This is a genomic window from Undibacterium sp. WLHG33, assembly GCF_049544815.1.
Taxonomy (GTDB): Bacteria; Pseudomonadota; Gammaproteobacteria; order Burkholderiales; family Burkholderiaceae_D; genus Undibacterium.
Genome location: NZ_CP186697.1, coordinates 2,994,413 through 3,225,098 on the forward strand (window position 1 = coordinate 2,994,413; position 230,686 = coordinate 3,225,098).

The 230,686-nt window shown below is 49.8% G+C and carries 206 protein-coding genes, 6 tRNA genes and 1 riboswitch (1 of these 213 only partly in view); of the genes, 117 read left to right on the forward strand and 95 right to left on the reverse strand.

The window, feature by feature from the left end; translation table 11 throughout:
* Positions 1–140: 140 nt before the first annotated feature.
* The 24 genes from ACOTSW_RS13565 to tatC all read left to right on the forward strand — a co-directional run bounded on the left by ACOTSW_RS13565 (position 141) and on the right by tatC (position 17,213).
* On the forward strand, positions 141–944 hold the full coding sequence (locus ACOTSW_RS13565) for an ABC transporter ATP-binding protein (protein ID WP_423679597.1): 804 nt from the start codon (positions 141–143) through the stop codon (positions 942–944).
* Entirely contained in the window at positions 941–1,711 is a 771-nt protein-coding gene (gene mlaE, locus ACOTSW_RS13570) for a lipid asymmetry maintenance ABC transporter permease subunit MlaE (protein WP_423679598.1), read from the forward strand. Before ACOTSW_RS13565 ends, mlaE begins: the two co-directional genes overlap by 4 nt.
* Positions 1,712–1,844: 133 nt before the next feature.
* Complete coding sequence (gene mlaD, locus ACOTSW_RS13575) at positions 1,845–2,321, forward strand: outer membrane lipid asymmetry maintenance protein MlaD (protein WP_423679599.1); 477 nt, start codon at positions 1,845–1,847, stop codon at positions 2,319–2,321.
* Positions 2,318–3,088: an MlaA family lipoprotein gene (locus ACOTSW_RS13580; RefSeq protein WP_423679600.1), complete on the forward strand. Its 771-nt coding sequence runs from the start codon at positions 2,318–2,320 to the stop codon at positions 3,086–3,088. The genes mlaD and ACOTSW_RS13580 overlap by 4 nt, the downstream gene beginning before the upstream one ends.
* A 108-nt stretch (positions 3,089–3,196) precedes the next feature.
* On the forward strand, positions 3,197–3,847 hold the full coding sequence (locus ACOTSW_RS13585) for an MlaC/ttg2D family ABC transporter substrate-binding protein (RefSeq protein ID WP_423679601.1): 651 nt from the start codon (positions 3,197–3,199) through the stop codon (positions 3,845–3,847).
* A 19-nt stretch (positions 3,848–3,866) separates the two neighbouring features.
* On the forward strand, positions 3,867–4,142 hold the full coding sequence (locus tag ACOTSW_RS13590) for an STAS domain-containing protein (RefSeq protein WP_423679602.1): 276 nt from the start codon (positions 3,867–3,869) through the stop codon (positions 4,140–4,142).
* A gap of 149 nt (positions 4,143–4,291) precedes the next feature.
* Positions 4,292–5,212, forward strand: coding sequence for an ABC transporter ATP-binding protein (locus tag ACOTSW_RS13595; RefSeq protein ID WP_423679603.1), 921 nt, complete (start codon positions 4,292–4,294; stop codon positions 5,210–5,212).
* A gap of 5 nt (positions 5,213–5,217) precedes the next feature.
* A complete protein-coding gene (locus ACOTSW_RS13600; RefSeq protein ID WP_423682330.1) occupies positions 5,218–5,973 on the forward strand; it encodes an ABC transporter permease in 756 nt (251 codons plus the stop codon).
* 55 nt (positions 5,974–6,028) lie between these two features.
* Positions 6,029–6,265 (forward strand): BolA family protein, encoded by a 237-nt coding sequence (locus ACOTSW_RS13605; RefSeq protein ID WP_423679604.1) that lies wholly within the window; start codon positions 6,029–6,031, stop codon positions 6,263–6,265.
* Positions 6,265–7,515 carry a UDP-N-acetylglucosamine 1-carboxyvinyltransferase gene (gene murA, locus ACOTSW_RS13610; RefSeq protein WP_423679605.1) on the forward strand — a complete coding sequence of 417 codons (1,251 nt, stop codon included), beginning with the start codon at positions 6,265–6,267 and terminating at the stop codon, positions 7,513–7,515. Before ACOTSW_RS13605 ends, murA begins: the two co-directional genes overlap by 1 nt.
* Positions 7,515–8,168: an ATP phosphoribosyltransferase gene (hisG, locus tag ACOTSW_RS13615; RefSeq protein ID WP_186884506.1), complete on the forward strand. Its 654-nt coding sequence runs from the start codon at positions 7,515–7,517 to the stop codon at positions 8,166–8,168. The genes murA and hisG overlap by 1 nt, the downstream gene beginning before the upstream one ends.
* Before the next feature lie 15 nt (positions 8,169–8,183).
* Positions 8,184–9,506 carry a histidinol dehydrogenase gene (gene hisD / locus ACOTSW_RS13620; protein ID WP_423679606.1) on the forward strand — a complete coding sequence of 441 codons (1,323 nt, stop codon included), beginning with the start codon at positions 8,184–8,186 and terminating at the stop codon, positions 9,504–9,506.
* A gap of 21 nt (positions 9,507–9,527) precedes the next feature.
* A complete protein-coding gene (locus ACOTSW_RS13625) occupies positions 9,528–10,292 on the forward strand; it encodes a DNA-methyltransferase (RefSeq protein WP_423679607.1) in 765 nt (254 codons plus the stop codon).
* Positions 10,293–10,394: 102 nt separating this feature from the next.
* Positions 10,395–11,474 carry a histidinol-phosphate transaminase gene (gene hisC / locus ACOTSW_RS13630; protein ID WP_423682332.1) on the forward strand — a complete coding sequence of 360 codons (1,080 nt, stop codon included), beginning with the start codon at positions 10,395–10,397 and terminating at the stop codon, positions 11,472–11,474.
* A 2-nt stretch (positions 11,475–11,476) separates the two neighbouring features.
* Positions 11,477–12,088 (forward strand): imidazoleglycerol-phosphate dehydratase HisB, encoded by a 612-nt coding sequence (gene hisB / locus ACOTSW_RS13635; RefSeq protein WP_423679608.1) that lies wholly within the window; start codon positions 11,477–11,479, stop codon positions 12,086–12,088.
* A gap of 45 nt (positions 12,089–12,133) precedes the next feature.
* Positions 12,134–12,772: an imidazole glycerol phosphate synthase subunit HisH gene (hisH, locus tag ACOTSW_RS13640; protein WP_423679609.1), complete on the forward strand. Its 639-nt coding sequence runs from the start codon at positions 12,134–12,136 to the stop codon at positions 12,770–12,772.
* A gap of 125 nt (positions 12,773–12,897) precedes the next feature.
* The gene (gene hisA / locus ACOTSW_RS13645) at positions 12,898–13,692 is read left to right on the forward strand and encodes a 1-(5-phosphoribosyl)-5-[(5-phosphoribosylamino)methylideneamino]imidazole-4-carboxamide isomerase (RefSeq protein ID WP_423679610.1); all 795 of its coding nucleotides are present in this window, start codon (positions 12,898–12,900) and stop codon (positions 13,690–13,692) included.
* Positions 13,689–14,453, forward strand: coding sequence for an imidazole glycerol phosphate synthase subunit HisF (gene hisF, locus ACOTSW_RS13650; protein WP_423679611.1), 765 nt, complete (start codon positions 13,689–13,691; stop codon positions 14,451–14,453). The genes hisA and hisF overlap by 4 nt, the downstream gene beginning before the upstream one ends.
* Positions 14,450–14,851 carry a phosphoribosyl-AMP cyclohydrolase gene (gene hisI, locus ACOTSW_RS13655; protein WP_423679612.1) on the forward strand — a complete coding sequence of 134 codons (402 nt, stop codon included), beginning with the start codon at positions 14,450–14,452 and terminating at the stop codon, positions 14,849–14,851. The genes hisF and hisI overlap by 4 nt, the downstream gene beginning before the upstream one ends.
* Positions 14,848–15,195, forward strand: a complete 348-nt coding sequence (locus tag ACOTSW_RS13660) for a phosphoribosyl-ATP diphosphatase (RefSeq protein WP_423679613.1) — start codon at positions 14,848–14,850, stop codon at positions 15,193–15,195. Before hisI ends, ACOTSW_RS13660 begins: the two co-directional genes overlap by 4 nt.
* A gap of 56 nt (positions 15,196–15,251) precedes the next feature.
* The gene (locus ACOTSW_RS13665) at positions 15,252–15,623 is read left to right on the forward strand and encodes a histidine triad nucleotide-binding protein (RefSeq protein WP_423679614.1); all 372 of its coding nucleotides are present in this window, start codon (positions 15,252–15,254) and stop codon (positions 15,621–15,623) included.
* Positions 15,624–15,659: 36 nt separating this feature from the next.
* On the forward strand, positions 15,660–15,881 hold the full coding sequence (gene tatA, locus ACOTSW_RS13670; RefSeq protein ID WP_423679615.1) for a Sec-independent protein translocase subunit TatA: 222 nt from the start codon (positions 15,660–15,662) through the stop codon (positions 15,879–15,881).
* Between the two features lie 33 nt (positions 15,882–15,914).
* Entirely contained in the window at positions 15,915–16,406 is a 492-nt protein-coding gene (gene tatB, locus ACOTSW_RS13675; RefSeq protein WP_423679616.1) for a Sec-independent protein translocase protein TatB, read from the forward strand.
* A 45-nt stretch (positions 16,407–16,451) separates the two neighbouring features.
* The gene (gene tatC / locus ACOTSW_RS13680; protein WP_423679617.1) at positions 16,452–17,213 is read left to right on the forward strand and encodes a twin-arginine translocase subunit TatC; all 762 of its coding nucleotides are present in this window, start codon (positions 16,452–16,454) and stop codon (positions 17,211–17,213) included.
* A gap of 30 nt (positions 17,214–17,243) precedes the next feature.
* On the opposite strand, the gene ACOTSW_RS13685 is transcribed toward tatC, so the two are convergent.
* Together ACOTSW_RS13685 and ACOTSW_RS13690 are read right to left on the reverse strand one after the other, a co-directional pair.
* The gene (locus tag ACOTSW_RS13685) at positions 17,244–17,912 is read right to left on the reverse strand and encodes a DUF2461 domain-containing protein (protein ID WP_423679618.1); all 669 of its coding nucleotides are present in this window, start codon (positions 17,910–17,912) and stop codon (positions 17,244–17,246) included.
* An 8-nt stretch (positions 17,913–17,920) separates the two neighbouring features.
* Positions 17,921–19,087, reverse strand: a complete 1,167-nt coding sequence (locus ACOTSW_RS13690; RefSeq protein WP_423679619.1) for a Do family serine endopeptidase — start codon at positions 19,085–19,087, stop codon at positions 17,921–17,923.
* 25 nt (positions 19,088–19,112) lie between these two features.
* Here ACOTSW_RS13690 and ACOTSW_RS13695 point away from each other — a divergent pair, with 25 nt between their 5' ends.
* Positions 19,113–19,865 (forward strand): Nif3-like dinuclear metal center hexameric protein, encoded by a 753-nt coding sequence (locus ACOTSW_RS13695; RefSeq protein ID WP_423682333.1) that lies wholly within the window; start codon positions 19,113–19,115, stop codon positions 19,863–19,865.
* A gap of 60 nt (positions 19,866–19,925) precedes the next feature.
* Here the strand turns inward: ACOTSW_RS13695 and mscL are convergent, their stop codons facing one another.
* A complete protein-coding gene (gene mscL / locus ACOTSW_RS13700) occupies positions 19,926–20,345 on the reverse strand; it encodes a large conductance mechanosensitive channel protein MscL (protein ID WP_423679620.1) in 420 nt (139 codons plus the stop codon).
* Between the two features lie 321 nt (positions 20,346–20,666).
* On the opposite strand from mscL, the gene petA reads away from it, so the two are divergent.
* The 7 genes from petA to ACOTSW_RS13735 all read left to right on the forward strand — a co-directional run bounded on the left by petA (position 20,667) and on the right by ACOTSW_RS13735 (position 27,401).
* The gene (gene petA, locus ACOTSW_RS13705; protein ID WP_423679621.1) at positions 20,667–21,281 is read left to right on the forward strand and encodes a ubiquinol-cytochrome c reductase iron-sulfur subunit; all 615 of its coding nucleotides are present in this window, start codon (positions 20,667–20,669) and stop codon (positions 21,279–21,281) included.
* Entirely contained in the window at positions 21,281–22,693 is a 1,413-nt protein-coding gene (locus ACOTSW_RS13710) for a cytochrome b (RefSeq protein ID WP_423682334.1), read from the forward strand. Before petA ends, ACOTSW_RS13710 begins: the two co-directional genes overlap by 1 nt.
* Before the next feature lie 25 nt (positions 22,694–22,718).
* The gene (locus ACOTSW_RS13715) at positions 22,719–23,483 is read left to right on the forward strand and encodes a cytochrome c1 (RefSeq protein WP_423679622.1); all 765 of its coding nucleotides are present in this window, start codon (positions 22,719–22,721) and stop codon (positions 23,481–23,483) included.
* Positions 23,484–23,640: 157 nt separating this feature from the next.
* On the forward strand, positions 23,641–24,252 hold the full coding sequence (locus tag ACOTSW_RS13720; RefSeq protein WP_423679623.1) for a glutathione S-transferase N-terminal domain-containing protein: 612 nt from the start codon (positions 23,641–23,643) through the stop codon (positions 24,250–24,252).
* A 124-nt stretch (positions 24,253–24,376) separates the two neighbouring features.
* Positions 24,377–24,886 (forward strand): ClpXP protease specificity-enhancing factor, encoded by a 510-nt coding sequence (locus tag ACOTSW_RS13725; RefSeq protein ID WP_423679624.1) that lies wholly within the window; start codon positions 24,377–24,379, stop codon positions 24,884–24,886.
* A gap of 58 nt (positions 24,887–24,944) precedes the next feature.
* Positions 24,945–25,020, forward strand: a tRNA-Thr gene (locus ACOTSW_RS13730).
* A 194-nt stretch (positions 25,021–25,214) separates the two neighbouring features.
* On the forward strand, positions 25,215–27,401 hold the full coding sequence (locus ACOTSW_RS13735) for a S9 family peptidase (protein ID WP_423679625.1): 2,187 nt from the start codon (positions 25,215–25,217) through the stop codon (positions 27,399–27,401).
* Between the two features lie 393 nt (positions 27,402–27,794).
* Here the strand turns inward: ACOTSW_RS13735 and ACOTSW_RS13740 are convergent, their stop codons facing one another.
* The 7 genes from ACOTSW_RS13740 to ACOTSW_RS13770 all read right to left on the reverse strand — a co-directional run bounded on the left by ACOTSW_RS13740 (position 27,795) and on the right by ACOTSW_RS13770 (position 36,191).
* Positions 27,795–29,873: an esterase-like activity of phytase family protein gene (locus ACOTSW_RS13740; protein WP_423679626.1), complete on the reverse strand. Its 2,079-nt coding sequence runs from the start codon at positions 29,871–29,873 to the stop codon at positions 27,795–27,797.
* Positions 29,874–30,173: 300 nt separating this feature from the next.
* Positions 30,174–30,773 carry a UbiX family flavin prenyltransferase gene (locus tag ACOTSW_RS13745; protein ID WP_423679627.1) on the reverse strand — a complete coding sequence of 200 codons (600 nt, stop codon included), beginning with the start codon at positions 30,771–30,773 and terminating at the stop codon, positions 30,174–30,176.
* Positions 30,774–30,781: 8 nt separating this feature from the next.
* The gene (gene grxD / locus ACOTSW_RS13750) at positions 30,782–31,093 is read right to left on the reverse strand and encodes a Grx4 family monothiol glutaredoxin (RefSeq protein WP_423679628.1); all 312 of its coding nucleotides are present in this window, start codon (positions 31,091–31,093) and stop codon (positions 30,782–30,784) included.
* A gap of 274 nt (positions 31,094–31,367) precedes the next feature.
* Positions 31,368–31,871 carry a nuclear transport factor 2 family protein gene (locus tag ACOTSW_RS13755; RefSeq protein WP_423679629.1) on the reverse strand — a complete coding sequence of 168 codons (504 nt, stop codon included), beginning with the start codon at positions 31,869–31,871 and terminating at the stop codon, positions 31,368–31,370.
* The gene (locus ACOTSW_RS13760; RefSeq protein ID WP_423679630.1) at positions 31,868–32,296 is read right to left on the reverse strand and encodes a hypothetical protein; all 429 of its coding nucleotides are present in this window, start codon (positions 32,294–32,296) and stop codon (positions 31,868–31,870) included. The genes ACOTSW_RS13755 and ACOTSW_RS13760 overlap by 4 nt, the downstream gene beginning before the upstream one ends.
* 336 nt (positions 32,297–32,632) lie before the next feature.
* Complete coding sequence (locus ACOTSW_RS13765) at positions 32,633–33,484, reverse strand: hypothetical protein (protein ID WP_423679631.1); 852 nt, start codon at positions 33,482–33,484, stop codon at positions 32,633–32,635.
* Positions 33,485–33,839: 355 nt separating this feature from the next.
* Positions 33,840–36,191 (reverse strand): Tex family protein, encoded by a 2,352-nt coding sequence (locus ACOTSW_RS13770; RefSeq protein WP_423679632.1) that lies wholly within the window; start codon positions 36,189–36,191, stop codon positions 33,840–33,842.
* 277 nt (positions 36,192–36,468) lie between these two features.
* On the opposite strand from ACOTSW_RS13770, the gene ACOTSW_RS13775 reads away from it, so the two are divergent.
* The 6 genes from ACOTSW_RS13775 to ACOTSW_RS13800 all read left to right on the forward strand — a co-directional run bounded on the left by ACOTSW_RS13775 (position 36,469) and on the right by ACOTSW_RS13800 (position 42,108).
* The gene (locus ACOTSW_RS13775) at positions 36,469–37,572 is read left to right on the forward strand and encodes a hypothetical protein (RefSeq protein ID WP_423679633.1); all 1,104 of its coding nucleotides are present in this window, start codon (positions 36,469–36,471) and stop codon (positions 37,570–37,572) included.
* A 260-nt stretch (positions 37,573–37,832) separates the two neighbouring features.
* Positions 37,833–39,332 carry a COG3014 family protein gene (locus ACOTSW_RS13780; RefSeq protein ID WP_423679634.1) on the forward strand — a complete coding sequence of 500 codons (1,500 nt, stop codon included), beginning with the start codon at positions 37,833–37,835 and terminating at the stop codon, positions 39,330–39,332.
* A 54-nt stretch (positions 39,333–39,386) separates the two neighbouring features.
* Complete coding sequence (locus ACOTSW_RS13785; protein ID WP_423679635.1) at positions 39,387–39,812, forward strand: YcfL family protein; 426 nt, start codon at positions 39,387–39,389, stop codon at positions 39,810–39,812.
* A 44-nt stretch (positions 39,813–39,856) separates the two neighbouring features.
* Entirely contained in the window at positions 39,857–40,471 is a 615-nt protein-coding gene (gene lpoB, locus ACOTSW_RS13790) for a penicillin-binding protein activator LpoB (RefSeq protein ID WP_423679636.1), read from the forward strand.
* Positions 40,472–40,524: 53 nt separating this feature from the next.
* A complete protein-coding gene (locus tag ACOTSW_RS13795; protein ID WP_423679637.1) occupies positions 40,525–41,349 on the forward strand; it encodes a hypothetical protein in 825 nt (274 codons plus the stop codon).
* Positions 41,350–41,673: 324 nt separating this feature from the next.
* Positions 41,674–42,108 (forward strand): lysozyme inhibitor LprI family protein, encoded by a 435-nt coding sequence (locus ACOTSW_RS13800; RefSeq protein ID WP_423679638.1) that lies wholly within the window; start codon positions 41,674–41,676, stop codon positions 42,106–42,108.
* 336 nt (positions 42,109–42,444) lie between these two features.
* On the opposite strand, the gene ACOTSW_RS13805 is transcribed toward ACOTSW_RS13800, so the two are convergent.
* From ACOTSW_RS13805 to minC, 11 genes are all read right to left on the reverse strand, one after another.
* A complete protein-coding gene (locus ACOTSW_RS13805; protein WP_423679639.1) occupies positions 42,445–42,858 on the reverse strand; it encodes a GNAT family N-acetyltransferase in 414 nt (137 codons plus the stop codon).
* A 16-nt stretch (positions 42,859–42,874) separates the two neighbouring features.
* Positions 42,875–43,702 carry a peptide chain release factor N(5)-glutamine methyltransferase gene (prmC, locus tag ACOTSW_RS13810; RefSeq protein WP_423679640.1) on the reverse strand — a complete coding sequence of 276 codons (828 nt, stop codon included), beginning with the start codon at positions 43,700–43,702 and terminating at the stop codon, positions 42,875–42,877.
* A complete protein-coding gene (locus ACOTSW_RS13815; protein ID WP_423679641.1) occupies positions 43,702–44,202 on the reverse strand; it encodes a disulfide bond formation protein B in 501 nt (166 codons plus the stop codon). Before ACOTSW_RS13815 ends, prmC begins: the two co-directional genes overlap by 1 nt.
* Positions 44,203–44,317: 115 nt before the next feature.
* A complete protein-coding gene (prfA, locus tag ACOTSW_RS13820) occupies positions 44,318–45,397 on the reverse strand; it encodes a peptide chain release factor 1 (protein ID WP_423679642.1) in 1,080 nt (359 codons plus the stop codon).
* Positions 45,398–45,502: 105 nt separating this feature from the next.
* Positions 45,503–46,789, reverse strand: a complete 1,287-nt coding sequence (gene hemA, locus ACOTSW_RS13825; RefSeq protein WP_423679643.1) for a glutamyl-tRNA reductase — start codon at positions 46,787–46,789, stop codon at positions 45,503–45,505.
* A gap of 79 nt (positions 46,790–46,868) precedes the next feature.
* The gene (locus ACOTSW_RS13830) at positions 46,869–49,274 is read right to left on the reverse strand and encodes a CHASE2 domain-containing protein (RefSeq protein ID WP_423679644.1); all 2,406 of its coding nucleotides are present in this window, start codon (positions 49,272–49,274) and stop codon (positions 46,869–46,871) included.
* A 10-nt stretch (positions 49,275–49,284) separates the two neighbouring features.
* On the reverse strand, positions 49,285–50,979 hold the full coding sequence (locus ACOTSW_RS13835; RefSeq protein WP_423679645.1) for a FecR domain-containing protein: 1,695 nt from the start codon (positions 50,977–50,979) through the stop codon (positions 49,285–49,287).
* A gap of 70 nt (positions 50,980–51,049) precedes the next feature.
* Entirely contained in the window at positions 51,050–51,742 is a 693-nt protein-coding gene (locus ACOTSW_RS13840; protein ID WP_186884547.1) for a response regulator transcription factor, read from the reverse strand.
* 314 nt (positions 51,743–52,056) lie between these two features.
* On the reverse strand, positions 52,057–52,320 hold the full coding sequence (gene minE / locus ACOTSW_RS13845) for a cell division topological specificity factor MinE (protein ID WP_186884548.1): 264 nt from the start codon (positions 52,318–52,320) through the stop codon (positions 52,057–52,059).
* 2 nt (positions 52,321–52,322) lie between these two features.
* Positions 52,323–53,138: a septum site-determining protein MinD gene (gene minD, locus ACOTSW_RS13850; RefSeq protein WP_423679646.1), complete on the reverse strand. Its 816-nt coding sequence runs from the start codon at positions 53,136–53,138 to the stop codon at positions 52,323–52,325.
* Between the two features lie 43 nt (positions 53,139–53,181).
* Entirely contained in the window at positions 53,182–53,928 is a 747-nt protein-coding gene (gene minC / locus ACOTSW_RS13855; RefSeq protein ID WP_423679647.1) for a septum site-determining protein MinC, read from the reverse strand.
* Between the two features lie 352 nt (positions 53,929–54,280).
* On the opposite strand from minC, the gene ACOTSW_RS13860 reads away from it, so the two are divergent.
* The 3 genes from ACOTSW_RS13860 to ACOTSW_RS13870 all read left to right on the forward strand — a co-directional run bounded on the left by ACOTSW_RS13860 (position 54,281) and on the right by ACOTSW_RS13870 (position 59,457).
* Positions 54,281–55,552 (forward strand): O-acetylhomoserine aminocarboxypropyltransferase/cysteine synthase family protein, encoded by a 1,272-nt coding sequence (locus ACOTSW_RS13860; RefSeq protein WP_423679648.1) that lies wholly within the window; start codon positions 54,281–54,283, stop codon positions 55,550–55,552.
* A gap of 419 nt (positions 55,553–55,971) precedes the next feature.
* Positions 55,972–57,816: an AMP-dependent synthetase/ligase gene (locus ACOTSW_RS13865; RefSeq protein WP_423679649.1), complete on the forward strand. Its 1,845-nt coding sequence runs from the start codon at positions 55,972–55,974 to the stop codon at positions 57,814–57,816.
* Positions 57,817–58,044: 228 nt separating this feature from the next.
* Positions 58,045–59,457 (forward strand): MFS transporter, encoded by a 1,413-nt coding sequence (locus ACOTSW_RS13870; protein ID WP_423679650.1) that lies wholly within the window; start codon positions 58,045–58,047, stop codon positions 59,455–59,457.
* 15 nt (positions 59,458–59,472) lie between these two features.
* Here the strand turns inward: ACOTSW_RS13870 and ACOTSW_RS13875 are convergent, their stop codons facing one another.
* Complete coding sequence (locus tag ACOTSW_RS13875) at positions 59,473–60,435, reverse strand: LysR family transcriptional regulator (protein WP_423679651.1); 963 nt, start codon at positions 60,433–60,435, stop codon at positions 59,473–59,475.
* Positions 60,436–60,650: 215 nt separating this feature from the next.
* On the opposite strand from ACOTSW_RS13875, the gene ACOTSW_RS13880 reads away from it, so the two are divergent.
* Together ACOTSW_RS13880 and ACOTSW_RS13885 are read left to right on the forward strand one after the other, a co-directional pair.
* A complete protein-coding gene (locus tag ACOTSW_RS13880; RefSeq protein WP_423679652.1) occupies positions 60,651–61,595 on the forward strand; it encodes a VTT domain-containing protein in 945 nt (314 codons plus the stop codon).
* A 98-nt stretch (positions 61,596–61,693) separates the two neighbouring features.
* The gene (locus ACOTSW_RS13885; RefSeq protein WP_423679653.1) at positions 61,694–62,083 is read left to right on the forward strand and encodes an OsmC family protein; all 390 of its coding nucleotides are present in this window, start codon (positions 61,694–61,696) and stop codon (positions 62,081–62,083) included.
* A gap of 59 nt (positions 62,084–62,142) precedes the next feature.
* Here ACOTSW_RS13885 and ACOTSW_RS13890 read toward each other — a convergent pair whose 3' ends face one another.
* The 5 genes from ACOTSW_RS13890 to ACOTSW_RS13910 all read right to left on the reverse strand — a co-directional run bounded on the left by ACOTSW_RS13890 (position 62,143) and on the right by ACOTSW_RS13910 (position 65,500).
* Positions 62,143–62,574 (reverse strand): DoxX family protein, encoded by a 432-nt coding sequence (locus ACOTSW_RS13890; RefSeq protein WP_423679654.1) that lies wholly within the window; start codon positions 62,572–62,574, stop codon positions 62,143–62,145.
* Positions 62,575–62,604: 30 nt separating this feature from the next.
* Positions 62,605–63,306, reverse strand: coding sequence for a pirin family protein (locus ACOTSW_RS13895; protein WP_423679655.1), 702 nt, complete (start codon positions 63,304–63,306; stop codon positions 62,605–62,607).
* Positions 63,307–63,510: 204 nt separating this feature from the next.
* A complete protein-coding gene (locus ACOTSW_RS13900) occupies positions 63,511–64,008 on the reverse strand; it encodes a TPM domain-containing protein (RefSeq protein WP_423679656.1) in 498 nt (165 codons plus the stop codon).
* A gap of 2 nt (positions 64,009–64,010) precedes the next feature.
* Positions 64,011–64,886 carry a TPM domain-containing protein gene (locus ACOTSW_RS13905; RefSeq protein ID WP_423679657.1) on the reverse strand — a complete coding sequence of 292 codons (876 nt, stop codon included), beginning with the start codon at positions 64,884–64,886 and terminating at the stop codon, positions 64,011–64,013.
* Positions 64,883–65,500, reverse strand: coding sequence for a LemA family protein (locus tag ACOTSW_RS13910; protein WP_423679658.1), 618 nt, complete (start codon positions 65,498–65,500; stop codon positions 64,883–64,885). Before ACOTSW_RS13910 ends, ACOTSW_RS13905 begins: the two co-directional genes overlap by 4 nt.
* A gap of 499 nt (positions 65,501–65,999) precedes the next feature.
* On the opposite strand from ACOTSW_RS13910, the gene ACOTSW_RS13915 reads away from it, so the two are divergent.
* Complete coding sequence (locus ACOTSW_RS13915; protein ID WP_423679659.1) at positions 66,000–66,494, forward strand: GNAT family N-acetyltransferase; 495 nt, start codon at positions 66,000–66,002, stop codon at positions 66,492–66,494.
* Positions 66,495–66,638: 144 nt separating this feature from the next.
* On the opposite strand, the gene ACOTSW_RS13920 is transcribed toward ACOTSW_RS13915, so the two are convergent.
* Positions 66,639–66,714: transfer RNA gene (locus ACOTSW_RS13920), tRNA-Phe, on the reverse strand.
* 155 nt (positions 66,715–66,869) lie between these two features.
* On the opposite strand from ACOTSW_RS13920, the gene ACOTSW_RS13925 reads away from it, so the two are divergent.
* The 5 genes from ACOTSW_RS13925 (at position 66,870) to ACOTSW_RS13945 (ending at position 71,925) form a co-directional block, all read left to right on the forward strand.
* Positions 66,870–68,063, forward strand: a complete 1,194-nt coding sequence (locus ACOTSW_RS13925; protein WP_423679660.1) for an FAD-dependent monooxygenase — start codon at positions 66,870–66,872, stop codon at positions 68,061–68,063.
* Between the two features lie 49 nt (positions 68,064–68,112).
* Positions 68,113–68,838 (forward strand): DsbC family protein, encoded by a 726-nt coding sequence (locus ACOTSW_RS13930; protein WP_423679661.1) that lies wholly within the window; start codon positions 68,113–68,115, stop codon positions 68,836–68,838.
* Positions 68,839–68,840: 2 nt separating this feature from the next.
* A complete protein-coding gene (locus tag ACOTSW_RS13935) occupies positions 68,841–69,431 on the forward strand; it encodes a nucleotidyltransferase family protein (protein ID WP_423679662.1) in 591 nt (196 codons plus the stop codon).
* A 125-nt stretch (positions 69,432–69,556) separates the two neighbouring features.
* Positions 69,557–70,009, forward strand: coding sequence for a DUF3429 domain-containing protein (locus ACOTSW_RS13940; RefSeq protein ID WP_423679663.1), 453 nt, complete (start codon positions 69,557–69,559; stop codon positions 70,007–70,009).
* A gap of 47 nt (positions 70,010–70,056) precedes the next feature.
* Positions 70,057–71,925, forward strand: coding sequence for a M61 family metallopeptidase (locus tag ACOTSW_RS13945; RefSeq protein WP_423679664.1), 1,869 nt, complete (start codon positions 70,057–70,059; stop codon positions 71,923–71,925).
* Between the two features lie 160 nt (positions 71,926–72,085).
* Here the strand turns inward: ACOTSW_RS13945 and trpC are convergent, their stop codons facing one another.
* The 6 genes from trpC to rpe all read right to left on the reverse strand — a co-directional run bounded on the left by trpC (position 72,086) and on the right by rpe (position 77,704).
* Positions 72,086–72,886, reverse strand: coding sequence for an indole-3-glycerol phosphate synthase TrpC (gene trpC / locus ACOTSW_RS13950; protein WP_423679665.1), 801 nt, complete (start codon positions 72,884–72,886; stop codon positions 72,086–72,088).
* A gap of 3 nt (positions 72,887–72,889) precedes the next feature.
* Positions 72,890–73,921: an anthranilate phosphoribosyltransferase gene (gene trpD / locus ACOTSW_RS13955; RefSeq protein WP_423679666.1), complete on the reverse strand. Its 1,032-nt coding sequence runs from the start codon at positions 73,919–73,921 to the stop codon at positions 72,890–72,892.
* A complete protein-coding gene (locus ACOTSW_RS13960; protein WP_423679667.1) occupies positions 73,918–74,490 on the reverse strand; it encodes an anthranilate synthase component II in 573 nt (190 codons plus the stop codon). Before ACOTSW_RS13960 ends, trpD begins: the two co-directional genes overlap by 4 nt.
* A complete protein-coding gene (trpE, locus tag ACOTSW_RS13965; RefSeq protein ID WP_423679668.1) occupies positions 74,491–75,987 on the reverse strand; it encodes an anthranilate synthase component I in 1,497 nt (498 codons plus the stop codon).
* 259 nt (positions 75,988–76,246) lie between these two features.
* Positions 76,247–76,930 carry a phosphoglycolate phosphatase gene (locus tag ACOTSW_RS13970; protein WP_423679669.1) on the reverse strand — a complete coding sequence of 228 codons (684 nt, stop codon included), beginning with the start codon at positions 76,928–76,930 and terminating at the stop codon, positions 76,247–76,249.
* 108 nt (positions 76,931–77,038) lie between these two features.
* Positions 77,039–77,704, reverse strand: a complete 666-nt coding sequence (gene rpe, locus ACOTSW_RS13975; RefSeq protein ID WP_423679670.1) for a ribulose-phosphate 3-epimerase — start codon at positions 77,702–77,704, stop codon at positions 77,039–77,041.
* Positions 77,705–77,821: 117 nt separating this feature from the next.
* Here rpe and apaG point away from each other — a divergent pair, with 117 nt between their 5' ends.
* Positions 77,822–78,196 carry a Co2+/Mg2+ efflux protein ApaG gene (gene apaG, locus ACOTSW_RS13980; protein ID WP_423679671.1) on the forward strand — a complete coding sequence of 125 codons (375 nt, stop codon included), beginning with the start codon at positions 77,822–77,824 and terminating at the stop codon, positions 78,194–78,196.
* Between the two features lie 15 nt (positions 78,197–78,211).
* Here the strand turns inward: apaG and ACOTSW_RS13985 are convergent, their stop codons facing one another.
* Complete coding sequence (locus tag ACOTSW_RS13985) at positions 78,212–78,469, reverse strand: hypothetical protein (RefSeq protein WP_423682379.1); 258 nt, start codon at positions 78,467–78,469, stop codon at positions 78,212–78,214.
* Here ACOTSW_RS13985 and ACOTSW_RS13990 point away from each other — a divergent pair.
* From ACOTSW_RS13990 to ACOTSW_RS14000, 3 genes are all read left to right on the forward strand, one after another.
* Complete coding sequence (locus ACOTSW_RS13990) at positions 78,468–79,244, forward strand: enoyl-CoA hydratase (RefSeq protein ID WP_423679672.1); 777 nt, start codon at positions 78,468–78,470, stop codon at positions 79,242–79,244. The genes ACOTSW_RS13985 and ACOTSW_RS13990 overlap by 2 nt on opposite strands.
* A 390-nt stretch (positions 79,245–79,634) precedes the next feature.
* A complete protein-coding gene (locus ACOTSW_RS13995; protein ID WP_423679673.1) occupies positions 79,635–81,518 on the forward strand; it encodes a DEAD/DEAH box helicase family protein in 1,884 nt (627 codons plus the stop codon).
* A gap of 86 nt (positions 81,519–81,604) precedes the next feature.
* A complete protein-coding gene (locus tag ACOTSW_RS14000) occupies positions 81,605–83,476 on the forward strand; it encodes a DEAD/DEAH box helicase family protein (RefSeq protein ID WP_423679674.1) in 1,872 nt (623 codons plus the stop codon).
* Between the two features lie 6 nt (positions 83,477–83,482).
* Here the strand turns inward: ACOTSW_RS14000 and pglZ are convergent, their stop codons facing one another.
* The 10 genes from pglZ to ACOTSW_RS14050 all read right to left on the reverse strand — a co-directional run bounded on the left by pglZ (position 83,483) and on the right by ACOTSW_RS14050 (position 98,535).
* On the reverse strand, positions 83,483–85,570 hold the full coding sequence (pglZ, locus tag ACOTSW_RS14005) for a BREX-1 system phosphatase PglZ type B (protein WP_423679675.1): 2,088 nt from the start codon (positions 85,568–85,570) through the stop codon (positions 83,483–83,485).
* An 86-nt stretch (positions 85,571–85,656) separates the two neighbouring features.
* Positions 85,657–86,427, reverse strand: coding sequence for a hypothetical protein (locus ACOTSW_RS14010; RefSeq protein WP_423679676.1), 771 nt, complete (start codon positions 86,425–86,427; stop codon positions 85,657–85,659).
* On the reverse strand, positions 86,424–87,500 hold the full coding sequence (locus ACOTSW_RS14015) for a hypothetical protein (protein ID WP_423679677.1): 1,077 nt from the start codon (positions 87,498–87,500) through the stop codon (positions 86,424–86,426). The genes ACOTSW_RS14010 and ACOTSW_RS14015 overlap by 4 nt, the downstream gene beginning before the upstream one ends.
* 188 nt (positions 87,501–87,688) lie before the next feature.
* Positions 87,689–87,907, reverse strand: coding sequence for a hypothetical protein (locus tag ACOTSW_RS14020; protein WP_423679678.1), 219 nt, complete (start codon positions 87,905–87,907; stop codon positions 87,689–87,691).
* A 144-nt stretch (positions 87,908–88,051) separates the two neighbouring features.
* A complete protein-coding gene (locus ACOTSW_RS14025; protein ID WP_423679679.1) occupies positions 88,052–91,609 on the reverse strand; it encodes an Eco57I restriction-modification methylase domain-containing protein in 3,558 nt (1,185 codons plus the stop codon).
* Between the two features lie 31 nt (positions 91,610–91,640).
* On the reverse strand, positions 91,641–95,123 hold the full coding sequence (gene brxC, locus ACOTSW_RS14030) for a BREX system P-loop protein BrxC (RefSeq protein WP_423679680.1): 3,483 nt from the start codon (positions 95,121–95,123) through the stop codon (positions 91,641–91,643).
* 24 nt (positions 95,124–95,147) lie between these two features.
* The gene (locus tag ACOTSW_RS14035; protein WP_423679681.1) at positions 95,148–95,687 is read right to left on the reverse strand and encodes a DUF1788 domain-containing protein; all 540 of its coding nucleotides are present in this window, start codon (positions 95,685–95,687) and stop codon (positions 95,148–95,150) included.
* Positions 95,680–96,387, reverse strand: a complete 708-nt coding sequence (locus tag ACOTSW_RS14040; protein WP_423679682.1) for a hypothetical protein — start codon at positions 96,385–96,387, stop codon at positions 95,680–95,682. Before ACOTSW_RS14040 ends, ACOTSW_RS14035 begins: the two co-directional genes overlap by 8 nt.
* A 358-nt stretch (positions 96,388–96,745) precedes the next feature.
* A complete protein-coding gene (locus ACOTSW_RS14045) occupies positions 96,746–97,759 on the reverse strand; it encodes a helix-turn-helix transcriptional regulator (RefSeq protein WP_423679683.1) in 1,014 nt (337 codons plus the stop codon).
* Between the two features lie 47 nt (positions 97,760–97,806).
* The gene (locus ACOTSW_RS14050; RefSeq protein ID WP_423679684.1) at positions 97,807–98,535 is read right to left on the reverse strand and encodes a M28 family peptidase; all 729 of its coding nucleotides are present in this window, start codon (positions 98,533–98,535) and stop codon (positions 97,807–97,809) included.
* Between the two features lie 302 nt (positions 98,536–98,837).
* Positions 98,838–98,948, forward strand: a riboswitch (SAM-I-IV-variant riboswitch).
* A gap of 26 nt (positions 98,949–98,974) precedes the next feature.
* Between ACOTSW_RS14050 and ACOTSW_RS14055 the strand changes: the two genes are divergently transcribed.
* The 8 genes from ACOTSW_RS14055 (at position 98,975) to ACOTSW_RS14090 (ending at position 104,201) form a co-directional block, all read left to right on the forward strand.
* Complete coding sequence (locus ACOTSW_RS14055) at positions 98,975–99,403, forward strand: DUF3293 domain-containing protein (protein WP_423679685.1); 429 nt, start codon at positions 98,975–98,977, stop codon at positions 99,401–99,403.
* A 157-nt stretch (positions 99,404–99,560) separates the two neighbouring features.
* Positions 99,561–100,799: a methionine adenosyltransferase gene (metK, locus tag ACOTSW_RS14060; RefSeq protein ID WP_423679686.1), complete on the forward strand. Its 1,239-nt coding sequence runs from the start codon at positions 99,561–99,563 to the stop codon at positions 100,797–100,799.
* Between the two features lie 82 nt (positions 100,800–100,881).
* Positions 100,882–101,496 carry a hypothetical protein gene (locus ACOTSW_RS14065; RefSeq protein ID WP_423679687.1) on the forward strand — a complete coding sequence of 205 codons (615 nt, stop codon included), beginning with the start codon at positions 100,882–100,884 and terminating at the stop codon, positions 101,494–101,496.
* Between the two features lie 75 nt (positions 101,497–101,571).
* Complete coding sequence (locus tag ACOTSW_RS14070) at positions 101,572–101,739, forward strand: hypothetical protein (protein WP_423679688.1); 168 nt, start codon at positions 101,572–101,574, stop codon at positions 101,737–101,739.
* Positions 101,740–101,784: 45 nt separating this feature from the next.
* Positions 101,785–102,297 carry a YbjN domain-containing protein gene (locus ACOTSW_RS14075; RefSeq protein WP_423679689.1) on the forward strand — a complete coding sequence of 171 codons (513 nt, stop codon included), beginning with the start codon at positions 101,785–101,787 and terminating at the stop codon, positions 102,295–102,297.
* 23 nt (positions 102,298–102,320) lie between these two features.
* Complete coding sequence (locus tag ACOTSW_RS14080; RefSeq protein WP_423679690.1) at positions 102,321–102,803, forward strand: hypothetical protein; 483 nt, start codon at positions 102,321–102,323, stop codon at positions 102,801–102,803.
* Complete coding sequence (locus ACOTSW_RS14085; RefSeq protein WP_423679691.1) at positions 102,800–103,816, forward strand: ADP-ribosylglycohydrolase family protein; 1,017 nt, start codon at positions 102,800–102,802, stop codon at positions 103,814–103,816. Before ACOTSW_RS14080 ends, ACOTSW_RS14085 begins: the two co-directional genes overlap by 4 nt.
* 7 nt (positions 103,817–103,823) lie before the next feature.
* Positions 103,824–104,201 carry a hypothetical protein gene (locus ACOTSW_RS14090; protein WP_423679692.1) on the forward strand — a complete coding sequence of 126 codons (378 nt, stop codon included), beginning with the start codon at positions 103,824–103,826 and terminating at the stop codon, positions 104,199–104,201.
* Between the two features lie 102 nt (positions 104,202–104,303).
* On the opposite strand, the gene ACOTSW_RS14095 is transcribed toward ACOTSW_RS14090, so the two are convergent.
* From ACOTSW_RS14095 to ACOTSW_RS14175, 17 genes are all read right to left on the reverse strand, one after another.
* Positions 104,304–104,379: transfer RNA gene (locus tag ACOTSW_RS14095), tRNA-His, on the reverse strand.
* Positions 104,380–104,463: 84 nt separating this feature from the next.
* On the reverse strand, positions 104,464–105,021 hold the full coding sequence (locus ACOTSW_RS14100; protein WP_423679693.1) for a hypothetical protein: 558 nt from the start codon (positions 105,019–105,021) through the stop codon (positions 104,464–104,466).
* Positions 105,022–105,217: 196 nt separating this feature from the next.
* Positions 105,218–105,670, reverse strand: a complete 453-nt coding sequence (locus ACOTSW_RS14105) for a copper chaperone PCu(A)C (protein WP_423679694.1) — start codon at positions 105,668–105,670, stop codon at positions 105,218–105,220.
* A gap of 12 nt (positions 105,671–105,682) precedes the next feature.
* Complete coding sequence (dusA, locus tag ACOTSW_RS14110) at positions 105,683–106,720, reverse strand: tRNA dihydrouridine(20/20a) synthase DusA (RefSeq protein ID WP_423679695.1); 1,038 nt, start codon at positions 106,718–106,720, stop codon at positions 105,683–105,685.
* A 111-nt stretch (positions 106,721–106,831) separates the two neighbouring features.
* Positions 106,832–110,911 (reverse strand): DEAD/DEAH box helicase, encoded by a 4,080-nt coding sequence (locus tag ACOTSW_RS14115; protein ID WP_423679696.1) that lies wholly within the window; start codon positions 110,909–110,911, stop codon positions 106,832–106,834.
* Between the two features lie 120 nt (positions 110,912–111,031).
* Complete coding sequence (locus tag ACOTSW_RS14120; RefSeq protein WP_423679697.1) at positions 111,032–111,337, reverse strand: DUF1294 domain-containing protein; 306 nt, start codon at positions 111,335–111,337, stop codon at positions 111,032–111,034.
* A gap of 169 nt (positions 111,338–111,506) precedes the next feature.
* Positions 111,507–112,871 (reverse strand): tRNA 5-hydroxyuridine modification protein YegQ, encoded by a 1,365-nt coding sequence (gene yegQ / locus ACOTSW_RS14125; RefSeq protein WP_423679698.1) that lies wholly within the window; start codon positions 112,869–112,871, stop codon positions 111,507–111,509.
* A 133-nt stretch (positions 112,872–113,004) separates the two neighbouring features.
* Positions 113,005–113,886, reverse strand: a complete 882-nt coding sequence (locus ACOTSW_RS14130; RefSeq protein ID WP_423679699.1) for a DMT family transporter — start codon at positions 113,884–113,886, stop codon at positions 113,005–113,007.
* 182 nt (positions 113,887–114,068) lie between these two features.
* Positions 114,069–115,904 (reverse strand): translational GTPase TypA, encoded by a 1,836-nt coding sequence (gene typA / locus ACOTSW_RS14135; RefSeq protein ID WP_423679700.1) that lies wholly within the window; start codon positions 115,902–115,904, stop codon positions 114,069–114,071.
* Positions 115,905–116,088: 184 nt separating this feature from the next.
* On the reverse strand, positions 116,089–117,024 hold the full coding sequence (gene truB, locus ACOTSW_RS14140; RefSeq protein WP_423679701.1) for a tRNA pseudouridine(55) synthase TruB: 936 nt from the start codon (positions 117,022–117,024) through the stop codon (positions 116,089–116,091).
* A 35-nt stretch (positions 117,025–117,059) separates the two neighbouring features.
* The gene (gene rbfA / locus ACOTSW_RS14145) at positions 117,060–117,449 is read right to left on the reverse strand and encodes a 30S ribosome-binding factor RbfA (RefSeq protein ID WP_423679702.1); all 390 of its coding nucleotides are present in this window, start codon (positions 117,447–117,449) and stop codon (positions 117,060–117,062) included.
* A 57-nt stretch (positions 117,450–117,506) separates the two neighbouring features.
* On the reverse strand, positions 117,507–120,356 hold the full coding sequence (gene infB / locus ACOTSW_RS14150; RefSeq protein ID WP_423679703.1) for a translation initiation factor IF-2: 2,850 nt from the start codon (positions 120,354–120,356) through the stop codon (positions 117,507–117,509).
* Between the two features lie 47 nt (positions 120,357–120,403).
* The gene (nusA, locus tag ACOTSW_RS14155) at positions 120,404–121,963 is read right to left on the reverse strand and encodes a transcription termination factor NusA (RefSeq protein ID WP_423679704.1); all 1,560 of its coding nucleotides are present in this window, start codon (positions 121,961–121,963) and stop codon (positions 120,404–120,406) included.
* Positions 121,960–122,445, reverse strand: a complete 486-nt coding sequence (rimP, locus tag ACOTSW_RS14160; protein WP_423679705.1) for a ribosome maturation factor RimP — start codon at positions 122,443–122,445, stop codon at positions 121,960–121,962. The genes nusA and rimP overlap by 4 nt, the downstream gene beginning before the upstream one ends.
* Before the next feature lie 214 nt (positions 122,446–122,659).
* Positions 122,660–124,219, reverse strand: coding sequence for a pseudouridine synthase (locus ACOTSW_RS14165; RefSeq protein WP_423679706.1), 1,560 nt, complete (start codon positions 124,217–124,219; stop codon positions 122,660–122,662).
* Positions 124,200–125,021, reverse strand: a complete 822-nt coding sequence (gene scpB / locus ACOTSW_RS14170) for an SMC-Scp complex subunit ScpB (RefSeq protein ID WP_423679707.1) — start codon at positions 125,019–125,021, stop codon at positions 124,200–124,202. Before scpB ends, ACOTSW_RS14165 begins: the two co-directional genes overlap by 20 nt.
* 291 nt (positions 125,022–125,312) lie before the next feature.
* Positions 125,313–125,389: transfer RNA gene (locus tag ACOTSW_RS14175), tRNA-Met, on the reverse strand.
* A 139-nt stretch (positions 125,390–125,528) separates the two neighbouring features.
* Here ACOTSW_RS14175 and ACOTSW_RS14180 point away from each other — a divergent pair.
* Entirely contained in the window at positions 125,529–126,101 is a 573-nt protein-coding gene (locus ACOTSW_RS14180) for an NUDIX hydrolase (RefSeq protein WP_423679708.1), read from the forward strand.
* Positions 126,102–126,220: 119 nt separating this feature from the next.
* Here ACOTSW_RS14180 and ACOTSW_RS14185 read toward each other — a convergent pair whose 3' ends face one another.
* Positions 126,221–127,423, reverse strand: a complete 1,203-nt coding sequence (locus ACOTSW_RS14185) for an ammonium transporter (RefSeq protein WP_423679709.1) — start codon at positions 127,421–127,423, stop codon at positions 126,221–126,223.
* A gap of 189 nt (positions 127,424–127,612) precedes the next feature.
* Here ACOTSW_RS14185 and aat point away from each other — a divergent pair, with 189 nt between their 5' ends.
* The 6 genes from aat to ACOTSW_RS14215 all read left to right on the forward strand — a co-directional run bounded on the left by aat (position 127,613) and on the right by ACOTSW_RS14215 (position 132,862).
* Positions 127,613–128,329 carry a leucyl/phenylalanyl-tRNA--protein transferase gene (gene aat, locus ACOTSW_RS14190; RefSeq protein ID WP_423679710.1) on the forward strand — a complete coding sequence of 239 codons (717 nt, stop codon included), beginning with the start codon at positions 127,613–127,615 and terminating at the stop codon, positions 128,327–128,329.
* Positions 128,330–128,346: 17 nt separating this feature from the next.
* On the forward strand, positions 128,347–129,075 hold the full coding sequence (locus ACOTSW_RS14195) for an arginyltransferase (RefSeq protein ID WP_423679711.1): 729 nt from the start codon (positions 128,347–128,349) through the stop codon (positions 129,073–129,075).
* Between the two features lie 140 nt (positions 129,076–129,215).
* The gene (locus ACOTSW_RS14200) at positions 129,216–130,265 is read left to right on the forward strand and encodes a quinone-dependent dihydroorotate dehydrogenase (RefSeq protein ID WP_190480830.1); all 1,050 of its coding nucleotides are present in this window, start codon (positions 129,216–129,218) and stop codon (positions 130,263–130,265) included.
* A 48-nt stretch (positions 130,266–130,313) separates the two neighbouring features.
* On the forward strand, positions 130,314–131,459 hold the full coding sequence (locus ACOTSW_RS14205) for an aldo/keto reductase (RefSeq protein ID WP_423679712.1): 1,146 nt from the start codon (positions 130,314–130,316) through the stop codon (positions 131,457–131,459).
* Between the two features lie 128 nt (positions 131,460–131,587).
* Positions 131,588–132,373 (forward strand): substrate-binding periplasmic protein, encoded by a 786-nt coding sequence (locus tag ACOTSW_RS14210; RefSeq protein ID WP_423679713.1) that lies wholly within the window; start codon positions 131,588–131,590, stop codon positions 132,371–132,373.
* Between the two features lie 168 nt (positions 132,374–132,541).
* On the forward strand, positions 132,542–132,862 hold the full coding sequence (locus ACOTSW_RS14215) for a hypothetical protein (RefSeq protein ID WP_423679714.1): 321 nt from the start codon (positions 132,542–132,544) through the stop codon (positions 132,860–132,862).
* 100 nt (positions 132,863–132,962) lie between these two features.
* Here the strand turns inward: ACOTSW_RS14215 and ACOTSW_RS14220 are convergent, their stop codons facing one another.
* Entirely contained in the window at positions 132,963–133,892 is a 930-nt protein-coding gene (locus ACOTSW_RS14220; RefSeq protein WP_423679715.1) for a peptidylprolyl isomerase, read from the reverse strand.
* 601 nt (positions 133,893–134,493) lie between these two features.
* On the opposite strand from ACOTSW_RS14220, the gene ACOTSW_RS14225 reads away from it, so the two are divergent.
* Positions 134,494–135,750 (forward strand): OmpP1/FadL family transporter, encoded by a 1,257-nt coding sequence (locus tag ACOTSW_RS14225; protein WP_423679716.1) that lies wholly within the window; start codon positions 134,494–134,496, stop codon positions 135,748–135,750.
* A 296-nt stretch (positions 135,751–136,046) separates the two neighbouring features.
* Here the strand turns inward: ACOTSW_RS14225 and ACOTSW_RS14230 are convergent, their stop codons facing one another.
* The 5 genes from ACOTSW_RS14230 to ACOTSW_RS14250 form a co-directional block, all read right to left on the reverse strand.
* Entirely contained in the window at positions 136,047–137,906 is a 1,860-nt protein-coding gene (locus ACOTSW_RS14230) for a family 2A encapsulin nanocompartment cargo protein cysteine desulfurase (protein ID WP_423679717.1), read from the reverse strand.
* Entirely contained in the window at positions 137,881–138,810 is a 930-nt protein-coding gene (locus tag ACOTSW_RS14235; RefSeq protein ID WP_423679718.1) for a family 2A encapsulin nanocompartment shell protein, read from the reverse strand. Before ACOTSW_RS14235 ends, ACOTSW_RS14230 begins: the two co-directional genes overlap by 26 nt.
* 97 nt (positions 138,811–138,907) lie before the next feature.
* The gene (locus tag ACOTSW_RS14240; RefSeq protein ID WP_423679719.1) at positions 138,908–139,180 is read right to left on the reverse strand and encodes a helix-turn-helix domain-containing protein; all 273 of its coding nucleotides are present in this window, start codon (positions 139,178–139,180) and stop codon (positions 138,908–138,910) included.
* Complete coding sequence (gene epsC / locus ACOTSW_RS14245) at positions 139,180–140,154, reverse strand: serine O-acetyltransferase EpsC (RefSeq protein WP_423679720.1); 975 nt, start codon at positions 140,152–140,154, stop codon at positions 139,180–139,182. Before epsC ends, ACOTSW_RS14240 begins: the two co-directional genes overlap by 1 nt.
* A gap of 88 nt (positions 140,155–140,242) precedes the next feature.
* Positions 140,243–140,746: a rhodanese-like domain-containing protein gene (locus tag ACOTSW_RS14250; RefSeq protein ID WP_423679721.1), complete on the reverse strand. Its 504-nt coding sequence runs from the start codon at positions 140,744–140,746 to the stop codon at positions 140,243–140,245.
* A gap of 807 nt (positions 140,747–141,553) precedes the next feature.
* Between ACOTSW_RS14250 and ACOTSW_RS14255 the strand changes: the two genes are divergently transcribed.
* The 7 genes from ACOTSW_RS14255 (at position 141,554) to cobA (ending at position 148,428) form a co-directional block, all read left to right on the forward strand.
* Positions 141,554–142,327 carry a sulfite exporter TauE/SafE family protein gene (locus tag ACOTSW_RS14255; protein ID WP_423679722.1) on the forward strand — a complete coding sequence of 258 codons (774 nt, stop codon included), beginning with the start codon at positions 141,554–141,556 and terminating at the stop codon, positions 142,325–142,327.
* Between the two features lie 49 nt (positions 142,328–142,376).
* Entirely contained in the window at positions 142,377–144,083 is a 1,707-nt protein-coding gene (locus ACOTSW_RS14260; protein WP_423679723.1) for a nitrite/sulfite reductase, read from the forward strand.
* 23 nt (positions 144,084–144,106) lie between these two features.
* A complete protein-coding gene (locus ACOTSW_RS14265) occupies positions 144,107–144,628 on the forward strand; it encodes a DUF934 domain-containing protein (RefSeq protein ID WP_423679724.1) in 522 nt (173 codons plus the stop codon).
* On the forward strand, positions 144,625–145,338 hold the full coding sequence (locus ACOTSW_RS14270; RefSeq protein WP_423679725.1) for a phosphoadenylyl-sulfate reductase: 714 nt from the start codon (positions 144,625–144,627) through the stop codon (positions 145,336–145,338). The genes ACOTSW_RS14265 and ACOTSW_RS14270 overlap by 4 nt, the downstream gene beginning before the upstream one ends.
* Before the next feature lie 66 nt (positions 145,339–145,404).
* A complete protein-coding gene (cysD, locus tag ACOTSW_RS14275) occupies positions 145,405–146,340 on the forward strand; it encodes a sulfate adenylyltransferase subunit CysD (protein ID WP_423679726.1) in 936 nt (311 codons plus the stop codon).
* The gene (locus tag ACOTSW_RS14280) at positions 146,340–147,659 is read left to right on the forward strand and encodes a sulfate adenylyltransferase subunit 1 (protein ID WP_423679727.1); all 1,320 of its coding nucleotides are present in this window, start codon (positions 146,340–146,342) and stop codon (positions 147,657–147,659) included. The genes cysD and ACOTSW_RS14280 overlap by 1 nt, the downstream gene beginning before the upstream one ends.
* Before the next feature lie 4 nt (positions 147,660–147,663).
* Complete coding sequence (gene cobA / locus ACOTSW_RS14285) at positions 147,664–148,428, forward strand: uroporphyrinogen-III C-methyltransferase (protein ID WP_423679728.1); 765 nt, start codon at positions 147,664–147,666, stop codon at positions 148,426–148,428.
* Positions 148,429–148,444: 16 nt separating this feature from the next.
* On the opposite strand, the gene ACOTSW_RS14290 is transcribed toward cobA, so the two are convergent.
* Genes ACOTSW_RS14290 through lptF form a run of 3 tightly spaced genes read right to left on the reverse strand, consistent with a single transcriptional unit; the run spans position 148,445 to position 151,079 of the window.
* On the reverse strand, positions 148,445–148,816 hold the full coding sequence (locus tag ACOTSW_RS14290; RefSeq protein ID WP_423679729.1) for a sirohydrochlorin chelatase: 372 nt from the start codon (positions 148,814–148,816) through the stop codon (positions 148,445–148,447).
* On the reverse strand, positions 148,816–149,946 hold the full coding sequence (lptG, locus tag ACOTSW_RS14295) for an LPS export ABC transporter permease LptG (RefSeq protein WP_423679730.1): 1,131 nt from the start codon (positions 149,944–149,946) through the stop codon (positions 148,816–148,818). Before lptG ends, ACOTSW_RS14290 begins: the two co-directional genes overlap by 1 nt.
* On the reverse strand, positions 149,943–151,079 hold the full coding sequence (gene lptF / locus ACOTSW_RS14300; RefSeq protein WP_423679731.1) for an LPS export ABC transporter permease LptF: 1,137 nt from the start codon (positions 151,077–151,079) through the stop codon (positions 149,943–149,945). The genes lptG and lptF overlap by 4 nt, the downstream gene beginning before the upstream one ends.
* A gap of 50 nt (positions 151,080–151,129) precedes the next feature.
* On the opposite strand from lptF, the gene ACOTSW_RS14305 reads away from it, so the two are divergent.
* Both ACOTSW_RS14305 and xth read left to right on the forward strand, forming a co-directional pair.
* Positions 151,130–152,638, forward strand: coding sequence for a leucyl aminopeptidase (locus ACOTSW_RS14305; protein ID WP_423679732.1), 1,509 nt, complete (start codon positions 151,130–151,132; stop codon positions 152,636–152,638).
* 98 nt (positions 152,639–152,736) lie between these two features.
* On the forward strand, positions 152,737–153,501 hold the full coding sequence (gene xth, locus ACOTSW_RS14310) for an exodeoxyribonuclease III (RefSeq protein ID WP_423679733.1): 765 nt from the start codon (positions 152,737–152,739) through the stop codon (positions 153,499–153,501).
* A 17-nt stretch (positions 153,502–153,518) separates the two neighbouring features.
* Here the strand turns inward: xth and ACOTSW_RS14315 are convergent, their stop codons facing one another.
* A complete protein-coding gene (locus ACOTSW_RS14315) occupies positions 153,519–155,393 on the reverse strand; it encodes a methyl-accepting chemotaxis protein (RefSeq protein ID WP_423679734.1) in 1,875 nt (624 codons plus the stop codon).
* 206 nt (positions 155,394–155,599) lie between these two features.
* Between ACOTSW_RS14315 and ACOTSW_RS14320 the strand changes: the two genes are divergently transcribed.
* Positions 155,600–156,121, forward strand: a complete 522-nt coding sequence (locus ACOTSW_RS14320; RefSeq protein ID WP_423679735.1) for a GNAT family N-acetyltransferase — start codon at positions 155,600–155,602, stop codon at positions 156,119–156,121.
* A gap of 18 nt (positions 156,122–156,139) precedes the next feature.
* Here the strand turns inward: ACOTSW_RS14320 and ACOTSW_RS14325 are convergent, their stop codons facing one another.
* Positions 156,140–156,610 carry a DUF1854 domain-containing protein gene (locus ACOTSW_RS14325; protein ID WP_423679736.1) on the reverse strand — a complete coding sequence of 157 codons (471 nt, stop codon included), beginning with the start codon at positions 156,608–156,610 and terminating at the stop codon, positions 156,140–156,142.
* A 5-nt stretch (positions 156,611–156,615) separates the two neighbouring features.
* On the reverse strand, positions 156,616–158,874 hold the full coding sequence (locus ACOTSW_RS14330; protein ID WP_423679737.1) for an ABC transporter ATP-binding protein: 2,259 nt from the start codon (positions 158,872–158,874) through the stop codon (positions 156,616–156,618).
* Positions 158,875–159,242: 368 nt separating this feature from the next.
* Here ACOTSW_RS14330 and cphA (ACOTSW_RS14335) point away from each other — a divergent pair, with 368 nt between their 5' ends.
* The gene (gene cphA / locus ACOTSW_RS14335) at positions 159,243–161,420 is read left to right on the forward strand and encodes a cyanophycin synthetase (RefSeq protein ID WP_423679738.1); all 2,178 of its coding nucleotides are present in this window, start codon (positions 159,243–159,245) and stop codon (positions 161,418–161,420) included.
* A gap of 144 nt (positions 161,421–161,564) precedes the next feature.
* Positions 161,565–164,135, forward strand: coding sequence for a cyanophycin synthetase (cphA, locus tag ACOTSW_RS14340; protein ID WP_423679739.1), 2,571 nt, complete (start codon positions 161,565–161,567; stop codon positions 164,133–164,135).
* Positions 164,136–164,260: 125 nt separating this feature from the next.
* Here cphA (ACOTSW_RS14340) and ACOTSW_RS14345 read toward each other — a convergent pair whose 3' ends face one another.
* The 3 genes from ACOTSW_RS14345 to ACOTSW_RS14355 all read right to left on the reverse strand — a co-directional run bounded on the left by ACOTSW_RS14345 (position 164,261) and on the right by ACOTSW_RS14355 (position 166,177).
* Complete coding sequence (locus tag ACOTSW_RS14345; RefSeq protein ID WP_423679741.1) at positions 164,261–164,800, reverse strand: cysteine hydrolase family protein; 540 nt, start codon at positions 164,798–164,800, stop codon at positions 164,261–164,263.
* A gap of 389 nt (positions 164,801–165,189) precedes the next feature.
* On the reverse strand, positions 165,190–165,534 hold the full coding sequence (locus ACOTSW_RS14350; protein WP_423679742.1) for a ribbon-helix-helix domain-containing protein: 345 nt from the start codon (positions 165,532–165,534) through the stop codon (positions 165,190–165,192).
* Between the two features lie 61 nt (positions 165,535–165,595).
* Entirely contained in the window at positions 165,596–166,177 is a 582-nt protein-coding gene (locus ACOTSW_RS14355; RefSeq protein ID WP_423679743.1) for a DJ-1/PfpI family protein, read from the reverse strand.
* 331 nt (positions 166,178–166,508) lie between these two features.
* Here ACOTSW_RS14355 and ACOTSW_RS14360 point away from each other — a divergent pair, with 331 nt between their 5' ends.
* Positions 166,509–167,855: a GGDEF domain-containing protein gene (locus ACOTSW_RS14360; RefSeq protein ID WP_423679745.1), complete on the forward strand. Its 1,347-nt coding sequence runs from the start codon at positions 166,509–166,511 to the stop codon at positions 167,853–167,855.
* 119 nt (positions 167,856–167,974) lie between these two features.
* Here the strand turns inward: ACOTSW_RS14360 and uvrB are convergent, their stop codons facing one another.
* Entirely contained in the window at positions 167,975–170,068 is a 2,094-nt protein-coding gene (gene uvrB / locus ACOTSW_RS14365; protein WP_423679746.1) for an excinuclease ABC subunit UvrB, read from the reverse strand.
* 223 nt (positions 170,069–170,291) lie between these two features.
* On the opposite strand from uvrB, the gene ACOTSW_RS14370 reads away from it, so the two are divergent.
* The 3 genes from ACOTSW_RS14370 (at position 170,292) to ACOTSW_RS14380 (ending at position 171,795) form a co-directional block, all read left to right on the forward strand.
* Positions 170,292–171,506 (forward strand): aromatic amino acid transaminase, encoded by a 1,215-nt coding sequence (locus tag ACOTSW_RS14370; RefSeq protein WP_423679747.1) that lies wholly within the window; start codon positions 170,292–170,294, stop codon positions 171,504–171,506.
* 60 nt (positions 171,507–171,566) lie between these two features.
* Positions 171,567–171,642, forward strand: a tRNA-Asn gene (locus ACOTSW_RS14375).
* A 77-nt stretch (positions 171,643–171,719) separates the two neighbouring features.
* A tRNA-Asn gene (locus ACOTSW_RS14380) sits at positions 171,720–171,795 on the forward strand.
* 270 nt (positions 171,796–172,065) lie between these two features.
* Here ACOTSW_RS14380 and ACOTSW_RS14385 read toward each other — a convergent pair.
* The 9 genes from ACOTSW_RS14385 to ACOTSW_RS14425 form a co-directional block, all read right to left on the reverse strand.
* Positions 172,066–172,632 (reverse strand): GspH/FimT family pseudopilin, encoded by a 567-nt coding sequence (locus ACOTSW_RS14385; RefSeq protein ID WP_423679748.1) that lies wholly within the window; start codon positions 172,630–172,632, stop codon positions 172,066–172,068.
* A gap of 1 nt (position 172,633) precedes the next feature.
* Positions 172,634–173,095 carry a type IV pilin protein gene (locus tag ACOTSW_RS14390; protein WP_423679749.1) on the reverse strand — a complete coding sequence of 154 codons (462 nt, stop codon included), beginning with the start codon at positions 173,093–173,095 and terminating at the stop codon, positions 172,634–172,636.
* A 21-nt stretch (positions 173,096–173,116) separates the two neighbouring features.
* Positions 173,117–177,055: a pilus assembly protein gene (locus tag ACOTSW_RS14395; RefSeq protein WP_423679750.1), complete on the reverse strand. Its 3,939-nt coding sequence runs from the start codon at positions 177,053–177,055 to the stop codon at positions 173,117–173,119.
* 48 nt (positions 177,056–177,103) lie between these two features.
* A complete protein-coding gene (locus ACOTSW_RS14400; protein ID WP_423679751.1) occupies positions 177,104–177,757 on the reverse strand; it encodes a pilus assembly PilX family protein in 654 nt (217 codons plus the stop codon).
* Between the two features lie 10 nt (positions 177,758–177,767).
* On the reverse strand, positions 177,768–178,811 hold the full coding sequence (locus tag ACOTSW_RS14405) for a PilW family protein (protein ID WP_423679752.1): 1,044 nt from the start codon (positions 178,809–178,811) through the stop codon (positions 177,768–177,770).
* Positions 178,812–178,813: 2 nt separating this feature from the next.
* A complete protein-coding gene (gene pilV, locus ACOTSW_RS14410) occupies positions 178,814–179,386 on the reverse strand; it encodes a type IV pilus modification protein PilV (protein WP_423679753.1) in 573 nt (190 codons plus the stop codon).
* A 724-nt stretch (positions 179,387–180,110) separates the two neighbouring features.
* A complete protein-coding gene (locus ACOTSW_RS14415) occupies positions 180,111–180,404 on the reverse strand; it encodes a BrnA antitoxin family protein (RefSeq protein ID WP_423679754.1) in 294 nt (97 codons plus the stop codon).
* Positions 180,373–180,645: a BrnT family toxin gene (locus ACOTSW_RS14420; protein WP_423679755.1), complete on the reverse strand. Its 273-nt coding sequence runs from the start codon at positions 180,643–180,645 to the stop codon at positions 180,373–180,375. Before ACOTSW_RS14420 ends, ACOTSW_RS14415 begins: the two co-directional genes overlap by 32 nt.
* Positions 180,646–180,687: 42 nt before the next feature.
* A complete protein-coding gene (locus tag ACOTSW_RS14425; protein WP_423679756.1) occupies positions 180,688–182,037 on the reverse strand; it encodes a tyrosine-type recombinase/integrase in 1,350 nt (449 codons plus the stop codon).
* A 573-nt stretch (positions 182,038–182,610) separates the two neighbouring features.
* Between ACOTSW_RS14425 and ACOTSW_RS14430 the strand changes: the two genes are divergently transcribed.
* The 21 genes from ACOTSW_RS14430 (at position 182,611) to hemN (ending at position 208,815) form a co-directional block, all read left to right on the forward strand.
* Positions 182,611–183,855 (forward strand): MFS transporter, encoded by a 1,245-nt coding sequence (locus tag ACOTSW_RS14430; RefSeq protein WP_423679757.1) that lies wholly within the window; start codon positions 182,611–182,613, stop codon positions 183,853–183,855.
* Between the two features lie 59 nt (positions 183,856–183,914).
* A complete protein-coding gene (locus tag ACOTSW_RS14435) occupies positions 183,915–185,297 on the forward strand; it encodes a NarK family nitrate/nitrite MFS transporter (RefSeq protein ID WP_423679758.1) in 1,383 nt (460 codons plus the stop codon).
* Positions 185,298–185,576: 279 nt separating this feature from the next.
* The gene (locus ACOTSW_RS14440; RefSeq protein WP_423679759.1) at positions 185,577–189,305 is read left to right on the forward strand and encodes a nitrate reductase subunit alpha; all 3,729 of its coding nucleotides are present in this window, start codon (positions 185,577–185,579) and stop codon (positions 189,303–189,305) included.
* Positions 189,302–190,855, forward strand: a complete 1,554-nt coding sequence (gene narH, locus ACOTSW_RS14445) for a nitrate reductase subunit beta (RefSeq protein WP_423679761.1) — start codon at positions 189,302–189,304, stop codon at positions 190,853–190,855. The genes ACOTSW_RS14440 and narH overlap by 4 nt, the downstream gene beginning before the upstream one ends.
* 49 nt (positions 190,856–190,904) lie before the next feature.
* Positions 190,905–191,567 (forward strand): nitrate reductase molybdenum cofactor assembly chaperone, encoded by a 663-nt coding sequence (gene narJ / locus ACOTSW_RS14450; protein ID WP_423679762.1) that lies wholly within the window; start codon positions 190,905–190,907, stop codon positions 191,565–191,567.
* A gap of 12 nt (positions 191,568–191,579) precedes the next feature.
* Positions 191,580–192,263 (forward strand): respiratory nitrate reductase subunit gamma, encoded by a 684-nt coding sequence (gene narI, locus ACOTSW_RS14455; RefSeq protein WP_423679763.1) that lies wholly within the window; start codon positions 191,580–191,582, stop codon positions 192,261–192,263.
* Positions 192,264–192,276: 13 nt separating this feature from the next.
* Positions 192,277–193,023, forward strand: coding sequence for a peptidylprolyl isomerase (locus tag ACOTSW_RS14460; protein WP_423679764.1), 747 nt, complete (start codon positions 192,277–192,279; stop codon positions 193,021–193,023).
* A gap of 86 nt (positions 193,024–193,109) precedes the next feature.
* Entirely contained in the window at positions 193,110–193,562 is a 453-nt protein-coding gene (locus tag ACOTSW_RS14465; RefSeq protein ID WP_423679765.1) for a hemerythrin domain-containing protein, read from the forward strand.
* 67 nt (positions 193,563–193,629) lie between these two features.
* Positions 193,630–194,967 carry a hypothetical protein gene (locus tag ACOTSW_RS14470; RefSeq protein ID WP_423679766.1) on the forward strand — a complete coding sequence of 446 codons (1,338 nt, stop codon included), beginning with the start codon at positions 193,630–193,632 and terminating at the stop codon, positions 194,965–194,967.
* Between the two features lie 57 nt (positions 194,968–195,024).
* On the forward strand, positions 195,025–196,041 hold the full coding sequence (gene moaA / locus ACOTSW_RS14475) for a GTP 3',8-cyclase MoaA (RefSeq protein ID WP_423679767.1): 1,017 nt from the start codon (positions 195,025–195,027) through the stop codon (positions 196,039–196,041).
* A gap of 17 nt (positions 196,042–196,058) precedes the next feature.
* The gene (locus ACOTSW_RS14480; protein WP_423679768.1) at positions 196,059–196,760 is read left to right on the forward strand and encodes a carbonic anhydrase; all 702 of its coding nucleotides are present in this window, start codon (positions 196,059–196,061) and stop codon (positions 196,758–196,760) included.
* A 73-nt stretch (positions 196,761–196,833) separates the two neighbouring features.
* On the forward strand, positions 196,834–198,771 hold the full coding sequence (locus ACOTSW_RS14485) for a type IV pili methyl-accepting chemotaxis transducer N-terminal domain-containing protein (RefSeq protein ID WP_423679769.1): 1,938 nt from the start codon (positions 196,834–196,836) through the stop codon (positions 198,769–198,771).
* A 38-nt stretch (positions 198,772–198,809) separates the two neighbouring features.
* Entirely contained in the window at positions 198,810–199,457 is a 648-nt protein-coding gene (locus ACOTSW_RS14490) for a response regulator (RefSeq protein ID WP_423679770.1), read from the forward strand.
* Positions 199,458–199,740: 283 nt separating this feature from the next.
* Positions 199,741–200,433, forward strand: a complete 693-nt coding sequence (locus tag ACOTSW_RS14495) for a Crp/Fnr family transcriptional regulator (RefSeq protein ID WP_423679771.1) — start codon at positions 199,741–199,743, stop codon at positions 200,431–200,433.
* Between the two features lie 103 nt (positions 200,434–200,536).
* On the forward strand, positions 200,537–201,541 hold the full coding sequence (gene ubiU / locus ACOTSW_RS14500; RefSeq protein WP_186898202.1) for a ubiquinone anaerobic biosynthesis protein UbiU: 1,005 nt from the start codon (positions 200,537–200,539) through the stop codon (positions 201,539–201,541).
* Between the two features lie 13 nt (positions 201,542–201,554).
* A complete protein-coding gene (gene ubiV / locus ACOTSW_RS14505) occupies positions 201,555–202,457 on the forward strand; it encodes a ubiquinone anaerobic biosynthesis protein UbiV (RefSeq protein ID WP_423679773.1) in 903 nt (300 codons plus the stop codon).
* A 32-nt stretch (positions 202,458–202,489) separates the two neighbouring features.
* Positions 202,490–202,951, forward strand: a complete 462-nt coding sequence (gene ubiT, locus ACOTSW_RS14510; protein WP_423679774.1) for a ubiquinone anaerobic biosynthesis accessory factor UbiT — start codon at positions 202,490–202,492, stop codon at positions 202,949–202,951.
* Positions 202,951–203,346 carry a putative zinc-binding protein gene (locus ACOTSW_RS14515; RefSeq protein WP_423679775.1) on the forward strand — a complete coding sequence of 132 codons (396 nt, stop codon included), beginning with the start codon at positions 202,951–202,953 and terminating at the stop codon, positions 203,344–203,346. Before ubiT ends, ACOTSW_RS14515 begins: the two co-directional genes overlap by 1 nt.
* A 278-nt stretch (positions 203,347–203,624) precedes the next feature.
* Positions 203,625–204,767 (forward strand): NnrS family protein, encoded by a 1,143-nt coding sequence (locus ACOTSW_RS14520; RefSeq protein WP_423679776.1) that lies wholly within the window; start codon positions 203,625–203,627, stop codon positions 204,765–204,767.
* Positions 204,768–204,987: 220 nt separating this feature from the next.
* On the forward strand, positions 204,988–207,315 hold the full coding sequence (locus tag ACOTSW_RS14525) for a TonB-dependent hemoglobin/transferrin/lactoferrin family receptor (RefSeq protein ID WP_423679777.1): 2,328 nt from the start codon (positions 204,988–204,990) through the stop codon (positions 207,313–207,315).
* A 108-nt stretch (positions 207,316–207,423) separates the two neighbouring features.
* Positions 207,424–208,815, forward strand: coding sequence for an oxygen-independent coproporphyrinogen III oxidase (hemN, locus tag ACOTSW_RS14530; protein ID WP_423679778.1), 1,392 nt, complete (start codon positions 207,424–207,426; stop codon positions 208,813–208,815).
* Between the two features lie 58 nt (positions 208,816–208,873).
* On the opposite strand, the gene ACOTSW_RS14535 is transcribed toward hemN, so the two are convergent.
* The 4 genes from ACOTSW_RS14535 to ACOTSW_RS14550 form a co-directional block, all read right to left on the reverse strand.
* Positions 208,874–209,221 (reverse strand): hypothetical protein, encoded by a 348-nt coding sequence (locus ACOTSW_RS14535; protein WP_423679779.1) that lies wholly within the window; start codon positions 209,219–209,221, stop codon positions 208,874–208,876.
* Between the two features lie 47 nt (positions 209,222–209,268).
* The gene (locus tag ACOTSW_RS14540) at positions 209,269–209,649 is read right to left on the reverse strand and encodes a SirB2 family protein (RefSeq protein WP_423679780.1); all 381 of its coding nucleotides are present in this window, start codon (positions 209,647–209,649) and stop codon (positions 209,269–209,271) included.
* Between the two features lie 10 nt (positions 209,650–209,659).
* Positions 209,660–209,923 (reverse strand): DUF2249 domain-containing protein, encoded by a 264-nt coding sequence (locus tag ACOTSW_RS14545; RefSeq protein WP_186885738.1) that lies wholly within the window; start codon positions 209,921–209,923, stop codon positions 209,660–209,662.
* Between the two features lie 97 nt (positions 209,924–210,020).
* Positions 210,021–212,309: a nitric-oxide reductase large subunit gene (locus tag ACOTSW_RS14550; protein ID WP_423679781.1), complete on the reverse strand. Its 2,289-nt coding sequence runs from the start codon at positions 212,307–212,309 to the stop codon at positions 210,021–210,023.
* A 279-nt stretch (positions 212,310–212,588) separates the two neighbouring features.
* Between ACOTSW_RS14550 and ACOTSW_RS14555 the strand changes: the two genes are divergently transcribed.
* Entirely contained in the window at positions 212,589–213,047 is a 459-nt protein-coding gene (locus ACOTSW_RS14555) for an RrF2 family transcriptional regulator (protein WP_423679782.1), read from the forward strand.
* A gap of 61 nt (positions 213,048–213,108) precedes the next feature.
* Here the strand turns inward: ACOTSW_RS14555 and ACOTSW_RS14560 are convergent, their stop codons facing one another.
* Complete coding sequence (locus ACOTSW_RS14560; protein WP_423679783.1) at positions 213,109–213,444, reverse strand: c-type cytochrome; 336 nt, start codon at positions 213,442–213,444, stop codon at positions 213,109–213,111.
* Between the two features lie 10 nt (positions 213,445–213,454).
* Entirely contained in the window at positions 213,455–215,026 is a 1,572-nt protein-coding gene (locus tag ACOTSW_RS14565; protein ID WP_423682335.1) for a cytochrome D1 domain-containing protein, read from the reverse strand.
* Positions 215,027–215,551: 525 nt separating this feature from the next.
* On the opposite strand from ACOTSW_RS14565, the gene ACOTSW_RS14570 reads away from it, so the two are divergent.
* Both ACOTSW_RS14570 and ACOTSW_RS14575 read left to right on the forward strand, forming a co-directional pair.
* Entirely contained in the window at positions 215,552–216,754 is a 1,203-nt protein-coding gene (locus ACOTSW_RS14570) for an MFS transporter (RefSeq protein WP_423679784.1), read from the forward strand.
* A gap of 119 nt (positions 216,755–216,873) precedes the next feature.
* Positions 216,874–218,589, forward strand: a complete 1,716-nt coding sequence (locus ACOTSW_RS14575) for a hypothetical protein (RefSeq protein ID WP_423679785.1) — start codon at positions 216,874–216,876, stop codon at positions 218,587–218,589.
* Positions 218,590–218,703: 114 nt separating this feature from the next.
* On the opposite strand, the gene ACOTSW_RS14580 is transcribed toward ACOTSW_RS14575, so the two are convergent.
* Positions 218,704–220,053 carry an MFS transporter gene (locus ACOTSW_RS14580; RefSeq protein WP_423679786.1) on the reverse strand — a complete coding sequence of 450 codons (1,350 nt, stop codon included), beginning with the start codon at positions 220,051–220,053 and terminating at the stop codon, positions 218,704–218,706.
* Positions 220,054–220,202: 149 nt separating this feature from the next.
* On the opposite strand from ACOTSW_RS14580, the gene cyoA reads away from it, so the two are divergent.
* The 8 genes from cyoA to recC form a co-directional block, all read left to right on the forward strand.
* Positions 220,203–221,225 carry a ubiquinol oxidase subunit II gene (gene cyoA, locus ACOTSW_RS14585; RefSeq protein ID WP_423679788.1) on the forward strand — a complete coding sequence of 341 codons (1,023 nt, stop codon included), beginning with the start codon at positions 220,203–220,205 and terminating at the stop codon, positions 221,223–221,225.
* Positions 221,226–221,227: 2 nt separating this feature from the next.
* Positions 221,228–223,231, forward strand: coding sequence for a cytochrome o ubiquinol oxidase subunit I (cyoB, locus tag ACOTSW_RS14590; protein ID WP_423679789.1), 2,004 nt, complete (start codon positions 221,228–221,230; stop codon positions 223,229–223,231).
* Positions 223,224–223,859, forward strand: coding sequence for a cytochrome o ubiquinol oxidase subunit III (gene cyoC, locus ACOTSW_RS14595; protein WP_186885748.1), 636 nt, complete (start codon positions 223,224–223,226; stop codon positions 223,857–223,859). Before cyoB ends, cyoC begins: the two co-directional genes overlap by 8 nt.
* Complete coding sequence (gene cyoD, locus ACOTSW_RS14600; protein WP_423679790.1) at positions 223,856–224,314, forward strand: cytochrome o ubiquinol oxidase subunit IV; 459 nt, start codon at positions 223,856–223,858, stop codon at positions 224,312–224,314. The genes cyoC and cyoD overlap by 4 nt, the downstream gene beginning before the upstream one ends.
* A complete protein-coding gene (locus tag ACOTSW_RS14605; protein WP_423679791.1) occupies positions 224,311–225,171 on the forward strand; it encodes an SURF1 family protein in 861 nt (286 codons plus the stop codon). Before cyoD ends, ACOTSW_RS14605 begins: the two co-directional genes overlap by 4 nt.
* On the forward strand, positions 225,155–226,465 hold the full coding sequence (locus tag ACOTSW_RS14610; RefSeq protein ID WP_423679792.1) for an ATP-binding protein: 1,311 nt from the start codon (positions 225,155–225,157) through the stop codon (positions 226,463–226,465). The genes ACOTSW_RS14605 and ACOTSW_RS14610 overlap by 17 nt, the downstream gene beginning before the upstream one ends.
* A gap of 12 nt (positions 226,466–226,477) precedes the next feature.
* A complete protein-coding gene (locus ACOTSW_RS14615) occupies positions 226,478–227,014 on the forward strand; it encodes a response regulator transcription factor (RefSeq protein ID WP_423679793.1) in 537 nt (178 codons plus the stop codon).
* A gap of 280 nt (positions 227,015–227,294) precedes the next feature.
* On the forward strand, positions 227,295–230,686 hold the 5' portion of the coding sequence (recC, locus tag ACOTSW_RS14620) for an exodeoxyribonuclease V subunit gamma (RefSeq protein ID WP_423679794.1). 37 nt of this gene lie beyond the right edge of the window; only the first 3,392 of its 3,429 coding nucleotides appear in the window; its start codon is at positions 227,295–227,297; its stop codon lies beyond the right edge, outside the window.

A 230,686-nucleotide genomic window follows, 5' to 3' on the forward strand; every position in this document is an offset into this window, starting at 1 on the left:
GAGTTTCGGAATTTAATTCTGAAATCTTTCATATCATCAAATAATGATCAGTTTATTGATTTTTTAATCATACTCGTCGATACAACTTCATTTCCAGTTCTGCATTACAATCTAGCCTTTGCAAAACTCTATCCCTCGTCGTGTCAAATCTCGTTGAAATTCGCGATATCCATTTCGGATATGGAGAGCGGACAATTTTGTCCGGGCTTCATATGAACTTCCCGCGCGGTAAAGTGATTGCCGTCATGGGTGGTTCAGGTTCGGGTAAAACTACTATCCTCAGGCTGATAGGAGGACAAATTCGCCCGCAGCATGGCAGCGTCAGTATTGATGGTCAGCATGTGCAGGACCTTGCCACTCGTGATTTATATGCGATACGTCGCAAAATGGGCATGTTATTTCAGCATGGTGCGTTGTTCACTGATCTGAGTGTCTTTGATAATGTCGCGTTTCCTATGCGTGAGCACACAGATCTGAGTGAAGCGATGATACGCGATCTGGTGATGCTTAAACTCGAGGCTGTCGGCTTGAGAAATGCTGCATACCTGATGCCGGCCCAGATTTCCGGTGGTATGGCGCGCCGGGTTGCACTTGCCCGCGCCGTTGCTCTGGACCCGCAATTGATGATGTACGACGAACCGTTTGCTGGTCTGGATCCGATTTCTATGGGTGTGGCAGCGAATCTGATCCGGAACTTGAATGATGCTTTGGGGTCTACGTCGATACTGGTTTCACATGACGTTCATGAATCGTTTGCGATAGCAGATTACATTTACTTCCTGTCGCAAGGAAAAATTGTCGCGGAAGGTACGCCTGAACAGATGATGGCATCGGAAGATCCTTATGTCAGACAGTTCGTTAACGCGCAAGCTGATGGTCCTGTACCTTTCCATTATCCGGGCAAAGCCTTGCTGGATGACCTGGGATTGAAAGGAAGAGCATGATCGTCGATTTTGTCGGAAAGTGGACGCGCAGTATTGCCAGTGATCTGGGTTATGCGACACGGAGTTTTACTGCTATCTTATTCAGTGCTGCCGGTTTGTGGCGGCGGCCGCGCCTGATTACTGACCAGATCCATTTCATCGGTAATTACTCTCTGGTGATTATTGCTGTCTCCGGTCTGTTTGTCGGGTTTGTACTTGGTTATCAGGGGTATTACACCCTGAATCGCTTTGGTTCAGGTGAGACCCTCGGCTTGCTGGTGACAATTTCTCTGGTGCGCGAGCTCGGGCCGGTGGTTACTGCACTGTTATTTGCCGGGCGTGCCGGTACTTCCTTAACTGCTGAAATTGGTCTGATGAAGGCCGGTGAGCAATTGGCGGCGATGGAAATGATGGCGGTCAATCCTGTGCAGCGCGTATTAGCCCCCCGCTTTATTGCCGGCCTGATTTCCTTGCCGATTCTGACGGCTATTTTCAACGCCATGGGTGTGATCGGTGGTTATATCGTTGGTGTTCAACTGATCGGTGTGGATAACGGTGCGTTCTGGTCGCAGATGCAGGCGGGTGTGGAAATCGGCCAGGATATTGGCAATGGCGTGTTGAAAAGCATCGTTTTTGGTTTTGCTGTCACGTTTGTGGCCTTGTTTCAGGGGTATGAAGCTCAGCCAACACCGGAAGGCGTGTCCAGAGCAACGACCCGTACTGTCGTGATCTCTTCCTTGCTGGTGTTGTGGCTGGATTTTCTGATGACAGCCTGGATGTTTCAGTAAGCGTAGCTTTAAGCATACTCCCTAGGGTATGAAAATCTGTAAGGCTAAGGTCTTTTTAAATAAACGGTAAATTAAGAATAAATGCAGATACTCCCCCGTTTTCGCGGGAGTGTGGAATAAGTAAGGATCGATGATGCAAAAAAAATCTCTGGATTTCTGGGTTGGACTGTTTGTTTTACTGGGTGCGGCCGCTTTACTGTTTCTGGCTTTAAAAGCGGGCAATATGAGTTCTCTGTCTCTGGAGAAAACATACGAAGTGGTCACGCGTTTTGACAATATCGGCGGATTAAAACCACGCGCTGCGGTAAAAAGCGCAGGTGTCGTCGTCGGGCGTGTTTCTGAAATCAGGTTTGACGATAAAACCTTTCAGGCAACGGTGATTCTGCAGCTGGAAACTCGTTATAAATTCCCGAAAGATACGTCTGCCAAGATACTGACAGCAGGATTATTGGGTGAGCAATATGTCGGATTGGAAGCTGGAGGCGATACAGCCAATCTGGTCTCTGGTGACAGGATAAAAATGACGCAGTCGGCAGTTGTTCTGGAAAATCTGATCAGTCAGTTTCTTTTCAGTAAAGCTGCAGACAGCAGTGCGGAAGAAAAAAAATGAAAAATACATCTAAGCAGTTATATGCGCACTTTTGCGCCGCGATGGTACTCGGTCTGACGCTGTTGCTGACCGGTTGCAGCACGGTATCAGTCGACAAAATCAAAGATAAAGCAGATCAGACGCTGGATGTGATCAGTACAAAAACCAATATCGGTAAAAACCCGCGCGATCCTCTGGAAGGCTTTAACCGCGCGATGTTTTCATTTAATGATACGCTTGATCAGGCAGTGTTAAAGCCAGTTGCTCAGGTTTATCGTGATGTCACTCCATCATTTGTGCAGACTGGTATCGGTAACTTTTTCAGTAATATCGGCGATGTCTGGAACGCAGTGAATAACCTCCTGCAGGGGAATGTTGCTGAAGGTAGTTCAGATGTGATGCGTTTTGCGTTTAACTCAACCTTTGGTCTCGCTGGTTTAATCGATATTGCTTCTCCGGCAGGATTGCCTAAGCACAGAGAGGATTTTGGTCAGACCCTGGGCCGCTGGGGCGTACGTTCCGGGCCATATCTGGTTCTGCCGATTTTTGGATCATCGACCGTACGCGACGCGTTGGCAACGCCTGTCGATATGAAGGGTAATCTGTGGTCGTATAAGGACCCTGTTTATGTCCGTAATACCGGAACTGCCGTGCGTCTGGTTGATGCCCGCGCATCGGTGCTCGATGCCGGTTCGCTGATCGAAGAGGCCGCGCTGGATAAATACGTGTTTATCCGCGACGCCTATTTGCAGCGCCGTGCCAGCCAGATCGCTCCTGAAGAGGATTAATCCGGCAGGGATTTGTAAAAAAATATAACAACAGTCAACCCGTCAACACACCGATGAGTTAACTGGCGACATAGACGTCGCCATCAGATGGATATGAAGGATAAAGAAATGAAAACAATCATGACCCGATTTTTATTGACGATGTTTGCCACGCTGGCATTTGCTAGCAGTGGTTTTGCCGCTGCCGCTGCGCAGGAGGCGCCTGATCAGCTGGTGAAACGTATCAGCCTTGAAATTATCGACCTCGCTAAAGCTGATAAAGAAATTCAGGCCGGTAACCAAAAGCGTGTGTATGATCTGGTGGACAGCAAAATTTTGCCTTATATCGATTTTCAGCGCATGACTTCGCTGGCAGCCGGTAAAAGCTGGCGCGATGCGACGCCGGACCAGCAAAAGCAACTGATTAATGAATTCCGTACCTTGCTGGTATTTACATATTCCGGCGCGATCTCTCAGATTAAAGATCAGCGGGTTGAGTTCAAGCCTATGCGTGCAGCTCCGGAAGATACCGAGGTCGAAGTCCGTTCGCAGATTATTCAGTCACGTGGCGAGCCTATTCAGCTGAATTATCGTCTTGAAAAATTGCCAGCAGGCTGGAAAATCTATGACATCAACGTACTGGGTGCGTGGCTGGTCGAAACCTATAAAGGCAGTTTTTCTGCGGAAATCAGCAAGTCCGGCATTGACGGTCTGATCAAGACCTTGTCTGATAAAAACAAAAAACTCGCGTCCGCACCGATCAAAGCTGCCTCTAAATAAGTCTGGCAAAGGATTTATTGTGTACAAACTTGCAGGCGAACTCTCTCAGAAAAATGCCCGTACAGCGCTGGCAGAAGGCAGTGCGGCCATAGCCCAGGGGCAGTCTGACTTCGATTTGTCCGGTCTGGAACGCATAGATTCGGCTGCTGTTGCCGTGATGATTGAATGGCAACGGCAGGCGCTGGTAAAGAAACAGACACTGCAATTTCATGCGTTGCCTGACAGTCTGATCAGTCTGATCAGACTTTATGGTCTGAATGACCAGTTTATTACCCCATCCTCCGGGCGACATTGACGCTCACCCCGGGAATGCGTCGGTTTCCTGCACGCAGTTTCAGCCCGCGCGCTGAAAATCCCCTATAATCAAGGGTTCGCCCAGCGGGTGAACCCTTAGATTTTTTCCGTATCCGATTTTTCTTAAGCACGTAAGTGCAAGCATGCCAGATGGCCGCCATACAAATCAGTAATATTCAAAAACGCTACCAGTCTTTGCAAGCTCTGGGCGGCGTATCGCTTTCGATAGAAGAAGGCGAATTTTTCGGCCTGCTCGGGCCCAATGGTGCGGGTAAAACGACATTGATTTCTATCATCGCTGGTCTGAACCGCGCCGATGCCGGGAATGTCACGGTGCAAGGACATGACGTTGTCAGTGATTACCGGAATGCGCGCAGAAATCTGGGTGTCGTACCGCAAGAATTAGTCTTTGATCCATTTTTTACTGTACGCGAAACCTTGCGTATGCAGTCCGGTTATTTCGGCCTCAGAAACAACGACAAATGGATAGACGAGGTCATGGAAAATCTCGATCTGACCAATAAGGCCGATACGAATATGCGCGCTTTGTCGGGGGGGATGAAGCGCCGCGTGCTGGTCGCGCAGGCGCTTGTTCACAAGCCGCCAGTGATTGTGCTTGATGAGCCGACCGCAGGCGTTGACGTAGAACTGCGTCAGACTTTGTGGCAATTTATTTCCCGCCTGAACCGTGAAGGTCACACCATTGTGCTGACCACACATTATCTCGAAGAAGCGCAGGCTCTCTGTAATCGTATTGCAATGCTGAAACTGGGGAAGGTTGTTGCCCTCGACAGCACTGCCGCGCTGATTAAACGTATCTCAGGATCGCAACTGCGGGTAACACTGGCCGCATCCGGTAATACGACTTTACCCGTAACGTTACGCGACAAAATTATCAGCCATGAAACCCTGGCCGATCCGCGTCAGTTTGCTTTGCGTGTTACAGACTACGGTCAGGTTGAAGGAATTTTAGGTGAGCTCCGTACGGGTGGATGTGTGATTGAGGATATGCAATTGTTGCAAGCCGACCTGGAAGATGTCTTCCTGCAAATCATGGAGGGCAAGCAATGAGTAATATGACCGGTTTTAATACCTTGTTCTACAAAGAAGTGCTGCGCTTCTGGAAGGTCGCTACGCAGACGGTCACAGCACCGATCATGACCGCGTTATTGTATTTGCTGATTTTTGGTCATGTACTCGATGCCCATGTGCAGGTCTATCCGGGTGTGCGTTATACCGCGTTTCTCGTACCGGGACTGGTGATGATGAGTGTGTTGCAGAATGCTTTTGCGAATTCCTCTTCGTCGCTGATACAGTCGAAAATTACCGGTAATCTGGTGTTCGTTTTATTGCCGCCTTTGTCGCACTGGGAATTATTCGGTGGCTACGTGCTGGCGGCGATATTGCGCGGTATCACCGTTGGTGCCGGCGTGTTCATTGTGACTGTCTGGTTCACCGATCTGCATTTTGAGGCACCGTTGTGGATTGCTCTGTTTGCTTTACTGGGCGCAGCGATGCTGGGGACGATGGGATTGATCGCCGGAATCTGGGCGGAGAAATTCGATCAGCTTGCCGCATTTCAGAATTTTTTAATCATGCCGGCGACGTTTTTATCCGGCGTGTTTTATTCGATACATTCCCTGCCGCCGTTCTGGCAAACCGTATCGCACTTCAATCCCTTCTTTTACATGATAGACGGGTTCCGGTTTGGTTTCTTTGGTAAATCAGACGTGGCACCGTTGTATAGTTTAGCGATTGTTTCTGTTTTCTTTGTGTTGCTGTCAACGATTGCCGTGCAGATGCTGAAGCGTGGTTATAAATTACGTGATTGATGTATCGCTACTCTCCTGCCGTCATTACTAATTGAGTTTGAAAGAGATATACACCGTGTTTCCTACCCCTGAGCAAATTAAAAACTACATTGCTGCCGGTCTTGAGTGCAGCCATCTGGAAGTTGAAGGTGATGGCCAGCACTTTAACGCCGTCATCGTTTCTTCTGCCTTTGCCGGCAAACGTCCGATACAGCGTCACCAGATCGTCTATGCGGTTCTGGGCGACCGTATGCGCGAAGAAATTCACGCTTTGTCGATGAAAACACTGACACCTGAAGAGTACCAGGCATAATGGATAAATTACTGATTACCGGCGGCCATCGCCTGAACGGAGACATCGTCATCTCCGGTGCAAAAAATGCCGCGTTACCTATTTTGTGCGCAGGTTTGCTGAGTGCTGATGATGTCGTGCTGAGCAATGTTCCATCGCTGCAGGATGTCAATACCATGCTGAAGTTGCTGCGTCAGATGGGTTTGCGCGTCACGCAGGAAAATGGCGTCACCACGCTCAATGGGCAGGGTATCGATAAGTTTGAAGCACCTTATGACATGGTGAAAACGATGCGGGCCTCGATTCTGGTGCTTGGACCTTTGCTGGCACGTTTTGGTGAAGCGAAAGTCTCGTTGCCGGGCGGTTGTGCGATTGGTTCGCGCCCGGTGGATCAGCATATCAAAGGCTTGCGTACGATGGGTGCCGAGATCACGATCGAGGCGGGCTATATCCATGCCAAAGCCAAGCGCCTCAAAGGTGCGCGTATCGTGACCGATATGATTACCGTCACCGGTACTGAAAATCTGTTGATGGCCGCGACGCTGGCGGAAGGCGAGACCGTGCTGGAAAACGCCGCGCGTGAACCGGAAGTGACCGATCTGGCGAATCTTCTGGTGGCAATGGGAGCAAAGATCGAAGGCATAGGCACTGATAGACTGGTGATACAGGGCTGTGCCAGCCTGCATGGCGCGGAACATACCGTGATCGCAGATCGTATTGAGACGGCGACTTTCCTGTGTGCAGTGGCGGCAACCGGTGGCGATATCACCTTGAAAAATACCCGCAGCGATATTCTGGATGTGGCACTCGATAAGTTGCGTGAAGCTGGCGTCGTTCTGACGACCGGCCCGGACTGGATACGTGCACAGATGAGCAGCCGTCCTAAAGCGGTCAGCTTCCGTACTACCGAATATCCGGGTTTCCCTACCGATATGCAGGCGCAATTTATGGCGCTTGATTGTGTCGCATCCGGCAGCAGCCGTGTCACAGAAACGATATTTGAAAATCGTTTCATGCATGTGCAGGAAATGAATCGTCTGGGCGCAAAAATTGAAATCGATGGACATACAGCGATCATCAATGGCGTCGATAAACTGATCGGTGCACCGGTCATGGCAACCGATTTACGCGCTTCGGCCTCACTGGTGATTGCCGGCATGGCGGCGGAAGGCGAAACACTGATAGACCGGATTTATCACCTCGATCGTGGTTACGACCGCATGGAAGTGAAATTGTCAGCGGTCGGCGCACAAATACAAAGGCTCAAGTAATGACTGCACAACTCACTCTGGCTTTATCCAAAGGGCGGATTTTTGAAGAAACTCTGCCGCTGCTGGAAGCGGCCGGCATTCGCGTGACCGAAGATCCGGAAAAATCCCGTAAGCTGATTCTGGCAACGAATGATCCGGGTGTGCGCGTGATCATTGTCCGCGCTTCCGATGTGCCGACGTATGTGCAGTATGGTGCCGCTGATTTCGGCGTTGCCGGTAAAGACGTGTTGCACGAACATGGTGGCGAAGGTTTGTATCAGCCTATCGATCTGAACATCGCGAAATGCCGCATGTCGGTGGCTGTCTCGGCCGGATTTGATTATCAGAGCGCTGTACATCAGGGCGCTCGTCTGCGCGTGGCAACCAAGTACACTGAAACTGCACGCGAGCATTTTGCCAGCAAAGGTGTGCACGTCGATCTGATCAAGCTGTATGGTTCTATGGAACTCGCGCCGCTGGTTGGTTTGTCGGATGCGATTGTCGATCTGGTCAGCACCGGCAGCACTCTGCGCGCGAATAACCTGGTTGAAGTCGAACACATCATGGATATTTCTTCGCGTCTGGTGGTGAATCAGGCAGCATTGAAATTGAAGCGTGAACGTTTGCAACCGATACTTGAAGCTTTCGAGCGCGCCACCAGTTTAAAAGCATAATTAAAGAGAATGAGCATGGCATCCCCCGCATCCCTGATTACCCGGCTGGACTCCACCGAGGCTGATTTTTCCGCAAAGCTTTCTGCCTTGCTGGCTTTTGAAGCGAGTGAAGACGAAGCGATAGATCGTGCTGCCGCACAAATTTTAGCCAGCGTGAAAACGCATGGCGACAGTGCCGTCCTGGACGCGACCAATCGTTTTGATCGTCTCGGTGCGGACAGTGTTGCGGCGCTGGAGTTGTCGCAACAAGAGATGCAGGATGCGCTGAATTCACTCAGTGCCGAACGTCGCCATGCGCTGGAAACGGCGGCGCAACGGGTGCGTGCGTATCACGAGATACAAAAGAAAGAATGCGGCTCTGAAGGCTTCAGCTATACCGAAGCCGATGGAACTGTGCTCGGTCAGAAGGTCACGCCACTCGATCGCGTCGGCATTTACGTGCCGGGCGGTAAGGCGGCTTATCCTTCATCGGTATTGATGAATGCGATTCCGGCCAAGGTCGCCGGTGTGCAGGAAATCATTATGGTGGTGCCAACCCCTGATGGCGTGAAAAATCCGCTGGTGCTGGCGGCTGCGGCGATTGCCGGTGTCGACAGAGTATTCACCATCGGCGGCGCGCAGGCAGTCGGTGCGCTGGCGTATGGCACTGCGACGATTCCGCAAGTCGATAAAATTGTCGGGCCGGGTAATGCTTATGTCGCGGCGGCAAAACGCCGTGTGTTCGGCACAGTCGGTATCGACATGATTGCTGGTCCATCTGAAATTCTGGTCTTGTGCGATGGCACGACGAATCCGGACTGGGTTGCGATGGATTTATTTTCTCAGGCAGAACATGACGAGCTTGCGCAGTCGATTTTATTGTGCCCCGATGCCGCGTATATCGAAGCTGTGCAGGCGAGTATCGCCCGCTTGCTGCCGGAGATGCCGCGTCAGGAAGTCATCCGCACTTCGCTGGCGAACCGCGGTGCGCTGATTAAAGTACGTGACATGGACGAAGCCTGTGCGATTGCGAACAGCATCGCTGCCGAACACCTGGAAATCTCGGCTGAACAACCGCAGCAATGGGCAGATAAAATCCGCCACGCCGGTGCGATGTTCCTCGGTCGTTATTCGTCGGAAGCCTTAGGCGACTACTGCGCAGGTCCGAATCATGTGTTGCCGACTTCCCGCACGGCACGGTTTTCATCGCCGCTGGGTGTGTATGATTTCCAGAAGCGTTCTTCCATGATTCATGTCAGTGAGCAAGGTGCGCAGACGCTGGGTAAAGTGGCCGCCGAGCTCGCTTATGGCGAAGGTTTGCAAGCCCATGCGCGTAGTGCCGAATTCCGCCTGAAGTGACTTTCAACATGAATTCCTAGCATGGCAGCCGATTGGCGCAATCAGATATTTTGTGAGGACGCGCTGCAAGGGCTGGCGCGTCTGCCCGATGCCAGCGTTGATCTGTTACTGGCCGACCCGCCGTATGGTCTGGGTAAAGATTACGGCAACGATTCCGACAAAATGGAAGCCGCCGCCTATCTTGACTGGATGACGGAATGGATCGATCTGGCCTTACCCAAGCTCAAGGCGAATGGCAGTCTGTATATTTTTCTGACCTGGCGTTATTCGCCGGAAGTGTTCGTGATGCTGAAGCAGCGCATGAGCATGGTCAATGAAATCATTTGGGACCGCCGTGTGCCATCGATGGGCGGAACGGTACGTAAATATTCTTCTGTGCACGACACCATCGGTTTTTTTGTCAAAGCGCGGGATTATTATTTTGATCTGGATGCGATCCGCATTCCGTATGATGCGGCGACCAAAAAAGCCCGCAGCCGCAAGATTTTTGAAGGCGCTAAATGGCTGGAGCTCGGTTTTAATCCCAAAGATGTGTGGAGCGTTTCGCGCCTGCATCGTGAACATGCCGAGCGTGAAGAGCACCCGACACAAAAGCCCTTAGAAATTATCGAACGCATGATCAAGGCCTCCTGCCCACCCGGCGGCGTTGTCCTTGATCCATTCATGGGCAGCGGCACCACTGCTGTCGCCGCACAACGTTGCGGGCGCGATTTCGTTGGTTTTGAACTGAATCCTGATTATTGCGAGATGATACAAAAACGCCTCGCTCAGGCGCATCCCGTATAACTCTCCGGCGTGCAGTTTTGGGGGAGTATATGAACAAGGTCTCGTACAACCTAATTAAATAGCGGATGTTTTGGTGTTAATCGAACATACTGCCTGGAGTATATAGTGAGTATCACGGATATTATCCGCCCGGAAATCAGTAATTTAGCGGCTTACCACGTGCCCGATGCGGCAGGTTTGCTGAAACTCGATGCGATGGAAAATCCTTATCTGTTGCCAGCGGAAATGCAGCAGGCGCTGGCGCAGCACCTGGCACAGGTGGCGCTGAATCGCTATCCGGTGCCATCGTATTCCAGCCTGAAGCAGTTGATCGCTGACAAGCTCGGCGTGCCCGCTGATCGCGAGATCGTGCTCGGCAATGGTTCCGATGAATTAATTGCCATGATCTCAATGGCATGTGCCAAACCGGGCGCGAAAGTGCTGGCGCCGGTACCCGGATTTGTGATGTATGCGATGTCTGCGAAATTTGCCGGTCTGGAATTCATCGGTGTGCCGCTGCAGGCAGATCTGACGCTCGATACGGCAGCGATGCTGGCGGCCATCCGCACGCATCGCCCGGCGATCACTTATCTTGCGTATCCGAATAATCCTACCGGCACTTTGTATGATGCCGACGATATCGTTGCCATTGCGAACGCCGTTGGTGACACTGGCGTGGTGGTGGTGGATGAAGCGTATCAGCCTTTTGCGCCGTCGAGTTTCATGCCGCATCTGGCGGAATTCGACAATCTGGTGGTCATGCGCACGGTATCAAAATTAGGTCTGGCGGGCATACGTCTTGGCTATATGGCAGGCAATAACGCGCTGATGCATGAATTTGAAAAAGTGCGCCCGCCATACAATATCAATGTACTGACGCAGGCGGCGGCAGAATTTGTGTTGCAGCGGGTCGAAGTGCTGGATGCGCAGGCGGCCGAATTACGCGAGCAGCGTAGCCAATTGGCAATCGCATTAAGTGCCTTGCCCGGCGTGCAGGTTTTCCCCTCCGCTGCAAATTTCCTGCTGATCCGTGTGGCGAATGCTGAACAAGTCTTTGCTAAATTGTTGGATCACAAAATTTTAGTTAAAAATGTAGGTAAAATGCACTCTCTGCTTGAGAACTGTCTGCGTGTCACCGTCAGTACTCCGGAAGAAAATGCACTTTTTATGGCTGCGCTTGCAGCATCTCTGACATCAAAATGAATATGCCAACGCAAAATGAATACCAGCCGCGCATTGCGACGGTATCCCGCAATACCAACGAAACGCAAATCCGCGTCGCGATCAATCTGGATGGCACCGGTCAGCAAAAGCTCAATACCGGCGTGCCGTTTCTGGATCACATGCTCGATCAGATTGCCCGTCACGGATTGATCGATCTGGAGATAGAAGCGGTTGGCGATCTGCACATCGATGCGCACCATACCGTCGAAGATGTCGGTATTACGCTGGGGCAGGCATTTGCGCAGGCGGTCGGCGACAAAAAAGGTATCCGCCGCTATGGTCACGCTTATGTCCCACTGGACGAAGCATTGTCACGCGTGGTCGTGGATTTTTCCGGCCGCCCCGGACTGGAATACCATATTCCTTTCACCCGCGCGATGATAGGTCAGTTCGATGTTGATCTGACGCGTGAATTTTTTCAGGGCTTCGTGAATCACGCACTGGTTACGCTGCATATCGATAATTTGCGTGGCGATAATTCGCATCATCAATGCGAAACCGTGTTCAAGGCGTTTGGCCGTGCGCTGCGTATGGCTATCGAGCTGGATCCGCGTGCCGCCGGTATGATTCCATCGACCAAGGGTTGTCTTTAATCTTATGAGTTGTATCCCGGTCCCGGCGTCAGCCGGGCAATCATTATGAATAAAATTGTTGTTGTTGATTACGGCATGGGAAATCTGCGCTCAGTAGCGCAAGCCCTGCGTGCCGTTGCACCTGAAGCGAATGTACTGATTTCAGGTGAGGTTGCAGATATTCAGAGTGCTGACCGCATTGTGTTGCCCGGGCAAGGTGCGATGCCTGACTGCATGAGCAGTCTGCGTGATTCCGGCGTTCAGGAAGCCGTGCTGGCTGCCAGCCGCAGTAAGCCCTTGTTCGGCGTGTGCGTCGGTGAACAAATGTTGTTTGACCTGAGTGAAGAGGGCAACACGTCTGGCCTCGGATTATTGCCGGGCAAGGTTGTCCGTTTCAATCTGGATGGTCAGCTGCAAGCCGATGGTTCGCGTTTTAAAGTGCCGCAGATGGGCTGGAACCGTGTGCAGCAATCCCGTCCTCACGCTTTGTGGCAAGATATATCCGATCAGGAATATTTTTATTTTGTGCACAGCTATTATGCTCAGCCTGACAATGCGGAGCATATTGTGGGTATGACGGATTATGGTCAGCTTTTCGCCTGTGCGGTTGCCCGCGACAATATTTTTGCGACGCAATTTCACCCTGAAAAAAGTGCGCATGCCGGCTTGCAGTTGTATAAGAACTTCGTTCACTGGAATCCTTGAGTCTCTGATCGGGCGAAATGTTGTTGCTTTGTGCTTTGCCGGATAGTCTGATTTTCTGTTGTACTTTCGTTTCTTTTTTTGTCCCTTTTTTTGTCTGATACCGACACCTTAATTTCTTTAACATCATGTTGCTCATCCCTGCTATCGACCTGAAAGATGGTCACTGTGTACGCCTGAAACAAGGTGATATGGAACAAGCCACCGTGTTCTCCGAAGACCCGGCTGAAACTGCCCGTCACTGGCTGAAACAAGGAGCACGTCGTCTGCATCTGGTTGATCTGAATGGTGCTTTTGCCGGTAAGCCAAAAAATGAAGGCGCGGTGAAAGCGATTCTGAAAGCAGTACGTGAATATGCCGAAGAAACCGGCACTGAGGAAATCCCGGTTCAGCTCGGCGGCGGTATCCGTGATCTCGATACGATAGAGCGCTATCTTGACGGCGGCCTGTCCTACATCATCATCGGCACGGCCGCGGTGCGCAACCCCGGCTTTCTGGCCGATGCCTGCAGCGCATTTCCTGGTCAGATTATCGTCGGCATCGATGCTAAAGACGGTAAGGTGGCCACCGATGGCTGGAGTAAATTATCTGGTCACGAAGTAATCGATCTGGCGAAAAAATTTGAAGATTACGGCGTGGAATCCATCATCTATACCGACATCGGTCGTGATGGCATGATGGGCGGCGTCAATATCGAAGCGACAGTCAGACTGGCGCAGGCGGTCAGTATTCCGGTCATTGCTTCTGGTGGTGTGCACAATCTTGCCGACGTGGAAGCCCTGTGCGCAGTGCAGGACGAAGGCATTGAAGGCGTTATTTGCGGACGCTCGATTTACGAAGGAACACTGGATCTTGCCTCTGCACAGGAGCGCGCTGACGAACTCAGTGGTGAATTGCTTTTGGATGAAGAAGACGCTGAATGACATTAGCTAAACGTATTATTCCTTGTCTGGATGTGACTGCCGGTCGCGTCGTCAAAGGAATTAATTTTCAAGAGCTGCGCGATGCCGGTGATCCGGTGGAGATTGCCCGTCGTTACGATGCGCAGGGTGCCGATGAAATTACTTTCCTCGATATCACCGCATCATCTGATGGGCGGGATCTGATATTGCCGATTATTGAAGCCGTGGCATCACAGGTGTTTATTCCCCTGACCGTTGGCGGTGGCGTGCGCACGGTTGCCGATGTGCGTCGTTTGCTGAATGCGGGAGCCGACAAGGTTGGCATCAATACATCGGCAGTCACTAATCCGCAACTGGTGGCAGATGCAGCCCATAAATACGGCTCGCAATGTATCGTGGTCGCGATTGATGCGAAAAATGTTGCACCCGGAAAGTGGGAAGTATTTACCCACGGGGGGCGCAATCCTACCGGTCTGGATGCAGTGGAGTGGGCGCAAAATATGGCGCGTCTTGGTGCCGGTGAAATTCTGCTGACCAGCATGGATAAAGATGGCACCCGTTCCGGTTTTGATCTCGGCCTGACCCGTGCTGTATCTGACGCGGTGTCCATACCGGTGATTGCGTCCGGTGGTGTCGGTGGTTTGCAGGATCTTGCTGACGGTATCAAAGTCGGTGGTGCAGATGCAGTGCTGGCGGCCAGTATTTTCCATTACGGTCATCACACGGTCGGAGAAGCGAAGCAATTCATGGCAGCGCAACATATTCCTATGAGGTTGGTATGAGTGCCGCGACGTGGTTAAATAAAGTGAAATGGGATGATCAGGGACTGGTACCGGTAATTGCCCAGGAGGTGGGGAGTAATGATGTATTGATGTTCGCCTGGATGAACCGTGATGCGTTAAGCAAAACAGTCGAGATCGGCGAAGCAGTTTACTGGAGTCGCTCCCGCAAGAAGTTATGGCACAAGGGTGAGGAATCTGGCCATGTGCAGAAAGTAAAAGAAATCCGCCTCGATTGCGATCAGGATGTAGTGCTGATTAAAGTCGAACAGGCAGATGGCATTGCCTGTCACACCGGACGTCATTCCTGCTTCTTCCAGAAATTTGAAGGCAGCCTGAATGAAGGTGACTGGCAGGCAGTGGATCCGGTATTGAAAGACCCTGAGAGTATTTATAAATGAGTACACAAGTACAAGTGCTGGAACGTCTGGCAGAGATTATTGAAAGTCGTAAGCTGGCCAATGGCGGCGACCCGGATAAATCGTATGTAGCACGTTTGTTTTCCAAAGGCGACGATGCGATTCTGAAGAAAATCGGCGAAGAAGCAACTGAAACTGTGATGGCCGCCAAAGATGCACGAGTATCCGGTGATACCAGCAAAGTGTTATACGAATGTGCTGACTTATGGTTTCATTCGCTTGTCATGTTGGCTCAGTATGATTTGCGCCCTCAGCAGGTATTAGATGAGCTGGCAAGGCGCGAGGGCATCTCCGGTATCGAAGAAAAGGCTGCACGCAAGGAGTAAGGCGCGCGGCTTTTGTTCTGATAGTTATTTCCCTAGTTTAATTTGATCGGATAAACGTGGATAATTGTATCTTCTGTAAAATTGTCGCCAGACAAATTCCATCCAGTATTGTTTATGAAGATGAAAATCTGCTGGCGTTTAAGGATATTCATCCGGCGGCACCTGTGCATTTATTGATTATTCCGAAAAAGCACATAGATACCTTGTCTGCCGCACAGCCAGAGGATACTGAGTTGATGGGTAAAATGCTGGCGCTGGTGCCTCAGCTGGCGATAGAGCACGGTTGTGCGCCAACGGTGGCTGCAGATGGCAGTTTATCTGGTGGTTATAAGACCCTGATTAACACAGGGCCGGATGGCGGGCAGGAAGTGTATCATCTGCATACGCATCTGATCGGTGGTCCGCAACCCTGGCGCGGACAACGCTAAATTTTTTAGAGAGCATTGCTCTTCTGGGAGTTAAAAATGGGTTCATTCAGTATCTGGCACTGGCTAATCGTATTAGTCGTGGTTATTTTAGTATTCGGCACCAAGAAACTTGGTAATGTTGGCGCTGATCTTGGTAAGGCCGTCAAAGGATTCAAAGACGGTGTTAAGGGGGAAGAAGAAAAATCATCCGCCACACCGCAACAAGTGGCCGATAAAAGTACGATTGATGTTGACGCTAAAGAAAAATCGAAACAGTGAAGCATGTTTCGCTGACTTTTGCGGGATGCGGCCATGATTGATCTGGGTATCAGCAAACTGGCGCTGATTGGTGTCGTTGCCCTGATCGTCATCGGTCCAGAAAAATTGCCGAAAGTTGCTCGCATGGCGGGCACTTTGCTTGGCCGCGCCCAGCGTTACATCAGTGATGTGAAAGCCGAAGTCAGCAAAGAAATTGAACTCGAAGAGCTGCGCAAAATGCAGAAAGACGTGCAGGAAGCTGCGCAGAATATAGAGCAATCTGTCAGCGCCTCACTGCAGGAAGCAGAGAACGAGCTGCGTTCGGTTGAGCGCGATGCGCAAGCTGATTTGCAGACGCCATTCACCGTTACGCAAGCACAGGTCAACGAGAAAGCAAAAGATTTTCGTCGCAAGCGTCTGGCGAAAACATCGGCAGTTCCTGGCTGGTACAAAAGCCGTCATGGCCAGCGCAGTCATATTGTGTCCGGTTCTGCCCGTATGGCAAGACACAGGGCAAAAGCTCGTCCACCTGTCAGTTTTTTTTAATTCCTCTTTTATGTCCCTGCGCTCTTTATTTTGGGTGGTATTCGCATGAGCGATAAGATTGAACACGGCGCTGAGGAAACCTTTATTTCTCATCTGGTTGAGTTACGTGATCGTCTGGTGAAGGCGGTTTATGGTCTCGCTGCTGCATGTATTGTGTTGATGCTGTGGCCGGGGCCGGCGGCTATTTATGATTTTCTCGCCAGCCCTATGCTGGCGTCGTTGCCCGCCGGATCGAAAATGATCGCCACCGGCGTGATATCGCCATTTCTGGTGCCGATGAAGGTGACGCTACTGCTGGCATTCATGCTGGCGTTACCGTGGATACTGTACCAGGTCTGGGCGTTTATCGCGCCGGGCTTATATACCCATGAAAAGCGGCTGATTGCACCTCTGGTGGTTTCCTCCTCGCTGCTGTTTCTGGGCGGCGTCGCGTTTTGTTATTTCGTGGTGTTTCGCCGGGTATTTAAATTCATTAATGAGTTTTCACCTGCGTCGATCAGCATCGCGCCAGATATAGAAAATTATTTAGATTTTATTATGTCGATGTGCCTTGCCTTTGGCGTGACCTTCGAGGTGCCGGTCGTCGTTGTTGTTTTGGTGCGTATGGGGTTGGTGACGGTCGATAAGCTCAAAGCGATACGACCTTATGTCGTGGTTGGGGCGTTTGTGATTGCCGCTATTGTGACGCCACCGGATATTGTCAGTCAGTTTTCGCTGGCGTTGCCTATGTGGTTTTTGTATGAGCTTGGTTTGCTCATTGCGCCACTGTTTGTTCGCGTAACGCAGTCACCCGATACGGCCGAGTAGATGCTACGGGACAGAACGTGTCCCCTAGAATTATGCGGCGCGCAGCCATTGAACCAATGGCAATGCACTTTGGAAGCCTTGTAATAAGGTGTGCTTAACCTCGTCGCTGTCCATGCCTTTCAGCGGACATTCTGTCCAGACCATAAAGTTTTTGAGTTTGATGTACTCGATGTGTTTCAGTTCCGCATCAAACCCTTTCGGTGGGCGACTCAGTTTTCCCTCTTCCTGTAATTCCCCGAAAGCCTGTTTGAGCTTTTTATCTTTCAGCACTTTTTCAAACCCTGTAGCATCATCGACGATATGCTGACGGATTGCCCGCAACCGGTCCGGTGGTGGCATATATTCACCGACGGCAAAAAACAGCCTGCCTGCGGCATCCATTTGAAAATAATAAGCCGGCCCGCCGCCTTCGCTGGGCTTCTTGCGCCCGCTCGGCAGAATAGATGAGGAGAACGTCGTTTTGTATGGCGATTTGTCTTTGGCAAAACGGACATCGCGGTTAATCCGGAATAAGGCTTTCTTCGGTTCACACCCCGCGATTGCGGGATCGAATTTTTGTATGCCTTGTATGAGTTCTGTCACCATCTGTAAGAACTCAGCGCGCAAAATATCGTAACGCGGTTTGTTCATGACGAACCACGCGCGATTATTGTTTTCAGATAACTCAGATAAAAAAGACTGCAGATCAATCAGGTGCATATTTCAGCCTATTCTTCGCGTCTGGTTGGTGGACGTTTTCCAACCGTGATTTCGAGGGTCGGTTCCTGCTTGTTCCTGACCACCACGATTTTTGCCGTATTACCCGGTTTGAGTTGGGCGACCAGATTCAGCATTTCAGTCGTGTCTCTGACTGGCTTACCTGCGATGGAGACCAGAATGTCACCCGGCTTCATCCCGGCTTTGTCTGCTGGCCCTCCACGGATTACGCCGGCAATAATTGCTCCCGATTTCTGTTTCAGTCCAAAGCTTTCAGCAAGCTCTGGCGTGATGTCCTGGGGTTCAACACCAATCCAGCCACGTACTACTTGCCCCTGACTGATAATTTGTTCCATGACCGCTTTAACAGTCGAGACCGGGGTGGCAAAGCCAATACCCACTGAACCGCCGGTCTGGGAATAGATCGCTGTATTAATCCCGAGCAGATTGCCATTAATATCGACGAGGGCTCCGCCGGAATTGCCCGGATTAATTGCTGCGTCGGTTTGTATGAAATTCTGGAATGCGTTGTCGGTCAGATTATTGCGTCCCAGTGCAGAAATGATACCCATCGTTACCGTTTGTCCGACACCGAAAGGATTGCCAATGGCCAGCACAACGTCGCCTACCTTAGTGTCGTCGGGTTGTCCGAGTGTGATGGCAGGAATATTCGGCAGATTAATTTTGATGACGGCAAGATCGGTTTCCGGATCGGTACCTACAACTTTCGCTGCAGCCGTGCGACCGTCGGCAAGAGCAACATCAATTTCGTCCGCAGACTCGACCACGTGGTTATTGGTCAGGATATAACCTTCGGCACTGACGATGACGCCGGAGCCCAGACTCGATTGCCTTTCTGTTCTCTGGTTCGATTGCTCGCCAAAAAAGCGGCGCAGAAACGGATCATCTAACAGTGGATTGCGTGAACGCTGAATTTCTTTCGAAGTATAGATGTTAACGACTGAAGGCATCGCCTTCTGTGCCGCCCCACGATACGAACTTTGTACGTTGACGCTGTTTGCCGGCGCTTCTTTCAAATTGATAGTCTGTGCCAGCGGCCCGCCTGTACCCGAGCTGAGAGCCTGATTCACCCAGCCTGGTTTTAAGGTGGTTACAATAAACCAAATCGCCAGACCAACTGTTACGGTCTGGGCAAACAATAACCAAAGACGTCGCATAAGGTAGATGATGAAAGTAAATTCAATAAATAGGGATGAACTTGCCCAATTTCTAGACACAGAATTGCAGCTCGCTCGCGTTCGTGATTATTGCCCAAATGGCGTGCAGGTGGAAGGACGAAATGAAATTAAGCGCATAGTGACCGGAGTGACCGCCAGCCTGGCGCTGTTGAATGAGGCTGTGCGTCTTCAGGCTGATGCAGTGCTGGTACATCACGGCTATTTCTGGCGTGGTGAGGATATGCGTGTGGTGGGGCAAAAGCAAAAACGTTTAAAGCTCTTGTTACAAAATGATATAACTTTGTTTGCCTATCACTTGCCACTGGACATGCATCCGCTGATCGGGAATAACGCGCGTCTGGCGCAGGAACTTGGTCTGCGCGCAGAGGGGAGGTTTGGCGATGATGAGCTTGGCTGGACTGGTTGGTCTGATGTCTCAGGGGTTAAAACGGTGGGGCAATTTGCCCGGTATATCGAGGCTCGCCTCGGACGGCAGCCTCTGCTGATCGGCGAGCCGGAGGCGGTTCTGGGAAAAATTGGGTGGTGCACCGGTGCCGCGCAAGGGATGTTTGATGCTGCGATTGCAGCAGGGGTCAGTGTTTACCTGAGTGGCGAGATATCAGAACCGACTGTGCATCTGGCGCGGGAGTCAGGCGTTGCCTACCTGGCATGTGGTCATCACGCGACTGAGCGGTACGGGATTCAGGCCTTGGGCGGCTTGCTCGCGGAAAAATTCGGAATCGAACACGTGTTCGTGGACATTGATAACCCGGTCTGAAGCAACCCTGTGTCGCCGGGATTGCCGGCGTTGAGCGGCAATCCTCTCGCAGTTTTGAGATTATTTTTTCAGTGAGTCGCGGATTTCTCGCAGCAGCAATACGTCTTCCGGTGTCACAACCGGCGCTGGAGCGGGTGCAGGTTCTGCTTTTTTCATTTTGTTAAACAGACGTACCATTTGAAAGATGATGAAAGCCAGAATCAGGAAATTGACGGCAACTGTAATGAAACTGCCGTAGGCAAGAACGCCACCGGCTTTTTTTGCCTCTATCAGGGTCATGGCGGTTCCCTGGCCATTCAGGGGCAGATAATAGTTGGAAAAATCGAGGCCACCGAAGATGCGTCCGACGATAGGCATAACGACATCGCCTACGAGTGAATCGACGATTTTGCCGAAAGCACCACCGATAATCACACCTACTGCCAGATCAATTACATTTCCTTTGCTGGCGAAAGCTTTGAATTCCTGCATCATGCTCATTGTTCTTCTCCATAAATATATCGACGAATATATTGGCAAACGCTGCCAAGATCGTTAAATTGTATTGTAAGGTCGAAAGCTGTCCAAATAATCAGGATACTTTGTCAATTATCTTTTCATACATTTTCTGCTTTAGTCAGAAAATACAGGAAAAGATCTGAAGTAAATCAAAAAGTGTGTAAGTTGTTGAAAAAAAGGCCTGAAATGGGCGTTTCGGGTATCTTTTGCTTTAAAAGCATATCCGGCTACTTTATAATTTAATGTTGCTAGAAGTTGGATTGGGCTTCATCGGGTTTTGATTTTTGACAGATTGGGGTTGGTATGAGTAACGAAAAGCAGGTCGATTCTGGCCGTCGCGGTTTGCTCGTCGCCACTTGCGCGGCGGGTGGTGTGGCAGGTTTGGCAACAGCAGGAGCGCTGGTGAGCACTTTCCAGCCATCTGAGCGAGCCAAAGCAGCTGGTGCTCCGGTGGAAGTTGATATTTCAGCTTTGAAACCGGGAGAAATGACGACAGTCGAGTGGCGCGGTAAGCCAGTCTGGATTCTGAAACGTACTCCGGAAATGCTGGCGAGCCTGGCAAAAACGGAAGACAAGGTCGCGGATCCTACTTCCAAAAAACCTTACACTATGGATATGCCTGAGTACTGCGACAAGCAAACCCGCTCACGTAAAGAACATCCTGAACTGTTGGTGACTGTTGGTATCTGCTCGCATCTCGGTTGTTCTCCAAGTTCTAAATTCCAGGCGGGTGCACAACCTTCGCTGCCTGATGACTGGCAGGGTGGTTTTCTGTGCCCATGTCATGGTTCCACTTTCGATCTGGCTGGTCGTGTATATAAAAATAAACCAGCACCTCAAAATCTGGATGTGCCACGTCACATGTTTTTGTCAGATACCAAAATTGTCATCGGTAAAGATGAGAAAGGCGAGGCTTAATCATGGCATTTGTTGAGAAAAAACTCCCGGCGGACGCTCCTGTCGTGGATAAAGCTCTGAACTGGGTCGATTCCCGCTTCCCTTTATCGAAGCTTTGGAATGATCAGTGGGGCAAATACTACGCTCCGAAAAACTTCAATTTCTGGTACATCTTCGGTTCGCTGGCGATGCTCGTGCTGGTGATCCAGATTGTCACCGGTATTTTCCTGGTCATGCACTACAAACCAGATGCGAATCTGGCATTTGCATCCGTCGAATACATCATGCGTGATGTGCCATGGGGCTGGCTGGTGCGTTACATGCACTCGACCGGTGCCTCGGCTTTCTTCATTATCGTGTACCTGCACATGACCCGTGCTTTCCTGTACGGATCTTATCGCAAGCCACGTGAACTGATCTGGCTGTTCGGTTTTGCCATTTTCCTGTGTCTGATGGCGGAAGCTTTCTTTGGCTACCTGCTGCCATGGGGACAAATGTCCTACTGGGGAGCGCAGGTTATTGTTAACTTGTTCGGTGCGATTCCTTTGATCGGCCCTGACCTGTCTCTCTGGATTCGTGGCGACTATGTGGTTTCAGATGCGACATTAAATCGTTTCTTCTCTTTCCACGTCATCGCGATTCCTCTGGTGTTGCTGGGTCTGGTGGCAGCGCATCTGATTGCTTTGCATGAAGTAGGTTCCAACAATCCTGACGGTATTGAGATTAAAGAAAACCTGGGACCTGATGGTCATCCTGTTGATGGTGTGCCATCGCATCCGTATTACACTTTCCACGATATTTTCGGAGTGACAGTGTTCCTGACGATCTTCAGCGCAGTGGTATTCTTTGCTCCTGAAATGGGTGGTTATTTCCTCGAATATAACAACTTCATTCCGGCTGACTCTTTGAAAACGCCGTTGCATATTGCGCCAACCTGGTATTTCACACCGTTTTACTCGATTCTGCGTGCAACAACATCAGAGTTCCTGTATGTCGTTCAGGCGGGTGTGGCTGCTTATGTGGCATTGATCTGGCTGACAACGAAGTTGCCGCAGATCGTCAAAATGACGATTGCCGGCGTTGCTTTGCTGGCGATTATCGGCATGCTGCCATTTGGCCTGGATGCGAAATTCTGGGGCGTGGTGTTGTTTGGTGGCTCCGTTGTGATTCTGGGTTTCCTGCCATGGCTGGATGTGTCCCCAGTGAAATCGATACGCTACCGTCCTCACTGGCATAAATATGTCTACATCGTGTTTGGTATTGCGTTTGTTGTTCTCGGTTATCTCGGGGTGCAGCCACCATCTCCAACCGGCGAGCGTGTGTCTCAGGTCTGTGCTGTGATCTATTTCAGCTTCTTCCTGCTGATGCCTTGGTGGAGTGCTATGGGAACATTTAAGCCAGTGCCGAAGCGCGTTACATTTTCAGCACACTGAGCGAACTAAGCGAGGAAGAATTAGCATGAAATTACTTAAAAAGATAATCGCTGCCCTGGCATTTGTTCCAGTACTGGCGATGGCTAGTGGTGCAACCTTCCCTCTGGATCGTGCTCCTGACCGTTCCACAGATATGGCGGCGTTACAGAATGGCGCGAAGCTGTTCGTGAATTATTGCCTGAACTGCCACTCTGCTTCGGCTATGCGTTATAACCGCCTTAGAGATATCGGTTTGACAGATGATCAGATCAAACAAAACTTGCTGTTTACAGGCGAGAAAGTGGGCGATTTGATGAAAAACACGATGTCAGCCAAGGATGCAAAAACCTGGTTTGGTGCGGTGCCACCGGATTTGTCAGTAATCGCCCGTGCCCGTGCTTCGGAAGCTGGTTCTGGTGCTGACTGGCTGTACACCTATCTGCGTACTTACTACAAAGATGACTCCCGTCCTACTGGCTGGAACAACATGGTGTTCCCTAATGTCGGTATGCCTCATGTGTTGTGGGAAATGCAAGGTGTCCGTGATGCTAAATTTGTGGAAGAAAAAGATCCGCATGACGCATCTAAAACGGTACACAAATTTGTCGGCTTTGAAAAAGTGACCGATGGTTCACTGGATCAGGCAGCCTATGACAATCAGGTCGGCGATCTGGTCGCCTACTTGCAATGGATGGGGGAACCGGCGCAAAATACGCGCAAACGTCTTGGTGTTGTTGTGCTGATTTTTATGGCATTGCTGGCAACACTTGCATGGCGTTTGAATGCTTCTTACTGGAAAGAAGTAAAATAAAGCATTGTTTCCTGTTTTACGTCTGCGATTTATCTTATCGTAGGGCAGGAATTTCTAAGATCGTCCGTTTCTATCCGTCGTAAACGGACGAGTAATCCCTGGGGTGAGGCGCGCAAAATTGGCTCCTCGCCCTGATTGTTTCTAAGGAACTATAAAAATGATGGTTCTCTATTCGGGTACAACCTGCCCATTTTCTCAACGTTGCCGTTTAGTGCTGTTTGAAAAAGGCATGGATTTTGAAATCCGTGATGTTGATTTGTTTAATAAACCGGAAGATATTTCGACCATGAATCCTTATGGTCAGGTGCCGATTCTGGTTGAGCGTGAATTGATACTGTATGAATCCAATATCATTAACGAATATATTGATGAGCGTTTCCCGCACCCGCAACTGATGCCTGCAGATCCGCTGCAACGCGCACGTGCACGTCTGATGCTGTTTAACTTTGAAAAAGAATTGTTCGTCCACGTACATACGCTGGAAAACGACAAGAGCAGCAGTTCTGCCAAAGCACAGGACAAGGCACGTGCTGAAATCCGTGATCGTCTGACGCAGCTGGCACCATTATTTATTAAAAATAAATACATGCTCGGTGATGAATTCTCCATGCTTGACGTTGCGATCGCACCTTTGCTGTGGCGTCTGGATCACTACGGTATCGAGTTGTCGAAAACTGCCGCACCTATCATGAAATATGCTGAGCGTATTTTCTCTCGTCCGGCCTACATCGAAGCGCTGACACCTTCTGAGAAAGTGATGCGTCGCTAAACGCTGAGTGATACGTTTTTTGTATCAACGGTATCTCAACAAGGCTGACTGATTGCATCAGGTCAGCCTTGTTGTTTTTACCGGCTCCCTCTATCCTTAAACTTTGATCTGTTGAGTAAGCATCATGCAAGAAACATCGACGAAACCTTATTTCATGCGTGCCATTTACGAATGGTGTACTGATAATGGCTATACCCCGTATATGGCAGTGAAAGTACAAGGCGGTGCGCGGGTGCCTATGGAATTTGTCCGCAATGGCGAGATCGTACTGAATATCAGTTTCGGCGCGACCAGTGGCCTGAAAATGGATAACGAGGCCGTGACATTTAAAGCAAGGTTCGGTGGCGTGTCCCGTGACATATATGTTCCTGTGGCGAATGTGATGGCGATTTACGCCAGTGAAAATGGTCAGGGAATGGCATTCGAGCTGGATTTGACGGCAACGGAAGACGTGGCTGAGCCGGAGTCGCTTGCTGAAGAAAATGACATATCAGAAAAAGAAGCGCCGCCAAGAAAATTAGGTTTGGCCGCGGTCAGTTCTAGGCCGGATGGCGAAGAAAAAGCGGATTTATCCACTGAACAAAAAAAATCTGAAAAAAAATCAGAAAAGCCCTCGCTAAAAATAATAAAGTAGCCTATAATCTTGGTCTTCGGGGATGCAACGGAAACGAAGCAGATACGAAAAAGTTTTCGCCGGCTTAGCTCACTTGGTAGAGCAGTTGACTTGTAATCATCAGGTAGCCAGTTCGATTCCGGCAGCCGGCACCAATTAAAAACCCATCGTTAGCAATAACGGTGGGTTTTTTCTTTTCCGTCGCATGTTCTTATTCGCAATGCTGCCCTGATAATTCCTGCTCTTTCAAATATCACAGTGAACTGTGCACAGGTCTGTATGGTCATACTGCGCAAGTGCGCTGACGAGCCCGTGTTGGCGGCACGGAAAAAATACACAGAGGAATTCCATGAAAAAAATAATCAAAAGCGGATTGTTTGCAATGCTGTTGGCCAGCGCAGCGATGGCGGTTGCCGATGACGGCAAGCTCAGTCTGGAGATGCTGTATCACCCGCTGAAGAAAGAAAAATTCGATACCCGCCCGCTGACGCGTTTATCGTGGGATCAGCAAAATCGTCTGATTGAGTCTGAAGTGAAAGAGGGGGTTGTTAAGCTGTCGGTGGTGCAGCCGGCAACTTGGGAAAAGCAGGCGCTGACAGTCGATGGAAATATTCTGCGCTATCTTAAATCTGCGGGTATCGATGATAAATCGGCGCAGAGTCTGGCGGAAAAGCTGGGGCAGCAGGTGCAACCTGAAGTGAAGTCGTATTTGTTCAGCTACAAAAACGATTTGTGGCTACTGGATCTGCAAAATGCACGCGCGCGCGAACTGACGCATACGCCGGATCAGGCCGAAGATGAAGCGATACTCTCGCCAGACGCGAAATCGGTCGCGTATCTGAAAGGGAATGACCTGTATCTGACCGACATCCCCAGCGCGACAGAGAAACGTCTGACCACCGGTGGCAGCGAGACGAATCTGAATGGCCGTCTCGACTGGGTCTATATGGAAGAAATTTACGGACGCGGCAAATTGCGGGCATTCTGGTGGGCGCCGGATTCGCAGAAACTTGCGTTTCTGAATTTCGATGAAAGCAAAGTGCCGGTTTACACGCTCAGCGGTGATCACGCGCAGCCTCTAAAAACGAATCTGACCCGTTATCCGAAAGCTGGCGACCCGAATCCCACGGTCAGATTAGGCATTGTTGATAAAGACGGCAAACTGAGCTGGACAGAAAATCCGTATCCCCAAAAAGAGACGCTGATCGTGCAAGTCGGCTGGACGCCGGACGGCAAGTTGCTGGCCGGTTGGCAGGATAGAGTGCAGACCTGGCTCGATCTGCGTTTGTATGATGCGAATATGCAGCAGAGTAAAGTGATCGTGCGCGAGACCAGCCCGGCATGGACTGAACGTCTGCCGTTTCCTGTGTTTCTGAAAGACGGCGGCTTTATCTGGGAATCGGATCGCAGCGGGCATCGTCATTTGTATCGTTATGATCAGCATTATCAGCTGCAAAAAGTGATCACCAGCGGTGACTGGGATGTGCGCAGCGTGTACGGCGTCGATGAAGCGCGTCAGCGCATCCTGTTTTCTGCGAATCAGCGCAACCCTATCGGTAACGATGTTTACAGCGTGGGTCTGAATGGTGAAGGTTTGCAGCGCCTGACGCAGGAAATGGGTACGCATAACGTGCACTGGAACAAAACCTTTACCCATTTTCTTGATAGCTGGAGCAGCCTGAAGCAAACGCCGAAACAGGCTTTGTTTAACGACGAAGGAAAACAGCTCCGACTGATCGACGACGTTGGCATGCCAGAGAAAATGCGCGGCCTGCGTCTGGCCAACGTCACGCAGCAGCAGATCCGCGCACGCGATGGTTTTTTACTGGAAAGCCTGTTGTACTTGCCGCCGGATTTTGATCCTGCAAAAAAATATCCGGTGTATCAGCACCTGTATGCGGGGCCGATGGCGCCGCAGGTGAATGACCGCTGGTCGAATGATTTGTACCATCACTTCCTCGCGCAACAAGGCTACGTTGTGTGGGTGCTGGATAACCGCAGTGCGAGTAATAAAGGCGTGGCAAGCGCCTGGCCTATCCATAAAAAACTGGGGCAGCTCGAATTACAGGATCAGCTTGATGGCCTCGCGTGGTTGCGTCAGCAGGGCTGGGCGGACATGGACAGAATCGCGCTGAACGGCTGGAGTTACGGCGGCTATTTCACCTCGTATGCGATGACGCACAGCAAAGCCTGGAAGATAGGTTTCGTCGGCGCGCCGGTCACCGACTGGCGTCTGTATGACAGCGTGTATACCGAGCGTTACATGGGCTTGCCGCAAGAAAATGCGAGCGGTTACGATCAGGGCAGCGTGCTGAAAGCGGCGAAAGATTTGCATGGTGAAATCCTGATCATGCACGGCACGATGGACGACAACGTGCATCCGCAAAATACCGTGATGCTGATCGATGAGCTGATCAAAGGCGGCAAGGATTACAGCCTGCAACTGTATCCGGGCGCAGGTCACGGCCCGCGCGGTGACTGGACGATCTGGTCTTTGCAAAAAGCGAAATGGGAATTTTTGCAAAGGAAACTGTAAGCCGGAATGACGATGCAAAAAAGGACGCTGCGGCGTCCTTTTTTTTCTTTGGAAATTAAAAAACAGGGGAGTATATGAAGAAAACTGCCTATTCTCTACATAAAATAAGGGGTTTAAAAAATACTGGGGGGGAGTATATTTAAACTATTTTAGCCGCGTTTTGACCCCGTTTCGGCCTTGTTTTATCTTCGCTTGCAGGATGTTTGCGCTTTCCGGACATTTCATATTCAACCGTACACTGCTGATCTCAGCCAATGCCATGATCAGACTTCAACGAAATAAAAAAGCCGCCACGCTAAGGTGACGGCTCGTCTCAGATCAGGTGCCGCGTGACGCTACTATCGCAATGATGTCGTAGTCACATTGCTATAACGTCACAGCGATGTGACTGCTTTACTGCGCGGGTACGGCAAAGTCAGCCAGTTTCTTGTTGAATTTAAACAGCCAAAGACGATTCGGACGTTCGCTGTCCGCACCGCGAGCCACGCGTACCGAATTACCGGCAACGCAGCCAGTGGCGCCGGCCGTAGTGGTCAGTGCGCCATTCGCATCCACCGTGCATTTCGTGATATCGGCGCCTTCCACTGTTTTACCGTTCGCATCAGTAATCAGGGTTTTCAGACCGAAGTCATCATCATTCACCAATGCCAGCGTGTATTCATCCACCAGTGCCAGACCTTCGGCTTTTTCTGCCAGCCAGCCAGCGCCGTTCAGATCAAACAACACGGTCTTTTTGAGCGTGACCACGTTCGCATAATTCACACCGTTGACCGCTGCACCTGTCATGCTGCTCTTTTCGAGGTCAGTGCCCATCGCTGCAATATCAGTCGCGTCCGTTGGAATCTGCACCAGCATCAGACGATTGAATACCTTGCCGTCCACGCCAGCACCCTGTTCAATCACGATGAATTTGCCGCCGCCCAGCGCCACCAGATCGCCGAGTTTCGCGCCGCCGGTTTTGCCGGATGCATACATCGTGCTGTCGAGCGGATACGCATACAATTTTGTTTTTTCGGTCGTTGGATCGAACTCAACCCAGCGGTTGAATTTGGCGTAATCCTTGATGCTTTCATTCGTTGCAACGGTCGCGCCCGGCACTTTATAAAACGCTTTGCCATCGTCCAGCGGGCTCTGTATAAAGCCCTGCAATTTCCCTGTGCCTGCATCAAGCGACAGGCCTTCCATACCGCGATTCGCGCGGCGTTTCAGCAGCACGGCGGGCAGGTCAGCAGCACCGGTACCTGGCTGATATTTTTTCAGAATGATGCCGGTATTCATATCGATCTTGAGGATGAACGGACCATATTCATCCGACACCCAGAACACACCGCGCGCCGTATCGAGCACCACGGATTCGGTATCGAGACCATAATCGCTGAAGGTGGTTTTGCTGGTGGCATCATATTTCATCGCGTCGTTCAGCGGCACCTCGCCGGAGGAGCCGACTTTGCCAGCGGCGATCGATAAGCCGGACGCATTGATGGTGCTGCTGAATTTAATCGGCATCGATGATTTTAATGTCGCGCCGTTTTTACCAACCGAGATCAGACCGATCGACGGTGTGAAACTCGGTGATGGGAAAAATTTAGCGTCGCTGGTACCGCTGGCACCCGCGGTCACGATTGAATTCGGTACTTTCGGGCCGTCGCCGTTCGGGCCACGATCGGTAATGCCATAGAACTCCAGAGACCCATCGGCCGCTTTGCCTTTAAACGTCAGGCCAGAACCATACGATGGCAAAAAGCCTTTTGGAAAATCGGCTTTCACGGCCGCGTTTGTGCCTTCATACGGAACATAAAATGCATCTGCCGCCTTGATTTGGTAGCGCGTCACATTCGCCACCACCGTGCCGAGTGCATTGGTTTGCGTGACCGCATCCACCACAGGCTTGTCCATTTTGGACGCGAGCGTATCTTCAAAATGTTCGCGTACCAATGCGCGACGATCCGCATCCACGCTGCGACCCTGATAACTGGCAGGCAGCTTGCTCAGCAGATTCGTCATCGCCGTATTGAAAGTCGCCGCATTTGCGTTGAAATCCAGAGCCTGACCTGCCAGCGCAGTTTTGACTGCAGAAGATAAACGTATGCCATTCGAAGGATCATTATCTTCATCCAGCAATTGCAAGGCCATCAGGCGATTGACGACTTTATCGTCGTTGCTGTTGCTCTGATTCGCCAGGCTCAGTGGCGTGATCACTGCCGCACATGGCGCAGAACCCAGGCTGATGCCACCGACAGAAAAACTCATATTGTCGTCAGTATTGCAGTTAAAGCCGCCGTCGGCCTGTGTTGTGCCTTTTGCTGTGCCACTGGTGTAATCGAGACCTTCCACCGCTGCATCCAGAAACACGCCAGATTGGGCTACTGGGGCGACGGGTGTGGTGCTTGCCGTGTCGGAGCCGCCGCAGGCAGCGACCAGAGCGCTTGCCGTCAGCGCGGCCAGCAGCGATACATTTGCTTTGTGAGTCATGTTGTTGATCCTGTGCTTGTCGAGTGTGACTGCTTTACAGCAATCGCTTTGGTTTTACGATGCGCTTGCGACCGCGCCATTACCGGATGCCAGGTGAAGGCTTTGCTCGCAAGTAACAAAATGTATCAACTGGATATGACCCCGTGATTACAGCGAAGGCGGATAACAACAGCGAAGAAAAAAATCGCAGGGCAGGATTGCGCAGAAAAATAAAGACGCAGATGTGTGCGCCTTACTTCCGGTATTGCAACCAGAAAAGCAGAACAGAGTGAGACAGCGCGCCAGATCCGGCGCGATGATTTATGTGCGGTCTTTCAAGCCTTGCCAGCGTGGTGTCAGTTTGTGCGGCAGAGCGAACATATCGAGTACGCGGCCGACTGTGTGATCGACCATTTCCTGTATCGATTGCGGGCGGTGGTAAAAACCGGGGAGAGGCGGGAAGATGATGCCGCCCATTTCGGTCACGGCGGTCATATTGCGCAGATGGGCGAGGTTGAACGGCGTTTCCCGCACCATTAATATCAGGCGGCGGCGTTCTTTCAGCACGACATCGGCAGCGCGCGTGATCAGATTATCTGACATGCCATGCGCAACCGAGGCCAGCGTTTTCATCGAGCACGGTGCAATCACCATGCCGTCAGATTGAAACGAGCCGCTGGCGATGCTGGCGCCGACATCGCGCACATGATGCACGACATCCGCGAAGGCCTCGACATCCTTACGCTTCATATCGAGTTCCTGATGCAGATTCAAGACCCCGGCTTCAGAAATCAGCAGATGCGTTTCGACATCCGGGTTGGCCTGTAATACCTGCAGCAAGCGCACACCATACACAGAGCCGGTCGCGCCGGTGATGGCGATGATCAGACGTTGTTTCGGTGGTGCGCTGGTGCTCGTCATGACGGTGCTCAGTCTTTCAACAAGGTTTGCAGTTCGCCGCTTTCGAACATCTCATTCATGATGTCAGAGCCGCCGATGAATTCGCCTTTGATGTACAACTGCGGTACGGTTGGCCAGTTAGAAAAATCTTTGATGCCCTGACGTACTTCCGGGTCTTCCAGCACATTCACAGTCACCAGATTCTGTACGCCGCAGGCTTTCAATACCTGCACCGCACGACCGGAAAATCCGCATTGCGGGAATTGGGCAGTCCCTTTCATGAACAACACGACAGGGTTTTGGGTAACGGTTTCTTTGATCCAGCTTTGAACGTCGCTCATGGCTTTTCCTTGGTTAATAATGTGCCGCCATTATAAAGGAAACTCCGGTAGTGCTCCCGCGCACCAACAGCGTGACTACAGGCGCTGTTTTGTACTCGGGGAATAAATATACTCCCCCAGAGTATATGTTTTACACCAAATGAATATAAGGAGGTCAGCATAGTTTTGTAAAAATATGGGGGGAGTATATGATTTTAACCAGGATTGACCTAACTCAAGGATTTCCAATCCGGCTCGCGCAATACCGACGGAGCGCGGCGCGTTTTATCAGGCGCTACGACCCCGCGCCGACAGAACCAAGGCCTGAGCTGTGCAGTAACAGCACCTTGCCGTTGCGACGAACCAGCGTATCCGTACTGCGTGAGCGTATATGCATGAGCGTTCCGGCAACGTCCAGCGAACTGCTGACATCCACCGTCGCAGTTTTGCCGTCCGGCGACAGCGAGATGCTGTGTATCGTGTATTGAGAATCCAGTTGCAGCATGCCGCCCATTTTCTCACCGAGCTTTTCCCAGGTCGCATACAAGTCATGATAAGCGTCGCAGGCCTGCTGCTTGTTTTGATTCACCGTTTGTGTGTTTCTGGCTGTGCTGACGCTGCCGGTAGAGTGAAAATCCGGCGCCAGCAGCGCGCATATCGCGTCAGGCTGACGCTGCAGCGTCGCGATTTCAAGATCGCGGTAAAAGCCATTGACATGATCGTCCGACAGCTTGCGCCCGCCGATAAAATACCACCAGCCGCCAGCCACAATCAGCACAAGGAGTATTACTTTTTTCATTTATGTATGCCAGAACGGATTGCGCCTGCAGACTTGATGTACTCCAGACGTCGGAAGCGCAGTGCCGACCAGTCTGCATCTATGGCGACCTGGCGCACCGTATCGAAACCCTCGCTGCGCATGGCATCCCAGCCCGTGTCGCGGTTGAACTCGCATTTGTACCGCTTAGACGTGCCCTTCGGATACGCGAACCACAGCACTGCATCGCCTTCCGCCTTGCTTGCCAGAATCTTAGACAAGCTATCGACCTCGGCTTGCTTGGTGGCGAAAATCAACGCGAAGTAAATTGCCTTCGCTTTCTTCAGATCACGGATAACTGTAACGCCTTCGAGTGAGAGCAACTCAGGCTCGAAGGATGGCGGCGCATTGACAACAATAATCTCTTGTTGCTGCTTCAGGTTCAGCTTTTCAAAGATTGACGACATAAGTTCACTCCCGGCGCCGATGACGCCTCAACGTTGCGGTGCCGCGATTGCCGCCACCAGTCAATTCATAAAAGTGCAGATTATTGGCGATTCCCCGCCGTGCGTAAAGCAAGCATAGGCTGTGTTTCACGCACCGCGTTAAGCGCAAAAACTGATGAACAAGCGGAATAATATCGCTGTGATTAGCTGCCGTCCCTTTTTGTCATTGGCATAAAAATTCCGTCGTGCACAAATAATGTATGGGTGCGCATCAATGCGTTTACAGTGGGGGTTTGCAAAAAAAAGTGCGTGAACGCATCCTCTGTTTGCTGCGACACTCGCATGCATGGCATAACGCTATCGAGGCGAGACTCCTAGACGCCTAGCCTCGCGATCCATAGCATAGTCAGTCATGTATTCTGGATCGAAATTTAGACCCAGAGTTTTCCAATAGCGCGCACGCTCAATGTTTCGCACCTTTTGGTCCATTGAATAAGCGGTCATGTACTCTGGATTGAAGCTGTAGCCTTTTGACCGCCAAAACTCTGCGCGCTCAATGTCCTTGACTTTTTGATCCATGGAGTACGCAGTCATATATGCGGGATTAAATGAGTAACCCTGCTTTGCCCAGAATTGCGACCGCTCTTCGTCGCGCTGCTTTTGTTGTTCGATGTAGGTTGACTGGCGTGAGATAGGCTGCGAGTTAAGGGTGAAAGGTCTTGAATGTTGATTGTCCGGTAGTACGTTGTTTGATTGCGAAGGAGTTACATTGGGCTGCGAAGGAATAGCGAGGGTTGACCTGGGATACAAGGAGCTGCCGGATTTCAGTGTTGCGCGCTCTACGCTGGGAGCAACAGGTGGCAGCGAAGGGAGGTAAGCAGAGGATCTATATGAGGAACTGTCTGAACCAACGGGGCCGCTTGGCGGTGTTAAAACTCTTCCTTCTTCGCCGGTGTACGGATTGTAGTTGCCGTATGTGCTCCAATTGTTTTGAATGCTCCCGTCGGGTGCTGTTCGTTGGTGAGGTTGTACATAAGTTCCGTCTTTACGCACGTATCCCCGGACGGCAACTGTTCCACGGCTCATACCCTTTCCGCCAGCGATCGATAGATCGGTTAACAGCATTAGCAAAATAAAGATACTAAGAGATATTTGATAGTTCTTGATGAACGCATCCTTATCCCATATTTGAGCAGAGCGGACTGACAATGAAGCCTCACTTCTGAATTAATTTTTATTTAATTTGACAAAAATGTAGCTTAACTCGAAATGTTCAAAAAGACAATTTTCTTTAAATCCCTTGAAAGCCTCATACAGCCTTGTTGTCTTTGCTTATGTTGAGCATATAACACGTTTAAGCGAACGGGGGGAAACATTACTTCGCTGGTATCGCTAAAACCGTATTGATTGGATTAGGTGCGAGAACGCTTGCGGTATAAGTCCGAGCAGCAACGATGCAGTAAGTCACAAGCGCAAACAACCAGCATTGCGCACAAAAAAACACCCCGGTAAAAACCGGGGCGCTTTGAACGTTGCTGCTGTATTTTTTGTGGCTTCTTTAATCTCAACCGCGTAATTTCGCAAACGCTGCTGCCATCGCGTTTCCTGCCGGGGCGGCTTCTTGTTTGCGTTGTTGCTGGTGCTGGCCTAGGCGTTTGGCGTCGTTGCGGTCGCCGCGTTGTTCCGGTTTGCTGCCGGGTTGTGGTGCGCTGTCGGTCAGGCGCATGGTGAGCGCGATACGCTGGCGTTTGACGTCGACTTCCATGACTTTGACTTTCACCACCTGACCAGCTTTGACGACGGTGTGCGGGTCTTTGACAAAGGTGTTGGACAGCGCGGAAATGTGTACCAAGCCATCCTGATGCACGCCGATATCGACAAACGCGCCGAATGCGGCGACGTTGGTGACGACGCCTTCTAAAATCATATCGGGCTGCAAATCTTTGATGTCTTCCACGCCGTCTTTAAAGGTGGCGGTGGTGAATTCAGGGCGTGGATCGCGGCCCGGTTTTTCCAGCTCTTTGATGATGTCGGTGATGGTCGGCACACCGAATTTGTCATCGGCGTATTTGGCGGCGTTCAGCGATTTCAATAAGCCACTGTCGCCGATCACGCCTTTCACATCTTTCTTGATATCGGCCAGAATTTTTTCGACTAGTGGATACGATTCCGGATGCACTGCGGATGCATCGAGCGGATTGCTGCCATTCATGACGCGTAAAAAGCCAGCGGCTTGTTCAAATGTTTTGTCACCGAGGCGCGGTACTGCGCGCAGATCGGCGCGTGAACTGAACATGCCTTTAGCATCGCGGAAATTGACGATGCTTTGCGCGACGCTGGCCGACAAGCCGGATACCCGCGCCAGCAGAGGCGCAGAGGCGGTATTGACATCGACACCGACCGCATTCACGCAGTCTTCGACCACCGCATCGAGCGAGCGTGCGAGCTGGGTCTGGCTGACATCATGCTGATACTGGCCAACGCCGATGGATTTCGGATCGATCTTCACCAGCTCCGCCAGCGGGTCTTGCAAACGACGTGCAATCGAGACCGCGCCACGGATGGACACATCCAGATCCGGCAATTCTTTAGAGGCGAATTCTGAGGCGGAATACACCGACGCACCGGCTTCGGAGACCACGATTTTCGTCAGCTTGAGTTCTGGTTTGAGTTTGATTAAATCCTGCGCCAGTTTGTCGGTTTCGCGTGAGGCGGTGCCGTTACCAATCGAGATTAATGACACCTGATATTTTTCAGCGAGTGTCGCCAGCGTATGCAGCGAACCATCCCAATCGTTACGCGGCTGATGCGGATAAATCGTGGCGTGTTCCATGACTTTGCCAGTGGCATCAACAATCGCAACTTTGACGCCGGTACGCAAGCCAGGATCGAGGCCCATCGTGGCGCGTGGCCCAGCCGGTGCGGCCAGCAATAAATCTTTGAGGTTGCGCGCAAACACGTTGATGGCTTCGATTTCTGCATTTTCACGCAGCTTGCTCATGAGCTCGGTTTCCAGATGCATGAAGACTTTGACGCGCCATGCCCAGCGTACCGTATCGGCCAGCCATTTATCGGCCGGACGACCCTTCTGACTGACGCCAAAATGCGCGGCAATGCGGCTTTCACACGGGTTCAGCGGCGCATCCCATTTTGTTTTTTCTTCTTCGCTGTCGAGCCGTAAAGTGACGGTCAGCATTTCTTCGCGGCGGCCACGGAACAAGGCCAGCGCGCGGTGCGATGGAATCGTGCCCAGGGTTTCTGAGTAATCGAAATAATCGGCAAATTTTTCACCGGCATCTTCTTTGCCTGCGACGACTTTCGATTCGACGATGCCGTGGTCGTTCAGATATTCGCGCAGCGCCTGCAACAGGCTCGCATCTTCGGCAAAGCGTTCCATCAGAATCTGGCGTGCGCCATCGAGCGCGGCTTTGGTGTCAGGTACGCCGGGGTTGTCGCCGTTGTCTGTGCTGAAGGCGGGTTTCAGATATTTTTCTGCTTCGGTTTCCGGCGTCAGCGTTGGGTCGGCCAGCAAGGCATCGGCCAGCGGCAACAAACCTGCTTCGACCGCGATCTGCGCTTTGGTGCGGCGTTTCGGTTTATACGGCAGATATAAATCTTCGAGACGGGTTTTGTCTTCGGCGTGGGTAATTGCATCAAGCAATGACGGTGTCATCTTGCCTTGTTCATCAATCGACGCGATGATCGCGGCGCGGCGGTCTTCGAGTTCGCGCAGATAACGCAGACGTTCTTCGAGCAGACGCAATTGCGTATCATCGAGGCCGCCGGTAACTTCTTTACGGTAACGGGCGATAAACGGTACGGTCGCGCCTTCATCCAGCAAGGCAACAGCAGCGGCCACCTGTACCGGTTTGGCGGCGAGTTCTACGGCGAGTCTTTGTTCAATCGAAGGCAGCATAAATCCAGAATCCAGACATTAAAAAAGCAATGAAGGCGCAGATGATACGCAATTTGCAGCGTTGCGCCAGTCTTGACAGTCGTTCTGACTGCGGTTAATAGTCGGACGGGTAGCGCGGTGTGATGACGGCGACCTCTCGAAAATACAGGCCGGCAGCGGCGCAGAAATGCGGCTCAGGAAGTAAAAAAGGGGAGAAGAGGGGAGTATATGGCGATTTACGCTTATTCTCTCAATGAAATAAAGGGTGTTTACACATACTGGGGGGAGTATTTTTAGGATGAAATTTGAGTATTGCAGCCTTCGCAGCCGTGGCTATCTCCGCAGGCAGAGCAGACACGCCGCTACGCGGCTGGCCGCGGCAGTATTGCTGCCGTTCCTGATGTGCTTCGCGCTGGCGGCACCGGCAATTGCTACTGCTGCTGCCACTGCTGAAACTGCGGGACCTGCATCAGCCTATGCTGCGACTCCGGCAGTAAATGCGAACATGAAATTACAGCCCGCCACGTTCACTTTTGCCGATGGTGGCAACGCCCTGTTTTATCAATGGGATAAACAGCCGTGGCAAAGCGATACTGCTGCAATGGTTTCCCCGGTGAATCTGCTGTTCGTCGTGGCCGGTGCCGGTTGCGGCAGCATGGGGCGATATTTGCCGCAGTATTTCACCGGATGGGAAGGCGAATCCGGGCTGACCCGTATCCATGTTTTGCTGAAGCGTCATATCCGTGCCGAGGACAGCGGCGACGTCTGTAGCGAGGCATTTGTCCGCGCCGATCATCTGAGCCAATGGCGTGCCGATCAACTGGCATTCATGCAAGCCCAGTTGCGCCAATTCAAACAACAAGGCATGCAACCACGCCGCGTGATTTTGCTGGGCATTTCCGAGGGCGCTGAACTGGTGCCTTTGCTGGCGCGCGATCTGCCGCAAATCACGCATCTGGTCTTGCTGGCGAATGCAGGAAACAGCGCGATTCCCACGTATCGCGCACTCGCTGGCATCTATCCGCACATGCAGCAGGGCTGGGACGCTTTATCCCGCGCACTGGTAAGTTCCCCGGCCGACCCTGAGCAGGCGCGCATACACGGGCGCAGCTGGCGTTACTGGTTAGAAATCGCGGGTATCGACCAGACACGCAATCTGCTCGCCGCGCGCTTGCCGGTTTTTGCAGGTATCGGAGAGGCGGATACTTTAATCCCGCCGGGCGCGGCCAGCGCCTTGAGAAAAGCGTTCAGCGACGCGGGTCGCAGCGATTTGCAATTGCGCATGTACCCCGCTGCAGATCATGGTTTGCGCAGTCCGGATAAAAATTATCTGCCGGATTTTATGTGGCAACTGGATCAGTGGCTGCTGGATGAACGGAATCATGAGGCCAGGTTCTGGTGATGGAGTTTGATTAAAAGCAAAGTTTATTTACTGCAAAAATAATAATTTTGAAAAAGTGTTGTTTTGTATGTTTTGCTAACAAATTTAAGCATTACAAAAACAAATGTGCTCTTTATAATTTCTTGCTTTCGCCTTGTTGATGCACTTTTATTGTGCAACATGTATCGTACTTTATCTGCTTGTACGGTATTGTTTGCAAAAAAGGGTGCGTGGCTCTGGCAGTGCTTACCCCTTTTTTCAAACCACAATAAATAAGCTCAATGCGCCTCTCATCATTCTCGCTTACTCCTTTGGTTGCTGCTCTGGTTCTCACTGGTTGCGTCACAACGCAGACCCACGACAGCAAAGTCTCTAACTCACTTGCAGTTGTCAAAACCGGGCAGATCGAGGATGCGATTCGCCAGGTGGAAGAACAGACGCAAGGCAAAAATCAGAATGATTTATTGCTGAACCTCGAAAAAGGCGAACTGATGCGTATCGGTAAACGCTACCAGGACAGCTTGAATGCACTGACGATTGCCGACACCAAGGTCAAAGAGTGGGAAGAAAATGCTAAAACCAATCCACAAAAACTGATGAGCCAGATCGGCGCCACCATCATGGGTGACGCCAGCCGTGATTACGAAGGGCAGGATTACGAAAAAGTTATGCTGACCGTACGTATGGCGATGGATCGCATCAATCTGGGCGATCTGGATACTGCCCGAGTCGATATCAAACGTACTCACGAACGTGAAGCCGTGATCGCTGAATTCCGTTCTAAAGAAACGCTGGAAGCCGAAAAGGAAGCGAAAGAAAAAGGCGTCGCCACCACGAACAAGGAAATCAACGGCTATCCGGTTGAAACGCTGAATGATCCCGAAGTGCTGAAACTGAAAAATGGTTATCAGAATGCGCTGAGTCATTATCTGGCGGGTTTTGTATACGAAGCCCTGAATGAACCGGGTCTGGCCGCACCGGGCTATCGCAAGGCGATCGAATTGCGTCCTGATTTGCCGGTGCTGGAAGATGGTCTGAAAGGGCTGGATCAGCGTACCAGTTTCCGCCGTAAAAAAGGCGTGACGGATGTTCTGTTTATCATCGAAACCGGCAATGCGCCGGCACGTCAGTCGCAGAAATTTGCGTTGCCTTTGCCAACGTCGCGTGGTCTGGTGACCGTGTCGCTGACTTTCCCTGTGATTCAGCCGGATAAAGAAGCGGCAGTAATCCGTTCGGTGAATATTGCCAATCAATCTTTGCCTACTGCATTGATCACTGACTTCAACGTCATGGCACGCCGTGCCTTGAAAGATGAAATGCCGGGCATCTACACCCGCGCTGCGATCCGTGCGATTACCAAAGGCGTGGTGCAGGATCAGGTCAATAAAAATTTCGGCGCACTTGCCGGTCTGGCCGCCAATATTGCGGTGGTCGCCACCGAAGGCCCGGCAGATGACCGCATGTGGCGCAGTTTGCCAGAGCGCGTCTTTATTGCGCGGGCGTTTTTAGCGCCGGGCGAATATGAAGTGAATTTTTCCGGCCGTCCTGGCGAAAGCACCAAGCTGAATATTGATGGCCGTTACATGGTGGTGCCGGTACGTTTGTATCCGAACAAAACCTATGTCGGCGATCTGGCGAAATTCGGTAGCGTGACGCCAGCGGCGCAAATCGCAGCGGAAACGCCTGCCGTGAAAACAGCACCAGCCAAACCTGCTAATAAAAAGCCGCAGAAACCTGTGAAACCAGTGGCAACTAACGGCGCAGCCGCAGGTTCAAACTGAGTAAAAGTGGCGGGGACGAAATAAACCCGCTGGTCTTATTGAGGTACAAAGTTGATGAACGAAGTTACTAAGGAAAAATCATCCATGATGTCTAAAAAAATTGCTGTTTGCGCAGCTGTCGTCGCCGCCTGTTTTGCTGCACCTGTGATGGCGGAAGATGTGCCGAATGCGGTGTCGCCTGGCATTGCGGCGAAATTAATGGTGCGTGGCACTCTCGAAGGTGTGCAGGTGACCGATCTGCGCAGCCAGCGTCGTAATGATGTACTGGTGGTGCAGGCGGAAATGTATAACACCACAGCGAAAGATGTACGTGTCTATTACCGTTTCCGCTGGACAGATGCGGCCGGTATGCAGGTTGGCGATGGCGAGGTCTGGAAACCATTAATGATACTGGGCAAACAAAGCCAGCTTGTCAAAGGCACAGCTTATGGCCCGCAAGCGGCAGATTTCAAAATCGAAATGAGCGCTGAGCCTCGTTAATCACAGATTTGTTTTAAAAAATTGTACAGAACTACGGAGTTATTATGAAACGCATTTCCTCTTTATCCTCTACTTTGTGCCTGATGATTCTGGCGGTGACGTCGTTGTCCGCCTGCCAGACAAAATTATCGCAGCCAACCGTCAGCCTCGCGCGTCAGGTCAGCTATGGCGATAACAAAGCAGTGGAAACGGTGACCAATGAATTCGGTTCAACTGATCTGCAAATGATCGCAGAAAAAATGGTCGGTTCTCTGCTCGAAGACCCGGCACTGGCAAATCGTCCGACACTGACACTGGCTGGCGTGCGGAATAAAACCAGCGAATACATCGACACTAAATCGATCATGAACAGTATTCAGACTGCGCTGGTGAAAAGTAAAAAAGTGAAGTTCACCCGTAGCGCTGATGAAATGCAGCAAGGCGTCGATGAGCTGCAACGTCAGAATCAAAGTGGCCTGTACAAATCCCAGGGCAAAGCAAAAGTGGGCAACATGACGGCAGCGAAATATTCACTCGAAGGTGAAATCGTTTCTATCGTCAAACAAAACGCCACAACCAAAGATGTGTTCTACAAGATGACTCTGAAACTGTATGACATCGAAGATGGTTCTATCGAATGGCAGGATGAAAAAGAAATCCGTAAAACATCGAAAAAATAATCAGCCCTGATCAATCTTTAACCGGTTTTTAACCGGCTCCTGAAGGACGCAAGATGTTGAATATGAAAAAAATTCTGGCAGGCGTTTTCTGCTCCGCAGCAGCATGCAGCGCGCTGGCAGCAGAACCGAAAATTGCCGTGACCGATCTGACTTACGAAGAAAAAGTCAGCGAGTATTTCCGTGTCGTTTCTGCCAGCAGCAAAAGCAGTGTCAAAGGTAGTTACAGTGAACGCGAAACCGATCGCAGCTATTCACAACGCGGCAAGATCGATGCCAAGAGCGAAAGCAATTACTACGAAGCGGAAGGTTTTTATACCTATATCGATCGTGGCGAACTGAAAACCTACACGGCTGATTTAAAAGGCGCGATGATCAAAGGCGGTGGAGTACATCTGATTCAGGCGCGTCCGTATGTTGGTAAACCGATGGAAAAAATTTACGACATCATCGGCCGCATCAAACAAGGCATGTATCCCGGCGCGGATTATGTGTTGTTCGGCACCGTTAGCAATATCCAGTTCCGTCAGGAAAGCAATCAACTGCAATACGGGAATTCGATGACAGCCAGCCTGTCACTCGATCTGATGGCCGATTTCAGCCTGATTAATACCAAAACCTATGAAGTCAAAGCGGCGTTCAGCGCGAGTGGCTCCGGTGTTGATACCAAGATCATCAGCCGTGCAGGTGATCGCGTTGTCTTCAATCGCGGCAAGGTCATGCAGGAAACGTCGCGCAGTCTGGCAGATGCCGCCTATAACGAGCTGATGGTGCAGTTCGGTTTGCCACGCGGCGCGAACCGTCCGGCGAATGTTAATGGTCAGCCGGTGGTACCTGCAGTGCCTGTGCAAAATACGGAACCAGTGACGGTGTATCGTTAATCAGCCATCGCTGTCTTAACTACAAAAGCCAGCAGAAATGCTGGCTTTTTTTATGTCAGTTCCATCCGCGAAACTGCGTAATGTTTTCTTGTGAAATTATTGCGTGAAATGGGATTTTTAGGGGAGTATAAGAAAAAAATGCCACCATCTCCTTATAAAATAAGGGCTTTAAAATATACTCCGGGGAGTATATTTGATGTCAAATGACAGACTAATGCCGTCACTGAGCACCTTGCCGGTCGCATCGCTGATCTGCGCGAGATGTATATTTTATGCGGCGTGTTGCCGGAAATGTCTGTCTGAATTTTTTGAACAGGTGATTGAATGATGAAACATAAACCGTTTGCGCAGTTGTTCTTCGCCGCTATTTTTACGCTTGCCGGGAATGCCGCAGGGGCCGGTCAATATGTTCCTGTCTGCGTTGATATGAAGGGCTATCAGGCAGAGGCTGAGTGCTTCAGTCATCAGCTTGATTTGAAAGAGGCTCAGTTTAAAAAATACTATCTGTCAGCGCAGAAGCAGGATATAAAAATATACGGCGGTAACGCAGAGGAATTAGCCGAATCACAGCAGCTATGGGAGCAGTATCTGCGAAAGCATTGCGGCTATCTGTACAGCCGCGAGCAAGGTACTGCCCGGATACGTGATTCTGCCGAGTGCCAGTTGCGGCTGTATGATGAGCGCATTGACGAAATATGGATGTCGTATTTAAGGTATTTTGATTCTGCTGAGCCGGTTCTTCCTGATCCCCGGAAATAATGTCGCCTCATGGCACAGATGTTTTGCACAGATTGTAGTCGCAGCATGCATGAAATAGGCAACGTGCGTGGTCATGATGGCCTGTACTCAGTCTTCACTCGCATGCGCGGGTGCTTACCCGGAGTCAGCTCATGAGCAAAGTTACCAAGATCAATAAAGACACCAAGAAGCAGGCCTCATCCACTCCTGAAGAAAAAAGGCAGCAAAAGAAGCGAAAAAAGTAGCGAATGCCGTTATCCCCCGGACACCGCGCACATAACAGCGTGGACTTGAGCAAAAAAAACGATGCCTTGAACAGCATCGTTTTTTTTCGTCGCTCAATGTTAACGATCAATATCAGCGATAAATATCGGGCCGGTGAATTTCCATAAACGCTTCGGGTTTTACCGGTGAGCGGAAACCAAATTTTTCGTACAGGCCACGTGCTGAACTGCTGACCAGCAAGAAACGGCGTATGTTTTGCAGTTCGGGATGGTTCTGAACGGCCTCAATCAGACTGCGGCTGTATCCACGTCCACGATAATCCGGCAACACAAACACATCCATCAGGTAGGCGAATGTCGCACGATCTGTAACCACCCTTGCAAACGCGATCTGTCTGCCATCGATAAATCCGCCAAAGCACAGGGAATGTTCAATTGAGCGTTGTACCGTTTCCAGCGGAATCCCTTGCGCCCACGGTGATGTCGTGGATAAGAAATCGTGTATCAGAGGAACGTCGAGGACGTCTTTATCGGTCGTAATCTGCATAAAAATCCTTTGTGCGTCAGCGGCGTTGTCCGCCTGTGACACGTTCTATGCCAGCGAGGTCGCGCCAGCTTTGTACTTGCGTGTAATTCGCTGCTTTTAACAAGGCGCGCACATCTTCAGCCTGATGATAACCATGTTCCATCAGCAGCCAGCCTTGTTGCGCAAGATGTTCATGCGATTGACCGATGATATGGCGGTAAGCACTCAGGCCGTCAGCGTGATCGGTCAGGGCGTTGATGGGTTCAAAGCGCAGATCGCCCTGAGTCAGATGCGGGTCATCTTTGACAATATAGGGGGGGTTGCTGACGATGGTCTGAAATACTCTTCCTGTAAGCCCGCTGTACCAGTCGCTGTGCAGTAATTGCAGGCGATCCGGTGACAGAAAACGTGTGGCATTTTTGTTTGCGATCGCAAGTGCCTCAGTGCTGATATCGACGGCGCAGACATCCAGATCCTCACGTTCGTGGGCAATCGCAATCGCAATCGCACCGGAACCTGTGCCAAGATCAAGTAAGGCGGAGTTTTGCGGCGCGAATTGCAAACTGAGTTCCACCAGTAATTCTGTATCGGGCCGTGGAATCAGTACCGCCGGTGAGGTGTAAAAAGGCAGACCGAAAAATTCACGTTCACCAGTCAGATACGCAATGGGCTCGCCAGCGAAACGACGTTGTTGTAATTCTGTAAACTGCTGCGTTTGTTGCGCGCTGAGCTGATAGTCCGAGCGGGTAATCAGCTGTATGCGGGTAAAGCCAGTCACATGCATGAGCAACATCCGTGTTTCCAGCTTGTCCAGCGGCGACAAACGCTCATGATCAGCAATGCTGAGCGGCTGGCCTTCTGTCATCAGTGGTGCTTTCCGAAGATGCTTGCTCTTTGTTTTTGAAAGAACAGCACGATCAGCGTGAGACTGAAAATAACAAACCAGACCATGGCCCAGGTTGGAATCGACAGACCCAGGATAGGCGGATAAGGTGTTTCGCACAAACCATCTGCACGGAACAGAATCGGGAACCATTCCGACAAGAAGATTTTGTTGAGCCCGGTTTCCAGAGGATCGATGCCACAGGAAAGCGTGGGATTCGACAAGACATACAGATGTTTGCCAGCGATGCCGATACCGCCGAATGCTGATAAACCAGCCAGTGCGATGCCATAACGGCGTGCACCGGCAGGAAGAAAAGCGGCAATCAGGCTGAACAGGGCGATCGCCAGAAACGCATAACGCTGGAAGACGCATAAGGGACAAGGCAGCATCAGTTCAACGATCTGCAGATAGAGGGCAACCGCTATCAGTAACAGGCAAGTGACAGAGATGCCGAGTAAGACGAATTTAGAGGAACGCATGTAGGTCATTCGTAAAATGAAAGCGGATGCCAGCTTACACGCTATTTCAAGCCTCATGTTTATACGAAACCAAATAGTGTGGCATGCTGGCGGTGCAGGCAATGACTTGGATGGTTTAATCGTCGCCGAGTTCCGCAAGAAGCTCAGCCTGATGTTCTGCGATCAGGGCATTGCTCAGCTCGGTCAGATCACCATCCATAATGAAATCGAGTTTATATAAAGTCAGATTAATGCGGTGATCGGTCATGCGGCCTTGCGGATAATTGTAAGTGCGTATGCGCTCACTGCGGTCGCCGGAACCGATCAGGCTCTTGCGGGTTGCTGCCTCTTTGGCCTGCTTTTCTCTTAACTGACCATCCATGATCCTGGTGGCCAGCACCCGCATCGCCTGCGCCTTATTCTGATGCTGACTACGGCCATCCTGACATTCGACCACGATACCGGTAGGAATATGCGTCAGGCGCACCGCGGAATCAGTTTTATTAATGTGCTGCCCGCCCGCACCACTGGCGCGGAAGGTATCGATGCGCAGGTCGGCATTGTTGATGACCACATCGGCGAGTTCATCGGCTTCCAGCATCACTGCGACGGTGCAGGCGGACGTATGAATGCGGCCTTGCGTTTCAGTCGCCGGGACGCGTTGCACACGATGTCCGCCGGATTCAAATTTCAGCTTGGAATACGCACCCGGACCGGCGATACGCACGATCACTTCTTTATAGCCGCCGAGCTCAGAAGGCGACTCCGACATCATCTCTACTTGCCAGCGGTTACGTTCAGCGAAGCGGGTATACATGCGCAGCAAATCACCGGCAAACAAGGCTGCTTCATCGCCGCCGGTACCGGCACGGATCTCCAGCAGAATATTACGTTCATCATTAGGGTCTTTTGGCAGCAGCATTTTTTGCAGATCAGATTCCAGTGTTTGCATCTTTTCTTTTGCGGCTTCTATTTCATCCTGAGCAAACGCTTTCATGTCCGGATCGTTCAGCATTTCCTGTGCTTCGTCCAGATCGGATTGTGCCTGCTGATAGTTTTTGTAGAGAGTGACGACCGGATCCAGTTCTGCGTGCTCACGATTGAGTTTGCGGTAATTGTCCATGTCATTGGTGGCGCCTTCCTGCATCAGCAGGTGTCCGATTTCGTCGAGGCGTTCAGCCAGCTGATCCAGCTTGGCGAGCATTGATGGTTTCATACGGAAAGCAAAGTAGGTGAATCAGGAGGGAACTGCTGCAGATTTGAAAACAGTACCCGTCAGGATGATGCAGGAATTCTGCATCCGGGAGAAAAACTGAATCCGCTAACGTTTGGTGCGGAATAATTGTGGCAACAGACTTGCCAGACGCGCGCGCTCATCACCGCTGGCCTGATGCAGCGCCTGTTGCGGGCCATGCAGGAATTTGGCTGTGATACCTTTGGAAAGCGCTTCGAGCACGGCGTCGATATCTTCACCGCGCGCCAGCATTTTACGAGCGCGTTCGAGTTCCATTAAGCGGAGTTGTTCGCTGCTTTCATGCAGATCCTGAATGACGGGTACCACTGCACGACCATCGATCCAGTGCATAAATGATTGCACCCGGGTTTCGATAATGGCCTCTGCCTGCGCCACGGCTGCCTGACGACTTTCTATACCGGTCTGCACGACACTGCCGAGATCATCTACCGTGTAGAGGAAAACGTCGTCGAGTTTGCCAACTTCCGGTTCAATATCGCGCGGCACTGCCAGATCGACCATGAATACAGGACGATGTTTGCGTGCTTTGACAACACGCTCAACTAGTCCTAATCCTATGATAGGCAGCGACGATGCAGTACACGAGACGATGATATCGAATTGTGCCAATTGCTGCGGTAAATCGGCAAGACGGATTGCTTTACCATTGAAGCGGTGCGCCAGCGCTTCGCCGCGTTCGAGCGTACGATTGGCGATGGTCAGGGATTTCGGGTTTTGTGCCGCGAAATGCGTGGCACAGAGTTCTATCATTTCACCTGCACCGATAAACAGCAGGTGCTGATCAGAAATTTTGTCGAAAATACGCTGCGATAAACGGACTGCTGCCGCCGCCATAGACACGCTGTGCGCACCGATTTCCGTGGTGCTGCGAACTTCTTTGGCGACCGCAAAAGTACGTTGAAACATTTGATGCAGATAGGTGCCAAGACCACCTGCTGCTTCGGCCTGACGTACTGCATCTTTCATCTGCCCCAGAATTTGCGGCTCGCCCAACACCATGGAATCCAGGCCGGAAGCAACGCGGAATGCATGGCGGACGGCGTTATCCTGCGGCAGGGTATAGAGATGCGGACGTAAATCGGCGTAAGGCAAGTGATGAAAATCCGCCAGAAAATGGGCAGTAGCATCGACCGGATTGCTTGCGGCACACGCCGCATACAACTCTGTGCGGTTGCAGGTCGATAAAATCGCGGCTTCATTGCCATACGAATGCGTGGTGTTTGCTGCGTTGTTGCCGAACCACGCGCGTGCAGCCGCCACCGCCTGACCTATCTGTTCAGGCGAGAAGGCGACTTTTTCGCGCAGCGAGAGCGGCGCAGTCGTATGGTTGAGTCCAACAGCAGTCAGTTGCATGCGATGTGTGGCGTAAGATCAGACCGTCATTATAGCGCGTTGGAGATATTAATTTTCGTCCGGATACGCTTGATGTAGCTCAAATGGTGCTTGACGGCAATCTGATGTTGAAAGTCGTCCCTTCATTCGGCGCACTGATTAAATCGATTTGCGCATGATGCCGGTCAAGCACGGCTTTCACAAAGACCATGCCCAGCCCGATTCCATCATTTTTTGGCTGGTCGGCACCGCCGAAGCGTTGAAAGCGTTGAAATAGTTTGCTTTGCTCTGCACGCGGTATGCCGTATCCCTGGTCGCTGATACTGCAGATGATGTTTGCTCCTGCCAGTTGCTGTTCATAGGCCAGTGCGCAGGTGATGGTGGTATCGCGCGGGCTGTATTTGATCGCGTTAGACAGCAGATTCGTCAGAACCCGCGTCAGCAGCGAGCGATCGGCCCGGATCGGGTATTCACCATCCGGTATCGTACATTTGATGCGTATGTTTTTGCTCTTTGCCAGCGACCACATTTCTTCCGTCGCATCCAGCAGTACCGTCTGTAAATCCAGTTCTTCAAAACGGTAATCCTGTGATTCAGCCCTGGCCAGCTGGACGAAGTTGTCTGCCAGACCGAGTGTGATGCGTGAGGCTTTTTCAATTCTCGAGATAAATTCTGCCTGTGGTAATGCTGTTGCTGCATCTTGCTGCATTTCCAGCAAAGCAAGTATGGATGCCTGCGGCGCGCGCATGTCATGCGAGATGAAATGCAGGGTTTCATCGCGGCTGCGTTCGGCAGCACGGATGGCGGTGATATTGATGATACTGACTATCCAGCCGACCAGTTGCTGGCTGGCGCTGTAACAAGGGGCGCTTTTGATCAGTAAATCCAGTCCCTGCGGATCTCTGACTTCAATTCCTTGCTTCATTCGTGCAGTATGTTTGAGATCCAGCAGATTCCACCAAGTGAAATTGCCGGTTTTGCCCTCTTCAGGCTCCTGCGGCGCAGACATTCTGGCAAATAAATACGGCAACAGGGAATCATTCACTTTGGGTAAGCCCTGACTGGCAAAATAGCTCAGTGCTGGTGGGTTAGAGAGTAATACATTCCCATCGGTGGTGGTCACCAGAGTTGCGTCTGGCAAGCTGTCCAGGCTATCGCTGACGAACTGTCGTAAATCACGAACTCTGTCGGCGGCGACACGCACAGCATTGATGCTTTGCTCCAGCGTATCTGTCAGAACCGGCGCACTCTTTTCCTCTTCAACATCAATAAATTCTGGCAGCAGATGTGGTTCTTTTTCGAGAAGAGTAAATTCTTCGCCCAGATACTTAATCGCTGCTTCCAGCCTGCGCCAGCTCCACACAGGGTAAGCAATGATTAACGCCAGTAAGGATGTCGTAGGCGGTATCCATTTTCCGGCATAGCGCATTGCGAGGAAACTGCTTGCGGCAGAGATGCCGATAAACAGGATGGTCATCAGCAAGGCTTTTCTGGGCGACATTAACTGATAAGAGATCAGTGCCGCCAGCAGCAGTACCAGGTTATATATCGTTACCTGCCAGACCGGGGCAAAATCAATTTCACGTTCATCAAGCAGACTTGCCAGAATATTTGCATTGATTTCTATTCCGGAGATGGTGCCTTCATTGCCGGATACCGGGGTGGGGAATGAGTCCGCCATCCCTAAAGCAGTCGGGCCGATCAGGACATACTTATTTTTCAGGAAAGCTGCGGGAACTTCACCGCGCAGTACTGACACATACGGCACCGACTTAAAATGCCCACTGCTGCCGTAAAACGGAATATGCATCTGGTAATCACGGTGCCACAAGTCCTGATGTGCCGTTTTGCGCAGCTGCACAGGCAGTCTCGCTCCCGGCAGATATTTTTCAGTTCCGTAAGCTGTATTTTGTGCAACGTCTTTCAACGCGAGTGCAAAGTGAGGCCACCATTCGCCTCTTGATCCTTCACGCAGAAAGACGCTGCGTGCCACGCCGTCTTTATCCAGTTCGATATGAATATGGCTGATCTGGCGGGCTGCATTTGCCAGAGGGGGAATCGGGCGCGCCGCGATCAGGCCCTTACCACTGTTTTGAGAGACCAAAGGCAGGACGACTTTATTGCTTTGGGCGATCGCATCGGCCAGCAGCTGATCGCCGTTGACCTGATTGTCGGTTTGTACCGGCTCAGCTTCCGTCAACAGGATATCCATTCCTATCGCAGCCGGTGTCGCTGCGTTGATGCGCTGTAACAGTTCCGCATGTCGTTGCCGTGGCCAGGGCCATTTTCCCAACTCACTCAGACTGTAATCATCAATTGCGACAATCAGGATATCGTCCCGTGCTTCGCGTTGATTGAGCTGCATGTAACGATCATAGGCAATCATGTCCAGCCGCTCCAGGCTTTTCAAGTTCAGCAGCGCTACAGTCAGAACGCTGAGTAGCAGACTCAGAATCAGCCACTCACGAAATGCGATGCGCTCTAACTGTATGTATCTGATCGCCATAAATTAATCGTTAAAAGCCGCTGCGGACGGTACCGTTACCACTTTGAACCGCTTCGCCGTCACTTGTGGTCCAGCGCGACTGAACAGTGATTTTTTGCGTGGCGGAAAACGCACCGACGTAGCCATCAGCATCCGTCGCCCGGACGCGGATATAGTATTCACCGGCCGACGGACGCGGAATTTTCAGATCAGCCTGATCTGATTCCTGTGACAGATACAGCGTTTTAAAAGCTGTATCAAGGGCAATCTGAATCAGAAATTTTTGTCCCGGTTCGGCTGCCCAGTTGAAAGAAATCTGCTTACCCGGGGAGTCGCTGAAAGACGCCGTTGCCTGTGGCGCTAATTTCTGGAATTTTTGTATATCGCCGTAGGGACCCTGATCAAACTGGCCATTTTTTTGTATCACCGTCGCAATACGCCAGAAATATTCTCCTTGTGGCAAGGTGCTGGAGAATTGCACATCCTTGATATCCGGCTGATCGAGAAGGATGTTTTTAAACTCTGCGTCTTTGGCGACTTGCAGATGGTAAGCATAAGCTTGTGCTGCTTCTGTCCAGGTGAAGTCAACACCGTCAGCCCGTACTTTATTTTTGGGTTGTATAGAGAATGGCGGCTCCGGTCTTGCCTTGAGTGTAAAGCCTGTTGTGAGAGGTAAGCCTTCCAGCCCCAATGCATCAATGGCCGTCAGACGGACAAAATACTGGCCATCTTCCAGACCGTCGAATTTGAAACGGTTTTCCTTGTAACGATTTTCCGCCAGTATGTCTAATGCCTGCGCATCTCTGGCTATCTGTACCCGATAGGCGACTGCAGCTGCGGATTTTTGCGCGATGAATTGCACTGTGGGGCGCGTTTGCACCGCATAACCAGTTTCTAAGACGGGCGGCGGCAGTAAATCGACAGCTTTCCCTACACCATTTGCTCCGATGATGTTTCCTTTACCAGCGGGTAGTAGCAGTTCATTATTTTTTTTACTTGTTGTTCCGACGGCAACGCCACCTTCCAGCACCTCATTAGCTGTACCATCCGCATTGATGCCAACACGGAAATGGGTGCCGCGCACGCCCGCTACCGCAAGCGGTGAGCGTACTTCAAAGCGCCCTTTATTGCTTGCCAGGCTGGTGACGCGGGATTCGACTTTCCCCTCAGACAAAGAAATCTCAGTTCTCGGGCTGGCGATATATTTCGTTTTGCGCAGTTTGCTCAGACTGACCTGGCTATTCGATGGAATGGAGACGCGCGACTCATCCGGAAACGCCAGAGTCAGAAAACCGTTTTTTCCGGTGGTGATCTTGCTTCCTTCTTTAACGACAGTGCCGATTGCGAGAGTAGTTTCGATACCATCTGCCGCTGTATAAGTCGGATTACCCGCCAACGCAACAACGCGCGCTTCACTTGCTTCTTCAGGTAACAGATCCGCCGGGATCCGGATTGCTGTACCGATAGGGATAGCGCGGTCATCAGCAATCTGATTACGCTTGCTGAGCACTTCCCAGTTCCGGGATTGATTGGTAAATCGCTTTGCGATGCCAGTTAATGTGTCGCCCTGCAAGGCGTAATAGGTCATGTCCGGTGGTGTTGCCACGATGCTGCCCGGTTCGCCGGCGACTTTTGCCGCCATTAGCAGCGGCGAGTATGTAAGGAGAGCTGCGAGCAGGGTACTGACCGGTAATCGCCGTAAGAGGTGGGTTGAGTCTGAACTCATTCGTGTTTCCATGTGGCAAAATTCTGCGCAATAAATGCAAACCGGGTCAGACTGTGCTGACCCGGAAAATTTATTCTGCAGTAACTTGTTCTAATCGATAGCCGTAACTATAAACAGGTGCCAGCCTGTAACCGTTTTCTGGCCTTAATTCGAGTTTGCTGCGCACCCTGGAGATATGGGTATCCATGGTTCTGGACGGGATATCGACGTCGCGCGACCAGACTGCTTCCAGTATGTAGGCGCGCGATAAGGGGCGACCGAGATTGCGGAACAGCAGCAGTGCCAGATCGAACTCTTTCTGCGTCATTTCTACCGGCTGATCATTAACACTGACGCGACCAGCGCGTGTCTCAAATTTGTAGATGCCGAATTGCAGGTGTTCAGAGGCTGTCTGGGTCGGGTATGCCCGCCGCAACAATGCCTGAACCCGCGCGACCAGTTCACTGCGGCGGATAGGTTTGATCATATAATCATCTGCGCCAGCGGCGAGGCCAGCGACGATGTCGTCTTCACCTGAGCGGCTGGTCATAAACAAGACCGGCAGGGTGGGTGACAATTTTTCTCTGACCCAGTGCAGAATTTCAGTGCCATTCAGATCTGGAACCTGCCAGTCCAGTATCAACATGTCGTAACTTTCCCGACGCAGCTGATGCAGCATTTCTTTGCCGCTTAAAAAAGGATGACATGTATGACCAGCCGCATTCAGTATGGTGCAGACCAGCTCCAGCAGATTATTGTCGTCGTCAAGTACAGCGATTCTCATGGATAGTTATCGTTAATGTCTGGCAATTGAACAGGGTCTTATCATTATATCGAAAGCAAGTAGGAAAAAATAAAATTTGTTAAAAAATGTAACCGTGAAAAATAACATTTACAACGAAACTCATTTGTTTCTTACCATGCGAATCAATCTATTTTTTGCATTTCCTCATTCATCTGGAGCACTTATGTGTCATTTTTAGAAGAACGTCAGCGCGTTTTACTATCCGCCTGATCTCACTGTCGCTTATCTTGAGCGAGCCAGCAACCGGGTGAACGCATCATAGATGCGCTCACCGCAGCCATTCACTCAGATGATCAGTTACGCAGTTCCAATTCAGGCAAAACAACATTCACATCCAGCACTTCAAGATTGCCTTGTTTATCAAGAGAGACGGTAATGTCTTCCGGGCTGACTTTGGTGTACTTCGAAATAACGGCAATCAGTTCCTCGCGCAAGGCGGGTAAAAAATCGTAACCTTCACGTCCTGTGCGTTCACGGGCAATGATGATCTGTAAGCGTTCTTTTGCCACATTGGCAGTTTTTGGTTTGCTATTAAATAAAAAAGAAAGCAAGGCCATGTTTATTTACCTCCGAAAATACGCTGCAGTAAGCCTGGCTTTTCGTAAGTGACGAAGCGTAACGGAACATCCTGACCGAGGAAGCGCGAGACTACGTCTTCATACGCGTCAGAGACATCGCTGCCTTTCATGTGTATGGCAGGATTACCCTGGTTCGATGCATGCAATACCGCCTCTGATTCCGGTATCACGCCAATCAGAGGGATACGTAAAATTTCCTGTACGTCCGTGTGCGACAGCATTTCGCCTGCTTCAACACGTTTTGGCGAATAGCGTGTGATCAGTAAATGCTCTTTGACAGGCTCACCCCCCGCTTGTGCGCGTTTGGATTTCGCCTGAATGATGCCGAGTATGCGGTCAGAATCACGTACTGAGGATACTTCAGGATTGGTGACAACGATGGCCTCATCAGCGAATGTGAGGGCCATGACAGCACCGCGTTCGATACCCGCTGGTGAGTCGCAGACGATGAATTCAAAGTCCATTTTTGCCAGGTCGTTTAATACGCGCTCCACACCTTCTTCGGTCAGCGCGTCTTTATCACGGGTCTGTGAGGCGGGCAGAATGAATAGGTTATCGCAATGCTTATCCTTGATTAATGCCTGATTCAGGGTTGCTTCACCGCTGATGACATTCACCAGATCATAGACCACGCGGCGTTCGCAACCCATGATCAGATCCAGATTGCGCAGACCGACGTCAAAATCCAGTACGGCTGTTTTATGACCGCGCATTGCCAGACCTGAGGCGAAACTTGCGCTGGAGGTGGTTTTTCCCACTCCGCCCTTGCCGGATGTTACAACTATGATTCTTGCCACAAAAAACTCCTTTTTATATCCGAAATAACTGAAATATAGGGCGTCAGCCGATCGCTTTTACTGATGATACTTCAATACTGTCACCAATCAGCCTGACTTGGACGGGGTGCTGTGCCTGTAAATCCGGGTAGCCATTTTCAAATGTCCGGTAGATGCCGGCAATCGATACCAGTTCCGGTTCCATTTGCAGAGCAAAAATTCGTGATTCGGTATTGCCGGTGGCGCCAGCTAAGGCGCGTCCGCGTAGCGTAGAGTAAATATGGATACTGCCATCGGCGATGACTTCCGCACCATTATTGACTGAGGCCGTAATGATCAGGTCTGCGCCGCGGGCATAAATACGCTGACCAGCGCGGACCGGCGTATCGATCACCATGGCCGGATTATTGCGGATGATGACCTGCGGCTCAGCTTTTGCTACCGGTGCTGGTACTTCGGCTTGCGCTGCGATCACTTCTGGTTCGTGGCGTGGTTTGCTTACCACATCAATACTTAAACCATGTGAACGGATGATCGCGTAATCCTCTTCGCGCGCATTGCGGACCGCGACCGGATGCAGGCCGTGCGCTTTGAACAACGGGATCAGCGCATCCCAGTCAACGGTTTCTGCGGCGATGCTTTCAACATCAATGACAGCGAATTCATCGTCAAAAAAATCCGGTGAACCGGCGGTCATTTCCTTTAAGGCGGCTTCCAGCGCAGCAGTGGACGCTTCATGCAGCAATACAGCAACAGCGACAACGGTGGAAATTTTTATTTCTATGGGCTTGCGCGTCAGACTGTTTTGCATGGCATTCATCAAATAAAAGAGGCAGTTGCCAGCGTATCATTATTTGCGGGGCAGAAAATCATCCGCAGGCCATTGATACGCGTATCGGCGGGTCAGGGAGCGACCTGCTAAAAGGAGTCATCGTACCAACTGACAGAAAAGATTGCAAAAATATGCAAAATTTTTTTGCGCTAAGCGGCAATTCCACGACGCTTCGTTGCAACTATTTCTGTCTGGGAATTTTCTTGCCTCCTGAAATCTATGTTTAAATTTTAACTATACAAAAACGAAAAGCTTCCTTGTCAGGTGTTCTGGCGCTTTTTATGATCATCACAGCTTTTTTCAAACCATCTCAAACGACAGGAAATCATCAATGAAACTGGAAACTATTGCTGTTCACGGCGGTTATTCGCTAGACCCGACGACACGTGCAGTTGCGGTGCCGATTTATCAGACCGTTGCCTATTCTTTCGATAATACCCAGCATGGTGCAGATTTATTTGATCTGAAGGTGCAGGGGAATATTTATTCACGGATCATGAATCCGACCAATGATGTGCTGGAAAAGCGTGTCGCGGCACTTGAGGGCGGCATCGCCGGGCTGGCATTGGCATCCGGGCAAGCCGCTATCACGTATGCGATACAGACGATTGCTGAAGCTGGCGACAACATCGTTTCGGCATCGACGTTATATGGCGGTACCTATAATCTGTTTGCGCATACCTTGCCACAATTCGGCATAGAAACCCGCTTCGCGGATTATCGTGACCCTGAGTCGTTTGCCAAGCTGATTAATGATAAAACCAAAGCAGTATTTGTTGAATCGATTGGTAATCCGCTGGGCAATATCACCGATATCGAAGCGATTGCTGCCGTTGCGCACAGACATGGTGTACCGCTGATTGTCGATAACACAGTGCCGTCACCTTATCTGTTGCGCCCGATTGAATTCGGTGCTGATATCGTCGTCCATTCGCTGACCAAATATCTGGGCGGGCATGGCACGACGATCGGTGGCATCATCGTTGATTCAGGTAAGTTTCCTTGGGCAGAACACAAGCAACGGTTTAAGCGCCTGAATGAGCCTGATGTGTCATATCACGGTGTCGTTTATACCGAAGCTTTGGGGCCCGCCGCCTACATAGGCCGTGCGCGCGTGGTGCCATTGCGTAATACGGGCGCGGCTTTGTCGCCGTTCAATGCCTTCCTGATTTTGCAGGGCATAGAAACGTTGGCGTTAAGACTGGATCGCATTACCGACAATACACGCAAGATTGCCGAATATCTGCAACAGCATGCGAAAGTGAAGTGGGTGAATTATGCCGGCTTACCAGATCACAAAGATCATGCGCTGGCGCAGAAATATCTGGGTGGTAAGCCATCCGGTATTTTGACCTTTGGTCTGCAAGGCGGACGTGAAGCAGGGGGGCGTTTTCAGGATGCCTTGCAACTCTTCACCCGTTTGGTGAATATCGGTGACGCAAAATCTCTGGCATGTCACCCTGCAACGACGACACACCGCCAATTAAATCCGGAAGAACTCGCCAAAGCAGGCGTGACAGAAGATACAGTGCGCTTGTCGATAGGCATAGAGCATATCGATGATCTGATTGCTGATCTCGAGCAGGCTTTAGCTGCGTCGTAATATATGTGTTATCGCCCTGATCGCAGTCTTTGCATCAGGGCGTATTCCGGGAATTTTTACCCGCGCTGAGGAATAGCAATTTTTTGCTCATTCTGTCAATGACCCAAGTCAATGCCCCGGCCTGATGGCTCCCTATAATCCGTTTGCACTGAATTTCGCACGGATGTGCTATTTTTTTGCCGACTGTTCTGCTCCCGCTATCCTGCCATAGTAGTAAGATAAACAAAGACCCCCGGGTTGATCTGGAGTCGTGTGTATCGTGTATGAGCAGCAAGTGTTCCGGGCACTGTATATGCTGAAATGCAGCCTTGTTCATGCCCGATAAGGCATGAATTTTCCGAACATGTTGTCTGACGTATGCTTTCATCCGGCGACCAGCCTACCGTCACAGAACGGTGCTTAACGAAAACTTAAAAATCATGTCGAACCAACAGAGACCATTGCAAGAGCGAGCATTGACAGAACTCCGGACCTTAGCCGAACTTTTTACCTGGCGCGTAGCGAAAACGCCGTCCGCAGAGGCTTACCGACAGTTTAATGAACAAAATGGTCAATGGATCAGTTACACATGGGAAGAAACCCATCAGCGTGTGATGGACTGTGTGCGGGCGCTGTCGTTGTTGAATCTGGAGCGTGGTGCACGTATCGCGATTTTGTTACCGAATGGTTTGCAGGCAGTATGTGTGGATCAGGCGGCATTGCAGATGGCGTGTGTGCCGGTTCCTATGCATGCACTGGATAATCCGGAAAGTATCGCCTACATCATCAGCGACAGCGATGCAACCGTTCTGATTGCGACATCCGATCAGCAATGGAAAGACATAGGCAATGCCGGGATTGCATTGCCTGCGTTACGCCAGGTTGTGGTGCTGGAAAAGAGTCTGACACCGGCCGATTACCCTGCCGGAGTACCGGTCGCCAACATGGAGGAATGGTTGTCTGCGGCAGCGAACGTCAATGTTGCTGACGTTCTGACCGACGCGGTGGCGGACGATCTCGCGGCCTTAGTCTATACCTCCGGAACCACCGGTAAACCTAAGGGTGTGATGCTGACGCATAATAACGTCATGTCGAATGTGAAAGCTGTGGTGGCGCGCGTTGCTCCGGTCATCAGCGACGTATTCCTGTCCTTCCTGCCTTTGTCGCATACATTTGAGCGTACAGCCGGTTATTACCTGCCTGTGGCGGCTGGCGCCTGTGTCGCATTTTCTCATTCTGTCAAACAGTTGCCGCAAGAGCTGGTGACGATTAAGCCGACGATACTGATTTCTGTGCCGCGGATTTACGAGCGGGTGTACAGCGTGATTCAGACCCGGCTGGCGCAGTCCAAAGTGCAGTCGTTTTTATTTAACACCGCGATCGCAGTCGGCTGGCGGCGTTTTTCACGTGCACAGGGTTTATCGTCAGATGGACTGTTGCAACGTATCAGTGATGCGCTGGTCTGGTCCGTGCTGGAGCCGGTAGTCGCCGGTAAATTGAAAAACCAGTTCGGTGGTCGTTTGCGCGTTGCGGTCAGCGGCGGTGCGGCGCTATCCACATCGATCTCACGTTGCTTCCTGGGTCTCGGCATACCTATTGTGCAGGGTTATGGCATGACAGAAACTTCGCCGGTTGTGGCATTCAATTCTCCTGATGACAATAATCCATCGACTGTCGGACGCATACTGGATGGCGTGGAAGTCCGGATAGGCGAAAACGCAGAGCTACAGGTGCGTGGACCTAACGTCATGCGGGGTTACTGGAAGCGGGAAGAAGATACCGCCAAAGCGTTTATTGATGGTTGGCTGCGTACTGGCGATCAGGCGGAAGTTGTTGATGGACGGGTACGTATACTTGGTCGCGTTAAGGAAATTATCGTGACATCAACCGGTGAAAAAATTGCACCAGTCGATCTGGAAATTGCGATTTCCACTGAACCTGCATTCGAACAGGTCTATGCCTTTGGTGAAAATGCCCCTTTCATTGCTTGTGCCGTCGTACTAAGTCAGTCTTACTGGACGCAGCTGGCGCAAACACTGGGACTTGATCCTGCCGATCTGAATAATCTGAAATCACCGGCAGCTACCGAAGTAGTGTTGAAGCGTGTGCGTGAACTGACGACCAGTTTTCCATTTTATGCTCAGCCTAAGGCCGTGATTTTATCGACCGAGCCCTGGACGATAGAAAGCACGCTGATCACCCCGACACTGAAGCTGAAACGGCTGAATCTGCAAAAACATTTTGCTGAAGACATGGCGCGCATTTACGCACCGCGGCGCCTATAAATCTGCTATCGGCGGATACAGGTTTCTGTAATGCTCTGTTCAGAAACCTGTATTCACATACATCCTGCGACCTGCGTACTTCACGCAGAAAAATTCTGCGTATTTCCTTTCATCTGTAAGCTGCAGAGTGACGGCTGACCTTCTCAGGGTTACACTGGCGAACTTGTCCTGCATTGCCTGTATCAGACACCGCTATTGATACTTCCCGTTAATTTCAGCTCGCTTATGATGAGTGATCTCAAGGTCAAATCTTACCTGCCGTGGGTCGTTGCGATTGCCCTGTTTATGGAGCAGCTCGACGCGACCATTCTGAATACTGCTATCCCTTCCATGGCAGCAAGTTTGCAGGTAACGCCTTTAAGTCTGAAAGCGGCAGTGACCAGTTATATTCTGAGTCTGGCCGTTGGTATCCCTGTCAGCGGCTGGATCGCGGATCGCTTTGGTACCCGCCGTGTTTTCGGTTTTGCCGTGGCAATTTTTACGGGTGCCTCCGTTCTGAGCGGTCTGGCAGTCAGTGTGCCCATGCTGGTTGCAACGCGGATTTTGCAGGGTATAGGTGCAGCGATGATGATGCCGGTTGGACGACTGGCGATTATTCGCACTTTTCCCAAGAATGAATTACTGACCGCGATGAATTTTGTAATCATTCCCGCGCTGATAGGTCCGCTACTGGGACCGACCGTTGGTGGGTTGATCGTACACTGGTTATCGTGGCGCGTTATTTTCTTTATCAACGTGCCGGTCGGTATCATTGCGCTGTTGCTGGTGTATCGCCACATGCCCGATTATTACGGTGACGAGGAAAGACCGCTGGATGTGGTTGGATTGGTCTTATTCGGCACCGGAACTGCTCTGTTGTCATGGTTGCTGGAAATCTTCGGTGAACACCGGATTGACATTGCATCAGAGTCGGTGCTGTTCGCGATATCGCTGATATTGCTGGTGGCATATGGATGGCATTCGCAACATACGCCATATCCGCTGTTGCGCTTAAATCTGTTTCAGATACGCACGTTCCGGGTGTCTATCGTCGGTGGTTTTGTCACGCGCTTAGGTATAGGTGGACTGCCGTTTTTACTGCCTTTGTTGTATCAGTTGGGGCTGGGACTGCCTGCATGGCAGTCCGGATTACTGATGATGCCTGCGGCCGCAGCCGCGATGGGTATGAAACTGATCGCCCGGCATTTGCTGCGTCAATTTGGCTATCGCAAAATCCTCATCACAAATACATTCATGATAGGCGTGACGATCAGTTTGTTTTCCTGCGTTTCGCCTGCCACGCCTTTGATATTGATCGTGGCGCTGAGTCTGGCGCAGGGTTTTTTTAATTCACTGCAGTTTTCCAGTATCAACTCCATGACCTATGCCGATATTGAGCCCGTCGATTCCAGCATGGCCAGCACAATAGGCAGTTCTTTGCAGCAGATGGCCTTGAGTTTCGGGCTGGCTTGCGGCTCACTGGTCGCTGCATGGTATCTCGGCGCGCTTCCGCAGAGCGATCAACTGGCGGTAACCAGTGCGTTACACCACGCCTTCCTCACATTAGGTGTGGTCACGATGTTGTCGTCGATATTTTTCTGGACCTTAAAAAATGAGGACGGTGAAAACGTGACGAAGGGCGTTGCCGCAAATAAAGAGTGATTGCACTTCGGTACATCAGAAATGGTGCTGACGACGCACACCCAGTAATGCGGTACGCGTGACGGGTGCTTGCAACTGCTGTAACCACCATTGCAGTGCTCGCCCTTGCATCGCTTTACTACTCTGGCGCCACGCATAGCAAGACTGCACCTGCTGTTGTGCCCGCTCCACTTTTCTGACGACCAGTTTCCCGCTGTTGATACATGGATTGGCAAGGCAGGTAGGCAAGAAGCCGACGCCGATTCCGCGCACCTGTGCTTCCAGTTTAGCGGTCATATCCGCAACGGTGAACACATCCTGGCCTGTCAGCAAACCTATCGACATACTGGTGCCATGTCTGACTGAATCAGCAATGGCCACCGCGCGATGCTGGCGTATCACTTTGTCAGACAGGGGTTCTGCCGCGCTCGCCAGTGGATGATGTGGTGCCACAGCGAATTCAAAATCGACAGTGCCCAGATGTTCGCGCTGCAATCCGGTTTTTGTATTGCTGTCCATGACAACACCGATAGCGAGATCGGCTTGTCCGGAGGTCAATGCTTCGAGGGTTCCGGATAAGGTTTCTGCCAGCAGTTTGAGCCGGGTTGGCGGATTCATCTGAAAAAACTGCTCACATAATTCCATCACCGTGGTGTGGTCGATGATGCTGTCCACAGCGATGGTGAATTGCGGCTCCCAGCCCGTCGCAACACGTTTCACACGATTCGCGATAGCGTCGATTTCCTCTAACAGAATGTTACCTTCTCGCAGTAATTCCATTCCTGCGGTAGTCAATTGCGCCTGTCGGGAGCTGCGATCAAACAGCAATACATCAAGCGCTTCTTCAATCTGCCGTACACGATAGGTCAGAGCACTCGGCACCATATCGATGGCGCGTGCTGCCGCCGCAAAGCTGCCGGTGTCGGCAATGACCTGCAACAATGCCAGCGCGGCAGGAGTCAGAACATCACGGGGAGTCGTCATAGTTGATTTATTCATTCAGTTATTCTGAATGATGACATCAAATTTTAGCGGTGGAAACTGTGCGTCTGTTGTGGCATTGTGCATAAACTTGCTCAGACTGCGAAGCAGAAGGCGATGCCGGCGACTGATCTTTATCATGATCAGCGTCGCTGTTGCTGGCCGACATCAGAAAAAAATCGTAATGCCAGATTTGAGAATAAGATTTATCGCAAAAATTCAGCTCATTCAATATGGAAAATATCACTGCTCTCTTTTCTCAGCACGGACTACTGGCGCTGTTTGCCGGGGTGTTTATCGAGCAGCTTGGGGCGCCTGTACCGGCCTTACCTTTCCTGTTGCTGGCCGGGGTGGCTGCTGCCGATAACGGTGTGTTTGCAGTTCAGGCACTGGCAGTGGCGACACTCGCATCCCTGATTGCCGATTCGCTCTGGTTCTATGCAGGACGCCGTTTTGGTCATCGTGTACTGGCTTTGCTATGCCGGATTTCTATTTCTCCGGATACTTGCGTACGCCAGAGTGAGCTGAGTTTTGCTCGCCGTGGCATTGCCACATTGGTCATCGCAAAGTTTGTCCCCGGGCTTTCTATTCTGACACCACCGCTGGCTGGTGCAATGGGCATGCGGGTTTCATCGTTTCTGATCTTCAATCTGGCGGGGACGCTGTTATGGGCTGGCAGCGGAATTGCAGGGGGCTTGCTGTTTCATAATCAGGTCGGACAACTGCTGGCTTACCTGAGTCAGCTCGGTGACACGGCGATGCTGATCGTGATCTGCGCCGTTGCTCTATATGTTGCGATACGTGTCTGGCGGCGCTGGCGTGTGAAACGCTCGGTGGCCAGCTTGCCGCGTGTCGCACCTGCTCAGCTTGCTGATCTGCTTGAACGTGGTGAAGAGCTGGTACTGGTTGATGTTCGTGTTTCTTTGGCTCCGGGGGCACTGGAAAACCATATTCAAGGCGCCAGACACATAGAATTGAACAACATACAAACGGCATCGCTTGATACATGGCCGACCAATGCGAAAATCGTCACGTATTGCTCATGTCCGAACGATGCGTCCGCGCTGAAAGCTGCTTATTTGCTGAGCCAGCGAGGTGTGTCTGCCAGTGTTTTGCACGGTGGTATCGACGCCTGGATAGACGCCGGTTATCCAGTAGAAGCAAACAGCCACGTATAAAAACGGATCTGCGACGCTAATCGGAGGTCGCAGCTGAGTAGAACGCCGGATGCGCGGCAGATGCCTCGGTGGCGATTGATTTTGAGAGGAGTTCTATCATGACTATTTCGGTTGACTGGCAAGCTGATCGTGGCGATACCGCCTGTAATATTGAATTTGATGGTTTGCATTGGATTTCAGATATCGATAAAAAATCGGGAGGATCAGGTCTGCATCCATCCCCGCATGAGCTGCTGGATTCTGCGCTGGGCGCGTGTACTGCACTGACTCTGGAACTGTATGCAAAGCGCAAGGGATATGCGCTGGCTGGCATTCATGTCGAGATTGACCGCGAAGAGGCGGGTGGCATCTATCGTCTGATCCGGCGTATACAACTGCATGGGGAACTTGATCAGACTACGCGTGAGGATTTGCTGCGGATTGCGAATAAATGCCCGATACACAAAGCATTGAGCGGACAGTTTCAGATTGACAGTGAACTGGTCTGAAGCATTTTGCTACTGTCGATGTAATAAAAAAAGGCGTCTGCACGACGCCTTTTTTATGTTTACTCAGATGAAGGACGATGATTTGAGGCTCTGCGTCCATCAATACTCCATGCGCCAGCACCCCACGCGGCCAGTGTCAGCAAGCCACCGGCAACCGCAATGTTCTTAAAGAACAGCAATTGCGTGACATATTGCTGAGCAGCCGGTACCGCCCAATAAGCATGGAAAACGAATGATGCCACCAGCGTGAAGAACGCCAGTATGAGCGCTGCCAAGCGTGTGCCGGCACCAGCGATCAGCGCGATACCACCACCGATTTCAACTAAAAGCGCCGCCACTGCAGCCAGCGCCGGTACCGGCAGCCCGGCCGAGCTGATATAGGCGACAGTGCCCGCAAAACCCGTGAGCTTGCCAATACCTGCGGGTAAAAACAGTGAAGCCAGTAGTAAGCGGCCAACGATTGCCAAAGGATTTTTTAATGTATCAAACATAATGACTCCATTCTTTCGTGAGTATGTCGTTCAGGCGCTCAGGTCAAACACCAGTACTTCAGCGTCTTTACCATTGGCCAGAGTAATTTTTTGTTCGTTTTCAATCTTGAAGGCATCGCCGCCGCTGATGCGTTGGCCGTTGACTTCCAGCTCTCCGCGTATCAGGTGTACATACGCTTTACGTTCGGGATTCAAGCTTAATTCTGCTTTTTCATCACCATCAAACAAGCCTGCATACAATGCAGCATCCGCATTCATCGCAACAGAATCCTGCGCGCCGTCAGGGGAGGCAACTAAACATAAAGCGCCACGTTTTTTCTCGGCAGGAATTGTTTTTTGCTCGTAGCCTGGCGCGATTCCTTTTTGTTTTGGCGTAATCCAGATCTGCAGAAAATGGGTGGTCTGACCTTTTGCATTATTGAACTCGCTATGTCTGACACCGGTACCTGCGCTCATTCTTTGCACGTCGCCCGGCGGGATACCTTTGATATTTCCCATACTGTCCTGATGTGCAAGCTGTCCTGCTAATACATAGCTGATGATTTCCATATCACGATGGCCATGAGTACCGAATCCGGTGCCGGGAGCGATAATGTCTTCATTGATCACCAGCAGATTGCCCCAGCCTGTATGGTCGGGATCGTAATAATCTCCGAAAGAAAATGAATGTTGACTTTTCAGCCATCCATGATCTGCACGACCGCGACTTTGAGATTTTCTGAGTGTAAGCATGATAGTTTTCTCCTTGTTGATGGCAGTGATTATTTCATGCTGCTGAGGTTCGATGCGCGGTGCCGTTTGATGACACCATTTAAAAAATTTGAATGGTGACTCGTTCTGCTCCGATTTTGCAGGTGCGCGGTGTGGTGCTATTGCTTCTTGAGCGTTGCTTGCTGTGCGGTAGTGCCCGAAGTATCAATGCCGGACCGGTCCAGCTCACAGTAGCACGGGCTGGTCTGGCAATTCGTTGCGTGTGTTATGTCCGGTCGGATAGTGCCGGATCATGTGCTGCGTCACCGCCTGTATTCCGGCGATAACACCTGCTTCATATTCGGCGCGTTGGAAGTAGCTCTCCATATCGCGGCAGATTTTTCCCCATGCAGCATCACCTGCTTTCGTATGGATTCCGCGATCGGCAATGATTTCGACGCGTCTGTCAGCCAGTAAAAGATAGATCAGCACACCATTATTGTGTTCTGTGTCCCATATCCTTAATTCAGAAAACAGATCAATCGCACGTTCTCTGGAGGATTGGTCTCTGAACAACGCTGCACCATCAAGCGCAGCTTCTGCTGCAAAACGGATTTCACCTTGGTGTCCGGTTTCGCTGGCTTTAATGGCCTGCTCAATGGCCCGCAGAGAATTCTCAGGGAAATAGCGCCGCAGTTGCCAGCGGCTCATCGATAAATGTTTGATTAGGCGTCTCAGACTCATGATTACCACCTTCCTGATGCACCGCCGCCGCCAAAGCTGCCGCCACCTCCGCTAAAGCCGCCGCCACCTCCAAATCCGCCACCACCGAAGCCACCGCTATCGCCATGGTTTCCACCACGGTAAGTGCCGCTCCCGCGCCCTCCTGTCATGCCGCCTAAGAGAGTAAAAATCAGTGCAATAAAGCCGGCGATCAACGCAATCGTGATCGCGCCGGCGAGCATCCAGGTTAAGCCTGCAACGATGCCGCCGGTGATCATTGCGGCGTGAAGCCGACCAAATAAAGCGCGTAATATTCCTCCGGCGGCAATCGCGAAAATAAACAGAAAAGGAATAATTTGTTCAATCCGGCTGTCATTCGACACATTTTTTTCAGGGGCTGCTGGCAGGGGTTCGCCATTAACGACCTGGATCATCTGATTGATTCCGGCGGAGATGCCGCCAAAGTAGTTATCCTGCTTGAATTGCGGAATGATTGTTTCGCTGATGATGCGTTTGCTGATCGCGTCATTCAACGCACCTTCGAGACCATATCCGACTTCTATGCGTAAAGTGCGATCATTCTTGGCAATTACCAAAATGGCGCCATCATCAATTTTCTTGCGACCTAATTTCCATTGTTCAGCAACACGCAGCGAATATTGTTCTATCGTTTCCGGTGCCGTGCTGGCGATAATTAAGACTGCAATCTGGCTTCCTTTTTTTTCTTCGAAAGAACGTAAGGTCTGTTCCAAGCTGTTTTTTTGTTCGGCGTTCAGCGTTCCCGTCTGATCTGTGACATGCTGACTCAGCGCAGGAACGGCAAGTTCTGCCGAAGCAAAAAATGAGCAGCATAAGGAACCGGCAAGAATCAGCATTCTTGCCGTTTGCAGGAGTGTCATTTCTGATTTCCACTATTCCCTTGCGGTGCACCGAAATCAACTTTTGGTGGCTCCGCAAGTGCTTTTTCATTTTCGACAGTGAAATTGGGTTTTACCTGATATCCAAAAATCATCGCGGTCAGATTAGTAGGAAAAGAACGGACCGTCACGTTATATTCCTGCACGGCTTTGATGTAGCGGTTTCTGGCGACAGCAATGCGATTTTCCGTCCCCTCAAGTTGTGCCTGCAAATCGCGGAAACTGGCATCTGATTTCAACTGCGGATAATTTTCAGTCACGACCAGTAATTTTGAAAGTGCACCTGATAGTTCGCCTTGGGCACTCTGAAATTTAGCAAAGGCCTCGGGGTTGTTGATCAGCTCAGGACTTGCTTGCAGACTTCCCACTTTTGCACGGGCATTAGTGACGCCGAGTAAAACATCTTTCTCTTGCGCCGCAAAGCCTTTTACTGTGCTAACCAGATTAGGTACCAGATCGGCGCGCCGCTGGTATTGATTCAGTACTTCTGACCAGTTCGATTTAATCTGTTCGTCTTCGTTCTGTATCGTGTTGTAACCACAGCCAGTCAGACTCAGGATCAGGATGATGTAGACGGCTTGCCATAATTTACGCATAGAAATACTCCGTTAAATTTAAATCATCAGTTATTAAGAATAACGCAAGCATCTGTTGTCTGCATCACAAAAATATCGTAACGGAGAGTATCCGTCGACGACCAGGCTGCGAAGTGTGATGTTATGGGCTGCAGGACAACCTGACTGTCAGGCAATACCTAGTTCATTGTAACTATGTTCACTCCATGTTAATCAGAATATTACTCCACGCATGACTGGCTGCGTCTGCATGTCTTGCTTGCTTGAATGAAGGCTGAAGTTCTTGCTTTAAAAATTGTATTTTTGTACTAGCCTGAATATTGATCGATAAAAATTGGCTGACCCCGTATATATTTTTTATTCATTTTCTTGCCGGATAGCAGAACCAAAATATGAAGGGAAAATGTAAATGTGATGCTTTACCAGATCAGTAAAGTTACATCTGGTTAACACTTTGAAACAGGAAATATTACTTAACTCAATACAATTGCTGACCTCATTGATTGAAAGAGGCACACCGTTGTCAAAAGAAAAAATTTCCAGTATCAAGAAGCGCCTGGCGTGTCGCCTTCCGATTGTCGGGCAGGTCGTGGAACGGCTGTACAACCCGGACAGCTCGATTCTTCATTGTCTGGCAATGCCAAATACTGCATTGGCGAGAGTAGCGTTAGGTGATGAAAAGATAGTGCGTCAGGATGAGCACATCATCGTCTCTACAAATAACTACTTTATTCGTTACCTTCGCGTTTTTTCAGATGATTTGTGCTCAACCGGGAAAAAAATTTCTCAATTTCACGGTAATAAAGATTTTTCAGCCGGTGTTCTCGCCATCAAGCTTAATCACGGTAATCGTCATGTGATCGACAACATTTATATCGACGTTGCCTATCGTCGTCAGGGTATTGCTTCCTCTTTGCTTGAGCGGGCCTTCGCTGATTTTCCTGACCTATGTCTGGATGGTCGTTTTACGACTGAAGGGATTCTATTTTTTGGCGCGAAGAAAAGACGCAAATAAATCTAGGGCTGTATTCAACGGGATGCTCAATCAAGTTTGCTGAGCGAGCATTTGAATCACGATGAGATTATTCGTTACAGCACTTGCGTTCCCAGGCACAAAACAAAAAAGGCTTACATTTCTGTAAGCCTTTTTCTTATTTCTTGGTGGCCCGGGGCGGAATCGAACCACCGACACAAGGATTTTCAATCCTCTGCTCTACCGACTGAGCTACCAGGCCAAGACCACGCATTATAGAGATGTGTTTGGCGCTTTGCAAGTCCCTTGCGAAAAAAAGCTGCTGGTCTGGGCTAACTCTGAATTGATGTGCCTCAGCCGGGTGCGGGTTCCGGTGCCGTATAATGCCTGTCATTGTCTATGGCGAAGGTCTTTTATATGACGGATCAGATTCATCATTGTGATATTTGTATCGTGGGGAATGGCGCGGTGGGTAAAGCTGCTGCACTGGGATTTGCGCAGGCAGGTTTGCGGGTGGCGGTACTTTGCCGTTCTGCCGTTGCCTTGCCAATGTCGGCACAGTGGGATGTGCGCGTCTTCGCACTGAACCATATTGCACATGATTTATTGTCTTCGCTTAAAGTATGGGATGCTCTGGATTTACAGCGTGTCGCGGCTGTCACCGAAATGAATGTGCGTGGCGGCAAGTCGGATAGCGATGGTCAACTGGCTTTCGATGCTTATGGTGCCCGTACCGGTGAGTTGGCCTGGATTGTTGAAGATAAAAATTTAAATCACGCGCTCGATACGGCGATGAAGTTTGCGCAGAATTTATCGGTAGTCACTGGTGCGGCCGCAAGTTTGCATGCAGATGAACATGGTGCGCAGATTACTCTTGAGGATGGCAGCCAGATCAAGGCAAGTCTGATCGTTGGCGCTGATGGAGCGCAATCGTGGGTGCGTGGTCAGTGTGATATCGGTCTGGATTACCGCTCTTACGGACAGCAGGGTGTTGTCACGAATTTTGAATGCGAGATCCCGCACCACGGGGTTGCACATCAGTGGTTTGTTGAAGAGCAGGGCATCATTGCTTTGTTGCCATTGCCTGGAAATCGGGTATCGCTGGTGTGGTCTGCACCGGATGCATTGGCGGCGACATTGCTGCGGGAACCATTGTCTGCGCTGGTCAGCCGGCTGGAAGAGTATTGTCTGGATACACTGGGGCATCTGACGCCGGTATTGCCCGAAGATATCAAGGCGTTTCCCTTGCGTTTAATACGTCCGCACAGCATGATTGCACAGCGTGTGGCGCTGATTGGCGATGCGGCGCATGCAGTGCATCCGCTTGCCGGGCATGGCATGAATCTTGGTTTTGGTGATGTGACAAGCTTGCTGGCGTTGATAAAATCACGCGAAGATCATTGTGATTGTGGTGATGCCAAACTGCTGGAGCGTTACCGTCGTTCGCGTAAAGAAGACGTGCTGTTGATGCAGATTACGACCGACGGACTGGCACGATTATTCGGTTCTGATTTGGCGCCTTTGCGTCTGGCTCGCAATGTCGGATTGAACTTACTGAATCGTCTGCCTGTCTTAAAGAACAAATTAATCTCCCATGCAATGGGTAAGTAAGCATTGCTGACTATGGCGACAGCTACTAAACGGAATTACAAGGAATAATATGAATCTGAAGCAATGTATCGCGCTCTTGTCCCTCACTTTTACCGGTGTCGTTTTCGCGCAGACCGCGCAGGAATCTGCGATAAAAAAACTGATAGAGCCTAAGTTAGGTCAGGGCGTGAAAGTGGATTCCGTCATCAAGACACCTTACAGCGGTTTGTTCGAAGTGCGCGTCGGCTCGGATATTTTGTACACCGATGAAAAAGCGCAGTATTTATTTGTGGGGAATGTAATCGACGCCAAGTCCGGCACGAATTACACCAAAGCCAGAACAGATGAACTGAGTAAAATTAAGTTCTCTGATTTGCCGCTGGAATCTGCACTGAAAATGGTCAAAGGTGATGGTAAGCGTGTGATCGCTGTGTTTGAAGATCCGAATTGCGGTTACTGCAAACGTTTCCGCAAAACCCTGGCCGGCATGGACAACATTACTGTTTACACGTTCTTGTATAACATTTTGTCGGAAGATTCGACCGTCAAATCAAAAAATGTCTGGTGTTCTGCGGATCGCAATAAAGCTTGGGATGAGTGGATGCTGAACGGAAAAGCCCCCTCCGCTGCACCAGCTAATTGCACTACGCCAAACGAAAAAATACTCGCACTTGGACAGAAATTACGCGTGAACGGTACACCGGCTATTTTCTTTAGCGATGGTTCCCGCGTGCCTGGCGCAATGGATGCAAAAGGGCTGGAAGAGAAGTTTGCCAGCCTGAATTCTGCCAAATAAGCATGACGCTTTCTCCCGCGAGCTGGACTGGCATTTTGCTTGCTGCCGGACGCGGGCGACGCTTTGATCCGCAGGGCGTCGAAGATAAGCTGCAACAAACTTTACCCGACGGGCATACGGTCGCGCTGACAGCAGCGCGCCATTTATCTTCCGTGATAAAGCGGATTGTTGTGGTTGTGCGACCAGACAATCATGCACTGATAGAAGCGTTGCAGCGTGAGAACTACGAGGTCCTTGTCTGCCCGGATGCGGATCAGGGCATGGCAGCATCGCTCACCACCGGCCTGCGTCACACAGCACTTAGCAAAGGCTGGATCATTGCTCTTGCAGACATGCCCTTCGTTCAGAGCACAAGCATCGCGGCGCTCCTGCACGAACTGGAAAACGGCGCAGATATTGTGGTTCCTGTATTTCAGGGACAGCGCGGTAATCCTGTCGGTTTTTCAGATAAATATCTTCCCGAACTAATGGCGCTGACTGGTGATCGCGGCGCACGCGGCTTATTGCAGCGGTTTCCGGTACGCGAAATTCCGCTTGATGATCCCGGGATTTTGCGGGACATTGATCTGCCGGCTGATTTATCTTCCCGGTAAATCAGAAAACATTATTCATATATCGGTGACGGACAAATATATCTAAGTCTCTGATTTCCTCTTAGAATAGCGTTTTTCTTCAATTTGACAGAAAACAGACGTTGCAACATCCGCAGCGATATTTTATGAATAATCTCAATCAGAAACTCGTTATCCGCTTAGGCTTTGCAGGCCTGATTCCATTCATCCTGCTGACCCTCGCCTGCTGGCTCGTGCATCCTGAGTGGTTGGGCTATTTCATCAAAGCACAACTTGCTTATGGCATCGCCATCTTATCTTTTCTTGGTGGCGTACATTGGGGGGTTACCATTATGGCGAATGGCAACGATGATCATGAAACCAGGAAGGCATTGATCTGGGGCGTGATTCCTACCGTGATCGCCTGGTGCTCTCTGGGTAATATGCTGTTTGGTTTTTTAGTGCAGGTTGTTGGTTTTATCGCGGCCTACAAAATCGATAAAAAACTCTATCGAAGCTATGGTGTTCCCGAATGGTTTATTCATTTGCGCCTGCAATTGACCCGAGTGGTTGTGACGGCGCAGATATTCACTTTCATCGCTGCGAATGTGCGCAACTAATATCTCTAACTATTAAAATAGAAAGATCGTTGAGCATGGCAAAAACGATGAGCACTCAAAAAGCAACTCAAAGTCAGACAAGCCGCAACAGCGTCAAAAACGCGATTCATTATTCGATCATCCCCAAAGATTTAGCCGCTCACTTGTATCAGGTGACGCTGCTCATCAGTCAGCCCGATCCTGAAGGACAGATTGTCAGCCTGCCGGCTTGGATCCCTGGTAGTTACATGGTGCGTGAATTTGCACGAAATATTGTGCAGATCAAGGCAACTGCTGCTGGTAAAAAGGTGACTCTCAAAAAGCTCGACAAACATACCTGGCAGGCTGCTCCGTGCAAAAATGAATTACTGATCAGTTATGACGTGTACGCCTGGGATTTGTCAGTGCGCGCCGCGCATCTCGATCAGTTACATGCTTTTTTTAACGGCACCAGCGTATTCCTGAGTGTACACGGGCAAGAGTTTTTACCACACATTGTGGATATTCAACGTCCTGATGTTCCTGCATGTAAGAGCTGGCGCGTTGCCACTTCTTTACCTGAGCTGAAAGCCAAGCGTTATGGCTTTGGTACTTATGTTGCCGCGAACTACGACGAGTTGGTCGATCACCCGGTTGAGTGTGGCGATTTTGCGCTGGCGACATTTGAAGCGCACGGCGTACCACATGATTTTGTGGTGACTGGGAAAGTGCCGAATATGGACATGGAGCGCATGGTCGCTGATGTCAAAAAAATCTGTGAAAGCCAGATCGCGTTTTTTGAGCCGCGTGCCAAAAAAGCGCCGATGGATCGCTATGTGTTCATGACGATGGTTGTCGGCGAAGGTTACGGTGGCCTGGAACATCGTGCCTCAACCGCCTTGATCTGTAACCGCACTGATATTCCGGTCAAACATCAGCCTGAGATGAGCGATGGATATCGCGGTTTTTTGGGTTTGTGCAGTCATGAATATTTCCATGCCTGGAACGTTAAACGTATTAAGCCTGCGGCATTTGCCAGTTACGATCTGCACCAGGAAAACTACACCAGCCTGTTGTGGCTGTTTGAAGGTTTCACGAGTTATTACGATGATCTGATGCTGGTACGCGCTGGCCTGATCGATGAAGCAGCGTATCTGAAATTGCTGGCGCAGACTGTCAACAACGTCCAGCGCGGCAGCGGCCGTCTGAAGCAAAGTGTGGCGGAGTCCAGCTTTGATGCCTGGACGAAGTATTATCGTCAGGATGAAAATTCGCCGAATGCGATTGTCAGCTATTACACCAAAGGCTCTCTGGTCGGGCTGGGTCTGGATCTGACGATACGTGCTGCAACTGGTGGAAAAAAATCACTCGATGATGTGATGCGCGCTTTGTGGCAAAAATTTGGCCGTGATTTCTATGCCAATTTTGCGGCAGGAAAACAGCAGGGCTTGGCCGAAGATGAAATCGAAACGATCATCGAAAAAGCCACTGGTGTGAATGTGCGCCACTTCCTCGATAAGCATGTGCGCGGGACTGAGGATGTGCCGCTGGCGCAGTTGTTTGCTGATTTCGGCATTACACTCGATGCAGGCAATAGCAACAAGCCAGCCAGTCTTGGCGTGAAAGTGGCACGCGATGCCAATGGCTGCAAAATCGCTCATGCGTATGAAGGCCGTGCCGCACATCTGGCGGGCTTATCTGCGAATGATATTCTGGTGGCGATTAACGGCTTGCGTGTAAGTGTCGCCGACGTCAGTGATAATCTGGCGGTGGCGATCGGACGTTATCGCGTTGGTGATACTGTGGAAATTCACGCTTTCCGCCGAGATGAGCTGCTGGTCGTGAAAGCGAAACTGCAAGCGGATGATGTGCCTGCCAACAACTTCAAAATTGAGAGTGATGCCAAGGCAGTGTTGGCGACGGCGCGGCCTAGCTACCGTAAAGCAACGAAGTCGTAATTGATCAGCGTTCCATAGAAAAAGCCGTTGGCGTAATCTGTACGCGAACGGCTTTTCTGCTATTGGCAACGATCATCTCTCAATATTCATGCGGCTTCTGGCAGGAAAATGCCTGGAAAGCCGCAGATTGATTAGGACATGCCGTCAGATGTGTTTCGATTCAGAAAAATAATTTCTGTAACTCTGCCCCCGGATTTTCTGCCCGCATAAATGCTTCACCGACCAGAAAGCCATGCACATCCGCAGCGCGCATCCGTTTTACGTCGTCCGGGTTGAGGATGCCGGATTCCGTGATTACCAGTTTTTCCGGAGACAGTTTCGGCAGCAAGCCCAGCGTCGTATCCAGCGTCACTTCAAAGGTACGCAGGTTGCGGTTGTTAATCCCTAGCAGCGTGGTTTTCAGTTTAAGTGCCGCGTCCAGCTCTACGTCATTGTGTACCTCAACCAGCACGCCCATACCAAGCTCATGCGCGCAGGCTTCGAGCTCGGCCATCAGACCATGATCGAGCGCGGCAACGATCAGCAAAATACAATCAGCGCCCCATTTTCTGGCCTGATACACCTGATACGGATCAATCATAAAATCTTTGCGCAACGCCGGTAACGCGCAGGCATTGCGTGCCTGTTGCAGATATTCCGGAGCGCCCTGAAAAAAACGCACATCTGTCAGTACCGATAAACAGGCCGCACCGTGTTGCTCGTAGCTTTTAGCGATGTCTGCCGGATTAAAATTTGGACGGATGACACCTTTGGAGGGCGAGGCCTTTTTGACTTCCGCAATCACTGCAGGATTGCCTGCTGCAATTTTGTTGCGCAGCGCTGCTTCAAAACCACGTAGTTGCGTACGTGCTTCTTTATCGGATTCGACCTCATCGCGCAGGCTGATCAGTGACTGATATTTTTTTGCTGCCGCAATTTCATCTTTTTTGACTGCCAGGATGTTGTTAAGTATGTCTGACATAATTTATTTTCCGAGTTGCTGAGTAACCTGAATGAACTGATCCATCTTGGCACGTGCAGCACCAGAGGCGATGGCTTCTTGTGCCTTCTTGACGCCGTCGGCAATTGAGCTGGCAACGCCAGCGCCGTATAAAGCCGCGCCAGCATTCAGGCTGACGATATCTTTAGCGGCACCGGCGACGTTGTTTAGCACTTCCAGGACTTTTTCGCGCGATTCTTCGGCGCCGGAAACACGCAGATTGCGGCTCGATACCATTTGCAGTCCAAAGTCTTCCGGATGAATATCGTATTCGCGGATTTCGCCATCGATCAGTTCGCCGACCATGGTTGGTGCGCCGAGAGAAACCTCATCCATATTGTCGCGCCCCCACACGACCAGCGCATGTTTAGCCCCCAGTCGTTGCAGTACGCGCACCTGAATACCAACCAGATCAGGATGGAATACGCCCATCAGAATATTCGGCGCGCCGGCAGGATTGGTCAGTGGTCCCAGGATATTAAAGATGGTACGCACACCCAGTTCACGCCGTACAGGTGCCGCGTGTTTCATCGCGCCGTGATGGTTAGGTGCAAACATAAAACCGATACCGGTCTGAGCGACGGATTGTGCAATTTGTTCTGGATTCAGGTTAATGTTGGCGCCCAGCGCTTCAAGCACATCGGCGCTGCCGGATGATGAGGAAACGCTGCGTCCACCGTGCTTGGCGACGCGTGCACCAGCGGCGGCAGTTACAAACATCGAGGTGGTGGAAATGTTGAACGTATTCGCGCCATCGCCGCCAGTGCCGACGATATCGATCATATTTTCGGTATTGACCAATGGTACTTTCGTCGAGAATTCGCGCATAACTTGTGCTGCCGCCGTGATTTCACCGATGCTTTCTTTTTTGACGCGCAGACCTATCGTTAATGCGGCGATCATCAGTGGCGACATTTCACCGCCCATGATTTTGCGGAACAGATACAGCATTTCGTCATGGAATATTTCGCGGTGTTCGATCAAACGTGTCAGTGCTTCTTGCTGAGAAATGGTCATTGTGCTGCTCCGGTCAGAAAGTTTTTTAACAGAGCATGGCCATGCTCTGAGAGGATGGATTCGGGGTGAAATTGCACGCCTTGCAGATTAAATTCTTTGTGGCGCACCCCCATGATTTCGCCATCGTCAGTCCAGGCGGTGACTTCCAGGCAATCTGGCAGCGTCGCGCGTTCAATTGCCAGCGAGTGATAGCGTATAACGGTGTAGGGGCTGGGTAAATTCCTGAAAACACCGACACCTGTGTGTGCAATCAGCGAGGTCTTGCCATGCATGACTTGTTTTGCGCGGATGATATTGCCGCCAAATGCCGCACCTATACTTTGATGACCAAGACAGACGCCGAGAATCGGAATCTGACCGGCAAAACGTTCGATGACAGGAATAGAAATACCAGCTTCATGCGGCGTGCATGGCCCTGGTGAAATGCAGATGTGATCCGGCTTTAAAGCGGCGATTTCTTCCAGTGTGATTTCATCATTGCGGTAGGTGCGCACATCTTCACCCAGCTCGGCAAAATACTGCACGAGGTTGTAAGTGAAGGAATCATAGTTATCGATCATCAGCAGCATTTAAATTTCTCCGTCCAGACCATCTTGTACTTGTTCGGCTGCGCGCAAAACTGCGCGCGCCTTATTTTCTGTTTCCTGCCATTCCATTTCCGGTACTGAATCTGCCACTACGCCCGCCGCAGCCTGCACATACAACATGCCGTCTTTCAGCACGCCGGTGCGTATCGCAATCGCCAGATCCATCTCGCCGCCAAACGACAGATAACCGCAGGCGCCGCCATAGATGCCGCGTTTGACCGGTTCGAGTTCATCGATCAACTCCATCGCGCGCACCTTTGGCGCACCGGACAAGGTACCGGCAGGGAAGGTCGCTTTCAATACATCGAGATTCGATAATTGTGGCTGCAATGTGCCTTCGACATTCGATACGATGTGTTGCACATGCGAGTATTTTTCAATCACCATCTGATCCGTTACCTTGACGCTGCCAGTCGTGGCGATGCGGCCGATATCATTGCGTGCGAGATCAATCAGCATCACGTGTTCGGCGATTTCTTTAGGATCGGCCAGCAGCTCTTTAGCGAGTTCGGCATCGCGCTCCGGTGTTGCTCCGCGCGGGCGCGTACCTGCAAGTGGGCGTATCGTGACTTTGCGCGAGCCGTCATTCAGGCTTTCGTTACGGACTAAAATTTCTGGTGAAGCACCGATGATCTGCATATCGCCGAAATTGTAGAAATACATATACGGCGACGGATTCAGTGAGCGCAGTGCGCGATACAGTGACAGTGGCGAATCGGCATAAGGCTTCTTGATGCGCTGCCCAACCTGCACCTGCATCAGATCGCCCGCCATGATGTATTCCTTGGCCTTTTCAACGGCTTTTAAATAATCTTCTTTGGCGAAATCGCGTATGGATTCGGTGCGTACCGAGGCGGATGTGACTGGCGCATCAACGCTGCGGCGTAACATTGCACGCAAATCTTTCAAACGCTGGCGCGCTTTTGACCATGCTTCGGCTTGTGTAGGATCAGCATACACAATCAGATACAGCTTGCCTGATACATTGTCGATGACCGCTAATTCCTCGGTCACCAGTAACTGAATTTCCGGCAGCCCAAGATCATCTTTGGGTGCGCTGTGGGCGAGGCGTTTTTCGACATGGCGTACCGCATCGTAACCAAAGTAACCGGCGAGTCCACCGCAAAAGCGTGGCATACCGGGACGCAATGCTACTTTGAAACGGCTTTGAAATTCTGCGATGAAGTCGAGTGGATTGCCGTGATACGTTTCGATGATTTCGCCATTTCTGACGATTTCTACTTTTTCACCGTAGCTGCGCAACAGCGTATTGGCAGGCAGGCCGATGAAGGAATAACGCCCGAAACGTTCGCCACCCATGACGGATTCGAGCAGGAACGTGTTTTTGCCTGCATTCTGGGTCTGAGCAAGTTTCAGGTAAAGAGTCAGCGGTGTTTCCAGATCAGCGAATGCTTCCGCAATCATAGGAATACGGTTGTAGCCTTGCGCGGCCAGCGATTTGAATTCGAGTTCGGTCATGGTTTTCCTTCAGCCGTCAGCCATAGCTCGCGATGCCTGCAGAAACAGAATACGAGCAATATGACTCGCATCTTGAGTAAGGACGGATAAGACAGATTGATAAAACAAGCGACCAGTTATGCTGGGGATGTGCAGAGCCAGTCGCGGCATTCCAGGGTTAAGAGGATTGCCAGCGTCGCCATAGCCAAGCCTCAAAGGTACCTGGTGTTATTTCGGGACGTTTGTTTTCGGGAAACATTCGTGAGTGGAATGAAAGTGATTAATGTCGATTTGCTGTTGCCAGCAGTCGTGCCGCTTCCAACAGTGTTCCGACTATACCATCACTTTGAATTGTTTGTACAGCCTCGCCGTGGTTGTAGCCATAGGGCACTGTGAGTACCGGGCAACCTGCTGCACGCGCCGCGATGGCGTCATTGCTGGAGTCACCGATGGCCAGAATATTGGATGGCGCCATCTCAAACTGTTTGCTAACTTCCAACAATGGCTGCGGATCCGGCTTTTTCCGCGGGAAAGAATCGCCACCAAAAGTCAGTTCAAAATAGGAAGACAATCCTTTTTTCTGCATCAGTGGTATTGCGAAAGCGAGCGGCTTATTTGTGACACACGCGAGTCGCAGACCCATCGTCTGCATTGCTTGTAAACCTTCAATAACTTCCGGATACAACGTGCTGTGATCGCCATTGATGTCGAGATAATGGCGCTGGTAAGACGCCATCCCTTGCGCAAAATGTTGTTGCACTCCCGCTTCATCGAAATCCAGACTCAGGACGCGGGTGATCAGATTTTCCGAGCCTTTACCGACCATAGATTTCACCATGGCTAGCGTGATTGGCGTCAGGGAAAAATCATTCCGCATACGATTGATCGCGACCAGAAAATCCGGTGCGGTATCGAGCATGGTCCCATCAAGATCAATGATGACAGCGTTGATATTACTAAACATGGCGATGCCTGTTGAATGTCTGAATAAACATGCGGATCATGGCAGGAAATGGCGCCATAAGCCGCATGTATATTGGGAGTCTGAAATGTAAGCGGTGATTGATTGGAGTCAGACTTTTCCGAGTTCTGTGCGCATGGCGTCAATCACGCCTTTGTAATCTGGTTTGCCAAATATCGCTGAACCAGCAACAAACGTATCTGCGCCTGCTGCGGCGATCTCGCGGATATTGTCTATTTTTACGCCACCATCCACTTGCAGCATGATGTCGCGACCAGACTCATCAATTGATTTGCGTACAGCAGCAATTTTTTTCAAGGTGTGCGGAATAAATGATTGACCGCCGAAGCCTGGGTTGACTGACATCAGCAAGATCAGATCCAGCTTGTCCATGACATGTTCTAACACATGCAAAGGTGTTGCCGGATTCAGCACCAGACCGGCTTTGCAGCCATGATCGCGGATTAATTGAAGACTGCGGTCGATGTGCTCAGAACCTTCCGGATGAAAGCTGATGATATTCGCGCCAGCTTTGGCAAAATCGGGAATGATACGATCAACGGGCTTGACCATCAGATGAACATCAATCGGCACCTGCACATGCGGGCGTATCGCTTCGCAGACCAATGGGCCTATGGTCAGATTCGGTACGTAATGGTTATCCATGACGTCAAAGTGAATCATATCGGCACCGGCAGCGACGACGTTGCGCACTTCCTCGCCCAGTCGGGCAAAGTCGGCGGATAAAATACTGGGAGCAATTCGGTAGGTTGTCATGGCAAAGGTCTTGCAAAAGAAAAGATGCGCTATTTTACCTTGCGCCATCCATGTCGTCTTTGTCATCCTCTGGCACAATAGAGATTCAATTGCAGTTGATAAAGAAAAGAGGAGACTGTGGCTACCTACGAGATGAGTGTGTCCGTCGCGACGCAGTATTTGCAAGAACAATCCAATCCGGATCAGGCGAGCTTTGTGTTTGCTTACACCATAACGATTAAAAATACCGGGACGGTGGCGGCGCAGGTGATTGCACGTCACTGGATTATTACGGATGCAAAGAATCACACTGAAGAAGTAAAAGGATTGGGTGTGGTCGGGCACCAGCCGTTTTTGCAACCCGGACAAAGTTTTGAATACACCAGTGGCAGCTCCTTAACGACGCCACAGGGAAGTATGAAAGGTTCGTATTTCTGTGTGGCGGAAGATGGGCATCGTTTTGAAGTGGCGATTCCTGAATTTGTACTTTCTATTCCGCGCACTTTGCATTAATTGATGCGATGAAGCTCAGTTGCTGTCGTTCTTACTGTCAGTTTGTTCTTCAATGCGCGGTTTATTTTCCGGGCGTCGTCCGGAAAACATGGTCCACCATACGATAAAGATCAATATAAAGAGCGCCATTCCGGCTTCTAATAGCAATAACCACATAGATTTCCTTTGTTTACAATCCGGCTGTTCTGCAAATAGAAACGCTGGATTGTTTGAATAATTTAGCCTTGCCGCGTTGAGCGGGACATCCATTGACACTATATAGGAGACTTCCATGGAATTCGAATGCATATTAGTAGAGACAAAAGAGAAAGTGGGACTGATTACCCTCAATCGTCCGAAGGCACTGAATGCGCTGAATGATCAGCTAATGAATGAATTAGGCGCAGCGTTAAAAGCGTTTGAGCAGAATGAAGCGATCCAATGCATCGTGATTACCGGAAGTCAGAAGGCATTTGCTGCCGGTGCGGATATTGCGGCAATGGCGAACTACTCGTTCATGGATGCTTATAAAGGTGATTACATCACGCGTAATTGGGAGGTAATTCGTCAGATTCGCAAGCCAGTCATTGCTGCGGTGGCAGGTTATGCCTTAGGTGGTGGTTGTGAATTGGCGATGATGTGCGATTTCATCATTGCTGCTGATAACGCAAAATTTGGCCAGCCCGAAGTTAAGTTGGGAACCTTGCCGGGTGCTGGCGGTACTCAGCGTTTGCCTCGTGCTATTTCTAAAGCGAAGGCGATGGACATGTGCCTGACTGCGCGCATGATGGATGCGGAAGAAGCGGAGCGCGCCGGACTGGTCTCACGCATTGTTCCGGTGGATATGCTACTGGAAGAAGCGCTGTCTGCGGCGAACACGATTGCCAGCATGTCGCTGCCTGTCATTATGATGATTAAGGAATCTGTTAATCGCGCTTACGAAACTACGTTGTCGGAAGGCGTGCATTTTGAACGTCGCCTGTTTCATTCAAGCTTTGGAACGGAAGATCAGAAAGAAGGCATGAAAGCATTCCTGGAAAAACGCACACCGGAATTTAAGAACCAATAAGTTATAAATAATTTGCGAGTTTGATTGCGAATTGAGGTTGGTTTTGCTATAGTTCGCCTCCCGCAGAAATGCGGGAGAGGAAGTGAAGTAAGGAACGGAAAGTAGCTCCAACACCCCCAAGCCAAGCGATTTGATTGGCGCCCCCACAACAAAATGCGGAAGCCGAGAAGAAAAAGCGGATCTGAAGCGTGAAGGGAGTTGACAGTGAGAGTGAAGTGCTTCATAATCTCGTTTCTATGCTGCTGACGCACACAACGATGCGAAGCAAAACTCGGAAGAGTTAAGTAGAAAAGAATGTAAGTATTCGCGGTTCTTTAACAATTAACAGTCAATAAATGTGAGCACTTGACGAGCAATGTCCACATGATTCGCTCAACGGGATGACACCTGTTGAATACCGATTATTTCATCAACCTCAAAACTCTAGTAATACCTGGCACTGATTGGGGGAGGTTTACACTCGCTTGCGAACAACGCTTAAGTCTATCAGACGACGAGATCAGTAATCGAGGCAAATTACGCGATACGTTATATTTACTCACAATGGTCGACACTGCTCTGCTAGATCAAGCAAAAAAAGACTTATTTGCTGCGAAAAATGTTGTCGTCAGCAACTTCAATCGATTCGATGCGGATTTAGAAAGTGAATTCAAAAATAACCCACCTAAATTAATTATTATTGATGAATGCCATTACGGTTCAAATATATCTGCTGTTAGATATAACAAAATATTTGATTATCTAGAAGAACATAACACGTGCAAAGTTGTGTTTATTTCCGCCACACCTTTTGGTGCCCTGTACGCTGCAGAAGAAGCATATGAACAGGCGATTGAAGTAGCCGAAATTGCGCAAGCTGAGGGTGATCTGAGCGTAGCTAAAGAAGCCGAAGAAAAAGCAGCTGAACTAATCAGAAATTCCCTTATTCGTAGGAATTTTGGAACCAAACTTGTATTTCACAGAACAAGTAATGAATATTTTGGTGTGCGGGAAATGCTAAAAGCGAATAAGGTCTTTCCTTTGCCAAGTAGTAGCCGAAGCTTTCTTGTCGAATCGCCTGAACGAAGTCACTTTATCGAGCACTTCAAATCAATTGATGGTCCAGGCTGGTCATTAGTTCGTGTTCCTGCTGGAACTGCTATGGCGGCTAAAGATTACTTCAAGTCTAAGGGAATCTCCGAAGACAATATCTATATTATTGGAAAATCACTTCAAGGCGTTTCCGAAGATGAGCAAACCACTATTGAGAGATTCAAAAAACAATATAGCGATGCCGAAATGTTTGGAGAAAAATTTATCGCTATCACTGTTGCTGGCTGTCGTGCTGGCATTAATTTTGGATCGATGAAAAACAGCATTATATCTACTTGGGATAGTACCGTCGCAAGTGTTGCAGCTGTTGTTCAAGCCAATATTGGTCGCGCTTGTGGCTACCATCAAAATCATTCACCGATCCACTTCACCAATCTTGATGCGGTCATGGCATATGCTGACTCACTCGACTATTTAGAAAAAACAACGAACGAACACGCAGCTTCGGATTTCGAAGGACTGCGTGAATTTTTTGATGAGCTTTGTGCTGAGTATCGCGTCCAAGGTCTTGATGTTGGATTAACAGTCAATAGCAAGAAGCGTAAACCGATTGGCGATGTTGAAACCTATCAAACTGCAGATTTTGTCGCGATCCCTGCTCAGCTTAAAGAAGAGCGCCCGAACTACCGTGCATACACAACAGATACTCAATTTTTAGATGCGATTAATATTATTCGAGATGAATTTCTTCGCGACTACGGTCCCAAAGTCAAAGGCAACAGAGCAATGCGTGGTCGCAATAAGAGTTGGATTAAAGCGCAGTGGGTAAACGGAGATACCTATGACAACAAAGAGAAAGCCCTCAAAATCGGTACGATGAAAGAGCGCACTATTCTATTTACCGAAAACCTGCGAAATAAAAAACCTCAGGAATATAATCAAATTGTCATGCCGGGTAGTGGAGAACTCTCGTCCAACAAGACAATGACGGCTACCATTTTTAGTGTCTACAACGTCTCTCGCCGCGACGTCGCTAAAAAAATCATGTCACATGAAGACATGCAAGAAATTTGTGCACTGATGAATGTCGCCTATGACGACACCTTGGTTGTACTTTTCAAACGCGGCGATATGGATCAAGAAGCAACGAACAGAAAAATAGCAGTCAACGAAGGCCCAGAAGTTGAGACTACTATTAATGACCAAAGTCAATTTAGTGGCGTTCCTGACCTTATTTATTGATTGAAATTCATCAAAATAACGAACTTCATTGTTTAGTGCCATTTTCTCACTGGCACTAAACAATGCTTTACTTCAAAAATTTATTTATGCATTCAATCGCAAATAAACATCGGCAACATATTCAGTTAATTCTTGAAGGTATCTTCGAACATCAGCGAAGTGCTGCGATAAAGGCCGCTGCGGCAATCAATGGCGGCGCCAGAGCTGTTGTCGTTGCAGCTGAAATGCAGTCGGGTAAATCAGGCGTAGCTTTAGCGCTCGCCTGCTTGCAACGTCAGTCTTTGGGTGACCAAGACATTTGCGATCGTAAGCAACTCAAAGACACCCTTTACCTGGTAACCATGGCCGATACCGCGCTGCTCGCCCAAGCAAACCAAGACATGTTGAAGGCACCAAATGTTGTAGTGAGTAATTTCAATCACTTCCAACACGCCTTAGCGACGGAATTTAAGCATCAAGCACCAAAGCTGATCATCATTGATGAATGCCATTACGGATCATTATCTGAGGGCATTCGTTATAGCAAAGTATTCGACTATCTTGAAAAAGAAAATTTAACTGGGCACGTCGTCTTCATTTCCGCGACACCTTTCAGCGCGCTATATGCGGCAGGTGATGAATCCATTTTGCGCCAGCAGTTTCATACAAAATTGGTGTTTCATAAAACGAGCGGAGATTATCATGGCATACGTCAAATGCATGCTGCTCACCAAGTCGTCAAACTCGACCGCACACAACGAAATTTTTGTGACGATTCGTTGATGCGCCGTGATTTCCTCGCAAAGTTCCATCAGCATCAGGGTGCGGGATGGGCACTGGTGCGTGTGCCAGGCAATTCTGCGCAGGAAGCTAAGAAAATTCTATTGAAGAATGGTTTGAATGAGGATCAAATTTTCATCATCGGGCAAAGTCTAAGTGATACCGATGAAGAAGAACTCGTGAGCCTTGATGACTTCAAAAAAGAATTTGAAGCGGCGCAGCTTTTTGACGAAAAAATAGTTGCTATTACGGTCGCTGGTTTTCGAGCTGGCATTAATTTTGGCCAGAGCATGAAAGAATCTTTGATCGCAACCTGGGACAGCACCATCGCAAACATTGCCGCCGTCGTGCAAGCTAATATAGGACGAGCATGTGGCTACCACCACAATACCCATGCCAAACATTACACCAATCTCGATGCAATCAGTGCCTATAGTGAATTACTCAATCATCTCGAATCTTGTGACAATAGCGACCAATTCGATGGCCTCAAACAAGTTTTTGAACAAATTTGTGAACGTTATGAGATTACGGGTTTCGACCGCGGCACGAATGTCCGCCCAAATGCGGCTTGGGTTAGCAATCGAAAAGTGATCGACGATGAGGTTTTCTTCACTGATAGCTACTGCGTGGTACCTGCACTATTAAACCAAAATCAGCCCGACTTCAGTGGCTACACGAAAGATCATGACTTACTCGAAGCCATACGTCTGATACGTGAGGAGTATCTCAAAGATGGAACGCCTTACGTCAAGGCGAAACGTGCGTTAAGGGGCGAACATCAAAATTGGATCAAAGCGCAATGGGTCAATGGCGTTAGCTACGACCATTACGATCTCGGCAAAAGCGCCGCTAAAAGTCGTGTTTTAGATTTCATTCAACGACTCAAGCAAGGCGAACGCATTGTCTTCAACGATATCGTCAACCCTGGTGGTGGCGAGGCTACTAAGGATAAGCGCGTCACAGCGAATATTTTCAGCATCTACAATACGTCTAGCCAACTTGACCAGTTCAAACGCCAAATGGCACTCGACGATGTTCATGAAATGTGTGACGCACTCGGCGTCGAGCGCGACAACACACTGATTGTGCTCTTCAAACGAGGTGAGTTTGACGCAGTAGCGAGTCAGACGACCATTGCCGAAAATACAGTCGAGCAGACGCGTATCAAACACAATTCTGTATTTAGTGGCAGGTGAAGGAAATCAGTCTTCACTACTAACTACGGTTTGTGCCTTCACATGAATATTCAACACTGGGGTCATGCATTCCTGTAAGGACAAACCGCCATGGTTGTAGTAATCCCCCGCGGTAAAAGAACTGATTCCCGGCGCCATCGCAATACGAACGTTCTCGTTCCAATGCCATGGCTGACTTAAGCGTGATGTTGCGACATTACCTTTGATAATCCCACAGCGTCGAGACAACTTGGTTGTAACATCTTTAGGTAACTCAGATTTTGGTAATTGATCTGGCACCCATAGCCAGCCGTGATCTGTCACCAAACGAATATGCCGCCACCCTGCATTGATCAAACTATCTATGCGTGCTTCGACTTCTTGCAAAATCGAATCGATACGATTCGGCAGACGTAATTGCTCCTGATGCCCGGCATTGTCGATATCACCCGTTTGCACCCAGGCTTTTCCAGTTGGGTCGCCGGTTTCAATACCGTCTAAATATTGCCAGCCTCGCTCACTTAACAAAGTCTTCAAGAAGTGACTTGAAAAGCTTTGCTCTGTTTGTGCTTGTATGGGCTTGAAGTCATCGGCTGTTAATAAACCCGTCAGCAAATCGAAAATAGGTGTGACAGCCGCTTTGGCGGTATCGGTCAACGATGGTAAGGCTGACCAATTCGAGCTGAGTTCCACAGCCAAGTTTTTCTTCTTGGAATAATGAGCAAGTATTTTTTGTGCAACGTCGTAGCGTAAGCCATCAACAAAAAATACGACTTGGCTATCTAACTCATAGTCAGAGTGCGCTTGATTAATTTCATTCTTCGCTCGCCCAGGATAACCGTGTTCTTGTACCAATCGCTGAAAATTCTCAGCGACACCGGTAAGCCACGGGGTATAGATCACTGCCAAAATCGCCGCAACCATTTGGCGTTGGGTATCATCGCTCGCCTTCGCCATCGCTGCTAGCGCCGCAGCATCGGTTTGCCAATGTTGTTTTGCATAGGCTTTCCCCATCGTCACGGCATCTGGGCCCGACAATACAGAGCGGGTTGATTGCTCCACCTCACACAAGGCTTGCAGTATTTCCAGGTTAGGCGAATATGAAAGCTCATACCAAAGCCAATTTGCCCGAGCTTGATGCTTTTCGAGAAGCTGATGCAAACGGCCACGTAAATCGTCTTCAGAAGTATTGGGCAATGCCAAGAGTGCTTCTGCCAACTCTGCTTCGTCGTGCAAATTCACGCTCAGATAATGGCTAGAATCATAGGCCAAACCCTGGGGTGAAAGCTCTTTCATCGATGCCACCAGGCGTGGCAGACGATGCGCCATTTGTACAAACCGATCCCACACTTCAGCCCACGCCCCTTGCGCCTCACATAAGTAATGCAAGGCTTGTGTCTGATTACTTAAATCTCCCTGCAGACCAAACACCGACGCAACGTGCTGTTTGAAAATCGATTTCTTCGTTTCATCCCACGTGTTGGATATCGTTGGGTCATTCAAACACAAGAGCAAATCGCGTACGGGGTCATCGGCCACCAGTTGATGAAAATCTTTAGCGCTCAAACGACGACCTTGCAATGTCTCTGTGCGCTCTTGCAAAAAATAGGGCAATACATCCAGCAGCGCTTGTTGCGATTTTTCATCTTTCGCCAAATCCAGTTCAAGACCTACGGTCTTATTGGTCAAGAATGCTGAGACTGACCAATCACGACTATTATTTGGCGTCGCCCACCACACACCGCGATATTGCAGCTCTGCAAGCGGTTTAAGCTCCTCTGGGCATAATTCAATTGCACGCATATCTTTGCGAGCCAGGCCAGGCAAATAAATGATAGGTGTAAGTTCACGTGGAAGATCGCCGACCGTGCGCGCAATCGCACATTTAATCCAAATCGCCGGACCTCGTCGCGCAGCGGGATCATATTTACCCAGTTCTATCAGTTCCGGCAGAACCTGTTTCAGCAAAGGCATGGCGGACTGCCATTGGCACTCTTTGTCGGTCCACAAAATCGCTGCAGGTTGCATTTCTGACTGCGGTTTGTAGCCGGCGCAAGAACGAAGCTGCGCGACCAGTACATTTAAAGGCGTTTGGGAATAAAGATCTTTACTCATTAATTACAACTCCGTGTGCATCGGTACGATGCCCCATCTATCAATTATCGAAGGCCAAAGCACTTCTCTGTTCGTTCTTTAGCGTTTTATTGCTTGTCCTCGTTCAAGCCGTACACCTGCTGAAAAACATCCAAAACAGTGTCAACAGTCATGCCTCTTAGGCCTAAATTTTTAAGATCGATCGACTCAGATTGCATCGCTTCAATAAAGCCACGCATGTGCTCTTTAATCTCTTCTGGCAAATTAACTCGTTGTTGCGGTGAGAGGAGTTGAACCATACGAAAAACATCATTCTTGTGTTTGCTGATATGTTTCGCGTCTCCCTCGCCATGCTGCTCGCGACGTAAGCGAAGATCCTGATAAGCTCGCATCTTAAACGGAATAATGTATTCGGCAGATAGTACCGCGACCCCGTCGATTAACACCCTCCCATCTTGAAGGCAACGATAGTAACTTTCATCAAGCAATATCGCTGACAAACTAGATATGTCATCGTCCATCGGTATCGGTGTAAGAGTTGCGTCGGCTTCCAACACAACACCATCAATTGCGCGAGAGAACAACTCTAGCATCACGGGATACTCTGAATTTTGCGGCTCACTGAAGCGATAGAATTGTTTTGCCCCGCTACTCTTTTGTTTTACTTGATAACCACCCTCTTTGACGAACTCCCAAAATCGTTGCACAAATTCAGGTGTCATTACTTCTGCTGCCAAGACCAAGTCGAGATCTTTCGTAACACGAAAATCAATACCAGCTTCGTCTAAATTCAATTCGCAGGCCACACCACCTATGAGGGTATAGTGATCTTCAAAGCCTTTGAAAAAATCACGAAATTTTTCAAGCCCTTGAATCATGATTTCTTCTCCACACGATTCCATACTTGCGCCAAAAGCTCGTCGAGTGCAATCTGTATCCGATCATCCTTCATATCTTGCAAGCTCAAATACAGTGATAGCGGATCAACTGTATGCAAATTCTGGCGATGGTCTTTTGGGAAATTTGGGTCATAACGCCAGGCTTGAATATGCACGACGTCTTCGTCATAGCGAGCATCTTCGATTGCTGGACTGAATTTGGTGAACCATTCCCACTCCAATTTACCAAGTGCAAAGCAAGCTTGCTTGGGGCTAGCGAGCATGCCAAGTTTCGATAATGCCCACTCACCCGCAGCGCATTCTAAATTCACTAGCTCTTGCTGCATCCATTGAAACCTGTCTCGACACTCTTGATAAATACGTCGACTCATGTTGACTTCGCGCTTCACGGGGCTACTCAAATGAGGCAGGGCTCTTTCCCAAAGTACTTGACCGCGATCTTTAAAATACAAATTAGTCTGTCGACCCAACAACTCGAAATGCGCAATGCCCAATGCATCTAATTCGCTGTAAGCACGCGACACCGTCATTTTGCTAAGGCCTAATCGTGCCGCCCATTCTTGTGCCGGACATTGTGGCTGCCAATATCCCAAACATTCCAGCAACACCAACTGTTGCGCACAAGCGCTTAAACGAGAAACAGGCTGTGATTTGTAGGCAGCAAAATTCTCGCGCAAATCTAAAGCAGCGAATGGCAAATACAATTGCTTGCCAGGCACCACAAAGGCAATGCCTTGATCGATCATGCGCTTGCGGTGAAATGAGGTGGTGTCGCTGACGCCGTAAATAATCGGCATCGTTGTACTGGCGCGCAGCTTTTCAATGTGCTTGCGTAGGTTCGATGCGGTTTCCTGCTGCTCACCCCATGCATCCCAAATCAAGAGACATTCCATGCCAGCCACATCAATGCGGCGAAAAATCCAATTGGCTTGCAGGTATAAAGGCAAAGTGGCGGCAGCATCCCATGCCCCCAGTTCCCGGCAAGGGCGGAAGACCTCACTGATATAGCTGCATGCCTGCCCAGGCTTAGCATCGTTAAGAGAAGGGTTCATGATTAAATAGTGCCGAAAAGTTATCTCAAAAGAAACCGTAACATGAAAAATGCACGGTAACATTAACATTGTTACCGTGCAAAATCAATGTTACGTTCTTATTTTGTCACTTTCTAGCCTTTCAGAAAGGAACGTTTTCTCAATACGTAGAAAATAACAAAAAATAAACTTCGTACCCAAACGTAGGGTTACCGCACTTCGTAGATTACATCTGTAGATAGAGCTTGAAACTTCACTTCAGATATGAAATTTAGTTCTTCTCCGCTACTACTAAGAATAAATGTAAACGTCGTCGGAACTTTCTTAGTACCTGAGAGTGATTTTTGTAACGAGTAATTTTGTCTTATCAATACTTTATCGGTTGTACCATTACTGCCAGAAACAAGTAATTCTTTAATGGTTGTCATTGTTGACCTATGAGGATGAAATTTAACTCCAAAGAAATACCCAAACCGCAAAAAAATATCGCAAATCTAATCGGGGGCTGATTGCATCAATGAAAAACTCGTGTCTAGCGAAATTTCCAAAATCCAACTTCAAAGACAAATTACTCAAATCAAACTCGCTTGCCCATCTTTGTTTTTCTCAGACTTCCCTGTTGCTAGAGCAGCGGTTTTGTCAATACTTGATTCACCAAGCAACGCCACTTCAGCAGCATATCTCTCGCGCGCAGCTAACTTCTCGGCTCGAGTCAAATGATGATCATTGATACGAGCGCCTTCGCTCTCGCCATAGACGGGGCCGAGGTGGTACCACGGGGCAGTTGCTACATCGGTGCCGCGGTCTTTTTTCCAATCGATATTCGGTTTAGCGCGTAAGATGCCTGCACCTTTTTTTCCCATGTCTTTGGCCGACATGAAGGGGCGAATGTTGAGGCGTACACCGTCATTTAGATCAGGGTTCCAGCCTATAGGTTGCTCGTGCAGTGGCTTCCAGCGTACGAAGATATCGTACCCAGGTTCGCCCTCTTTGATCTTCTCTAACTCAGTCTTTAAGTTCAAAGCAGCAGCGAGGCGGATATCGGCACCGTCTTTTTTGTCTTTAACACCTTGCTCTTGCGTGCGTATCCAATCGCCTAAATAAGTGTAGATGAGTCGATCCAAATTATCAGCGGTCAACTTATGGTAATTGATGACAGCACTAAAGCCGTCTTTCAAACCGTCCCACACTTGCCAGATAAACGGGCGGTGCCCGAACATTTTACAGTGCTGCTCAAAAAACTTATCACGCAACCAGGCTTCTACACTAACCGCACCCACAGCAGCAAGTAGTTCGTTGAGTACATTGATATTCCAAGCTTCGCCATAAGCTGCTTGCAACATCGCTTCCAGCCTGTCGGCTGCGGGTTTTTCACCACGCACTGCGGGGATACAAGCGATCCCATCATCGTCGACTAAATGCGATAAGGCTGCGCATGCTTTGACCCAATGTCTTTGTTCATCGGCGAGTTTCAGCTCTGGATCTAATTCGGCTGGCCATTGATAGCCTAGGAGGCGCGCTAAGGCGACTTGCATTACTGAGTCGTCACGACGCAATGCGCCTAGAGCCGTGACTTTATCTTGCTCGTGCCAGATTACTGCGCCGCACGGGTGGCCGTGAAAAATCCATTGTCTGATGTCGCTTGTGTATGGATGTGGGAAACCATTTGGGTACATTTCTGAGGCGATACCTAACCAATACTCGAGGTCAAATTTGACTTTGAGCAGCGCTCCATTTGTTACATACACTCCACGATTTACTTCTTTTACTCTATCTCTAAATTCGTCGCTGTCTAAAAATGCTACAAGTGCCAGAAGATGCTCATCATTTATCGGGCTCATCACTGCAACCGGATTGTCAAACTTAACTCCAGAGTAATGCGATGCTCGCAAAGTCATTTGACCAACTGCGACTCCAGGCTTACCCCAGGATCGATTTCCACTCTCGTGCATGTCATGCAATTTTTCACGATTCTCCTTCGCATATCTCGCCAAACTTCCAATGCCATTTTCCCAAAATATTTTCCCGCTGCATCCGACGAAAAAATTATCCATATCTCCCGAGGAAGTTTGGAAATATTCCCATCCGAACTGGATGCTGCTAGTTTCCCAATGCTCTTGAATAAACCTGTTAGCATCTCCCGATCGAAGCCCTTGATAACAAGTAGCGAATTTTTCCAACGTAGATAGGCCGTCAACGTTAAGTCGAAATGTAAAAACACTATCATCATTTTTAACAAGAGAACGCTGAAGAATCGAGAGCAAGTCCGTCTTAATCAGTTCGTTTTTCTTAGTATCTGAATTACTGTTCTTGGATAACTCAAGGCCACGAATATAGTCCTCGCCAATTTGACTATTTTGCAAAGTTAAAAGACAAACATTAACGACTTCGCCTGTTATAGAATCAAACGCCCTTGCGCCTAATCGAGCGAGACTCTTCCACCGAGTTTTTTCTATAAGCCTTTTTCGAAATTCGACATACCTTTTCATATAGAGGAAATTCTGAGGTAAAACAGCACTAAAAACACCTCCATCATTACAAAAAGCTATACATCGATCAGTGAATGAATATGCAAGCTCGTTCTTACTATCAAAATGATATTTATCACAGAATTCCATCAACACTTCATCTTGCTTAGCTCTTGTTAAATAAGGAACATTCGTAATAACCCAGCTAAATTCACTAGCTAGCAAGGTCGCCGCTTTTGCTAAGCCTTGCGCCACAATGCCCGCTTCATGCCTCTCGTCGTTGTGGCCATCTGCATTCAAACTCAATGCTTGATTCAACGCAGCTGAGAGTTCGTCCCACTGCACGATCTTAGCGGCATCCGATTTGCGCGGATTGATCAAACTGCCCAACACAGGCGCATCAGCAAAAGTTTGATGTAACCAATCAAGCGCAATTGCTAAATTCTTTTTGCCACCCGCATCTTCAAGTTGGATGCCCAAGGCTTTCCACTCTGCTTTGGCTGCTTTTACAGATAAACCCGTGCAAGCGATATGCAATTCGGGCAGTGCACGATAGCCGCCAGCATCTGGGTAACGCCAAGCTTCAAGCGCTAAGGCAAAGGCGGCAAGTTCTACGCAGCGTTGGTCTAGCTCTAGGCCATGGATGTTTTGGCGAAGTACCGCATCCACCGCTTCTTGTGCGCTGAGTTTTTCGAGTGCCATGCGCATAGGCACTAGCATCAAAAACGCCGCCACTAAAAAGTGACCAGAGCCGCAGCAGGGGTCTAGGGTTTTGAGTTCACTTAAATGCTGCGGCCATTGTTCAAACTTACCTGCGGCGGGTTGCCAGGCAAGTTCGCCTTCTTTGGTGTTGGCAACAAAACGTAGATAGCTGAGTGGCACGCCAGGCAGTGCAGCACGTTCGCGTAAATCTTGCTCGGTCTTGGCGGTTGCGATATCGTTGGCGCTTAGGCGTTTATTCGCCCACCAGGCACCGAGTGCATTGTCGAGCAAGAAGCTGACCATATAGGGCTCGGTAAAGAGCTGGGTGACGGGGCTGAGTTCTTTTGCACCGATCTTGACGCCAGAATCATTCACGTCCTGTTTGCGCTTGGTTTGCCAGAATTGATACACCCAACCCAAGGCGTCTTGTGTTTGAAAGGTCTCTGGGGCAATGCTGGCAATTTTGTTTTCTAGATCGCGAATATGTTCCAGGGCGAGATTAAGTTGAAAAATCGGTGAATCTTGACGAAACACTTGCGGCAACATTTTTGACGCCAATTGTGCCGCATACGCCCAGGGGCTAGCAAGGCCTTCTTCATTGGCCAGCTCTGCACATTCATCCAAAGTCAGAGGCGTCACCGCGTCAAACATCAAGAGATTGTTTTGCTCTAAGAACCGCGCAAATAGCATGCGATGCCAATGTTCGTAGGCGGCTTCGGCGATCAGTAGATCGACATCTTGCGTATCGTTGGCATACTTCATGTCACCCAGTTGGCGCGCATGGGCACGCAACTTCACGCGTAACTGTTTTTCTGCATCATCGAGATAGCTAGGCGCTTGTGGCTCTGCCACGCCTAAGCGCGTAATCGCTTCACGCACCGCTTGTTCGGCAACTTCTCTGGCGTTCACTACGATGCGCTCTAATGCATTACGCAAATTCTTATCCAGTGCTTGACGCATGGTGTTCCTTCAAAATCTAAAGTTGGACTACTTAACCAATCGCCACAGGGCCTTTGGCTAATTCATTGCGAATTTGTGCTTCCGCTTCTTTGAGCCACGCTTGCAAGTCGCTTTCATTTTCAATTAAACGACGTGGGCTTTGTAGGTGTTTGACCTTAGGCTTCAGTTTGGCGATGGCAGAATGGCGCGCAGCATCAAACTTAGACATTAATGAGGCGCGCTTGTCATTCCATTGGCTGAGGCTACATTGATTCAAACTCTCTAGCACCGCATCGTTGTCTGCTAACTGTAAAGCTGGTATTTGATCAATATGGTGGTCGAGCAAAATCTGAGCTTGTTCCTCAGCGGTCAGTTTCTTCCATTGGTCATCGCCTTCCAATTGATCGCGGCAGCGTTGATACTCTGCTTCAAACTCACCATGCTTATTGACGATTGCGTCGCGAATGCCAGTGAAGGCTTGTTTGATCAGCGGATCAATCGGGTTGGGCTCTGCCAATAAACTACGGTTTTGGAAAATAGCTTGCCGTTCGTTTTCGATGTTGGCAGCAAAACTTAAGCCTTTGCAGTGCTTGAGCACGTCGTCCAGATCTTGCCATTGCAATTGGCGTTTTGTGATCAGGGCGATGGTGTTTTTCCATTGCTCGACTTCGGCTTCGATCTCTTTGCGCGCATCGAGCGCAGCACGCAGCAACTCATTACCGGCCTTCATTAACAAATTGTCGAGTAAATCTGTACTTGGGCTTTGTGGCAATGGCGCATCGCCACCGGCTTTGTGTGCCAGGTTACGAGCGGCCTTCAATGCCGGGACGATATTGGTTTGCTCTTCACCGGCATTACAGGTAATGCCTTGATCGTTAAGCAAGGCATTTATCAAGCTACGCACGTGAATTAAATCAATTTTACTTAATTGAATTTTTTCTGGGCGTAGTGTGACTTGAGTCAATGCAGAACGTTCCAAGGTTTTTGCTGAGACCAACTGACCGGTCATGTCGGTGCCAGTGAGCGCGCCGCAAGCTAACAACGCGAACACGGCACCATCAATCGCATCCTGAGGCCAGCCATACGGTGCGTTAGAAAATTTTTCGCGAACCTCTCTCCCCGTTTTTGAAACGCCAATAAAACGTAAGAGCGCTTGGCAAACCGGGTGCTTGCTCGCCTCTTCTTTAAAGCCCAAGGCCTCAATCGCGTTTTCACCACCTTCACGCTTGGCTTTGTTGTAGACGCTCTCCCATTTGGCATCGTCTGCCGAATTAAACTCTTTGTATAAGCGTTCAACAGCTTTCATACCTGCATTGCGGATTTGCTCAGGCAAGGTATCGCCATCTGCATCAGCACCACCAGCCAACTTGACCTGAATATTTCCGTAAATTTCTTTGAGCAGATTATTGAGCTTGCGCTCGGCAGTATTGCGGCTGTTTTCCATCGCGGAACGTGCATCGCGACCGGCTTCGGTGTTGGCGTTGCCACGCACTTCTAGCGTCATTTCGGCGGCTTTTAGCTCGATGATGGCATCAGCGATATCGGATTGATGACTATTGGGCACATAGATGTAGATCGTCGCTTGATCTGGCTTTGCAGCGCGCGCGGCGTCGATAAATGCTTTTTCTGCAGCGTTATGCACCCACGCATAAAGCTTCTCTGCGCTATCACTTGGTAACTCTGCATCAAAACTACAAGTAATCGCACGGCTGACATTGCTTTGCCCTTGAACCAGGCGAGCATCGCTGACCGCCTTGCGCACATAGGCTTGAATCATTTGTTGCTTGTAGCCTTCAATGCGCTGGGGGTTGCCGCGATAGTCATTCTTCTGCTTACGGAATTCGTCGTACCATTGCGCGCTCTCTGCGGTTTGCAAACGATATTCGAGACCGCGCTCGGTCGGCATGCTCATCAGCAAACCTTCTTTTTGCAAGTCGTTGAGCCAGCCTGGCAAATCTCTGCGCACGCTGTGTTTGTCGTTATTTAGGTCTTCGATTAGCAAATCAGCTAAGAACTCTTCCGTTGGCGCAATGCCATGATCCACGTCGGTTGGTAGCTTGCCGATCAAGAGAATCAATGCCAACACTCGCGCTTGTGCTTTATCTGTATCGTCCCCTGCCTTTTTACGGCCTATAGTCTCGTAAATATCTTTCGAGATCATATTGGTTTGCAACAGGTTCGTCGCGATTTGATCGTAGATAAAATCTGCAGGCAATACATTGCCTAAGGGCTTTTGCGCACTTGATTTACACGCCTCATGGACGATGCGTAATTGGTTACGTAATTGCGAACCCGTTCCTGTCACATCCAGTGCGTGCAAGACTTTTTCCCAAAAACGACGGCGTACTGGCAGCAAAGGATAATCTGCTACAACGTAACGTTCATCGTCTTTGTGATGCTCAATCGTAGAACCATGTAGATGACGTGAGATCTCCCCGAGATTGGTGTCGATGACCTCTTTGATCTGTGGTCGCGCGCTCTCTTTCTTTTGCAAAATCACCTTGCGAATGACAGCATCAACATCAGTATCTTCAAGCTGAACGGGAATTTGAAAACGACCCATCAGACGCTGCAAATTTGCCATACCTGCTAAAGCACTCTGGCCTGTACCAATAAATAAAAGCTTAGACTTGAGCTTGCTCGCTTTACAGCAGGTCTCAACCGCTTCTTGAATATCCATCGCGCGATCGACATCGTTGCCAATGTATTGCTGAACCTCATCGAGCACGACTAAGGTCAGTGGGATTTCTCCGTTGCGCTGCATGGCATCAACAATTGCCAACACCATTTCATCGTTGCTGACATCATCAACAATTGCGAATTGACTGCGCAACATTTCGCGTACTTCTTTACCATCAGAGCCTAGCTCTGGAATCGCCTGTAGGACTGCTTGATGCAGAATCGGCGAGACGTGGATGTTACGAACCTCTTTTGCCCAAGCTTCTTCGGAGTCTTTCTCGGAGGATTTGGCAATCACTTGCTGCTTCACTTGATCAAGCACACCCTTCTCTTGCAACCAGAGACAAAATTTTGCTTGGTGGTAGAGCTCAGGCAAGCCAACCGATTTGAAGATAATCGCCAGTAAGGAGAGACGCACTTTTTTTCCAGCCGACGCGCCTAAGGTGCCGGACGCCGAATGCAAGCCTGCACGTAACACTGATTGCTGAGAAAGTTCTTCAAATAGCTGTTTGGTGGATTGCGGCAGATCGGCCACACCGCGAGCAGTCTGACCATTACTTAAAGCCTGATTGACCCACAGGCTGCTCAGCATTTTTGCTAAGTGTGATTTACCCGAACCGAAGAAACCTGAAATCCACACGCCTTTTTGTTCGTTGTTGGTTTTGAGGCTGGTGAGGTAATTTGAGAGAATCAGCTCAATCCCTTGCTGATACTTGCCATCACAAACGAAGGTTTTGAGTTCATATTCGAGCGTCGACAAGGCCTCTTTGGTTTTCTCGTCTGTGACTTTAGCAACGCCGTTATTCGCTAAAAAACTTTCTACAGGGTCGTTCTGAAAAATATCACGATTCAGCATGGGCTATCCTATTGTGCTTTCAATTTAGGCTTTAATGGTTGTGGCGAGGTAACCCCAGCCGTTTTTGGCGTCGAGCAAGCGGTATACATTTCCCTCTTGTTCACCTGGAAAAAATACAAGCAAACGCCCAGTGATTTTGGCAGCGAGATTTTTGACCAAATCTGCCACTGAAGTAATACCAAACAATGTGCCGCACCCGAGTAAGGCGATAGCAGTCGCATCGTTTTGTTTATCTGTGATCTGTTGCACTAAACTTTCAACCAATTCTTTGGCGAAGTATTCGTAATTGCCGACCAAGTATTCAGGGTCTTCGAAATACGATTCTGCATAATCTTGCTTTGCTAACCAAGTTGCAAAACTGTCGCTGATATCAAGCAGTATCCACGGGTGCTGATACTTGGTAGTCGCTAATTCAAACTCAGCAACCCGTGCACGCAATTTCATTTCGTCTTCGGGCTTGTACATCAAGAACATCGTGCGCTCTTCACTCGAGCTCAATTGCGGCCACGGGAGGCTAATGTGGCTTTCATAGTTTTTCAACAGACTGCTGATACGATCAGCCATGTAACTGCTCCTTCTCTGATTCTGTTAGCCATCCAGGGAAACTGACCTCGATGATGTCACCCGATTGTTTGTAACGCAAATACGAACGCGAGGAAGCGGCCATTGCCAATGGATACAATTCGCTCGCATACGGATGCAATAATTTGCACCAATCACTATTAAAGGCACGCTGCCCCTCAAATCCCTGCAGCTTGGCGATGAACAATCCAAACGCGACATTTGCTGCATGAATTTGCGGCTGAACTCGCGTCTTGCGCGCATGCCCCTCCAAAAACCCCGCCTGTGTCCAACTGCCGTTAATGTTCTGCGCAAACGACTGTTTAGAAGCTGGGCTATAACCACCTGGGTTATGCGCCTCCAATAAATCTTCAATCTGCTGGCGACTAACACCTACACCCGGTTTAGTTTCTATCATCAAGGGCATTGCAAGGCGCAACAAAGGGTCACGACACAAGGCCAACTGCAATGCCAACACTGCTCGCGCCTCGGGTGCCTGCAACCACAATTTTCTAAAAACTCGAAACAGGCAAATACGATCTTCCAGTCCATACAAATCCAGCAAATGGCGATAGGTGAGCCGCCGTGAATTCGACGTTGGCTTTTGAAGGATATTAAAGACTTCGATATCCTCCTTAATGCGACCAAGATCAGCGCCTTCAGGATGTGCCTCAAGCAGCAACGACAACTCAACTATCATCATGCTGCGTGCTGAATGCGCACCATTTTTTCCTGACTTAAAGCCTAGGGATTCGATATTTTTAAACACCCGATTAACACTTACAATAAAAAAAGTTCATTTTCATTTTCTTAAAATACCAATTCTAATTTTTGCGTGTGAGTTTCGGTATTTTTTCCTGTCTTTTCGTGTAACGTTAATTTTGCATGATCGGTGGCAGACTGTATTTTCAGAGATACTCACAATTAAAACTGCAAAAATTGAGATCGTGTTACAATGCAATTTATGCTCTTTGCTTGAATATCGAAATCCAGAATTGCATTCATCAACTCGTGAGTACCATGCCTAAAAGCAGTAAGAAAATTTTCTGCATTAATTACCACTAATAGCTCAACTTAACGTCATCCCGCTCATACCGACGACACATTGACTGCGCAATATTTTTAATCTTTCTCCGTAATTTTTCAGGCTTGATTACTTCGACCTGATCTCCAAACGCCAATAACCACCAGCAGATTTCCAGATTATCTGGCACGGTCGCTGTGAGAGTGTAAATTCCACCTTCTTTTTCTTCTATTTTTTGATCTGACGAGATCGATGTTTCAGTGAGATGAGCGATGGCATCCACGTTAAAATTCACTACTAACTTCATCGTCGTCGCAACATCTAAAATGCCAAATGCTCCTGACGCGATATAAGTGTCCACATCAAAGTCAGTCGGGCGGTTAATCTCTTTCTCGGTGATTTCAGCAGTTTTGATCCGATGTAAGGCTAATTGGCGAATGTCTGCATACTCTTTCATCGTGCAAAGTAAATAAATAAGCTTATCGCGCACAACCAAAGCCAATGGGCTGATCATGTATTCTTTTACTTCTTTGCTTGCGCGAGGTAGATAAGTAATCTGAACACGCTTATTCTCTGAAAGGCATTGATAGATCACCGCTTGCACTTGTTCGTCTATCACAGGCGCTAATAATTGAACGCCTCTTGGTAAGACACGTACTTTGTCTGGCCACGACGCGATACTGGTGTCATGCTGATTTAAGACTGCTCTGGCAGTCTTAAACCAAGGCTGAAGATATGCCAAGGTAGAAGAAGGCAGCAAGGACTGCATATAACGCTCTACAAGCTGAAAAGTCAGCGCTGCCTGAGGTTCTAGCGTCGGCAATTCTAATTGTGCAGCATCAGCCTTCCATGACCATCCCTGAGGCTTTGCATCATCAGACACTAAAGGAACGACCTGAGATAATGTGATCAGATCACGTTGGATAGAGCGCTTGGAAATTTCATACCCTGCAGCGAATAATCTGGCTGCCAACGTAGCGACATCGACTTTGCGCGGATAACGAGGTATGTAATTAAGCATCGCCCACTGGCGTAACAGCGTGTCATTCATTATTCAAATTATTGATTAGTTGACCGAGCACAGCATCATTAGTGAATTTATTTACAATTTTCCCATCGAACTTTAGCACATGCTAAGGCGATTTTTTCTAAATAAACCAAATCCAGCCATTCTTTTGGCGAGTGTGCAAAGTGATAGCCGACAGAGACATTCGTACATTCAGGAATAATTTCACGATAATGAAACACATCTGTCGTCGCACCACGGTCATTCGGTTCCAGGTGTAAGCCTTGCTGTAGAAAGTCGGCTGCAAGATCAGCGGCAAATCGTGGACTGGCAGTTTCAATTCCAGATTGATGCGTGATAATCGATTTACTGCCCCTACGATCAAAAGCGATTGCTCGTCGAAACTGCTGTAAGAATAAGGTCTCCTGAGCGAGAAACCGACTACCTAAACACCCTTGCTCTTCGCCATCGTGAAAAACATAGTATCCAGGAACACGCGCATGAATCATGCTGACCATCAGCGCAACGCCTGCAGCACAATCGGCTCCCAGACATTCGGCTAGTGCTCGATACCGTAAGCATTTACTTGGCTCGTCTTTATCAAATATGACTTTATAAGGATTAATGCCATCTCCTTGATGCATCGTATCGATATGGCTGCTGAACAATGTTGTGGAGCGACCGACAGGAACATGAATATTTCCAAAGTCATCCTCAAAAGCAGATGGTAATGCCAATAAAAACTCTGCCAATGCAGCAACGCCTGTCCCAGCATAAGGACGCTTCAACTTCAGTGCAAACTCCAAGGTTTCACGCAGCAATTTTTCTCCTTAAATTGTTTATCTGGTTCAGCTTCGGTCGTTCTGATTCAGCGTCATTTTCAAAAATAGCGAGGAATAGCATTTCAAAGCATGAATAAGCAGTATAGATTCTACATTTCAATAACGACAAAATATGTCGCATATAAAATAGTATCAACCCTGCTTTAATACGACAAAATTTGTCGCATGAAGAAGTTATTCTTGAGCCTGTGATGTGCATTCAGATATTCCGGTACTGTGCTGAAAAATTTGAATGAGAACTTTGATGGTTGACATCGAAAAATGTTTTCTGTATAACGTCAACCATACATTGAGATCTAGGGTCGACGCCCTAAACCAACCTGCTACACTGTGCAAGGTGGTCTGCTTAAAAAGCAAATGTGGCTCTGAAAAGAGCAACCAAACAGCCAGCGTCGACCCTCCAGCTACGGAGGGTTTTTTGTTTTCTACGACGACGATTGATGCAGCAACGATTGCTGCTTACCAAGAAACGCATTATCACGTCAATGGCTTACTGCCATTCACATTGCGCATTGGCATTCCTAGTACAGAACTTAAGAAACTCTATAAAGAATCTGGCGCTAACAGCGGTACGTTAATCACAGCATGCAATCCGTACAGTGTGCTATTGAGCGATAGTCAAAATCAAGAGCATCAGCTGAGATTGGCAACTGAGTTGCGCAAACGCAGTTTGATCTTTTGTGATGGCGAAGGTCGGCATCTTTCAGGAGAATGGCATGCTGAAGCAAGTAATTTTGTTTTGGGCATGTCGCTGGAAGCTGCTAAGAAATTAGCGAATCAATTCGCTCAAAATGCGATTGTCTGGTGCGATGCAGATGCGATTCCACAATTGATTTTACTAAGATAATTTCTTATTTTTTTTAGTTGCACTCCAACAGCAGAAAAGCATTATTGCAATACAGCGTTACTCGGTCGGTCTGCCGAAAAAAATAACAGGCTGGGAGGATTTGATCCAGATTGCGACTCCCTACATTTTGTTGAACGTCGCTAAACAGGAGAATGCTATGCATATTCAAAATGGTTTATTTTCGTCTGAATCTGTGTCTGAAGGACACCCAGACAAACTTGCCGACCGTATTTCTGATCGTATCCTTGATGCGTTCCTGACACTTGATCCAAATGCACGGGTTGCTTGTGAAACCATGCTGGCAGATCAATGTGTGATCGTCGCTGGTGAATTCAAAACACGCGACCATCAGATATTCACCTCAGTAAGAGATCAGGCGGAGCAATTAGTTCGCGAAGTATTACGCGATACAGGCTATCGCAATGCAGCTACGGGTATTGATCCTGATGCTTGTGAAATACAGATTCGTTTCAATACGCAATCAGATGATATCAGCCAAGGCGTTGATCGTCAGATCAAACCCACCCCTGTTGCACTCATCGACTTTGGTGATCGTGGCAGAAAGAGTCCAATTCAAGCAACTGAGCCTGAAGCGGATAACGCGTCTGCATCAGTGTTAGGTGCTGGCGATCAAGGGTTGATGTTTGGGTATGCCTGTGATGAAACACCAGAACTCATGCCTATTCCTATCGTTTATGCACATCGCTTGGTCAAGCGGCAAGCAGAACTGCGCAAATCAGGTGTGCTGCCATGGTTAAAACCTGATGCAAAATCACAAGTCACATTTCGATATGTGAATGGTCGACCTACTGAAGTGGAAGCCGTTGTTCTTTCTACGCAGCACGATGAAGCAGTGAGTCAAGAGCAAGTCCATCGCGATGTGGAAAAATATATTATTGATTTTGTGATTCCTCGAGAATTACGCTCTGCTCATTTCAAAGCATTCATTAATCCTACTGGTCGCTTTGTGATCGGTGGCTCAAAAGGTGATGTCGGCTTAACAGGACGCAAAATCATTGTGGACACCTATGGTGGTGCTGCACCTCATGGTGGTGGTGCATTTTCAGGTAAAGACCCCTCAAAAGTAGATCGCTCTGCTGCTTACATGGCGAGATATTTAGCAAAACAAGTCGTCGCACGCGGCTGGGCAGGCAAGGCATTAATTCAACTGGCTTATGCCATTGGCGTTGCCACGCCTGTCAGTTTTTCTGTTGAGACATTTAACACAGCAACAGATCCACAGCGCGACATCACAGCACTTCTGTCGTCCGAGTTTGATCTTACACCGCGTGGAATCATTAACCACCTGCAACTACAACGCCCAATCTATTATCCAACTGCTGCCTACGGACACTTTGGGCGAACCGATATCGATTTACCTTGGGAACGAATTTAGTTTTTTCTCAAAAGAAGCACCCATAGGGGGATTTGTTCCAGCTTGCGACCCCAATTTAATTATCGCTAAACAGGAGATATTCATGCACGCCAACACAGCACAACAGCAACCAATACATCCTTTGCGGATTGAGGTATTTATCCGCCACCGCATTCAACAACTAGGTCTGACTGAAGACGCATTTATCCTCAAAATGGAGATGCGCAATTTCAAACGAAAACAAAAGAAATTGCATCATTTGTTTCAAGCACATTGGCAGCTTGCAGAACAAGTTGTGCCATTTCTGGCAGCAGCATTGAATGTCTCAACTGAGATGGTTGAATATGTAATCGAGCAAACAAAGGCGGATATAGCCTCTGAAAATGATGCCCTGCGACGTCAGCATTTCAAACCACAAGCCTTTTTCCTTACAAAACTATCGATCCCGACATCCATCACGATGGCTGGCATCACCGGAACAACACAACACGTCGATATTACCGATGTCGACGAGCAGGACTACGCAGATTGCGTCCTCCAATACATTCACAAGTATCCGAACAAGATACGTATGCTTCATGGATTTTTTGGTGGAGTTCTAGGGTTTTGTATTGCTTATACGCCAGATCTGATTGTTCAGTTTGATCTGCAAGGTAATTTCATTGGCACTACTGAAAAAGTAGCATTACCTGGCCGCTGCGTAATCAGTATCAGATAGTAATTAACATTCAAAGCGACATCTTCTGTCGCAATAAACAGCTATAAATTTATAGCACTACAAGAGGAGATGACTATGTACAGCACTCAACAACGTCCATCCAATACAAGTTTTTGGCATACCTATATGAAGGACAACAGCGAGCGAAGTGCAATTATGCGTGCGGATCAATTAAAACAACAATTTCCGAACATGCAGGTGCGAGTTGTTGATGACAATGGTCGCCTGATTTATCAGGCTTAACAAACAAACCGTCAACTATTTCACTTTATCAGATCAAAAATAATGATGACAATTTTAGAAGAAACCCAAGTGAATCCGCACACCATTGCCAATCATCTCGAATGCAGCGGAATCGAAGTCGTCAAGCAGGAATTTAACAAGAGTGGTTCCTGGATTCTACTGGTTACCGGAGCCGGTCTGAATTTTAGGATCTCTTTTGATGAAGAGAGAAAATTTCTCAGATTTTCTACTTTCTTACCTCTTGATCCGTCACGAACATACGAAAGCAAATTGCAATTAGTACAGAAATTTAATTCTGAATTATTTTTGGCTAATTTTTGCTTGGACAAAGATGATGATTTGCTGGTGATTTATTACATGAGCTTTGTACAAGGATTAAATCTTGCGCAATTCATGAAAGTCACCATGCGCTATACAGAATTGTTAGAACACATTGTCGAAACCCAAAACGCGGATCACATGATCAAGTTTTCTAATAACGCTGATGACGATGATGCAGACGAAAGCAGTATGAGTAATCACGGCATCAGCGTGCCACCCAATACATTTCTAAATTAATGCTAACCATAAGTGAGATTGCGATGAGAAAAATATTTACCGAAGACGAAGTGAATTTAGATAGTTTGCAAGCACATTTTCTGGATAGTGGATTCACTATCGAAAATCCTAAAAATTCCAGTTTTGGAGTACGTAGCGTAGACGGTCTTTATATCGTCATCCGCCTTGATGAACAAAAAAAGTATGTTGGCTTTTATTGCTATTTTGATTTAGATAAATTGCTGCTGGTACAACGCTACAACTATGACTTGTTCCTTGCCTGCTTTTCCTTGGGAAAAGATGAGAATGATCTGGTTGTCAGCTACGTCATGTCTTATGAATTGGGTTTAATCGCTGGGCAAATGATGCATGTTTTCCGTCGTTTTTCAGGCTTACTCGACAGTCTCATTCAACATGAGAATGAGGACAAATTTATAGTCTTTGGGCATCCCGATGAAAATGCTGACGACGCCACCTCTGAAACAGAAGTTCCTGTAACCATTCCAAACGGAGATCTGTTGCAATGAGCCATCCAATCCATGACGAGCTGGAAGATGATTACGTCCCCATACCAAAACCACAGAGTTTTATTGACTTGCAAAGAGAAAATCCAACCAATCAACAGTTAGGAGGGCTGATTGGCTTACTTTGTGGTGATGCTGTTGGCGTTCCTTATGAATTTCATCCCGCAGAGGAAATACCAGAAAAATCCTTGATTGATATGGTACCTCCACCAGCGCCATTTCGTCGTAGTCACAGACAAGTGCCAGTTGGTACGTGGAGTGATGATGGTGCACAAGCCTTATGCCTTTGTACCTGCATTAATCATGATTCGAAACTTGATATACACGATTTTGCTCAACGTTTATGTGATTGGTATGAGGATGGTTATCTGGCTGTCGATAACAAGGTGTTTGATGTCGGCATCCAAACTTCAGAAGCGATAGATCGGTTACTGAACGGTACTGATCCACACAAGTCTGGCAATGCCGATGAGATGAGTAACGGCAATGGAAGTTTAATGCGGGTATTGCCTCTCGCTTTGTATATGAGTCATACCGATGATGCTCTGGTGCATGATGCGCATTTGCAATCCCTGCCAACCCATGCACACCCAAGATCTTTGGTGGCTTGTGCCTATTATTGTCTGGTTGCACGTGCTTACTTAGAAGGCAACGAGGCACCATGGGATGACGCTGTAACTCGACTCACTCGTGTTTATACAAACTGGCATATCAGCGAAGAACGGTTTATTTTTTTGAATGAGTTGGCATTGATTTTAGACTCACCACTTCGGGAACAGCCTAAGGGGTCAGGCTATGTCGTTGATACCTTGTGGTCAGCTAAAAAAGCCATGGAAGAATCCAGTTATGAAGCAGTGATTCAAGCAGCGATTGCATTCGGTAACGATACCGATACAACCGCCTGCGTCGCAGGTGGCTTGGCAGGTGTTCGCTTTGGCTTGAGTGGTATTCCATCGCGCTGGCTGATGCAATTACGGGGCTTTGACGTATTGCAACCTTACCTAATCAATTTCTAAAGGAAATATGACAACGACTTTTAACGTTACTGATGAATTTTTAGAAGACTATATTCGCCTCATCCTGTTTTACAAATGGGATCCAATTAAGGTAAGCGGCTACAGGATGTCTCCTGAAGATATTGAAGATACAGGAGGGGACATACTTAGGCTGAAACTACGACCAACCACATTTGCTATGGGCTTCACTGAAGACGAATATGACGGCTATATGCATGACATTAAGGAGCTAATGATTCAACGTCAATCTGAGAAAGAGATTTATCAATATTTACGCGAAATTGAAATTCACTGTATGTCAGATGGTAATGCGGCAAATACCAAGAGTGCTGCGAAGCGATTGTTTATAGCGAGTCAGCATTTATCTGCGAAACCACATTCTTAGAATTTGGTTACATGGTGGTTACACAGATAAAAATCAAATTACAGAAACAACAAAGGCTTACAAACGTAAATTTGTAAGCCTTTGTTTTTAAAACGAATTCTGTGGGGTGGACGATGGGGCTCGAACCCACGACAACAGGAATCACAATCCTGGACTCTACCAACTGAGCTACGACCACCACTGAATTTCACCTGAATTTTACCCCAAGTGAGCTACGCATTATATAAGGATTTCGCCCCCATAGCAATACTTTCTCAAGCAATCAGGTCATTAAACTGAGGAATGCATTCATCGTGCAGTCGCGTTGATGCGAGACTTTGGACCAGCTCAGTGCACTCCTCTCTTGTATTTGCTTATTCAGATGGAGAGATGACTGGTGGCGGTTGATCACTTGCGTCGATAAAAAGCGATGCAGCAAATGCCGCTGGTCCTGATGCAATGCTTCATAAAATGCCAGGCACAAATCACGCATACGGATATTTTCAGTCGTACCGGACTGCTCTTCCTGCTCAAGCTGGGAAAACAGCTCAGGTAAAGCAAAGCTGTCTTTCTGCATTGATTCCCGCTGCGCTGATTGCCATTGTTCACGTCGCACTTCGCGTTGACGTAAGATGTGGCTCAAGGTGCCGACAGTTTCATGCCAGAATGCGCTTTGCTTTGGTGTCAGCGCCAGTAGGTGATGCACATCATCCGCCCGTGACAGCAAATGTTCTATACGGATTCGATCGAAAGGAACACGGCTGAGGATCGCACTGTCTGATATGGCAACAGCCATATCAATGGCGAGTGCGTTTCTTTTAGTGAAGGAAATTCGTCGCATAAAATCTGTCTAGTCAGAATGAGTCTGAATAAAAAATGCCTACGTAATTCCTACGTAGGCATGAACTCACAATCCAGTGAGAAGAGGAGCGTGCGTTGAAACAGTTAATAATATAACTGCACCACCCCGCATCACCGGAAGCTATTACAAATTTTTACTCGCCATAGAAAAGCGTCACAATTTGTGCGCCGGAAACTTACATTTTGTGTTCCGTCGTTGTCATACTTTTGACGGTCGCTTTCACATCCACAGTTTCCTGTTTTTTATTTTCATCTTCGAAAATCAATTTCAGTGTCACCGCATCTCCGGCTTTCGCTTGTGCCTTCAAGTCCATCAGCATGACATGATAACCACCAGGTTTGAGCTCGACATTTTTTCCGGCCGGCACATCCAGTTGAGGAATCGCACGCATTTTCATAACGTTATTGTCCATCTTCATTTCATGCACTTCCACCAGACCGGCTGCCGCCGACTGCACTTCGATCAGGCGTACATTTTTTGTACTTTGAATCTGCATAAATGCACCAGTCGCTTTTTGCTGTGGCACGGTAGCTCTGACCCACGCATCCTTCACCACAATTTCAGCTTGTGCGGCCAAAGTAAAGGTGGAGATGGAAGCAGCGATGATGGATTTGATAAACATGTTCATAAGGCCCTCTGATTATTGAGAAGATACTTCGAGACTGCGATCATACGCAGTCACTGTTTGCATGCGTTCAAAAGCTTCAAGCAATATGTCAGGATTACCGGAAGCCAGCTTTTTACTATCGGACAAAGTTTGCCGGAAAGCACGGGCACCAACCAGCCCCATCATCAATCCCAGCATGTGGCGTATCACGCTATTGAGGCGCAAACCCTTGCCTCCATTACCATACAATTCTAACTGACGATGAATATACGGAATCATCGCATGCAGAATTTCTTCACGGGTTTTGACCGGGGTCATGTCATCGTAAAAGAGCGCATCAAAGTCCGCCATAAAATAAGGATTGTGATATGCCTCACGCCCTATCATCACGCCATCGACATGCTGTAAATGCTGCTGCATTTCCGCCGTCGTTTTAATGCCGCCATTCAGAATAATTTCCAGCTCAGGAAACTCTCGCTTCAAGCGGTAGGCGTAATCATATTTCAGCGGCGGAATCTCACGGTTTTCGCGCGGCGACAAGCCTTTCAGGATTGCAGTTCGCGCATGCACGATAAAGGTTTTGCAACCTGCATCAGCGACCTGCCCGACAAAGTCACGCATAAATTCATACGAATCGACATCATTAATACCGATGCGATGCTTGACCGTGACATCAATGGAGACCGCATCTTTCATCGCCTTCACGCAATCCGCCACCAGTTGCGGCTCTGCCATCAGGCAAGCGCCGAAAGCGCCTTTCTGCACGCGCTCAGACGGGCAACCGCAATTCAGATTAATTTCATCATATCCCCACTCTTCGCCCAGTTTGGCGCAATGTGCGAGATCAGCAGGCTCGCTACCGCCGAGCTGCAACGCGACAGGATGTTCGCCGGGATTAAATTCCAGATGCCGTTGCAGATCACCATGAAACAGCGATCCGGTCGTCACCATCTCGGTGTACAGCCAGGTATGGCGGGTGATATGGCGATGAAACTGACGGCAATGGCGGTCACTCCAATCGAGCATCGGGGCCACGGAGACGCGGCGGGGAGGCAAAACTTGAGTAGTCACAATAAATACAATACAGCGTTAAGCAAACCGCTATTGTACCTCGCTACCTTGCTGACTCACTGCCACGTTGCGCTGGTCAGCAGGCGGCTCACCAGCGCGCGCACGAAGATATCAAACGTTTTCCTTCAGCAAGCGTAGTAATGCAGCCGTATCGAGCCGTGCCGCAACGTCGCCCTCGTCCAGCAGACTGTCTGCCAGATCTCGTTTTTCCGCATGCAAGGCGATGATTTTTTCTTCTATCGTGTTTTGTGTCACCAGACGATAAATCGTGACCGGTCTTTGTTGTCCCATGCGATGCGCGCGATCAGAGGCCTGATCCTCGACCGCCGGATTCCACCACGGGTCGAGATGAATGACATAATCGGCGGCGGTTAGATTCAGTCCTGTGCCGCCCGCCTTCAGGCTGATCAGGAACACATCACCATCACCGGCCTGAAATGCGTCAACGCGTTTTTTGCGTTCGGTTGCAGAGGTACTTCCATCGAGGTACTGATAACGGATACCTTTCCTATCAAGGCTGTCGCGTACGATCGCCAGATGATCGACAAACTGACTGAACACCAGTGCTTTATGGCGGTTGTCCAGCAATTCATCGATGGTGTCTTCAAACACCGCCAGCTTACTGCCGCTGATTGTGGAATTTTTTAATACCAGTTGCGGGTGGCAGCAAAAACGGCGCAGTTTGGTAATCTCTGCCAGCACTTTCAGCGATTGCCCTTCTTCCGCACTGAGCGAGGCAATTTTATCCATCGCTTCCTGCCGCAAAGCTTCGTACAAATGGCGTTCTTCATCACTCAGCTCAACTTGCAAGGTAATCTCGGTACGCGGTGGTAACTCTGTCAGCACCTGGGTTTTGGTACGCCGTAAAATGAACGGCTGTATCAGCTTTTTCAGATGCTGACGTGCGGGCTTGTCACCGCGCTCTATCGGCGTACTGAATTTATCGGTAAAACGCTCTTTAGATCCGAGCAAGCCGGGATTAATAAAGCGGAACAGATTCCACAACTCACCCAGATGATTTTCTACCGGCGTGCCGCTGGCGATCATTTTAAAATCTGCCGTTAATGCCATCGCTGCCTGACTGCGCTTGGTTGCGGAATTTTTGATGACTTGCGCTTCATCCAGCACCACGCTGTGCCAATGTTGCGCAGCGAAAGCCCCGGCATCCGACTGCAACATGCCGTAACTGGCAATGACCAGATCGAAAGGCCCGAGATCAGCCAGTGAACGATGACTGTGATACGCCCGCACCTTCAGCGTCGGCGCAAAGCGCATGACTTCTGACTGCCAGTTCATCGCCACCGAAATCGGTGCCACCACCAGCGCAGGTCCGCCCGGCGCTCTGTCCAGTAACAAGGCCAGCGTCTGCACAGTTTTCCCCAAGCCCATGTCATCCGCCAGACAAGCACCGACACCCCAGTGCGCAAGCCGTACCAGCCACTGGTAACCCGCCAATTGATAGTCGCGCAATTCTGCCTGCAGCGTAGAAGGAACCTGCGGGTAAAAATCTGCCAGCGCATCGAGTTTATTCACTTGCTCACGCCAGGCTGCATCGGCTTCTATTTCGCCGGCTTCCGCAACCAGTTCTGCCAGCGCAGGTGCCGCCAGCGCATTCAGGCGTATGCCATCGGCACCTACTTCACCTAATGCGCGCAACTCATCGAGCCGCTTGCGAAAACTGTCGGTCAGCGCCAGATAATCATTCTCACCTAATTGCAGGAAACGTCCGCGAGCTGATCCTGCCATTTGCAGCAGTTCACGCAGCGCCAACACCCGCCCGTCATCCAGCGATAACTCGCCGCCAGCAACAAACCACTCGCCCTGCTTTTTAATCGTCAGGCGTAAATTCTGCAGCGAACGACTGCCTCTCAACCGGAAACGTTCGCCCTCAGGCCACACCAGTTGCAGGCGCTCCGCAGGCACGGCGCGTAATTGCTCCAGCAATTCCAGACATTGTTCAGGATGCTGCAACTGCCATTCCTGTCCGCTCTCTTCGGCATGGGCAAGTGCGGGGCAGGCATCGAGCACGAATTGCATCAGAGCTTTTTCCTGTTGCAGATCGCGACTCGCCTGCACCGGCACGCCCGCCTGCTCCCCAAGCACATTGACCGCGCCTTTCCCCGGCTGAAACCAGCCACCATCCGCCAGAGGCCGCATCAGCAATTGCACGCGCAAGCCTTCCTGCAAGGGCAGTAAATGCGCAAACATGGTCTGGTCTGCGGCCAGCGTGGTGATATGCGCAGCCAGCTCCGGTAAATCAGAATGAATTGCCAGATGCGGCGCAATCGCGGCAATCACATCGACTAACTGCGCCTTGGCTGTTACTGGCACCGTCAGGCCGCGGCCAAGGATGCCAGTAATCTGTTTGATTTCCGGGCTGGAGGTGTACACGGCCAGACGGGTCGGCGTTTCTTTTTTCCAGACTACGCTCGCATCCGCGCTGATGAATGGTTCCAGTTGCAAGCTGATCTGATCGCCATTCTCTTTCAACTGCAACGCGATATCGCCTTTAACGACATCAATGCGAACATCCGGCGCATCCGACCAGTACACCGCAGGGTGTGTAACCAGAAACGGCAGCGCTTTATCGATATTGATTTCAAATTCACTGCCACCGTAATAACTGTCAGACGCGCGACGTATGCAGGCAGCAATCTGTTTATCCTGCTCAGTCAGATAGGGGAAAGCATCCAGCTCCTGCGCCAGACGCCGCAATGCAACCGGGCGCCCTTTACTCCAGACACCTTTGCTACTGCGCTTCTGCTCACGCGGCTCAATTTTCAGCTCCTGAAAATGAAATTCCAGTAACCAGGCAAGGCGCATTTCTTCCTCTTTTTTTGCTGCAACCGCCGCACTGGCAGGCTTGAGTTGTGACAGTGCATTCAGCGCCCGCTTCCATCCTTCTTCGCGCTGCAAAGCGAGCAACAAGGGCTGGATATTCTTCTGGCGATGCCATTCGGGGAATTGCGGCACTTGTTTAAACTGATGCACCAGCAAGACATCGAGCTCCGCCGCTACCCACTGATAGCCGAAGCGAACCATGGTCTCACGCATTTCCAGCAGCTTTGCGTGCAAGCGCGGATGAGGTGGTGCGTCTTGCCAGTACGCACCGATTGCCTCAAACAAGGCGTCGATATCATGTGCAGTACGAACATTAAAATGCGATACCGGTAACACGACGCCTTGCGCCATGTGATTCGTCAGCGGCTGCAAAACATAGTAGCTGAACGCATGTCGCTGTTTCACACCCTCATCCACCTGCGCTTTCGCTAATTGCAAACTACCGGTGTCATTCTTTGCCAGCATAGCGACCGTACTCAGCAAACCAAGTAAATCGGGAATAAAAATTTTCCGCTTACCACTGCTGGCTTTTTGCATCTGCGCATAGGTTTGCGCCAGCCCGACGGCAACCGGCATTTTGTTTTGCAAGACCGCCATCGCAATCAGCATTTCGCCCTGAAATTGCGGCGGCAACTGACGCTGCAACCGCGCGAGGCGCTCGAAGTCGCCGCGCAATAAGGCTTGCCAAGCAACGAGCCCCATCAATTGCGGCCAGCTGTTGGATTCCTGATCCATCTGCTGACAAGCGTATTCGTACGCCAGACGGCAATCGAGTAACTCCCAGTTCGCTTTGACAAAAATATCCGTCAGCACCATGCCCTGATCAATCGGCCGGAGTTGAGAAAATAAGCGGATACCATCTTCATGCTGGAAAAATTCTGCACCAGGAATAAGCGCATGATCGTTTTTAACACTGAGAAATTTTTCACGCCATAGCAAGGCCTCATCGGTTCTGCCAAGCAGCACGGAAAACAGCATTTCACGACTGTAAAATTCGGCATCGTAGGATTTCCAGTGCTGATATTCGCCGTGCTTTTTCAATAAATCACGAATCTGGCTGATCCATAATTTCATACCGCCACTCTGCTGCAAACGCAGCAATACCGGCATGCGCCAGTCATCACGCAAGATATAACCCAGGCCGATTTCCTGCCGCAAAACCTGACGCTTGCACAAATCCAGCATCAGATCTTTGAGCAGCTTCGCATCGTAGGGATTACCCATCAGGGTTTTCGCACCGCGCAACTGCATTAACTCCAGCGCTTTGGTCTGGCTCAGCGGTGCGGTATATAAAGCCGTGGCATATACGATGGGTAATTCGTCGTCGGTGAGGCGGTCAAACAAATCCATAGAAAGTCAATGAGCTGAAATGAAGGATAAGAAAATTGGCAGACATGTACAGCATCTGTGTTTTATCACGTTTCCAATGGAAGATCACGCAAACAGATCAATGTGACGACAGCCACTTTTTTAATGCACGGTTGAGAAAAATACGCAGGCGGCAAGCAACGCCAATACGAACAGCCAGTGCAGCACCAGCATCAGAAAAAACCATCGCAGGAACGATCGCTTCACCGACTTGTGGCGTAGAAATTTGTGTGCCAACAACGCCCCGGGCCAGCCACCGATCAGACTCAGCAACAATAGTTTTTTTTCGGGAACGCGTGATCTGCGCTGAATCGCCGCTTGCTTATCGTAAAAATAAACCAGAAAACACAGCAGACTGAGCAGCAGGTAGTAAGACAGCGTCAGCGCAAGTATGAGTAGATAGGACACCGGCTATGTGGAAAAAGAGAAACCATGCGATTCAGCGACATAAAAATACTCCCCCGGAGTATCCTAAAACCACCTTTGTTTATAAGGACATCAGGGGTGTTTTACAAAAAACAGGGGGGAGTATCCAAATTTTGCTTCAATACCGCATGTATCATGCGGTATTGAGTGCTTACAGCATTTTTGCCAGCAAGGCTTTTTCGTATTTCGCATCCAGCGGAATGCGCACAGTATGACCTGCACCGCCAATGATGTTGAGTGACTGGTTTTCTTTGTTACGCATTTCGGACAGCGTCACGATTTCATTGCCATTCGGCGAAATGATTTCGATCTGATCGCCGACGGCGAAACGGTTTTTCACTTCTACTTCCGCCCAGCCATCGGCCACATTCAACACCTGACCAACGTACTGGCTGCGGTGCGCCTGCGATACGCCTTCCATGTAGTTCTGATGGTCTTGCGTGTGATGACGCTGATAAAAACCGTCGGTATAACCACGGTTCGCCAGACCATTCAACTCACCCAGCAATTGCGGGTTAAACGGACGACCAGCCACCGCATCGTCAATCGCACGACGATACACCTGAGCAGTACGCGCCACGTAATACAGCGACTTGGTACGACCTTCCACCTTCAGGGAATCCACACCGATTTTCGCCAGACGCTCGACGTGTTCCACCGCGCGCAAGTCTTTGGAATTCATGATGTAGGTGCCGTGCTCATCTTCCAGAATCGGCATCAGGCTGCCCGGCTTACCGGTTTCTTCGATCAGGTAAGGACGGTCTGCTAGTGGATGACGCTTCATATCGCCCATCGCAGAGAACGACTGATTCGCATCTTCCAGGGCTTTATTGAAATCGAACTTGATGGTTTCGACCGGAATATTCACCAGATCGCCGGTTTCGTTTTCTGATGCATTGGAAACCTTGTAATCCCAGCGGCAGGAATTGGTGCAGGTGCCTTGATTCGGATCGCGGTGATTGAAGTAACCGGACAACAGGCAGCGGCCGGAGTACGCGATACACAGCGCGCCGTGTACAAACACTTCCAACTCCATATCCGGGCATTCCTGACGGATTTCTTCGATTTCATCGAGTGACAGTTCGCGTGACAGAATCACACGGGTCAGGCCCATTTTTTTCCAGAATTTGACGTCTGCCCAGTTCACCGCATTCGCCTGTACCGACAAATGCACAGGGACTTCCGGCCATTTTTCACGTACCATCATGATCAGACCAGGATCAGCCATGATCAGCGCATCCGGTTTCATGGCGATCACCGGCTCCATGTCGCGCAGATAGGTCTTGAGCTTGGAGTTATGCGGGAAAATATTGCTTGCAACAAAAAACAATTTGCCACGTGCATGGGCATCATTAATCCCTTGCTGCAACACTTCCAGCGTCGAAAATTCATTGTTACGCGCACGCAGGCTGTAACGTGGCTGACCGGCATACACCGCGTCAGCACCGAAGTCGAAAGCGGCATGCATTTTTTCCAGCGAACCCGCTGGCAGTAAGAGTTCAGGGGCTTTTAACATAGCAGAACCATCCGAAAAAAATATTGGCGACTGATAATCGTACAAAATAACTGTACAAAAATAATCGCACTAAATAATTACATTAACAAATATAACAACAGGCTGGCACCATTACCGGACAACGCTGCATTATTCAGGATGCACTCTCGCGCATCGACGCCAGTTCATTCAGTATCAGCGCAATCAATACGATCGCCCCACCGGTGATCGTTGCCTGTGCGGGCATTTCACCCGCCCCCAGCCATGCCCAGATCGGTGCCAGCAGTACTTCCAGCAGGCACAGCAGGGAAATTTCCGGCGCGCTCAGACTGGCGGAAGCCCTGACCATCAACATGCACGGTAAGCCCAGTTGAAAAAAACCCAGAATTGCCAGCAACAATACATCATGCAACGATGCCTGCAATGGCAAGGCAAACGGCAGCATTACCAGCGCAGAAATAGAACCACCCAGAAATACTGCCGGAATCAGATCAACCGCATGCCCGCCTTTTTTCATCAGGATCACATTGACGGAAGCGGCAACCGGCACCCCCAGTGCAATCAGCATGCCGAGCAAACCGCGCTGATCGACCTCTGACAAACTGCCCGCAAACATCCATCCCATGCCGAGGCAGGCGGCAGCGATTGCCCACCATGTGCGTGCCGGTATCCGTTCACGCAAAATCATCCAGGCCAGAAATGCGGTAAATAAAGGCGCAAGGCTTTCCATGATCGAGGTATTCGCCACTGTCGTCATGGTCATGGCGATCATGAAACAGGAATACATGGTCGCCCACATACAACCGGATAAAAATCCCAGCTTACCAAGCAGGCGTAAGCGCGGAACAAAGCCACGTCCGTATTGTTTCAACATCACCACCATGACGAACACGGCCGCAAACAAACTACGCCAGAACGTTACTTCAAACCCTTTTGCCGAATCCAGATGCCGCGTAAAGACCCCGGCAATACTCCACAAAGTGGCGGTCACTATCATCAGAATCACCGCGCCACGGTGGCTTAGCTTGTTTGACATTCCCTACCTGCTTATCAATTGATCCAGCGATTACCGGTTCCGCAGTGTCGCTGTCGCCGCCCGGTGAATCAAACCCGGAGGCAGCCCGGTCTGCTCGATAGAAAAACCCGTTTGACTCCCACCTGTGGCAAGAGCGAAACGGGTTGATCTTCATGCGCCACAGCGCATGAATACCTCAGCAATTACGCTTCGCGTGATGCTTTTTTACGTTCGTGTTCTTTCAGGAAACGCTTACGCAAACGGATACTCTTCGGTGTCACTTCAACCAGTTCGTCATCCTCAATAAACTCAACTGCATACTCGAGCGACAATTGAATTGGCGGAACCAGACGCACAGCTTCATCTGTACCGGAAGCGCGAACGTTAGTCAGCTGTTTACCTTTAACCGGATTCACAACCAGATCGTTATCGCGGGAATGGATACCGATGATCATACCCTCGTAAACCGGGTCATTGTGGCTGACGAACATACGGCCGCGATCCTGCAGTTTCCAGATCGCATAAGCCACGGCTGCGCCGTCTTCCTGAGAGATCAGCACACCGTTACGACGACCAGCCAGCTCACCTTTGCTGTTGTCAACCGGTGCATAATCATCAAACACATGACTCATCAGACCTGTACCGCGAGTCAATGTCATGAATTCACCCTGGAAGCCGATCAGGCCACGGGCCGGAATACGGTATTCCAGACGTACACGACCTTTGCCGTCCGGTTCCATGTTTTGCAGATCGCCGCGACGACGACCCAATTCTTCCATGACGCCGCCCTGATTGGTTTCTTCAACGTCCACTGTCAGGTTTTCGTATGGTTCGTAACGCACACCATCCACCATTTTGAACACGACACGTGGACGGGAAACTGCCAGCTCAAAGCCTTCACGACGCATGTTTTCGATCAGAATTGTCAGATGCAACTCACCGCGGCCGGACACTTCGTAGCAGGAATCATCACCTTCAGCCTGAACAACGCGCAACGCCATATTCGATTTCAGTTCGCGTTCCAGACGGTCACGGATCTGACGTGTGGTCACGAATTTACCTTCGCGGCCGGCCAGTGGTGAACTGTTGACCATGAAATTCATCGTCAATGTAGGTTCATCGATCTTCAGCATAGGCAAGGCTTCTGGCGCGTCCGGCGCACAGATCGTGGAACCGATGCCGATTTCTTCAATACCGTTAATGAGGACGATGTCACCTGCTTGTGCCTCATCAACCAGTACGCGATCCAGACCTTTGAATGTCAGCACCTGATTGATACGGGCTTTGGTTGGTTTGTCTTCCGGACCGTTCATCCAGACGACGTCTTGCAGACCACGGATACGGCCACGCAGGATACGGCCAACACCGATTTTACCAACGTAAGAGGAGTATTCGAGAGATGTGATTTGCAGTTGCAACGGACCATCCGGATCATCTTCGCGTGCCGGAACGTGTTTCAGAATCGCGTCAAACAGTGGCTCCATGTTACCTTCGCGTACTGTGTCTTCCAGACCGGCGTAACCTTTGAAACCGGATGCGTAAACAATCGGAAAATCCAGTTGTTCATCGGTTGCACCGAGTTTATCGAACAGTTCGAAAGTCGCGTTAACTGCTTTTTGCGGATCAGCATTTTCACGGTCGATCTTGTTCACAACGACGATAGGCTTCAGACCCAGCGCGAGTGCTTTACGTGTCACGAAACGGGTTTGCGGCATCGGACCTTCTTGCGCATCGACCAGCAACAGAACCGAGTCAACCATGGACAATACACGTTCCACTTCACCACCAAAGTCAGCGTGGCCCGGCGTATCAACGATGTTAATGTGCGTACCTTTGTATTCCACCGCGCAGTTTTTGGACAGAATCGTGATACCACGTTCTTTTTCAATATCATTCGAATCCATCACGCGGGAATCGACCTGTTGGTTTTCGCGGAAAGTGCCGGATTGACGCAATAATTGGTCAACCAGTGTGGTTTTGCCGTGATCAACGTGGGCGATGATGGCAATGTTACGAATAGCGCGTTTTGTAGTGGACATGGTAACGTTCATTTGGGGTAAATCGGATAACCCACGATTATAACATGCTGCAACGCAAAAGCATAAAACACCTATTATTTCAAGGAGTTGCTACAAAGCGATGACAACGATAATGATGACTGGCGATGCTGTTGCAAGCTCACACCTGCTGCACAACATCCACAGTTAAACCTTATACGGATAACTATGATTCCTGCGTATTGATCAGACGTTCCGGCGCAAGGATACCGAATTCCTGTAACTGGGCTGAGCCCAGCAATTGCCCGTCAGAGTCCCGATACACCCGGACTCTGCCAATGACCTGCGGCAGACTGACAGTTTCTTTGCCCAACGCCAGCCTTTGCCCATGCAGAAAACGTCGGGCCAGTTCTTGATTCAAATGTACTACCGGAAAACTCGACAGCAAAGCGTCCACAGGATCAAGCAAGGCCAGTCGTTGCTCTTCAGGCAAAGACTCCAGAAAGTCCAGCGTAATGGACTTCTCCAATACCAGATGACCGACCTGAATCCGGCGCAGCTCTTTCAGATGCGCACCGCATCCCAGCGCCGCGCCGATATCTTCACCCAAGACGCGAACGTACGTCCCTTTACTGCATTTCACTCTCAGGCTGAGCAAGGGAGCATCATAAGCAAGAAATTCCAGCTCATGGATCACCACATGACGCGCCTCGCGTTCAAGGGTGACGCCGGCTCTTGCGTACTCATACAAGGGTTTACCATCACGCTTCAGCGCCGAATACATAGGAGGCACCTGCGCAATCGGGCCAGTGAATTGTTTTAAAACCTGCCGTATCTGCTCTTCAGAGACATCCACGCTTCTGGTTTCAAGTACATCACCCTCAGTATCCCCGGTCGTCGTGGTGACACCGATATGGACGACAGTTGTATAGGTCTTATCAGCCTCCAGCAAGTCCTGAGAAAACTTGGTTGCCTCGCCAAAACATAGAGGCAACAAGCCAGTCGCAAACGGGTCCAGCGTACCCGTGTGACCCGCCTTCATCGCATTCAGCAAGCGTTTCGCTTTAATCAAGGCGTCATTACTGGAAAAGCCAACCGGCTTATCCAATAGCAAAACACCGTGCACAGGTACACGGGGACGTTTTTTAGTCTGAGTTGTCATAAGCCTGGAAAGCCGGAGAGAACTCCGGTCAGAGATCAGTTTTCGCCATCGTCTTTAGCACGGGTGGCATTCGCTTCATCAATCAGCTTAGACATGGCCATACCACGTATCGTTGATGTGTCATGGATGAAGTGCAATTGCGGCAGAGTATGGATATGCAAACGCAAACCCAATTGGGCTCGCAGAAAACCAGCGGCGCGCGCCAGCGCATCACTTGTTGCTTTAATGGCAGCCGGATCGTCTGCCAGTGTCGTGAAGAAAATTTTTGCGTGTGCATAATCAGGTGTGAGCTGCACCTCCGTCAGCGTGATCATACCAACGCGCGGGTCTTTCAACTCAGACCAGATGATTTCAGCCAGATCCTTCTGAATCTGATCAGCAACGCGCAAACCACGACCCGGTATATTTTTACTATGTTTTGCCATAAATTATTTTTTGCCTCTATAAACCAGAACCCCGGCCTGGGCCGGGGTTGGCTTGACTTACAGAGTACGTGCAATTTCCTGTACTTCAAATATTTCTAGGTTATCGCCAACCTGAATGTCGTTATAGCCTTTCAGCGACAAACCGCATTCCATACCGGCGCGAACTTCTTTAGCGTCATCTTTATAGCGTTTCAGGGAATCCAGCTCACCAGTCCATGTGACGACATTATTGCGCAACAGACGGACAGACGATGTCCGTTTCACCATACCATCAGTGACCAGACAACCTGCAATCGCACCGACTTTGCTGACCAGGAATACCTGCTTAACTTCAACCATACCGATGATCTGTTCACGTTTTTCCGGCGCCAGCATGCCGGACAAGGCCGCTTTCACTTCATCGACAGCATCGTAAATGATGTTGTAGTAGCGAATATCCACACCATTCGACTCTGCCAGCTTGCGTGCAGACGCATCAGCGCGGGTGTTAAAGCCAATAATAACGGCCTTAGAAGCAACCGCCAGATTGACGTCATTTTCAGAGATGCCACCAACTGCCGCGTGCACAACCTGCACACGCACTTCGCTGGTAGACAATTTCTGTAAAGACTGAACCAGAGCTTCCTGGGAACCTTGTACGTCGGTTTTGACGATGATAGGCAGATTTTTAACTTCACCCTCGCCCATGTTTTCAAACATGTTTTCGAGTTTAGCGGCCTGCTGTTTCGCCAGTTTGACATCACGGAATTTACCCTGACGGAACAAAGCAATTTCACGTGCTTTGCGCTCATCAACCATCACCATGACTTCTTCACCTGCCGCCGGCACTTCTGTCAGCCCCTGAATCTCCACCGGGATCGACGGACCAGCTTCAGTAATATTGACGCCATTCTCATCCAGCATCGCACGAACGCGACCGTAGGAAGAACCCGCCAGTACTACGTCACCACGTTTCAGAGTGCCGGACTGCACCAGAATAGTGGCAACCGTACCGCGACCTTTATCCAAACGCGCCTCAACAACCAGTCCTTTGGCAGGCGCATCTTTCGGTGCTTTCAATTCCAGCACTTCGGCCTGCAGCAACACGTTTTCCAACAGCGAGTCGATACCAAAACCGGTTTTTGCTGACACCTGAACAAATGGTGAATCGCCCCCGTATTCTTCTGGAACGACGCTTTCAGCGATCAGCTCTTGCGTCACGCGATCTGCATTGCCACCCGGCTTATCAATTTTATTGATAGCGACAACCAGTGGCACACCTGCTGCTTTTGCATGCGCAATCGCTTCTCTTGTCTGCGGCATAACGCCGTCGTCGGCGGCCACGACCAGAATCACGATATCGGTCGCTTGCGCACCACGTGCACGCATCGCAGTAAATGCCTCATGCCCCGGAGTATCAAGGAATGTGATCATACCGCGCGGAGTTTCAACGTGATAAGCACCAATGTGCTGCGTAATACCGCCTGCCTCACCCGATGCCACTTTGGAACGGCGAATGTAATCCAGCAACGATGTTTTACCGTGATCGACGTGACCCATCACTGTCACCACAGGCGCACGCGGGAAAGACTCGTACTCAGTATGTTCAGCAGCATCAGTCAGCAACGCTTCCGGATCGTCAAGTTTGGCGGCAAATGCTTTATGCCCCATTTCCTCAACCAGAATCATTGCTGTTTCCTGATCAAGAACCTGGTTAATCGTGCACATCTGGCCTAATTTCATCAGATGCTTGATAACCTCAGACGCCTTGACCGACATCTTGTGTGCTAACTCCGCGACTGTCAGTGTTTCCGGTACATAAACATCTTTTACTATCGCTTCAACAGGCACCTGGAAGTTAGACTCACGTTCTTCATGATGACTATTACGGCGTCCTTTCGGACCGCCTTTCCAGCCTTCACGACCACCGGAAGTATCGCCACGGGTTTTCAGACCACCGCTGCGTTTTTTAGAATCTTCCTGCCACGTAGAGGAGACATTCGCGGATTTAATCGCCTTCTTATCTCCGGTCGCCGGCTTTTTGTCATCCTTTTTGTCTGCACTTGCCACTGCTGGCTTTTTATCTCCGGCTTTTTTATCTGCCGGTTTATGCAAGGTACCTTCAGCCTTAGCTGTCACCGCAGGCGCAGATGGCGCTGCTTTAACTGGACGACGCGCTGCATTCATCATTTCTTTGATCTGCGCAACTTCGTCAGCTACTGCTTTTCTTGCCTTTTCTGTAGCCGCTGCACGCTCTGCGGCTTCTTTTGCTTCTAAGGCAGCTTTTTTCTTTGCTTCTTCTGCTTCCAAACGTTTTTTCTCTTCATCTGACTGGGAAGGCTTCGCCTCCACAGTTTTTGCTGCGGCAGCAGCGGCTGCGGCTTGCTCAGCCTTCAGCCGCTCTGCCGCTGCTTTGGCAGCTTCTGCTTCCGCAGCTTCACGCATTGCTTTTGCCTGAGCTTCCTTTTCAGCTTCCAGCTTGGCAAGACGCTCCTGCTTCTCACGCAACTCAGCTTCCTGACGTGCTATCAGTTCAGCTTCGCGGCGGGCCTCTTCTTCACTGACCGCTGGCTCTGTCGGCTCGGCTGCAACAGCTCGCGCTGCAACATCATCCGCGGCCACTTCATCGCGTTTGACGAACGTACGCTTCTTACGGACTTCAACCTGAATGGTGCGAGATTTGCCTGTCGCATCCGCCTGCTTAATCTCCGTTGTCTCTTTACGAGTCACCGTGATTTTTTTCTTTTCAATGTCAACCGAAGATCCATGTGAACGACGCAGATGTTCCAGCAATCGGTCTTTATCTTCTTTTGTCAACGAATCTGACGTCGAATTTTTTTCGACACCCGCTCCACGCAATTGCGTGAGCAACAATTCCGCTGACATTTTCAGCTCGGTGGCAAATTGGGCAACGTTGTTACTCGCCATTCAGTCCTCTTTTTCTATGTGCGCGTTATGAATATGAAACCCGTGAATTACTTTGCTTCTACGAGTTTCCAGGCATTGGCTAACAAAGCCTTGGCCTGATCATCATATTTAGCGTCGATGAGCTTCATCTCATCATCGGTCACATCTTCAAATGCTTCTTTAATTAAATGGCGTGAACGGTCGGCAGACAATGCCAAAATCGCGCCAAATTCGTCGTACGCCAGACCAGCAAAGGCTTCCAGCGTCTTGATGCCAGCCAGCCCCAGCTTACCGGCGATCACACGCGTCATTCCTTCCAGGTTGATCAGTTTTTCGTCCATGCCCTCGAGCCCTTCTTCAGAAGCAATCGCTTCCGTCAGCAGCGCATCTCGTGCACGGTTACGCAGCTCATTAACCGTATCTTCATCAAACGCCTCAATTTCCAGCATTTCAGTGATAGGCACATAAGCTATTTCTTCCAGACTGGAGAAACCTTCTTCGACCAGAATCTCTGCAACTTCCTGATCGACATCGAGTTTTTCCATGAACAAAGCGCGAATACCGGCAGTTTCCTGCTCCGCTTTGCTGGCAGACTCTTCCGCCGTCATGATATTAATTTGCCAGCCAGTCAGTTCCGACGCGAGGCGTACATTCTGACCGCTGCGGCCGATGGCAATCGCAAGATTTTCTTCGTCAACCACCACATCCATACCGTGCTTGTCTTCATCGACCATGATAGAAGACACGTTCGCCGGCGCCAGTGCACCGATCACGAATTGAGCAGGATCTTCAGACCACAACACGATATCAACACGTTCGCCGCCTAGTTCGCCAGTGACAGCCTGAACGCGGGAACCGCGCATACCTACACAAGTACCGATAGGATCAATACGTTTATCCGCTGTATAAACAGCGATTTTCGCGCGGACACCAGGGTCGCGAGCGGCAGACTTGATTACCAGAGAACCCTGTTCAATTTCGGGCACTTCCAGCTCAAACAATTTCATGATGAATTCGGGCGCTGTACGGGACAAGATCACCTGCGGTCCGCGGGCATTGCGATCAATACGCAAAATATATGCACGGACACGATCACCAACACGCAAATTTTCTTTAGGAATCATTTGATCGCGTGGCAGGCGAGCCTCAATTTTACCAGACTCAACTACCGCATCACCGCGTTCCATACGTTTAATCGTACCAGTGACCAGCGAATCGCCGCGCTCAAGGAAGTCAGCCAGGATCTGCTCACGTTCTGCATCACGAATACGCTGCAGAACAACTTGCTTTGTATCCTGTGCAAAACGACGGCCAAAATCAACGGACTCGATTTCTTCTTCGATATAGTCGCCAATCTGAATTTCAGGGTCATCCTCAACCGCTTCGAAATGCAGAATTTCCTGATCCGGCAATTGCAAACCAGCCTCATCAGGAACGACATGCCAGCGACGGAAAGAACGAAACTCACCGGTGTCGCGATCAATTTCAACGCGAATATCCACTTCACCTGGAAAACGCTTTTTTGTCGCTTGCGCTAAAGCATGCTCCAGCGCGCCGAAAACAACTTCTTCATCGACGTTTTTTTCGCGTGCCAGCACATCAACCAATAACAACAAATCACGACTCATGCTTTGCGACTCCTAAAATCCACTTGCGGCACCAGACGTGCCTTATCCACATCGGCGAGCGTAAACTCCAGCATGGCCGACCCATCTTTTACTTCAAATTCCAGCTTCAGATTATCACCCTCAGGCTCATGCAAAATGCCTTCGAATGTTTTACGGTTTGGCGTACCAGGTAAAGACATACGTAATTTCACGTTGGCTTTTTCACCGGCAAAACGCACATAGTCTGCAAGCTTCTTCAGCGGCCTGTCGAGACCCGGCGAAGATACTTCCAGACGATTGTAATTAACATTTTCAACCGTCAGCACATGCGACAACTGATGACTGACCTTCTCACAGTCCTCAACTGTGATGTTGCCTTTCTCAATATCGTCCGGCAAAAAATCGATGTATACCCTGAACAGGCCACGTTCAGCCTGTTCAAAATCCACCAGATCATATCCAGTGCCGTTGACAGTCTTCTCTATTAAATCCAGCAAAACCAAACTATTCTCCGAAAGTCACAAACCTGCACTCACACAAAATCAGTCATACCAAACGATAAGACCAAAAAAAAATGGGCAACTGCCCATCTTTTTTTCGTAGCACCCGAGCCAAACAACTCTTCAGGCGTAATCTGCTAACTACCAGATTATAAACGATTATTTACCCCATCGCAATGGAAGACAGGGCAAAACAACGATAATTCATGCCACTAAATCAAGCACCACGCGCACGTCTGCGTGCGGCAACCCCCTGCCCTATCGCCTGTCCGCTGCCACGGATTGTTGGCCCACGGCGCTGTTGCCCCACATCAGGAAAACCCAGTGCTGTTTGTAGTGGATCAGGCTGCCTGCTGCGCTTATTCCCGGAACCTCCTGCGCTGCCAGACTTATTGCCACTAGTGTTACTACCACGACCTGAGCCATATTCACCACGCCCGCCTGACATAGGGAAAGATGATTGCTTTTGCGTAAAGGGCGTGACACCAAACGGCACTTTATTGCCGTAACTTTTGCCACTTTTTGCCGCAGGTTTATCAGAAGCCGCTTTTTCCAGCCCGCTTAATTTCATCAGGCTACGGACAGCATCCTCACCCAACTCTTCCCAGCGACCACGCTTCAGGTTGGCAGGCAATGTCATTGCACCGTAACGGGTACGGATCAGACGTGAAACGGTCAAGCCAACCGCCTCAAACATACGACGCACCTCACGATTACGGCCCTCGCCAATAATCACGCGATACCACTTATTCACCCCCTCACCACCACCATCGGTAATTTTGGAGAACTGCGCCATACCATCTTCCAGCTCCACACCAGCCAGCAGACGCTGACGCATCCCTTCTTCGAGCTCACCAAGAGTGCGGACCGCATATTCGCGTTCAATACCGTAACGGGGATGCATCAGACGGTTCGCCAGATCACCGGACGTGGTAAATAAGAGCAATCCTTCTGTGTTGTAATCGAGACGACCAACTGCCAGCCACTTGCCGACCTTCATCGTCGGCAGGCTTTCAAATACCGAATTGCGCCCCTCAGGATCATTCGTACTGACAATTTCACCGGCAGGCTTATGGTAAATCAGGACGCGCGGCGGCTTTTTACTGACCTTGCGCATAATCGGCTTACCATTAATCCGCACCTGATCGGTAGGCAGAATACGCTGCCCGATATGCGCCGGCTCTCCGTTCACCGACACGCGACCGGCAACAATCAGATCTTCCATATCACGCCGCGAGCCAAGTCCCGCTTCCGCAAGAACCTTGTGCAACTTAGGTGCATCATCATCCGCCGTCAGATCACGACGCACAGACTTGGTATTACGCCCCTTCCCCTTCGACTTTTCATCTTCAGCAACGTCGGCATCAAATGCCTCGGATGTGACAAATGAAAACACATCATCCGGAGTATCAGCACCGCGACGAGCACCTTTAACCTGCTGCGGACGACGCCCGTTACCACGCGCACCAGCGGAACCCGCTTCACGTGCAGAGCGCTCAGCGCGGGCAGATGACTGTCCACCGTCAGCACGATCAGTACGCGACTTACGCTGACGATTCTGATTCGGGGAACGCGAACGCTCAGCAGCAGCATTTGACACAACAGACGACGCAACATCAGCGGACTCAGTCACCTCTGCTGACGCAACAACATCCGGTTTAGCTCGGGTTCTGCGCATATTGCGCGGACCGCGTACGCCGCGTTTGACTGGCTTTCCATTATCGGCGCCATTTTGCGCCTGATCGTTATTCACATCTTCAGGATTCATTGGATTCATTCTTCAATTCTATTTGAGACTGCTGAAGCAGATCAGCACCCGATTCCGTATCCGGCACCAGCCCTCCGGTCGCCTGATCACTTGTATTTTCAACAGCAACAAGCTCAACACCCCCAACTTCAGGTGCATCTTCCTGCCCAGATGCAATCTCTTCAGAGGATGACTGCATCAAACTAAAACTTTCCTGAGCACCCGCACTCAACCGCTCCGCGAGACTACCCGGCACTGACTCATCAGCGGACGCCTCAGGAGACTCATCCGCATCAGCCTTCGTAATTTGCTGCAGAGGCGGCAACTGATCCAGCGAGGCGAGACCAAGATCACTTAAAAACTGCTTTGTCGTTGCAAACAGAGCCGGACGCCCGGGGACATCACGATGACCGATCACCTCAATCCAGCAACGATCCTCCAGCGCCTTGATCATTTGCGAGGCAACAGTCACGCCACGAATTTCTTCGATATCACCCCTCGTCACAGGCTGGCGATAGGCAATAATAGCCAAGGTTTCCATCGTCGCCCGGGAATATTTGGGTGGTTTCTCAGGATTGAGCCGATCAATATATGCGCGCATTTCAGGACGACTCTGGAAACGCCAGCCATTCGACAGACCAACCAGCTCAATACCCTTATCCGACCAGTCCAGACGCAGATCTTCCAGCATCGATTTGATGGTGTCAGCACCGACCACGTCACCTTGATCGTCAGTTTCCTGAAACAGCTTTTTCATGGAATTCACGGTCAGCGGCTCAGGCGCGCATAACAAGGCTGTTTCGAGGACTCGCTTTGCCTCAGCAGTATTCATGCAAATAGTAATTACACGGGTTTAATAGATGTCATACAGCAGGACGAAGCAGCAATAAACTTGCTTCAACCCACAACTTTATGCATTTAATTTTGTCGCACCCCATTCAGGTGACGACGCCCATCAAGAGGGCAGATCAGGGTGTATTTGAGAGCACAAAAAAATAAGTGGTGCCCGACCCGTCAAATCAGTAGATGCTAGATTGTAGTCCATATTGTGGAACACAATCAAAAATAATCATCGTTCTAAGAAAAAAAAGCCACGTAACAACGCGGCTTTTTTTTGTAATTCTGGTTGCGGGGGCAGGATTTGAACCTACGACCTTCGGGTTATGAGCCCGACGAGCTGCCAGACTGCTCCACCCCGCGTCTGAAGGGATAAACTATACACGTTTTTGCTGCTTTGCGCAAATCTTTCGCAATGCAATGACAATTACCAGTCAAAGCACGCCAAACGCGCGATGAATTGATACACTGCTGAGACCGCTTAATTTTTTCGCCATTTACCATGAAATTCTGTTCCGATTGCGCGGCTCCCGTCGAGCTGAAGATCCCCGCTGACGATACCCGCGAACGTTTCGTCTGCACGTCTTGCGGCGCCATCCATTATCAGAATCCCAAGATGGTAGTCGGCTCAATACCGGTATGGGAAGAGAATGGCGAATTGAAAATCCTGCTTTGCAAACGGGCGATCGCGCCACGCTACGGCTACTGGACTTTACCGGCAGGCTTCATGGAAAACAATGAAACGACCGCACAGGCAGCACAAAGAGAAACGGAGGAAGAAGCCGGCGCCAATATCCAGTTACACGACTTATTCTCTATTCTGAATGTGCCGCATGTGCATCAGGTACATCTGTTTTACCGCGCCACTTTACTGGATCTGAATTACGCAGCAGGCACGGAAAGTCTGGAAGTGCAACTGTTCTCAGAAAAAGAAATCCCGTGGAATGAGATTGCCTTCCCAACCATCAGCTATACCCTGAAATTCTTTTTTGAAAACTACAGCCGTGCCCAGCAAGGTGAATGCTACAAACTCTACGCGCATGACATCTTTAAACCGATGCGACAAGAAGATTAAGCGATACCACGCAAAGATGCTTCAAAATAAAAAAGGGTGGAAATTCCACCCTTTTTTATTTTGAAGCCTCACCTCTCTCGCTGATACTCCAGCACTGCGATCGCCATCTTCAGCAGATATTACCAACTGGATTCGCGCTCTGCCGTCGATGAAATTTTATGTATCGACAAATCAGCCCCCTCGAATTCCTGCTCAGGATCGAGACGTATGCCCATGGTTTTTTTCAACAAACCGTAAATCGCGTAGCCACCGGAAAATGCAATCACAATGCCGAGCACGGTACCAAAGACTTGCGACAACAAACTGACGCCGCCCAGCCCGCCCAGCATCTTCTGACCAAAAATACCGGCAGCCATCCCGCCCCACGCGCCGCACAAACCATGCAAAGGCCAGACACCGAGCACATCATCCACCTTCCATTTATTTTGTGTCCAGGTGAACATCCAGACAAAAATAGCACCGGCCACACCACCGGTGATCAGCGCCCCCAGAGGATGCATCAGATCAGAGCCGGCGCAAACCGCGACCAGACCCGCCAGCGGGCCGTTATACACAAAGCCGGGATCATTCTTCCCCATCAGCAAAGCGACCAGCGTTCCGCCCACCATCGCCATCAGGGAATTAATCGCCACCAGACCATTCATCTTATCCAGCGTCTGTGCGCTCATGACGTTGAAGCCGAACCAGCCCACCGTTAATATCCACGCACCCAGCGCCAGAAATGGAATACTGGAAGGTGGGTGCGCCGCAATCGCGCCATTTTTCATATACCGGCCACGGCGCGCGCCCAGCAGCAGCACCGCAGGCAACGCGACCCATCCGCCAAAAGCATGCACCACAACAGAACCGGCGAAATCATGGAACTCCTCAGAAAAAGCCGCTTTCAGCCAGTCCTGAATGCCGAAGCGGTGATTCCAGGCGATGCCTTCAAACAAAGGATATAAAACACCGACCAGCACTGCCGTTGCAATCAGTTGCGGATAGAATTTAGCGCGCTCGGCAATGCCGCCGGAAATAATTGCCGGTATCGCTGCCGCAAAGGTCAGTAAAAAGAAAAATTTCACTAGCTCAAAACCATTCTTTGCCACCAGCACTTCAGCGCCGGAATAAAACTGGATGCCATAAGCGATGCTGTAACCGACAAAGAAATAAGCAATCGTCGATACCGCGAAATCGACAATAATCTTCACCAGTGCGTTGACCTGGTTTTTTTTGCGCACAGTGCCTAATTCCAGAAACGCAAATCCTGCGTGCATTGCTAGAATCATGATTGCACCGAGCAAAATAAACAAAGCATTGGCGCCATCGATTTGTACGTTCATGCTGATACCTCCCATTAAATGTGCACTTCTGAATTAATTTCACACAGATAAAGCAATAAACATTCCAATTTGGTGCAAACACTTTAAGTCATTGAATTTTATGGATAATATCAATTTAACACGCACCATGTACAAGCATTTTGCACGCCACAAAAGCGCAGTTTTAGTGCAAATACAGAAAGGAGTGCGATGATTCCCTGGCTGGAAGCGGAAACGCCCTTTCCTGATGCAGCGACGGCACTTACTGAGCGGGATGGTGCGGCTGGCCTTCTGGCAGCAGGAGCAGATCTGTCGCCGCAGCGCCTTTTAATGGCATACAAACAAGGTATTTTCCCCTGGTTTTCTGAAGGCCAGCCGATATTGTGGTGGTCCACCGACCCGCGCATGGTGCTGCAAATATCGGACTTCAGAATTTCAGACAGTCTGAAAAAAAGCTTAAAAAAAATCCGTACCGATCCTCGCTGGGAAATCCGCTTTGACTCGGCTTTTGAACAAGTCATGCGCGCCTGCGCGGCACCGCGCAAAGATGGCAACGGCACCTGGATATCCGAAGACATCGTGGCGGGCTACTGCGGTCTGCATCAGCTCGGTTACGCGCACTCATCCGAAGTCTGGCTCGATGGTGAGTTAGCCGGCGGCGCTTACGGCGTTTGCATCGGTCGCATGTTTTATGGCGAATCCATGTTTGCACGGGTATCGAATGCCTCCAAAATTGCGCTGAGTCACCTGGTATTTTTCTTACGTGAACACGGAGTGAAAATGATAGACTGCCAGCAAGAGACAGCGCACCTGGCTTCACTGGGCGCAAAACCCATCGCCCGCGCCGAGTTTATCCGTTGGATAGCACAGGCGACCACACAACCGATGATCGAGGAATGGCAACCGCTGAGGACGCTATATCAATGACAGCAAAGTAAATCACCGTGACGCAACTCAACGAACTTCCTTTTGCGAGCATACAGTTTTATGCAACCGCGCCCTACCCTTGCAGCTATCTGGAAGGACTGGAGGCGCGCTCGCAAGTGGCGACACCGGCGCATCTGATTAATGCAGACACATATTCAGAACTGGTCAGAAAAGGTTTCCGGCGCAGTGGTAATTTCATCTATCGCCCGTATTGCGACGCCTGCCGTGCCTGTACCCCGGTCAGAGTCAGGGTGGATGAATTCAGCGAAAACCGCAGCCAGCGCCGGGCGTGGAAAAAACACGCGAATCTGACAGCACGCGTGACGACACTCGCGTATTCGCACGAGCACTATGAACTGTATCAGCGCTATCAGAATCAGCGTCACACCGGCGGTGGCATGGATAACGACAGCCGCGAACAATATGCGCAGTTTCTGTTGCAAAGCCGGGTCAATACCCGTCTGGTTGAATTCCGCGACGAACACCATGTACTGAAAATGGTCAGTATCATCGACGTACTGAGCGACGGTTTGTCATCTGTCTACACGTTTTTTGAACCGGATGAAGCAGCCGCCTCGTATGGTACTTACAACGTCTTGTGGCAAATACGGCAGAGCAAAGAATTAAAACTGCCCTATGTTTATCTTGGCTACTGGATTGCCGCCAGCGCCAAGATGGCTTACAAAACCAATTTCACGCCGCTTGATGCGCTGATGCATGGACAATGGCAAACGCTGGCGGCGTAATCAGTCTGAGAATCATCTGAAAACACATCAAAATGCGGAAAAACAGCTCAAATATACTCCCCCCAGTATTTTTTAAAGCCCACTATTTACGCTGACAATTCGGCTTTTTTCTTATATACCCCCCATTTTTTATAAATATCATGGCAAATAACTTACTTTACTCGCTGGCACGTCCGCTGCTGTTCGCAATGGAACCGGAAGCCGCCCACCACTTTGCCTTGCCTGCACTGCGCGGACTCTGCCATCTCGGTCTTGGCGGTCTGATCAGCAAACCAGCCGCCGATGTGCGTACTGTCATGGGGGTGCATTTCCCGAATCCGGTCGGGCTGGCGGCGGGGTTGGACAAAGACGGCGCCTACATCGACGGCCTCGCCGCGCTCGGTTTTGGCTCGATAGAAATCGGCACCGTCACGCCGCGCGCGCAGCCGGGTAATCCGCAGCCACGCATGTTCCGCCTGCCAAAAGCAGAAGCGATCATCAACCGTATGGGATTCAACAACGGCGGCGTTGATGCATTCGTCAACAATGTGCAGTCATCGCGCTTTTATCAGGAAAAGCAAGGTGTGCTCGGCCTGAACATCGGCAAAAACGCCGACACGCCGATAGAACGTGCCGCCGAAGATTATCTGCACTGCCTGCAAAAAGTGTATCCGTACGCGAGTTATGTGACGGTGAATATTTCTTCACCGAACACCAAAAACCTGCGCCAGTTACAAGGTGCGGGCGAGTTAGACAGTCTGTTGTCGCAACTCAAGGATGCCCAGCAACGCCTGGCCGATCAACACAAACGCTATGTGCCGGTGGCGCTGAAAATTGCACCGGATATCGATGCCGAGCAAATCAAAACCATCGCCGATGCGCTGTTGCGTCACAAGATGGATGGCGTCATCGCCACCAATACCACGATCACCCGCGATGCGGTGCAAGGTCTGCCACATGCAGAAGAAGCTGGCGGCTTATCCGGCAAACCCGTGTTTGAATTATCGAATCGCGTGATCCGCGCACTGAAAGCAGAACTCGGTGAAGAATTGCCCATCATCGGCGTCGGCGGCATTTTCTCCGGCGAGGATGCAGTGACAAAAATACAGGCAGGCGCGTCACTGGTACAACTGTATTCCGGCCTGATTTATCAGGGCCCGGCGCTGATCAGGGAATGTGCCGCAGCGTTGCACAACGTACGCTCGTATTAATTTAAAAATGCTTTAACAATGTTTGATGAATGATTGTTGAGAGAAAAAATGCAAACAACACACCTCGGCAACAGTGATTTAAAAGTATCCAAAATCTGCCTCGGCACCATGACATTCGGTGAACAAAACACCGAAGCCGAGGCGCACAGCCAGCTCGATTACGCTCTGGCACGCGGCATCAATTTTATCGACACCGCAGAGATGTATCCGGTCATGCCGCGCGCCGAAACGCAAGGAAAAACTGAACAATACATCGGCAGCTGGCTCAAAAAATCCGGCAAACGCCGCGATATTATTCTCGCCACCAAAGTCGCGGGGCCTGCCCGTGGCATGCCATGGATACGTAACGGCCACAATGATCTGAATGCAGCCAATATCCGCGCCGCAGTTGATGCCAGCCTCAAGCGACTGCAAACCGATTACATCGATTTATATCAATTGCACTGGCCGAGTCGTAACGCGCCTATCTTCGGACAAAAACAATTTGATCCGGCGCTGGAACGCCCGCATACCGCAATTGCAGAGACGCTGAGCGTATTGGATGAACTGGTCAAAGCCGGAAAAATCCGCGCCATCGGCGTCTCGAATGAAACCTCTTGGGGTGTCAGCGAATTTATCCATCAGGCAGAAAAACAAAACGCCCCACGCATCGCTTCGATACAGAATGCTTATCACCTGATGAACCGCGCTTTTGAACAAGGGCTGGATGAAACCTGCTTCCGCGAAAATGTCGGCCTGCTTGCCTACAGCCCGCTGGCATTCGGTCAACTGACCGGCAAATATGCCGATGACCTGAATGCGCATGGTCGGCTAACCTTGTTCCCGCCCAGCTGGAGCCCGCGTTACACCCGTCCGTTGGTATTAGAAACGGCAAAACGCTACGCCGATCTGGCACGCGCGAATGGCCTGACGCCAACCCAACTCGCGCTCGCCTGGTGTTATTCACGCTGGTTCGTCGCCAGCACCATTATCGGTGCGACCAACCTGAAACAACTCAAAGAAAATATTGATGCTTACGAAGTCGAACTCAGCGATGAGCTGATTGCCGCGATAGAAAAAATCCACGCGGAGAGCCATAATCCGGCGCAGCGATACTACGCACATCAATGCAAACGCTCTTGCGGGCAGACGTACTGGCACCGATACGCCTGCCCGTTCCGTTCCATCAATAAAATCGATCAAGCTTTTTTTTGAGGTAGGATGTTTCAAAAGTTATATTAAAAATCGTCGGCAAATGCTGTCAGTCTCTGTGGTTTGATAGATGCCTGGGCGTTTTTTTGTCAGACCAAACCAGATCCTTAGCCACTGAGGAGCGTCATCAGATGCATCAGAAAACTGATACCAATGCAAAATGGACGCACCGGCTTCTGGCGATTTTTTTTATTTCCTTGCTCGCTGTTTCCGCAATCTGCACAGCAAAGGCTGAGACGCTGGTTCTGGCCGCAGCAGACAGCCGGCCAACGGCCTACATGGAAAATGGCAAACCTGCAGGGCTATTGGTCGATATCGTTACCGAGGCATTCCGCCGTGCTGGCTATCCAATCAGAATAGAATTAAAACCCTGGGCGCGTTGCCTTTCCGAAGTGCGCGATGGCACCGTTGACGGCGTATTTTCTTCGTTCAAATCCCCCGAGCGTGAAGCATTTCTAAGTTTCACCGCCATACCTGTCATGACCCAGGTTGAAGCGCTATTCGTTCGCACAAATTCCACGATCCAGTTTGACGGCGACTTATCAAAATTAGCGCCGGTAAAAATCGGCGTCATTCAGAGCACCAGCTACGGCGAAAAAATTGATGGCATGATCAATACCGGCACTTGGAATAAGGTCAGCAAAACAATCAGTATCGATTCTTTAGTCAGAATGCTGGCAGCAGAACGTTTTGATCTTGCTCCCAGCTATCGCGATGTGTTTCTGACCGCAGCAAGAAAAGCAGGTGTGGCAGATCAAATCAGAGAACTAAGTCCCAGTGTTGAATCTGTCCCTAGTTATCTGACATTCAATAAGAAAAAGGATTATTCCAGGATCATCACCGCCTTCAACAAAGCCATGGAAGAAATGAAAAAGGATAAAACTCTGGACATCATCACGGAGCAATACACAAAATAATCTGCATATCTATTAAGCTTCTGCTGGTTCAACAACACGGCCCCATCATCTGCAGGTATCAATAAAAAATATTTGCACAGTACTTTGTTTCACGATAGGGTTGATTACTGTCGTCATTTGCAAACTTCGTAGTCTGTCTTTTCGATCAAATCAAAAAGGAGTCCCGACATGTTGCGCTCGTCATCTATCCTCAGCAAATCCCTGATTTGTCTGACTGTACTCACAGGCATTATTCTGATGTTCGCACAAAGTGCGGTACCGGATGTACCAGTCTGGAAAGTCTTGCTATACGCGTTCAGCATAACAAGCGTGATGGCGATCTGCCTGTTATCGGTGATATTTGTGTGCGCCAGTTTCAATCAATGGAGTCTCAGACATCGTGCCATCGATACAGGGTGGCTGTGGTTCAATGCCAACCCGCCGGGCTTGGACACACTCAGAAAACCGGCGGGTGCTGTGACAGAAAATAAGACAGAAAAAATTCAGTAATGTCAGAGTGAATTTTTCCTCGCAATAAAAAAAGCACATTCAATGTGCTTTTTTTATTTGTCGTCCACTTGATAGTAACAGCTCATCAACAAGGAAGTATTCAGTTTTTTTGCTGGCGTACCGGTAAAGGCACATTGCATAAATCTATATAACCAGCCGGGACTTTATACCATTCGCCACCACGATTTCTCTGTGCTGCGACAATCGCTTTAAACGTTGCAGATTCAGTACGAATAATTTCCAGCCTGCTGCGTTCCGCTTCCGGCACATCCGCCGCAACTTTCATCGCAACGATAGGTGTGCGTTGTTCCGGCTTCTCATAAAAGCCCAGTGCCCCAGTGCCGCGTGGCAGTGTCGTCAGCAATTCCATGCCTTGCATGACGCGCCCGACTACGGTGATATTCCTGTCTAACTGACGTGGTGCATGGCCGGTCACCACATACAAGGACGTGCCGTTGCCACTGTTTGCTTCATTACCACGGGCAACGCCAACGCTGGCATAACAATGTGCGAGCCAGGCTCTGCCTGACTTAGGATCTCTGCCCGCTGCAAAGCCATTCGCATGTCCCACCTGCGGCGCATAACCATCCGCATCCGGCAAGCGAGTGAATGGCAATAGCGGGGAATAAGGCACGGTAAATTCCGGCTCCAGATTTTTCTTCGCGGTTTTCAGTTCCCGTTTTTCATCCGGGTCCGCCCATTGCACGACATAATTTTCCTGTGAACGCACAATAGCTAAACCATCGAAATAGCCTTCGCGTATCAGCGCCTTGATATTTGCCGCATGTTGCGGGGCGAAATCCGGTGCAAGCTCAATCACGACGCGGCCTTTTTCCAACTCCAGATACAAAGTATTTTCCGGATTCAAAGCACGCCAGTCCGCAGCAGAGGACGCCTTGATCAGTTCGGGCATGGTCTTCGCCGATTTGACTGGCAAATCTTTGGCCAGCGCCGGAATTGCAAAACTCAGCGCGGCGAGCATGGTTCCGGTAAGAACACGGGAAGCAACAACAGTACGGCGAGAAGACATAGACAGGCTCCTGAAGAAATGAGAAAAATAACTGCGCCGCCCGATGTTAATACAAATAATATAAAACAGAGCAACAATTTCTCGCTGGTGTGTGATCACATCAAACTGGCTATTACACTAAAAAAGTATCGCTCATCTGATACCGCTCCGGGTTGACAACAGCACAGCAAATCGATCTGACATCCTGTCGCCATCGTAGCCGGTCAGACTGAAAAATTCGCCGAGCATTTACCTGAATTGCGTGCCAGCACGCCTGTTCTTCTTCAAGGATGCAGGAATCATTTTTACGAATCTATCGATCAGGCGCATCCCGAAAGCAACATGACCAAAAGACTGCATTCAATGCGTCTTGTCTTTTTTAAGCAATAAAAATTCCAGATATTTTTATCGTTTTTTTCTTATGACAAATTCTGTCGCTGCGTTTTACCTGTGACAAAGTCTCTGCGAAAATTAACTGGCACTAAATCATATATGCAAATATAAAAATAATAGTTCCTTGTTTTTTCTATCGAAGATTAAATCTCGTCTGAACGCCATTCCGCATTTAATCAGGAGCGTGGTCAGATTGAAATCTGCCTGCTCTGTATTTAACGAGACTTCTATGAAACAAGCAAAATTACAATTCAACATCATGGCATTGAGCTTGCTGACGGCATCCACTGCCTTTGCTACCGACGGCTATTTTTCTCATGGCTATGGTGTTAAAACTCAAGCCACCGGCGGTGCGGGCATCGCCTTGCCACAAGACAGCCTGGCGGCGGCCAGCAATCCCGCCGGGATTGCATGGACAGGAAACCGTGTTGACGGCGGGCTCAGCTGGTTTAGTCCCAGCCGCAATACCGAGATCACCGGAAACGGTGTTCCCGGAGTCAATGGCAGCTACGACGGAAATGATAAAAAGAATTTCTGGTTACCCGAATTGGGCTACACCAGACAGTTGAGCCGGGATATCAGTGTTGGTATTGCGGCTTATGGCAATGGCGGCATGAATACCGATTATGGTAAAAATCCTTACGCCGGATTTGGCAGTAAAGGCAGCGCCGGTGTCAATCTGGAACAGTTATTCATCTCACCGTCACTGGCATACAAAGTCAATGATCAGCATGCATTTGGTGCAGCCGTCAATTTTGCTTATCAACGATTTTCAGCAAAAGGCGTCAGTGTTTTTTCATCTGCGTCCATCGACAGTAAAAACCTGACCGATAACGGCAATGACAGCTCGACCGGCTGGGGACTGCGCTTGGGCTGGACCGAACAGATCACACCCGAGCTGACGCTGGGTGCGACCTGGGCATCGAAAGTCAAAACAGGCAATTTTGAAAAATACCGTGGCCTGTTCGCGCAAGGCGGCGGATTTGATATTCCAGAAAATTACGGTGTTGGTCTGGCATACAAGGTACATCCGCAATTAACGCTGGCAGCCGATCTGCAACAAATCAAGTATGGCGATATCAGTTCCATCGCCAACCCTCTGGCAAACTTATTTGCCGGCAATCCACTCGGTTCTGAAAAAGGAGCAGGCTTTGGCTGGCGCGACATCACTGTCGTCAAAGTGGGTGCAATCTATGATTACAGCAATGATCTGACCCTGCGTGCCGGCTATAATCACGGCGGCCAGGCTGTTCCTGCAAGCGAAACTTTTTTCAACGTTCTCGCACCGGGTGTGGTGCAGGATCATCTGACGCTGGGCGCTACATACAAGCTTGCGAACGGTGCTGAGCTCAGTTTCTCTTATACGCACGGCTTCAAAAAGACTGTCAATGGCAACAATTCGATTCCTGCATCTTTTGGTGCCGGGAATGCGAATATCTCTCTCAGCGAAAATATTGCCGGCGTCGCTTACGGCTGGAAATTCTGAACGCTTCTGAGGTAGCAGTCTGCTTTCCTTACCTCAGCACATGTTCCCCCTGTTCCAGTTCAAAGGAACCACGGCTACCATTGGTAACGAAAAGCGGTCGCACTCTTACAGCAAAGAATTCCCGATGCACACCCCTGCCAGCGTGAAATTGGAGTATCTGCCAGCGATAACATCACAGAAACATGAAATACAAGCCGTATCCCTGAATGACAAAGGGATACGGCTTTTTCACAGCTGCAATCAGAATTGACTGATGCCGCGACGCTGATTTGTCAACGGCAGCCAGTCATTTTTGCTCAGCTTCGGCGGGTCGCCAACAAACGTTTAACCACTGCAATCAGGCGGTCAATTTCATCGCAGGTATTGTAAAACGCGAACGAAGGACGCACGGTTGCCTCAACACCAAAGCGTCGCAATATCGGTTGTGCGCAATGATGACCTGAACGCACTGCAATGCCCTCCTGATTCAGAGCATGCCCGACTTCTTCGGTCTTGTAGCCAGCGAGAACAAAAGACGCCACACTCGCCTTCGCATGAGCCGTGCCTATCAGGCGTACGCCAGGTATGCTTTTCAGACCATGGGTTGCATACTCAAGCAAAGCATGTTCGTACAAAGCAATTTTTTCAATACCGATACGTTCCACATAGTCGATCGCAGCACCCAGACCTACGGCATCGGCAATATTGCCGGTACCAGCCTCAAAACGCGCTGGTGCAGGTTGATATTGGGTTCGTTCAAAAGTCACATCCGCAATCATATTGCCGCCACCCTGCCACGGTGGTAACTGCTCCAGTAAAGCCTTTTTACCATAGACAACACCGATGCCAGTGGGGCCGAATACTTTGTGTCCGGAAAACACATAGAAATCGGCATCCAGCGCCTGTACATTGACACGCAGGTGCGACACTGCCTGCGCACCATCCACCAGTACGCGCGCGCCGGCACTATGCGCGAGCGTAATGATCTCCTGTACCGGTGTGATGGTACCCAGTGCATTCGACACCTGCGTGACCGAGACCAGACGGGTCTTGCTGTTGAGCAGTTTGCGATATTCATCCAGCAGAATCTGGCCGCTGTCATCCACCGGAATCACACGTATCACTGCGCCCTTTTCTGCCGCCAGCTGTTGCCACGGAACGATGTTGGCATGATGCTCAAGTTGCGACACGATGATTTCATCACCGGCACCGATAAACTTTTTACCGAAAGTATTGGCGACCAGATTAATCGCTTCCGTTGCACCGCGAACGAAGATAATTTCCTCTGGCGACGCCGCCCCCAGAAAACGTGCCACGGTATTGCGCGCACCTTCGTAAGCATCGGTTGCGCGCGCTGCCAGTTCGTGTGCAGCACGATGAATATTGGAATTCTCGTGTGCATAAAAATAGCTGAGCCTGTCGATCACCGATTGCGGCTTTTGCGTCGTCGCGGCATTATCAAACCAGACCAGTTGTTTGCCATTCACACGCTCGGCCAATATCGGAAAATCGCGCCGTACGGCATGGATATCAAATGGTGCGGCCAAAGCAGGATTCGCAGCGCGGGGAGCAGCATCCCAGTAATTTTGTTCGCCTTGCTGAAAATAATAGGTGGCCGACAATTCATTTGCCGGTGTGGCTGATGTGGCGGTTGCCGTTTTCGCCGGATACAACTCTCCTAGCAACCGCTGCAATTGATCCTGTCCTGGTAAGCCAAAGGCGCGGGCGGCGACCTGATCGCTTCCTGTGGCCTGCGCCGCCAGACTGTCCAGCCCCGTATCCGCAGATGGATCAGCATGTTCCCCGCTTAAAAAATAATACGACGAACCTGCCCCACCAGCCAGAGGCCGGGATGGTGCAATGCTGCTACCACCATTGTGCGGCAAGGCCGCCGCATAGATCGCGGGTACACCCTGCGCAATGCCCAGTTCTGCCAATGGTGCTACATGTGCAAATAAACTGCTTTGTGGCTCGATAACAGGTGCTTTCCCGCTAGGAGACACCGGCGCTGGCTGCGGGTCATTCAGGTGCGACAATCCCGGCAGGAATTGCGCAGCCGCCTGAGCAGCACCCGGCACCAGCGCGAAGAATTCAGATGCCATGCGATTCAGCAGTGCCTCATCCGGCACACCGTCCGCAGACACCTGACTATTATTTGTAGGTGTCAGGATAGTCATGGTATTTACCGATCTCTACATCGTCCAACACAGCCAGGGCATCATCCGTCAACACTGCCAATGAGCAGTAAAGAGAAATCAGATAAGAAGCAATCGCATTACGGTTAATGCCCATAAAACGTACTGACAAACCAGGGCTCTGTTCACCAGCCAGCCCGGGCTGGAACAGACCAACCACACCTTGCCGTTTTTCACCAACGCGCAGCAAAATGATTTTAGTTTTGCCGTCGTCAATCGGTAATTTGTCAGATGGAACCAGAGGAACGCCGCGCCATGTCAGGAATTGCGAACCAAACAGGCTGACTGTCGGAGGAGGAACGCCGCGACGCGTGCATTCGCGGCCGAACGCTGCAATCGCCAACGGATGCGCGAGGAAAAAGCCTGGCTCTTTCCATACTTTGGTCAGCAGATCGTCCAGATCGTCAGGTGTCGGTGCGCCAGTCAGCGTCGATATGCGCTGATCATCATGCACATTCGCCAGCAGACCATAATCAGGGTTATTAATCAGCTCGCTTTCCTGACGCTCTTTGATTGTTTCTACGGTCAGACGTAATTGTTCTTTAATCTGATCGTGGGGGCTGCTATACAAATCGGAAATACGGGTATGCACATCCAGTACGGTAGCAACTGCATTCAGGAAATATTCGCGCGGTTGCTCTTCATAATCAACAAACGTTTGCGGTAATTCAGATTCGTCACGCTGAGAACAGGCAACGCGCACATCCTTAGGATTTTTTACTTTATTGAGCCGGTAAATACCTGCTTCAACCGGCAGCCATTGCAGCAGATGCACCAGCCAGCGTGGAGAAATGGTCGATAACTGCGGAACGGTTTTGGTTGCATTGGCTAACTGACGGGCAGCATTATCGCCCAGTGCAAAATTCGGCGAAGGTACATCAGACATAGGTCACTCCATGAGTAAGTGGATTTATCGGACTGCAAAAAATAACAACAAAAAAAATTCATCGGATAAGACAGTGTCTGATGCCCATCGCCCTCATTCAACATGCTATCGCCATCAAGGACATCTTTTGCATTGCCTGGGCATGGCGTACATCCTCACAGCGAGCCAGCAGTTCTGACATACGCAGACCTAATGCCAGCGCCAGCTTTTCCATCGTCACCAACGACGGAATCACTTTTCCGCGCTCAATCTCGCCTACATAAGACCGATTCAGATTTGCTTTTTCCGCCAGCATCTCCTGCGACCACTGATGTGCATCTCGCGCCTGACGAACGGCAATGCCAAAGCAATTGCAAAGCTCTTTCATCATCACTCCGGACGAGGCGCTTCGACATTCTGTTCATGGCGCAAACTCGCCTGACTGACATGGCTGCCGGGTGCTACGTCATTCGTGACCCAGACATTGCCACCAATCGTCGCGCCACGTCCCAGCGTGATCCGCCCTAAGACGGTCGCACCGGCATAAATGACGACGTCATCCTCAACGATGGGGTGGCGCGGCAATCCTTTCTGCAAGTTGCCTGCTTCATCGGCGGGAAAACGTTTCGCTCCAAGTGTCACGGCCTGATAAATACGCACGCGCTGACCAATGACCGCGGTTTCACCAATCACCACACCAGTACCGTGATCAATGAAAAAACCAGGGCCAATCTGCGCACCGGGATGAATATCAATGCCGGTCTGGCTGTGTGCAATTTCTGCGACGATACGTGCCAGTAAAGGTACGCCCAGCAAATACAATTGATGTGCAACCCGGTGATAAATCATAGCCAGCACGCCGGGATAGCAGAGTAATACTTCATCGACACTGCGGGCGGCAGGATCGCCCTGATAAGCGGCAATCACATCGCTGTCGAGCAGGCTGCGTATCTGTGGTAAACAGCGGGAAAAAGTGCGTACGATAGATACCGCCTGGTCTTCGGTATGCAGCACATGATGATTGTTATAGCGCGACGCATAACTCAGTTCCAGTCTCACCTGCGCCAGCAATGAATGGAGAACAGAATCAAGGGTATGCCCAACGTAAAAATCTTCACTTTCCTGACGCAATTCAGGCGGACCAAGCCGCATGGGAAATAGCGCTCCGCGTAAATCTTCGAGTATTTTTGTCAATGCGTCCCTTGATGGCAGCTCGCGTCCACCCGGTTCTGCTGAGCGCACTTGGCGGCTGCGCCATGCTTGACGAACAGTAGCCAGCTCACTGACAACCTGCTCGATACCGAATAACGAACTACGCTGCTTTATGGGCGTATTCGATTGATTATCCGTTTTAATATTAGTCATCACTCTGCTCAGTTCAGGTGAGAAACAGCTTGCGGCTGACAAAATCAACAGGCGCCGTTGCTGGCTCTTTGCAATCCTTGATATCTGCCTAATCCTGAACCCAGGGTAAGGAATGCAGGCGCCAGCCGCCGATCTGACCGCGTTGCTGATTCTCATTAATTTCACCCTCAAACCCCTCGGTGATATTAAAGACGTTCACAAATCCAGCCTTAGTCAGCACTTCGGCCGCTGCTGCCGAACGTTTACCACTGCGACACAACAATACAAATACGGCGGTCTTATCTTTAAGTTTGCTTTCAAATTCCTTGACGAAGCGCGGATTACGGGTCAGCGCGGTACCTGTCGCCCACGCAATGTGCTGGCTGCCGGGAACATGGCCAACAAACTTACGTTCTTCATTTGTACGAACATCCACGAGAGAGGCGGCGCCAATCTGCACAAGACGCCATGCATCCACCGGTGTCAGGCTGCCGGCAAAAGGTAATTGTTGTTGAATAGCATCCGCTTTTGCATAGGAAAGCAGGTTTGCTGCATCGTCAATGTGGTCAGCAGACGTAACACTGGCGGGAGAATAAGCATCATTAGGAGTCATCACAGAATCTGTCATCACTATCTTTCAAAGCAAACGATGTATTGAATAAACATCGTTATGACAAAACTGTAGCGAAATCCCTAAGAGTGGAAAACGAATTAAAACGCGATTATTTATACAAATTCCGATGAACGATTTCTCTCGTCACTGCCGGCGTGCAGGCGACGCCAGTCAGCAAACGCAGATAAACGCCGGGATGAGCGCGTTAAAAAGCCCCCGCTAATGACGGCGGAGGCTTCAGATTGATCGTTCAGCGTCTTCAGTTGTTGTTGCATATAAGCAGAAAAAAGTCATCATTCATTTTTCAGCTTTTCACATCGCCCATCCTGATAAGGTCCAGCAACGCGTTCCCAGCCTTCACCGGGCGAAGTCTGCGAACAGAGTTCTGCCTCTTTGATTTTGCTTTTCCACTTGTACCACGCAGCAGGTAAAGCAAATGCCGTGCTTATCAAAAGAACGCAGCACACTGCCGTGAAAAAACATCGCTTGTTGTCAGTGATCGAATTGCGCATGATGAATACCCTGCTATGTCGTCGTTGCAACGCATTGCCCATCAGTCAATGGGCTGCTACCGTGACCAGAAATCATATTATCTCAGTCAGGCGAATTCCGGATACCCCGGTCTGTGGCGATAAGGCCCTAATTTGAAGCGAATCGCGCCCCCATCCGGAGCGTGAGGAGCACAGCATCGCGATCAAACATCAGCAAATATCGATATATCAAAACAACATATAAGCAAATAAATACTAAGTAGTTTGGAATAGCGCTGAATTTCATTACGATCCCATGTACTTATTGTGGGGCGACATGAATTTAACTTATATATTTTCCGGTTTTGCAGTTGGCACCCTGGTCGGACTGACAGGTGTCGGTGGGGGCTCGTTAATGACGCCCCTGCTGACCCTGTTGTTTGGCGTTTCCCCGACTGTAGCAGTTGGCACCGACCTTGCATTCGCCTCCATAACCAAGGCCACCGGCACATTGACGCACCGTTTACGCGGTACTGTGGAATGGCGCGTGGTGCGCCTGCTGTGTTTAGGCGCTTTGCCTGCGGCGATCCTCGCCACCTTCGGTCTCAAGTATTTTGGCGGATTGAACAAAGAAATTGGTCAGCTCATCCGTTACTCTATCGCTGGCTCCGTCTTACTGACCGTGCTTGCGCTGCTCTTTAAAAGCAAGATGCTGGCGTGGCTGAATGAACATCCGGAAAAACAATTGCACGGGCGCAAACTGGATACGGCCACCATCTTTTCCGGTGCGCTGCTCGGCACACTAGTGACGATTTCCTCCATCGGCGCGGGTGCTATTGGCGCAACCTTACTGGTGATGCTGTATCCGAGAATGTCGTCAGCACATATTGCAGGTACAGATATCGCCTATGCCGTTCCACTGACCGCGATTGCTGCGTTCGGACACTGGTGGCTGGGATCGATAGACTGGGCATTGCTGGGAGCATTGCTGATAGGCTCGCTCCCCGGCATTACCTTGGGTTCGCTCGCAGCACGGGCGGTACCGGAAAAATTGTTACGTGGCATACTCGCGACAACGCTGACGCTGGTTGCCGCCAAACTCATACTGTAATCAATCATTCAGACAGCGCGATCCCAAGCGTATTTTAAGGACACACAAGATGTATCGTTACGACCAACACGATCACCAAATCATCAAAGAACGTATTGCGCAATATCGCGATCAGGTACGTCGCCGTCTCGCCAACGAACTGACAGAAGAAGAATTCCTGCCTTTACGTTTGCAAAATGGTTTATACCATCAGCGCCATGCGTACATGCTGCGTATTGCCGTTCCATACGGCATGCTGTCTTCTGATCAGCTGCGCAAATTTGCGTTTATCGCGCGTAAGTATGATCGTGGTTATGGCCATTTCACGACACGTCAGAACATTCAGTTCAACTGGATTAATCTGGAAGATTCCCCTGAAATACTGGAAGAATTAGCGACTGTTGAAATGCATGCGATTCAGACTTCCGGTAACTGCATGCGCAATATCACGTCCGACGAATTTTCCGGTGTGGCAGCGGACGAGCTGATCGACCCGCGTCCGTATGCAGAAATTTTGCGTCAATGGACCACATTTCATCCGGAATTTGCCTATTTGCCACGTAAATTCAAAATTGCGATTAATGGCGCCAAAGAAGACCGCGCTGCAATTGCGGTGCATGACATCGGTCTGACCGTGGTGCAGAACGATGCTGGCGAAATCGGCTTTAAAGTCATGGTCGGCGGCGGTATGGGACGCACGCCTATCCTCGGCACCGTGATCCGTGATTTCCTGCCGTGGCAACATGTGATGACGTATCTGGAAGCGATACTACGTATTTACAATCAGTACGGCCGCCGCGACAACAAATACAAAGCACGCATCAAGATACTGGTGAAAGCGATAGGTGCCGATGTCTTTGCGCAGCAAGTGGAAGAAGAATGGGCGCAAATTAAAGATGGTCCGGCGACGCTGACCGAGGCGGAGTTCCGCCGCGTCTCGTCCTTTTTCACGGCACCTGCGTACGCCAGCCTGCCGGTGAGCGATGCCGCTTACGAACAACATCAAGCAGACAACAAGGCCTTTGCTAACTGGGTTAAACGTAATGTGAAACCACATAAAGTTGCCGGTTACGCCAGCGTCGTTTTATCACTGAAAAAGCCCGGCGTTCCGCCTGGTGATGCGACAGCAGACCAGATGGACTTTGTGGCAGATCTGGCTGATCGTTACAGCTTTGGTGAACTGCGTGTCACGCATGAGCAAAATCTGGTACTGGCCGACGTGCAGCAATCAGCGCTGTTCGATTTGTGGCAAGAGGCAAAAGCACATGGTCTGGCAACACCGAATATCGGCCTGCTGACCGATATGATCTGCTGCCCGGGTGGTGATTTCTGCGCGCTGGCAAATGCGAAGTCGATTCCGATTGCGCTGGATATTACTGATCGTTTCAACGATCTGGATTATCTGCATGATATCGGTGACCTTGAATTGAATATGTCGGGTTGCATCAATGCCTGTGGTCATCATCACGTTGGCAACATCGGCATACTCGGCGTCGATAAAGACGGCAGCGAGTGGTATCAGGTATCGATAGGCGGCGCGCAAGGCAATAATGCAGCGATCGGTAAAATCATCGGACCTTCGTTCTCTGCAGGGCAAATGCCGGAAGTCATCGATCGTATCATTCAGGTGTATCTCCGTGAACGCATCGATAACGAGCGCTTCATCGATACCGCGCAACGTCTGGGTATCGGACCGTTCAAAGACTTTGTCTATGCGACACCGATCAAAACGACCGAACACTATGGTGAAGACGCTGGTTCGCCGGTGGCTTATTAAACTGCGACAGAAGAAAGTAGATGATGCAAGAGATTATCAAAGACAAAGCCATCGTTCAGGATGACTGGACAGTATTGCGGCTGGCAGAAAATGAGACACCGGATGCAGTCGGTGTACCGGCAGGCAAAGTCATCGTACCACTCAAAGTCTGGCTGTTACAACGAAATGTGCTCGAAAAGCGCACAGATATTGGGGTTTGGTTTTCCAGCGACGAACAGGCAAAAGATTTAGGGGGCGACATTGCCCGTTTCAACCTGCTCGCGGTGGATTTCCCGAAATTCGCTGATGGGCGTGGCTATTCCATCGCTTATAACCTGCGTTCACGCTTTGGTTTTAGCGGCGAGTTGCGCGCGATTGGTGATGTGCTGCGTGACCAGCTGTTCTACATGCAGCGCGTAGGCTTCAATGCCTTCGCTGTGCGCGCCGACAAAAATATCCATGATGCGATCAAGGGTCTGACCGATTTCTCTGAGAAATATCAGACTTCCTGGGATGAAAAAAATCCCCTGTTCCGTCGCGCTGAACGTCCAGGAGTCGCCAGATGACTGACTTTGACACACGACTGGCAACAACCAAAGCAACGCTCGAAAAAATTGCTGCAGAATTTACGCCGGCAGTTTTCGCATCGAGTCTGGCGGCAGAAGATATGGTGCTGACCGATCTCATTTTGCGCAACAAACTGAACATCGGCATATTTTCTCTGGAAACCGGTCGCCTGCACGCAGAAACACTGGGGATGCTGGATGCGGTTAAAAATACTTACGGTACTGCGATCACGCTATTCAAGCCGGAGGCCGCGGCCGTTGATGCCTATGTCCAGCAACACGGCTTGAATGCATTTTATGACAGCGTGGAACTGCGTAAAGAATGTTGTCGTATTCGCAAAGTCGAACCACTGAATCGCGCGCTCGCAGGAAAAAAAGCCTGGGTGACAGGACAGCGCCGCGCGCAGGCTGCCACCCGTACCGAACTCGCGGTACAGGAAGACGACATCGCGCATGGCATGCAAAAATTCAACCCGCTGGCGGACTGGTCGGAAGAAGATGTCTGGCACTATATCCGCAGCAATCATGTTCCGTACAACCCTTTGCACGACAAAGGCTTTCCATCGATCGGGTGCGAGCCTTGTACGAGAGCGATACAGCCAGGAGAAGATGTACGCGCAGGTCGCTGGTGGTGGGAAAATCCTGAATCAAAAGAATGTGGTTTGCATGTCGTCGATGGCAAACTGATCCGTATAAAACCGGCAAACTAAATAAGCAAACCGTGCAAGCGGGCTGAAACTGCAGACCCTGAGTTGACAAAGAAACGAGAAGTGATCATGAATACTGTCGTCGAACACCATTTTATTGATGCTGCGAGCAATCGCCATCTGGACTGGCTGGAATCTGAAGCCATCCATATCATGCGCGAAGTCGCTGCTGAATGCAGTAACCCTGCACTCTTATTTTCCGGAGGCAAAGACTCCATCGTCTTATTGCGTCTGGCTGAAAAAGCTTTCCGTCCGGGTAAATTTCCGTTTCCGCTGGTACATATCGATACGGGCCATAACTTCCCTGAAGTGATTGCCTTTCGCGACAAACGCGTCACTGAACTCGGTGAGCGGCTGATCGTCGGCTCGGTTGAAGAATCCATCAAGCGTGGCACCGTGCGCCTGCGCAATCCGGCAACGGATTCACGCAACGCGGCGCAGGCGGTGACATTGCTGGAAACCATCGCTGAACACAAATTTGATGCCTGCATTGGTGGCGCGCGTCGCGACGAAGAAAAAGCCCGCGCAAAAGAACGCATTTTTTCTTTCCGTGATGAATTCGGCCAATGGAACCCGAAAGCGCAACGCCCTGAATTATGGGATTTATATAACACCCGCGTACATCCGGGCGAAAACATGCGCGTCTTCCCGATTTCAAACTGGACCGAGCTGGACGTCTGGCAATACATCGCGCGCGAAAAACTCGAACTGCCGCAAATATATTTCGCCCACGAACGCCAGGTCATTCCGCGCAATGGCTTGCTGGTGCCGCTGACCGATCTGACGCCGCCGCGTGAAGGTGAAGCCGTAGAAACACAGATCGTGCGTTTCCGTACCGTCGGCGATATTTCCTGCACCTGCCCGGTCTCGTCCGATGCCGCGACAGTTGAGGCAATTATTGCGGAAACAGCGATCACACAAATTACCGAACGCGGCGCAACCCGCATGGATGACCAGACATCAGAAGCATCGATGGAAAAACGTAAAAAAGAAGGATATTTCTAATGAGTGCCGTTGAACAAATAAACGCCAATGTCAATAAAGAACGCGGCTTGTTACGTTTCATCACGGCAGGTTCAGTTGATGACGGTAAAAGTACTTTAATCGGTCGCCTGCTGTTTGACAGCAAAGGGATTTTTGCAGATCAGCTCGATGCAATTTCCCGCGCCAAACATAAGCGCACTGTCGGCGACACGATAGACCTTTCTTTGCTGACCGATGGTCTGGAAGCGGAACGTGAACAAGGCATTACGATTGATGTCGCCTACCGTTATTTCGCCACGCCCAAACGTAAATTCATTATCGCGGATACTCCAGGTCACGAGCAATACACACGCAACATGGTGACAGGTGCATCGACTGCCGATGCCGTCATTATTCTGGTCGATGTCTCGAAAGTGAAGCTGAATGCGGATGGCAGCGTTGATCTGCTGGTGCAAACCAAACGCCATTCAACGATCGCGCATTTACTCAAGATTGAACATGTGATCGTTGCGGTCAATAAAATGGATCTGGTCAACTATGATCAGAGCGTCTATGACCGCATCGTCGCCGAATACAAGAAATTCGCAACACAGTTAGGGCTGACCGATATTCATGCAGTGCCGTTGTCCGCACTGGCAGGTGATAACGTAGTAACAGCGACCGATAAAATGCCCTGGTATCAGGGACCAACTCTGATTGACCTGCTGGAATCACTCAGCGTCTACGATGCCAGCCACGATGAACCGTTCCGTTTTCCGGTGCAACTGGTGGCGCGTCACAACGGCCATGAAGCAAACGACTTCCGCGGTTATATGGGTCGCATAGAAGCAGGAAAAGTCAGCAAGGGCGATAAACTGATCGTTCAGCCTGGTGGCCAGACTGGCACGGTCAAAGACATACTGACACTGGATGGCTCACTGAACACCGCAGTTGTGGGCCAGTCAGTGACGATACTGTTGAATGAATATCTGGATATTTCCCGTGGCGACATGCTGGCAGGTGCAGATCGTCCCGCGACACTGCTAAAAACAGTCAAAGCAGATTTATGCTGGTTGTCAGAAGATGCTCTGGATGTGCGTCGCAAATACATACTAAAACACACGACCCACCAAGTCTCTGCCAGAGTGACTGCCATTGATACGCTGCTCGACATCAATACACAGCAACGGCATCCGGCCGACAGTCTGAAACTGAATGATATTGCGACGGTCTCCATCAATGTTCAGCAAGCATTGGCGGCCGATGCTTACGATGATTTGCGCTCGACAGGCGCATTCATCCTGATCGATGAAGTCACGCACCAGACCGTTGCGGCAGGCATGATTCGTCTGGAAGCTTAACGCGATGACAGCGTCATACGGCAGGGTCTATCTGATTGGTGCGGGACCGGGTGCCGCAGACCTTATCACGGTGCGCGGTGCTCGCTTGCTGGCGAGCGCAGATGTCGTGCTGTATGACGCTTTAGTCACTAATGAAATGCTGGAACTTTGCCGGCAAGCAGTTAAAATCCCCGTCGGCAAACGCAGTGGTCAGCGCTCAGCCGCACAGGAACATATCAATCAGCAGCTGATCGAGAACGCATCCAAATACCAGCTGGTCGTACGACTGAAAGGGGGAGATCCTATGCTGTTCGGACGTGCAGATGAAGAGCTGACTGCGTTAGAAAAAGCGGGGATTGCATACGACATTGTTCCGGGCATTACAACGGCACTCGCCGCTGCAGCCAGCATCCGCCAACCACTGACCAAACGTGGCGTCGCACGCAGTGTCGCCTTATTCACGTCCAGTACAGCCCCGGGGGAAACAGCAGACACCCGCATTCCTGATTGCGATACGCTGGTTCAGTATATGGGGGGGCGTGAGGCGATGCTGACCGCACAGCGTATGCTGGATGCCGGCTACCCAGCCAGCTGGCCTGTCCGTATCGTTGAAAACTGCAGCCGGAAGGATGAGCATCAGACCAGCCTGAACCTCGGTGAATTAGCACGGGGTTTGCCAACCGGTAGCGGCCCGGTGCTGGTGATGATGGGGGAAGCGATGCGCCCCCGTCAAACTGAGCAAACAGATTACCAGCAGTCATTAGATAATAATGCTGGTAATACTGCCTGATAGCGCCGAATACGACTTATATCTGGCTGAGGCAATAATCCCGGATCGCGTTCAGTACAGTTTCATCTTCGCCGACGGCTGTTGCCAGCTTCAGTTCAAGTGCAGGATATTCGGTGCGTAACTGTTCCAGCAATACCGGTAAATCGCGTAAAACGTGACCACCCTGTCCCAAAAAAATCGGTGTGACAGTGATATTGCGAATTCCATCCGCTGTGAGACGGCGCACAAGCTCAGGCAAGGCCGGTGACATGAATTCTAAAAATGCCAGCTCCACACTGATGTCTGGAGAGGCTTCCTGGGTCATTTTTTGTAAGCGCTGAAACGGACCAGCCCAGCGCGGATCACGGGCGCCATGCGCAAAAAGTATCAATGCCGAAGTTTTATTCATCAGTTTCTTTCAACATAGCGCAGGCCTGCCAGCGCCAACCCTAAAAATAAAACACTGGGTACCAGAGCGGTCACGGCAGCTGGCCAGGTGTTCAGTAAGCCTATATGTGAAAATAAGCTGTTAATCAGGTAAAACACCATGCCTATCATGATGCCGCTGAATATCTTCAGGCTGATCCCACCGCTGCGTACATGCAAGTAGGCAAACGGTAAGGCTAAGGCCATCATGACCAGCGTTGCAAACGGATAGGTTACTTTCTTCCAGAATGCGATTTCATAACGTTCACTGTCTTGTTTATTGTCATTCAGATGCTGAGTGTAGGCGGCCAGATCCAGTGCGGACATACGATCTGGATCAGCGAACAAGACCGAAAGAATATCCGGCGTGACCTCAGAGACCATGTCGCTGGTGCTTAACGGCTGGCTTTTTACGTTGGCGATATCTTCGGCTGACAATGTCTTGGGAAACGAGGTTTCAATCACATCCGACAAGCGCCAGACGTTACTGCCCTGATATACTGCACTGCCGGCAGTAACTTCTCGTACGAGTTGAAAATTTTTATCAAACTCAAACATCTTTACGTCTTTTAATTGACGATTAGGCAGAATTTCCCTGACATTCAGAAAACGCGAGCCAATCACTTCACCGCTGAGACCATGTTCACGAATCAGGTCTTTCGTCCACAGGCCCGTTCTGAATTGCTGAGTTTCAGACGCACCAATCGCTGTCAGTTTGATGCGCTCGGCCAGCTTGGTCGAATAAGGTGCAATCACCTCACCAAAAAGAAAAGTCAGAGCAACGAATACCAGGCCGATTTTGATCAATATCGTTCCGGCCATCACCGTTGACATACTCGCTGCCCGCATGATGGTGAATTCAGAATTCGATGCAAACTGCGCAAGCACATAAATCGTTCCGATCAGAACGGCAATTGGCATAAATTCGTAAATGTAGCCCGGCATACCAAGACTGACGTACAGCAGCGCATGTTGCAGACGATAACCACCTTTATTCACTGACGGCAATTCGCTCATCAGATCAAAAAAGGAAAATAAGGCAAGCAAGGCGACCATGACGAAGAGAACCGCACGCACGATCTCTGAGGCAAAATATTTTTGCAAAATTCTCATGCGACGCTTTCTTTCTCTTTGCTACGTAAACAAGCTTTACCTCTGGACCACAATACCAGCGGATGCCAGCGATGATTGACTTCAATTCGCCAGAAAAACAAGACTAATGTCATCAAGATAGCTATCAGATGCACTGGCCACCATGCCACAGAAAATTCAATGCGTCCCTGCGATACCATCGCCTGAAAGATGTTGACCACGTTCAGATAAATAATCACGACCAGCAAGGCGACAATTAAATTCGCCGAGCGTCCCACGCGCGGATTCACATACCCGAGCGGAATCGCCAGTAACATCAACGCTGTACACATCAGCGGCAGTGAAATCCGCCACAAAAATTCCGCTTTTTTATTAGCATCAGGCTTATCGAGCAATATTGTCAGCGGCATCGATTTGGCCGACTGATCACCAACGATAGGACCATTCTGACTTGAAACGAGAACGCCGTATTTTTGGAACTGCATCATTTGAAAGTCGGGCGCGGTAGGCAAGCCATCGTAACGACTACCCTGGCTCATCACCAGAAATTTATCACCGTATTTATCAATCTCTATCATGCCTTCTTTGGCGACAACCACACTCGACTTTCCATCGCGAACGGTATTGATAAAAATATTCTGCACCTTGCTCAGATCGCCGGCGACTTCTTCAACGAAAAACACACGATCCGAAGACGAAGATTCCTGAAATTTACCCGGCGAGACTTTGGCAATATCCGAGCGTTTATCGTAGCGCTCGCGAAATTCCACACTTTGCTGGTTCGCCCACGGAGTGACGATAAAACTGAGCAAACCCGTTAAAACTATCCATGGCATACCGAAGCGTAAGACCGGGCCTATCCATTGCCGCAGACTCAGCCCTGAAGCAAACCAGACCACCATTTCAGAATCCTGATATGCCCTGGTCACCACCAGCAGCACCGAAATAAAGCCGGTCAGAATCAGCAAAATCGGCATGTTCATCAGAGACGTGAACGCGATCAGCGCAAGTACATCGCCAGATGCAACTTTTCCGCCGGCGGCTTGTCCGAGTATTTTGATGAGCATCACCGTAATCGTGATGACGAAAAGTGTTGCAAAGACGGCGCCTGCGGCACTGAGTAATTCGCGTCTGAGCGAGCGTTGAAAAATCATGGGAGGGATTATAATGCCTGTTTTACGAGACTTACCAAGAGGAGTAATAAGTGGACTTTAGCATAAAAACAATCGACGCAAAAAGTGCCTCAACTGCCTACAAGACGATGAAAACTGCCTGTATCGTCGCCGGCGTATTCGAAAATAAAAAACTGTCTGCCGCAGCAGCAAGTCTGGACAAGCAAGGCCTCATTGCCGCAGCATTGAAATCCGGTGACATCAGCGGCAAACCGGGTTCCTCATTATTGCTCCGTAACGTCGCAGAAACGGCAGCAGAACGGGTGTTACTAGTTGGTCTCGGTGAAGCAGCCGATACGGTTTCAGAAAAAGCGTTTCAGCAAGCAGTGCAAGCCGCGGCCCGCAGTTTAGCAAACCTTGGTGCAAATGATGTCGTTATTGCGTTGCCGGAAGTAAAAGATCGTGACATTTCATGGTCTGTGCGCACAACCGTTCTGGCTTTCCGCGAAAGTACTTTCCGGACGGACGGCTTGAAAAGCAAAAAAGACACGGCAACTACCGGAGTCAAAAAAATCACTGTTGCCGTCGCTTCCACTCAAGCGGCAGCGGCTAAAACTGCTTTATTGCAAAGCGAAGCCATGGCGAATGGCATGGATCTGACCAAAGAACTGGGTAATCTTCCACCAAACATTTGTACACCGACATATCTGGCAACCACCGCCAGAAAAATTGCGACCGATTATAAAATGGTCGCTGAGATTCTGGATCGCAAACAGATTCAGGCACTCAAAATGGGCAGCTTCTTGTCGGTCACCAACGGCACAGTCGAACCACCTAAATTTATCGTACTGAAACACAATGGCGGCAAAGTCAAAGACGCTCCAGTTGTATTGGTCGGCAAAGGCATCACTTTTGACTCTGGCGGTATTTCCCTGAAACCCGGCGCAGGCATGGATGAAATGAAATACGATATGGGCGGTTCTGCGTCCGTACTCGGCACGATGCGCGCTATCGGTGAGATGAACCTGAAACTGAATGTGATCGCGATTATTCCTACGTGCGAAAACATGCCTTCCGGTAGTGCCACCCGTCCTGGTGACATCGTCACATCGATGTCTGGTCAGACAATTGAAATCCTGAATACGGATGCCGAAGGTCGCCTGATTTTATGTGATGCACTGACGTATGCGGAGCGCTTCAAACCGGCGGCAGTGATTGACGTCGCCACACTGACTGGTGCCTGCGTTACAGCACTTGGCCATCATAATTCCGGTTTATTCACACGTCACGATGATGCACATGACAAACTGGCGGCAGAATTGCTGGCTGCTGGTAAAGAGACTGGTGACACCGCATGGCGTATGCCGATAGAAGAAGCATATAACGAGCAACTGAAATCAAATTTTGCCGATATGGCCAATATTGGCGGCCCGGCTGGCGGCAGTATTACAGCAGCCTGCTTCCTCGAACGCTTCACCCGCAAATATACCTGGGCGCATCTGGACATCGCTGGTACGGCATGGAAATCAGGTGCAGCAAAAGGAGCGACCGGACGTCCTGTGCCCTTGCTCACGACATTCCTGATCAACCGCGCAGGCTGATGAGATAAACACTCTTCATTTGCGATCCGCTTAATCCACGGACAAGCCGCGCTCCCGGAGTGATCCTGAGTGCGGTTTTCTTTTTTTATATCAATGCCATGAAACTAAGCACCTGGAATGTGAATTCCCTGAAAGTCAGATTACCTCAAGTCCTGCAATGGCTGGAAAGCAATCCTGTGGATGTGCTGTGCATACAGGAGACAAAACTTACAGACGATAAGTTTCCAAAGGCAGAAATTGAAGCCGCTGGCTATTACGTTGCTTATACAGGGCAAAAGACGTATAACGGCGTGGCGATTTTATCCAGACACCCTATGTCGGATATACAAAAGAACAATCCTCGGTTTGAAGATGAACAGCAGCGAATTATTGCCGCCACAATACAAGGTATGAGGATAATCTGCGCCTACGTACCCAATGGTCAGGCCGTCGGTTCCGATAAATTTCAGTACAAACTGCAATGGCTGGCTTCACTGAAAAACTGGGTGGAAGGAGAATTGCAGCGCTATCCTGAACTTGCTTTGCTCGGCGATTACAATATTGCGCCAGAAGATCGCGACGTACATGACCCGGCAGCGTGGGAGGGGATGAATCTGGTCTCCCCGGAAGAACGCGCAGCGTTGCAGGCATTGCTGGACTTAGGAATGACGGATAGTTTCAGGCAGTTTGATCAGCCGGAAAAATCCTACAGCTGGTGGGATTATCGTGCTCTGGGATTCAGATTAAATAAAGGTCTGCGCATCGACCATATTTTATTATCCAAACCGCTGGCTCTGCGCTGCACTGCATGTGTCATCGACAGAATTCCGCGTAAATGGGAGCAACCATCCGATCATGCGCCAGTGATTGCCACCCTTGATTAAATGCAGAGAAAGACGGTTTATTCGTCGTAATCCAGCCTTGGAGCGCCAGAATGCTGCGCTCCCCGCTTTACCATAGCGGGGCGCACCGATGGCTGGCTTTGCTCCATACGGAAAGCAGACATCGCGGTTTTCAGCAGATTCGCCTGTTCCTCCAGAGATCCAGCTGCCGCTGCGGCCTGTTCAACCAGCGCCGCATTTTGTTGTGTCGCTTCATCCATATTCGCCAGAGCCAGGTTGACTTGCTGGATGCCATCACTCTGTTCAGCTGATGCAGACGTGATTTCAGAAATAATCGCAGCAACCTGATCAACCGCTGCAACTATTCTGGTCATCGCCTCACCGGCCTTGTCGACAAGTTCAGACCCCTCAGTGACCTTCGCGACAGAATCCTCTATCAGGTTTTTGATTTCCTGCGCAGCCGCTGCACTACGCTGGGCAAGTGTGCGAACCTCGCTGGCGACAACGGCAAATCCACGCCCCTGCTCTCCCGCCCGCGCTGCTTCAACGGCAGCGTTCAGCGCCAGAATATTCGTTTGAAAAGCAATACCTTCAATCACACTGATAATATCGACAATCTTACGCGAGCTGTCTGATATTCCATGCATTGTGGTTACAACCCGGCTGACAACTTCACCTCCATGCGTGGCAACATCAGACGCATTGACTGCCATCCGGTTAGCTTCGCGGGCATTGTCGGCATTATTTTTGACTGCAGCGGTCAATTCTTCCATGCTCGCTGAAGTTTCTTCAAGGGAAGACGCCTGTTGCTCAGTTCGTCCTGATAAATCCATATTACCGGTTGCAATTTCTGTTGCACCGACAGTAATTGATTCCGTTGCCTTGCGTACTTCAACCACCATCACGCGAAGCTGTTCAATGAAGCGGTTAAACGCGTTGGCCGTCTGAGCAACTTCGTCTTCACCTTCAACCTCAATTTTTCGGCTCAGATCACCACCACCGGCAGCGATCTCTGACATCGCATCGCGAACCCTCTGTAAACCTGCCATCATGCGGCCAACCAACCATGCTGACAGCGGTACCATCACGCCCAGCAATACAGCAAGAACTACAGCTGCGATCAGCAGCAGCTGATCCAGTGAAGCAAGCGCTTTATGCTTATCCACCACCAGCGCCAGATACATATCGGAGCCGCTGATGGGCTGTAAAAACAGAAAATTGGTTTTGCCGGCAATCTCAACCTGAGTCGGATCTGTGCGCTTTGACAGGTTACCCAAATTATCCAGATTCAATTCGACCGCTATCTCTTTCGCGGGCTTTAATACTTTGGTCTGGTCTGCATGCGCCAGTACCTGACCAGACTTATCCAGTAAAAACGCATAGCCATCACCCGCCAGTTTAATGGTCAGAATCTGCTCCACTATTTTCGTCAGAAAGACGTCAGCAGCAACCACGCCAGCCTCGCCGCCGTTGACAGGCGCGGCAAACGAAATCATCAGTCCGGGAGGATTGACGCCCATGTAAGCCGAAGTAACGATAGGCTTCTTAGCATCCATTGCCGCCTTATACCAGGGGCGAACGGTGGGATCGTAACCAGCCGGCGGTGGATTCGCAGGGAAATTAGTAAAGGTCTTATCTGGCTGCCCGAGATACACGCTTAAAAAATTACCGCCGCGGCTGACCATTTTAAGGCTGGCCTGCAAATCATTACCTTCTGTCAGGCCTTTGGACAAACTATCGATCAACGAGGTATTTACCTGTATCCAGTTGCTGAGCACGGCGTTATAGCTCGACGCGACGCTGCGTATCTCATTACTCAGGTCATTCTCAATCTGTGCTTTCATCCTCAGGTAGCTGCCAATGGTAAGCACTGCGGTACACAGCGTTACAAGCAAGGCAATCACTACTATCAGTCTGGTTTTAAGTGACTTCATCGTTCGCACTCCATTCATGATCAATCAAAAAACATATCTCAGATGGCTAGCAGATAAGATAAAACCGTCCGCACCGTTTAATTAATATTACACTTCAAGTATTGAACAGAACGAAATTTTCCCGAAGAAACTGTTGTTCGTATTGTCAAAAAATGTTACCTGGCCGATAATAAAAATCGGCTTTTTTCCCTTATCTGACTCATTTTATGCACATCATTTCAAGCAACAGACTGATTTTAAGACTCTTTAACACAAGCGATGCAGCCTTCGTGCTTGAATTGCTGAACGATCCGGGCTGGATCAAAAACATAGGTGACCGGGGTATACGCAATCTCGATCAGGCGCGCGACTGGATACTGACAAAACCGCTGGAAAGTCAATCCAGATGCGGTTTCAGTTTTTACGTAGTGGTACTCAAAGATACGCAGACAGCGATCGGCATCTGTGGTCTGATCAAGCGCGAAATGCTGCAAAATGTTGATATCGGCTATGCATTTTTACCGCAGTATGGCGGACAGGGTTACGCCATAGAAGCAGCCCGAGCGACGATGCAGCATGCCAGACAGGATTTAGGTCTGAGCCAACTTGCTGCAATTACCTCTCCGGGCAATGTCAAATCAAACAGTCTGCTCAAAAAACTGGGTTTTACTTTAGAAGAGGTACTGGTACTTCCGGGAGAGGAAAGGGAAACAAATTTGTACGCTTATCGTTTCCCTTTGCAGGAATAACTGCATCTGAATCGTGTATTACAAGAAACGGTCCAGAATTTTACGGCTGTGTTTATCCATACTGAACATATCCCGGATTAAAAACTGGATGCCATGATTATCCGTGACCAGCAATGACATCCCGCCGATACGACGAATGTCTTCGTCACCTTTTAAAACAAATTCTGTCTCGCCACGGTCGGTAAGCACTTTCCATGTACAAGGTAAAGCAAAGCTGGTGACATCCAGAATCTGTTGAATTTCAGGCATGAACTCTCGTCCCTCAAGCTCTTCCAGAACCAGGTTTTTTGTGTCATCAGACAAATCAGATAACTGATCTATCCACGCGACCTCGCGCCCATCCCCCTGAACCATCGAGATACTCATCAGTGGCGACTGAATCGGGAATGCGCGCACCGGGCTGACCCCTTCAAACACTTCCCCCTCTTCAGTGGTCAGTATCAGTTTTCCGAAAGAGTTGCGCCGTAATTCAAATTTACTTGTTGCCATGCTAATTATTCTTCCCCGACCAATTCTGCGTTTCTAGCCTGCGCCTGATACAAATCATAGTAAGCCCCCTGTTTCGCCATCAGTTCATCATGACTACCGACTTCAACGACCTGCCCGCGATCCAGCACGACCAGACGATCCGCTTTATGCAAGGTGGACAAACGGTGGGCAATCGCAATCGTGGTACGACCCTGTACCAGATTATCAAGCGCTTTTTGTATTTCTTTTTCTGTTTGCGAATCAACAGATGATGTCGCTTCATCCATAATGAGAATACGTGGATCAATCAGCAGCGCCCGTGCAATCGAAATACGTTGCCGTTCTCCTCCGGACAAACCCTGGCCACGTTCACCAACCATGGAATCGTATCCTTGCGGCAGGCGCAATATGAATTCATGCGCATGAGCAGCCCGTGCCGCTGCGATAATCTCATCCCGTGTTGCATGTGGTTTGCCATACGCAATATTCTCAGCAATCGTACCAAAGAAAAGAAAAGGCTCTTGCAACACAAGACCGATCTGACTGCGGTAATCCGATACTGCGTATGAGCGTATGTCTTTTCCATCGAGCAGAATCGCGCCCTCTGACACGTCGTAAAAGCGGCAAATCAGATTAACCAGAGTACTCTTGCCAGAACCACTGTGGCCGACCAGTCCTATCATTTCACCGGGTTGTATGGTGAGGGAAATACCGCGATTCACGGCACGATTACCATAACGGAAGCCTACTTCACGCAATTCGATTTTGCCCTGAACGTCTTGTACTTTGACCGGATCCTGCGGATCAGGCACGCTCGACACATGATCCAGAATATCAAAAATACGCTTGGCGGCCGATGCCGATTTCTGGGTTACCGATACGATACGACTCATAGAGTCGATACGGCCATAGAAGTTACTGATAAAGGCGACCGCCGCGACCAGTGCACCGACTGTAATCTCTTCATGGGCAACCTGCCAGATACCGAAGGCCCAGACCACCAGAATCCCCAGATCGGTCAGGAAAGAAACCGTTGGCGAGAACAGTGACCAGACTTTATTCAGACGGTCATTCACCGCCAGATTATGTTTATTCGCCTCACGGAAACGACCTGCTTCACGCTGTTCCTGCGCGAAGGCCTTCACCACACGGATACCGGGAATGGTATCAGCCAGCACGTTGGTCACTTCCCCCCAGACCCGGTCTATCTTCTCGAAGCCTGTACGCAATTTGTCACGGACCAGATGGATCATCCAGGCGATAAACGGCAGCGGTAACAAAGTCACCAGCGCCAGCTTGGTATTGATCTGTAACAGTGCTACCGCTGTCATGATAAACATCAGCACATCGGTTGCGAAATCGAGTAAATGCAGCGACAGATACACACATATACGGTCACTCTCGCTACCAATACGTGACATCAGGTCGCCGGTACGCTTACCGCCGAAGTATTCGAGTGACAATTTCAGCAAGTGCTCGTAAGTCGCAGTCCGCAGATCGGCACCGATACGCTCCGATACCAGTGCAAGTATGTAAGTCTTACCCCAGCTCAGCAACCAGGCGATGATGGCCGATCCGAGCAACCCGCCGATATACAGATACACCAGCTTAGGGTCAACAAAATCTTTATGCTGGAACGGAATCAGGACTTCATCTGTCAGTGGCTTGGTCAGGTAACGCGGAATCATATGCGCCGCAGTTCCCAGCAGCATCAGGGCGAAACCAATAAATAACTGCAAGCGATAAGGATGAGCAAAACGCCACAGACGTAATAAGGTCCAGGTCGAGGGCGGTGTATAAATTACTTTTGTGCAGACCGGACATTCTTCCTGATCCGGCTCCAGCACAGCTTTGCAACTTGGGCAAATATTCTGCTCCGCCCGGATCACGGGCTGACCAGTCAGAACACTTTGCAATTGTTCATTGAAATGATCTAACAGCCGGATCGCGTGCAGATTTTGCCCCAGCGTAAAGCGCCAGCTTGCCAGCAAGCCTTGTCCGTCACTCAGTTGTAAATGACCGACACCGGCATGATCATGATGTGTCAGAGTCATGCCAGGTTTGTAATCCCAGCTCTGCCATGCACCGCCGCCCGCCGGAAATGTGCGTATGCCTTTGTCGGTAACAACGATCAGGCCCTTGACAAAGCGAAGCTTATTATCAAGGTCAACCTCAAAAGCACTTAAAACGTTTTCATTGTCAGTAATTTGCTTGCTCAGCTCACTTTGCCATTGCGGCGAAATTGATAAAACTGGCTGCCCGGCACTGATTTTTGTTGTGGTCATTGTGAAGCAAACTCCGGCTCAAGAGCGTGTCCCGTGTGGTTAGACAAGGACTGAATTTTTGAAAAAAATCGATTACTTGAATCCGTTAGAGGCGCAAGCCATATCACGGAAGCAGCAATTTACGGTATTCTATCGAAAGAAGAATAATCAGATGAAACTGATCAAGAGGATTAATGCTGTTTGCGCTAAAGCGCAAGTATATCAGTAAGACCGTCTTTCTATTCTGCTTTGTAATGAATAAATGAATACCGGTAAAGTGAAGCTGGTTCGTTTGTTTAAACTCAGCAAAAATTTTTCCTGACAAGAGAAAATGCTCTACATTTGACAAGATCAGGTCTGTTGCTCCCGATCTATAAGAAATTACTTACATGACGACAAAGAAGAAAGACATCAGCATTCTCCGTGTAAATCATTTACGCGGACCGAATATCTGGACTTACCGGCCAGTCATAGAAACGTGGCTTGATATAGGGGCGCTGGAAGATACGCCGTCTAATATGTTGCCGGGTTTGTACGAGCGTTTAATAGCCTGGCTGCCGGGCTTAATCGAACATCGCTGCGGTGTGGGTGAACGAGGCGGATTTCTTGAGCGCCTGCGTGAAGGCACCTGGGCTGGTCACATCCTTGAGCATATCGTACTGGAATTACAAAATCTCGCCGGAATGCGCACAGGTTTCGGACAAACCCGTTCAACCGGGGTTACCGGTGTCTACAAAATGGCGTTCCGTACCCGTGAAGAGCAAGTCGGCCGTACAGCCCTTGCCACAGGACGCGATTTGCTGATAGCAGCGATCGAAGATCAGCCATTTGATCTTGAAGCCCGACTCAATATATTGCGTGACATGGTTGACGCTCGTTGCCTGGGACCGAGCACTGCCAGCATCGTCGATGCGGCAACGAATCGCGGCATCCCTTCGTTGCGTCTGACGGATGGCAATCTGGTGCAACTGGGGCATGGTGCAGCACAGCGCCGTATCTGGACAGCTGAAACTGACCGTACCAGCGCCATTGCCGAAAGCATTGCCTCAGATAAAGATCTGACCAAAACTCTCTTGAAAGCCTGCGGCGTCCCTGTACCTGAAGGATGTATCGTCCGCAGCGCCGAAGAAGCATGGGAAGAAGCGCAGGACATCGGCCTGCCTGTCGTTGTAAAACCCTATGACGGTAACCACGGACGCGGCGTATCACTGAATCTGATGACGCAGGCAGACGTGGAAGCAGCCTATCATCTGGCAGCACGTAAAGGTGACAGCAAAAGTGTGATCGTCGAACGCTTTATCGCTGGAGATGAACATCGCGTCCTCGTGGTTGGAAATAAAGTGGTTGCCGTTGGCAAGGGGGAATCACTGTGGATTAAGGGTGATGGAAAATCCACTGTTCAGCAACTGGTTGATACTCAGATTAATACCGATCCGCGCCGCGGCACGACAGAAGAATTCCCACTCAATATTATCCAGCCGGCCGTTGCTGCAGAAGTAATTCTTGAGCTTAAGCGTCAGGGCATGGATGCCGATTCCGTACCGCAGGAAAATCAAAAAGTATTAATTCAGCTCAATGGCAACGTCGCTCTGGATGTGACTGAGATTATTCATCCCGATGTTGCTTATGCAGCCACGCTTGCTGCGCGTATTGTCGGCCTGGATATCGCTGGCGTTGACCTTGTCACCGAAGATATCAGCCGCCCGCTGACTGAACAACGTGGTGCCATCATCGAAGTCAATGCCAGCCCGGGTTTACTGGCACACATCAAACCGGCCAACGGTGCAGGACGTGATGTTGGCAAGGCGATCGTCGATCATCTGTTTGCCGAGGACGAAACCGGTCGCATGCAAATCGTCGGCGTTGCAGGTACACGCAATACCGACCTGATTTCTAGACTGATCGGCGGTCTGCTGAATATCGCCGGAAAGGAAACCGGCGTTGCCTGCCGTCAGGGTCTGTACCTGAATAAACGTCTGGTCACCGAAGGCAATTGCGCAAATTGGGAATCCGGCCAACGTTTGCTGATAAACCGCTCAGTGGAAGCTGCGGTGTTTGAAACTAATGCGCGCGCGCTGTTGACGGACGGTCTGCCCTACGACAAGTGTACTGTCGGCATCGTCACAGATTTTGATGGTCACGAAGATCTCGGTGAGTTTTATATCAGCGATGCCGAGCAGATGCGCAAAATTATGCGTACCCAGGTTGATGTTGTGCTGCGCACCGGTACTGCGGTTTTGAATGCCGCAATACCTGCCGTAGCGGATCTGGCCGAGTTGTGTGATGGCAAAGTGATTTTCTACGCACTGGATGAACATCTCGATGCTCTCACAGCACATCGTGCATCGGGCGAACGTGTCGTTTTCATACGAGACAATAATATTGTCCTGGCAAGTGGTGCAGAAGAAACAGCGCTGCTGCCGCTATCGTCGCTGAAACCGACCAAAGCTGCACAGCCTGAAAGTATCATGGCTGCGGTCGCAGGGGCCTGGGCTCTGGACGTCAGTCCGGAGCTGATCGGTGCCGGGCTCAGAACTTTTGATTCCAGCCCGAAGACAGTATATTGAAACAGGGATGCTTCATCGCTCTATCAATTTCGCTGAATTAACTTAAATAAAAAACACAGGTAGCCTGCCGCTTTTACGGATGAAAATATATCGCCCCCGGCAACGCTACCTGATTAACTGCCCCTTTCAACAGGACTAAGTTTTATGGAAGTATCACGCATCCGTGCCCTGCGTGGCCCGAATCTCTGGAGCCATCATACGTCGGTAGAAGCCATCGTTGCCTGCAACGAAGCTGAATGTTCAATTGCAGAACTGGTCGGTTTTGAAGACCGTTTGCGTGCGTTATTCCCCGAGCTGAGCATTTTGCAACCGACTGGCTACAATGATGCAATCTCGATTGCGCATGTGTTTGAACTGACTACCCTGGGCTTACAGGCACAGGCAGGATGTCCGGTCACCTTCAGCCGCACGACACAAACCGTCGAGCCCGGAATTTTTCAGGTCGTCGTTGAATATTCCGAAGAAGCCGTCGGTCGTCTCGCGCTCGAACTGTCAGAAAAACTGATTAATGCGGCACTGAACAACACGACGTTTGATCTGCAAGCCGCTCTCGATCAGTTGCGCGAACTCGATGAAGATGTGCGCCTCGGCCCATCCACCGGTTCCATTGTCAACGCTGCTGTTGCGCGTAATATTCCGTATCGCCGTCTGACCGATGGCAGCCTCGTTGCGTTTGGCTGGGGTTCGCGGCAGCGTAAAATTCAGGCGGCGGAAATGGATGGCACCAGCGCCATCGCAGAAGCGATCGCGCAAGATAAAGAATTAACCAAAAAACTGCTGCATGCAGCCGGTGTACCAGTACCGCTTGGCCGTTCTGTGGATGGCCCCGACGATGCCTGGGCTGCTGCGCTGGAAATCGGCTTGCCTGTGGTGGTCAAACCTAAGGATGGAAATCAGGGTAAAGGCGTCACCGTCAACGTCACTACACGTGAACAGTTGGTTGCAGGCTACCATGCTGCAACCGAGTTCCGCGACGACATTCTGGTTGAGCGCTTCTTGCCGGGCAACGATTTCCGTCTGCTCGTGATCGGCAACAAACTGGTCGCCGCTGCACGTCGTGACCCGCCGCAAGTCGTCGGCGACGGCAAACAGTCAGTGCGTCAGCTGGTGGAACAGGTGAATAAAGATCCGCGTCGCGGCAGCGGTCACTCCACCTCGCTGACAAAAATCCGTTTTGATGATATCGCGCTCGCCAGTCTGGCAAAACAAGGTCTGGAAGCAGACTCTGTACCGCCGAAAGGCCAGCGCGTCGTCTTGCGTAACAATGCCAATCTCTCTACTGGTGGCGCCGCGACTGACGTGACCGATGATGTCCATCCTGAAGTCGCAGCGCGTGCGGTTGCCGCAGCGCAAATGATCGGTCTCGATATCTGCGGCGTTGATCTGGTGGCAGACAGCGTGCTGAAACCAATAGAACAGCAAAATGGCGGTATCGTCGAGGTTAATGCTGCGCCGGGTTTACGTATGCATATTTCCCCATCGTTCGGCAAAGGACGCGCTGTTGGCGAGGCCATCGTCAGCGCCATGTTTGAGGATGGTGACGACGGTCGTATTCCTATCATTGCCGTCACCGGTACCAATGGAAAAACGACGACTGTCCGTCTGATCGCTCACCTGATGACGACCAGTGGCTTACGTACCGGCATGACTAACACAGATGGTGTCTATATCGGCAACCGTCAGATCGATAGCGGCGACTGCAGTGGCCCGCGCAGCGCACGCAATGTGCTATCGCACCCTGATGTGGATGCCGCGGTCTTTGAAACCGCCCGTGGTGGTGTCCTGCGCGAAGGTCTCGCTTATGACCGCTGCCAGGTTGCCGTCGTTACCAATATCGGCTCCGGTGATCACCTCGGTCTGAATTACATCACGACGGTGGAGGATCTGGCCGTTCTGAAACGTGTCATCGTCCAGAACGTGGCAGATAATGGTTATGCCGTTCTGAATGCGGCGGACCCTATCGTTGCCAGCATGGCGGCAAATTGCCCGTCGGCAGTGATTTTCTTTGCTGCTGACAGTCAGCATCCGATCATGGCAGCACATCGTGCACAAGGTAAGCGTGTCGTGTATATCGAAAACGGCGAACTGATCGCTGCCGAAGGCAAATTCCGCCACAGTATACCGCTGGCCGACATCCCTATCACCCGTAACGGCAGCATCGGCTTTCAGGTCGAAAACGTCATGGCCTCTGTTGCCGCAGCATGGGGCGTCAATCTTGGCTGGGATGACATCCGCACCGGCCTGAAAACCTTTGCGAATGAAGCAGATAATGCACCTGGTCGTTTCAATGTGTTCCAATACCGCGGTGCCACCCTCATTGCAGATTACGGTCACAATCCGGATGCGATTCTGGCGCTGGTGCGTGCTGTCGAAACCATGCCGGCCAAACGTCGCTCGGTTGTCATCAGTGGCGCCGGTGACCGCCGCGATCAGGACATTCGCCAGCAAACACAGATTCTCGGTGAAGCCTTTGATGATGTCGTGCTGTATCAGGATCAGTGTCAGCGCGGCCGCGCTGATGGCGAGGTGATCGCCCTGCTGCGTGAAGGCTTGAAAAATGCTTCGAAAACCAGCCGGGTTGATGAAATTTACGGCGAATTTATCGCGATTGATCTGGCAATGGACAGACTGGAAGAAGGTGATCTGTGCCTGATTCTGATTGATCAGGTCGAAGAAGCACTGGCCCACATCGCGAAACGGGTTGCAGCAGACTGATTCCGCTTTTCACTCTGCCAGCGTATCAATGCCGGGTTAATCCCGGCATTTTTACTGGATGATCAATCCCGTACGCAACCGCTCGATGCTTTTCAGCACCGCCTGTCATCAGACAACGCAGGCTTTCAGATGCCGAATACGATCTGCTCGCAGTCGATTGCGCGTATCACCGGGCCAAAGCTGGTGATATTTTCCAATGTGATATTGTGATGCCGGCGTATCTGTAAGGCACTCGCATGTGCCTTGTCGTGCGTGGTGTGCGCATCGGCAGCGATGATCACAGGATAACCAAGTGCGGCGGCACGGCGGCTGGTGGTATCGACACAAAATTCACTGGCATACCCGCAAATCACAAGCAACTCGGTTCTCCACTTCGCCAGCAGACTACCCAGCTCGGTACGCAAAAAGGAATCCGGTGTCGTCTTGCGCAAAATGGTGTCACCGTCTTCCAGCACCAGCCGCTGCTCCAGTTGCCAGTTGTCGGAGCCAAACGCCAGTTCGTCATTCTCTGTTTCATGCTGAACGAACACAACCGGGGTTCCGGCATGGCGCGCACGGTCAGCGAGCACATTAATGCGGTCAACGACCACGTCGGCTTCATAAGGTCGCGGCTCGTGATCAAACAAACCGCGTTGCACATCGATAATCAGCAAAGCACATTTCATCGTGAGCCTTTATGCAAGTGAAGCATTGATCTTAGCGCATAACATCATGGAAAAGCATCTTCCGCCTCCAGACTAGGCCATCGACCATCACGTTTCGCGGGCATAAACGCCGCTATTGTTCATCAACTACGCAGATAGAGCACTCCCGGTACAGAAATAAAGCAGCGCGATCTTACGATGGTCGATAGCGGAATCAGCGTCAAGTGGAAAAGAATAAGCTTGGGGGTGCTCACACAGCAAAATATACTGGGGGGGAGTATATTCAAAAGCCCTTTGTTCATCTTGAGAAGAAGGCGAAAATGACGTTTTAAGGGGGGAGTATGCGCTCCGCCGCAAAAAAATACCGGGCTGACTGCACCCGGTGAATTTGCGCTGCTGCTAAACAGACATCAAATTAAAAAGCGAGTCATCTCCTGCTGCGATTCCCGTACACCTGCCAATGGCAGATTTTTATCGGTGGAAATATCCCCTTCCACCATCAGCGATGTGTACCGCAGACAACAAACGCGCAGAAAAGAACTGAAATTATCGATATGACCGCGATATTCAATCAACTCATCATAGAGCCTGGTAATGAGTTGATTGGTGTTCATACCATCGCGTTCAGCGATTTCCTGCAGGGTCAGCCAAAACAGTTTTTCGAGACGAATCGAAGTAACGACGCCATGTAAGCGCAGCGAGCGCGCTTTGGATTCATACAAGCCAGGGTCGGCTTTGACAAAAATTTCACACATGATGCACCCCGCAAATCGTCAGGCAAACTTTCTGTTGATGATTATACGGGTAATGTCATTTTTATAAATGGATTTTTGTTCCAAGCAAAACAAGGAATTGCGCAAGCCATGCCGGATGCGCAGGCCACGCCGGTGCGGTGACAAAATTTTTGTCGGTGACGGCCTCGGTCACGGCAATTGGTGCATATACGCCGCCAGCCAGCTCCACTTCGGGCTGACAGGCGGGATAGGCTGAACAGCGCACGCCATCCAATACCTTCGCCGCCGCCAGAATCTGCGCACCGTGGCAGACTGCGGCAACCGGTTTCTGTTGCTGTGCAAAATGGCGTGTAATTTCGATCACGCGCGGATTCAGACGCAGATATTCCGGCGCCCTGCCGCCGGGAATCAACAAGGCATCGTAGTCGTGTTCGTTAATGCGGGCAAAATCATGTGTCAGAATAAAACGATGCCCCGGCTTTTCTGTGTAGGTTTGCTGCCCCTCGAAATCATGAATGGCCGTAGCAACGTAGTCACCGGCTTTTTTATCCGGGCATACGGCATGTACTTCGTGTCCTACGGCAAGCAGCGTCTGGAAGGGTACCATTACTTCGTAATCTTCGACAAAGTCCCCTACCAGCATAAGAATTTTTTTTGCAGCCATGATGTCTCCTGTTATCGGTGAAATGCGGAAACTGATTGTTAAGCGGATTTCCATCCGGATGGTAATGACGGGATACTACATGTCGCCGTATCCTCCTGTAATCGATGTCAGTGATCAAACATCCGGACGCTCAGGTGCTGTTAATTCCGCTCAATAACAGCGAACAACATGGTTATGTCTTTTTTTCGCCATAATTTTATTTTTGCCGCTGAGGAAATCAGATATTTCAGCCGGAATACAAAAGATGGAGAGTAATCTCGTATAAAATTCATCACAGCAACATCGTTTCATTTAATGGTATTACGCCAATGTGCGCGCATACGGAGAAGCAATGGCAGAGGCAGGGTTGTTATTTAAAAATCAGGTAAAACTGCTGGCACAAACCTTTTTCATTAAAGATAATAAAAAAGAACTTCTGCTCTGCGCGCATAAGTACGATTTCGACATACGCTTTTTCGATCAGATGAGCGATTTTGTCAGCGCCGTCGAGCATGCAGCTGATCAGGATTTATTTGTGATTGATCTCGACGTGCTCTACAACATGCAGAACGACATGCAGCAACAACGTCGTCAGACCATGTTCCTCAGCGATCTGTTGCAAAGACTGCCCGCGCACCACAATTATGTTTATCTGCAAACTGTCAGGCAGGGTGAACGCTTTTTACTGCAACAAAAACTGGTTGAAAGTCATTGTCTGGCTTATGCTGAAAAGCCAATCAGCAATGAAGTGCTGGTCGATAAACTATTCAACCTGTTTGGCCGTCACAAACGCGGCGATACCAATACCATCGTCTATCTTGGCGATAAGCTGCCGCTCAACACGGAGTTACTTGCAGAGCACAGTGTTCAGTTGCTGCATTCACAGGATGCACGCTCATTACACGTCAAAGTCAAAGAAATGCAGCCGGACATCGTGCTGATCGATCAGGCGCATTTCTTAAATACGGAAGCACTGGTACGTGTATTAAAAAAGAATATTGAATTCGATCAGAGCCGTGAAATCATCATGCTGCAGCAACATGCAGATACCGGGCTCGCCCGTCATGCACTCGACAGCGGCTTCGATGAAATCATACAAAACACAGACAGCGACATACTGACCCGCCTGTTGCTCAATCGTATCGATAAAATCCGCGCCAGCAAAGATCTGATCAGCCGCGACCGCGCAACCGGCCTGCTGAATAAAATCGGTCTGCAAAAGAAGGCGCAGGAATTAATCCGCCGCGCCAATCGCGAAGGAAAATGCCTGGCCTACGGCATCCTGGATATCGACAAATTCAAGGTCATCAACGATACCTGGGGACATTATTTTGGCGATATCGTCATTAAACGTTTGTCGCTGGTGCTTTCAGGCTTATTGGGTGAGCATGACTTGCTAAGTCGTTTCGGTGGCGAAGAATTCGTGGTGATATTCTGGGATTGCGACCGCGAACAAGGCAAGCAAAAGCTGGATGCAATGCGTGAGGCTTTCAGCAAGATCATGTTTACGACCAGACCTGGCGAAAACAAGCAATTCACCTTCAGCGGCGGCATCTCGGATTTCCCTTGCTGCAAGACTGAAAACGATATGTTTCTGCAAGCCGATGCAGCACTGTATCAGGCCAAACAAGCAGGACGTAATCAGGTTTGTCTGATGCAGGATTTACCCGAAATCAGCAATAAACGCTGGCAGTATTAATGCCCGTCATTATTGGTGTCCGCATGACGTCCACCTGCAAGTAACAGCGGAGTGCCGGGTGAATACGACTGGCGTCATATTCACCCCGTGCAGCAAGCGTACTGTGTTTTATCGGGTCCTCATGCTGGTACATTATCGCTGCCACCTGCTCCAAACAATTGTTGTTTCAAATGGGCGAGTTGATCCCGCACTTGTGCGGCTTTCTCGAATTCCAGATTTTTAGCGTGATCCAGCATCAGTTTTTCCAGGCGCTTGATTTCGCGACTGATTTGCTTCTCACTCATGACTTCGTATTTTGCCTGCTCCTGCGCGGCGACAAGATCGTCCCTGGCTTCCTGCTGGTGATACACGCCATCAATAATGTCTTTAATCTGTTTGCGGACACCGGTAGGAGTAATGTTATTTTCGAGGTTAAACGCGAGCTGCTTGTTGCGACGACGTTCAGTTTCACCTATGGCACGACGCATGGAATCGGTGATTTTGTCAGCATACAAAATTGCTTTCCCGTGCAGGTTACGTGCGGCACGACCTATGGTCTGAATCAGGCTGCGCTCTGAACGCAGAAAACCTTCTTTATCGGCGTCCAGAATCGCGACCAGCGAAACTTCAGGAATATCCAGCCCCTCACGCAGCAAGTTAATACCGACCAGAACATCAAAGGTCCCCAGACGCAGATCACGGATAATCTCGACCCGCTCAACAGTATCGATATCGCTGTGCAAATAACGGACTTTAATACCGTTCTCAGTTAAAAATTCGGTTAATTGCTCTGACATGCGTTTGGTCAGAGTCGTGACCAGTACCCGCTCATTTTTCTTTACGCGATCGGTAATCTCACCCATCAAGTCGTCAACCTGCGTTAATGCCCGCCGCACTTCGATTTCAGGATCGACTAAGCCAGTCGGACGCACAACCTGCTCCACCACCTGATCGGCGTGCTCGTGCTCGTAATCTCCCGGTGTCGCTGAAACGAACACGGTCTGCCGCATTTTGCTTTCAAATTCGGCAAACTTTAAGGGGCGATTATCGAGTGCAGAAGGCAAACGGAAACCGTAGTCAACCAGATTCGTTTTCCGCGCCCGGTCACCGTTATACATGCCGTTTAATTGTCCGGTCAGCACGTGTGACTCATCCAGAAACATCAAGGCATCGGCTGGTAAATAATCAACCAGTGTCGGTGGTGGTTCACCCGGCTTGGCACCACTCAGATGACGCGAGTAATTTTCAATCCCTTTTGTAAAACCAATCTCCGCCATCATTTCTAGGTCAAAGCGGGTACGTTGTTCGATGCGTTGCTCTTCAATCAGCTTGTTTTCGCGCCGGAAGAAATCCAGACGCTCACGCAACTCTTCTTTAATGGTTTCTATCGCCCGCAAAACCGTCTCGCGTGGAGTTACGTAATGTGACCCCGGATATACGGTGAAGCGAGGGATTTTCTGCTTAATACGCCCCGTCAACGGATCGAACAGCTGTAAATTTTCAATCTCGTCATCGAACATTTCCACACGAACCGCGAGTTCGGCATGTTCGGCAGGAAAAATATCAATCGTATCGCCCCGCACCCGGAAAGTGCCGCGGCCAAAGTCTACGTCATTACGTGAATACTGCATCTGTATCAGACGCGCAATAACATCGCGCTGGCTGACTTTGTCTCTGGCACGCAGAGTCAGAATCATTTTGTGATATTCGTTAGGATTACCGATACCGTATATGGCCGACACGGTAGCGACGATAATCACATCCCGGCGTTCCATCAGGGATTTAGTGCACGATAAGCGCATCTGCTCGATATGCTCATTGATCGCAGAATCTTTTTCAATGAACAAATCCCTTTGCGGTACATAAGCCTCGGGCTGATAGTAGTCGTAGTAAGACACGAAATACTCAACCGCATTGCGCGGAAAAAACTCCCTGAACTCGCTGTACAACTGCGCCGCCAGGGTTTTATTCGGTGCAAATATAATCGCCGGACGCCCCGTTCTGGCGATGACATTCGCCATCGTGTACGTCTTACCTGAGCCTGTCACCCCCAGCAGAGTTTGAAAAAATAGCCCGTCATTGATGCCCTCCACCAACTGAGCAATGGCTGCTGGCTGATCACCAGCAGGCTGAAATAACTGATATAACTGGTAAGGAGAATCAGGAAACGATATAAACTTTGCTTCATCCAATTGATCAGATAAAGCGACTGAATTCACGGGAGCAACCGCCATGGTTCTGTTACCTTTGCTAGAATATGAGGCTGATAGGATTTACGCAAAACAAACGTGAAAACGCGATATCCCCGCGTTAACTCTTTAGTATCACCCTTACTGATAACCACTGTCTTGTTCAGCATACCTGGTCTGAACAATTTTACGTAAGCCCTATGACATTCGTATTTTTTACCATTCCAACCATTACTGTCGGCAACGGCAGATAATTTTCAATATTATCATGACAGCTTCTACCTCCTCTCCTCTGTTCTCCGCCATTGAGATGGCTCCCCGCGATCCTATCCTGGGCATTACCGAAGCATACAACGCCGATCAGAATCCGGCGAAAGTCAATCTCGGTGTTGGTGTGTACTATGATGATAATGGCAAGGTTCCGCTGCTTGAGTGCGTTAAAAAAGCCGAAGCCATTCTGATCGAAAAATATTCCCCGCGTACTTATTTACCGATTGAAGGGCTTGCTGCCTATGACAAGGCAGTGCAGGAATTAGTCTTCGGTGCAGACAGCGCCGTGGTAAAAGAAAAGCGCGCAATTACAGCACAAGCAATTGGTGGGACAGGTGCATTGAAGTTGGGCGCAGACTTTTTACATCGTTTCACGCCAGACTCTCAGGTCTGGATCAGCGACCCAAGCTGGGAAAATCATCGTGCGCTGTTCGAGTCCGCCGGCTTCAAAGTCAACAACTATCCTTACTATGACGCTAACACCCGGGGCGTGAATTTTGCAGGTATGTTAGATGCATTGAAAACTATGCCTGCTGGCTCTATCGTGTTGCTGCACGCCTGCTGCCATAATCCAACCGGTGCAGACCTGACGGACGATCAATGGACACAAGTTATCGAAGTTATTACTCAGCGCGGTTTAATTCCCTTCCTGGATATGGCTTACCAAGGTTTTGGAGATGGTATAGAAGCCGACGGTAAAGTGGTGCGCCGTTTCGCTGAAGCAGGTGGTGCGTTGTTTGTATCGAACTCCTTCTCCAAGTCATTCTCGCTTTATGGCGAACGCGTCGGCGCACTCAGCATTGCGGCATCCAATGCAGATGAAGCGGTGCGCATCATGTCGCAATTAAAACGCGTTATTCGTACGAACTATTCAAATCCACCGTCACACGGCGGACAAGTTGTGGCAACAGTATTAGCCACGCCAGAATTACGCCAACTTTGGGAAGAAGAGTTGGCCGGCATGCGCGTCCGCATACGTGAAATGCGCCACGCTTTCGTTGCTAAACTGAAAGAAAAAGCCCCTGCTCACAACTTCGATTTTGTTATTCAGCAACGCGGTATGTTTTCTTATTCTGGTTTAACTAAAGAACAAGTCAGCAAACTCCGTGAAGGCAATTCGATTTATGCCGTTGACACAGGGCGCATCTGCGTCGCTGCTTTGAATAGCAAAAATATCGATAACGTCATTGATGCTATCGCCAAGGTTTTGTAAGTTTGAATGGCTTGAGTCGTTGACAAGTGAAGGGGCAACGAATATAATCTTTGTCTCTGTTCCCTGATAGCTCAGTCGGTAGAGCGACGGACTGTTAATCCGCAGGTCCCTGGTTCGAGTCCAGGTCGGGGAGCCAAAGAATTTGAAGTAAGCAGTGAACTTAATAACAAATCACTGTGCATAAAGAGTTAAATGAAGATGTAAATCTTCTATTCCCTGATAGCTCAGTCGGTAGAGCGACGGACTGTTAATCCGCAGGTCCCTGGTTCGAGTCCAGGTCGGGGAGCCAAAATACGTAGGAAAATAAAAAAGAGTTACTCGCTTAGGCTTGTAACTCTTTTTTATTCTGCACACATTTTACGTCCGGGGAGTCGCTCTCTCCGGACGAAGGATGATAAATTTCGGGCTCGACTTGCCGGATAGTGCGGTATCGCCGGTTTAGGTACCTCTCCGGTTAAAGAAAAACGTACACCCCCATCCAATCAAAAAACTTATTGACTTCCCGAGCCGTTACCCGCTCCTGAAGATTCATCGTAACACTCTTTTGGTCTGTAATACCTTAGTTCCCCGTAGCATTATCTGCACAAGTTTTCAAATCTGTGTCGGGATTACAGATGCGTGCACGGCCGAGAAAATTAACTTTTACCCGCCGGATTGCAGTTCCAAGTTTAAATGATACTGTACCTGCCTGAGGTTGCTGGCTGCTCGTATTCGTTCTGCTTCGGCCATTTCCTGTAAATGAAACATAAGGCGATGCTGAGTCTGTAAATTGCCCGGTCACTTCCATATTTTTGGTAGTCGCATCATGAGTGAAGATCGTTGTTTCACCAGTATCCGGACGAGCGTTACCATTCGTATCAACAAATACTGTCCACCCTGAAGTCCAGCTGGCCCCGTCGTTAGCAGCAAGTGTTACCTGCGCCCCTCTTTTGATTGCCTCAGACCTGGTCATATTGACCGCGGAATAAAACTCCGTAGCTGTGGTCAATAGTTTCTGGTTATCAATGAAAATTTTGAAACTAGGCGCTGCAATTGCCATTAAGATCGCAGCGATAGCGACGGTCACCATAAGTTCGACCAGAGAAAATCCGCTTCCTCCGATAACAGATTTAAATATTTTCCTCATTTTACCAACACTCTTCTTTTGTTCCAGTTGTGCTGGTAAAACCCTTTACTCCTGTGCTTGTTAATGTCAGGTTGCCACAAACAGTGTCCTTAAATTTACCATCAACATTTGTTGTGCCCGGTGTTGCCGTCAATAAAACACAATTTTGTATGGTATCTCCCGCACAAGCTGTCGCCTTAATTTCATAAGCACTCTTCTTTGCTGAATCGCCTGAAAACCAGTTAAATTTGGTTTCGTTCGCGTCAGTGGATGCCTGAGAGAATACGATATAGCTATTATTTTGCGTATAAAAACGTTCCTCCTGCTGCATCAACTTCATCAATGCAGATTTTCCTTCAGAACGCTTTGCTTTTGTCATCGCAGAACTATATGAGGCATAAGCAATCGCAGACAAAATTCCCATAATGGCGATTACAGTCATTAATTCAATCAAGGTAAAGCCAGCTTTTTTATTTTTTTCCATATCATTCTCAATTATCAAAGATTACTTTCCGCCCGAGATCATCGTTTTACGCATTTCATCGTAATTTTCCAGTTCCCTCCAGCTTAAACGACCTGCCCGGGTTGTTGCATTCGGAGCGGAGACGTTTTCACTGCCTTTAGGTCCACTACTTCTTACGGAAATACCCGTAGTGATTCGACGACCTCCGACTGCATTTCTATCTCCGACTGTGGTCGACATATTGATAACAATCGGTGACGTCAGCAAACCGATGGTCGACAATGTTCCGGTAACGTCAGAGCTTAAACCAGTTAATACATCGACCATGTACTTTCTGCCAGTACCGCCAGAGCAAGGATCATTACTAGGGATTAGTGTATTAAAGAAATAATAATTTCCCGCTGTTGTACCTGGCAACGTGTGATGTATACGCTCACCGGTATTTTTAGAATCATAGAAATCAAAATACCAGCCTTTTTTGGTTCCAGTCGCGGTTCCATAGGTAAATTTATCGCCAGTTAGGGTCAAACCGGTGCCAGAAAGAGTCACAGTTCTCGGCACTAACTGGCTACGCCCCGTTACGGCATCCGCGGCATATGTAGTATCGAGTATTGCGTAATAGGTATTAACAAGATAATTCGCTGGTGTAACATCATAGGTTTCTACGTATTTACCAGTACCGAATAACAGAATATATCCGCCGCCGGGGGCAAAAACGATCTGCGGCTGCACAGTAATCGGCTGCGTTTCGCCTGTCGGTGTTTTTGCAGTGAACACAGGTGTAGTTGCAGTTTTGGCTTTTGTTAAATCGTTACCGGCAAATTCAAAACGCCACATATTCCCCTGTAAATCGCCTGCATAAGCGAAATTAACAGCACCATCATTACCATAAGTAATATTTGGGGCTCCCAATCCGTTTTTCTGTGTAACGTCTTTAATCGGGGTCATTAACTTGAAATAATTCGAATTAATTACCCAAGGATCTCCTGGGTTTTTATCCAGGGAAAGTAAAAATAATGCGCCCTTGCCCGTCGCAGACGGATTCGAATCGTAATTATTGAAACCACTGGAGATGACGACGAAATTCGAATAAGTTGGATTGCTTGCGGATCCGCCAGTTCTGAATTTCGCAATGATAGGAGGAGCGAGCACATATCCCATATCCGCATCATTCTTATCCGAGAACTCCCAAATTGCTCCTAATCCTCCGGAAAAATTAGCCGGATTCGTCACATCGAGTGCAAAAACACCTTTGTTCCCTGCGCCAAACCCGGAAATTAACAAAGTTTTCCAATTACCTTTGACTTGCGCTTCTTTCACCGTAATCCGGCCATCGACAAACGCTTGGTGACTATAATAAGGATCGGTAAGCTGATTCAATTTTGAAATTAAGGCATTTGGCACATAAGCAAACAACTCATTGCCATTAACAGCATCAAATGCATGCAACATTCCGTCATTCGAGCCGACATATACTGCTTTCTGACGATTGACATATGTTTTGTAAAATTCAGTATACCCAGCGCCTGAGATATTTTTTGATGGAGCACCGTAGTAAACAGGAGCACTGTTAATAATGTCACCTAAAACACTGTCTCTGACCCTGAATTTACCGGTGACGTTACCTGCCACATCCTTCGATTGTTCCTGACTACGGTCGCCACGTAAAAAACTAATGCGATCGTTAGCAAAGTTATCAACGGTACCTGTATGCGGGTCTGTATTCAGCGCCAGAAGATCGGCGGCACTAAAGTTACCTCCCGACGAAGTAAATGGCACTAAAGACAGAGACCCATCAGCTGCAACTTTTGAAGTGTAAATATTCCTGCTAGCTGGCAAAGGATATGGCTGCACTGCAGGTTTCGCAACAGGATCTCCTGTCAAAATCACCCCAGCATCCCACACAGGTGTTGGATTGGTTCCGATTGCCGATATTTTCTTCAGGCTACCAGACCATTTCTCCGCCATGAATCCTGGTTCATAAACATATGGATTATCACTCGCGCTGGTCGAGGAAATTCCCACACCAGCGAGATTTCCGCCACTCGATGCAACCGTCTTAAAAATGTTATCAATCGCTGACATCATTTTCTTAGGTTCGCTGGCAAGGAAGAAATTGTCAGGATCTGTGCCATTACCGCTAGCCCACTCCTTATTATTACTGACGATCGTTTTCCCATCCGTGGCAAATGTCTTGAACGGATTCAAATCAAGATTAAGGTCATTAAAACCACCATATTTTGCCGTTAAGTAAAGCTGGGAAAGCCGCGGAGCCGTATTACTTCTGGACGCATAATTGATAGATCCATTACCATTTTCATCTACGTCAATCGCAAAAGTTTTCACTCGGACCGGTTTATCAAGACGGATATCGTTCGTGTGCGCCCAATAGGCTGCACCGACCATGTAAAACGTCCCGTTGCTTGATCCGGTATAAGCTGTGGCCATATTAGCCAAAGAAGTAGCTGGTGCGGAATTCCCTGAGGTTGATGAAGACTCCAATGCAGCCACTTTAGAGGTCTGCGCCTTCACATCAAAAGCCGGCCATTGTGTTGTCGCTGTGTCTGCTGCGCGGGTAGAGCGGCTGGCTCCGGTCAGAGTACTACCTGGAATATAGGTATCCTGATGAGTGTTAGCGTCACCAATAACAATAATATAATTTTTTTGACATGAAGCCTCTACCGGATCAACCCAGTTTGTCAAAACCTGAAAGTTATCTTGCTCCGTCGTTGTCATGGAGGAATAAGCGTTTGATGTAGGCTGTCTTCCTTGTAAATAGCGGATACTCTCATAGTACAGTTCGCTCAAAGGATCATAACCTTTGTAATTTCCGGTACGACCAAACTTATTGAGATAGTTAATAACACCACTGTTTCCGGTAGTATCATTTTCCGGATTAGCAACAAAAATCCCTGTATTAGGGTCCCATTCAGGTCGATCATTCACTTCTTCGGTAAAACCATTAGCGGCACGATATTGCTTGCTTCCGACATACTTCAACGGAGCACGCAACACACCACCATAGCGAGTATTCACGTTATTCATCAGATAACCAAACGCACCATACCTGACGTTATTCTGATTTCGCTGCATATTTCCTACAGGCTTATAACTACCGTTAGGATATTTGAGACACAAATCCGTCCTCGTAGATGCTTCGTTTGCATCGCAAACTTGTACGCGAACAAGAAACTCTCCCAGCGTTCTGTCCGTACCAGAAATCAATTTTGTGTCATTTGCCGAAACATTCGTGGGATAGGTCCTATTCGTTGAGCAGCCCTTTGTCGTTGAAACGTCATTGAACAGAATTTTATTGTCACAATTTAAAATATACAAAGTCGTCACCGAATACGGTGTAACCTTATTCGGAGCGCTTTGCGTTGCCGACGCGGCGATAGATTTTTGCTTGAAATACCCCGAGCTATAAAACGAGTTATATAAAAAAGCGCGTTGCAGTATGGTTTGTGTCGCACCATCGTATATCCGGTCACCGCCAGTCAGCGAAAGACGCAACATATCAATAGCTGATGAGGAAGCCCAATTCATAAAATTTCCGCTGAATGAACTTCCGTTACATTCATAATTACTATCAGCATCGCCAGAAATTTTAAAAAAAGAATCGGGAGCATTTTCTACCGTTGGTTGCGTATTAGACCAACTTGCCGTCTTAGGCCCCCCACTAACGGATTTTCCTGAAGTGTCAACCAATGCATAGCTCTTGGTACCACCATTCACATAGCATTTCTTAGAATTAAAATATCCTAAGTATTCAATAGTTTTGTTGTAATCACTCGCATTATTGTATGCCGCCTTTACTGTCGGAAACTCAACAGAAAGATCCAGCAGTAAATTAGGTCGAACGCTACCACCGCCTGAATAAAGAGGTATGTTGGCCAGATTAACTATAGGTGGTGCTGCAAGCGCGAAAGTATTAGCAAGTAAAAAACAACTTGAAATAACAGATTTGATTATTTTTTTCATATCAGCTCTCCGGCCAGAGTCTTATCTTCAACTCTGGTAGTGCAAATTTTATGACTTAACAGCTTTTCTGTAGAAAGATTGCAAAACGACCTTGGCATTGGAATTCGGACCAAAACCCACCGCAGTTATGCGAAAAATATATTTAGTTTGATCATCAGCCTTTCCACCCGGATCAACGTCCTGTACTGCCTCAATAATATAACGCGGCAATTTTGCAGGAAAAGAACCTTTTCCCGTCACCATCGTCTGTCCTGTAAAACGTCCGTATTTAACCGAGGGAGAACCGGCACTATCGTCAGCAATATCAGCGGTTATCCATGTTGGCTGTTGTACTTCAGTTGCTGCTGCGCACATCCCCTGATAAAGATTACCGTCGCCAGACGCACAACCTGCTTCAAAAAACAATGTGGATGTCGCATCAAATAAATCACTTCTGCCGTTTGCCAATGCGACCTGAGGATCAATATCCATTTCAGCGTCTTTCAGCGCAGCTTCGGCTGCATTCAATGCAATCTGACGATCCCGATCACTCCTTGAAGCTTTCTCTCCCTGCAAAGAAACCATTGCAAGAGAAATACTTAACATCAAAACGACAATTAACATCAGCAATGAAACAATCAGAGATGCACCTCTTTGCCGCTTACGCAGCAGCAACCGAGGGAAATCAAGACCTTTAACAGGCATTTTTTTTACTGTACGCATATTATTGAACTCAGTTTGGAGGAAGGCAGGTACCGCGATCTGGATCTACATTACATACGTTACGTACCAAAACGGTTGCGTTATAAACTTTACGGATACGGTTTTGTCGTGAAGCTGGCAAATCGGCTTCTCTAATTGTCGTTCCCTTATCAATACCGGAATTCGCAGCGGCGTAGCTAGCCCCAAACAAGTTGTAAGTAGTTTTCGCATCATCTTGTCTCGAATTCTGCGCACCACTCACGAGCAAAGCGATTTTTATTTCAGTAATTTTTTTCCAATAAGTTTTACGATTCAGATCTTCCGCTTTTTGATCTGCCGTATCGCCAACGAGAACCAGTGTGGCATCTAAAGCATTTAAAGCGGTCGCAGTTAAAAATTTGTTAGCACTACCATCAGTGGGATTACTTGTATCGACACCATAAAGTACCTGGAACGACTCAACGCCTCTAACGATAGATTGAGCATTCCATTTTCCGGTATCCGGACTATAGTACTTACAAAAAAGTTCTGGTTCACCATTCGCATCATTTGCGACGTAATATATACTCCAGCCGCGATCCTGATCTGCAGTGTTTGAAGAGACTGGTTCTGGAACCGAGAATCCCGCGCAATTACTCACAGTTCCATCTCCACTACCCGTCTTACCCGATCCAAAAAACCGGATTGCCAATAAATCACTGAAATTTACAGCTGACCCGGTTGGCGATGAAATATCATCCGAAGTTGCGGTAACACTGTTTGCATCCATTCCAATAATGTCGGCCTTGGCCTTGGCGGGAGTTATTTGGAAAGAGTTACTAAAATCATAATTAACATAACCAGCACGGCGAATGGAGCGGGAAATGTTGTCCAACGCAAAACGCGTAGTATCTTGAGTCTCATTTCCTTCGGTCTGACTCAGAAACAACTTTTTCGTTGAGACAACCAAGCCAGTTGCAGCCAACACCACAAGCAAACCGACGGTAATTGAAATTAACAATTCAATTAAAGTTAAGCCATACTGATTAGCTTTTGCGAGATTGACGAAGGAAGATTTATAAGTAATTTTAGACATAACTATTTCACGTAGGATTCAACTGTCAACGCAACACTTGGAGGTGTGACACCACTACTTGTGACAAAACTTCCATCTGGGTTTTTACTTTTCCAACCAATTTTTATCGTCAGTCCCGCGTTAGAATCTGCTGTACAAGTCCATGTAAGCGCTTTACTGGAGGTGTCAAATGGCGCTGAATCGCGACAAACTAAAACTCTGCCGCCAGGGAGTAGTTTTTTGACGTTGACTAACCATTCGTAAATATCTGCATTTGCCAGATCCGTTGTACTGCAATTAGCTGATGAGCTGTAACACAGCGTCGGGGCCGTAGGATCTGAATCAGAAGTAGAGTCATATTTAATATTTGCAAACACATTTGCCGAATCGGGTAACTTCATTTGAGCATCACTTGATCGCATTTTATCCGCCAGCTCATTTGCCAGTTCTACGGCAATAGTTTGATAGCCACTTTGCTGAGACGTACGAACAGCTGCGAGTTGCAATCCTGCTGCACCAATCACCCCTAGCGCCAGCACAAATACAGCAATAAGCACCTCGACTAAAGAAAAACCTTTTGCTTGGGTAGAAATCATGATTCTCATGTTAGATATTTTTCGATAATCTATTTTAAGCGCTCCAGCGTATCAATCTTTACCACTCGTCAAGTAATTATTACCTCTCGTCGGATGCGGGAGGTAACGTTCTGATTATTACTGAGAGAAGCAAGGACAAGACAAAGGAATAGATACAGAATCATAATGTCCTAGGGCGAAATGAAATGGAAGACCATCGAAGAAGGGGCGAAAGCCCCGTTTTTATTGTTACGTTCAGGAATCAGTGTCCGGCATCAGGCAAACCGGCTGAGAGTGAGCCTGTACGAACCGATCAACTGCCATCACAGCACCGATGATCTGTGTCTCTGTAAATCTGCTCTTACGCATTTCTGTTCTCCCTTGGCATATAAGTTTGCCTCAAGAACTCTAGTTATGCATGGCTTGATTTTACGGGAGGGTTACATTTAACTTCCAAGCTAAACGCCCATTTATGCGGATTGGTCGGATAGGGCCATTTTCACGAGATGCCCATACGCGGAGGGTTTGCGGTTTTCGATTGAGGAGAGCAGCTGCTTCTTCAGTTGTTATAGCTTTTCGTTCTATTGACATTGTTACCTTTCATTGTTTGGAAAGGTAGCATTATAATACGATAAGATTTATTACCACGATTTGCTTATAAAAGCAATATATTTGAAAAATTTAAAAAATTATTTTTCTGTGAATTTGATCATGTTTTCATGATGTTAATTTTTTTCAATTTTAATTAATGTCTTCTCATTTCTTCTCGTATAGTTTTCTTGATGGTGGCTTCAATACTTTGCGCCTGCAAGGATTGTTTTAATGCGTCATTTATTAAGGTTTGGTAGCCACGATTACCGGCAAGTGTTTTGAAGTGTTCAATAATTTCGCTATCCAAATAGATGTTAACGCGCTGTTTGTAGGGTAATACTGCTCCATTAGTTCCACGTTTGCGCAGAACTAATTTGCCGTTCTTAATGTCGGTTTGTGTGATGGGGGTGTCTTCATCAAAGGTTGTTGAAGTAGATTTTTTGCTCATTTTTGTCTGCCTTTCGCATTGAAATAATACGAATTTCTGAATCGGATTCGGTGGTGACGATTACAACGATACTGCCATCTAAATTGCCAAGTGTAATAAAGCGTGGCTCATCGTAGTCATAGCGATTGTCTTCAAATGTGACTGTGTTCCCGCTTTCAATAACACGTTTTGCTTCGTCAAAGTCTAATCCGTGTTTAGTCAGATTGGACTTCTTTTTCGCTGGATCGTAGCTGTAACGCATATGGTTTATTATATGTATGTTTATATGTATGTCAAAGAGTTTTTAAGCTGCAACTCTTAAGCCCAATTCTGTTGGTGTAAAGTTAATATGAGCCTGTTCAAGTATCCATGCCTCTATTTTTACGTGCCACATTCTTAATAAATCAATTGGACGGTTTCTATAATGTTTGTCTGCTGTGGCACTTGGTTTGTGTCCCATTATCTTTTGCACGATGCCATCAGGTGTTTCTGTCCATTCAGCCAATGAACCAAATGAGCGACGCAAGCCATGCAGTGTCAGATCAGGTAAACCTGCTCTTATTAGTGCTTTCTTATGTGCGGGAGAAGGCTCTACCATTTGCCCATTTTTCGCAGCGGGTGAGCTGAATACCCATTCATTGCGACGAGGTAGTGCTGCGAGAAGGTGCGACACATAAGGTGTGAGTGGTATCGTTCTTTCTCCTTCAACCTTGTCGCGTATCGTTAGTTGATTCCATTGAAAATCGATATCAGCCCACTTTAGTGAGCCAAGCTCTCGTCGGCGTGCACCTGTTAATAGTAGTGATTGCAGATAAGCTGATTGCACTGGGTTTGTTAAGTCACGAACGGACTTAAACCAGAGAGGTAATTGTTCGCGCTGAAGGCAATCGCTAGATTTGGCGTTTTTTGCGGGCAATTCATTGTTGACTTGATCAGACTTGCACGCCCCATTTGGTGCCAAGCCCTTATATTGGGGGTGTGAATTGCACCAATTAATAAAGACCGATAATAAGCGAAAGGCTAATGCTGCCCGCGTAGGACGCTTCTGCGTTTCTTTTGCTAGCCATTCTGCGATGCGCTCTCCTGATAGGTCAGAAAGCCGAACATTTAATAGCGAGGCTAGGGGCCCCGCTTCCGTTAAACCTTTTCCGCGCTTTTTCTTTTCGCCTCCGACACTGACGACATTCTCGTGGTCTCGTATATGCCACTCACTCCAACCAATTTTTCCGCCCTTACGCTTTGCATCACGCTTTGCTGCAATATAGACAGGCCATGCCATACCCAGTGTTATCGAATCCTTTAGGGTCTGAGCTTCTATTTCAGCCAATTCATTTTGCTTTGCTTTGAGCGCGGCTTGTTTCTGAGCTAATGCATCCGCTTTTATCTGACGTGGATCTTCTCCTCTATCAACAATGACCTGTAATCTACGTGCCTCGTTTTGAGCTGCATCAATTGTCCAAGCGGCGGGGGTGCCTATCGTGATGCGTATAGTTTGACCATTTAACTTGCCCTGAAAGATATATGCCTTTGCTCCATTTGCGGTAACGCGCAGAGCGAGGCCATTGCCTGATGTATCCCAGTGAAATGTTTGACTTTTTCCGGCGTCACATTTGCATCCTGCAACTCTGCTTGCCGTAAATTTTATTTTCCCCATCCTTGAACTCCTTCAAAATAAAGCTGTTTAACTTTCATGTAACCACCATGTAACCAACTTTATAGCATATTGATCAATTTCAATCAACGAAGTAGAAATGTGAATTTACTATATCTCCTTGTATTTAAAGAGATTTATTTTAATTTATATATGAAAATCAACACAGATAAACAATAAATTAGCAGGATTGTGATTCCTGTTGTCGTGGGTTCGAGCCCCATCGTCCACCCCACAGAATTTAATGAAATCAACGGCTTACAGAGTTTTCTTTGTAAGCCGTTTTTCTATTTGTCAACGAAAAAACAAATTTTCCGTCAGCTTGTTTTCTTGAGCGATTTTTGTTTGCCACTTATCAATGATTTGTTGTGGGACGCGTTCAAGTGAGTGTCCGTTTATTTACTTTCGTGATGCCTTCTCTCGTGCATAGAAACTGACGTTACGACCTAGGCCGGTCTAGTTCTTTCAGCCAGTGACCCCATCCTTTTGCAGTCAGATTGACTACCGTCAGGGGAATTTCTAAATAACCCCACGCTCCTTAAGCTTATATCACCTAAAAAAGCAAAAGGAGCTGTCATGGCGAATGAAGGCAAAGCCTATTCAGTACTGGCTTCCAGTACGTTGGCGTTTACTGTGTGTTTTACGATCTGGATGATGTTTGGTGTGATCGGTATTCCGATCAAAAATGCGCTGCATTTAAATGAAACCGAATTTGGCTTATTAACTGCCATGCCAGTTCTGACCGGATCATTGATACGGGTGCCGTTGGGTATCTGGACTGATCGTTTTGGTGGTCGTATCGTGTTGTTTGCCCTTATGTTGTCGACGGTCATTCCTATTTACCTGATCAGTTATGCGACCGCGTACTGGCATTTTCTTGTTCTGGGATTGTTTGTCGGTCTGGCTGGAGGTTCATTTTCAGTTGGTACTCCCTATGTTGCACGCTGGTTTAAAAAAGATCGCCAGGGCCTGGCAATGGGGATATTCGGCGCCGGTAATTCTGGTGCAGCCGTCAATAAATTTATCGCTCCTGTTCTGATTGCCGCCGCTGGCTGGACTCTGGTTCCGAAAGTTTACGCAGGCATGATGCTGGCAGCGGCACTGATTTTCTGGGTTTTTTCTGCAACGAATCCCAGCCATAACGTGAAATCCAGTGTCAGCTTTATGGCGCAACTGAAAATGCTGAAAGATCCCAAAGTCTGGCGTTATTGCCAGTATTACTCGGTGGTGTTCGGCGGCTACGTTGGTCTGAGTTTGTGGATGGTCAAATATTACGTCACCGAATACGGTTTTGATATCAAGAGTGCCGCTTTGCTGGCCGCCTGTTTCTCTTTGCCTGGCGGTGTGTTGCGCGCTTTCGGTGGCTGGCTCTCAGATAAATACGGCGCTTACAAAGTCACCTGGTGGGTAATGTGGGTTTGCTGGGTAGCGTTCTTTTTGTTGTCTTACCCACAGACTGATTTCACGATCAAAACAGTCAATGGTATGCAGACATTTCATATCGGACTGACTCCAGTGCTGTTCACCATGATTTTATTTGTGGTCGGCATCGCGATGGCGGTAGGTAAAGCATCGGTATTCAAGTTTATTTCAGACGATTACAGCAGCAACATCGGTGCGGTATCGGGTGTGGTTGGTCTGGCTGGTGGCCTGGGTGGATTTATTTTGCCTATCATGTTTGGCGCGATCGTTGATGTGACCGGTATCCGCAGCTCGTGTTTCATGCTGTTGTACGGCACCGTCTGTGTTTCTCTGGTCTGGATGCACTTCCAGTTCCGCCGTGAAGGCATGCTGGCGGCGCAGGCATCGTTACCTGCATAAATTCCGGTGTACCTACACCTCAATGTAATGAACGTTTTTTGAATAATCAGGAGCAGATAATGAGCCATGTTTTAAAACGCTGGGAACCGGAAAATCCGGACTTCTGGCAAAAAGAAGGTAGTGCAATTGCGAACCGGAATCTGTGGATTTCGATTCCTAGTCTGATGCTGGCATTCTCGGTCTGGATGTTGTGGAGCGTCGTGGCGGCGAATCTGGACAAGGCAGGATTTAAATTCACGAAAGATCAGTTATTCTTTTTGACGGCGCTACCAGCCTTATCCGGCGCGACTTTGCGGATATTCTATTCATTCCTGGTGCCGGTGTTTGGTGGCCGCAAATGGACTGCGATCTCGACTGCAAGTCTGTTGATCCCCGCGATCGGTATGGGTTTTGCGTTGCAAGATCCGACTACCAATTATTCAACGTTGCTGGTGTTGGCTTTGTTGTGTGGATTGGGTGGGGGCAATTTCAGTTCCAGTATGGCGAATATCAGTTTCTTTTTCCCAAAATCACGCAAAGGTTATGCGACCGGCATGAATGCGGGTATCGGTAATCTGGGCGTGTCTGTGGTGCAGTTTCTGACACCGTTGGTGATTTCATCCGCGATGTTTGGTGCTGCCATTTCGGGTGACGGATTTTTATTCCACAATGCCAAAACCGGTGTCGATAAAATGTATTGGCTGGGAAATGCAGGATTCGTCTGGGTTCCCCTGATTATCGCTGCGACTATCGCTGCCTGGTTTGGGATGAATGATATCGCCTCTGCGAAAGCCTCATTTGCAGATCAGGCGGTGATTTTCAAGCGAAAACATAACTGGCTGATGTGTTTTCTCTACATCGGTACGTTCGGTTCTTTTATCGGCTTCTCTGCAGGTTTTGCGATGCTGATCAAAGCGCAGTTCCCAGAAATTGATGTTGCCAAGTTCGCGTTCCTCGGGCCATTGGCTGGTGCGTTGGCACGTCCTGTCGGCGGTATGATTTCAGATAAAATCGGTGGCGCCCGTTTGACGTTCTGGGTGTTTGCTGCAATGGCACTGACGATTGCCACGGGTATTCTGCCAGCCTTGCATTCACATCAGTTCATGATGTTTCTTGGCTCGTTTATTCTGATGTTTATTCTCACCGGACTCGGTAATGGCTCGACGTTCTGCATGATTCCTATCATTTTCCAGACCGAGAGAGAGCGTGCGGTTGCTGGCAAAGGGGATGCACTTCTGAAGCAGGCGCGTTTGGATGCAGCCAAAGAATCTGCCGCTGTGCTGGGTTTTTCCGGTGCGATAGGTGCGTATGGTGGCTTCTTTATTCCTCAGGGCTTTGGTACTTCCATCAAGATGACCGGTGCACCTGATATGGCTCTGTATGTCTTCATCGGATTCTATGTCACATGTATGGCGGTAACCTGGTGGTACTACTCGCGCAAGGGCGCAGAGATGCCATGTTGATGCAGTAGTCGTCTCTTGGCAGACATTGCCCTTAAATTAAGCCTCTGATAACGATCAGAGGCTTTTTTATTGGCTGAATCTGATGTCTTTTTTGTGCTGTTGATACAAATCATTTTTCTTAAAAAGCGACTAGTTCTAAAGGAGTAGTCAGCCTAGTGCCAATGCTTGAGCTGACACACCGCACCGAAGAATGGGCGTGCTAACGCTGACTCTCTACACTCTCAGTATGCAAGTAAAGAAACTTGTGGGTACATCGCCCACCTGATATGGAGAGTTACGATGAGTCATTTTCTGGATAGATTGAAGTTCATGTCGCGGGTGAAGTCCACCTTCTCCGATGGTCATGGTGCTGTAGTTGAAGAGGATCGTAAGTGGGAAAACGCTTACCGCAGCCGCTGGCAGCACGACAAGATTGTGCGTTCCACCCATGGTGTGAACTGTACGGGTTCCTGTTCTTGGAAGGTGTATGTTAAGAATGGCTTGATTACCTGGGAAACACAGCAGACAGACTATCCGCGCACCCGTCCTGATTTGCCGAACCACGAGCCACGCGGTTGCCCTCGCGGCGCCTCGTACAGCTGGTATGTCTATTCCGCCCAGCGTGTTAAATATCCGATGATCCGCGGTCGCCTGATGGAAATGTGGCAAGAAGCACGTAAGACCATGGGCCCGATTGCTGCATGGGAATCCATCAGCCAAGATCCAGTCAAAGCCAAGCGTTATAAATCCGTACGCGGCCTCGGTGGCTTTGTGCGCGCTGATTGGGATACTGCACAAGAAATTATCGCAGCGGCGAATGCTTTCACGGTTAAAAAATTCGGCCCAGACCGCGTGGTTGGTTTCTCACCGATTCCGGCGATGTCCATGGTGTCTTATGCCGCTGGTGCGCGTTACCTGTCTTTGATCGGTGGCGCATGCTTGTCTTTCTACGATTGGTATTGCGATTTGCCGCCAGCCAGTCCGCAAATCTGGGGCGAACAAACCGACGTGCCGGAATCTGCCGATTGGTACAACTCTACTTACCTGATGGTCTGGGGTTCTAACGTGCCGCAAACACGGACACCGGATGCCCACTTCTATACCGAGGTTCGCTACAAAGGTACTAAGACCGTTGCTGTGTCTTCCGATTTCGGTGAGATGGTGAAATTTGGTGATATCTGGATGGCACCTAAACAGGGTACGGATGCAGCGCTGGCAATGGCGATGGGTCATGTGATCCTGAAAGAGTTCCACCTTGGCGGCAAGTCTGATTATTTCCGCAGCTACGTCAAACAATATACCGACATGCCTATGCTGGTACGTCTGGTTGAGCGCAATGGCAGTTTCGTGCCAGATCAGATGTTGCGTGCATCACAATTGCCAGGTGGATTAAACGAAGAAAACAATGGCGATTGGAAAACACTTGCGATTGATGAGAAAACCGGCGATATCGTTTCACCAAACGGCTCTATCGGTTATCGCTGGGGTGAAGGTAAAGTCAATGATGGCGAAAAAGTCGGTCGCTGGAATTTGGAACCAAAAGATGGCGGTTCAGGTCGTGAGATCGATCCACAATTGAGTCTGGTTGCTAAGCATGATCAAGTAGTGAGCGTAGGCTTTAACTACTTCGGCGGTGCAGATGCCAACGATATGGTCTTGCGCAATGTGCCAGCGCGTAAAGTGCAATTGGCTGATGGCTCTGAGATTTTAGTCGCGACGGTATATGACCTCTCCATGGCGAACTACGGCGTGGATCAAGGTTTGGGTGGCGCGGTTGCTACATCGTATGATGATGACGTACCTTACACACCAGCATGGCAAGAAAAACACACTAGCGTAAAACGTGACTTGGTGATTCAAGTTGCGCGTGAATTTGCGCAAAACGCGCACGATACACATGGTAAGAGCATGGTCATCGTTGGTGCGGCTTTGAATCACTGGTACCACAACGATATGATTTATCGCGGCATCATCAATATGCTGATGATGTGTGGTTGCGTCGGTCAATCTGGTGGTGGTTGGGCGCATTACGTCGGTCAAGAAAAACTGCGTCCTCAGTTCGGCTGGGCACCGCTGGCCTTCGCATCCGACTGGACACGTCCATCACGTCAAATGAACGGTACCAGCTTCTTCTATGCGCATACTAGTCAGTGGCGCCATGAGAAATTGCATATCGATGAGATTCTTGCACCAACGGCAGACAAATCCAAAGTCAGCCACATGAGCATGATCGATTTGAATGCCAAGTCGGAGCGTCTCGGTTGGTTGCCATCTTGCCCGCAATTAGAAACCAATCCACTTGATGTGTGCGATGCAGCGGCAGCAGCGGGTGTAGAACCAGCAGAATATCTGAAACAAAGTCTGAAATCTGGTCACGTCAATATGAGTTGCGATGATCCGGATAATCCTAAAAACTTCCCGCGCAATATGTTTGTCTGGCGCTCGAATATTCTCGGTAGTTCAGGCAAAGGCCATGAGTATTTCCTGAAGTATTTACTTGGTACACAGAATGCGCTGTTTGATGATCCTGATGAAGCAGTCAAGCCGTCTGAGGTTAATTATCGTGAAAAAGCCGCCGAAGGCAAGCTGGATTTGTTGACTGTGCTGGATTTCCGCATGAGTACGACCTGTCTGTACGGCGATATCGTATTGCCGACAGCAACATGGTATGAAAAAGACGATCTGAATACCTCTGATATGCATCCTTTCATTCATCCATTGAGTGAAGCTGTGCAGCCATTGTGGGAAAGCAAAACCGACTGGGAAATTTACAAAGGTATCGCTAAGAAATTCACTGAAATCGGTGGTGACTATCTGGGGACACGCAAAGACATCGTCTTGCAACCTTTGATGCACGATACACCGGGTGAACTTGGTCAGGCGTTTGAGCCAAAAGACTGGAAAAAAGGCGAGTGCGACCTGATTCCTGGCAAGACTGCGCCTAGCTTTGTGGTCGTTGAACGTAACTACAAAGAAATCTACAAAAAGTTCACATCGATCGGACCTTTGTTAGACAAACTTGGTAACGGCGGTAAAGGGATTAACTGGAACACCGAACACGAAGTCCACGAAATCGGTGGCATCACCAAAGTGGTGACAGAAGAGGGCGTATCGAAAGGTCGTCCGCGTCTGGATACAGCGATTGACGCCTGCGAAATGATTTTGACATTCGCACCGGAAACCAATGGTCATGTCTCAGTCAAAGCTTGGGAAGCTTTATCGAAAATCACTGGTCGCGATCATACGCATCTGGCGGTTGGCCGTGAGCATGACAAGATCCGCTTCCGCGACGTACAGGCACAGCCACGTAAGATTATTTCGGCACCGACCTGGTCTGGTCTGGAATCGGAAGAAGTCAGCTACAACGCCGGTTATACCAACGTGCATGAACTGATCCCATGGCGCACACTGACCGGTCGCCAGCAGTTCTACCAGGATCACCGCTGGATGCTGGATTTCGGTGAAGGTCTCTGTGTGTACAAACCAGCGATCGATACCAAGACGGTTGCGCCGATGTTGAATAAACATCCGAACGGTGAGAAAGAGATAGTGCTGAACTGGATTACACCGCATCAGAAATGGGGCATCCACTCTACGTATTCTGACAACTTGCGCATGCTGACCTTGAGTCGCGGCGGCCCGCATGTGTGGGTCTCTGAGATCGAGGCAAAAGAAGCAGGTCTGGTGGATAACGACTGGGTTGAGGTATTCAACAGTAACGGTACGTTGACGGCGCGTGTGGTGGTCAGTCAGCGTGTGCCAAAAGGCATGTGTCTGATGTATCACGCTCAGGAAAAAATCGTGAACACACCGGGTGCTGAATTGTCCGGTATGCGCGGCGGTATTCATAACTCAGTGACACGTGCGGTCTTGAAACCTACCCACATGATTGGTGGCTATGCTCAACTGGCATACGGCTTCAACTATTACGGCACGGTCGGCAGTAACCGCGATGAATTTGTGGTTCTGCGTAAGATGAGAAAAGTAGATTGGTTAGAGGGTAAATTGGAAGAGGAGTCTGCATCATGAAAATTCGCGCACAAGTTGGCATGGTGCTGAACCTGGATAAATGTATTGGCTGCCACACCTGTTCCGTGACTTGTAAAAATGTCTGGACCAGCCGCGACGGTGTTGAGTATGCCTGGTTTAATAACGTCGAAACTAAGCCAGGTATTGGCTATCCTAAAGAGTGGGAAAACCAGTCCAAATGGAAAGGTGGCTGGCATAGGAATGACGCGGGCAAATTAGAGCCTAAGCAAGGCGGCAAGTTGCGTATCCTGGCAAACATTTTTGCGAATCCGAATCTGCCGCAGATTGACGATTACTACGAGCCGTTCACTTACGATTATGAGCGCCTGCAAAACGCGCCATTGTCACAGACACCACCGACTGCACGTCCTGTCTCTGTCATTACTGGCAAAAAGATGGACAAGATTGTCTGGGGCCCAAACTGGGAAGACGACTTAGGCGGCGAATTCAGCTCACGTAGTCGTGATCAGTTATTCGAAGGCGTACAAAAAGAAATGTACAGCACCTTCGAATCGACTTTCATGATGTACCTGCCACGTTTGTGCGAACACTGCCTAAATCCTGCTTGCGTTGCATCGTGCCCATCCGGCTCGATTTACAAACGGGAAGATGACGGTATCGTTCTGGTCGATCAGGACAAGTGCCGCGGCTGGCGTATGTGTATCTCCGGTTGCCCTTACAAAAAGATTTACTACAACTGGAGTTCCGGTAAAGCGGAGAAATGCACATTCTGCTACCCACGGATTGAAGCCGGTCAGCCAACAGTCTGTTCCGAAACTTGCGTAGGCCGTATTCGTTATCTCGGCGTCTTGCTGTATGACGCTGACAAGATAGAAGCAGCCGCTTCAGTACCGGATGAGAAAGATCTGTACGAGGCGCAACTCGGTTGCTTCCTGAATCCTCATGATCCGGAAGTGATTGCCGAAGCGCGTAAGCATGGCATTCCAGAAAGCTGGATTCAATCTGCACAGAAATCGCCGGTCTACAAAATGGCGATGGAATGGAAGATTGCTTTTCCACTGCATCCAGAATACCGCACGCTGCCTATGGTCTGGTATGTACCGCCTCTGTCACCGATTCAAAAGGCAGCAGAAGCAGGTCACATGGGTATGAACGGCATTATTCCTGATGTGAAATCGCTGCGTATTCCTGTGCGTTATCTGGCGAATTTGCTGACAGCCGGTAAAGAAGAACCGGTCTTGAGAGCCTTGGATCGTATGCTGGCGATGCGCGCTTTTAAACGTTCTGAAGTGGTACACGGTCAGAAAGATACAGCAGTGTTGGCGCAGGTCGGTTTAACAGAAGCGCAGGTTGAAGACATGTATCAGACCATGGCGATTGCGAATTACGAAGATCGTTTCGTGATTCCTTCATCGCACAAGGAAATGGTGGAAGACAGCTTCAATGAAAAAGGCAGTTGCGGATTTACGTTCGGCAATGGCTGCTCGGGTGGTGTTTCCGATGGTGCTTTGTTTGGCAAGAAGCCGCAGGGTAGTGTGATTTTTGTCGAAATGCCGAAATCACGCAAAAAAATGTCCAGCGTTGAATAAAAGCCATCAGGTGCGCATGACGCACCTGATCTGCCCTAAAGGAAATTGTATGCAAATTTATCGTATTTTATCTGCACTCCTGAGTTATCCCCAGGCTGAATTACAGGCGGCGGTTCCTGAGATACGGGAGGCGCTGGCTGATGAACCGGACAGCCTGGAATCGCTGGAACCCTTGCTGGATTATCTGAGCACGACGGCATTGATTCCTCTGCAGGAAAACTATGTCGGCACGTTTGACCGGACCCCCTCAGTGGCCTTGCACCTGTTTGAACATATTCACGGCGAGAGTCGTGATCGTGGTCAGGCCATGGTGGACCTGATTGAAGAATATCGTCGTCATGGATTTGAACCGGAAGCAAGTGAGTTACCGGATTATGTTCCTTTGTTCCTGGAATTTTTGAGTCTGGTCAGTGATGAAGAGGCTGAAAAACTTCTGGGTGAAGCGATACACGTGATTGCGGCCATTGGTGTTCGTTTGCAGCGTCGTGAAAGCCCTTATGCGAACGCATTTTTGATGCTGACATCGTTTACGGATGTCGTGCCGCAAGAGCAGGGTGAACCGCCAGTACGTGACATGGATGATGCAATGGAAACGTTCGGCCCTGGTGCCGATGGTGTTGAACCTTTGCTGAAACCGAATCTGTCAGGCACGCATCCGGTCAATTTTTATCCAAAGCAGCCCAAAGCGAACGGCGCTACTTCTTGTCAATGAGGAGATACCATCATGACTTATCTACATCAATTTATTTACGGGATTTATCCCTACATTGCGCTGGCTATTTTTCTGTTCGGCAGTCTGGCACGTTTTGAACGGGAACAATACACCTGGAAAAGCGACTCGTCGCAAATGCTGCATACCGGCAACCTGAGAACCGGCAATATCTTGTTCCACCTTGGAATTCTCGGATTGTTTTTCGGCCATCTGGTTGGTTTGCTGACACCCGTTGTTGTCTGGGACACGCTGGGAGTCACGCACAGTTTTAAACAGATGATTGCGATGGTGGCTGGTGGTATTTTCGGTACCTTATGCATGGTCGGCTTGCTGATTTTGTTGCATCGTCGTTTCTCTGATGCGCGGATTTCTGCTGTGACGAAAACTGGTGACAAAGTATTGTTGCTATGGATTTTCGTCACGCTGGGCCTGGGCTTGTCGACGATTTTTGAATCAGCGAATCACAGTGATGGTCACATGATGGTGCTGCTGATGACATGGGCACAGCACATCGTGACTTTCAAGGGTGACGCTGCTGAATTTATCGTTGCCGCGCCTTTACTGTTCAAGCTGCATTTGTTCATGGGGCTGAGCTTGTTTGTGATTTTTCCTTTCACCCGTCTGGTACACGTCTGGAGCGGTTTTGCTTCTGTAACCTATATCAGCCGCGCATGGCAGCTGGTTCGTCCACGCTGATTCGGAGATTAACATGCCTGTCGTAGTCAATGGTTATGAGTTCACCGATGCGGACATGGAGCGGGAGTTACCTGAACATCAGGATGCTGCCGACCCGGTAAAAAGTGCGATGACGGCACTGGTTCTGCGCCGCATCCTGCTGCAAGAGGCGCAGCAGTCAGGTTTGCAGAATGACGATGAGGAAGCGCTGATTGACGCCTTGTTGCAACAGGAAGTCAACGTGCCCACCCCCGGACGAGATGAGTGTATGCGCCAGTATCAGGCACACCCTGACCACTTCCGGGTGGGTGAGCTGGCAGAAGCCAGTCATATCCTGTTTCAGGTGACACCAGGTGTGGATCTGGATGCTCTGCGTAAGCACGCCACAGTGGTACTGGAGGATGTGCTGGAAAATCCGGCACAGTTTGGCGAATGTGCAAAGGCCAATTCCAATTGTCCATCAGGCGAAGTCGGCGGTAGTCTGGGGCAGATCGGCCGTGGTGCAACCGTGCCGGAGTTTGAGCAGGCATTGTTTGCGGCCGAAGCAGGTCGCATTATTCCTAAGCTGGTCGAGACCCGCTTTGGCCTGCATATCATACAGGTGGGGCGTAAGGTCGAAGGGCAGATGTTGCCGTTTGATAAGGTAGAAAAAGATATTGCGAACGCGATGCATCAGGCCAGTCATGATCATGCGTTACGCCAGTATCTGCAATTACTGGTAGGGCGCGCACAGATTTCCGGTATCGATATGCAAGGTGCCGACAGCCCGCTGGTGCAATAAAGCAGACCGGCATGCAGCCAGCCGCGATTGCAAAAAAATACGAAGGAATGTGTTTGCACATTCCAGGTCACAACTAAGGTGAGAACATGTCTAAAGCAATGAAAGAACTGGTGCGTCAGCATCAGGAGTGTGATGATCAACTGAACCGTTGCGAGGCCGCTTTGCATAAAGGTGATATGGCTTCAGCCGGACGCAATTTCCGTTTGTTCAACGAACAGCTGGACGGGCATTTTACGCTGGAAGAAAACAAACTTTTCCCTGCGCTGGAGCAGGCAACCGGCATGGTGAATGGCCCGACCAGCGTCATGCGTAGTGAGCATGCCGAGATACGTCATCTGCGCGACGAGGCGTATGCGGCGATAGCGGCAAATCAACCCGAAGCCGCGTTGGCAGCAATCGATACCCTGAATGTACTGATTCAGCAGCACAATGTAAAAGAAGAGAATATTTTGTACCCTATGTGTGGCGGCAGTATTCCGGATCTGGAAGATAAACTGGGCATGGGCAGCCCTTGTTGCGGCGCCTGTTCCTGCGGCTGATGTGTCGCTGATATATGACTGATCTTTCTTTGCTGACTGCTGTTTCTCTTTAAAGACAGGATCAGTTTTGTCAGGTGTCAATATTCTCAATTACGAGCTGGCGCCATCGCCAGCGACGATCTTCGGTTGTCTGTTACCGGCACCCTGGCTGGGCTTGGTCGCCGGCTTATTGCTGGCATTCGGCTCCGCTTCAGGTTTGCCGGATCGGTTTGCGCCACTAACGCTGGCCGTTACTCATAGTCTGGTGTTGGGAATGCTGATGCCAGTCATGATCGGTGCCTTATTTCAACTGATGCCGGTGGTGGCTGGGCAAACCGTGGCTGCCGCGCGTTATATTTCTCCTTTCGTTGCCACAGGTTCGGCCTTGATCGCTGCTGGTCTGGTCAGCGGATTTTTATCTGGCTATGTCTACGGATTCATGTTGGCAGCGGGTTGTGCCTTTGTCTTATATGGCGCGGTGGTTTGCGCCTTGCTGCATACCGCGTGGCGTATCAGCGTGGTGGATGCAACTACCCGTACTTTGCGCTGGACCGGAGTCGCCATCGCCATGGTGGTTGGTATCGGCATTGCCCTGGCAGCTAATTTCGCAGGCTGGTGGAGTATTGATGTTCTCCATTGGCTGAATTTGCATGTCGCTTGGGGTCTGGTTGGTCTGATCGCGACACTGGTGCTTGGCGTTGGTTCGACGACAGTACCCATGTTTTGGCAAAGTGCGCGACCTTCTGCTCGCTGGCAACGGGTTGTCCCCGCTGCTTTGTGGATACCTTTAGTGTTGGCGACGCCGGTATTTTTCTGGCAGTGGGCATTGCTTGCTGGCTGCGTGTTCATGCTGATTTTTGCCAGTATCGCATTACGTGCCATCTGGCGGGCGCGGCGAAGATTTGATCCGGCCTGGCAGTTATGGCTGGTGTCAGCCGCCAGTTGGGCGACTGCAGCTTTACTGACCGGGTTGTACAACGCTGGCGACTCTGCTCACAGTCTTCTTGCAGTCTTGCCAGTGTGGGTTGTACAGGCATTTCCCTGGTGGATAGGTGTGTTGGTGCTGGTTGGTGGTGCCGTGTTGCCGGTGAATGCGATGATGGGAAAAATTATTCCGTTTCTGGTCTTTCTGCACCTGCGACGACAAACGCCTGCCGGGCGGCGTGTGCCCGCCATGCAGGTGATATTGCCGCCGCAGCGCCTGTTATGGCAAGCACGTCTGGTCTTGCTGGCTCTGCTGCTGTTATTGCTGTTGCCGTTGGCACCGATGGCGTTGACAACTTTTGCTGGCCTTGTGTTTGCCGCTTCGCAAGGTTTGCTGGGCGCGCTGATGCTGATGACCTTGTTTCGCTATCGTCGCGAATTGCATTCTGTACTTATGCGCCCGGAAGCCAATCATATTCCGCATATCCCCCAAAAGAACTAGCGTATTCTGGTCTGGCGGCGAATTGTGCCTGCGGGCACCTGCAGCCACAATGCAGACATGGAAACTCCTGCCCCCGCCACTCCTGCTAATGTCGCCAATACGCTGACCGATCGTTTCGGGCGTCGTGTCAATTATTTGCGCTTGTCTGTCACTGATCGTTGCGATTTACGCTGCAGCTATTGCATGCCCAAGGGCTTTTCCGGATTTGAAGAACCGGAAAACTGGCTGCGTTTTGATGAAATAAGTCGTGTGGTTGCGGCCTTTGCCCGTATGGGTGTTGGCCGGGTCCGGCTGACTGGCGGCGAACCTTTGTTACGCCGTGGATTGCCGCGACTGGTGTCGCAATTATCCGAAATTCCCGGCCTTGACGATATTTCTCTTTCGACGAATGCGACACAACTGCATAAACATGCACAGACCTTGCGTGAAGCTGGCGTGCATCGTATCAATGTCAGTCTCGACAGTCTCGATAAAGCCTGTATGGAAAAAATTACCGGTCGTGACAGCTTTGCCAGCATCATGGCGGGCTTGCAGGCCGGAAAACAGGCCGGGTTTGATCCGATTAAACTCAATATGGTCGTGATGCGCGGAGTAAATGACCATGAAATATTGCGCATGGCACAGTTTTGCTTTGACGAAGGTTTTATTCTTCGGCTGATAGAAGCGATGCCCATGGGTGCGACCGGGCGTAATAGTCAGTATCTCGACATTGGCCCGATACGGGATCAGTTGGTTCAGCACTTTAATTTATTGCCGGCGGCAACCGAGCTGGGTGGTGGCCCTGCACGTTACTGGAGTAGTGCCGATAGCAAGGGAACCATTGGCTTCATTTCTCCTATCAGTCAGCATTTTTGCGCTACGTGCAACCGGGTGCGTTTATCTGTTGATGGCACGCTTTACATGTGCCTTGGGCAGGAAGAGCGGTTTGAGCTGCGCCCCTTGCTGCGCGCGGGAATCAGTGACAGCGAACTGGATGCGGCGATCCGTACTGCGATAGAATTGAAGCCTGAGCGACATGAATTTATCGAACAACCGCATAAAATCATTCGCTTCATGTCGCAAACCGGCGGCTAAAAGAGATGGAGTAAGGAATGGAAGTACGTAATATTCACCAGTTTATTGAGGGCTTTCAGCGATTCCAGAGTAAATACTTTAACGGCGACGATCCTTTATATGCAAAACTGAATCATGGTCAGAATCCGACAACATTACTGATCGGTTGCTGTGATTCCAGAGTTGATCCCGCTCTATTGCTGGATTGTGATCCCGGTGATATTTTTGTCGTGAGAAATGTGGCGAATCTGGTGCCGCCTTGCAACGAATCCGAGCATCAGCATGGCGTCAGTGCTGCTATACAATTTGCGGTCGAATCACTGAATGTCAAACGTATCATCGTCATGGGGCATGAAAAATGTGGCGGTATCCGTGCGCTGATGCAGGGCTATCAGCCTAGCCGTAAAATTGATTTTATCGGGCAGTGGATGAAAATTGTTGAACCGGTCAAACAACAGGTATTGCAACAACTAAATTTGTCTTCTGAGTCTGAACGAAACCGTGCCTGTGAACTGGGTGCGATCATCATGTCGTTAAATAATTTACGCAGTTTCCCGTGGATCGCAGAGCGGGAGGCGAGTGGTGAAATTGCCTTGCATGGCTGGTATTTTGATATGAGTAACGGTGCTTTGCTTGCTTATTCGCCGCGCTCTGATACTTTCTTGCCTATGGTGTGTCCGTTGGGTGTTCCGCACCCCGATACGCAACAGAACCCAATACAGCAGAATATCAGCGCATAACATCTGATAACCGCTATTTGTTTTGCCTGAAAGGCTTTGCTTTGTACGAAACTCCTATCCCTAGGTGCTGATGATGAATGTATCGCAAAGTCTGCCGATCGGCAAAAGACTGACATTCCGGATATTGCTGACGACGCTGGTTGGTCTGGCGCTGACGCTGGCCGCAATTGCTTACACCGTACTGCTGTCCTGGCAACTGGAAGGCGGTGGTGCGGCAATTAATGAAGCAGGCAGCTTGCGTATGCGTTCTTACCGGCTGGCGATCGAGCTGGAGCAGAGCATAGGGAAGCCACAAGCTGTAAGTAGAGTCGCGCAGTCGCTGGCCGAATATGACCGTACGCTTGCTGATTTGCAGGCGGGCGACGCAAAACGTCCCTTATTCCTGCCGGTCACGGCCAGTATCCGTAAGCAGATGCGGGAGGTGCAGAAAGATTGGCAGCAGCATATCCGTGTCGGCGCACAGAACGTCATGCAGGAAACAGATCCAGTACGACAACAGGCTGTGCTGGCAGAATATGTACAGAAACTGCCGGATTTTGTGGAAAGCATTAACCAGTTGGTGTCGCTGGTAGAAGTTGAACTGGCAGAAAAAACAACATGGTTGCGCTTATGTCAGACTGCCCTGATTTTCGTGTCGCTGGCGGCCAGCGTTGCCTTGCTTCATCTCTTATATCTGTGGATAGTCGGGCCTGTGACCCGCATGCAGGCGGGTATTGCGCGTATGTCCAAAGATGATCTGAGTGTGCGCCTGCCGATAGAAACTGAAGATGAATTTGGCGTTCTGGCGCAGGCGTTTAACCAGATGGCTGATCGCGTGCAAACAGTGCATCGCACGCTGGAAGACAGAGTTTCTGAAAAGACGGCGAAATTGCAGGCGCAAAATCACGAGATCAGCACGCTGTACGAAACAGCCGGATTTCTGGCGCGGCCAAATGCCATAGAAGAATTGTGTCGCGGATTCCTGCAAAGGATCATGCAAAGAATTCACGCCGATGGCGGTACCGTGCGTATCCTTGACAATAAGAGCGATCATTTGCATATCACTGTGCACGAAGGTATTTCGGAACAGATGATAGAAGAAGAACACTGCATCAAAACCAATGATTGTTTATGTGGTGCGGCTACTTACAGCGGCATTGTGCTGGTCAGGGATTTCCGTCAGCTGAATCAGCAGCGGCGTTATCGTTGCCAGGAAGAGGGCTTTTTCTCCCTGGCGGCCTTTCAGATTCTGGCTCGGGAACAAGTGATCGGTAGCTTCTCTTTGCACTTTGCAAACGAACGCGTCATTTCAGGTGAAGAGCGTCGCCTGCTGGAAACATTAGGTAAAAATTTGGGATCGGCGATAGAAAACCAGCGCCTGATTGCCAAAGAAAAAGAATTTGCAGTATCGCAGGAACGTAATCTGCTGGCGCAAGGTTTGCATGACAGTATTGCGCAAGGGCTGAACTTTTTAAATCTGCAGGTGCAGATGCTGGAAGATTCGTTGCGACGCAATGACGTGGAAGAAATCAAAGATATTGCGCCGCTGTTACGCGCCGGTGTTGAGGAAAGTTACGAAGATGTGCGTGAGTTGTTGCTGAATTTCCGTACCCGCTTGCAAGACAGCAATCTTGAATCGGAAATGCGCAATGTCGTCAATAGATTTCAGCGCCAGACTGGCGTACACGGCGAGATACAATTGGCTGGTAGCGGGGCACCGCTGGCGCCGGAGCAGCAATTACAAGTATTGTTTATCCTGCAGGAAGCGCTGTCGAATGTACGTAAGCATGCGCAGGCCAGCAGCGTGAAAGTGCTGGTAGCGAATGAGCGCGACTTTTCTCTGACGGTCGCTGATGATGGTGCAGGATTTAATCTGGAGCGCGTGCATGAAAAAGGCGATGCCCATGTCGGCTTGCGTATCATGCAGGAGCGGGCCGAACGTTTATCTGCCCGCTTCAATATTCATAGCCAGCCCGGTGCCGGAACGACGATTACCTTGCAATTACCGCGTCAGGAGCGCCTAGTTGCCTGAGTACTGAGCAGATCACTTTACATGAAAGCCTGAAAAATATGCCTATCAAGATTTTGCTGGTGGATGATCACACGCTTTTTCGCAGTGGTATTCGCTTGTTGTTGCAGCGTAATCCTGAATTTGAGATCGTCGGTGAAGCATCCGATGGTCTGGAAGGGGTAAAGCGTGCCAAGCAATTGCGACCCGATGTGGTGTTGATGGATCTGAATATGGCGGGTTTGTCCGGGCTGGAAGCGATGCAGCTCATCGTCGAGGATTTACCGGATACTGCCGTGCTGATGCTGACCGTGTCAGAGGAAGCCGAAGATTTGACGAAAGCACTGAAAAATGGTGCGCGTGGCTATTTGCTGAAAAATATCGAAGCAGATTATCTGACTCAGGCGATCCGGCGTGCCGCCGCTGGTGAACCGGTGATCGCCGAATCCATGACGGCTAAACTGGTGATGCAATTCCGTACCGGAAACAACCTCAGCACCGCACCGGAGCGCGAGAAGCTCACGCCGCGCGAACGCGAAACGATGATCTGCCTCGCGCGTGGCGAAAGTAATAAGGAAATCGCCCGCAATCTGAATGTGGCGGAAAGTACCGTCAAAATTCATGTGCAGAATATCCTGAAAAAACTCAGTCTCAGCAGCCGCGTGCAAATTGCCGTGTACGCTGTTGAACACGGGCTGGATAAGTCGTAAGACTGCCATTTCCACTATATTTTCCTTACTCGTCGTGTCTGCTGCTCAGGCAGGATATCGGCACGACAGCATCTTTGTGTCCTGCCAGCCATGAGTATCTCAGTATTTGTCTTCTCTGGTATCGCCGCATTCACTGATTTGTGCGGCATGTCTCCGTCATTCGCTCAGGCGATCTCTCCGTTTGCTTTTCAGTTCTAGTTCTCTCGGCGGATAGTCAGTAATTTTCTCTGCTTCTACACTTGATTTCTGTCAAAGAAGCTGGAGAAATAACATGAGAGATAACATGACGAAAATTAATTTGCTTGGTTTGCTGGAAAATCACGCCCTGTTCCGGAATATTTCGGCCGTGGATCTGCACACATTGCAAAGGGATGTGGTCAAGACTGAGCTGGAAAAAAACACGATGCTGTTCCGCAAGGGTGATCAGGCCGATGCCTGTTACATTGTCGTGTACGGGTTGGTGAAGCTGAGTATCCCTTCTTCGCAGGGCAACGATAAAGTGCTGGAACTCATTCGTCCCGGGCAGAGTCTGGGTGAGGCGATGATGTTTCTGGATGAGCCGTATCCATTCTATGCAGAGGCGCTGGAAAATACTCTGTTGCTGAAAATTCCGCGCCAGGCTCTTCTGCGTTTGTTGGATCGCTCGCCCCTGATTTCACGCCAGATGATGGCAGGGTTGTCTTACCGTCTGCTGGGTTTTATCCGGAATGTGGAACGCTATTCTTTGCAAAATGCGACTCAACGCGTGATTGACTATCTGTTGCAAACGTCTGCGATGCAAAGCACGAATGAAGTCAGGCTGGAATTAAAGAAGCATTTGCTGGCGTCTTTGCTCAACTTATCGCCCGAAACCTTGTCACGGGTATTGCATCAGCTGATGGACGAACAATTAATCCGTGTCTGTGGTTCTACGATTCATATCGGTTCGCATGATGCGCTGAAAACCTATCAGCACAATGTTGTGACCCTGCATTAATACAAGAGAGTCAGATGACTGATGGCAGGCGCCGGATGCCGATTGAAATTTTATTGACCCAGGACAATGACCGGAAAAATAAATTTTATTACCATCTTGTGTCATGAATCCTATCGATCTGGTTGCTCCTGCCGGTAGTCTGGTTGCTCTGAAAGCAGCGATAGACAAAGGAGCGAATGCGGTATATCTCGGCTTACGCAACGCCACCAACGCCCGTAACTTTGGCGGGCTCAATTTCGGCGACAGCGACATCCGACAGGGTGTTGCTTACGCGCATAGCCGCGGACGACAAATTCTGTTTGCGATTAATACGTATCCGCAGGCGCGCGCGGTTGCTGAATGGCGCGCCGCGATTGATACGGCGGTGCAGATGGGGGCTGATGCAGTCATCCTGGCTGATCCCGGTCTGATGGCGTATGCGCGCGATCGTCATCCCGATCTGCGATTACATTTGTCGGTGCAAGGCTCGGCGACAACGCTTGATGCGATTGAACTCATGCGCGAACAATTTGCGATCAAGCGTGCGGTGTTGCCGCGTGTGCTGACGCTGACCGAGATTGAGAAAATCATTCGTCAGACCACGGTGGAAATTGAAGTCTTTGGTTTTGGTAGCCTGTGTGTCATGGCCGAAGGACGTTGCCTCTTATCCAGTTATGTGACTGGCGACTCACCGAATAATAAAGGTGTATGTTCGCCTGCCCATGCGGTCAGCTGGGAAGAGAAAGACCGCACGATGTACGCTCGCCTGAGCGGCACGCTGATTGATCGCTATGCGCCGGATGAAGCGGCTGGTTATCCGACTTTATGCAAGGGCAGGTTCGAAGTCGAAGGTGAAATTGATTATGCGCTAGAAGAACCGACCAGTCTGAATGCCATCGGTCTGTTACCGCAACTGATCAATATGGGCGTGGCAGCGATCAAGATCGAAGGCCGCCAGCGCAGCCCCAGCTATGTGACGCAAGTGGTCGGCACTTTGCGCGCAGCACTCGATGCGGCGCAACGCGATCCTGGACGTTATTCCGCCCGGCCTGAATGGCAGGCGATGCTGGCGCGTCACGCCGAAGGCGCACAGGTGACGCAAGGTGCGTTTGAGCGTCCCTGGAAATAAGGCAAAACATACCATGACAGCATTAAAAATCTCACTCGCACCGCTTGCCTATTACTGGTCAAAAGAAGAAACCCTGCGTTTTTATGTCGATGCGATGCAATGGCCGGTCGATATTGTGTATCTTGGTGAAGTCACTTGCTCACGCCGCCATCTGATGAAGCTCGATGACTGGCTGGCCGTAGCTTTAGAATTGCGTAATGCAGGCAAAGAAGTGGTGCTTTCCAGCCTGACCCTGATCGACAGTGAAGCCGATCGCCGGAATATGCACAGGCTGGTGGATAAAGCCTCAGAGCAAGGTTTTCTGATTGAGGCAAATGATTTCAGTGCGGTACGTGCGATGCAGGGCAGACCCTTTGTCGCCGGGCCGCATCTGAATGTGTATCACGCGGACACTTTGCAGTGGCTAGCCGGACTCGGTGCCCGCCGCTTTACGCCACAGATAGAACTCGGGCACGAAGATCTGGCCGCGATACAAGCGCAACGTCCGGTTGGCATGGAAACCGAAGTGCAGGTCTGGGGACGGTTGGCGTTGGCGTTTTCATCGCGCTGTTTCACTGCGCGTCATCATCGCTTACGTAAAGACAGTTGCGAATTCCGTTGCGAACAATATCCCGACGGATTGCCGCTGGCGACGCGGGACGGTAAGGATTTTCTGACGATTAACGGTATTCAGACGCAGAGTTCGACTTGCCTTGATCTGGGCGCACAGGTACCTGAATTAGCGTCCATGCAAGTCGATATTTTGCGTTTGCAACCGCAGTCGCAAGGCATGGCGGAAGTGGTCGCGGCGTTTGATCGCGCGCGCCAGTCTCTCAGTGCGGCACAAGTCGGCAGTCAGTATCTGCCACCACATGCCCAACGCAGCAATGGCTACTGGCAGGCAAAGCCTGGTATGCAATGGCTGACGGTGGAATAAGTTGCGCTTCGTTATTTCTGAAAGTATGCATGATGGACTTATCACAATTTCGTTTTCCCGCACCGTTTCAGCAATTAGGTAAATGGATGCCGACGCCGCTGGCAACGGCACCGCTGATGCTGGCGCTGGAAATTGCGCGCCGCAAGGAATTGCTGGTGGCGCCCGATACCCTTTACGGCAAAACCTTTCGGATTCAGGTTGAAGATCTGGGTTTATCGCTGTGTTTTTACTGTGATCAGGGGAAGTTCCGTCCGGTCTATAAAAACGCCAGAGAAACCGAAGCGGATGTCAGTCTGTCGGCCAGCTCGGCAGATTTTTTTCAGATGGCGTCCGGCATGGAAGATGCCGATACCCTGTTTTTCCGTCGCCGTCTGCGCATCGAAGGCAATACGGAATTAGGCGTTGCCGTGAAATACTGGATTGATGCCAGCGAGCGTCCGGCGTGGCTGAGCCGGTTTGCTGATCGTTTTTTACGACAGCCCGAAAGCGTCTGATGTCTGCTGAGCCAGCAACACTGCCCTTGGTCTATGCCTGCTCCGGCTGTTCCAGTGTGGCGCAGCTCGCAAACACCTGCGCCGTCCGGCTGGACAGGGAAGGGCGGGCACAGATGTCGTGTATCGCCGGGGTTGGTGGCGGTGTCGCTTCATTGGTGAAGCTCGCGCAATCGGGGCGACCGGTGCTGGCCCTGGATGGTTGTGCACTGGCGTGTGTGAAAGCCTGTTTGCAGCAGGCAGGAGTGCACGCCGACCGCCATCTGATTCTGAATCAGGAAGGCGTACGCAAGCGTTTTCATGCGGATGCCTCGGAGGATGAAATGCAGCTGGCGTGGCAGATAGTTGAACAGGAATTAGCTCAGCTCGCACCAGCAAGCGCGCAGCTTTCTTGCTAGCCGTTGTTGATGAATTGCCGCTAAGTCATTCGGTGGGGTGTTATTCAGTCGTTTATTAAGTGGTATAGATGCATACTCCCCCTCATTTTAGAGAAAAACACCTTAAGCTCCTTATGAAATAAGGGCTTCAAAACATACTGGGGGGAGTATATTTCCCCGCATTTTTGCCTCAGAACAGCTGCTTGCTGCTGTCTTGGCTGATTTTTCGTTTTACATCCGCAGGATCGCCACTTGCCTGTGATGATTGTTGATGTCTTTTTCACTCATGGTGAACCCTCATGAAACGTCTTGCGATTGCTCCTCACCGTTTGTATTTTTTCCTTGGCGCACTGGCGGCGCTGATTCTGTTTGTCTGGTGGTGGCGGCAAGTGGTGTCGCAGACGATGGCGGTTCCTTTGCACGCACTGGTGATGCCGCTCGGTATATTTCCCTTGTTTATTCTTGGCTTCACTTTTACCGCCGGGCCGCGCTGGTTGTCGGTGGAATCGGCGGATCATTATTTTCTTTTACACGGTGGCACCTATTTTTGCGGCTTGCTGCTCGTTTTAGTTGCGGCGGGCTTAGGCTGGTATCCCTTGCGTACTGCGGGGTTTGTACTGATGCTGGCGGCATGGCTTGCTGTGACCTGGCGCTGGGGCGATTTGATCCGGCGCAGCAAGGCCCTCGATAAAAAACATCCCGTCTCTATCCTGATCGCGATGCTGAGCGGCATGCTGGCATTGCTGGCAGCAGCGTTCTGGAGTGCAGGTGACACCGACGCATGGCAGCTCGCCCGCGAATTTTCTTTTTTCGGATTTTTGCTACCGGTTTTTCTGACGGTGAGTCACAGAATGCTGCCCTTTTTCAGCAGCAATGTGCTGAAGCCTTATGTGGCATGGCGGCCATACTGGTTGCTCGGTGTCTGGCTGGGCGGATGCTGGTTGCTGGTGCTGGCAGGAATTACCGGCTGGCGTTATCTGGAAGCGTTCAGCGCAAGCGTGCTTAGCCTGAGTTTTGTCGTGACGTCGTGGCGCTGGGGAATTTTCCGTAGCCTGCAAAACCGTATGCTGGCCATGCTGCATTTGTCATTTGCCTGGCTGGCGGTGGTGTTTGGATTGCAGGCGGCGGGCGCGCTCGGCGTGGCAGTTGGTTCAGCATCCATACACGCACTCGGGCTGGGGTTCATGGGAACCATGCTGGTCGCTTTTGTCAGCCGTGTTTCTTATGGTCACAGCGGCAGACCATTGCAGGTGTCGAACAGCTTGTGGATGGTGTATCTTGGGCTGCATCTGGCTGCCATGCTGCGCATCGTTGCCAGCTTGCTGGTGATACCTTCTTTACTGACTGTCTCGGCCACGGTCTGGTTGTTACTGATTACGATCTGGATCGCCATGATGCTGCCGGTCTATCTGAAAGCGCGCGCAGATGGACAGCCGGGCTGATACTCATATTGAGACTGGCGCTGGTTTCGCCAGTGATGATTCAGTGATGATTTGTTGGTGATTCGTTGGTGATTCGTTGTTGATTATTTAGTGACCTTGTTCTGTCGCAGTATGTCGCGGCGGTCTAGTTCGGAATGCCTAGTCGCCTGACCGGAATGCGTATTGACCCGTGTTGATGGAAGTTTAGACTGCTAGCTATTCTCCTTTGCTGGTATTCACCATGAAAAAATCAGACGCAACGCGCTTGTCCGGAAATGGCTTCCGGATCAAAAAACACACCTTCAGATTGCTGCTGGCCGGTCTTTTTTCTACGGGTCTGACAGCGTACGTGCAGGCACAGACCGCGCCGCAGGCACCCACCACTTTATTGGCGAATGCGACGGTGCCGGTGCAGATCGTTGTCATCAGTGGCGCCCGTTACGAGCAATTCGTCGAAGATTTGCCCTTGTCGATGGATATTATCGGTTGGCAGGAAATGGAAAACGGGCACGTTGCCGATATTCATGATTTAGTTAAAAATTTACCCAATATTTCCGTCAAACGTGCGCCGGCCAGATTTACTGTGACCGGCGTCGGCAATGCAACCGGGCGGGATACAAATGCCGGTTTCAATATCCGTGGGCAGGACGGTAATCGTGTGTTGATGCTGGTTGACGGCGTGCGTCTGCCACGCAGCTACATCAATGGCAGCAATGCATTTGGCAGGGATTCCTTATCGCTGGATCTGATCCGACAGGTGGAAATTGTGCGCGGCCCGGCATCGGTATTGTATGGCTCTGATGGCCTTGCCGGACTGGTGAATTTCATTACGCTGGAACCGGCTGACTTCCTGCAGCGGCGTGGCGATCAGCAGAAAGATGTTGGCGGCAAAGTATCGCTGTCGTATAACGGTGACGATCATTCGCGGACGCTGTCAGCGAGTCTGGCCGGGCGCATCAACCCTGAGCTGACGTGGTTAGTGAGTGCTGCGGTGAATCATGCCGGTGGTATGCAGAATATGGGCAGCAAAGATGTTGCCAATGTGGATCGCACTACCCCGAATCCGCAGAAGAATGAAGGGCAGTCGGTATTGGTGAAGCTGGTGTATCAGCCTGCGGCTGATCAGAAACACACCGTGAGCGCCGAGCATGTGAATAAAGATGCTGACTACGAATTGCTATCGAGTCGAGCTAAGCTGCCGTTGACGACAGCCTCTGCGGTCGCTGGTGAAAATGCTACGAGCAATATGACACGCGACCGTCTGAGCTTGCAAAGCCGGTATACGCTCAATAACGCGTATGTCGATCATGTGCAGACGGCGCTCAGTTTTCAGGATGCCAGTTCCCGCGAATTCGGTGTGACGCACCGCAATACGCTGGCCGACCGCGTGCGCGATGTCAGCTACAGTGAGCGCAGCGCGCAATTCCATATTCAGGCCGATAAATTATTCAGAATGGCCGCGGGCTGGTCGCAGCGCCTTAGTTACGGCTTCGACTACAGTCGTGCCGATATCAAAAACATGTTTGATGGCGTCGATCCGGGAAATGCAGATTTTGTACCACGCAAATATTTCCCTGATACCCGTGATTCCAGCCGCGCTGTCTTTGTGCAGGATGAAATATTTGCTGGCAAATGGATCATCACGCCCGGTGTGCGCTTTGATCATTTTGATCTGGATGTGACCAGCCAGGCTGGTTTTGCGCCACCGGCGAAAACGCCTGCCAAATCACTTTCTGGTTCAGCAGTCTCGCCTAAGCTGGGTTTTCTGTACCGTTTGACGCCGGAATGGAGTGCCTTTGGTAACTATGCGAGTGGTTTCCGTGCGCCGAATGCACAACAAATCAATGGCGTGTTCGATAGTGCGACAATCCCTGCAGTGTTATTGTCGAATCCCGATCTGAAACCGGAAAAAAGCCATAATATCGAAATCGGCTTACGTGCAATGCTCGACAGACTGAGCCTTGATATCGCTGTGTTCAGAGGAAAATACGATAACCTCATCGTCGATAAAAAACCGCTGGGCGGTAAAGGTGTGATCGGTGATCCGGCGATTTTCCAGACAGTCAATGTCGATAAAGCGACGATCAGCGGTTTTGAAATTAAAGGGCAGGTGCAGTGGGGTGAAATCGCCGGTGGTAAGCTGACAATGCCATTTGCGTATGGCGTCACGCATGGCAGCGATGATACGACCGGCTTACCGTTGAATGCGATCGATCCGGCGAAAATCAGTATTGGCGTAAGCTATAGCAAACCCGCCTGGGAAGTCCGGCTGCAAGCCTTGCATCAGGATGCAAAAATGGCGGCCGATCTGGATAGCCCGTATTTACCCAAACCAGCGACTCCGCCAAGGGTGGCGCAGCTGACCATTCCTTCCGCAATGACTTTGGATTTATCGGGCCAATGGCGTTTGCAGAAAAATCTGCGGCTCAATGCGGCAGTACGTAATCTGACAAATAAGAAATACTGGAACTGGTCTGATGTGCAGGGTGTTGCGGCAAACTCAGCCGTGATCGATGCCTACACCCAGCCGGGACGCCATTATGATATGTCTGTTTCCTACGATTTTTAGTCTCGGAGACGGTCAGGTTCCGCTAAATTAATTGATGTAAATCGACATAGACCGGCTTTGCTTGCATACAATAGCAATCTTGTATGCAAGACGCACCGAAAGAACATAATGACCACACCAATCGACGATATTGAGCTGTCTGAAGAGCTGATACGAAAATTCGACAAGTCCGGACCACGTTACACATCGTATCCGACAGCAGATCGCTTCAATACAGGTTTTACCGAGCAAACTTACATCACTTATCTCGAACAAAGAGCGGGGCGCACGAAGAATCCTCCTTTGTCCTTGTATCTGCATTTGCCGTTTTGTGAGTCGCTTTGCTATTTCTGTGCGTGCAATAAGATTATTACCAAAGACCATAGCCGCACGACAGAATATTTACGTTATCTCGAAAAAGAAATGGCGCTGGTGGCGGCCCGAATCGGCCCGGATCGCCTGACCGCGCAGTTGCATCTGGGTGGCGGAACACCGACGTTTTTCAGTTCGGATGAGCTGCGTCAGTTAATGGCGATGATACGGCAGCATTTCACCTTTACGGAGGATGCGGAGCTGGGCGTGGAAATTGATCCGCGCACTGTGAAGCCGGAAACGCTGGCCGTGTTATCCGAGTTGGGATTTAACCGTAATAGTTTTGGTGTACAGGATTTTGACCCGGCTGTACAACAGGCAGTGAACCGGATACAACCGTTCAGCATGGTTGAAGCGGCAGTCAAGGAAAGCCGTAAAGCGCATTTTCAGTCGGTGAATGCCGATTTGATTTATGGCTTACCTAAACAGAATATTGAAAGCTTTGGCCGCACGCTTGATAGCCTGATCGCATTGGCACCAGACCGCATTGCGCTGTACAACTATGCGCATTTACCTAGCCGTTTCAAAGCACAGCGCCAGATTATCGAGGCAGATCTGCCATCGGCTGAAGAGCGCTTGCAAATTTTCCTGATGTCCACCCGCCGCTTGCTGGATGCCGGTTATATTTACATCGGTCTGGATCATTTTTCCCGCCCTGACGATGAATTGAATAAGGCGCGTCAGGATCAGTCTTTGCATAGAAATTTTCAGGGTTACACAACCCGTGCGGAATGTGATCTGATTGGCTTTGGTGTTTCTGCGATTGGTAAAGTCGGGGATTCGTACAGTCAGTCGGTACGTACGATCAAAGAGTATTATCAGTTGCTCGATGAAGGAAAATTGCCGGTAGAGAAGGGAATCGCCTTAGATAAGGATGATTTATTGCGACGTGATGTCATCATGACTTTGATGTGCAGTATGCCTTTGTCTATCGCAAAGACGAATGCTGCTTACGGGATTGATTTCACGACTTACTTCGCAGAAGAAATTGCGCAATTGCGTCAGTATGAAGAGGTTGGCTTTATTACGATTGATGCGGATGCTATTCGTGTTACCCCCAAAGGCCGGTTGTTTGTCCGCGCGGTGGCGATGACGTTTGATAAGTATCTGAAGAAAGTAACGACAGCGACCTATTCGAAGCTGATCTGATTTTTTTCTGACAAAAAAGCCCGGATGATTCCGGGCTTTTTTATTTCCTTTTCTTCCGTCAGGCATTCGCCTGATGCACAGCACCTTGCAGTGCGATAGTAACCAGTAATGAGGAGTCATCAATCGCTGTCAGTGCATGCGATGCTGACGCCGCGAGATACATTAAGTCGCCAGTATGTAAGATTTTACTCGCGTGGTCGGTCTGTATTTCAACCTGACCTTCTATGCAAAAAATAGTGATAGTGCCATTGACCTGATGCGCAGCGATATGTTTTGAGGCAGGTAAATATAAGCGCATGACTTCCATGTGCTTATCTTTGAATAGGGCTTGCGTGGGGACGGTTTCAATATTGCCGGAAGACAGAATATGAATGCTGTCACCGGAGGATAAGTGTTTTTGTGCCATTGTCGGTCTCCCAAAAACTGAGTGGTGGATGCGCACACGGCGATCAATTACCAGTGTGGCAAAGCTTGTTTCGTCAGTGCGACTGCAACGATATAAGAGAATACCGCTAAGGCGGCGATCCAGGTACGGATTCGGACAGCTTTTGTTTTGCCGCGCTTCAGCGCAACCGTTCCTAAACCTATGTAAAGCAACAGCGCCAGAACCTTCGCCGTCAGCCAGGCTTCAAGGAACGGATATTGTCTGCTCCAGAACACCATCGTTAGCGCACTCGCCAGCAGTAAGGTATCGATCAGATGTGGGGCGATTCTGATCCATTTTTTTTGCAGCATGGTCGAGTCCTGCCACATCCAGATACCGCGCAAAAAAAACAGACTACCGCTCAGGGTCGCACAGGTGATATGAATGTGCTTGACTGTCAGGTAGTCCATTATTTATTCCTTAATCACAGATAAGAAAATCAATCACAATTGCGCCCGGTTCCTGCGATACATAGCTGATTTTGACGCTGGAGCCGAAATGATGCTCTATCTGCGATAGTAAAGGCAAGGGATTATGGTCATTGCAGAAACGCATGGTTTCTCCACGTTCTAAAGCAGACAGCGCACCGAAGATCGCCGCATGACGAAAACGCTTGGCAATGCCACGCGCATCAAATGAGTAAATACCTTCAGCGATAACTGGCATAGAGCAATCGTGGGACATTGTAAAACTCCTTAATAGATGATGTTGATACTAGTGATGCTATTGAATAGTGAAGCAGAGGCCGTCAGAAAATATTTCTCGACGGCCTCTGATGTCATTAAGCTTGTTTAGTTTTTTTCGCAGGAATTGAGCTGTTCAGGCTGACGTTGGCTGTCTTTTTCACCATCAGCAAACGGAAGGCGAACAAGGCCAGACAGACGGTGCCGATCGCGAACACGACGTCGCCAGGTACGCGCAGCCAGACCAGTGTTTCCATCAGGTGCGAGTGTATGACTTCAGGTGAGCGGGCAAACCACATCCCTTTCGTGATGCTGGCGACTGCCTGATAAATACCGGCAGGTACCAAAGAGATGAACACCATCATTGCGAGGCCGATATTGAGCATCCAGAACATTGCTTGCAGCAATTTGTCAGACCAGGCAGCGCGTGCAGACAATCCACGCAGGCAGAACAGCAGCAAGCCTATACCCAGCATGCCGTACACGCCGAACAAAGCAGCATGTCCATGTGCAGCTGTCATGTTTAAACCTTGCATGTAGTACAGTGCAATCGGGGTGTTGATGGAGAAGCCTAACAAACCCGCACCGACAGTATTCCAGAAACCGACAGCGATGAAGCAGAGGATGGACCATTTATAAGACTGTACCCAAGCTGCTGCTTTAGATCGTTGATAATTGCGATATGCTTCCACGCCTATCATCGCCAGAGGAACAACTTCCAGTGCTGAGAACATGGCACCGATCGCGATCACAAAAGTTGGTGTGCCAGTGAAATACAGGTGATGCAAGGTACCCAGAATACCGCCGAACAGGAAGACGATAGTTTCCAGAATAATCGCGCTGTTTGCGGTTGCTGCATGGATCAGACCCAGGCGAGTGAAGAGCAGGGCGATCACAGCGGTTGCGAACACTTCGAAGAAGCCTTCTACCCACAAATGGACCAACCACCAGCGCCAGTATTCGATCATGGAGTAATGTGTATGCGGACCCCAGGTCAGCGATGTCGCGTAGAAACCGCCGATACACATCGCAGCCAGAAATACCATGGCAATCAGACCGCGGCTTTCAGATGGTTTTTTGAGTGCAGGTAATAATCCGCGACCCAATAAAGTCACCCAGAACAGCAAGCCGATAAATAACAGAATTTGCCAGACGCGCCCCATGCTTGTGAATTCCAGACCCTGATTGCCGATCCAGAATGCGAATTCATTGCCTTTATGTTGCAGGCTGCCCAGCCATCCCATCGCGGTCGAACCGACAACGATGAACAGCAATGCATAAAACAGGACATTCACACCGAGTTTCTGGAATTTAGGTTCATAGCCAGAGATTGCAGGAGCGATGTACAGACCGGTTGCCAGCCATGCAGTAGCAATCCACAACACCGCAAATTGCGTATGTATCGTGCGGCTGACCGTGAACGGCAGAATCTCAGCTAAAGGAAAACCAAAGAAGCTATGTCCTTCAACGGCGTAGTGAGCGGTGATCACACCCATGCCTACTTGCGCCAGAATCAGACCGATCACAACAAAAAAGTATTTTTTTGTCGCCAGCATCGACGGCGTTGGCTTCATATCGAATAAAGGATCTGCTTTTGGAGGAACCGGATCACTTTCTTCTTTGCTTGCAGAATGGTAGAAAATCATACCGGCAATTGCTGCAATCATCAAAATCACGCTGGCGATAGACCAGATACCAGCACCGGCAGTCGGTGTATTTTCTACCAGTGGCTCATGCGGCCAGTTACTGGTGTAGCTCAGACCTTCTTCGCCGGGACGATCTGCCGCAGCTGCCCACGAAGACCAGAAAAAGAACGCTGGCAAGGCTTGTAAGTCTGTCTGATCCGGCAGTGAACCTTTATTCATCGCATACTGTTCGCGCAGTTTTTCCAGAGATGGATCGTTACCAAACAGTGCGATGTAATGTTGCGTGACCAGTTGTACTGCGGCGGCACGTTCAGGGGAGAGGGTGATAACACCATTTTTCTGATCGTAGGTATTGCCGCGCATTTCCTCTTTCAGGCGCGCTTTAAGTTCGCCCTGACGCGGTGTGCTTAACTGTTCAAAGGACAGTTTGTTTTCTTTCTGTGCCCAGATTTCCAGTAAGGCGAGCGACTCGCGATGCAGCCAGTCGGCTGACCAGTCTGGCGCGACATAACTGCCGTGTCCCCATACAGTACCTAATTGCTGACCACCGGCGGCGAGCCATGCTTCCTGCCCTCGCTGGACTTGTCCTTCAGAAAATAAAACCTTGCCTTGAGTGCTGACAACCTGATTAGGGATAGGTGGAGCTGTGAGATAGATTTCTGTACCTACCCAACCGAGAACGGTGAAAGATAAGACGCAGATCACAGCTAGCCAGGTCCAGAGTTTACGCGTGGAGTGCATGGCGTGATTCCTTATTGGTAGAGTTAAAAAAGTGCATTGCTTAAAGAAGTGGGAGAAATAAAACTGATTTACCGCTTCAATAAGATGCATTTTATATGCATGTATAATAAGATGCAAATTAAATGTATGTTTTGTGTTTTATTTTTATCCCCGTGCCTGAACTGCGATCTGAATCTGTTTCTGAATCTGCTTTGTGGACGAAGGGGATATACTGTGCAGGGAAGATGTCAGTTGCCATGCATTGACAACTTCACGCCCATTTTCCGGAATACATAAGTCATGAGATTAACTGCTTACACTGATTACACTTTACGCACCCTGATTTATCTGGCGATACACCGAGATCGGCTTGTTACGATTCAGGAGGTCGCAGAGTTGCACTCAATTTCAAAGAATCATCTGACCAAGGTGGTGCATCAGCTGGGGATGTCCAACATGGTGGAAACTGTCCGCGGGCGAAATGGCGGACTGAAACTGAATATGGAACCGGCAGAGATCAATATCGGCGAGGTCGTGCGGGCGACTGAAACTGATTTTTTTATGGCGGAGTGTTTTGACAGTACCAGTAATACCTGTGTCTACGCGATGGGTTGTAATTTGAAGGGTGTATTGACCCGCGCTACCAGCGCTTATCTTGCCGTGCTGGATGATGTCAGTCTGGAAGATCTGATTTCAAAAAGAGAGACGACAGGGAAAATCCATTTTATGAAGCCAGTGCCGGGAAAGAAAATAAAATAAACTATTTTCAACAATAAAAAGCCGGTTTTAAACCGGCTTTTTAGCGCTGACAGCATCCCGTTTAATGTGTGCTCAGCACATACTCAGCCAGGGTTTTGATGTCGGCATCGTTGACTTTAGGGCCGTTCGGCGGCATCGGAATTGCTCCCCATACACCGCTGCCACCGTCTTTGATTTTCTTGGATAAGCTGGCGACGGCATCGGCATTTCCTTTGTACTTTTGCGCGATATCTTTAAAAGCTGGACCAAGGATTTTTTTGTCAATACCATGACATGCCATGCAACCATTTTTCTGTGCAAGCTCAGCGCCGGTGGCGGCGTAAGAGCTGGTCGCTGAGAAGGCGAGAGCAGCAATTCCCAGTGCACTGAGAAGTGATAAGGTGACTTGATGTTTCATCTTATTTTCCTTAATAAATGTCGTGCTGAGTATTGTTGATATTGAATTTACCGGTTGGTGTGATCAGTTTCGGATCTTTAATCACGGCTTTCAGTTTGCGTGTTTTATCATCAACGACCACGATGGCTGATTCTTTGTCTTTTGCACTCCAGACCGAGAACCAGACTTCATCGCCAGCTTTGTTATATTCAGGCTGTACGATACGTTTAGCTCCTTCACCCAGACCGGCCCATTCTGCAATCGGTAAAGTGACGTAGCCTTTTTCGAAGTGATCAATATCGAACACTGCGACAGACTGGCTCAGTTTGGTGTCAGGGTTCAGTGGCGTGTCCACCCACAGGTTTCTGGATTTCGGATGGGTTTTGATAAACAGCGAACCACCACCCTGGCCCTTGACGCTGTCCACGACTTTCCACGCCTGCGCTTTATGTTTGACGGGGTCGGTGCCGATCATGGAAATCGTTTCATCACCAAGATGGCTGGTTGCCCATACAGGGCCGAATTTAGGATGGATGAAGTTGGCGCCACGACCTGGATGCGGTGTTTTTCCAACGTTGACGATCGCGGCCATTTTGTCTTCTTTGGTATCGACGACAGCGATCTTATTTGAAGCGTTGGCAGCAACGAGGAAATAACGACCAGTGGAATCCAGTCCGCCGTCATGCAGGAATTTAGCCGCGTCCAGCGTGGTGGTTTTCAGGTTGTTGATGTCTTTGTAGTCCACCAGCATGATTTTGCCGGTTTCTTTGGCGCTGACAACGAATTCAGGGCGATAGTGGGAAGCGACAATCGACGCAACGCGCGGTTCCGGATGGTATTCATTGTCAACCGTCATACCGCGTGTAGAGACAATTTTCAGCGGTTTCAGTGTGTCACCTTCCATGATCACGAACTGAGGTGGCCAGTAGTCGCCAGCGATTGCGTATTTATCTTCGTAACCTTTAAATTTAGATGTTTCTACCGAGCGGGCTTCCAGGCCTACCTTCATTTCAGCAACGGTATCTGGTTTTTCCATCCACAAGTCGATCAGATTAATGCGTGCATCACGTCCGATCACGAACAGATAACGACCCGATGCAGACGTGCGTGAGATGTGCACGGCATAGCCGGTTTTCACGATGTTAATGATTTTCTTGGTGTCGCCATCGATCAGTGCTACTTCACCGGAATCGCGCAATGTAGTGGAGAAGATATTGGCGATATTGTAGTTATTCATTTTTTTCGTCGGACGTTTGGCAACCGGAATCACTTCTTTCCAGGTCGCTTCCATGTCCTTCAGACTGAACTCAGGAGGAACCGGTGGCTCCTGCTGAATATAGCGCGCCATCAGATCGACTTCTTTATCTGACAGATCACCAGACGTACCCCAGTTAGGCATACCGGCTGGTGAGCCATAATTGATGAAGACTTTTAAATAATCTGTGCCCTTATCCAGAGTAATATCCGGCGTTAGTGCTTTACCTGTCGCGCCTTTACGTAATACGCCGTGGCAACCGGCACAGCGCTGGAAATAAATTTGCTTGCCCGCTTCGAATTCGGCTTTTGTCATTGGCGGGGCTTTGGGATTGATGTTCTGATGCATGGGCTCACTGGCGAGAGGAGAGCCTCCGGCCTGATACTTCAAATCTGCTGCACTATGGGTTTTGTCATCCTGCGCGAAGGCGAGGGAGATACTCAAAGGAAGGATGGCCAACAGCGCGAGGGCTGGTCGTGCCAGAGTGTTGCGATGGGATGATTTCATTTTATTTCCTTTATTAAGTGAGGAATACTGATGAAGAATCTGAGCCGGATTATTGTAACAGAGGTTACGCCACCACCCATCTGAATTCCTTGACGGCTGTCAAGAAATCCCGGAACCCCAGCGGGGTTTGTGTTGCATCAAAGTGTAGGGTACTTATTCCTGTTTTTGTAGTATCGACGACAGTCGTTTTGTGCGCTGGAATAAAATCTGTGTTATCGCCAGTTCTGGATTAAGTGTTTTGTTTCAGCACCAGATGGATTTGTTGCCCGTAATTAATGTTGAGTTTGTTTGTCGTGCCTGAAAGCATTTTTAAATGCGGAACTTACGCCGGATATTGATGCATATTTTTAACTGAAGAATAATTTGATGACACAACCTGACACAGAAAACAAACGGCGACTTCACCCCGATATACTCAAGCTTGGTTTTGTGAGTTTCCTTACCGATCTCAGTTCGGAAATGATTTTTTCCGTATTTGCGATTTTTTTCACCACCGTGGCGGGTGCTTCGAGTGCACTGCTGGGTTTAATTGAGGGGATGGCCGACTTCTCTGCATCTTCACTGAATTATCTGTCCGGCTGGTTATCTGATCGCAGCGGGCGGCGTAAGTGGCTTGCAACTGCTGGTTATGGATTTTCCACACTCGCGAAACTCATATTACTGATTTCAACCTCCGTTACCGGGTTAAGCATTTTTCGTGTGATTGAGCGCCTTGGTAAGGGGTTTCGCGGACCACCGAGAGATGCCTGGTTGTCTTCGATTGCAATCAGCGAGTCACGCGGTTATGCGTTTGGTGTACACAAGGCGCTGGATAAGGCAGGTGCAGTACTCGGGCCTCTGGCCGCGTATGGATTGCTCTCCTGGCTTGGGGAGTCGCGTAGCGCATATGCAACCTTGTTCCTGCTTGCGTTTATACCGGCGGTAATCAGTGTTCTGGTACTGACCCGTATTCCGGAGCAGCATGGTGTTGCGCATGAACGGGAAAATATAAAGCAAAACTGGAAACAGCTTAGTCCGGGATTCAAGCGATTCCTGATTCCTGCAGGTGTGTTTGCCCTGGCGTATTTCAGTCTCGGCTTTATTTTGTTGAAGGCGCACTTGCTGGGCTTCAGCGTTGCTCATACCGTATTGCTATACGCCTTGTTTAACGCAGTGTGCGTATTTGCGGCGCCGTTGATTGGTCTTCTTGGCGATCAGATCGGGCGGGTACGCATTATCGTGCTTGGTTATGTGGCCTATGCCTTGATTAATGTCTGGCTGATTTTTGCTGCCAGCCAATGGGAGATGGTGGCGATATTCGCGGTCTATGGATTTTTTTATGCGATAGACGAATCGCAGAGTAAGGCTTTCATTGCCGATATTGAGACCGAGCGCAGGGCAACCGCCGTTGGTTTGTATAACTTCGTAACCGGTGTGCTATACCTGCCAGCTTCGCTGGTTGCCGGTGCTTTGTGGATGATTGCCCCAGGCTTGGTGTTCGGACTCGCGGCCGCACTTTCCTTGCTTGCTATCGTCGTTTTTGTAGTGATACGACCTATGCGTTACGAAGAGGCGCGGCAAGATCGCTGAGGTCTGCCAGTGCATCTGTTTGAATCCGGTACTTTATCCATTTTTGAAAAAAACTACCGGTATTTTCCATTCGTCCTACACTAAAGAGATGGTGGAACTTCTCAGAAAGTGACTTGATCATGGTGATTTCTACTGATGCAATTGCTGCAGTAACCCCGCTCGGACTTTCTGCCTTATCGCCGGTCAGTACGGTTTCTGCTGCGGTAATAGCAGGCTCAGTCAATACAACAGCAAGCGTGGTTGATGTATCTTCTCTGAGTCAGACATTAGCCATGACCCTTGCTTTACTTGAGCAGGAAATGAAAGCGATTGCGGCCAGCGGTAGTGGCAGCGCCATTGGTGATGCGGCAACGAGTTTTACGACTACCGCATCGCTGGCGACGATGTTTGTCAATGCATTCAATACCTTTCAAAGCAGTAACATCAGCAGTCTTCAGGATCCGTTGACAAGTTTTCTCGACAGCAGCCTGCTGGATGCCATGGGCGGCGTGCTGGCGGACAGCGGCAATAATTTACTGCAAAGTCTGGCAAAAATCGGTATTACACTTGATACATCTACCGGTACTGACAATATTCAGTTCACGCTGAATTCATCACTGTTGCAAACAGCATTTACGAATGCGCCTGTTGCAACTGCCAGCTTGCTGACACAAGCGTTACAGGCACTGGCGCAGATAGAGACTTCGCTTATTGCGCAGAACCAGAATCTGAGGACGGCAGAGGTCAGCGGCGGCGTGGGTAATTCAGCTAGAAATGTCTCATTCTCCGATATCTTCGCAACGGCAACGACAGCGCTATCCTCTGGCATTACATCTGTGACGCCCTCCATTCTGAAAACTCAGAAAACAGTAGCTGTCGGTGCGACGGATACTGCGCCAGGGATAGTGAGCGCGGCTGAGCAAAGCAATGCTCCCCCGATGGCGACAGCTCAGCAGGTATCCGCATCTTCTGAGACTGTGAATACGTCGCTTACTTCATCAACTGTATATGATGCCGCTGCATTGAAATCTGCAAATACAACGGTCACACAGCAAAAATCTGTACCCGACAAGACGGCTGTTGAACCGCGTACTGGGGCGTCGATAACTGCTTTTGATCAGTCCGCAACGTCGGCGGCACAAGCACAGACGCTAGTATCAGCCGATTTTCAGAGTGACTTACTAAAAAGTGGTGCCGACGTAATTCAGACCGGGCACAAGGTTATTGTCGGGAGTGAAGTTGCCGGTACAACAGCGAATTCTTTGTCATCGGTGTCAATGGCTACGCTACTGAATTCGGTGAAATCTTCTCAAGAACTGACAGATGTTGTTGCGCCTCAGACACCTGCTGCGCCCAGCGGCGCGGCGCTTGTTCACCCTTTAACGATGCAAGCGTTTGTTGTGACGGCTGCATCAGCTTATCGCCTGAATGATCCCGCCATTGTGAATACTCTTAGTCCGGACATGGCGTTATCAGATGCAACTGTCCCAGTAACTGCTGTCGCTACAACGACTGCTGATGCTGTAACTGCTGCAAATGTTGCAAACGATGTTGCTGTATCTGGGGTGAATTGGACCGCTGGCGTGAATCCTGTCATCTCAGCGGCCGTTGCGGCATATAAGGTCAGTGATGCCATCGAACACCTGAAGCCTGATCAGGGGCGGGAGGATAGAGATGAAGTCGTTTTCGGTAATGAAATTCCGCCGGTGGCGATGGATTTAAAGCAAGATGCCGGTCAGCAAAGTACCAGTGAAACCCGACAAAGCAAAAAATCCGGGCAGGCAAAGAATGCAGATATGGTGACAGATGCGACGGCGAGTGCACCGCCTCACGGTAGTATTGATATTAATACCTGAGTGATTTCGGGTTGTGTCGTGATACTTGTTGTGCTTTCAGAATGCGTAAATGAAAAAGCTCTGCAACAAGTGATGTTTGTCTTGATGCAGAGCTTTTTTAGAAGAGGTGCGGAATCAATCCCTGATTTCCAGCGCCCGGTTCAGGCTTAATGCTGCGATTGAACATGCAGCACCCGAGAGAAGATAGAGGCTGACATAGGCGAGGCCGAAATGTGCAGACAATCCGAGTGCAACCAGTGGCGCGAAACCGGCACCGACCAGCCATGAAAGATCGGACGTCAAGGCTGCGCCGGTATAACGGTATTTCGCTGAAAAATTGGCAGTCACAGCCCCTGCCGCCTGGCCGTAAGACAGACCCAGCAAGGCAAATCCCACCAGAATAAATGTATTCTGGGCAGATTCCCCACCGCCAAGTAAACTTGGTACAAATACACTCAGAATCGCAATGAATAGCGCGAAGGTGCCCAGTGTATTGCGGCGACCGTAGCGATCAGCGATCAGGCCAGAGGCAATCACGCCTAAGCTCATTAATCCTGCGCCAGTTACTTGTATGTACAGTACGTCCGTCAGTGAGCGTGTGGAGTACAGCGTCAGCCATGAAAGCGGGAATACCGTCACCAGATGGAATAAAGCGTAGCTGGCCAGTGCGGCTAAGGCGCCTATCAGCACGTTTCTTCCCTGGGAGCCACTCATTTCGGCGATTTTAGTTGGTTCAAGCTCGCGCTCATCCAGCAGGCGCGCATATTCGTTGGTAGAGACCAGGCGCAGACGGGCAAACAGGGCGACGACATTAATCGCGAAGGCAACATAGAAAGGATAGCGCCAGCCCCAGTCGAGAAAATCTTCCGGTGACAAGCTGGAGAGTAAATAAGCAAAGAGGCTGCCAGCAATCATGAAGCCGACAGGGGCGCCGAGCTGCCCCAGCATCGCATACCAGCCGCGCTTATGTTGAGGGGCATTTAATGCCAGTAGAGAGGGGAGTCCATCCCACGAGCCGCCCATCGCCAGCCCCTGGCCTATGCGTAACGACGCAAGAATAACGATCGACGCGTAGCCCAGATGCGAAAACGTAGGTAGGAAGGCGATACCGGCAGTGGAGATGCCAAGCAAGACTAAAGCAATTGTGAGTTTTGCTTCGCGCCCAAGATGGCGCTGAATTGCCATAAAAGCGACCGTACCGATAGGTCGTGCGATGAAGGCAAAAGAAAAAATAACAAATGAATACAGCGTTGCTTCCAGTCTTTGTTCAAATGGAAAGAAAACCGAGGGAAATACTAATACAGATGCAATGGCGTAGACAAAAAAATCAAAATATTCAGAAGCCCGACCGATAACAACACCGATGGCGATTTCTCCCGGCGAAATCGAGGTGTGGTCAGCGTGACTGTTTCTGGGGGCTGTGAGGAGGTCAGGACGTACAGAAATACTGGTGAGTTGCTCACCATTGTGGCTGATACTTGGCATAGTCGTCTCTCTTAGTAGTGTTTTTATCGACGGACGCCTGAAGCCCTGCCCGATGTAGCTATGCAGGGTGGGACAAAACGTCCAATCGCTAATGCTAGTCAGTCCGTGTACATTACCACGATTTATCCTTTTAACCTGGACTTTCCTGCATGATTTCCCTACTAGCTCGGCGCGGACTAATACTCCTATGCGTTGCACTGTTGGCTGGATGTGACACTATTGTGTTAAATCCTTCAGGCGATATCGCCGTTCAGCAGAGCAAGCTGATTGTCATTTCTACTCTCCTGATGTTAATCATCATTATTCCTGTCATTTTCCTGACCTTGTTTTTTGCATGGCGCTACAGACAGAGTAATACCAGTGCAAAGTACGATCCTGACTGGGATCATTCAACCAAACTCGAATTAATTATCTGGGGAGCTCCTCTGTTAATTATCATCGTTTTGGGAATGTTGACATGGATTTCTACACATACTCTTGATCCATATCGAAAGTTGTCACGATTAGATGAAAATCGTCCGATTCCTGCCAACGTCAAACCGCTGGTTGTGGAAGTCGTTGCTTTAGACTGGAAATGGTTGTTTATTTATCCAGAGCAGGGTGTGGCAACGGTCAATGAATTGATTGCGCCAGTCGATGTGCCTGTTCATTTCAAAATCACCGCATCCACCGTCATGAATTCGTTTTATGTTCCAGCGCTGGCAGGTCAGATCTATGCGATGCCTGGTATGGAGACGCAATTGAACGCCGTGATCAACAAGGCCGGTATATATGATGGCTTTTCTGCTAACTACAGCGGAGCCGGTTTTTCTGACATGCGTTTCAAATTCCATGGGATGACGCAGGAAAATTTCAATCAGTGGGTGCAGACTACCAAAGCGGAAAAGCTGAACCTGAATCGTGCTGCTTATCTTGAGATTGAAAAGCCAAGTATCAAAGATCCGGTGCGCCGCTTTGGCACTGTTGAAGCCGACTTGTTCCATGCCATTGTCAATCGTTGTGTGAGTGCTGATCAGGTTTGCATGGATAAGCTGATGTCGACAGATCTCAACGTGAAACCAGCATTAAAAGCGAACGAAAAAGTCGTTTCTATGCTTGCTCAGAATCAGCAGGCTACACGCGGGACGGATGCTGAAGTGTGTACAACACCACCAGTTACTATTGGAAAATAAAGATGTTAGACCAAATTGATTTGACTAAGCTGATATTCGGCCGTCTCAGCTGGGAAGCGATTCCTCTGCACGAGCCGATTCTTATTGCTACGTTTGCCGGGGTTGCTGTCGGAGGCCTGGCATTGCTGGCCGCACTCACTTACTTCCGCGTATGGGGAACCTTGTGGCGCGATTGGCTGACAAGTATCGACCACAAGCGTATCGGTATCATGTACATGGTTCTCGGTTTGATCATGCTGTTGCGTGGTTTTGCTGACGCGCTGATGATGCGTGCGCAGCAGGCAATGGCGTTCGGTGATTCCGCCGGGTTCCTGCCACCGCATCACTATGACCAGGTGTTCACTGCGCATGGTGTGATCATGATTTTCTTTGTGGCAATGCCTTTCGTTACCGGTCTGATGAATTATGTCGTGCCTCTGCAAATCGGTGCACGTGACGTTGCTTTCCCGTTCCTGAATAACTTCAGTTTCTGGATGACGGCGTTCGGTGCGGTACTTGTGATGGCTTCCTTATTCGTCGGCGAGTTTGCGCGTACCGGCTGGCTTGCATATCCGCCGCTGTCGGGTATTTTAGGCAGCCCGGATGTCGGGGTGGATTACTACATCTGGTCGCTACAGATTGCCGGTGTTGGTACCTTGCTTTCAGGTGTTAACCTGATTGTGACTATCGTCAAGATGCGTGCTCCTGGTATGACGATGATGAAAATGCCAGTGTTTACGTGGACTGCGTTGTGCACCAACGTGCTGATCGTTGCTGCTTTCCCAGTGCTGACTGCGGTGCTGGCAATGTTGTCGCTGGATCGCGTGTTCGGCACTAACTTCTTCACGAACGACATGGGTGGCAATTCCATGATGTACGTGAATCTGATCTGGATCTGGGGTCATCCTGAAGTCTATATCCTGATTCTGCCTTGCTTCGGTATCTACTCGGAGATTGTTTCGACTTTCTGTTCCAAGCGTCTGTTCGGTTATACATCGATGGTCTATGCGACAGTTGTGATCACGATCCTGTCTTACCTGGTCTGGTTACATCACTTCTTCACGATGGGTTCCGGTGCGAGTGTCAACTCGTTCTTCGGTATCACCACGATGATTATCTCGATTCCAACCGGTGCGAAGATGTTTAACTGGTTGTTTACGATGTATCGCGGACGTATCCGTTTTGAAGTTCCGATGTTATGGACCATGGGTTTCATGGTGACATTTGTGATCGGTGGTATGACGGGTGTATTGCTGGCAGTTCCACCTGCTGACTTTGTTCTGCACAACAGTCTGTTCCTGATTGCTCACTTCCATAATGTGATTATCGGTGGTGTTGTATTCGGTGCATTTGCGGGCATTAACTACTGGTTCCCGAAAGCATTTGGCTACAAACTCGACAGCTTCTGGGGTAAATGCTCATTCTGGTTCTGGACTATCGGTTTCTACTTTGCGTTTATGCCGCTGTACGTACTGGGTCTGATGGGAGTGACACGTCGCCTGAGTCATTTTGAAGATCCGTCATTGCAGATCTGGTTCCAGGTTGCCGCCCTCGGCGCGGTTCTGATTGCGATCGGTATTGCCTGCTTCATTATCCAGATGGTTGTCAGCTATCTGCGTCGTGAGCAGTTGCGCGATGTCACAGGTGATCCATGGGGTGGCCGTACTCTGGAATGGGCAACATCATCGCCTCCGCCAGCTTATAACTTCGCGTTCACGCCACGTGTGCATGACAGTGATGCCTGGGTTGATATGAAAGCGAACAACTATGTTCGCCCGACTTCCGGATTCCTGCCGATTCACATGCCGAAAAATACGGCGGCTGGCATCATCATCGCTGGTCTCAGCGCGGTATGTGGCTTTGCGCTGATCTGGGAAATGTGGTTGTTGGCAGGGCTGGGCTTTATCGTCATGATGGCCGCCATCATCATCCATACTTTTAATTACAACCGCGATTACTACATTCCTGCGGACGAAGTTGTCCGTACCGAAAATGAACGCACACGTTTGTTAGCTAGCCATGTCTGATAAATCTATTTCTACTCATGATGCGATGAGCCAGGCTTCTGGTTCGCGCTACTTCGTTCTCGAACATCATCCGGAAAACGGCACGCTGCTCGGTTTCTGGTTGTATCTGATGAGCGATTGCCTGATTTTTGCTTGTCTGTTTGCCGCTTACGCGGTACTTGGACGTAATTACGCAGGCGGTCCGACGGGTGCTGAATTGTTTGATCTGCCCTTGGTCGCGATCAACACGTCTTTACTGTTGCTGTCATCGATTACCTATGGTTTTGCGATGCTGGAAGCGCAGAAGAAACGTCTGAACAACACGCTGATCTGGCTGGTGGTCACTGGCTTGCTGGGCGCTTGCTTTATCGGCCTTGAATTGTATGAGTTCATCCACCTGATTCATGAGGGGGCCGGTCCTCAACGCAGTGGCTTTCTGACTTCGTTCTTTGCACTGGTCGCAACGCACGGTCTGCACGTGACTTTCGGTATCGTCTGGCTGGTCACTTTGCTGTTCCAATTAAAACGCCATGGTCTGACGACTGAAAATAACCGTCGCCTGATGTGCCTGTCCATGTTCTGGCATTTCCTGGATGTGATCTGGATCGGCGTATTTACCTTTGTTTACCTGATGGGAGTTTTGCCATGAGTGCACATCACGAACATACAACACATGATGCGGGTCACGGTCATCATGGACATCACGCTCATGACGATCACGCAGATCATGGCAGCCTGAAAACTTATGTCATCGGTTTTGTGCTGGCAGTTATTCTGACTGTCATTCCGTTCTGGCTGGTGATGGGTAAAGTATTCAGCAATTCTGCGACAACGGGGTTTGTGCTGTTGGCGTTGGCCGCAGTTCAGGTTGTGGTACACATGGTGTATTTCCTGCACATGAATGCCCGCTCGGAAGGTGGCTGGAACATGCTGGCATTGGTGTTTACCGGTGTGGTGGTAGTGATTCTGATGAGTGGTTCGTTGTGGGTTATGTATCATCTGAATAACAATATGATGCCAGGCATGCAGCATGAAACAACGCCTGAATCACTGAAACATACCGATAATCCCAATGAAATGCACAACATGCGCAATATGCCATGAGTGATCTGAACACCGGGGCGCAGCCCCCGGTTGTCGCAACAGACTCCCCCCGTTCATTATTCGCAAGACGTGTTCTGGCGATATGCGCGGGGGTGGTTTTTTTGTGCTTTGCTTTTCTCGGTACATGGCAGATCTGTCGCTTGCAATGGAAAATCGATCTGATCGCCCGCGTCGAGCAACGTGTGCATGCACCGGCAAACGCCGCCCCTGATCAACGTTTCTGGCCGGGTGTGAATGTCGCGAATGATGAATACCGGCACGTGCAGGTCAGCGGGCAATTATTGTCTGAGCAGACCAGTTATGTGCAGGCATCGACCGTGCTGGGCAGCGGTTACTGGATGCTGACACCATTGCGTCAATCCGACGGCAGTATTGTGTTGATCAACAGAGGATTTGTTCCTGCACAAAATAAAACAACGTCCGCAGCCCAACCACAACTGCAAACAAAGCAGGAGGTGAGCGTGACCGGATTATTACGTATGCCTGAACCCGGTGGCGGCTTCTTACGTAAGAACGATGCTGCCGCTGACCGCTGGTATTCACGTGATGTTGCCGCTATCGCAAAAAAACACAGCCTGTCGCCGGTTGCTCCATATTTTATCGATGCCGATGCCGCCGACAGCCAGCCGGATGCTGGCTACAAATCCCTGCTGTCAAATGAGGCGCAGGCGCCAGTCGGTGGTTTAACCGTTATCTCATTTCATAACAATCACTTGGTCTATGCACTTACTTGGTATGCTCTCGCTTTGATGGTCGCGGGCGGATACTATCTGCTTGTCCGCGAAGACCGCCGGCGTCTGAGTAGGACGCAGCGTCATAGTGAAAATGGGAGACATCAGGATGTTCGGCAAGACTGAAAATCAGCGTGATATCGTAGCCGGCATCGCCGAAGAATACGAGAGTTCGGCCGGCCACAAAAATATGCTGCAACTGATTCATCTGCGGTGGCTTGCCGTTTTTGGTCAGATTGCAACGATCGCGCTGGTTGTCGGCGGATTCGGCATACGCTTGCCGGTATTGTCGATGGCGTTTGTGCTGGCGATACTGATTGCGTTTAATATTGCCAGCCATTTGCGCTGGCACGAAGAAACGAAGGTGTCCAACCGGGCATTGTTTTTCGCGCTGCTGGTCGATGTCGCTATCCTGACGGCGCAACTGTATCTGAGCGGCGGCACTGCCAATCCCTTTATTTTTTTATATCTGTTGCAGGTCATCCTCAGCGCTGTTTTGCTGGAAGTATGGTCAACCTGGTCGATCGTCGTGATCAGTGGCTGTTGCCTGCTCGGTTTGTCGAAATTTTCTCATCCCTTGCTTTTACCCGCAGATAACAGCGGCGGTATGCCTGAGCTGTATATCGATGGCATGATCATTTGCTTCTTACTGAACGCGGGTTTGCTGGTATTTTTTCTGACGCGCATCAGTGGCAATTTAAAAGTGCGTGATGCACAACTGGCAGATGCCCGCCAGAGATCCACAGAAGAAGAGCACATAGTGAAAATGGGCTTGCTGGCATCCGGCGCGGCGCATGAACTGGGGACACCTTTAGCAACGATGTCCGTCATTCTCGGTGACTGGCGCAGGATGCCTGAATTCAGTAAAAATCCTGATTTACTCGAAGACCTGAGTGAAATGGAAAGGCAGTTGCAACGCTGTAAAACGACACTCAGCAGTATTTTATTATCCGCCGGAGAAGCGCGCGGCGAATCTTCGGTCAAAACAACCATCAATACCTTTCTTAAACAACTGGTTGAAGACTTCCGGGCGACGCGTCCGGTACAGACATTCATCTTTGAAAATCAGATACAACAGGACGTTCCCGTCGTGTTTGATTCTGCGCTCAAGCAGATGATATGCAATGTGTTAGATAATGCACTTGAAGCGTCACCCGCCTGGCTTGCTCTGACGGTGTCGAGAGACGCGGACATACTGGTCATCGTCGTCACCGATACCGGTCCGGGATTTTTGCCCTCGATACTGGAAAATCTGGGGCAGGCGTATCAATCGACCAAAGGGCGCCCGGGCAGCGGTCTGGGTATTTACTTTGTGGTGAATGTTGTTCGTAAATTAGGCGGCTCTGTGATTGCCCGTAACCGGCAGGAGGGTGGCGCCGTTGTCAAAATAGAGCTGCCACTGTCAGCGTTAATGCTATAAAAAGGTTTGAATATGTCAGAAAGTCGTCTGTTGCTGATTGTCGAGGACGATACTGCATTCGCGCGTACTCTGTGTCGTTCGTTTGAGCGACGCGCTTATACCGTGTTGCATGCCGAGAGTCTGGAAGCGGCAGAAGAAATACTCAGGTCCCATGCGCCGCAGTTTGCAGTGGTGGATCTGAAATTAAATGGCAATGCTTCCGGGCTGGCCTGTGTGCAAATGTTGCATCAGCGGGTGCCGACCATGCAGATTGTGGTGCTGACCGGCTTTGCCAGCATTGCGACTGCGGTCGAAGCCGTGAAACTGGGCGCTTGTCAGTATCTGGCAAAGCCATCGAATACCGATGATATCGAAGCAGCCTTCGGCCATGTTGCCGGTGTCACGGATCTGGAACTGACGAATCGTCCGACCTCGATTAAAACACTGGAATGGGAACGCATACACGAAGTGTTGGTGGAGTCCGAGTTCAATATCTCCGAAGCCGCACGACGTCTGGGAATGCACAGACGCACATTGGCACGTAAGCTCAGTAAGCAGCGTGTCAAATGATATGCGGATGAGCCGTCAGGGTATTCGTAATTTCGCATTCATACTGTTCCATTAAGGCCTTTGTTCCGCGCGCTATTTAGCTTGATATTGCTGATCGTTGATCCGCTGCTGGACATGCGTGCCCGCATTAAATTTTTAATATCTCTCTGAGTAACTTATGTGAAAATAACAGACAGCGCAGGCTAGTCCGGTTGATTCACATCTGCTGTTTTTAATGCCGCAGAAAATTGAGCCGGACATTCCTGTTTCTGCTATTCCCTAACAGTTTTCGTCTATTTTTATGTCTTCAGTGATCAAGCCAGGGCTGATTATTTTGCACAGTAATCAGTTGGAGCAGTTGAGTTCGGCCGTATTCGAATGGATAAGGCGCAATCCCCTGTCTCCGCTGGAGAAAGAGATTTTTCTGGTGCAGTCAAACGGTGTCGCTGAGTGGCTGAAAATATCGCTGGCAGAAAATTTCGATATCAGTGCTGCGAACCGGATTGAATTGCCGGGGCGTTTTTTGTGGACGATCTATCGTTCCATGCTCGGAAAGGCCGAGATACCATCGACATCATCTCTCGATAAAATGCCGCTGACCTGGCGGCTGATGCGCCTGATCCCCGCGTTGTTGCAGGACGGTGATTTTTCTCCGCTAAAACAATTTCTGGCCGATGGTGATGCCGAACGGCGTTACCAACTGGTGTCCCGGCTCGCAGATCTGATCGATTTATATCAGGTGTACCGGACTGACTGGTTGCAGGACTGGAGTCAGGGACACGATCAGTTACGTCGGGCGAACGGGGAACTGATGCCATTGCCCGCAGATCAATGCTGGCAGGCTAAATTGTGGCGAGCGATTCTTGCCGATTTGCCGGAGGCTGAGCGTTTGCTGGGACGCGTGAATGTGCACCGGCGCTTTGTTGATGCGGCCACTGGCGGAGCCGTACCCGCATCACCATTACCGCGCCGGGTGGTGTTATTCGGTGTGTCTGCGTTGCCGCGCCAAACACTGGAAGCCTTATCTGCGCTGGCGCATCACACGCAAGTCATACTCGCCGTACCCAATCCCTGCCAGTATTTCTGGGGCGATATCATCGAAGGGCGTGAATTGTTCAAAGCGCAGTTCAAGCGTCAACAATTGCGTAATCAAACTGATTTATCCGTGGTTCCGATTGAGGCGCTGCATGCTCACGCACATCCTTTGCTGGCTGCGTGGGGGCGTCTGGGGCGCGACTTCGTCCGTATGCTGGATGAATTTGATCAGGCTGAACTGGTGCGATCCGGTTTTAGCGGTTTGAAGATAGATTTATTTTCTGACGATGCGGGCGATACCTTGCTGGCGCAGGTGCAGGCTGCGATACGGGATTTGCTGCCGCTGGCCGAGCATCCGCGCCTGCCGGTAACGGCGACAGATACGTCCATAGAGTTTCATCTGGCTCACAGTGTTCAGAGGGAAGTCGAGATTCTGCATGATCGTTTGTTGGGGATTTTTGCAGAAGCGGACAATACAATTCGTCCGCGTGATGTGGTGGTGATGGTACCGGATATCGTCCAGTTCACGCCCTCAATCAGAGCGGTATTCGGACAATATAAGCGCACGGATCAACGTTATATCCCCTATGAGATCGGCGATGTATCAGATCGTAAAACGAATCCGGTGATGGTAGCGCTCGACTGGTTATTACGCTTGCCGCAGCAGCGCTGTCAGCAGAATGAGGTGGTGGATTTGCTGGAGGTTCCCGCGATTGCGGCACGCTTTGGTCTGGATGAGGGCGATTTACCTGTGCTGAAAACCTGGATCAATGGTGCCGGAATCCGCTGGGGCCTGAATCAGCAGCACAGAGATGGTCTGGGGCTGGGGGCTACTGGTGAACAGAATTCCTGGATTTTCGGCATCCGGCGCATGTTACTTGGCTATGCAAATGGCGCCCAGCAACACTATCAGGGTATAGAGCCGTATGCGGAAGTTGGTGGACTCTCATCGTCGCTGGCAGGAAGTCTGGCAGAGTTTGTTGAGGCGCTGATCGAATGGCAGTGCAGACTGATCTTACCGCAGACGCCGCTGGTCTGGGCAGAACAGGCGCGGCAACTGTTGACGACATTCTTTGCTGCATCCGGTGAGAATGACAGAGTGTTGCTGGCACGGCTGCATGAGTCACTCGATCATTATCTGAATGCCTGCGAACAGGCAGGTTTTGACGAAGCGATTCCGCTGGCAGTTTTTCGCGAGCCCTGGCTCGCATCGATAGACGAGGCAACGCTGAATCATCGTTTTATTTCCGGCGGTGTGACTTTCTGTACCTTCATGCCAATGCGCTCAATGCCATTTCAACTGGTTTGTCTGCTCGGGATGAACGAGGGCGATTTTCCGCGCAGGACGAGTCAGGTCGATTTTGATTTGCTGGCGGTGCCGGGAATGGCGCGCCCCGGTGACCGTTCGCGGCGCGATGATGACAGGTATCTGATGCTGGAAGCGATTCTGGCGGCACGATCCAGGCTGTACATCAGCTGGACAGGAAAAAATATCCGTGATAATTCCGCGCAACCCCCGTCGGTGCTGGTTTCGCAATTGCGTGATTATCTGCAGGCAGGCTGGGATATTGATTTGCGGGAGCACACACATGAGTATCCGATGCAGGCATTCAGCCGTGCCTATTTTTTTGAGGGGCCGCAAAGGCCGCTGACTTATGCGAGGGAATGGGGCGCAGCCTACCTGCAGACACAGGCGCAAGAACAGCATGCTGCGGATGAACACAGAACGTCGTTTGTGGACGATGATGCCGGCGTGAATCTGACACTGAAGCTGAATCAGCTGAGTCGTTTCGTCAGACAACCTGTCGCCAGTTTTTTTCAGCAGCGCCTGGGAGTGCAATTTGCTGATGACGAACAAATGACCGGTACTGAAGAGCCGTTCAGTCTCGATGCTTTGCAAGAATATTTTCTGAATGACAGGCTGATCAATAGCGGAGATATGCCGGGTAGTATCGCTGACCTTGAAGCAACACTGAGTGCAAAAGCGGCGCAGCTGTCACGCGAAGGGTTGCTGCCAGTCGGTTTCATGGGACAGAAATGGCAGCGTTTGCTGGTCGCGAAAATGATACCGGTGCAAACGGCATGGCTGACATTATGCGGCCAGTTCCCCGAGCCTGCGGCGAAGCTGCCGCTGCAATTTCAGTTTCAGAATATCACGCTCTCAGACTGGCTGGAAAACCTGCGTACCGATGGTGAGCAAACCGTTTCCATCATGCAGAGCGCCAGTAAAGTATGTAATGCCAAAGACGAAGTGCGGGCGGATAAAGTCATCGATATCTGGATACGGCAATTAGTTGCAGCGAGTCAGAATTACTCAGTGACTTTTTACCTGGTCGCGCGCGATGCCAGCCTGTGCATGCCACCTCTGGAACAGGCTGCAGCAACGGCGACGCTTGAAACCCTGCTAGGGTTATGGCGGGAGGGGCAGGATGGTATTTTGCCAGTCGCCTGCAAGACCGCGCTGGCGCTGATTGCCGGTGATAATCCACAACAAATTTATGACGGTGGCTATAACATGAGCGGCGAAGTAGAGAGCCCTTATCTGGCCAGAATGTGGCCTGATTTTTCTGCCTTGCGTGCAGAGCCCGATTGGGAGAACGTTGCCAGAACACTCTATGAGCCATTATTCCTTTGGGCGCGTCAGATTCAGGTTACGTC

Bases quoted from the DNA above. Each gene is read 5' to 3' on its own strand.
- ACOTSW_RS13685 (WP_423679618.1), bottom strand. From the start codon at position 17,912: ATGCACCTGATTGATCTGCAGTCTTTTTTATCTGAGTTATCTGAAAAC.
- ACOTSW_RS14570 (WP_423679784.1), top strand. From the start codon at position 215,552: ATGACACAACCTGACACAGAAAACAAACGGCGACTTCACCCCGATATA.
- ACOTSW_RS13885 (WP_423679653.1), top strand. From the start codon at position 61,694: ATGACTATTTCGGTTGACTGGCAAGCTGATCGTGGCGATACCGCCTGT.
- ACOTSW_RS14205 (WP_423679712.1), top strand. From the start codon at position 130,314: ATGCAAACAACACACCTCGGCAACAGTGATTTAAAAGTATCCAAAATC.
- ACOTSW_RS13910 (WP_423679658.1), bottom strand. From the start codon at position 65,500: ATGCGTAAATTATGGCAAGCCGTCTACATCATCCTGATCCTGAGTCTG.
- ACOTSW_RS14395 (WP_423679750.1), bottom strand. From the start codon at position 177,055: ATGAAAAAAATAATCAAATCTGTTATTTCAAGTTGTTTTTTACTTGCT.
- ACOTSW_RS13970 (WP_423679669.1), bottom strand. From the start codon at position 76,930: ATGTTTAGTAATATCAACGCTGTCATCATTGATCTTGATGGGACCATG.
- ACOTSW_RS14465 (WP_423679765.1), top strand. From the start codon at position 193,110: ATGTCTAAAGCAATGAAAGAACTGGTGCGTCAGCATCAGGAGTGTGAT.
- prmC (WP_423679640.1), bottom strand. From the start codon at position 43,702: ATGACAGAAGGCCAGCCGCTCAGCATTGCTGATCATGAGCGTTTGTCG.
- ACOTSW_RS13760 (WP_423679630.1), bottom strand. From the start codon at position 32,296: ATGTCGTCAATCTTTGAAAAGCTGAACCTGAAGCAGCAACAAGAGATT.
- cyoC (WP_186885748.1), top strand. From the start codon at position 223,224: ATGTCTGATAAATCTATTTCTACTCATGATGCGATGAGCCAGGCTTCT.
- ACOTSW_RS14225 (WP_423679716.1), top strand. From the start codon at position 134,494: ATGAAACAAGCAAAATTACAATTCAACATCATGGCATTGAGCTTGCTG.
- ACOTSW_RS14265 (WP_423679724.1), top strand. From the start codon at position 144,107: ATGCAAGAGATTATCAAAGACAAAGCCATCGTTCAGGATGACTGGACA.
- hemN (WP_423679778.1), top strand. From the start codon at position 207,424: ATGACCACACCAATCGACGATATTGAGCTGTCTGAAGAGCTGATACGA.
- ACOTSW_RS13690 (WP_423679619.1), bottom strand. From the start codon at position 19,087: ATGCGACGTCTTTGGTTATTGTTTGCCCAGACCGTAACAGTTGGTCTG.
- ACOTSW_RS14550 (WP_423679781.1), bottom strand. From the start codon at position 212,309: ATGCACTCCACGCGTAAACTCTGGACCTGGCTAGCTGTGATCTGCGTC.
- ACOTSW_RS14360 (WP_423679745.1), top strand. From the start codon at position 166,509: ATGGCAGAGGCAGGGTTGTTATTTAAAAATCAGGTAAAACTGCTGGCA.
- ACOTSW_RS14485 (WP_423679769.1), top strand. From the start codon at position 196,834: ATGAATGTATCGCAAAGTCTGCCGATCGGCAAAAGACTGACATTCCGG.
- ACOTSW_RS14220 (WP_423679715.1), bottom strand. From the start codon at position 133,892: ATGTCTTCTCGCCGTACTGTTGTTGCTTCCCGTGTTCTTACCGGAACC.
- ACOTSW_RS13785 (WP_423679635.1), top strand. From the start codon at position 39,387: ATGAACGAAGTTACTAAGGAAAAATCATCCATGATGTCTAAAAAAATT.
- trpE (WP_423679668.1), bottom strand. From the start codon at position 75,987: ATGACCGAACTCGAATTCAAATCGCTGGCCGCGCAAGGCTACAACCGT.
- uvrB (WP_423679746.1), bottom strand. From the start codon at position 170,068: ATGGCGGTTGCTCCCGTGAATTCAGTCGCTTTATCTGATCAATTGGAT.
- minE (WP_186884548.1), bottom strand. From the start codon at position 52,320: ATGGCCTTGCTTTCTTTTTTATTTAATAGCAAACCAAAAACTGCCAAT.
- ACOTSW_RS13835 (WP_423679645.1), bottom strand. From the start codon at position 50,979: ATGAGTTCAGACTCAACCCACCTCTTACGGCGATTACCGGTCAGTACC.
- ACOTSW_RS13830 (WP_423679644.1), bottom strand. From the start codon at position 49,274: ATGGCGATCAGATACATACAGTTAGAGCGCATCGCATTTCGTGAGTGG.
- ACOTSW_RS14115 (WP_423679696.1), bottom strand. From the start codon at position 110,911: ATGGATTTGTTTGACCGCCTCACCGACGACGAATTACCCATCGTATAT.
- ACOTSW_RS13925 (WP_423679660.1), top strand. From the start codon at position 66,870: ATGACGGATCAGATTCATCATTGTGATATTTGTATCGTGGGGAATGGC.
- ACOTSW_RS13595 (WP_423679603.1), top strand. From the start codon at position 4,292: ATGGCCGCCATACAAATCAGTAATATTCAAAAACGCTACCAGTCTTTG.
- ACOTSW_RS14025 (WP_423679679.1), bottom strand. From the start codon at position 91,609: ATGCGTCAAGCACTGGATAAGAATTTGCGTAATGCATTAGAGCGCATC.
- ACOTSW_RS14080 (WP_423679690.1), top strand. From the start codon at position 102,321: ATGAGAAAAATATTTACCGAAGACGAAGTGAATTTAGATAGTTTGCAA.
- cyoD (WP_423679790.1), top strand. From the start codon at position 223,856: ATGAGTGCACATCACGAACATACAACACATGATGCGGGTCACGGTCAT.
- ACOTSW_RS13960 (WP_423679667.1), bottom strand. From the start codon at position 74,490: ATGCTGCTGATGATCGATAACTATGATTCCTTCACTTACAACCTCGTG.
- ACOTSW_RS13865 (WP_423679649.1), top strand. From the start codon at position 55,972: ATGTCGAACCAACAGAGACCATTGCAAGAGCGAGCATTGACAGAACTC.
- grxD (WP_423679628.1), bottom strand. From the start codon at position 31,093: ATGAGCGACGTTCAAAGCTGGATCAAAGAAACCGTTACCCAAAACCCT.
- ACOTSW_RS14420 (WP_423679755.1), bottom strand. From the start codon at position 180,645: ATGCGTTACAGCTACGATCCAGCGAAAAAGAAGTCCAATCTGACTAAA.
- nusA (WP_423679704.1), bottom strand. From the start codon at position 121,963: ATGAGTCGTGATTTGTTGTTATTGGTTGATGTGCTGGCACGCGAAAAA.
- epsC (WP_423679720.1), bottom strand. From the start codon at position 140,154: ATGACTAATATTAAAACGGATAATCAATCGAATACGCCCATAAAGCAG.
- ACOTSW_RS14565 (WP_423682335.1), bottom strand. From the start codon at position 215,026: ATGCATCAGAACATCAATCCCAAAGCCCCGCCAATGACAAAAGCCGAA.
- hisF (WP_423679611.1), top strand. From the start codon at position 13,689: ATGACATTAGCTAAACGTATTATTCCTTGTCTGGATGTGACTGCCGGT.
- ACOTSW_RS13985 (WP_423682379.1), bottom strand. From the start codon at position 78,469: ATGGAAGTCTCCTATATAGTGTCAATGGATGTCCCGCTCAACGCGGCA.
- ACOTSW_RS14520 (WP_423679776.1), top strand. From the start codon at position 203,625: ATGAAACGTCTTGCGATTGCTCCTCACCGTTTGTATTTTTTCCTTGGC.
- moaA (WP_423679767.1), top strand. From the start codon at position 195,025: ATGGAAACTCCTGCCCCCGCCACTCCTGCTAATGTCGCCAATACGCTG.
- ACOTSW_RS14210 (WP_423679713.1), top strand. From the start codon at position 131,588: ATGCATCAGAAAACTGATACCAATGCAAAATGGACGCACCGGCTTCTG.
- hisI (WP_423679612.1), top strand. From the start codon at position 14,450: ATGAGTGCCGCGACGTGGTTAAATAAAGTGAAATGGGATGATCAGGGA.
- prfA (WP_423679642.1), bottom strand. From the start codon at position 45,397: ATGAAACCATCAATGCTCGCCAAGCTGGATCAGCTGGCTGAACGCCTC.
- ACOTSW_RS14105 (WP_423679694.1), bottom strand. From the start codon at position 105,670: ATGAACATGTTTATCAAATCCATCATCGCTGCTTCCATCTCCACCTTT.
- ACOTSW_RS13780 (WP_423679634.1), top strand. From the start codon at position 37,833: ATGCGCCTCTCATCATTCTCGCTTACTCCTTTGGTTGCTGCTCTGGTT.
- ACOTSW_RS14290 (WP_423679729.1), bottom strand. From the start codon at position 148,816: ATGAATAAAACTTCGGCATTGATACTTTTTGCGCATGGCGCCCGTGAT.
- brxC (WP_423679680.1), bottom strand. From the start codon at position 95,123: ATGCTGAATCGTGATATTTTTCAGAACGACCCTGTAGAAAGTTTTTTA.
- rpe (WP_423679670.1), bottom strand. From the start codon at position 77,704: ATGACAACCTACCGAATTGCTCCCAGTATTTTATCCGCCGACTTTGCC.
- trpC (WP_423679665.1), bottom strand. From the start codon at position 72,886: ATGTCAGACATACTTAACAACATCCTGGCAGTCAAAAAAGATGAAATT.
- ACOTSW_RS13870 (WP_423679650.1), top strand. From the start codon at position 58,045: ATGAGTGATCTCAAGGTCAAATCTTACCTGCCGTGGGTCGTTGCGATT.
- ACOTSW_RS13940 (WP_423679663.1), top strand. From the start codon at position 69,557: ATGAATAATCTCAATCAGAAACTCGTTATCCGCTTAGGCTTTGCAGGC.
- ACOTSW_RS14355 (WP_423679743.1), bottom strand. From the start codon at position 166,177: ATGGCTGCAAAAAAAATTCTTATGCTGGTAGGGGACTTTGTCGAAGAT.
- ACOTSW_RS14090 (WP_423679692.1), top strand. From the start codon at position 103,824: ATGACAACGACTTTTAACGTTACTGATGAATTTTTAGAAGACTATATT.
- ACOTSW_RS14040 (WP_423679682.1), bottom strand. From the start codon at position 96,387: ATGATGATAGTTGAGTTGTCGTTGCTGCTTGAGGCACATCCTGAAGGC.
- ACOTSW_RS13715 (WP_423679622.1), top strand. From the start codon at position 22,719: ATGAAATTACTTAAAAAGATAATCGCTGCCCTGGCATTTGTTCCAGTA.
- cysD (WP_423679726.1), top strand. From the start codon at position 145,405: ATGAATACTGTCGTCGAACACCATTTTATTGATGCTGCGAGCAATCGC.
- ACOTSW_RS14045 (WP_423679683.1), bottom strand. From the start codon at position 97,759: ATGAATGACACGCTGTTACGCCAGTGGGCGATGCTTAATTACATACCT.
- ACOTSW_RS14035 (WP_423679681.1), bottom strand. From the start codon at position 95,687: ATGGCTGATCGTATCAGCAGTCTGTTGAAAAACTATGAAAGCCACATT.
- trpD (WP_423679666.1), bottom strand. From the start codon at position 73,921: ATGACCATTTCTCAGCAAGAAGCACTGACACGTTTGATCGAACACCGC.
- ACOTSW_RS14320 (WP_423679735.1), top strand. From the start codon at position 155,600: ATGCACATCATTTCAAGCAACAGACTGATTTTAAGACTCTTTAACACA.
- ACOTSW_RS13875 (WP_423679651.1), bottom strand. From the start codon at position 60,435: ATGAATAAATCAACTATGACGACTCCCCGTGATGTTCTGACTCCTGCC.
- ACOTSW_RS14240 (WP_423679719.1), bottom strand. From the start codon at position 139,180: ATGATGAAAGAGCTTTGCAATTGCTTTGGCATTGCCGTTCGTCAGGCG.
- pilV (WP_423679753.1), bottom strand. From the start codon at position 179,386: ATGATTTCTACCCAAGCAAAAGGTTTTTCTTTAGTCGAGGTGCTTATT.
- hisB (WP_423679608.1), top strand. From the start codon at position 11,477: ATGCCAACGCAAAATGAATACCAGCCGCGCATTGCGACGGTATCCCGC.
- ubiU (WP_186898202.1), top strand. From the start codon at position 200,537: ATGAATCCTATCGATCTGGTTGCTCCTGCCGGTAGTCTGGTTGCTCTG.
- scpB (WP_423679707.1), bottom strand. From the start codon at position 125,021: ATGAATACTGCTGAGGCAAAGCGAGTCCTCGAAACAGCCTTGTTATGC.
- ACOTSW_RS13775 (WP_423679633.1), top strand. From the start codon at position 36,469: ATGAAATTTGAGTATTGCAGCCTTCGCAGCCGTGGCTATCTCCGCAGG.
- ACOTSW_RS13725 (WP_423679624.1), top strand. From the start codon at position 24,377: ATGCAAGAAACATCGACGAAACCTTATTTCATGCGTGCCATTTACGAA.
- hemA (WP_423679643.1), bottom strand. From the start codon at position 46,789: ATGCAACTGACTGCTGTTGGACTCAACCATACGACTGCGCCGCTCTCG.
- ubiT (WP_423679774.1), top strand. From the start codon at position 202,490: ATGGACTTATCACAATTTCGTTTTCCCGCACCGTTTCAGCAATTAGGT.
- ACOTSW_RS14180 (WP_423679708.1), top strand. From the start codon at position 125,529: ATGAAATTCTGTTCCGATTGCGCGGCTCCCGTCGAGCTGAAGATCCCC.
- ACOTSW_RS14390 (WP_423679749.1), bottom strand. From the start codon at position 173,095: ATGGAAAAAAATAAAAAAGCTGGCTTTACCTTGATTGAATTAATGACT.
- ACOTSW_RS14575 (WP_423679785.1), top strand. From the start codon at position 216,874: ATGGTGATTTCTACTGATGCAATTGCTGCAGTAACCCCGCTCGGACTT.
- ACOTSW_RS13945 (WP_423679664.1), top strand. From the start codon at position 70,057: ATGAGCACTCAAAAAGCAACTCAAAGTCAGACAAGCCGCAACAGCGTC.
- ACOTSW_RS13755 (WP_423679629.1), bottom strand. From the start codon at position 31,871: ATGAAAAAAGTAATACTCCTTGTGCTGATTGTGGCTGGCGGCTGGTGG.
- ACOTSW_RS14100 (WP_423679693.1), bottom strand. From the start codon at position 105,021: ATGCGACGAATTTCCTTCACTAAAAGAAACGCACTCGCCATTGATATG.
- ACOTSW_RS13720 (WP_423679623.1), top strand. From the start codon at position 23,641: ATGATGGTTCTCTATTCGGGTACAACCTGCCCATTTTCTCAACGTTGC.
- ACOTSW_RS13860 (WP_423679648.1), top strand. From the start codon at position 54,281: ATGAAACTGGAAACTATTGCTGTTCACGGCGGTTATTCGCTAGACCCG.
- mlaD (WP_423679599.1), top strand. From the start codon at position 1,845: ATGCAAAAAAAATCTCTGGATTTCTGGGTTGGACTGTTTGTTTTACTG.
- hisD (WP_423679606.1), top strand. From the start codon at position 8,184: ATGGCATCCCCCGCATCCCTGATTACCCGGCTGGACTCCACCGAGGCT.
- xth (WP_423679733.1), top strand. From the start codon at position 152,737: ATGAAACTAAGCACCTGGAATGTGAATTCCCTGAAAGTCAGATTACCT.
- ACOTSW_RS13895 (WP_423679655.1), bottom strand. From the start codon at position 63,306: ATGCTTACACTCAGAAAATCTCAAAGTCGCGGTCGTGCAGATCATGGA.
- ACOTSW_RS14425 (WP_423679756.1), bottom strand. From the start codon at position 182,037: ATGGGGAAAATAAAATTTACGGCAAGCAGAGTTGCAGGATGCAAATGT.
- ACOTSW_RS14130 (WP_423679699.1), bottom strand. From the start codon at position 113,886: ATGTCAAACAAGCTAAGCCACCGTGGCGCGGTGATTCTGATGATAGTG.
- ACOTSW_RS13800 (WP_423679638.1), top strand. From the start codon at position 41,674: ATGATGAAACATAAACCGTTTGCGCAGTTGTTCTTCGCCGCTATTTTT.
- ACOTSW_RS14515 (WP_423679775.1), top strand. From the start codon at position 202,951: ATGTCTGCTGAGCCAGCAACACTGCCCTTGGTCTATGCCTGCTCCGGC.
- ACOTSW_RS14200 (WP_190480830.1), top strand. From the start codon at position 129,216: ATGGCAAATAACTTACTTTACTCGCTGGCACGTCCGCTGCTGTTCGCA.
- ACOTSW_RS14400 (WP_423679751.1), bottom strand. From the start codon at position 177,757: ATGCGTACAGTAAAAAAAATGCCTGTTAAAGGTCTTGATTTCCCTCGG.
- ACOTSW_RS14330 (WP_423679737.1), bottom strand. From the start codon at position 158,874: ATGACCACAACAAAAATCAGTGCCGGGCAGCCAGTTTTATCAATTTCG.
- ACOTSW_RS14215 (WP_423679714.1), top strand. From the start codon at position 132,542: ATGTTGCGCTCGTCATCTATCCTCAGCAAATCCCTGATTTGTCTGACT.
- narJ (WP_423679762.1), top strand. From the start codon at position 190,905: ATGCAAATTTATCGTATTTTATCTGCACTCCTGAGTTATCCCCAGGCT.
- ACOTSW_RS14000 (WP_423679674.1), top strand. From the start codon at position 81,605: ATGCATTCAATCGCAAATAAACATCGGCAACATATTCAGTTAATTCTT.
- narI (WP_423679763.1), top strand. From the start codon at position 191,580: ATGACTTATCTACATCAATTTATTTACGGGATTTATCCCTACATTGCG.
- tatB (WP_423679616.1), top strand. From the start codon at position 15,915: ATGATTGATCTGGGTATCAGCAAACTGGCGCTGATTGGTGTCGTTGCC.
- ACOTSW_RS14345 (WP_423679741.1), bottom strand. From the start codon at position 164,800: ATGAAATGTGCTTTGCTGATTATCGATGTGCAACGCGGTTTGTTTGAT.
- ACOTSW_RS14555 (WP_423679782.1), top strand. From the start codon at position 212,589: ATGAGATTAACTGCTTACACTGATTACACTTTACGCACCCTGATTTAT.
- lpoB (WP_423679636.1), top strand. From the start codon at position 39,857: ATGAAACGCATTTCCTCTTTATCCTCTACTTTGTGCCTGATGATTCTG.
- ACOTSW_RS13660 (WP_423679613.1), top strand. From the start codon at position 14,848: ATGAGTACACAAGTACAAGTGCTGGAACGTCTGGCAGAGATTATTGAA.
- ACOTSW_RS14580 (WP_423679786.1), bottom strand. From the start codon at position 220,053: ATGCCAAGTATCAGCCACAATGGTGAGCAACTCACCAGTATTTCTGTA.
- ACOTSW_RS13740 (WP_423679626.1), bottom strand. From the start codon at position 29,873: ATGACTCACAAAGCAAATGTATCGCTGCTGGCCGCGCTGACGGCAAGC.
- ACOTSW_RS13805 (WP_423679639.1), bottom strand. From the start codon at position 42,858: ATGCAGATTACGACCGATAAAGACGTCCTCGACGTTCCTCTGATACAC.
- ACOTSW_RS14460 (WP_423679764.1), top strand. From the start codon at position 192,277: ATGCCTGTCGTAGTCAATGGTTATGAGTTCACCGATGCGGACATGGAG.
- lptG (WP_423679730.1), bottom strand. From the start codon at position 149,946: ATGAGAATTTTGCAAAAATATTTTGCCTCAGAGATCGTGCGTGCGGTT.
- ACOTSW_RS13840 (WP_186884547.1), bottom strand. From the start codon at position 51,742: ATGAGAATCGCTGTACTTGACGACGACAATAATCTGCTGGAGCTGGTC.
- ACOTSW_RS13905 (WP_423679657.1), bottom strand. From the start codon at position 64,886: ATGACACTCCTGCAAACGGCAAGAATGCTGATTCTTGCCGGTTCCTTA.
- cphA (WP_423679739.1), top strand. From the start codon at position 161,565: ATGGAAGTATCACGCATCCGTGCCCTGCGTGGCCCGAATCTCTGGAGC.
- ACOTSW_RS14430 (WP_423679757.1), top strand. From the start codon at position 182,611: ATGGCGAATGAAGGCAAAGCCTATTCAGTACTGGCTTCCAGTACGTTG.
- ACOTSW_RS14540 (WP_423679780.1), bottom strand. From the start codon at position 209,649: ATGGACTACCTGACAGTCAAGCACATTCATATCACCTGTGCGACCCTG.
- ACOTSW_RS14070 (WP_423679688.1), top strand. From the start codon at position 101,572: ATGTACAGCACTCAACAACGTCCATCCAATACAAGTTTTTGGCATACC.
- ACOTSW_RS13625 (WP_423679607.1), top strand. From the start codon at position 9,528: ATGGCAGCCGATTGGCGCAATCAGATATTTTGTGAGGACGCGCTGCAA.
- ACOTSW_RS14350 (WP_423679742.1), bottom strand. From the start codon at position 165,534: ATGTGTGAAATTTTTGTCAAAGCCGACCCTGGCTTGTATGAATCCAAA.
- ubiV (WP_423679773.1), top strand. From the start codon at position 201,555: ATGACAGCATTAAAAATCTCACTCGCACCGCTTGCCTATTACTGGTCA.
- aat (WP_423679710.1), top strand. From the start codon at position 127,613: ATGATTCCCTGGCTGGAAGCGGAAACGCCCTTTCCTGATGCAGCGACG.
- ACOTSW_RS14545 (WP_186885738.1), bottom strand. From the start codon at position 209,923: ATGTCCCACGATTGCTCTATGCCAGTTATCGCTGAAGGTATTTACTCA.
- pglZ (WP_423679675.1), bottom strand. From the start codon at position 85,570: ATGAGTAAAGATCTTTATTCCCAAACGCCTTTAAATGTACTGGTCGCG.
- ACOTSW_RS14165 (WP_423679706.1), bottom strand. From the start codon at position 124,219: ATGAATCCAATGAATCCTGAAGATGTGAATAACGATCAGGCGCAAAAT.
- metK (WP_423679686.1), top strand. From the start codon at position 99,561: ATGCATATTCAAAATGGTTTATTTTCGTCTGAATCTGTGTCTGAAGGA.
- ACOTSW_RS13600 (WP_423682330.1), top strand. From the start codon at position 5,218: ATGACCGGTTTTAATACCTTGTTCTACAAAGAAGTGCTGCGCTTCTGG.
- ACOTSW_RS13745 (WP_423679627.1), bottom strand. From the start codon at position 30,773: ATGACGAGCACCAGCGCACCACCGAAACAACGTCTGATCATCGCCATC.
- cobA (WP_423679728.1), top strand. From the start codon at position 147,664: ATGACAGCGTCATACGGCAGGGTCTATCTGATTGGTGCGGGACCGGGT.
- ACOTSW_RS14075 (WP_423679689.1), top strand. From the start codon at position 101,785: ATGACAATTTTAGAAGAAACCCAAGTGAATCCGCACACCATTGCCAAT.
- ACOTSW_RS13890 (WP_423679654.1), bottom strand. From the start codon at position 62,574: ATGTTTGATACATTAAAAAATCCTTTGGCAATCGTTGGCCGCTTACTA.
- ACOTSW_RS13935 (WP_423679662.1), top strand. From the start codon at position 68,841: ATGACGCTTTCTCCCGCGAGCTGGACTGGCATTTTGCTTGCTGCCGGA.
- ACOTSW_RS14615 (WP_423679793.1), top strand. From the start codon at position 226,478: ATGTCAGAAAGTCGTCTGTTGCTGATTGTCGAGGACGATACTGCATTC.
- minC (WP_423679647.1), bottom strand. From the start codon at position 53,928: ATGCAAAACAGTCTGACGCGCAAGCCCATAGAAATAAAAATTTCCACC.
- ACOTSW_RS14085 (WP_423679691.1), top strand. From the start codon at position 102,800: ATGAGCCATCCAATCCATGACGAGCTGGAAGATGATTACGTCCCCATA.
- ACOTSW_RS14325 (WP_423679736.1), bottom strand. From the start codon at position 156,610: ATGGCAACAAGTAAATTTGAATTACGGCGCAACTCTTTCGGAAAACTG.
- mlaE (WP_423679598.1), top strand. From the start codon at position 941: ATGATCGTCGATTTTGTCGGAAAGTGGACGCGCAGTATTGCCAGTGAT.
- truB (WP_423679701.1), bottom strand. From the start codon at position 117,024: ATGACAACTCAGACTAAAAAACGTCCCCGTGTACCTGTGCACGGTGTT.
- ACOTSW_RS14370 (WP_423679747.1), top strand. From the start codon at position 170,292: ATGACAGCTTCTACCTCCTCTCCTCTGTTCTCCGCCATTGAGATGGCT.
- ACOTSW_RS14235 (WP_423679718.1), bottom strand. From the start codon at position 138,810: ATGTCTGATGTACCTTCGCCGAATTTTGCACTGGGCGATAATGCTGCC.
- mscL (WP_423679620.1), bottom strand. From the start codon at position 20,345: ATGAGCATGATGCAGGAATTCAAAGCTTTCGCCAGCAAAGGAAATGTA.
- narH (WP_423679761.1), top strand. From the start codon at position 189,302: ATGAAAATTCGCGCACAAGTTGGCATGGTGCTGAACCTGGATAAATGT.
- cphA (WP_423679738.1), top strand. From the start codon at position 159,243: ATGACGACAAAGAAGAAAGACATCAGCATTCTCCGTGTAAATCATTTA.
- ACOTSW_RS13990 (WP_423679672.1), top strand. From the start codon at position 78,468: ATGGAATTCGAATGCATATTAGTAGAGACAAAAGAGAAAGTGGGACTG.
- ACOTSW_RS13770 (WP_423679632.1), bottom strand. From the start codon at position 36,191: ATGCTGCCTTCGATTGAACAAAGACTCGCCGTAGAACTCGCCGCCAAA.
- hisA (WP_423679610.1), top strand. From the start codon at position 12,898: ATGTTGCTCATCCCTGCTATCGACCTGAAAGATGGTCACTGTGTACGC.
- hisH (WP_423679609.1), top strand. From the start codon at position 12,134: ATGAATAAAATTGTTGTTGTTGATTACGGCATGGGAAATCTGCGCTCA.
- ACOTSW_RS14480 (WP_423679768.1), top strand. From the start codon at position 196,059: ATGGAAGTACGTAATATTCACCAGTTTATTGAGGGCTTTCAGCGATTC.
- ACOTSW_RS14020 (WP_423679678.1), bottom strand. From the start codon at position 87,907: ATGACAACCATTAAAGAATTACTTGTTTCTGGCAGTAATGGTACAACC.
- ACOTSW_RS14270 (WP_423679725.1), top strand. From the start codon at position 144,625: ATGACTGACTTTGACACACGACTGGCAACAACCAAAGCAACGCTCGAA.
- tatC (WP_423679617.1), top strand. From the start codon at position 16,452: ATGAGCGATAAGATTGAACACGGCGCTGAGGAAACCTTTATTTCTCAT.
- ACOTSW_RS13880 (WP_423679652.1), top strand. From the start codon at position 60,651: ATGGAAAATATCACTGCTCTCTTTTCTCAGCACGGACTACTGGCGCTG.
- ACOTSW_RS14415 (WP_423679754.1), bottom strand. From the start codon at position 180,404: ATGAGCAAAAAATCTACTTCAACAACCTTTGATGAAGACACCCCCATC.
- ACOTSW_RS13795 (WP_423679637.1), top strand. From the start codon at position 40,525: ATGTTGAATATGAAAAAAATTCTGGCAGGCGTTTTCTGCTCCGCAGCA.
- ACOTSW_RS13900 (WP_423679656.1), bottom strand. From the start codon at position 64,008: ATGAGTCTGAGACGCCTAATCAAACATTTATCGATGAGCCGCTGGCAA.
- infB (WP_423679703.1), bottom strand. From the start codon at position 120,356: ATGGCGAGTAACAACGTTGCCCAATTTGCCACCGAGCTGAAAATGTCA.
- ACOTSW_RS14605 (WP_423679791.1), top strand. From the start codon at position 224,311: ATGAGTGATCTGAACACCGGGGCGCAGCCCCCGGTTGTCGCAACAGAC.
- ACOTSW_RS14260 (WP_423679723.1), top strand. From the start codon at position 142,377: ATGTATCGTTACGACCAACACGATCACCAAATCATCAAAGAACGTATT.
- typA (WP_423679700.1), bottom strand. From the start codon at position 115,904: ATGTCCACTACAAAACGCGCTATTCGTAACATTGCCATCATCGCCCAC.
- ACOTSW_RS14440 (WP_423679759.1), top strand. From the start codon at position 185,577: ATGAGTCATTTTCTGGATAGATTGAAGTTCATGTCGCGGGTGAAGTCC.
- ACOTSW_RS14065 (WP_423679687.1), top strand. From the start codon at position 100,882: ATGCACGCCAACACAGCACAACAGCAACCAATACATCCTTTGCGGATT.
- petA (WP_423679621.1), top strand. From the start codon at position 20,667: ATGAGTAACGAAAAGCAGGTCGATTCTGGCCGTCGCGGTTTGCTCGTC.
- rbfA (WP_423679702.1), bottom strand. From the start codon at position 117,449: ATGGCAAAACATAGTAAAAATATACCGGGTCGTGGTTTGCGCGTTGCT.
- lptF (WP_423679731.1), bottom strand. From the start codon at position 151,079: ATGATTTTTCAACGCTCGCTCAGACGCGAATTACTCAGTGCCGCAGGC.
- ACOTSW_RS14015 (WP_423679677.1), bottom strand. From the start codon at position 87,500: ATGAACCCTTCTCTTAACGATGCTAAGCCTGGGCAGGCATGCAGCTAT.
- ACOTSW_RS14525 (WP_423679777.1), top strand. From the start codon at position 204,988: ATGAAAAAATCAGACGCAACGCGCTTGTCCGGAAATGGCTTCCGGATC.
- yegQ (WP_423679698.1), bottom strand. From the start codon at position 112,871: ATGTTAAAAGCCCCTGAACTCTTACTGCCAGCGGGTTCGCTGGAAAAA.
- ACOTSW_RS13930 (WP_423679661.1), top strand. From the start codon at position 68,113: ATGAATCTGAAGCAATGTATCGCGCTCTTGTCCCTCACTTTTACCGGT.
- tatA (WP_423679615.1), top strand. From the start codon at position 15,660: ATGGGTTCATTCAGTATCTGGCACTGGCTAATCGTATTAGTCGTGGTT.
- ACOTSW_RS14185 (WP_423679709.1), bottom strand. From the start codon at position 127,423: ATGAACGTACAAATCGATGGCGCCAATGCTTTGTTTATTTTGCTCGGT.
- cyoA (WP_423679788.1), top strand. From the start codon at position 220,203: ATGATTTCCCTACTAGCTCGGCGCGGACTAATACTCCTATGCGTTGCA.
- ACOTSW_RS13735 (WP_423679625.1), top strand. From the start codon at position 25,215: ATGAAAAAAATAATCAAAAGCGGATTGTTTGCAATGCTGTTGGCCAGC.
- ACOTSW_RS13585 (WP_423679601.1), top strand. From the start codon at position 3,197: ATGAAAACAATCATGACCCGATTTTTATTGACGATGTTTGCCACGCTG.
- ACOTSW_RS14435 (WP_423679758.1), top strand. From the start codon at position 183,915: ATGAGCCATGTTTTAAAACGCTGGGAACCGGAAAATCCGGACTTCTGG.
- cyoB (WP_423679789.1), top strand. From the start codon at position 221,228: ATGTTAGACCAAATTGATTTGACTAAGCTGATATTCGGCCGTCTCAGC.
- ACOTSW_RS14230 (WP_423679717.1), bottom strand. From the start codon at position 137,906: ATGACTATCCTGACACCTACAAATAATAGTCAGGTGTCTGCGGACGGT.
- hisG (WP_186884506.1), top strand. From the start codon at position 7,515: ATGACTGCACAACTCACTCTGGCTTTATCCAAAGGGCGGATTTTTGAA.
- ACOTSW_RS14610 (WP_423679792.1), top strand. From the start codon at position 225,155: ATGTTCGGCAAGACTGAAAATCAGCGTGATATCGTAGCCGGCATCGCC.
- murA (WP_423679605.1), top strand. From the start codon at position 6,265: ATGGATAAATTACTGATTACCGGCGGCCATCGCCTGAACGGAGACATC.
- ACOTSW_RS14250 (WP_423679721.1), bottom strand. From the start codon at position 140,746: ATGACTCCTAATGATGCTTATTCTCCCGCCAGTGTTACGTCTGCTGAC.
- ACOTSW_RS14385 (WP_423679748.1), bottom strand. From the start codon at position 172,632: ATGAGGAAAATATTTAAATCTGTTATCGGAGGAAGCGGATTTTCTCTG.
- ACOTSW_RS14280 (WP_423679727.1), top strand. From the start codon at position 146,340: ATGAGTGCCGTTGAACAAATAAACGCCAATGTCAATAAAGAACGCGGC.
- ACOTSW_RS13815 (WP_423679641.1), bottom strand. From the start codon at position 44,202: ATGCGTTCCTCTAAATTCGTCTTACTCGGCATCTCTGTCACTTGCCTG.
- ACOTSW_RS14010 (WP_423679676.1), bottom strand. From the start codon at position 86,427: ATGATTCAAGGGCTTGAAAAATTTCGTGATTTTTTCAAAGGCTTTGAA.
- ACOTSW_RS14405 (WP_423679752.1), bottom strand. From the start codon at position 178,811: ATGTCTAAAATTACTTATAAATCTTCCTTCGTCAATCTCGCAAAAGCT.
- ACOTSW_RS14560 (WP_423679783.1), bottom strand. From the start codon at position 213,444: ATGAAACATCAAGTCACCTTATCACTTCTCAGTGCACTGGGAATTGCT.
- ACOTSW_RS14315 (WP_423679734.1), bottom strand. From the start codon at position 155,393: ATGAAGTCACTTAAAACCAGACTGATAGTAGTGATTGCCTTGCTTGTA.
- ACOTSW_RS13580 (WP_423679600.1), top strand. From the start codon at position 2,318: ATGAAAAATACATCTAAGCAGTTATATGCGCACTTTTGCGCCGCGATG.
- ACOTSW_RS14535 (WP_423679779.1), bottom strand. From the start codon at position 209,221: ATGGCACAAAAACACTTATCCTCCGGTGACAGCATTCATATTCTGTCT.
- ACOTSW_RS14495 (WP_423679771.1), top strand. From the start codon at position 199,741: ATGACGAAAATTAATTTGCTTGGTTTGCTGGAAAATCACGCCCTGTTC.
- ACOTSW_RS14255 (WP_423679722.1), top strand. From the start codon at position 141,554: ATGAATTTAACTTATATATTTTCCGGTTTTGCAGTTGGCACCCTGGTC.
- ACOTSW_RS14490 (WP_423679770.1), top strand. From the start codon at position 198,810: ATGCCTATCAAGATTTTGCTGGTGGATGATCACACGCTTTTTCGCAGT.